The sequence below is a fragment of the Streptomyces sp. NBC_01384 genome, assembly GCF_045040035.1.
Lineage (GTDB): Bacteria > Actinomycetota > Actinomycetes > Streptomycetales > Streptomycetaceae > Streptomyces.
In genome coordinates this window covers 8,020,021-8,244,750 of record NZ_CP109559.1, presented here as the reverse complement: position 1 = coordinate 8,244,750, position 224,730 = coordinate 8,020,021, and the positions used below count along the sequence as shown (strand labels likewise).

At 69.3% G+C, this 224,730-nt stretch carries 229 protein-coding genes, 1 tRNA gene and 22 pseudogenes; 102 read left to right on the top strand and 150 right to left on the bottom strand.

Annotation, left to right across the window (positions count from 1 at the left end; translation table 11 throughout):
• Positions 1-189: 189 nt before the first annotated feature.
• Positions 190-450 carry a CsbD family protein gene (locus OG747_RS37905; RefSeq protein WP_405883869.1) on the top strand — a complete coding sequence of 87 codons (261 nt, stop codon included), beginning with the start codon at positions 190-192 and terminating at the stop codon, positions 448-450.
• A gap of 33 nt (positions 451-483) precedes the next feature.
• Here the strand turns inward: OG747_RS37905 and OG747_RS37900 are convergent, their stop codons facing one another.
• The 3 genes from OG747_RS37900 to OG747_RS37890 form a co-directional block, all read right to left on the bottom strand.
• On the bottom strand, positions 484-774 hold the full coding sequence (locus OG747_RS37900; protein WP_405883868.1) for a CinA family protein: 291 nt from the start codon (positions 772-774) through the stop codon (positions 484-486).
• A 172-nt stretch (positions 775-946) separates the two neighbouring features.
• Positions 947-1,624, bottom strand: a complete 678-nt coding sequence (locus OG747_RS37895; RefSeq protein WP_405883867.1) for a response regulator — start codon at positions 1,622-1,624, stop codon at positions 947-949.
• Complete coding sequence (locus tag OG747_RS37890) at positions 1,621-2,733, bottom strand: sensor histidine kinase (protein ID WP_405883866.1); 1,113 nt, start codon at positions 2,731-2,733, stop codon at positions 1,621-1,623. The genes OG747_RS37895 and OG747_RS37890 overlap by 4 nt, the downstream gene beginning before the upstream one ends.
• Before the next feature lie 215 nt (positions 2,734-2,948).
• Here OG747_RS37890 and OG747_RS37885 point away from each other — a divergent pair, with 215 nt between their 5' ends.
• The 3 genes from OG747_RS37885 to OG747_RS37875 all read left to right on the top strand — a co-directional run bounded on the left by OG747_RS37885 (position 2,949) and on the right by OG747_RS37875 (position 5,586).
• Positions 2,949-3,950 (top strand): carboxymuconolactone decarboxylase family protein, encoded by a 1,002-nt coding sequence (locus OG747_RS37885; RefSeq protein ID WP_405883865.1) that lies wholly within the window; start codon positions 2,949-2,951, stop codon positions 3,948-3,950.
• Positions 3,947-4,780, top strand: a complete 834-nt coding sequence (locus OG747_RS37880) for a class I SAM-dependent methyltransferase (protein ID WP_405883864.1) — start codon at positions 3,947-3,949, stop codon at positions 4,778-4,780. Before OG747_RS37885 ends, OG747_RS37880 begins: the two co-directional genes overlap by 4 nt.
• Positions 4,781-4,920: 140 nt before the next feature.
• Positions 4,921-5,586 carry a hypothetical protein gene (locus OG747_RS37875; RefSeq protein WP_405883863.1) on the top strand — a complete coding sequence of 222 codons (666 nt, stop codon included), beginning with the start codon at positions 4,921-4,923 and terminating at the stop codon, positions 5,584-5,586.
• 30 nt (positions 5,587-5,616) lie between these two features.
• Here the strand turns inward: OG747_RS37875 and OG747_RS37870 are convergent.
• A pseudogene (locus OG747_RS37870) lies at positions 5,617-6,135 on the bottom strand (cytosine permease); the annotation flags it as partial.
• A 746-nt stretch (positions 6,136-6,881) separates the two neighbouring features.
• Between OG747_RS37870 and OG747_RS37865 the strand changes: the two are divergent.
• From OG747_RS37865 to OG747_RS37850, 4 genes and pseudogenes are all read left to right on the top strand, one after another.
• Positions 6,882-10,859 carry an SGNH/GDSL hydrolase family protein gene (locus OG747_RS37865; protein ID WP_405883862.1) on the top strand — a complete coding sequence of 1,326 codons (3,978 nt, stop codon included), beginning with the start codon at positions 6,882-6,884 and terminating at the stop codon, positions 10,857-10,859.
• 134 nt (positions 10,860-10,993) lie between these two features.
• Positions 10,994-11,650, top strand: coding sequence for a hypothetical protein (locus OG747_RS37860; protein ID WP_405883860.1), 657 nt, complete (start codon positions 10,994-10,996; stop codon positions 11,648-11,650).
• Between the two features lie 483 nt (positions 11,651-12,133).
• Positions 12,134-12,463, top strand: a pseudogene (locus OG747_RS37855) (methyltransferase); the annotation flags it as partial.
• 47 nt (positions 12,464-12,510) lie between these two features.
• On the top strand, positions 12,511-12,807 hold the full coding sequence (locus OG747_RS37850) for a DUF6087 family protein (protein ID WP_399400449.1): 297 nt from the start codon (positions 12,511-12,513) through the stop codon (positions 12,805-12,807).
• 167 nt (positions 12,808-12,974) lie between these two features.
• On the opposite strand, the gene OG747_RS37845 is transcribed toward OG747_RS37850, so the two are convergent.
• The 10 genes from OG747_RS37845 to OG747_RS37800 all read right to left on the bottom strand — a co-directional run bounded on the left by OG747_RS37845 (position 12,975) and on the right by OG747_RS37800 (position 25,203).
• On the bottom strand, positions 12,975-14,522 hold the full coding sequence (locus OG747_RS37845; RefSeq protein WP_405883859.1) for an NCS1 family nucleobase:cation symporter-1: 1,548 nt from the start codon (positions 14,520-14,522) through the stop codon (positions 12,975-12,977).
• A 152-nt stretch (positions 14,523-14,674) separates the two neighbouring features.
• Complete coding sequence (locus OG747_RS37840; RefSeq protein ID WP_405883858.1) at positions 14,675-14,989, bottom strand: hypothetical protein; 315 nt, start codon at positions 14,987-14,989, stop codon at positions 14,675-14,677.
• A gap of 202 nt (positions 14,990-15,191) precedes the next feature.
• On the bottom strand, positions 15,192-16,214 hold the full coding sequence (locus OG747_RS37835) for a TIGR03842 family LLM class F420-dependent oxidoreductase (protein WP_405883856.1): 1,023 nt from the start codon (positions 16,212-16,214) through the stop codon (positions 15,192-15,194).
• Between the two features lie 29 nt (positions 16,215-16,243).
• Positions 16,244-17,647, bottom strand: a complete 1,404-nt coding sequence (gene hydA / locus OG747_RS37830) for a dihydropyrimidinase (protein ID WP_405883854.1) — start codon at positions 17,645-17,647, stop codon at positions 16,244-16,246.
• 194 nt (positions 17,648-17,841) lie between these two features.
• Positions 17,842-18,684, bottom strand: coding sequence for a nitrilase-related carbon-nitrogen hydrolase (locus OG747_RS37825; RefSeq protein WP_405883853.1), 843 nt, complete (start codon positions 18,682-18,684; stop codon positions 17,842-17,844).
• Between the two features lie 332 nt (positions 18,685-19,016).
• Positions 19,017-20,579, bottom strand: coding sequence for a PucR family transcriptional regulator (locus OG747_RS37820; RefSeq protein WP_405883852.1), 1,563 nt, complete (start codon positions 20,577-20,579; stop codon positions 19,017-19,019).
• Between the two features lie 25 nt (positions 20,580-20,604).
• On the bottom strand, positions 20,605-21,888 hold the full coding sequence (locus OG747_RS37815) for an aspartate aminotransferase family protein (protein ID WP_405883851.1): 1,284 nt from the start codon (positions 21,886-21,888) through the stop codon (positions 20,605-20,607).
• Entirely contained in the window at positions 21,885-22,727 is an 843-nt protein-coding gene (locus OG747_RS37810; RefSeq protein WP_405883850.1) for a nitrilase-related carbon-nitrogen hydrolase, read from the bottom strand. The genes OG747_RS37815 and OG747_RS37810 overlap by 4 nt, the downstream gene beginning before the upstream one ends.
• A gap of 203 nt (positions 22,728-22,930) precedes the next feature.
• On the bottom strand, positions 22,931-24,850 hold the full coding sequence (locus OG747_RS37805; RefSeq protein ID WP_405883849.1) for a hypothetical protein: 1,920 nt from the start codon (positions 24,848-24,850) through the stop codon (positions 22,931-22,933).
• A 56-nt stretch (positions 24,851-24,906) separates the two neighbouring features.
• Positions 24,907-25,203 carry a helix-turn-helix domain-containing protein gene (locus tag OG747_RS37800; protein WP_405883848.1) on the bottom strand — a complete coding sequence of 99 codons (297 nt, stop codon included), beginning with the start codon at positions 25,201-25,203 and terminating at the stop codon, positions 24,907-24,909.
• Positions 25,204-25,235: 32 nt separating this feature from the next.
• Between OG747_RS37800 and map the strand changes: the two genes are divergently transcribed.
• Complete coding sequence (gene map, locus OG747_RS37795; protein WP_405883847.1) at positions 25,236-26,003, top strand: type I methionyl aminopeptidase; 768 nt, start codon at positions 25,236-25,238, stop codon at positions 26,001-26,003.
• Between the two features lie 79 nt (positions 26,004-26,082).
• On the opposite strand, the gene ggt is transcribed toward map, so the two are convergent.
• Positions 26,083-27,894 (bottom strand): gamma-glutamyltransferase, encoded by a 1,812-nt coding sequence (gene ggt, locus OG747_RS37790; protein WP_405883846.1) that lies wholly within the window; start codon positions 27,892-27,894, stop codon positions 26,083-26,085.
• A gap of 104 nt (positions 27,895-27,998) precedes the next feature.
• Here ggt and OG747_RS37785 point away from each other — a divergent pair, with 104 nt between their 5' ends.
• Positions 27,999-28,757 carry a hypothetical protein gene (locus OG747_RS37785; RefSeq protein WP_405883845.1) on the top strand — a complete coding sequence of 253 codons (759 nt, stop codon included), beginning with the start codon at positions 27,999-28,001 and terminating at the stop codon, positions 28,755-28,757.
• A 295-nt stretch (positions 28,758-29,052) separates the two neighbouring features.
• Here OG747_RS37785 and OG747_RS37780 read toward each other — a convergent pair whose 3' ends face one another.
• From OG747_RS37780 to OG747_RS37720, 13 genes and pseudogenes are all read right to left on the bottom strand, one after another.
• Positions 29,053-29,949 (bottom strand): amino acid ABC transporter permease, encoded by an 897-nt coding sequence (locus OG747_RS37780; protein ID WP_405883843.1) that lies wholly within the window; start codon positions 29,947-29,949, stop codon positions 29,053-29,055.
• Positions 29,946-30,590 carry an amino acid ABC transporter permease gene (locus OG747_RS37775; RefSeq protein WP_405883842.1) on the bottom strand — a complete coding sequence of 215 codons (645 nt, stop codon included), beginning with the start codon at positions 30,588-30,590 and terminating at the stop codon, positions 29,946-29,948. Before OG747_RS37775 ends, OG747_RS37780 begins: the two co-directional genes overlap by 4 nt.
• A gap of 11 nt (positions 30,591-30,601) precedes the next feature.
• Entirely contained in the window at positions 30,602-31,519 is a 918-nt protein-coding gene (locus tag OG747_RS37770; protein ID WP_405883841.1) for a glutamate ABC transporter substrate-binding protein, read from the bottom strand.
• Between the two features lie 17 nt (positions 31,520-31,536).
• Positions 31,537-32,280, bottom strand: coding sequence for an amino acid ABC transporter ATP-binding protein (locus tag OG747_RS37765; RefSeq protein WP_405883840.1), 744 nt, complete (start codon positions 32,278-32,280; stop codon positions 31,537-31,539).
• 132 nt (positions 32,281-32,412) lie between these two features.
• A complete protein-coding gene (locus tag OG747_RS37760; RefSeq protein WP_405883839.1) occupies positions 32,413-32,853 on the bottom strand; it encodes a DUF6278 family protein in 441 nt (146 codons plus the stop codon).
• A gap of 101 nt (positions 32,854-32,954) precedes the next feature.
• A complete protein-coding gene (locus tag OG747_RS37755; RefSeq protein WP_405883838.1) occupies positions 32,955-33,734 on the bottom strand; it encodes an exodeoxyribonuclease III in 780 nt (259 codons plus the stop codon).
• A 93-nt stretch (positions 33,735-33,827) separates the two neighbouring features.
• On the bottom strand, positions 33,828-34,463 hold the full coding sequence (locus OG747_RS37750; protein WP_405883837.1) for an MBL fold metallo-hydrolase: 636 nt from the start codon (positions 34,461-34,463) through the stop codon (positions 33,828-33,830).
• Positions 34,464-34,533: 70 nt separating this feature from the next.
• Positions 34,534-35,829: a 4-carboxymuconolactone decarboxylase gene (pcaC, locus tag OG747_RS37745; protein WP_405883836.1), complete on the bottom strand. Its 1,296-nt coding sequence runs from the start codon at positions 35,827-35,829 to the stop codon at positions 34,534-34,536.
• A 32-nt stretch (positions 35,830-35,861) separates the two neighbouring features.
• Positions 35,862-36,173 carry a transposase gene (locus OG747_RS37740; protein WP_405883835.1) on the bottom strand — a complete coding sequence of 104 codons (312 nt, stop codon included), beginning with the start codon at positions 36,171-36,173 and terminating at the stop codon, positions 35,862-35,864.
• A 136-nt stretch (positions 36,174-36,309) separates the two neighbouring features.
• Entirely contained in the window at positions 36,310-36,552 is a 243-nt protein-coding gene (locus OG747_RS37735) for an integrase core domain-containing protein (RefSeq protein ID WP_405883834.1), read from the bottom strand.
• Positions 36,553-36,616: 64 nt separating this feature from the next.
• A pseudogene (locus OG747_RS37730) lies at positions 36,617-36,790 on the bottom strand (IS30 family transposase); the annotation flags it as partial.
• A gap of 186 nt (positions 36,791-36,976) precedes the next feature.
• Positions 36,977-37,021: pseudogene (locus OG747_RS37725) on the bottom strand (hypothetical protein); the annotation flags it as partial.
• Between the two features lie 181 nt (positions 37,022-37,202).
• Entirely contained in the window at positions 37,203-37,508 is a 306-nt protein-coding gene (locus tag OG747_RS37720; RefSeq protein ID WP_405883833.1) for a transposase, read from the bottom strand.
• Between the two features lie 77 nt (positions 37,509-37,585).
• Between OG747_RS37720 and OG747_RS37715 the strand changes: the two genes are divergently transcribed.
• The 3 genes from OG747_RS37715 (at position 37,586) to OG747_RS37705 (ending at position 40,869) form a co-directional block, all read left to right on the top strand.
• The gene (locus tag OG747_RS37715) at positions 37,586-38,023 is read left to right on the top strand and encodes a DUF317 domain-containing protein (protein WP_405885906.1); all 438 of its coding nucleotides are present in this window, start codon (positions 37,586-37,588) and stop codon (positions 38,021-38,023) included.
• Between the two features lie 621 nt (positions 38,024-38,644).
• On the top strand, positions 38,645-40,258 hold the full coding sequence (locus OG747_RS37710; RefSeq protein WP_405883832.1) for a hypothetical protein: 1,614 nt from the start codon (positions 38,645-38,647) through the stop codon (positions 40,256-40,258).
• A gap of 110 nt (positions 40,259-40,368) precedes the next feature.
• Positions 40,369-40,869 carry a hypothetical protein gene (locus OG747_RS37705; protein WP_405883831.1) on the top strand — a complete coding sequence of 167 codons (501 nt, stop codon included), beginning with the start codon at positions 40,369-40,371 and terminating at the stop codon, positions 40,867-40,869.
• 100 nt (positions 40,870-40,969) lie between these two features.
• Here the strand turns inward: OG747_RS37705 and OG747_RS37700 are convergent, their stop codons facing one another.
• Genes OG747_RS37700 through OG747_RS37680 form a run of 5 tightly spaced genes read right to left on the bottom strand, consistent with a single transcriptional unit; the run spans position 40,970 to position 43,601 of the window.
• Positions 40,970-41,389: a hypothetical protein gene (locus tag OG747_RS37700; protein WP_405883830.1), complete on the bottom strand. Its 420-nt coding sequence runs from the start codon at positions 41,387-41,389 to the stop codon at positions 40,970-40,972.
• Positions 41,390-41,404: 15 nt separating this feature from the next.
• On the bottom strand, positions 41,405-41,572 hold the full coding sequence (locus OG747_RS37695) for an alpha/beta fold hydrolase (protein ID WP_405883829.1): 168 nt from the start codon (positions 41,570-41,572) through the stop codon (positions 41,405-41,407).
• A complete protein-coding gene (locus tag OG747_RS37690) occupies positions 41,569-41,754 on the bottom strand; it encodes a hypothetical protein (RefSeq protein ID WP_405883828.1) in 186 nt (61 codons plus the stop codon). The genes OG747_RS37695 and OG747_RS37690 overlap by 4 nt, the downstream gene beginning before the upstream one ends.
• 22 nt (positions 41,755-41,776) lie before the next feature.
• Positions 41,777-42,781 carry an NADP-dependent oxidoreductase gene (locus tag OG747_RS37685; protein ID WP_405883827.1) on the bottom strand — a complete coding sequence of 335 codons (1,005 nt, stop codon included), beginning with the start codon at positions 42,779-42,781 and terminating at the stop codon, positions 41,777-41,779.
• A 1-nt stretch (position 42,782) separates the two neighbouring features.
• The gene (locus tag OG747_RS37680; protein ID WP_405883826.1) at positions 42,783-43,601 is read right to left on the bottom strand and encodes an oxidoreductase; all 819 of its coding nucleotides are present in this window, start codon (positions 43,599-43,601) and stop codon (positions 42,783-42,785) included.
• A gap of 136 nt (positions 43,602-43,737) precedes the next feature.
• Between OG747_RS37680 and OG747_RS37675 the strand changes: the two genes are divergently transcribed.
• Both OG747_RS37675 and OG747_RS37670 read left to right on the top strand, forming a co-directional pair.
• Positions 43,738-44,325, top strand: coding sequence for a TetR/AcrR family transcriptional regulator (locus tag OG747_RS37675; RefSeq protein ID WP_190167954.1), 588 nt, complete (start codon positions 43,738-43,740; stop codon positions 44,323-44,325).
• Between the two features lie 176 nt (positions 44,326-44,501).
• Positions 44,502-44,759 (top strand): hypothetical protein, encoded by a 258-nt coding sequence (locus OG747_RS37670; RefSeq protein WP_405883825.1) that lies wholly within the window; start codon positions 44,502-44,504, stop codon positions 44,757-44,759.
• Positions 44,760-45,124: 365 nt separating this feature from the next.
• Here OG747_RS37670 and OG747_RS37665 read toward each other — a convergent pair whose 3' ends face one another.
• Positions 45,125-45,844: a TetR/AcrR family transcriptional regulator gene (locus tag OG747_RS37665; RefSeq protein WP_405883824.1), complete on the bottom strand. Its 720-nt coding sequence runs from the start codon at positions 45,842-45,844 to the stop codon at positions 45,125-45,127.
• A 129-nt stretch (positions 45,845-45,973) separates the two neighbouring features.
• On the opposite strand from OG747_RS37665, the gene OG747_RS37660 reads away from it, so the two are divergent.
• Together OG747_RS37660 and OG747_RS37655 are read left to right on the top strand one after the other, a co-directional pair.
• Positions 45,974-46,651, top strand: a complete 678-nt coding sequence (locus OG747_RS37660; RefSeq protein WP_405883823.1) for an SDR family NAD(P)-dependent oxidoreductase — start codon at positions 45,974-45,976, stop codon at positions 46,649-46,651.
• A gap of 469 nt (positions 46,652-47,120) precedes the next feature.
• Positions 47,121-47,252 (top strand): hypothetical protein, encoded by a 132-nt coding sequence (locus tag OG747_RS37655; RefSeq protein WP_263986794.1) that lies wholly within the window; start codon positions 47,121-47,123, stop codon positions 47,250-47,252.
• Here the strand turns inward: OG747_RS37655 and OG747_RS37650 are convergent.
• Positions 47,247-47,657 (bottom strand): IS110 family transposase, encoded by a 411-nt coding sequence (locus OG747_RS37650; RefSeq protein WP_318658477.1) that lies wholly within the window; start codon positions 47,655-47,657, stop codon positions 47,247-47,249. The two genes, OG747_RS37655 and OG747_RS37650, sit on opposite strands and share 6 nt — an antisense overlap.
• A gap of 32 nt (positions 47,658-47,689) precedes the next feature.
• On the opposite strand from OG747_RS37650, the pseudogene OG747_RS37645 reads away from it, so the two are divergent.
• Together OG747_RS37645 and OG747_RS37640 are read left to right on the top strand one after the other, a co-directional pair.
• A pseudogene (locus OG747_RS37645) lies at positions 47,690-48,847 on the top strand (ISL3 family transposase); the annotation flags it as partial.
• 206 nt (positions 48,848-49,053) lie between these two features.
• Positions 49,054-49,332 (top strand): AAA family ATPase, encoded by a 279-nt coding sequence (locus OG747_RS37640; protein ID WP_225900530.1) that lies wholly within the window; start codon positions 49,054-49,056, stop codon positions 49,330-49,332.
• A 46-nt stretch (positions 49,333-49,378) separates the two neighbouring features.
• On the opposite strand, the pseudogene OG747_RS37635 reads toward OG747_RS37640, so the two are convergent.
• Both OG747_RS37635 and OG747_RS37630 read right to left on the bottom strand, forming a co-directional pair.
• Positions 49,379-49,513: pseudogene (locus OG747_RS37635) on the bottom strand (GrpB family protein); the annotation flags it as partial.
• 179 nt (positions 49,514-49,692) lie between these two features.
• Positions 49,693-50,676 carry a carbohydrate kinase gene (locus tag OG747_RS37630; protein ID WP_405883822.1) on the bottom strand — a complete coding sequence of 328 codons (984 nt, stop codon included), beginning with the start codon at positions 50,674-50,676 and terminating at the stop codon, positions 49,693-49,695.
• A 371-nt stretch (positions 50,677-51,047) separates the two neighbouring features.
• On the opposite strand from OG747_RS37630, the gene OG747_RS37625 reads away from it, so the two are divergent.
• The 9 genes from OG747_RS37625 (at position 51,048) to OG747_RS37585 (ending at position 64,237) form a co-directional block, all read left to right on the top strand.
• On the top strand, positions 51,048-52,046 hold the full coding sequence (locus OG747_RS37625; protein ID WP_405883821.1) for an aldo/keto reductase family protein: 999 nt from the start codon (positions 51,048-51,050) through the stop codon (positions 52,044-52,046).
• A 238-nt stretch (positions 52,047-52,284) separates the two neighbouring features.
• Positions 52,285-53,307: a LacI family DNA-binding transcriptional regulator gene (locus OG747_RS37620; protein ID WP_229889590.1), complete on the top strand. Its 1,023-nt coding sequence runs from the start codon at positions 52,285-52,287 to the stop codon at positions 53,305-53,307.
• A 74-nt stretch (positions 53,308-53,381) separates the two neighbouring features.
• Entirely contained in the window at positions 53,382-55,061 is a 1,680-nt protein-coding gene (locus OG747_RS37615; RefSeq protein WP_405883820.1) for an ABC transporter substrate-binding protein, read from the top strand.
• An 82-nt stretch (positions 55,062-55,143) separates the two neighbouring features.
• Positions 55,144-56,121, top strand: a complete 978-nt coding sequence (locus OG747_RS37610) for an ABC transporter permease (protein WP_405883819.1) — start codon at positions 55,144-55,146, stop codon at positions 56,119-56,121.
• A gap of 14 nt (positions 56,122-56,135) precedes the next feature.
• A complete protein-coding gene (locus tag OG747_RS37605) occupies positions 56,136-57,056 on the top strand; it encodes an ABC transporter permease (RefSeq protein ID WP_067385377.1) in 921 nt (306 codons plus the stop codon).
• Positions 57,057-57,059: 3 nt separating this feature from the next.
• Entirely contained in the window at positions 57,060-58,013 is a 954-nt protein-coding gene (locus OG747_RS37600) for an ABC transporter ATP-binding protein (RefSeq protein ID WP_405883818.1), read from the top strand.
• The gene (locus tag OG747_RS37595) at positions 58,010-59,053 is read left to right on the top strand and encodes an ATP-binding cassette domain-containing protein (protein ID WP_405883817.1); all 1,044 of its coding nucleotides are present in this window, start codon (positions 58,010-58,012) and stop codon (positions 59,051-59,053) included. The genes OG747_RS37600 and OG747_RS37595 overlap by 4 nt, the downstream gene beginning before the upstream one ends.
• A complete protein-coding gene (locus OG747_RS37590; RefSeq protein ID WP_405883816.1) occupies positions 59,050-60,582 on the top strand; it encodes a glycoside hydrolase family 32 protein in 1,533 nt (510 codons plus the stop codon). Before OG747_RS37595 ends, OG747_RS37590 begins: the two co-directional genes overlap by 4 nt.
• An 85-nt stretch (positions 60,583-60,667) precedes the next feature.
• Positions 60,668-64,237: a GH32 C-terminal domain-containing protein gene (locus OG747_RS37585; RefSeq protein ID WP_405883815.1), complete on the top strand. Its 3,570-nt coding sequence runs from the start codon at positions 60,668-60,670 to the stop codon at positions 64,235-64,237.
• 680 nt (positions 64,238-64,917) lie between these two features.
• Here the strand turns inward: OG747_RS37585 and OG747_RS37580 are convergent.
• Both OG747_RS37580 and OG747_RS37575 read right to left on the bottom strand, forming a co-directional pair.
• Positions 64,918-65,290: pseudogene (locus tag OG747_RS37580) on the bottom strand (transposase); the annotation flags it as partial.
• A gap of 84 nt (positions 65,291-65,374) precedes the next feature.
• Entirely contained in the window at positions 65,375-65,698 is a 324-nt protein-coding gene (locus OG747_RS37575; protein WP_405883814.1) for an HK97 gp10 family phage protein, read from the bottom strand.
• A 367-nt stretch (positions 65,699-66,065) separates the two neighbouring features.
• Between OG747_RS37575 and OG747_RS37570 the strand changes: the two genes are divergently transcribed.
• The 3 genes from OG747_RS37570 to OG747_RS37560 are packed head-to-tail and all read left to right on the top strand — an operon-like array spanning position 66,066 to position 68,398.
• A complete protein-coding gene (locus OG747_RS37570) occupies positions 66,066-66,437 on the top strand; it encodes a hypothetical protein (protein ID WP_405883813.1) in 372 nt (123 codons plus the stop codon).
• Positions 66,434-67,711, top strand: a complete 1,278-nt coding sequence (locus OG747_RS37565) for an RNase A-like domain-containing protein (RefSeq protein WP_405883812.1) — start codon at positions 66,434-66,436, stop codon at positions 67,709-67,711. The genes OG747_RS37570 and OG747_RS37565 overlap by 4 nt, the downstream gene beginning before the upstream one ends.
• 27 nt (positions 67,712-67,738) lie before the next feature.
• On the top strand, positions 67,739-68,398 hold the full coding sequence (locus OG747_RS37560; protein ID WP_067362492.1) for a contact-dependent growth inhibition system immunity protein: 660 nt from the start codon (positions 67,739-67,741) through the stop codon (positions 68,396-68,398).
• A 266-nt stretch (positions 68,399-68,664) separates the two neighbouring features.
• On the opposite strand, the gene OG747_RS37555 is transcribed toward OG747_RS37560, so the two are convergent.
• A complete protein-coding gene (locus OG747_RS37555) occupies positions 68,665-69,555 on the bottom strand; it encodes an IS110 family transposase (RefSeq protein ID WP_405883811.1) in 891 nt (296 codons plus the stop codon).
• Positions 69,556-69,576: 21 nt separating this feature from the next.
• Positions 69,577-69,984: an IS5 family transposase gene (locus tag OG747_RS37550; RefSeq protein WP_405883810.1), complete on the bottom strand. Its 408-nt coding sequence runs from the start codon at positions 69,982-69,984 to the stop codon at positions 69,577-69,579.
• 286 nt (positions 69,985-70,270) lie between these two features.
• Between OG747_RS37550 and OG747_RS37545 the strand changes: the two genes are divergently transcribed.
• Together OG747_RS37545 and OG747_RS37540 are read left to right on the top strand one after the other, a co-directional pair.
• The gene (locus tag OG747_RS37545) at positions 70,271-71,053 is read left to right on the top strand and encodes a TIGR03084 family metal-binding protein (protein ID WP_405883809.1); all 783 of its coding nucleotides are present in this window, start codon (positions 70,271-70,273) and stop codon (positions 71,051-71,053) included.
• A gap of 408 nt (positions 71,054-71,461) precedes the next feature.
• Positions 71,462-72,028: a hypothetical protein gene (locus OG747_RS37540; protein WP_405883808.1), complete on the top strand. Its 567-nt coding sequence runs from the start codon at positions 71,462-71,464 to the stop codon at positions 72,026-72,028.
• Here the strand turns inward: OG747_RS37540 and OG747_RS37535 are convergent.
• Positions 71,946-72,776, bottom strand: a complete 831-nt coding sequence (locus tag OG747_RS37535; RefSeq protein WP_405883807.1) for an IS5 family transposase — start codon at positions 72,774-72,776, stop codon at positions 71,946-71,948. The two genes, OG747_RS37540 and OG747_RS37535, sit on opposite strands and share 83 nt — an antisense overlap.
• A gap of 257 nt (positions 72,777-73,033) precedes the next feature.
• Between OG747_RS37535 and OG747_RS37530 the strand changes: the two genes are divergently transcribed.
• From OG747_RS37530 to OG747_RS37520, 3 genes and pseudogenes are all read left to right on the top strand, one after another.
• Positions 73,034-73,807 carry an SDR family NAD(P)-dependent oxidoreductase gene (locus tag OG747_RS37530; RefSeq protein ID WP_405883806.1) on the top strand — a complete coding sequence of 258 codons (774 nt, stop codon included), beginning with the start codon at positions 73,034-73,036 and terminating at the stop codon, positions 73,805-73,807.
• Positions 73,808-73,956: 149 nt separating this feature from the next.
• Positions 73,957-74,328, top strand: coding sequence for a DoxX family protein (locus OG747_RS37525; protein ID WP_405883805.1), 372 nt, complete (start codon positions 73,957-73,959; stop codon positions 74,326-74,328).
• Between the two features lie 93 nt (positions 74,329-74,421).
• Positions 74,422-74,610, top strand: a pseudogene (locus OG747_RS37520) (NAD(P)H-binding protein); the annotation flags it as partial.
• 193 nt (positions 74,611-74,803) lie between these two features.
• Here OG747_RS37520 and OG747_RS37515 read toward each other — a convergent pair.
• From OG747_RS37515 to OG747_RS37505, 3 genes and pseudogenes are all read right to left on the bottom strand, one after another.
• Positions 74,804-75,139, bottom strand: a pseudogene (locus tag OG747_RS37515) (transposase); the annotation flags it as partial.
• Between the two features lie 255 nt (positions 75,140-75,394).
• Positions 75,395-75,604, bottom strand: a complete 210-nt coding sequence (locus OG747_RS37510; protein ID WP_030839593.1) for a DUF6243 family protein — start codon at positions 75,602-75,604, stop codon at positions 75,395-75,397.
• A gap of 297 nt (positions 75,605-75,901) precedes the next feature.
• Positions 75,902-76,309 (bottom strand): contact-dependent growth inhibition system immunity protein, encoded by a 408-nt coding sequence (locus OG747_RS37505; protein WP_405883804.1) that lies wholly within the window; start codon positions 76,307-76,309, stop codon positions 75,902-75,904.
• 386 nt (positions 76,310-76,695) lie between these two features.
• Between OG747_RS37505 and OG747_RS37500 the strand changes: the two genes are divergently transcribed.
• From OG747_RS37500 to OG747_RS37490, 3 genes and pseudogenes are all read left to right on the top strand, one after another.
• The gene (locus tag OG747_RS37500) at positions 76,696-76,920 is read left to right on the top strand and encodes a hypothetical protein (protein WP_405883803.1); all 225 of its coding nucleotides are present in this window, start codon (positions 76,696-76,698) and stop codon (positions 76,918-76,920) included.
• Between the two features lie 32 nt (positions 76,921-76,952).
• Positions 76,953-77,999 (top strand): hypothetical protein, encoded by a 1,047-nt coding sequence (locus tag OG747_RS37495; RefSeq protein WP_405883801.1) that lies wholly within the window; start codon positions 76,953-76,955, stop codon positions 77,997-77,999.
• Between the two features lie 254 nt (positions 78,000-78,253).
• Positions 78,254-78,370, top strand: a pseudogene (locus OG747_RS37490) (IS5/IS1182 family transposase); the annotation flags it as partial.
• Here OG747_RS37490 and OG747_RS37485 read toward each other — a convergent pair.
• The 4 genes from OG747_RS37485 to OG747_RS37470 form a co-directional block, all read right to left on the bottom strand.
• Positions 78,359-78,958, bottom strand: coding sequence for a hypothetical protein (locus OG747_RS37485; RefSeq protein WP_405883800.1), 600 nt, complete (start codon positions 78,956-78,958; stop codon positions 78,359-78,361). The pseudogene OG747_RS37490 and the gene OG747_RS37485 sit on opposite strands and share 12 nt — an antisense overlap.
• A 520-nt stretch (positions 78,959-79,478) precedes the next feature.
• Positions 79,479-79,745, bottom strand: a complete 267-nt coding sequence (locus OG747_RS37480; RefSeq protein WP_405883799.1) for a hypothetical protein — start codon at positions 79,743-79,745, stop codon at positions 79,479-79,481.
• Between the two features lie 56 nt (positions 79,746-79,801).
• On the bottom strand, positions 79,802-80,554 hold the full coding sequence (locus tag OG747_RS37475) for a hypothetical protein (protein WP_405883798.1): 753 nt from the start codon (positions 80,552-80,554) through the stop codon (positions 79,802-79,804).
• 303 nt (positions 80,555-80,857) lie between these two features.
• Positions 80,858-81,202 carry a helix-turn-helix domain-containing protein gene (locus tag OG747_RS37470; RefSeq protein ID WP_405885904.1) on the bottom strand — a complete coding sequence of 115 codons (345 nt, stop codon included), beginning with the start codon at positions 81,200-81,202 and terminating at the stop codon, positions 80,858-80,860.
• 89 nt (positions 81,203-81,291) lie between these two features.
• On the opposite strand from OG747_RS37470, the gene OG747_RS37465 reads away from it, so the two are divergent.
• A complete protein-coding gene (locus OG747_RS37465; protein WP_405883797.1) occupies positions 81,292-81,762 on the top strand; it encodes a PH domain-containing protein in 471 nt (156 codons plus the stop codon).
• 318 nt (positions 81,763-82,080) lie between these two features.
• Here OG747_RS37465 and OG747_RS37460 read toward each other — a convergent pair whose 3' ends face one another.
• On the bottom strand, positions 82,081-82,251 hold the full coding sequence (locus OG747_RS37460) for a hypothetical protein (RefSeq protein ID WP_405883796.1): 171 nt from the start codon (positions 82,249-82,251) through the stop codon (positions 82,081-82,083).
• A gap of 406 nt (positions 82,252-82,657) precedes the next feature.
• The gene (locus tag OG747_RS37455; RefSeq protein WP_405883795.1) at positions 82,658-83,038 is read right to left on the bottom strand and encodes a hypothetical protein; all 381 of its coding nucleotides are present in this window, start codon (positions 83,036-83,038) and stop codon (positions 82,658-82,660) included.
• 177 nt (positions 83,039-83,215) lie between these two features.
• On the opposite strand from OG747_RS37455, the gene OG747_RS37450 reads away from it, so the two are divergent.
• Positions 83,216-83,497 (top strand): hypothetical protein, encoded by a 282-nt coding sequence (locus OG747_RS37450; RefSeq protein WP_405883794.1) that lies wholly within the window; start codon positions 83,216-83,218, stop codon positions 83,495-83,497.
• Positions 83,498-83,659: 162 nt separating this feature from the next.
• Here the strand turns inward: OG747_RS37450 and OG747_RS37445 are convergent, their stop codons facing one another.
• Positions 83,660-84,091, bottom strand: coding sequence for an SRPBCC family protein (locus OG747_RS37445; protein WP_405883793.1), 432 nt, complete (start codon positions 84,089-84,091; stop codon positions 83,660-83,662).
• A gap of 169 nt (positions 84,092-84,260) precedes the next feature.
• On the opposite strand from OG747_RS37445, the gene OG747_RS37440 reads away from it, so the two are divergent.
• On the top strand, positions 84,261-84,479 hold the full coding sequence (locus OG747_RS37440) for a hypothetical protein (RefSeq protein WP_405883792.1): 219 nt from the start codon (positions 84,261-84,263) through the stop codon (positions 84,477-84,479).
• Between the two features lie 102 nt (positions 84,480-84,581).
• Here the strand turns inward: OG747_RS37440 and OG747_RS37435 are convergent, their stop codons facing one another.
• Positions 84,582-85,328 (bottom strand): PP2C family protein-serine/threonine phosphatase, encoded by a 747-nt coding sequence (locus OG747_RS37435; protein ID WP_405883790.1) that lies wholly within the window; start codon positions 85,326-85,328, stop codon positions 84,582-84,584.
• A gap of 1,300 nt (positions 85,329-86,628) precedes the next feature.
• On the opposite strand from OG747_RS37435, the gene OG747_RS37430 reads away from it, so the two are divergent.
• A complete protein-coding gene (locus tag OG747_RS37430) occupies positions 86,629-87,471 on the top strand; it encodes a hypothetical protein (RefSeq protein ID WP_405883789.1) in 843 nt (280 codons plus the stop codon).
• A gap of 23 nt (positions 87,472-87,494) precedes the next feature.
• Here OG747_RS37430 and OG747_RS37425 read toward each other — a convergent pair whose 3' ends face one another.
• Positions 87,495-87,707, bottom strand: a complete 213-nt coding sequence (locus OG747_RS37425) for a hypothetical protein (RefSeq protein ID WP_405883788.1) — start codon at positions 87,705-87,707, stop codon at positions 87,495-87,497.
• Between the two features lie 181 nt (positions 87,708-87,888).
• Complete coding sequence (locus OG747_RS37420) at positions 87,889-88,134, bottom strand: DUF5133 domain-containing protein (protein WP_405883787.1); 246 nt, start codon at positions 88,132-88,134, stop codon at positions 87,889-87,891.
• A gap of 39 nt (positions 88,135-88,173) precedes the next feature.
• Here OG747_RS37420 and OG747_RS37415 point away from each other — a divergent pair.
• The 5 genes and pseudogenes from OG747_RS37415 to OG747_RS37395 all read left to right on the top strand — a co-directional run.
• Positions 88,174-88,491: pseudogene (locus OG747_RS37415) on the top strand (VOC family protein); the annotation flags it as partial.
• 735 nt (positions 88,492-89,226) lie between these two features.
• A complete protein-coding gene (locus tag OG747_RS37410) occupies positions 89,227-89,877 on the top strand; it encodes a hypothetical protein (protein WP_405883786.1) in 651 nt (216 codons plus the stop codon).
• Positions 89,878-90,430: 553 nt separating this feature from the next.
• Positions 90,431-90,787 (top strand): ClpX C4-type zinc finger protein, encoded by a 357-nt coding sequence (locus OG747_RS37405; protein ID WP_405883785.1) that lies wholly within the window; start codon positions 90,431-90,433, stop codon positions 90,785-90,787.
• A 70-nt stretch (positions 90,788-90,857) separates the two neighbouring features.
• Positions 90,858-91,238, top strand: a complete 381-nt coding sequence (locus OG747_RS37400; protein WP_405883784.1) for a hypothetical protein — start codon at positions 90,858-90,860, stop codon at positions 91,236-91,238.
• Entirely contained in the window at positions 91,220-91,342 is a 123-nt protein-coding gene (locus tag OG747_RS37395) for a hypothetical protein (protein ID WP_405883783.1), read from the top strand. The genes OG747_RS37400 and OG747_RS37395 overlap by 19 nt, the downstream gene beginning before the upstream one ends.
• 151 nt (positions 91,343-91,493) lie before the next feature.
• On the opposite strand, the gene OG747_RS37390 is transcribed toward OG747_RS37395, so the two are convergent.
• On the bottom strand, positions 91,494-91,838 hold the full coding sequence (locus OG747_RS37390) for a helix-turn-helix domain-containing protein (RefSeq protein WP_405883782.1): 345 nt from the start codon (positions 91,836-91,838) through the stop codon (positions 91,494-91,496).
• Between the two features lie 344 nt (positions 91,839-92,182).
• On the opposite strand from OG747_RS37390, the gene OG747_RS37385 reads away from it, so the two are divergent.
• The 5 genes and pseudogenes from OG747_RS37385 to OG747_RS37365 form a co-directional block, all read left to right on the top strand.
• A complete protein-coding gene (locus OG747_RS37385; RefSeq protein ID WP_405883781.1) occupies positions 92,183-93,427 on the top strand; it encodes a Dyp-type peroxidase in 1,245 nt (414 codons plus the stop codon).
• Between the two features lie 85 nt (positions 93,428-93,512).
• Positions 93,513-94,580, top strand: coding sequence for a cytochrome D1 domain-containing protein (locus OG747_RS37380; RefSeq protein ID WP_405885902.1), 1,068 nt, complete (start codon positions 93,513-93,515; stop codon positions 94,578-94,580).
• 211 nt (positions 94,581-94,791) lie between these two features.
• Positions 94,792-95,003: pseudogene (locus OG747_RS37375) on the top strand (IS1380 family transposase); the annotation flags it as partial.
• A gap of 564 nt (positions 95,004-95,567) precedes the next feature.
• Positions 95,568-96,788 (top strand): metallophosphoesterase, encoded by a 1,221-nt coding sequence (locus tag OG747_RS37370; RefSeq protein WP_405885900.1) that lies wholly within the window; start codon positions 95,568-95,570, stop codon positions 96,786-96,788.
• 30 nt (positions 96,789-96,818) lie between these two features.
• Positions 96,819-97,100: pseudogene (locus OG747_RS37365) on the top strand (peptidase S8); the annotation flags it as partial.
• Positions 97,101-97,469: 369 nt separating this feature from the next.
• Here OG747_RS37365 and OG747_RS37360 read toward each other — a convergent pair.
• From OG747_RS37360 to OG747_RS37335, 6 genes and pseudogenes are all read right to left on the bottom strand, one after another.
• Complete coding sequence (locus tag OG747_RS37360) at positions 97,470-97,958, bottom strand: GNAT family N-acetyltransferase (protein WP_405883780.1); 489 nt, start codon at positions 97,956-97,958, stop codon at positions 97,470-97,472.
• Positions 97,959-98,097: 139 nt separating this feature from the next.
• Positions 98,098-98,937: pseudogene (locus tag OG747_RS37355) on the bottom strand (MFS transporter); the annotation flags it as partial.
• A 39-nt stretch (positions 98,938-98,976) separates the two neighbouring features.
• Positions 98,977-100,182, bottom strand: a complete 1,206-nt coding sequence (locus tag OG747_RS37350) for an NAD(P)/FAD-dependent oxidoreductase (protein WP_405883779.1) — start codon at positions 100,180-100,182, stop codon at positions 98,977-98,979.
• The gene (locus OG747_RS37345; RefSeq protein ID WP_405883778.1) at positions 100,179-100,388 is read right to left on the bottom strand and encodes a ferredoxin; all 210 of its coding nucleotides are present in this window, start codon (positions 100,386-100,388) and stop codon (positions 100,179-100,181) included. The genes OG747_RS37350 and OG747_RS37345 overlap by 4 nt, the downstream gene beginning before the upstream one ends.
• A 35-nt stretch (positions 100,389-100,423) precedes the next feature.
• Positions 100,424-101,668 carry a cytochrome P450 gene (locus tag OG747_RS37340; RefSeq protein ID WP_405883777.1) on the bottom strand — a complete coding sequence of 415 codons (1,245 nt, stop codon included), beginning with the start codon at positions 101,666-101,668 and terminating at the stop codon, positions 100,424-100,426.
• 132 nt (positions 101,669-101,800) lie between these two features.
• On the bottom strand, positions 101,801-102,184 hold the full coding sequence (locus OG747_RS37335; protein WP_405883776.1) for a MarR family winged helix-turn-helix transcriptional regulator: 384 nt from the start codon (positions 102,182-102,184) through the stop codon (positions 101,801-101,803).
• On the opposite strand from OG747_RS37335, the gene OG747_RS37330 reads away from it, so the two are divergent.
• Positions 102,183-102,608, top strand: a complete 426-nt coding sequence (locus OG747_RS37330) for an ATP-binding protein (RefSeq protein ID WP_405883775.1) — start codon at positions 102,183-102,185, stop codon at positions 102,606-102,608. The genes OG747_RS37335 and OG747_RS37330 overlap by 2 nt on opposite strands.
• Before the next feature lie 329 nt (positions 102,609-102,937).
• Here OG747_RS37330 and OG747_RS37325 read toward each other — a convergent pair whose 3' ends face one another.
• The 3 genes and pseudogenes from OG747_RS37325 to OG747_RS37315 all read right to left on the bottom strand — a co-directional run.
• On the bottom strand, positions 102,938-103,384 hold the full coding sequence (locus OG747_RS37325) for a nitroreductase family deazaflavin-dependent oxidoreductase (protein WP_405883774.1): 447 nt from the start codon (positions 103,382-103,384) through the stop codon (positions 102,938-102,940).
• A gap of 270 nt (positions 103,385-103,654) precedes the next feature.
• Complete coding sequence (locus OG747_RS37320; RefSeq protein WP_405883773.1) at positions 103,655-104,809, bottom strand: Gfo/Idh/MocA family oxidoreductase; 1,155 nt, start codon at positions 104,807-104,809, stop codon at positions 103,655-103,657.
• Positions 104,810-105,006: 197 nt separating this feature from the next.
• A pseudogene (locus OG747_RS37315) lies at positions 105,007-105,150 on the bottom strand (IS481 family transposase); the annotation flags it as partial.
• Positions 105,151-105,191: 41 nt separating this feature from the next.
• Between OG747_RS37315 and OG747_RS37310 the strand changes: the two are divergent.
• The 5 genes and pseudogenes from OG747_RS37310 (at position 105,192) to OG747_RS37290 (ending at position 109,209) form a co-directional block, all read left to right on the top strand.
• Positions 105,192-105,689 (top strand): TetR/AcrR family transcriptional regulator, encoded by a 498-nt coding sequence (locus tag OG747_RS37310; RefSeq protein ID WP_405885898.1) that lies wholly within the window; start codon positions 105,192-105,194, stop codon positions 105,687-105,689.
• Between the two features lie 755 nt (positions 105,690-106,444).
• A complete protein-coding gene (locus tag OG747_RS37305; protein ID WP_405883772.1) occupies positions 106,445-107,167 on the top strand; it encodes a hypothetical protein in 723 nt (240 codons plus the stop codon).
• Positions 107,127-107,585: pseudogene (locus tag OG747_RS37300) on the top strand (transposase); the annotation flags it as partial. The gene OG747_RS37305 and the pseudogene OG747_RS37300, both read left to right, overlap by 41 nt.
• A 520-nt stretch (positions 107,586-108,105) precedes the next feature.
• On the top strand, positions 108,106-108,552 hold the full coding sequence (locus tag OG747_RS37295) for a hypothetical protein (RefSeq protein ID WP_405883771.1): 447 nt from the start codon (positions 108,106-108,108) through the stop codon (positions 108,550-108,552).
• Positions 108,553-108,561: 9 nt separating this feature from the next.
• Positions 108,562-109,209, top strand: a complete 648-nt coding sequence (locus tag OG747_RS37290; protein WP_405883770.1) for a glycosyltransferase family 2 protein — start codon at positions 108,562-108,564, stop codon at positions 109,207-109,209.
• A gap of 231 nt (positions 109,210-109,440) precedes the next feature.
• On the opposite strand, the gene OG747_RS37285 is transcribed toward OG747_RS37290, so the two are convergent.
• Positions 109,441-109,514 (bottom strand) — tRNA-Met (locus OG747_RS37285).
• Between the two features lie 221 nt (positions 109,515-109,735).
• Here OG747_RS37285 and OG747_RS37280 point away from each other — a divergent pair.
• From OG747_RS37280 to OG747_RS37255, 6 genes and pseudogenes are all read left to right on the top strand, one after another.
• Positions 109,736-110,314 carry a TetR/AcrR family transcriptional regulator gene (locus tag OG747_RS37280; RefSeq protein WP_405883769.1) on the top strand — a complete coding sequence of 193 codons (579 nt, stop codon included), beginning with the start codon at positions 109,736-109,738 and terminating at the stop codon, positions 110,312-110,314.
• A gap of 284 nt (positions 110,315-110,598) precedes the next feature.
• Positions 110,599-110,880 (top strand): hypothetical protein, encoded by a 282-nt coding sequence (locus OG747_RS37275; RefSeq protein ID WP_405883768.1) that lies wholly within the window; start codon positions 110,599-110,601, stop codon positions 110,878-110,880.
• Between the two features lie 88 nt (positions 110,881-110,968).
• Positions 110,969-111,610 (top strand): class I SAM-dependent methyltransferase, encoded by a 642-nt coding sequence (locus tag OG747_RS37270; protein WP_405883767.1) that lies wholly within the window; start codon positions 110,969-110,971, stop codon positions 111,608-111,610.
• Between the two features lie 377 nt (positions 111,611-111,987).
• Entirely contained in the window at positions 111,988-112,197 is a 210-nt protein-coding gene (locus OG747_RS37265) for a hypothetical protein (protein ID WP_405883766.1), read from the top strand.
• Positions 112,179-112,442: pseudogene (locus tag OG747_RS37260) on the top strand (hypothetical protein); the annotation flags it as partial. The gene OG747_RS37265 and the pseudogene OG747_RS37260, both read left to right, overlap by 19 nt.
• A 447-nt stretch (positions 112,443-112,889) precedes the next feature.
• Positions 112,890-115,091, top strand: coding sequence for a zinc ribbon domain-containing protein (locus OG747_RS37255; RefSeq protein WP_405883765.1), 2,202 nt, complete (start codon positions 112,890-112,892; stop codon positions 115,089-115,091).
• Between the two features lie 62 nt (positions 115,092-115,153).
• Here OG747_RS37255 and OG747_RS37250 read toward each other — a convergent pair whose 3' ends face one another.
• Together OG747_RS37250 and OG747_RS37245 are read right to left on the bottom strand one after the other, a co-directional pair.
• Positions 115,154-115,762: a TetR/AcrR family transcriptional regulator gene (locus tag OG747_RS37250; RefSeq protein ID WP_405883764.1), complete on the bottom strand. Its 609-nt coding sequence runs from the start codon at positions 115,760-115,762 to the stop codon at positions 115,154-115,156.
• A gap of 64 nt (positions 115,763-115,826) precedes the next feature.
• Positions 115,827-116,723 (bottom strand): SDR family oxidoreductase, encoded by an 897-nt coding sequence (locus OG747_RS37245; protein ID WP_405883763.1) that lies wholly within the window; start codon positions 116,721-116,723, stop codon positions 115,827-115,829.
• Between the two features lie 122 nt (positions 116,724-116,845).
• Here OG747_RS37245 and OG747_RS37240 point away from each other — a divergent pair, with 122 nt between their 5' ends.
• Together OG747_RS37240 and OG747_RS37235 are read left to right on the top strand one after the other, a co-directional pair.
• On the top strand, positions 116,846-117,418 hold the full coding sequence (locus tag OG747_RS37240) for a TetR/AcrR family transcriptional regulator (protein WP_405883762.1): 573 nt from the start codon (positions 116,846-116,848) through the stop codon (positions 117,416-117,418).
• 121 nt (positions 117,419-117,539) lie between these two features.
• Entirely contained in the window at positions 117,540-117,716 is a 177-nt protein-coding gene (locus OG747_RS37235; RefSeq protein ID WP_405883761.1) for a hypothetical protein, read from the top strand.
• Between the two features lie 35 nt (positions 117,717-117,751).
• Here OG747_RS37235 and OG747_RS37230 read toward each other — a convergent pair whose 3' ends face one another.
• The 3 genes from OG747_RS37230 to OG747_RS37220 form a co-directional block, all read right to left on the bottom strand.
• Complete coding sequence (locus tag OG747_RS37230; RefSeq protein WP_405883760.1) at positions 117,752-120,403, bottom strand: glycosyl hydrolase; 2,652 nt, start codon at positions 120,401-120,403, stop codon at positions 117,752-117,754.
• Positions 120,404-120,557: 154 nt separating this feature from the next.
• Positions 120,558-121,274, bottom strand: a complete 717-nt coding sequence (locus tag OG747_RS37225) for an MFS transporter (protein WP_405883759.1) — start codon at positions 121,272-121,274, stop codon at positions 120,558-120,560.
• Positions 121,271-121,495, bottom strand: a complete 225-nt coding sequence (locus OG747_RS37220) for a hypothetical protein (protein ID WP_405883758.1) — start codon at positions 121,493-121,495, stop codon at positions 121,271-121,273. The genes OG747_RS37225 and OG747_RS37220 overlap by 4 nt, the downstream gene beginning before the upstream one ends.
• 7 nt (positions 121,496-121,502) lie before the next feature.
• On the opposite strand from OG747_RS37220, the gene OG747_RS37215 reads away from it, so the two are divergent.
• Together OG747_RS37215 and OG747_RS37210 are read left to right on the top strand one after the other, a co-directional pair.
• Positions 121,503-121,928, top strand: a complete 426-nt coding sequence (locus OG747_RS37215; protein WP_405885896.1) for a fatty acid desaturase family protein — start codon at positions 121,503-121,505, stop codon at positions 121,926-121,928.
• Between the two features lie 28 nt (positions 121,929-121,956).
• A complete protein-coding gene (locus OG747_RS37210) occupies positions 121,957-123,042 on the top strand; it encodes an amidinotransferase (RefSeq protein ID WP_405883757.1) in 1,086 nt (361 codons plus the stop codon).
• 250 nt (positions 123,043-123,292) lie between these two features.
• Here OG747_RS37210 and OG747_RS37205 read toward each other — a convergent pair whose 3' ends face one another.
• Together OG747_RS37205 and OG747_RS37200 are read right to left on the bottom strand one after the other, a co-directional pair.
• A complete protein-coding gene (locus tag OG747_RS37205; protein WP_405883756.1) occupies positions 123,293-124,264 on the bottom strand; it encodes an NADP-dependent oxidoreductase in 972 nt (323 codons plus the stop codon).
• Complete coding sequence (locus OG747_RS37200) at positions 124,261-125,172, bottom strand: alpha/beta hydrolase fold domain-containing protein (RefSeq protein ID WP_405883755.1); 912 nt, start codon at positions 125,170-125,172, stop codon at positions 124,261-124,263. The genes OG747_RS37205 and OG747_RS37200 overlap by 4 nt, the downstream gene beginning before the upstream one ends.
• Before the next feature lie 61 nt (positions 125,173-125,233).
• Here OG747_RS37200 and OG747_RS37195 point away from each other — a divergent pair, with 61 nt between their 5' ends.
• The gene (locus OG747_RS37195; protein WP_405883754.1) at positions 125,234-126,136 is read left to right on the top strand and encodes a LysR family transcriptional regulator; all 903 of its coding nucleotides are present in this window, start codon (positions 125,234-125,236) and stop codon (positions 126,134-126,136) included.
• Positions 126,137-126,199: 63 nt separating this feature from the next.
• On the opposite strand, the gene OG747_RS37190 is transcribed toward OG747_RS37195, so the two are convergent.
• Positions 126,200-126,544 (bottom strand): hypothetical protein, encoded by a 345-nt coding sequence (locus OG747_RS37190; RefSeq protein WP_405883753.1) that lies wholly within the window; start codon positions 126,542-126,544, stop codon positions 126,200-126,202.
• Between OG747_RS37190 and OG747_RS37185 the strand changes: the two are divergent.
• Positions 126,506-126,927: pseudogene (locus tag OG747_RS37185) on the top strand (RHS domain-containing protein); the annotation flags it as partial. The gene OG747_RS37190 and the pseudogene OG747_RS37185 sit on opposite strands and share 39 nt — an antisense overlap.
• 7 nt (positions 126,928-126,934) lie before the next feature.
• The gene (locus OG747_RS37180) at positions 126,935-127,693 is read left to right on the top strand and encodes a hypothetical protein (RefSeq protein WP_405883752.1); all 759 of its coding nucleotides are present in this window, start codon (positions 126,935-126,937) and stop codon (positions 127,691-127,693) included.
• Positions 127,694-127,866: 173 nt separating this feature from the next.
• Here OG747_RS37180 and OG747_RS37175 read toward each other — a convergent pair whose 3' ends face one another.
• Positions 127,867-128,517 (bottom strand): helix-turn-helix domain-containing protein, encoded by a 651-nt coding sequence (locus tag OG747_RS37175; RefSeq protein ID WP_405883751.1) that lies wholly within the window; start codon positions 128,515-128,517, stop codon positions 127,867-127,869.
• A gap of 433 nt (positions 128,518-128,950) precedes the next feature.
• A complete protein-coding gene (locus tag OG747_RS37170) occupies positions 128,951-129,088 on the bottom strand; it encodes a hypothetical protein (protein WP_405883750.1) in 138 nt (45 codons plus the stop codon).
• Between the two features lie 708 nt (positions 129,089-129,796).
• On the opposite strand from OG747_RS37170, the gene OG747_RS37165 reads away from it, so the two are divergent.
• Positions 129,797-130,345, top strand: a complete 549-nt coding sequence (locus OG747_RS37165; protein ID WP_405883749.1) for a hypothetical protein — start codon at positions 129,797-129,799, stop codon at positions 130,343-130,345.
• 557 nt (positions 130,346-130,902) lie between these two features.
• Positions 130,903-131,394: a hypothetical protein gene (locus OG747_RS37160; RefSeq protein ID WP_405883748.1), complete on the top strand. Its 492-nt coding sequence runs from the start codon at positions 130,903-130,905 to the stop codon at positions 131,392-131,394.
• A 475-nt stretch (positions 131,395-131,869) separates the two neighbouring features.
• Here the strand turns inward: OG747_RS37160 and OG747_RS37155 are convergent, their stop codons facing one another.
• The 6 genes and pseudogenes from OG747_RS37155 to OG747_RS37130 all read right to left on the bottom strand — a co-directional run bounded on the left by OG747_RS37155 (position 131,870) and on the right by OG747_RS37130 (position 136,343).
• On the bottom strand, positions 131,870-132,451 hold the full coding sequence (locus OG747_RS37155; protein WP_405883747.1) for a hypothetical protein: 582 nt from the start codon (positions 132,449-132,451) through the stop codon (positions 131,870-131,872).
• A gap of 101 nt (positions 132,452-132,552) precedes the next feature.
• The gene (locus OG747_RS37150) at positions 132,553-133,131 is read right to left on the bottom strand and encodes a DNA/RNA non-specific endonuclease (RefSeq protein WP_405883746.1); all 579 of its coding nucleotides are present in this window, start codon (positions 133,129-133,131) and stop codon (positions 132,553-132,555) included.
• A gap of 582 nt (positions 133,132-133,713) precedes the next feature.
• Entirely contained in the window at positions 133,714-135,021 is a 1,308-nt protein-coding gene (locus OG747_RS37145) for an MFS transporter (RefSeq protein ID WP_405883745.1), read from the bottom strand.
• Positions 135,018-135,626 (bottom strand): ArsR/SmtB family transcription factor, encoded by a 609-nt coding sequence (locus OG747_RS37140; RefSeq protein ID WP_405883744.1) that lies wholly within the window; start codon positions 135,624-135,626, stop codon positions 135,018-135,020. The genes OG747_RS37145 and OG747_RS37140 overlap by 4 nt, the downstream gene beginning before the upstream one ends.
• A gap of 40 nt (positions 135,627-135,666) precedes the next feature.
• Positions 135,667-135,924, bottom strand: a pseudogene (locus tag OG747_RS37135) (ATP-binding protein); the annotation flags it as partial.
• A complete protein-coding gene (locus OG747_RS37130) occupies positions 135,915-136,343 on the bottom strand; it encodes a LamG-like jellyroll fold domain-containing protein (RefSeq protein ID WP_405885894.1) in 429 nt (142 codons plus the stop codon). The pseudogene OG747_RS37135 and the gene OG747_RS37130, both read right to left, overlap by 10 nt.
• 384 nt (positions 136,344-136,727) lie before the next feature.
• Here OG747_RS37130 and OG747_RS37125 point away from each other — a divergent pair, with 384 nt between their 5' ends.
• Positions 136,728-137,306 (top strand): hypothetical protein, encoded by a 579-nt coding sequence (locus tag OG747_RS37125; protein ID WP_405883743.1) that lies wholly within the window; start codon positions 136,728-136,730, stop codon positions 137,304-137,306.
• 857 nt (positions 137,307-138,163) lie between these two features.
• Here OG747_RS37125 and OG747_RS37120 read toward each other — a convergent pair.
• The 9 genes from OG747_RS37120 to OG747_RS37080 form a co-directional block, all read right to left on the bottom strand.
• Positions 138,164-140,275 carry an SWIM zinc finger family protein gene (locus OG747_RS37120; protein WP_405885892.1) on the bottom strand — a complete coding sequence of 704 codons (2,112 nt, stop codon included), beginning with the start codon at positions 140,273-140,275 and terminating at the stop codon, positions 138,164-138,166.
• Between the two features lie 44 nt (positions 140,276-140,319).
• Positions 140,320-143,178, bottom strand: a complete 2,859-nt coding sequence (locus OG747_RS37115) for a DEAD/DEAH box helicase (RefSeq protein ID WP_405885890.1) — start codon at positions 143,176-143,178, stop codon at positions 140,320-140,322.
• Between the two features lie 106 nt (positions 143,179-143,284).
• Complete coding sequence (locus tag OG747_RS37110) at positions 143,285-143,866, bottom strand: sugar kinase (RefSeq protein WP_405883742.1); 582 nt, start codon at positions 143,864-143,866, stop codon at positions 143,285-143,287.
• Positions 143,863-145,008, bottom strand: a complete 1,146-nt coding sequence (locus tag OG747_RS37105) for an ROK family glucokinase (RefSeq protein ID WP_405883741.1) — start codon at positions 145,006-145,008, stop codon at positions 143,863-143,865. Before OG747_RS37105 ends, OG747_RS37110 begins: the two co-directional genes overlap by 4 nt.
• A gap of 163 nt (positions 145,009-145,171) precedes the next feature.
• Positions 145,172-145,996, bottom strand: coding sequence for an ATP-binding cassette domain-containing protein (locus OG747_RS37100; protein WP_405883740.1), 825 nt, complete (start codon positions 145,994-145,996; stop codon positions 145,172-145,174).
• Complete coding sequence (locus tag OG747_RS37095; RefSeq protein WP_405883739.1) at positions 145,993-147,054, bottom strand: ABC transporter permease; 1,062 nt, start codon at positions 147,052-147,054, stop codon at positions 145,993-145,995. Before OG747_RS37095 ends, OG747_RS37100 begins: the two co-directional genes overlap by 4 nt.
• Positions 147,051-148,055: a sugar ABC transporter substrate-binding protein gene (locus OG747_RS37090; RefSeq protein WP_405883738.1), complete on the bottom strand. Its 1,005-nt coding sequence runs from the start codon at positions 148,053-148,055 to the stop codon at positions 147,051-147,053. The genes OG747_RS37095 and OG747_RS37090 overlap by 4 nt, the downstream gene beginning before the upstream one ends.
• Before the next feature lie 140 nt (positions 148,056-148,195).
• Positions 148,196-149,188 (bottom strand): sugar ABC transporter substrate-binding protein, encoded by a 993-nt coding sequence (locus OG747_RS37085; protein WP_405883737.1) that lies wholly within the window; start codon positions 149,186-149,188, stop codon positions 148,196-148,198.
• A gap of 182 nt (positions 149,189-149,370) precedes the next feature.
• Positions 149,371-150,108: a GntR family transcriptional regulator gene (locus tag OG747_RS37080; RefSeq protein WP_405885888.1), complete on the bottom strand. Its 738-nt coding sequence runs from the start codon at positions 150,106-150,108 to the stop codon at positions 149,371-149,373.
• Positions 150,109-150,236: 128 nt separating this feature from the next.
• Here OG747_RS37080 and OG747_RS37075 point away from each other — a divergent pair, with 128 nt between their 5' ends.
• The gene (locus OG747_RS37075) at positions 150,237-151,250 is read left to right on the top strand and encodes a Gfo/Idh/MocA family oxidoreductase (protein ID WP_405883736.1); all 1,014 of its coding nucleotides are present in this window, start codon (positions 150,237-150,239) and stop codon (positions 151,248-151,250) included.
• Between the two features lie 58 nt (positions 151,251-151,308).
• On the opposite strand, the gene OG747_RS37070 is transcribed toward OG747_RS37075, so the two are convergent.
• Both OG747_RS37070 and OG747_RS37065 read right to left on the bottom strand, forming a co-directional pair.
• Positions 151,309-152,481: a cytochrome P450 gene (locus OG747_RS37070; RefSeq protein ID WP_405883735.1), complete on the bottom strand. Its 1,173-nt coding sequence runs from the start codon at positions 152,479-152,481 to the stop codon at positions 151,309-151,311.
• 43 nt (positions 152,482-152,524) lie between these two features.
• Positions 152,525-153,196: a response regulator gene (locus OG747_RS37065; RefSeq protein ID WP_405883734.1), complete on the bottom strand. Its 672-nt coding sequence runs from the start codon at positions 153,194-153,196 to the stop codon at positions 152,525-152,527.
• Positions 153,197-153,295: 99 nt separating this feature from the next.
• Here OG747_RS37065 and OG747_RS37060 point away from each other — a divergent pair, with 99 nt between their 5' ends.
• Entirely contained in the window at positions 153,296-154,324 is a 1,029-nt protein-coding gene (locus OG747_RS37060) for an aldo/keto reductase (RefSeq protein ID WP_405883732.1), read from the top strand.
• Positions 154,325-154,431: 107 nt separating this feature from the next.
• On the opposite strand, the gene OG747_RS37055 is transcribed toward OG747_RS37060, so the two are convergent.
• From OG747_RS37055 to OG747_RS37045, 3 genes and pseudogenes are all read right to left on the bottom strand, one after another.
• Positions 154,432-155,694, bottom strand: a complete 1,263-nt coding sequence (locus OG747_RS37055) for a sensor histidine kinase (protein WP_405883731.1) — start codon at positions 155,692-155,694, stop codon at positions 154,432-154,434.
• A gap of 248 nt (positions 155,695-155,942) precedes the next feature.
• On the bottom strand, positions 155,943-156,335 hold the full coding sequence (locus OG747_RS37050) for a ribonuclease domain-containing protein (RefSeq protein WP_405883730.1): 393 nt from the start codon (positions 156,333-156,335) through the stop codon (positions 155,943-155,945).
• Positions 156,336-156,610: 275 nt separating this feature from the next.
• A pseudogene (locus tag OG747_RS37045) lies at positions 156,611-156,709 on the bottom strand (dihydrofolate reductase); the annotation flags it as partial.
• 184 nt (positions 156,710-156,893) lie between these two features.
• Between OG747_RS37045 and OG747_RS37040 the strand changes: the two are divergent.
• Positions 156,894-157,901, top strand: a complete 1,008-nt coding sequence (locus OG747_RS37040; RefSeq protein ID WP_405883729.1) for a CorA family divalent cation transporter — start codon at positions 156,894-156,896, stop codon at positions 157,899-157,901.
• Between the two features lie 35 nt (positions 157,902-157,936).
• Here the strand turns inward: OG747_RS37040 and alc are convergent, their stop codons facing one another.
• Both alc and allB read right to left on the bottom strand, forming a co-directional pair.
• Entirely contained in the window at positions 157,937-159,052 is a 1,116-nt protein-coding gene (gene alc / locus OG747_RS37035) for an allantoicase (RefSeq protein WP_405883728.1), read from the bottom strand.
• Between the two features lie 82 nt (positions 159,053-159,134).
• Positions 159,135-160,457 carry an allantoinase AllB gene (allB, locus tag OG747_RS37030; protein ID WP_405885886.1) on the bottom strand — a complete coding sequence of 441 codons (1,323 nt, stop codon included), beginning with the start codon at positions 160,455-160,457 and terminating at the stop codon, positions 159,135-159,137.
• Positions 160,458-160,752: 295 nt separating this feature from the next.
• Between allB and OG747_RS37025 the strand changes: the two genes are divergently transcribed.
• Positions 160,753-161,556, top strand: a complete 804-nt coding sequence (locus tag OG747_RS37025) for an IclR family transcriptional regulator (protein WP_405883727.1) — start codon at positions 160,753-160,755, stop codon at positions 161,554-161,556.
• 395 nt (positions 161,557-161,951) lie between these two features.
• Here the strand turns inward: OG747_RS37025 and OG747_RS37020 are convergent, their stop codons facing one another.
• Positions 161,952-162,275, bottom strand: coding sequence for a DUF5955 family protein (locus OG747_RS37020; protein ID WP_405883726.1), 324 nt, complete (start codon positions 162,273-162,275; stop codon positions 161,952-161,954).
• Between the two features lie 211 nt (positions 162,276-162,486).
• Here OG747_RS37020 and OG747_RS37015 point away from each other — a divergent pair, with 211 nt between their 5' ends.
• Positions 162,487-163,086, top strand: a complete 600-nt coding sequence (locus OG747_RS37015) for an NTP transferase domain-containing protein (RefSeq protein WP_405883725.1) — start codon at positions 162,487-162,489, stop codon at positions 163,084-163,086.
• 187 nt (positions 163,087-163,273) lie between these two features.
• Complete coding sequence (gene aceB, locus OG747_RS37010) at positions 163,274-164,899, top strand: malate synthase A (RefSeq protein WP_405883723.1); 1,626 nt, start codon at positions 163,274-163,276, stop codon at positions 164,897-164,899.
• A 46-nt stretch (positions 164,900-164,945) separates the two neighbouring features.
• Here the strand turns inward: aceB and OG747_RS37005 are convergent, their stop codons facing one another.
• The 3 genes from OG747_RS37005 to OG747_RS36995 are packed head-to-tail and all read right to left on the bottom strand — an operon-like array spanning position 164,946 to position 167,768.
• Positions 164,946-165,230: a SelT/SelW/SelH family protein gene (locus OG747_RS37005; RefSeq protein WP_405883722.1), complete on the bottom strand. Its 285-nt coding sequence runs from the start codon at positions 165,228-165,230 to the stop codon at positions 164,946-164,948.
• A 17-nt stretch (positions 165,231-165,247) separates the two neighbouring features.
• Positions 165,248-166,159: a HipA family kinase gene (locus OG747_RS37000; RefSeq protein WP_405883721.1), complete on the bottom strand. Its 912-nt coding sequence runs from the start codon at positions 166,157-166,159 to the stop codon at positions 165,248-165,250.
• Between the two features lie 43 nt (positions 166,160-166,202).
• Positions 166,203-167,768 carry an IucA/IucC family protein gene (locus OG747_RS36995; protein ID WP_405885884.1) on the bottom strand — a complete coding sequence of 522 codons (1,566 nt, stop codon included), beginning with the start codon at positions 167,766-167,768 and terminating at the stop codon, positions 166,203-166,205.
• 86 nt (positions 167,769-167,854) lie between these two features.
• Between OG747_RS36995 and OG747_RS36990 the strand changes: the two genes are divergently transcribed.
• The 3 genes from OG747_RS36990 to OG747_RS36980 are packed head-to-tail and all read left to right on the top strand — an operon-like array spanning position 167,855 to position 171,493.
• Positions 167,855-169,363 carry an IucA/IucC family protein gene (locus OG747_RS36990; RefSeq protein ID WP_405883720.1) on the top strand — a complete coding sequence of 503 codons (1,509 nt, stop codon included), beginning with the start codon at positions 167,855-167,857 and terminating at the stop codon, positions 169,361-169,363.
• Positions 169,364-169,412: 49 nt separating this feature from the next.
• Complete coding sequence (locus tag OG747_RS36985) at positions 169,413-170,678, top strand: VWA domain-containing protein (protein ID WP_405883719.1); 1,266 nt, start codon at positions 169,413-169,415, stop codon at positions 170,676-170,678.
• On the top strand, positions 170,678-171,493 hold the full coding sequence (locus OG747_RS36980) for a hypothetical protein (protein ID WP_405883718.1): 816 nt from the start codon (positions 170,678-170,680) through the stop codon (positions 171,491-171,493). The genes OG747_RS36985 and OG747_RS36980 overlap by 1 nt, the downstream gene beginning before the upstream one ends.
• Positions 171,494-171,867: 374 nt before the next feature.
• Here OG747_RS36980 and OG747_RS36975 read toward each other — a convergent pair whose 3' ends face one another.
• Entirely contained in the window at positions 171,868-172,503 is a 636-nt protein-coding gene (locus tag OG747_RS36975; protein ID WP_405883717.1) for a winged helix-turn-helix transcriptional regulator, read from the bottom strand.
• A gap of 85 nt (positions 172,504-172,588) precedes the next feature.
• On the opposite strand from OG747_RS36975, the gene OG747_RS36970 reads away from it, so the two are divergent.
• The 4 genes from OG747_RS36970 to OG747_RS36955 all read left to right on the top strand — a co-directional run bounded on the left by OG747_RS36970 (position 172,589) and on the right by OG747_RS36955 (position 175,831).
• Positions 172,589-173,797: a pyridoxal phosphate-dependent aminotransferase gene (locus OG747_RS36970; protein ID WP_405883716.1), complete on the top strand. Its 1,209-nt coding sequence runs from the start codon at positions 172,589-172,591 to the stop codon at positions 173,795-173,797.
• 123 nt (positions 173,798-173,920) lie between these two features.
• Positions 173,921-174,520, top strand: coding sequence for a histidine phosphatase family protein (locus tag OG747_RS36965; RefSeq protein ID WP_405883715.1), 600 nt, complete (start codon positions 173,921-173,923; stop codon positions 174,518-174,520).
• A 188-nt stretch (positions 174,521-174,708) separates the two neighbouring features.
• A complete protein-coding gene (locus OG747_RS36960; RefSeq protein WP_405883714.1) occupies positions 174,709-175,338 on the top strand; it encodes a hypothetical protein in 630 nt (209 codons plus the stop codon).
• A gap of 70 nt (positions 175,339-175,408) precedes the next feature.
• Positions 175,409-175,831 (top strand): acyl-CoA thioesterase, encoded by a 423-nt coding sequence (locus tag OG747_RS36955; RefSeq protein ID WP_405883713.1) that lies wholly within the window; start codon positions 175,409-175,411, stop codon positions 175,829-175,831.
• Positions 175,832-175,851: 20 nt separating this feature from the next.
• Here the strand turns inward: OG747_RS36955 and OG747_RS36950 are convergent, their stop codons facing one another.
• Positions 175,852-176,253: a winged helix-turn-helix transcriptional regulator gene (locus OG747_RS36950; RefSeq protein WP_405883712.1), complete on the bottom strand. Its 402-nt coding sequence runs from the start codon at positions 176,251-176,253 to the stop codon at positions 175,852-175,854.
• Positions 176,254-176,369: 116 nt separating this feature from the next.
• Between OG747_RS36950 and OG747_RS36945 the strand changes: the two genes are divergently transcribed.
• A complete protein-coding gene (locus tag OG747_RS36945) occupies positions 176,370-177,917 on the top strand; it encodes an MFS transporter (RefSeq protein ID WP_405883711.1) in 1,548 nt (515 codons plus the stop codon).
• Between the two features lie 66 nt (positions 177,918-177,983).
• Positions 177,984-178,118: pseudogene (locus OG747_RS36940) on the top strand (DUF4232 domain-containing protein); the annotation flags it as partial.
• Positions 178,119-178,128: 10 nt separating this feature from the next.
• Here OG747_RS36940 and OG747_RS36935 read toward each other — a convergent pair.
• Positions 178,129-178,737 carry a TMEM175 family protein gene (locus OG747_RS36935; RefSeq protein WP_405883710.1) on the bottom strand — a complete coding sequence of 203 codons (609 nt, stop codon included), beginning with the start codon at positions 178,735-178,737 and terminating at the stop codon, positions 178,129-178,131.
• Between the two features lie 209 nt (positions 178,738-178,946).
• Between OG747_RS36935 and OG747_RS36930 the strand changes: the two genes are divergently transcribed.
• Positions 178,947-179,762, top strand: a complete 816-nt coding sequence (locus OG747_RS36930; RefSeq protein ID WP_405883709.1) for a chitosanase — start codon at positions 178,947-178,949, stop codon at positions 179,760-179,762.
• A 123-nt stretch (positions 179,763-179,885) separates the two neighbouring features.
• Positions 179,886-179,978, top strand: a pseudogene (locus OG747_RS36925) (DUF1931 family protein); the annotation flags it as partial.
• Positions 179,979-180,182: 204 nt separating this feature from the next.
• Here OG747_RS36925 and OG747_RS36920 read toward each other — a convergent pair.
• The 4 genes from OG747_RS36920 to uraD all read right to left on the bottom strand — a co-directional run bounded on the left by OG747_RS36920 (position 180,183) and on the right by uraD (position 183,566).
• Positions 180,183-181,583, bottom strand: a complete 1,401-nt coding sequence (locus tag OG747_RS36920) for an 8-oxoguanine deaminase (protein WP_405883708.1) — start codon at positions 181,581-181,583, stop codon at positions 180,183-180,185.
• A 106-nt stretch (positions 181,584-181,689) separates the two neighbouring features.
• Positions 181,690-182,610 (bottom strand): factor-independent urate hydroxylase, encoded by a 921-nt coding sequence (pucL, locus tag OG747_RS36915; protein ID WP_405883707.1) that lies wholly within the window; start codon positions 182,608-182,610, stop codon positions 181,690-181,692.
• 6 nt (positions 182,611-182,616) lie between these two features.
• The gene (uraH, locus tag OG747_RS36910) at positions 182,617-183,024 is read right to left on the bottom strand and encodes a hydroxyisourate hydrolase (RefSeq protein ID WP_405883706.1); all 408 of its coding nucleotides are present in this window, start codon (positions 183,022-183,024) and stop codon (positions 182,617-182,619) included.
• Positions 183,021-183,566 carry a 2-oxo-4-hydroxy-4-carboxy-5-ureidoimidazoline decarboxylase gene (uraD, locus tag OG747_RS36905; protein WP_405883705.1) on the bottom strand — a complete coding sequence of 182 codons (546 nt, stop codon included), beginning with the start codon at positions 183,564-183,566 and terminating at the stop codon, positions 183,021-183,023. Before uraD ends, uraH begins: the two co-directional genes overlap by 4 nt.
• A gap of 962 nt (positions 183,567-184,528) precedes the next feature.
• On the opposite strand from uraD, the gene OG747_RS36900 reads away from it, so the two are divergent.
• From OG747_RS36900 to OG747_RS36885, 4 genes are all read left to right on the top strand, one after another.
• On the top strand, positions 184,529-184,759 hold the full coding sequence (locus OG747_RS36900) for a helix-turn-helix domain-containing protein (protein ID WP_405883704.1): 231 nt from the start codon (positions 184,529-184,531) through the stop codon (positions 184,757-184,759).
• Between the two features lie 596 nt (positions 184,760-185,355).
• Positions 185,356-185,619 (top strand): GntR family transcriptional regulator, encoded by a 264-nt coding sequence (locus OG747_RS36895; protein ID WP_405883703.1) that lies wholly within the window; start codon positions 185,356-185,358, stop codon positions 185,617-185,619.
• Positions 185,620-185,652: 33 nt separating this feature from the next.
• Positions 185,653-185,847 (top strand): hypothetical protein, encoded by a 195-nt coding sequence (locus OG747_RS36890; protein WP_405883702.1) that lies wholly within the window; start codon positions 185,653-185,655, stop codon positions 185,845-185,847.
• A 9-nt stretch (positions 185,848-185,856) separates the two neighbouring features.
• Positions 185,857-186,159, top strand: coding sequence for a hypothetical protein (locus tag OG747_RS36885; RefSeq protein WP_405883701.1), 303 nt, complete (start codon positions 185,857-185,859; stop codon positions 186,157-186,159).
• 154 nt (positions 186,160-186,313) lie between these two features.
• Here the strand turns inward: OG747_RS36885 and OG747_RS36880 are convergent, their stop codons facing one another.
• Positions 186,314-186,529: a hypothetical protein gene (locus OG747_RS36880; protein WP_405883700.1), complete on the bottom strand. Its 216-nt coding sequence runs from the start codon at positions 186,527-186,529 to the stop codon at positions 186,314-186,316.
• Positions 186,530-186,574: 45 nt separating this feature from the next.
• Between OG747_RS36880 and OG747_RS36875 the strand changes: the two genes are divergently transcribed.
• Positions 186,575-187,021 (top strand): DUF6233 domain-containing protein, encoded by a 447-nt coding sequence (locus OG747_RS36875; RefSeq protein ID WP_405883699.1) that lies wholly within the window; start codon positions 186,575-186,577, stop codon positions 187,019-187,021.
• Between the two features lie 10 nt (positions 187,022-187,031).
• On the opposite strand, the gene OG747_RS36870 is transcribed toward OG747_RS36875, so the two are convergent.
• Positions 187,032-187,895: a Ku protein gene (locus OG747_RS36870; protein ID WP_405883698.1), complete on the bottom strand. Its 864-nt coding sequence runs from the start codon at positions 187,893-187,895 to the stop codon at positions 187,032-187,034.
• A gap of 130 nt (positions 187,896-188,025) precedes the next feature.
• On the opposite strand from OG747_RS36870, the gene OG747_RS36865 reads away from it, so the two are divergent.
• Positions 188,026-188,250 (top strand): hypothetical protein, encoded by a 225-nt coding sequence (locus OG747_RS36865; protein ID WP_405883697.1) that lies wholly within the window; start codon positions 188,026-188,028, stop codon positions 188,248-188,250.
• Positions 188,251-188,510: 260 nt separating this feature from the next.
• Positions 188,511-188,696: a hypothetical protein gene (locus OG747_RS36860; RefSeq protein WP_405883695.1), complete on the top strand. Its 186-nt coding sequence runs from the start codon at positions 188,511-188,513 to the stop codon at positions 188,694-188,696.
• A gap of 127 nt (positions 188,697-188,823) precedes the next feature.
• Here the strand turns inward: OG747_RS36860 and OG747_RS36855 are convergent, their stop codons facing one another.
• From OG747_RS36855 to OG747_RS36845, 3 genes are read right to left on the bottom strand one after another with little or no spacing between them, the layout of a single operon-like run.
• Positions 188,824-189,300 carry an HNH endonuclease gene (locus OG747_RS36855; RefSeq protein WP_405883694.1) on the bottom strand — a complete coding sequence of 159 codons (477 nt, stop codon included), beginning with the start codon at positions 189,298-189,300 and terminating at the stop codon, positions 188,824-188,826.
• Positions 189,297-190,445, bottom strand: coding sequence for a tyrosine-type recombinase/integrase (locus tag OG747_RS36850; RefSeq protein WP_405883693.1), 1,149 nt, complete (start codon positions 190,443-190,445; stop codon positions 189,297-189,299). The genes OG747_RS36855 and OG747_RS36850 overlap by 4 nt, the downstream gene beginning before the upstream one ends.
• Complete coding sequence (locus OG747_RS36845) at positions 190,442-191,230, bottom strand: tRNA(His) guanylyltransferase Thg1 family protein (RefSeq protein WP_405883691.1); 789 nt, start codon at positions 191,228-191,230, stop codon at positions 190,442-190,444. Before OG747_RS36845 ends, OG747_RS36850 begins: the two co-directional genes overlap by 4 nt.
• Positions 191,231-191,418: 188 nt before the next feature.
• Between OG747_RS36845 and OG747_RS36840 the strand changes: the two genes are divergently transcribed.
• On the top strand, positions 191,419-191,808 hold the full coding sequence (locus OG747_RS36840) for a hypothetical protein (RefSeq protein ID WP_405883690.1): 390 nt from the start codon (positions 191,419-191,421) through the stop codon (positions 191,806-191,808).
• An 82-nt stretch (positions 191,809-191,890) separates the two neighbouring features.
• On the opposite strand, the gene OG747_RS36835 is transcribed toward OG747_RS36840, so the two are convergent.
• The 13 genes from OG747_RS36835 to OG747_RS36775 all read right to left on the bottom strand — a co-directional run bounded on the left by OG747_RS36835 (position 191,891) and on the right by OG747_RS36775 (position 205,704).
• Positions 191,891-192,715, bottom strand: coding sequence for a hypothetical protein (locus OG747_RS36835; protein WP_405883689.1), 825 nt, complete (start codon positions 192,713-192,715; stop codon positions 191,891-191,893).
• On the bottom strand, positions 192,712-193,020 hold the full coding sequence (locus OG747_RS36830) for a hypothetical protein (protein ID WP_405883688.1): 309 nt from the start codon (positions 193,018-193,020) through the stop codon (positions 192,712-192,714). The genes OG747_RS36835 and OG747_RS36830 overlap by 4 nt, the downstream gene beginning before the upstream one ends.
• 46 nt (positions 193,021-193,066) lie before the next feature.
• On the bottom strand, positions 193,067-193,321 hold the full coding sequence (locus OG747_RS36825) for a holin (protein WP_405883687.1): 255 nt from the start codon (positions 193,319-193,321) through the stop codon (positions 193,067-193,069).
• A complete protein-coding gene (locus OG747_RS36820; protein ID WP_405883686.1) occupies positions 193,321-194,766 on the bottom strand; it encodes a glycoside hydrolase family 25 protein in 1,446 nt (481 codons plus the stop codon). The genes OG747_RS36825 and OG747_RS36820 overlap by 1 nt, the downstream gene beginning before the upstream one ends.
• A 10-nt stretch (positions 194,767-194,776) precedes the next feature.
• The gene (locus OG747_RS36815) at positions 194,777-195,004 is read right to left on the bottom strand and encodes a hypothetical protein (RefSeq protein ID WP_405883685.1); all 228 of its coding nucleotides are present in this window, start codon (positions 195,002-195,004) and stop codon (positions 194,777-194,779) included.
• On the bottom strand, positions 195,001-195,546 hold the full coding sequence (locus tag OG747_RS36810) for a phospholipase D-like domain-containing protein (RefSeq protein WP_405883684.1): 546 nt from the start codon (positions 195,544-195,546) through the stop codon (positions 195,001-195,003). Before OG747_RS36810 ends, OG747_RS36815 begins: the two co-directional genes overlap by 4 nt.
• 2 nt (positions 195,547-195,548) lie before the next feature.
• Positions 195,549-196,379 carry a hypothetical protein gene (locus tag OG747_RS36805; protein WP_405883683.1) on the bottom strand — a complete coding sequence of 277 codons (831 nt, stop codon included), beginning with the start codon at positions 196,377-196,379 and terminating at the stop codon, positions 195,549-195,551.
• 81 nt (positions 196,380-196,460) lie between these two features.
• A complete protein-coding gene (locus tag OG747_RS36800) occupies positions 196,461-196,673 on the bottom strand; it encodes a hypothetical protein (protein WP_405883682.1) in 213 nt (70 codons plus the stop codon).
• Positions 196,670-197,410, bottom strand: coding sequence for a hypothetical protein (locus OG747_RS36795; protein WP_405883681.1), 741 nt, complete (start codon positions 197,408-197,410; stop codon positions 196,670-196,672). The genes OG747_RS36800 and OG747_RS36795 overlap by 4 nt, the downstream gene beginning before the upstream one ends.
• Positions 197,410-198,495: a hypothetical protein gene (locus OG747_RS36790; protein ID WP_405883680.1), complete on the bottom strand. Its 1,086-nt coding sequence runs from the start codon at positions 198,493-198,495 to the stop codon at positions 197,410-197,412. Before OG747_RS36790 ends, OG747_RS36795 begins: the two co-directional genes overlap by 1 nt.
• Positions 198,492-199,514 (bottom strand): hypothetical protein, encoded by a 1,023-nt coding sequence (locus OG747_RS36785; RefSeq protein WP_405883679.1) that lies wholly within the window; start codon positions 199,512-199,514, stop codon positions 198,492-198,494. Before OG747_RS36785 ends, OG747_RS36790 begins: the two co-directional genes overlap by 4 nt.
• 13 nt (positions 199,515-199,527) lie before the next feature.
• Positions 199,528-200,400 carry a phage distal tail protein gene (locus OG747_RS36780; RefSeq protein ID WP_405883678.1) on the bottom strand — a complete coding sequence of 291 codons (873 nt, stop codon included), beginning with the start codon at positions 200,398-200,400 and terminating at the stop codon, positions 199,528-199,530.
• Between the two features lie 15 nt (positions 200,401-200,415).
• Positions 200,416-205,704, bottom strand: coding sequence for a phage tail tape measure protein (locus OG747_RS36775; protein WP_405883677.1), 5,289 nt, complete (start codon positions 205,702-205,704; stop codon positions 200,416-200,418).
• Between the two features lie 29 nt (positions 205,705-205,733).
• On the opposite strand from OG747_RS36775, the gene OG747_RS36770 reads away from it, so the two are divergent.
• Positions 205,734-206,162 carry a DUF6221 family protein gene (locus OG747_RS36770; protein ID WP_405883676.1) on the top strand — a complete coding sequence of 143 codons (429 nt, stop codon included), beginning with the start codon at positions 205,734-205,736 and terminating at the stop codon, positions 206,160-206,162.
• Between the two features lie 11 nt (positions 206,163-206,173).
• Here OG747_RS36770 and OG747_RS36765 read toward each other — a convergent pair whose 3' ends face one another.
• The 20 genes from OG747_RS36765 to OG747_RS36670 all read right to left on the bottom strand — a co-directional run bounded on the left by OG747_RS36765 (position 206,174) and on the right by OG747_RS36670 (position 222,428).
• Positions 206,174-206,776, bottom strand: coding sequence for a hypothetical protein (locus OG747_RS36765; protein ID WP_405883674.1), 603 nt, complete (start codon positions 206,774-206,776; stop codon positions 206,174-206,176).
• Between the two features lie 25 nt (positions 206,777-206,801).
• The gene (locus OG747_RS36760) at positions 206,802-207,179 is read right to left on the bottom strand and encodes a hypothetical protein (protein ID WP_405883673.1); all 378 of its coding nucleotides are present in this window, start codon (positions 207,177-207,179) and stop codon (positions 206,802-206,804) included.
• On the bottom strand, positions 207,179-207,388 hold the full coding sequence (locus tag OG747_RS36755) for a hypothetical protein (RefSeq protein ID WP_405883672.1): 210 nt from the start codon (positions 207,386-207,388) through the stop codon (positions 207,179-207,181). The genes OG747_RS36760 and OG747_RS36755 overlap by 1 nt, the downstream gene beginning before the upstream one ends.
• A gap of 146 nt (positions 207,389-207,534) precedes the next feature.
• Positions 207,535-208,008, bottom strand: coding sequence for a hypothetical protein (locus tag OG747_RS36750; RefSeq protein ID WP_405883671.1), 474 nt, complete (start codon positions 208,006-208,008; stop codon positions 207,535-207,537).
• Positions 208,008-208,487: a hypothetical protein gene (locus OG747_RS36745; RefSeq protein ID WP_405883670.1), complete on the bottom strand. Its 480-nt coding sequence runs from the start codon at positions 208,485-208,487 to the stop codon at positions 208,008-208,010. The genes OG747_RS36750 and OG747_RS36745 overlap by 1 nt, the downstream gene beginning before the upstream one ends.
• 65 nt (positions 208,488-208,552) lie before the next feature.
• Positions 208,553-208,882, bottom strand: a complete 330-nt coding sequence (locus tag OG747_RS36740) for a hypothetical protein (RefSeq protein WP_405883669.1) — start codon at positions 208,880-208,882, stop codon at positions 208,553-208,555.
• Positions 208,883-208,895: 13 nt separating this feature from the next.
• On the bottom strand, positions 208,896-209,306 hold the full coding sequence (locus OG747_RS36735) for a hypothetical protein (protein WP_405883668.1): 411 nt from the start codon (positions 209,304-209,306) through the stop codon (positions 208,896-208,898).
• A gap of 13 nt (positions 209,307-209,319) precedes the next feature.
• Positions 209,320-209,727 carry a DUF6093 family protein gene (locus OG747_RS36730; protein WP_405883667.1) on the bottom strand — a complete coding sequence of 136 codons (408 nt, stop codon included), beginning with the start codon at positions 209,725-209,727 and terminating at the stop codon, positions 209,320-209,322.
• Positions 209,727-210,356, bottom strand: a complete 630-nt coding sequence (locus OG747_RS36725) for a hypothetical protein (RefSeq protein ID WP_405883666.1) — start codon at positions 210,354-210,356, stop codon at positions 209,727-209,729. Before OG747_RS36725 ends, OG747_RS36730 begins: the two co-directional genes overlap by 1 nt.
• A gap of 12 nt (positions 210,357-210,368) precedes the next feature.
• Entirely contained in the window at positions 210,369-210,740 is a 372-nt protein-coding gene (locus OG747_RS36720) for a hypothetical protein (RefSeq protein ID WP_405883665.1), read from the bottom strand.
• A 71-nt stretch (positions 210,741-210,811) separates the two neighbouring features.
• A complete protein-coding gene (locus OG747_RS36715) occupies positions 210,812-212,152 on the bottom strand; it encodes a hypothetical protein (protein ID WP_405883664.1) in 1,341 nt (446 codons plus the stop codon).
• Between the two features lies 1 nt (position 212,153).
• A complete protein-coding gene (locus OG747_RS36710; RefSeq protein ID WP_405883662.1) occupies positions 212,154-212,342 on the bottom strand; it encodes a ribosomal-processing cysteine protease Prp in 189 nt (62 codons plus the stop codon).
• Positions 212,342-213,091: a hypothetical protein gene (locus OG747_RS36705; RefSeq protein ID WP_405883661.1), complete on the bottom strand. Its 750-nt coding sequence runs from the start codon at positions 213,089-213,091 to the stop codon at positions 212,342-212,344. Before OG747_RS36705 ends, OG747_RS36710 begins: the two co-directional genes overlap by 1 nt.
• 60 nt (positions 213,092-213,151) lie before the next feature.
• Entirely contained in the window at positions 213,152-213,430 is a 279-nt protein-coding gene (locus OG747_RS36700; protein WP_405883660.1) for a hypothetical protein, read from the bottom strand.
• Positions 213,431-213,439: 9 nt separating this feature from the next.
• Positions 213,440-214,477, bottom strand: coding sequence for a hypothetical protein (locus tag OG747_RS36695; RefSeq protein ID WP_405883659.1), 1,038 nt, complete (start codon positions 214,475-214,477; stop codon positions 213,440-213,442).
• Position 214,478: 1 nt separating this feature from the next.
• Positions 214,479-215,864, bottom strand: a complete 1,386-nt coding sequence (locus tag OG747_RS36690; RefSeq protein WP_405883658.1) for a phage portal protein — start codon at positions 215,862-215,864, stop codon at positions 214,479-214,481.
• A 16-nt stretch (positions 215,865-215,880) separates the two neighbouring features.
• Entirely contained in the window at positions 215,881-217,500 is a 1,620-nt protein-coding gene (locus OG747_RS36685) for a terminase (protein ID WP_405883657.1), read from the bottom strand.
• A complete protein-coding gene (locus OG747_RS36680) occupies positions 217,481-217,936 on the bottom strand; it encodes a hypothetical protein (RefSeq protein ID WP_405883656.1) in 456 nt (151 codons plus the stop codon). Before OG747_RS36680 ends, OG747_RS36685 begins: the two co-directional genes overlap by 20 nt.
• A gap of 201 nt (positions 217,937-218,137) precedes the next feature.
• On the bottom strand, positions 218,138-218,443 hold the full coding sequence (locus OG747_RS36675) for an HNH endonuclease (RefSeq protein ID WP_405883655.1): 306 nt from the start codon (positions 218,441-218,443) through the stop codon (positions 218,138-218,140).
• Between the two features lie 766 nt (positions 218,444-219,209).
• On the bottom strand, positions 219,210-222,428 hold the full coding sequence (locus tag OG747_RS36670; RefSeq protein ID WP_405883654.1) for a right-handed parallel beta-helix repeat-containing protein: 3,219 nt from the start codon (positions 222,426-222,428) through the stop codon (positions 219,210-219,212).
• A gap of 73 nt (positions 222,429-222,501) precedes the next feature.
• Between OG747_RS36670 and OG747_RS36665 the strand changes: the two genes are divergently transcribed.
• Positions 222,502-223,005: a hypothetical protein gene (locus OG747_RS36665; protein WP_405883653.1), complete on the top strand. Its 504-nt coding sequence runs from the start codon at positions 222,502-222,504 to the stop codon at positions 223,003-223,005.
• 3 nt (positions 223,006-223,008) lie between these two features.
• On the opposite strand, the gene OG747_RS36660 is transcribed toward OG747_RS36665, so the two are convergent.
• The 3 genes from OG747_RS36660 to OG747_RS36650 all read right to left on the bottom strand — a co-directional run bounded on the left by OG747_RS36660 (position 223,009) and on the right by OG747_RS36650 (position 224,502).
• A complete protein-coding gene (locus tag OG747_RS36660; protein WP_405883652.1) occupies positions 223,009-223,818 on the bottom strand; it encodes a glycoside hydrolase family 16 protein in 810 nt (269 codons plus the stop codon).
• 13 nt (positions 223,819-223,831) lie between these two features.
• Complete coding sequence (locus OG747_RS36655) at positions 223,832-224,071, bottom strand: hypothetical protein (protein WP_405883651.1); 240 nt, start codon at positions 224,069-224,071, stop codon at positions 223,832-223,834.
• A gap of 194 nt (positions 224,072-224,265) precedes the next feature.
• The gene (locus OG747_RS36650) at positions 224,266-224,502 is read right to left on the bottom strand and encodes a DNA-binding protein (protein WP_405883650.1); all 237 of its coding nucleotides are present in this window, start codon (positions 224,500-224,502) and stop codon (positions 224,266-224,268) included.
• Positions 224,503-224,730: the final 228 nt, after the last annotated feature.

The window sequence follows — 224,730 nt, the reverse complement described above, 5'->3', positions numbered from 1 at the left end:
TTCCACTCTATGGCGGTTCTGGTCTCGAACGTTCATGAACCCTCGTCGGTTTCTTGATGAGGGCGTCCGCACAGATCCTCGGTTTCCGCTGCCTTCGGCCTACAGGGTCCCGTCGTGCCAGGTGTGCCGACCTCGCAACCGCACAAGACGGCCCACGCCGGTTTGCGGCACCCCCCTCATGGCCACACGGTGAAGAAGGTGCGTCGACGAAGAAAGGCACGCAGACACCGCCGCGCCGCACTCGACAGCGCCTTCGAAAGGAAAGCGATCGTGATGATCAAGGGAAATCCCAAGACGCAACAGTTCAGGGGCAAGATGAAGGAGACCCTGGGCAAAGCACTGGGTGACAAGTCCATGCAGCGGTCGGGCCGCAGCGAACAGCTGCGCGGGAAGGCCCATGAGATGACCGAAAAGGCCGCGGCCCAGATCCGTAAGCGGACCAAGCACTGACAGCGAGCGCCCGGACGCCTTCGGGCACCGTCGTCAGCTTTTCCCTTCCGGGGGACGTAGATGGTCGCGGAGAAGTTCGAGGGCCGCGACCACCGCCGTCCGGCGGATGGCTACGCGGCTGTCGCCGCCGTGGACAGGGGGCTCGCCGATGGCGGTGCCCCCGGTCCGCTCACCGCCACGAACAGCGTTCAGTCCGGGATCGACACCCAGCAGCGACGGCTTGATCTCGGTGGCGTAGGCGATCACGCCACCGAGGAAGGTGCGCGACGCGCCGGGCGCGTCCGCCAGGGTCAGGAACTCCGCCCTGCTCAGGCCCGGGCTCACGTCCTGAGAGCTCGGAGGGAAAGCATTCCTGTCCACGACCACACAGTGCGCACCTTCGGCCGTTCCTCACCCGTCGGACAGCGCACAGGCCCCAGCCCCAGGGGGCCCGAAACCCTTACGCCGGCAGCACCGACAGCGACGGGGGCGCGGAGCACTCCGACGCTTCGACATCTCACCCCAACCGGTGATCTCCGTTCCGGACGGCCACCAGCCCCGACTCGTACGCGAACACCACCAGCTGTGCCCGGTCGCGGGCGCCCAGTTTGGTCATCGCCCGGCTGATGTGGGTCTTGGCCGTGAAGGGGCTGATGACCATGTGCGCGGCGATCTCCTCGTTGGTCAGACCGCGCGCGGCGAGGGCGGTGACCTCGCGTTCGCGGCGTGTGAGGCACTCCAGGCCCGGCGCGGTGGCCCGGTCCGGGGGCCGGGCCACGAACTCGCCGATCAGGGTGCGGGTCACGGACGGGGACAGCAGCGCCTCTCCATGTGCGACGACCGCGATCGCCTGGAGCAGGTCGGCGGGCTCGGTGTCCTTGAGCAGGAAGCCGCTGGCCCCGGCCCGCAGCGCCTCGAAGACGTACTCGTCCAGGCCGTAGTTGGTGAGCATGACGACACGTACGGCCGCCAACTCCGGGTCGGCGGCGATACGCCGGGTCGCCTCGATGCCCGACATCACCGGCATCTGTACGTCGATCAGGGCGACGTCCGGTACTTGGGCGCGTACGAGCGCCAGGCCCCGCTCCCCGTCGGCGGCCTCCCCCACCACCTCGATGCCGTCCTCGGCGTCCAGCAGGGCGCGGAAACCGGCCCGCATCAGGGCCTGGTCGTCGACGAGCGCGACCCTGATCACAACACGTCCTCCGGTATGCCCAGCGGCAGTTCGGCGCGCACCGAGAAACCGCCCTCCGCGCGCGGGGCGGCCCGCAGGGTGCCGCCGAGGGCCGTGACGCGTTCGCGCATGCCGGTGAGGCCGATGCCGGGCGTGGGCGGGCAGGACGAGTCGGCGCCGCCGTCGTCGTCCACGGATATCTTCAGCTCATCCATGTCGTATGCGAGTTGGACGTTCACCTTGGCGGGGCCCGCGTGGCGCGCCGCGTTCGTCAGGGCCTCCTGGACGATGCGGTACGCGGCACGGTCCACGGTCGCCGTGAGCGGGCGTTCGTCGCCGGTCACCGTCAGTTCGACGGCGAGGCCGGCCGCGCGGGCCCGTTCCACGAGCAGCGCGGGCGTGCCGGTCGGCTCGTCGGTGCGCAACACCTCCAGCGTGGCCCGCAGTTCACGCATCGCCTCGCCGCCCGCCTCCTGGATGGCGAGCAGCGCGGGCGGCACCTCCTCGCCGCGCTTGCGGGCGAGGTGGACGGCGACGCCCGCCTGGAGCTTGACGATCGAGATGCTGTGCGTGAGCGAGTCGTGCAGGTCACGGGCGATCCGCAGCCGTTCCTCCCCCGCCCGGCGCAGGGCCGCTTCCTCGCGCGTGCGTTCCGCCTCCATCGCACGCTGTTCCGTCTGGCGCAGGTACGCCTGCCAGTTGCGGTCGGCGAGGCCCGTCACCAGGGCGCACAGGAACCAGCCCATGAGCAGGAGCGTCTGCTCGACGATCTCCCGCGTCGTGGGGCACGTCGCCACGAATCCCGCCAGGAACACGGCACTCGCGAGCGCCGCCACCCCTCGGTGGGCCGCTCGCGCGGCCGTGTGGACTGCGCCCAGGACGGGGAGAGCGGACAGGGGTCCGGGGTGGGCGTGGAGGACGTACGCCGTCGTGGTGGCCGTACTGACCGCCAGTACTCCGCGCGGGGCCCGGCGGTAGGCCGCGAGGGCCAGGGAACCCGCGGCGATCAGGGCGTAGTCGGCGGGGGTCGTGCCGTCGTCGAACGCGGCCGCGGCCATGACGAGGGCGCCGACCACGACCGCGAGCGTCGCGTCGGCCAGGCGCCTGCGGGTGGCCTGGTCCCACGTCATGTTCGGCACGATAGACGGCTGTTCGGGCAGCCGCGTCAGACCTGTGGAGGGGGCCCGACGTACTCCCGCTGGAGTAGTTCGCGCCGCGCGCGGGCCAGGTGGGGGTAGCTCACGGTGCATTCGGGCGTACGACGCCCGCGGGGGCTTGCCTGGACCACTGTTGCAACGGCGGCCGAGACAGTGGCCCCACGCACTGCCCTACCAGGAGGCGCCCCGTGCCCAGCCCCTTCCGTTACACCGCCCCACCCCCGCCCAAGTCCGCCGCCGGCCCCGCCGCGGCCGTCTACGCCCAACTCGCCGACGACTTCGGTACCGAGCGCGCGGTCACTTTCGTCGTGCTCTCCTCCGCTCCCGAAATCATGGCCCCCGCGTGGGCGTTGATGCGCGAGTCGCTGATCGCGGGCGAGGGAAGCCGCACCGGGAAGGAGCTCGCGGCGCTCGGAGTGTCCGTCGCCAATCGGTGTCCGTTCTGCGTGGGCGCGCACACGATGCTGCTGCACGCGACCGGGGACCACCGGCTCGCGGAGACGGTGGCGCGGGGTGAGTCCCCCGCCGACGAGGAGCACGCGCGCGTGCTGGCGTGGGGCGAGGCGACCCGGACCCCGGGGGCGCCGGAGTTGACGCCGTACCCCTTCCCCGTCTCGCACGCTCCCGCCTACCTCGGCACCGCCCTCTCCTTCCACTTCATCAACCGCGTGGTGTCGGCGCTGCTGACCGAGCGTCTGTTGCCGGGCAACGCCGAGCGGTTCAGGGCGGTGCGGAGTCTGGCCGGGCGATCCGTCGCCAGGACGGTGCGCCGTCGCCCCGCCCCGGGGGCGGGCCTGGCGCTCCTCGACCGGCCCGGCCCCGGCCCGGACTGGGCGCGAGGGACCACCGTCGGCCCGGCCTACGCCGCACTGCGGGCCGCCGCCACCGCGGGAGCGGGCCTTCTCGACGAGGCCGACCGGATCCTCGTACGGAAAACCCTCCGGGGCTGGAACGGCGCACACCCGCCGCTCGGGTGGGACGGGCTTCCCGACCGCTCGCGGCCCGGAGCGCGTCTCGCGCTGCTGGCCGCGCTCGCCCCGTATCGGATCACGGACGAGGACGTGACGGCCTGGCGCGAACCCCACCACACCGACGCCTGTCTGGTGCGTCTCGTCGCGTACGGCGCGTTCGCCGCCGTCGACCGGATCGAGAGCGCGCTGCCCACCCTCGCGACGCAGGAGACCTCGTGACACAGATCGCCAACCCCGCTCAGGCACACGTCTGGAACGGCCGTCTCGGCAACCACTGGGCCACCCACCACGAGCGCTACGACACGCTCGTATCCGGCCTGAACGGCGCACTCTTCGACGCGGCGGCCATCGCCGCCGGCGACCGCGTCCTGGACGTCGGTTGCGGGGCCGGCGCGACGACCCGGATCGCGGGCCGGCTGGCCGCGCACGGGCACGCCGTCGGTGTCGACATCTCGGCACCCCTGCTCGACCGGGCCCGGGCGACGACCGCCACGGAGGGAATCGGCAACGTCGCGTACGAGCTCGCCGACGCGCAGGTCCACCCCTTCCCGCCCGCCGGATACGACGTGGTCATCAGCCGGGGCGGAGTGATGTTCTTCGCGGACCACGCAGTCGCGTTCCGGAATCTGGCGCGGGCACTACGGCCGGGAGGGCGACTCGCGTTCGTCTGTCCGCAGCCCGCCGGTCCGGAGATCGAGGAGTCACGCGCCCTGAGCCTTTTCGGAAAGCTCCTGGACGAACCGGACGCCGATACGGTCGCGGCCCACGTCGCGATGGCCTCCCTGTCCGACCCGGCGCGCATCCGCGAGGTGCTGCGCGGATGGAACGACGTGACCGTGACCCCGGTCGGGGCGGAGACGGTGTGGGGGCGCGATGCCGCGGACGCCGTCGACTTCATCCTCTCCCGCACACCCGGCCGGACGGTCGACGCCGACACGCGCGCGACTCTGGAGGACACCTTGCGCCCCTATGAGACGAATCGCGGCGTAGCGCTGCGGGCGGCGGTGTGGCTGGTGACGGCGAAATGGCGCGCCGCCCGCCACCAGTGAGCCGGCTCGTCAACAGTGAGCCACTGTCACCACACAGGCACGGAGCGAGTTCACACTTCCGCCCCACAGGGAGTCATGTGAGACTGGCGTCCCGTCCGCAGTGCGGACTCGCTCCGCACCATCCCCCACGAGAAGTGGCCTTGCGTTCTCTTCCCCTGCCGCTCGCCCTCACCGCGCGCCTGCTGCCGGTCGCCGTGCTCGCCTGCACGGGCTGGGTCATGTCGTCCGATCCGTCGACCACGGCCCCGGCCACCACTGAGCACAAGTCGCCCCAGACCACGCAAACCCCCACGGGGCCCGCGGCGACGGCGGTCTCGAAGACGTACACCACGGCCCCCGCGCCGTGCACCGGCGTGGCGGAGGAGACGGTCAAGTCCCTGGTCCCGGGCGCCAAGACGGCCGGCCAGGAGATCCCGTCGACGGACAAGACCGTGCGTCGCACCTGCTCCTGGAACGCTCTCAAGGGGTTCGACTACCGCTGGCTCGACGTCTCGTACGAGATCAAGACGTCGGACGAAGCGGCACAGACGTCCTACAAGGAGCGCGTCGCGGACAAGAGCGGCGGAGGAGCGGTCCCCGGCCTCGGCGACGCGGGCTACTCCATCGTGAACCTCACCACCGAGAACAAGCAGCAGACCCGCGAGGGGGTGGTGATCGCCCGCGTGTCCAACGCCCTGGTGGTCGTCACCTACAACGGCAGCGACTTCGAGACGAAGAAGGCGCCCAGCACGGACGTGATCAACAAGGGCGCCATCAAGGCCGCCAAGGACGCGGTGGCGACGTTGGAGAACGGCCAGAAGGGCTGACAGCTCCGGCCGTTCTCCCACAGCCACGCGTCAGGCGGCGGCCTTCTCCTTGCCGCCCCGCAGCGTCAGCGTCATCAGCGCCAGGTACAGCACCATCGACGTGCCGAGCCCGACCGCCCATCCGTAGTCGGCCAGCGACTTCAGCGCCGGGATGGGCCGCCCGTCGATGAGCGGATGGAAGTCGGCGCCGCCGACGGCCAGGACGCCCCCGGTGAGGAAGGCGACGACGGCCCGCCAGTTCCAGCCGCCGTCGTACCAGTAGCGGCCGCCCGTGCGGTACAGGTCGGCGAGGTCGAGCTTGGTGCGGCGCAGGACCCAGTAGTCGGCGATGAGGATGCCCGCGACCGTGCCGAGCAGACCGCCGACGAGGCCGAGCCGGGTGAAGATGTAACCCTGCGGGTCGGAGTACAGCTTCCAGGGGAAGATCAGCACGCCGAGGACGCAGGTGGCGAGGGCGCCGGTACGGAAGTTGATCTTCCGGGGTGCGATGTCGGAGAAGTCGAAGGCCGGCGAGACCAGGTTGGCCGCGATGTTCAGGGACAGGGTGCTATGACCCAGCGCTGAATCGTGCGCGGCAGATACCGTTCTTTGTTCGACCCGCGTCACAGGTTTTGGTAATTATTATCAGAACTTGCCGATTCGATGACCCGTCAGCCCGAGGTGTACGAACAGCGAATTTCAGCCCAGTCAATAAGGCGGGAAGCGAACCCCCACCCACCTTTCTTCACAGCAACTCCTCAGCTGAAGGGCGTATTTCGTCTATCCGGGATCGAGCAGCCGCCAGGCGGGGCCGGGTCCCGTTTCCGGCCACCTCTTGATCCACTCCTTGTCTGATGTGTCCACGCCGCACCTATAGTGTGCTGGCCTCGGTGGTACGGACCAGTCCGTGACTCAATTCCGCCGTGGATGCCCGACCATCAGCAGGGGAAACATTGCGGACCGTATGTGCCGTGCTGCCCCCCTCTGCCGTGCATCGACAAATATGAGGGGGCTCATGCGTCAGGACAAAGCCGCTGCCGCCATCGGGTAGGGCGAAATCCGCCTCAACACCCTCAACCTGGCCTCCCTCACCGCCACGATCCGGAACGGCGCGTTCACACCGCAGACCGCCCGCGCCGTCGTCCGTGCAGTTCCCGGCGCCACCAGCAGACTCCCGCCCACCCTGCAAGGCCCTCCCGCCTGCGCTGGGCGGGCAGAGCCGTGCCCCGACCAGGCACGAGCATCCACTCAACGAGAAACGGGGAAGCACCCTCTTGAGACCCAGAAGACGAACGCCCCTGCCCTTAGCCGTCACGATGGCCTGTGCAGCACTGGCCGGCGGCCTGCTGCAAGCAGCGCCCGCCACCGCCGCGCCCAAGCCGTCCCCCGGCCGTAGTCACGCCACACCGCCGACGCCTCCCAGCCGCGTCACCAATCCGGACAGCAAGCTCGGCAAGGGCTGGAACACGTCCCAGGACCGGGCCGTCACCGCTGCCGCCGACACTGACGGCCTGCACGTCCTGGTCGCCGACAGCGCAAAGGCGTACGAGTGGAAGACCGCCACCGTCCTGAGTGAACCCGGTTTGCCGGCGGACTCCTGGATCGGCAACCAGTGCGTCATCGACCACCAGCACGCCGCCGTCGTCTACGCGCCGCGCTCGTTCACGAACAAGCCGGACCTGATGCAGGGCGGCGCGTTCGCCGCGATCGTCAACCTTGACACCGGGCACGTCACCAAGCTGCCCTTCACGGCGTCGCTGGCCTACTTCGACCCGTCCTGCAACCCGGACACTCATACCGCCGTGTTCACCGCTTACCGGGACATGAACGACCCCGAAAGCACCAAGACGCGCGTGGTGACCGTGAACACGGCGGGGAATACCACCGGCGCGACCGTGACGAGTGGCGAGGTCACCAGCGCTGTCCCGGTGCAGGACGGCACGGTCGCCGCACGCGGCCGCCGGCTGGTGCACATCGACCGGTCAGGCACGGTGAAGAACCTGACCACCGCAGACACCGTCCCGTTCGACATCCGCCCCGCCGCACACGGGCAGATCGCCTTCGTCGACCGCAGCGGCAACACCACCGCGCACGCCAAACTGTTCACCGGGCACGGCCGGCTGACCGTCATCGCCTCCGGCGAGCTCGGCGAACTCGACCTGTCCCAGGGCCCGGCGGGCCGGGTTTTCCTCACCGGCCACCCCATCGGCGCCCTCAACACGCAGGGCACCGGGGTCATTCGCATCAACGCCCCTGCGGCCACCGACATTTCCACGCTGGGGCGTCTGGCCGTCAACCCGGTCCTCACTCCCGGCGTCCATGCGGGCCTGGCACGGGTAAAGAACGCGGGCAAGGGCTTCGCCAAGGCCGAACCCTCCCCACAGGACCAGTCGGCGCAGGCTCCGGAAACCGTGACGTCCGACGCCGCGACGACGGTGACCTCCATCGCCACCACCACCGGCGAGGAGATCAGCCAGTCCGTCCAGGACGACACAGCGGACGCGAAGGGCACCCCGGCCTCCGCCGGGAAGAGCATCGTCTCGCCCGCCCTCACCGCCGGCGGGCAGGGCGGCAAGCGGAAGCGGCTGATGCGGACCGCGGCCGCCGTGTCGAACACCCCGGTCGACACCGACCGCTGGTGCGCCGTCTCCCGCAACGACGTGACCGCGCAGGCGCTCCAGCCGACCCCGAACCAGGTCGAGTGGGCCGTCGACATGGCCGTGCGTGGCAAGCTGCGCTCCGACGTGATCCGGCAGGGCGGCTACCGCAACCAGACCGGCCTGAGCACCATCGACCCTCAGGGGGCGTTCCCCCCGCCGACGCTGAACGGCGGCGACGGCAAGGGGCGCATCCCCGCGAATGTGCTCCTCGGGATCATGGCGCAGGAGTCGAACCTGTGGCAGGCCGAGGGTGGTTCGATCCCCGGCCAGATGGGCAACCCGCTGGCCGCCGTGGACGGCTACTACGGGCACAAGGCCGTGGACGGTGACCCGGACTCCATCTGGAGGATCCACTGGGACAAGTCGGACTGCGGCTACGGGGTCGGGCAGGTCACCGACGGCATGCGCCTGGCGGGGCTTGAGAAGCCGGGCGAGAAGAGCCTCTCCCCGGCCTTGCAGAAGGCCGTGGCGGTCGACTACGCGACGAACATCGCCGCCTCCATGAAGATCCTCGCCGACAAGTGGAACGAGGTCCACACCGCCGGGCAGGCGGTCGCCGTCAACAACGACGACCCGTCCATGGTGGAGAACTGGTTCACCGCAGTCTGGAACTACAACCTCGGCTTCAACCCGCCCTCGGACGCGTCGAAGCACGACGGACACTGGGGCCTGGGCTGGTTCAACAATCCGGCCAACCCGCTCTACAAGAAGAGCTGGAACCATCCGTTCATGGACACCTCCGTGGACGGTACCGAGGCCAACCATGACGCGGCGCATCCGCAGGACTGGCCGTACGAGGAGAAGGTGATGGGCTGGGCCGCCTGGTCCATCGACACCGGGTTCTCCTACGGCACCGACGGCCGCCAGGACTGGCCCGGCGAGTCCGGCTTCTCCTCAGCAGGCTTCCGGCCCGCCTGGTGGACCACCCCGGCCCAGCGCAGCCTCGTCTCGCCGCCTCTCAGCACCTTCTGCAACGGCAACAACAACTGCGACCCGAACACGCCGCCGGACTGCACGACCGAGGCCTGCTACGCGAAGTACTGGTGGAACCGGCCCAACGCGACATGGAAGAGTGACTGCGCCACCAGTTGCGGGCACGAGAACATCAAGTATCAGACGGTGATCCCGGAGCCGGGACGCGGCTACCGGCTCAAGAACGGTAGCCCCGTGTGCGTCGGTGCCCCCACCGGCGCCACTGTCGTCGCCTCCGTCCCCAACAAAACCGAATCGTGGGGCGACTGCGGTCAGGTGACCTCTTCGGGCGACTTCCAGTTCACGTTCTACCCGGACCCGAACGCGACCGGTCCCGGCCTCGGCCCGTACGAGGCGAAGGCCGATCTGCACCAGGTCGGCGGCGGCTACGGCGGCCACTTCTGGTACGCGCACACCCGCAACAAGGACCATCTCGGCGGCGACAACGGCTACATGACCATCAAGGGCACCTGGACACTCGGCCAGTCCGCCGACTGGGCACGGGTCTTCGTCCAGCTACCCGATACCGGAACCCAGACCCAGCAGGCACACTATGTGATCCACGGCGTTGCCGGGGGCGACCGGGACCGCTACCTCAACACCCACTACGGTAAGAGCACGTGGGCCGAACTCGGCGTCTACCACTTCACCGGCACGCCGAGTGTGGAACTGTCCAACTCCACCGATGACGGCACCGCCGACGACGACATCGCGTGGGGGGCCGTGGCCTTCCAGAAACTGGCGGACAAGCCGAAACACATGGTCGTCGCCATGGGCGACTCCTACTCCTCCGGTGAAGGCGCCGGCGACTACTCGCCCGAGTCCAACACCAGCCACGGCACCTCCCAGTGGAACGGGTGCCGTCGCAGCAACAACTCCTGGCCACGCAAGGTCATCCTGCCCTTCAACAGCTCCACCATCGGACAACTCGCCGACGCGAACGACAGCTCGATCGACTTCCAGAACGTCACCTGCTCGGGCGCGCACACGTGGCAGTTGACCTCAGGAAACCCCACGGCATGGGGAGTGATCGGCAACTACCACGAGAAGAGCCAGATCGACTCCGGAGTGCTCAGTGCCGACACCTCCCTGGTCATGCTGACCATTGGCGGAAACGACAGTAACAACTTCACAAACGCCGTCACCGACTGCTACATCATTGGGGTGTGCAACGCGTCCGACTACACAGGCAAGGTCGACCAAGCGGTGACGGACACCGGTACCGTCCTCAGCGAAATCGCGTCCGCCGCGCCCAACGCGCAGATCGTGCTCATGGACTACCCGCACATCGTCAACAACGCGCCCTGTCTGCCGGCCAACTTCGACGCCCTGAACTACCTGGCCGACTACGTACGCGACAAGCAGAAGGCGAAGGTGGACGAGCTGCAGAAGGCCGGGATCAAGGTGGCGTTCGCCGACGCGATCCCCGCATTCAAGGGACACGGCATCTGCGACACCGACGAGTGGATCAACAAGATCGTGGCAGGGCCGAACGGAGACGGCGACTTCCACCAGGGAGACCCGGCCAATCAGATCCCCTGCATACCGGTGACCGGCATCTGCGTCAGCTTGGAGTCGTTCCACCCCAAGAACGCGGGCACCACGGCCTACGCACAAGTGATGGACCAGAAACTCGCCGACATCGGCTACAAGGGCGGCTGATGAGGAACGCACTCCGCAGCACGCTGGTCACGCGGCGGGGCACCCGCCGCGTGACCAGCGGTTGCCTCATTCTGCTGATCATCCCGGCCTGCCTGCTGCTGTACTTCTGGTACTCCGTGTGGCACACCGGGCATGTGAACGAGCACCGGAGGCGGAAGGCGCTCTCGGATCTCGTCCAACAAGTCCACACCGAAGCCGACAGGACGCGCGCATCGCTCAACAGCTCTCACGCCAACGACGCCAAAGCCGTCGACGTCATCTGGCAGAACACGAGAGCACCCTTGATCACCCGTGCTGCTTCCCAGGACGGGTTCACCACCTTCATCCAACGGTCGGCCATCTACGACGAGGCCGGCATGGTTCTCGGTGGAGGGCCGGTCAAGATCGATCGATGCTTCGCTCTGACCTATCTCCACACAGCCACAGAATGGAGCGAGTCGACGCGCACCGTGGACGGCGCTCGGTGCGAGCCTGGCCGCACCCTCGCCCAAGCGGCCGCCAGTGCACGGACCAGGCTCGCGACGGCCGCCCGAACAGGTCTGACCGACACCGATGTTCAACGCGCCTTCGAAGTCCCAAGCCGGGCGTGGAGTACCGGCTTTGACGTTCGCGCCACACGAAGGCAAGGCAAGGCGGTGTCCATCGAGACAATCCTGCACCTCAAGAAGGCCGGTGCCGCGCAGCAGCAGTGCTACCAGTTCGATGTGACGTTGCCGGACGGTGACCAGACTCCACCTGATCGCCTCGCGACCGCTCGCCCGGTCGCGGACTCCGCGTGCGCGACCGGCTGAGAACGCTCTCAACGTGACGGCCTCACCGTCATGGAGAAGCCGGCGTCGTGTCCAGGGTCACGTCCACGGACGTGGTGTACCAGCCGAGGGTGTGACACATCCGGGAGATCTGTCACACCTTCGGACTCCTCTGCCGTGGCGAGCAGCCGTACACCACATCCAGGGACGTGGCCGCGTCCGGAAGCTCATCAGCGAACGCCGCGATGCCTCTGCCGAGGGCTCATCGGGTCGGAAACCTCGACAACTACCGCCGCCGTCGCCAGTGCCACGGCATGGGTATCTGGACTGGTTCAGAGGCGCCGATCCGCTCGCGCGGGCAATCCTCTTACTGGCCTTCCTGATGAACAAACGATGAGTCCGCGGGAGGAGTGAGGCAGCCGCCGGTGCCGGTGCTCACCGCCCTCACGAAGAGCACCTTCCTCACTCGCAACACCCGATGCCCGGAAAACGCCTGGGCAATGCGCGGGGTCCGCTCTGGGAGACCTGGAGGAGTGGATGCCCGCTTTCCTCGCGCAGCTCGCCGCACCCGGTGCGCAGTTCGTCCGCGCCGCCCGCAGCAACGGCTCGCCCCTGCGGTACCTGTTCGATCCGGAGCGGGAATCGTTCGTCGAGTTCATCTCTGGCGGCGAGAGCTGGACCGTCCGCCAGGGCGGCCCCGTGGCTCTGTGGGACGACATCGAACGCTCCCTTGTCGCCTGGCAGGACGCCGGGGCTCCGGATATCGATGCGGTGCGACTCCGCGTCACCGACCAGTCCCACGTGTACTGGATCGACGACTGCCCGTCGCTGCGCTTGGAACACCGGCTCGCCTGAACCGCTACCCTCCGAGGGAGCCGCCCCCCCAGCCCGTAGGAAGCACGATGGACGACGAACCGCTCTCCGAATGGGTCAAGCGCCGTGACATGAAGATGGGACAGCTCCGCGCGGCCCCTCTGGTCCCTGGCAAAGGCCTGCAGGGGGCGCATCTGAATCCTGACGCACCCCGCGTGATCGAGCGATGGAACGGGCACATCTGGGAGTTCTACGGCTTCGCGGTGAACCTCGCCGAGGCACAGCGCATCCTGTACCCCGATAACAAGGTCGCCCCAGCCTCGGGGTCGGCGCCGAAGCTCGGTCCCGGAACCGGCAGGCACCGGAAGCCTCAGGCCCCGCGATAGTCCCGGCAACGAGCTTCATCCGCAATCCAGAAAGATCCGGTGTCACTGCAGCAAGGCCGGCTCTCCCCTGCCGCAGGAGATCACCCTCGGGTCCTCGCCCTGCGGATGGCGTGCACGCCCCGGCCTCGCGGCAAGGCGCCGCGAGGCCGGGGCGGCTGCGGGGGCTGTCAGGGTCTGGTCCGCGACCCGAGGCTGAGGAGGGTGTAAATGAGGAGGGAGGAGGCGAGGCCGACGGCCCAGCCGTAGTCGGCGAGGGGCTTGAGGAAGGGGATGAGGCCGTCGGCGGGGAAGGGGCCCTGCGCGGTGCCGTTGGCGTCGACGGTGGAGTAGGAGCCGCCGATGGCGAGGACGCCACCGACGAGGAGGGCGAGGACTGCGCGAAGGTTCCAGCCGGCTGTGTACCAGTAGCGGCCGGCGGGGCGGTAGAGCTCGTCGAGGGCGAGGTGGGTGCGGCGGATGATCCAGTAGTCGGCGATGAGGATGCCCGCGACAGTGCCGAGCAGACCGCCGACGACGCCGAGCCAGGTGAAGATGTAGACATGCGGGTTGGCGATCAGCTTCCACGGCATGATGGCGATCCCCACCACGCCCGTGATCAGCGCGCCGGTACGGAAGTTGATGAACCGTGGCACCAGGTTGGCGAGGTCGTACGCCGGACTGACGACGTTCGCCGCGATGTTCACCGACAGGGTCGCGACCAGGACCACCAACAGCGCGAACAGCGTCCCCGCGACGCTGTCCATCTTCGCGGCGAGCGCGATCGGGTCCCAGATCGGCACGCCGTAGACAGCCTGTGAACCCGAGGTGACCAGCACCGACAGCAGCGCGAACAGCGTCATCGTCGTCGGCAACCCCAGCGCCTGGCCCCGGATCTGCGCGCGCTGGCTGCCGCCGAAGCGGGTGAAGTCCGGAATGTTGAGCGACAGCGTGGACCAGAAGCCGATCATGCCCATCAGGGACGGGAAGAACACCTTCCAGAAGCCGCTCCCCCACCCCAGCGCCGACGGCTGCGACAGCAGCGGACCGAATCCACCCGCCTTCACCGCGATCCACACCAGCAGCGCCAGCGCGCCCACGATCACGAACGGCGCCGCCCAGTTCTCGAACCGCCGCAGGGTCTCCATCCCTCGGGCGATCAAGGCGATCTCCAGCGCCCAGAACAGACCGAACGACAGCCACAGCGTCCACGGCTGTCCGGCGACATGACCGGCGGTCTGCCAACTTCCGCCGAAGAGTTTCCCGGCCAGCAGGAAGATCCCCTCGCCGCCGATCCAGGTCTGGATGCCGAACCAGGCACACGCCACCGCCGCCCGGATCAGCGCAGGCAGGTTCGCACCCCGCAGCCCGAACGACGCCCGCGCGAACACCGGGAACGGGATCCCGTACTTCGTCCCCGCATGCCCCGTCAGCAGCATGGGCACCAGCACGATGAGGTTGGCCAGCCCGATGGTGAAGACCGCCTGCTTCCAGTCCATGCCGAGCGCGACCAACCCGGAGGCCAGGGTCCAGGAGGGGATGTTATGAGCCATTCCCACCCAAAGACTCAAATAGTTGTAAACACCCCACGTACGTATCTCGACGGGCACCGGCGCCAGGTCGTCGTTGGTGAACCGGGCGTCGTCCAGGACGACCCCCTCGGCGAGGGCGACTCGGCCATCGGGATACGTCTGCTGGATCGTGAAGGCGTCGGGTCTTGACGGTGCATTGGAGGACATCGAAGCCACCTCGGTTCGCGGAGTCTCGTGCGGGGGAACGTGACCTTCCCGAGGGCTCGACACTGGGCCCTCTGGGTCATACGACGGAGCGGGACGGCAGTCAGCCCCTGGTGCTGTCTCGCGGAAAAGGGGCCGAGGCCGCAGGAACCGGCTCAACCGCACGCAGCAGCAGCCCACAGCGACAGGCTGAACCCGGACGAACCGCACCTTGCGCCTCTCCTCCGGCGCGCACTCCCACGAACCCGCAGGTCAGCACCCCGCGCCGATGTTCGTGTTTCCTCTTGCGCGACACAGAGGGCGGAGAAGTTGTACGTGGTCCAGGTGCGCTTCTCGACCGGGACCGGCAGCAGGTCCTCGTTGGCGTAGGGGCCACTGGGCGTGGGCGTGCCGGGGGCGATCTCCACCCGGCCGTCGGCGAGCGTGACTTGAGCGACGGGCGGGCCCTCGCTGGGGACAGTCTCGGTCATGGGCAGGCCAATCAAATGAGGAGTGACGGGAAAGGCCGTGCGGGGCTTCTTGGGGGGTGCGCGGGGAGCGCCCTGGCCCCCTTCCCGGGACGGCGGGAAGGGGAGAACGGGGAGAGGGCTTCAACAGCCCCTTTACCAGCGGTGGTTACTGATCGCCTTACTAGCGGTGGTTACCGGTCGTCACCGACCGAATGACTGGTCGTCACCGAGCGTTGACAGCCGGGATGACCTTCGTCCCGTACGCGTCGATGGTGGCCTCCTGCGCGTCGTGCATGTCGTACACCGCGAACTGGTCCACGCCCAGCTCGCGCAGCGCGTTCAGCTTCTCGATGTGCTGCTCGGCCGTGCCGACCAGGCAGAACCGGTCGACGATCTCGTCCGGCACGAACTTGGTGTCGGGGTTGTCGCTGCGCCCGTGGTGGGAGTAGTCGTACCCCTCGCGGGCCTTGATGTAGTCGGTGAGCTCGTCGGGTACGGCGGCGGAGTGCTCGCCGTACTTGGAGACCAGGTCGGCGACATGGTTGCCGACCATGCCGCCGAACCAGCGGCACTGCTCGCGCGCGTGGGCGAGCGCCTCCGGCGAGTCGTCCTCGGTGATGTACGCGGGCGCGGCCACGCAGATCTTCACCTCGGAGGGGTCGCGGCCCGCCTCGACGGCCGCGTCCTTCACGGCCTTGACCATGTACTCGGTGAGATAGAGGTCGGCGAGCTGGAGGATGAAGCCGTCGGCCTCCTCGCCGGTCATCTTCAGCGCCTTGGGACCGTACGCGGCCATCCAGACCGGCAGTTCGGCGCCGGGCTTGACCCACGGGAACTTGATGACGGTGCCGCCGAGGTCGGCCTCGTCGCCCCGGCCGAGGGCGCGGATGACCTTCATCGCGCCGCTGATCCGGGCGAGGGTGTTGGGCTTGCGTCCGGCGACACGCATCGCCGAGTCGCCGCGCCCGATGCCGCACACCGTGCGGTTGCCGTACATGTCGTTGAGCGTCGCGAAGGTGGAGGCGGTGACCTCCCAGGTGCGGGTGCCCGGGTTGGTGACCATCGGGCCGACCGTCAACCTCTCGGTGTTCGCGAGGATCTGACTGTAGATCACAAAGGGTTCCTGCCACAGCACGGCCGAGTCGAAGGTCCAGCCGTAGGTGAAGCCGTTGCCCTCGGCCCGCTTCATCAGGTCGATGACGCGGGAGGCAGGGGGGTCGGTCTGCAGGACGAGTCCGAAGTCCATGGCGCCACTCCTGGTCGCTCAGAGAAGGTTCAGAGAAGGTACTGACAGGTGGAGCGGGGGGTGTAGACGCCGTGACCCGCGCGTCCGGTGAACTCCCGCTCGGTGATGACCGGTTCGCCACGCGAGAGCACGGTCTCGACCTGCCCGGTGACGCGCTTGCCCTCGTACGCCGAGTAGTCGACGTTCATGTGGTGGGTCTCGACCGACATGACCTGTTCGGCATGCGGGTCGTAGATGACGATGTCGGCGTCGGCGCCCGGCGCGATGGTGCCCTTCTTCGGGTACAGGCCGAACATCCGGGCCGGGGTCGCGCAGGCGATCTCGATCCAGCGGCGGCGCGAGATGTGTCCGTCGACGACGGCCTGGTGGAGCAGGTCCATGCGGTTCTCGACGCCCGGAAGGCCATTGGGGATCTTCGAGAAGTCGCCCCGGCCGAGCTCCTTCTGGCCCACGAAGCAGAAGGGGCAGTGGTCCGTCGACACGACCTGGAGATCGTTGGTGCGCAGGCCCCGCCACAGGGCGGCCTGGTGCTCCTTGGGCCGAAGAGGCGTGCTGCACACGTACTTCGAGCCCTCGAAGTCCGGCTCCGCGAGGTTGTCGGTCGACAGGAACAGGTACTGCGGGCAGGTCTCGCCGAACACGTTCAGGCCCTCGTCGCGCGCCCGTGCCAGCTCGGCGACCGCCTCCTGTGCCGAGACGTGCACGACATACAGCGGGGCGCCCGCGACCTGGGCGAGCTTGATGGCGCGGTGGGTGGCCTCGGCCTCCAACAGCGCCTTGCGTACCTCGCCGTGGAAGCGCGGGTCGGTCTCGCCGCGTGCCAGCGCCTGCTCCACGAGGACGTCGATCGCGATGCCGTTCTCGGCGTGCATCATGATCAGGCCGCCGTTCTCGGCGGAGCGCTGCATGGCGCGCAGGATCTGGCCGTCGTCGCTGTAGAAGACGCCTGGGTAGGCCATGAACTGCTTGAAGGAGGTGACGCCCTCCTCGACCAGCAGGTCCATCTCCTTGAGCGTCTCCTGGTTGACGTCGGAGACGATCATGTGGAAGGCGTAGTCGATGGCGCACTTGCCGTCGGCCTTGGCGTTCCAGGTGTCGAGGCCCTCACGCAGCGAGTGGCCGACGCTCTGCACCGCGAAGTCGATGATGGTGGTGGTGCCGCCCCAGGCCGCGGCCCGGGTGCCCGTCTCGAAGGTGTCGGAGGCGAAGGTGCCGCCGAACGGCAGCTCCATGTGGGTGTGGGCGTCGACGCCGCCCGGGATGACGTACTTGCCGGTGGCGTCGATGGTCTTCTCGGCCGTCCACGACTCGGCCGCCGGGGTGCCGGTCGCGGCGAGGGCGACGACCCGGCCGTCCTCGATCAGGACGTCGGCATGGATCTCGTCGGACGCGGTGATGACGAGGCCATTACGGATGACAGTACGGCTGCTCATGCTCCCTCTCTCCTGCCGTGGGCTGAAAACTGCGGGTCAGCTGAAAACTGCGGGTCAGCTGAAAACTGCGGGTCAGCTGAAAACTGCGGGTCACTCGTGGCTGGTCGCGCCCACGCGGCGGAGCCGCACCATGCCACAGCCCCGCGCCCCTTCGGGGGCGCGGGAAGCCCGGCGGACTCCAGGGCGCCGCCGGGCTACGGCGCGGTCAGCGGCTCGTACGCGTCGGGACGGCGGTCCCGGTAGAACTGCCAGCGGTCGCGCACCTCGCGCAGCTTGGCCATGTCGAGGTCGCGGACGACGAGTTCGGTCTCCTTGTCGCTGGCCACCTCCCCGACGAACTGGGCCTCCGGGTCGACGAAGTACGACGTCCCGTAGAAGTCGTTGGAGCCCAGCTCCTCCACGCCCACGCGGTTGATCGCGCCCACGAAGTACTCGTTGGCGACGGCCGCCGCCGGCTGCTCCAGCTGCCAGATGTAGGAGGACAGACCGCGCGAGGTGGCCGACGGGTTGAACACGATCTCGGCGCCCGCGAGACCCAGCGCACGCCAGCCCTCCGGGAAGTGCCGGTCGTAGCAGATGTAGACGCCGATCTTGCCGGCGGCGGTGTCGAAGACCGGCCAGTCGGCGTTGCCGGGACGGAAGTAGAACTTCTCCCAGAAGCCCTCGACCTGCGGGATGTGGTGCTTGCGGTACTTGCCGAGGTACGAGCCGTCCGCGTCGATCACGGCGGCGGTGTTGTAGAGGACGCCGGGCTGCTCCTCCTCGTACATCGGCAGGACGAGGACGATGCCCAGTTCCTTGGCCAGCGCCTGGAAGCGCCGGACGATCGGGCCTTCGGGGATCTGCTCGGCGTACTCGTAGAACGCCTTGTCCTGGACCTGGCAGAAATAGGGCCCGTAGAAGAGCTCCTGGAAGCACAGCACCTGTGCGCCCTGTGCGGCCGCGTCGCGGGCCGCCTGCTCGTGGACCTGGATCATCGACTCCTTGTCGCCGGTCCAGGCAGTCTGGAAGACGGCGGCGCGGATCACTCTGCTCATCGGGACCTCCGGTCGCTCGGTGTGCTGGGGCGGGCGCCGGAAGTGCCGTCGTCCGCCCGGAGGGCGGGCCCTGCGGCGTCCGGTGCGTGCTCTCGGCGTGCCGGGCGCAAGTCCTCGTACTGGATGTACTTGGGCTTGTGCCCGGTGCGGCGAGAGTGCCTGCCGGGCGTCGTGGGGCAGACGGCACTTCCGGTGCCCGCCCCAGGAGCCTAGGAAGCCCTGACGGTGGGGTTGAGTTGCAGCGTGTCACGTCTGCGGACGTACGGCGTTCCACGGTGTCACTCCGACGTCGGCCCATGTTTCACCACCGTTTTCCCGTGCCCTCCCATGTTTCACCTCTGTTGCGCGTCGTGCGCGAGCAGTGCGATGTGTACGGACGCGGCCTGCTCGAAGTCGTCGAGGTCGACGCCGAGGCGGGCCTCTATGGCCTCCAGCCGGCGGTAGAGCGCGGGCCTGCTGACGTGATGGAGCTGAGCGGTGCGGGACTTGTTGCGGCCGGTGGCGAGGTACGTCCGCAGCACGGGCAGCAGCTCGGACTCGGCGTCGGCCCCGCACAGCAGCCCGTCCAGCTCCCGCTCGGCGAAGGACTGGACGTGCGGGTCGTCGCGCAACAGCCTCACCAGGCCGCGCAGATGGACGTCACGCAGCCGTACGAGTACCGGCTGGTCCTGGTCGGCGGGTGCGTCGGCGGCGGCCTCGGCGACGTGCAGGGCCTCGCGCAGGCCGCCGGGTACGTCGTCCCACGCGTCGCGCGCGGAGGCCGCCGCCACGGTCGCATGGACCCCGCTCTCGCTTCGCAGTCGTACGGCGAAGTGCGCGGCCAGCGCCTCCGCGTCCTGGTCCCGGGCGAGGCTGAGCAGCACGGCGGTGGCGCCGTCGGCCAACTCGGCGACCAGCCCCGGAAGCCCCAACAGGCGTAGCACGCGGTCGAGTTGGGACGGGTCGCCGTCCCGTACCACCAGCGGCACGAAGGCCCGCCGGTTGACGGGCAGCCCGGCCGCCCGCGCCCTCGGAAGCAGTTGCCGGGCCGGTACCACCCCGCTCACCAGGTCGGTGAGCAGGCTCTGGGCGGATTCCTCCTCCCAGGTGTGCACGGAGCCGCCGAGCATCCGGTGCAGGACCAGCGCCTCGGCGGCACGGTCGGCCAGCAGCCGCCCGGTCGCCGCGTCCCCCCGGTACCCGCACAGCACGATGCGGCCCCAGCGCTCGCCGCGCCCGCCCAGCTCGGCGCGGATCCAGCCGTCGCCCTCGCTGCCGCCCGCCTGCCGGGCGATGCGCTCCCAGTCGCGCAGCACGTCGTCGACCGCGGACCGCTCCCCCGCCGTGGCGAGGACGCGGTGGGCGAGGTTGGTGACGACGACCGGACAGGCGGCGTGCCCGGCGATCTCGTCGAGCATCCGTTGCAGGGGCGCGCCCGTGGTGATGAGCCCGGTGAGCGCGGTCCGTACGGCCTCGGAGAGGCTCACGGCCGCGAACTTGCTGCGGACGAGCCTGGATTGGACCTCCTCGGTCAACTCGGCGAAGGGGAAGGGCCGGTGGAGCACCACCATGGGCAGCCCGCAGCGCTCGGCGGCCCGGCGCATCACGTCCGGCGGCGCGGGGAAGGCACGGCCGAGTCCGAGAACGACCGCGGCGGCCTCCGCGCGGTGCAGCGAACGGATGTACTCGGCCTGCGCGTCCGGGTTCCCGGCCAGCAACACCCCGGTGGTGAGCACCATTTCGCCGCCGCTGAGCATCACGCCCACGTCGGCGGCCTCGGCGACGTGCACCCAGCGCACGGACCGGTCGAGATGGCCCGCGCCGGCCACCACCTCGGGCTCTCCGGCGAGCACCCGGTCCAGGGCGAGGACCTGGCGTACCGACAGGGCGGGTTCCAAGGCGGTGGCGGTGGTCATGGCGACGTTCCCTTGCTCAGACTTCCTACGGAGTACACCTCAGCGCGTGCTCGAGCATCGCCGCGCCCTCCTCCGCCTCCGCGACGGTGAGGGAGAGCGGCGGTGCGATGCGCAGCACGCTGGTGTTGTGACCGCCGCCCTTGCCGATCAGCAGGCCTTCTCGGCGGGCCTCTTCGAGCACGGCGGCGGCCCCGGCGGGGTCCGCCTCGTCCGTGCCTGGTTTGACCAGCTCCACGCCGATCATCAGCCCGCGCCCGCGGACCTCCCGTACGCCGTCGAGCGGCACGGAGATCGCCCGCAGCCGCTCGATGAGCAGGCCGCCGACGCGCCGGGCGTTGCCCTGGAGGTCGTGTTCGAGGAGGTACGAGAGGTTCGCCAGGCCCGCCGCCATCGTGACCGGCGAGCCGCCGAAGGTCGAGATGGAGTTGGAGTCCAGGCAGTTCATGATCTCGGCGCGGGCGACGACGCCGCCGATGGACATGCCGTTGCCGATGCCCTTGGCGAAGGTGAGCATGTCCGGCGGGCCGGAGGCGGCGTGCGCCTGCCAGCCCCAGAAGTGCTCGCCGGTGCGGCCCCAGCCGGTCTGCACCTCGTCGGCGATCCAGAGGATGCCATGCTCCTGCAGAACCTCGCGGAAGGCCGCGTACAGGCCGTCGGGCGGGGCCGTGAAGCCGCCGACGCCCTGGATGGGTTCGGCGATCAGGGCCGCGGGCGGGCGGATGTGGCCGAGGAGGTCCTTCAGGTCTTCGACGCAGGCCGCGATGAACTCGGCGTCGCCGAGATCGGCGTACGGGCCGCGGGTGCGGACGCCCCCGTGGACGTACAGCGTCTGGAGGGGGGACAGCGAGGTCGGTGACCAGCCCTTGTTGCCGGTGATGCCGACCGCGCTGAAGGAGCGGCCGTGGTAGCTGTTGCGCATCGCCAGGATCTGGTTGCTCTGCCGGTAGGCGGTGGCGAGCAGCAGGGCCGTGTCGTTGGCCTCGGTGCCGGAGGTGGTGAAGAAGACGCGGGCGTCCGGGATGCCGGACAGCTGGGCGATCCGTTCGGCGAGGTCGACCATCGGCCGGTTGAGGTAGAGCGTGGAGGAGTGGATGATCCGCCCGGCCTGCTCGCTGACGGCCTTCGTCACCTCGGGCAGGGCGTGCGCGGTCATCGTCGTGAGGATGCCGCCGAAGAAGTCGAGGTACTTGTTGCCCTCGGCGTCCCAGACGTGGCGGCCCTCGCCGTGGGTGATCTCGATCGGGTCGGCGTAGTAGAGGGCGAGCCAGTCGGGCAGCACCGCCTTGTGGCGCGCGTACAGGTCGGTCACGGCTGCACCAGCCCCTCGTACGCGTCGGGCCGCCGGTCGCGGTAGAACGCCCACTGTTGGCGGACCTCCTCGATCAGGTCGAAGTCGAGGTCGCGGACGACGAGCTCCTCGGTCTTGTCGCTCGCCCTCTCGCCCACGAACTGTCCGCGCGGGTCGACGAAGTACGAGGTCCCGTAGAAGTCGTTGTCGCCGTACTCCTCCTGCCCGACCCGGTTGATCGCGGCGATGAAGTACTCGTTGGCGACGGCCGCCGCGGGCTGCTCCAGCTGCCAGAGGTAGGCGGAGAGGCCGCGGGAGGTGGCGGAGGGGTTGTAGACGAGCTGGGCGCCGTTCAGGCCGAGCTGCCGCCAGCCCTCGGGGAAGTGGCGGTCGTAGCAGATGTATACGCCGATCTTCCCCACCGCCGTGTCGAAGACCGGCCACCCCAGGTTGCCCGGTTTGAAGTAGTACTTCTCCCAGAAGCCCTTCACCTGCGGGATGTGGTGCTTGCGGTACTTGCCGAGGTAGGTGCCGTCGGCGTCGATCACGGCCGCGGTGTTGAAGTAGAAGCCGGACTGCTCGACCTCGAACACGGGCACGACGATCACCATGCCGGTCTCGCGCGCGAGCTCGCGCATACGCGTGACGGTGGGCCCGTCGGGCACCGGCTCCGCCCAGCTGTAGTGCTCGGGCTCCTGGACCTGGCAGAAGTAGGGGGCGTTGAAGACTTCCTGGAATCCGATCACCTTGGCGCCCTGCCGGGCCGCCTCGCGGGCGTGCTCCTCGTGCTTGGCGACCATGGATGCGGTGTCGCCGGTCCAGGTGGCCTGGACCAGAGCGGCGCGTACGACGTTGGCCATGAGCTGCTCCTTCGACGGGACGTCAGAGAGCCTCTACGCCCGTAGACAAAGGCTGTAGAGGCTTGAAAGTAAGCCCCCTGGAGAGCCTTGCCAAGACCATCGGGGTTAACCCGCTGAGTCGATCACGTTTCGCACCCCTGTGGGTGAGCGGTTGATCCGGTGAACCGCGGCTCGCCTGGCTCAGGAATGCCTTCCCGGGGGGCTCAGGCGGTGAAACCGGCCACCCTGAGGGCGTGCACCAGGTCCCAGTGGCGCTCCTGCGAGACCCCCTTGGCGGCCTCCAGCAGCAGCGGCACGAGACGCCCCGGGTCGGCTTCCACACTGCGGGCTGCCTCTTCCGGCGTACGGACCCGTACGTACGCGTCGAGCAGCGCCTGGATCTCGCGCCGGCGCCCCTCGTCGGCGAGGCTCAGCACGGCGGTCCCGATCTCCGGCGCGGGGCGGGCGACACCCTGGCGCAGCATGTGCGCCCCGTCGGCCGTGCGACCGGCCGCGACGAGCGCGTCCGCGGCGCCGACCAGCCGGTCGGCGGGCAGCGAGGCCGCCTCCCACAGCAGGGTGGCCCAGTCCGCGTCGAGGCCCGCGCGGTGCAGTTCGGCGGCGAGCAGCGGGAAGCGGGTGGCGGGCCAGTACGCGGCCTCCACGAGGACGGCGTGCGCCTCGCCGCTGCGACCTTCGCGGCGCAGCCGGACCAGCGTCTGGACGGTCTCGGCGGTGGCCCGCCGCGCGTCCTCGTCCATCGGCTGCGCGCGCGGCTCCACCGGCTCCTGCGCGGCACCCGCGAAACGGGCGCCCCTGGGGGTGCGACCCCTCGGCGTGGCCGGTGATGCGGGCAGGGGCGCTTCCGCCGTCTCCGGTACGGCCACGGGGGCCGCCTCCGCCTCCATCATCCCGGCGAAACGGGCGCTGCCGCGGGGGCGACGCTTGGAGCGTTGCTTGGGGACAGGGGTGGGAGCTGTGATTGCGGGTGCGGGTGCGGGCGCGGAATGGGGGGGCTGGAGGCCGTCGAACCCCTCAGGGCCGGCGTCAGGGTCGCCGGGCCTCGCGGAGGGGTGGTACGCGTCGCGGCCGGAGCCGGGGCGGGTCGGCGTAAAGGCGTCGCCACCCGAGCCGGGGCGCCCGGGCACATACGCGGCGGCACCCGAACGCGGGCCGGAACCGCCGGCGGTCTGGTCGTACGGGCCGGGACGCGAGGCTGCCTGGTCGTACGAGCCGGGATGGCCGGGCGCCGATTCGCGACGAGGGGCGGGGGCCGTCGCTCGACCGTAGGCCCCGGGACGGGCAGTCGCCGGGTCGTGCGGAGCCTCGGGGGCCGTCGCCGGGGTATGCGGAGCCTCAGGGGCGGTCACGGAGTGGTTCGACGCCGCCGGTGCCGTTGGGTCCGCGAAGGGCGAGCGTGGGCCCGTCTGCTCCGGGATCGTCGGGCGGTGCCGAGTCCCCGCTCCCGGTGCTCCGGGTGCTTCCGACACGGCCGGCTCCCCCTCGAGCGCGCGGTGGTCTCCCGGCTCCCGCCCGGCGCCGCGCGCCCCGTCCCCCTCCCCGTCCTCCACCCGCAGGACGCCTCCGCCCGCACCCCCCGAAAAGTCGAGCGCGCCCGGTGCGTGGGTACGCAGGGCGCGGCGGTCCAGGTTCTCCATGCGCAGGCGGAGTTCGGTGCAGCGGGCCGTCGCCCGTTCGTGGTCGTCGTGGGCCCAGGCGAGGTCGAGCCGGACGGCGTCGGCCTCCTCCCGGGTGCCGGCCGCGTGGAGCTGCCGGTTCAACTCGGCCTGGCGCTCGGCGGTGTAGCGCTGTTCGCGGAGCATGACGTCGAGACGGTCGCCGAGGGTGTCCCGGCCGCCGGGCCGGGCGTCGTACGCGGCGAGCGAGGCGCCGTGCAGGGACCGGGCCCGCTGAGCCTCCTGGGCGGCGGCCCGGGCGCCGTACTCCGCGGCGAGGTCATGGAGGAGCGCCTCCACGACGTCCCACGGGGGCACTTCCCAGCCGTCCAGGCAGGCCCGCATGCCATCGGGGTCGCGCTGCCAGAACACTCCGCACCAGCCGCCGCCCTGATCGAGCCGTTTCATCAGCCCGCTCAGGTAACTCGCGAACTCCCGCACTTGATCCGGGAGTTGTTCCACAGCCATCACACAAATCCCCGCCCGACTGGAGTGCTCCGGTCCGGTAGAAAACACCCTCCGTGTTACAGGACGGCTACGGGGAGTTTTCCGACGGAACGCAGAGTCCTGTGACCGTGGTCTCCCATGACCCTGTGATCCAGTTCGTCCATGGACAGCCCGAGTGCTCTCGCCAGTGCCGCCACCGTGAAGAAGGCGGGGGTGGGCGCCCGCCCGGTCTCGATCTTGCGCAGGGTCTCGGCCGAGATCCCGGCGGTCGCCGCGACCTCCACCATGCTCCGGCCGCCGCGGGCCTCGCGCAGCAACTGCCCGAGGCGCTCGCCGCGTTCGCGCTCTTCGGGGGTCAGGGGGTTACGCACCATGACCTCATTCTAATACCGGTATAGTAATTGGCATGGTGGAACTCAAGACGGACACGTCGATCGACGCGATGTACGAGGCGGGGCAGGTGGTGGGCCGGGCGCTCACGGCGGTACGGGAGGCGGCCGACGTCGGCGTCTCGCTGCTGGAGCTGGACGAAGTCGCCCACCGGATCCTCCGCGAGGCGGGCGCCGGCTCCCCCTTCCTCGGCTACCGTCCCTCCTTCGCGCCCACCCCGTTCCCGGCGGTCATCTGCGCCTCGGTGAACGACGCGATCGTGCACGGCATCCCGACCGGCTACCGGCTGCGCGACGGCGACCTTGTCTCCATCGACTTCGGCGCCGAACTGGACGGCTGGGTCGGCGACTCGGCGATCAGCTTCATCGTGGGCGAGCCGCGCGTGGCCGACGTCCGCCTCGTCGAGACCGCCGAGCGGGCTCTCGCGGCGGGCATCGAGGCGGCCGTCGTCGGCAACCGCATCGGGGACATCGCACACGCCATCGGCACGGTGTGCCGCGCGGCGGGGTACGGCATTCCGGACGGCTTCGGCGGGCACGGGGTGGGCCGTCATATGCACGAGGACCCGCCCGTCCCGAACGAGGGCCGCCCCGGCCGGGGCCTTCCCCTGCGCCACGGCATGGTGCTGGCCATCGAACCCATGCTCATCGGCGGCGGCACCGACGGTTTCCACGCGGCCCCCGACGGCTGGACCCTGCGCACGAACGACGGCTCCCGCGCGGCCCACACGGAGCACACGGTGGCCATCACCGCCATGGGTCCCCGCATCCTGACGGCCCGCTGACCTGGTGTGCCGATCAGGGACTCCCGCTGCTCGCTGAGCCCCCTCAGACGGCGCGGAGGCATCTCTTCCTCCTACGACGTCACGACGCCGGTCGTACCACCATCGCCGATCCACCCCCGCGCCGTACCTTCTCCGCCGCCGCCAGCCACTGGCCGTTCGGCAGGCGCTGGACGCCCGTTGCCGCGCCGATCTCGGGGTTCAGTTTGAAGGAGTGGCCGATGGCTTCCAGCTGGGTCCGCAGCGCGCTGTCGTACAGGCCGGGTTCGAGCTCGGTCTGCGCCGCGTTGCGCTGGCTGGCGCGCGGGGCGGCGATGGCGTCGACCAGGGGCAGCCCGCGGTCCAGGAACTCCGTCAGGGTCTGCAGGACGGTCGTGATGATGGTCGCGCCGCCGGGCGAACCGAGGGCCACCACCGGCTCGTTGTGCTGGTCGAGCACGATCGTCGGGGAGATCGACGAGCGCGGGCGCTTGCCGGGGCCCGGCAGGTTCGGGTCGTGCACGGCCGGGTTGGCCGGGGTGAAGGAGAAGTCCGTCAGCTCGTTGTTGAGGAGGAAGCCACGGCCCGGGACGGTGATGCCGCTGCCGCCGGTCTGCTCGATGGTCAGCGTGTAGGAGACGACGTTGCCCCACTTGTCGGCAACCGTGAGGTGCGTGGTGTTCTCGCCCTCGTACGTCGTCGGGGCGGCCGCCTCGCCGGTGGAGCAGGCCGCCGGGTCGCGCGGGTCGCCCGGCGCGAGCGGGCTGGTCAGCACGGCGTCGTCCTTGATCAGGCAGGCGCGCGAGTCGGCGTACTTCTTCGACAGGAGTTCCTTCGTGGGTACGTCCTCGAAGGCGGGGTCGCCCAGCCAGCGGCCCCGGTCGGCGAACGCGATCCGGCTCGCCTCGATGTAGTGGTGCAGGTACTGAACCTCGCTCGCCTTCGAAAGGTTTGTCTTCTCAAGGATGTTGAGGGCCTCGCCGACCGTGGTGCCGCCGGAGGAGGAGGGGGCGATCGAGTAGACCTTCAGGCCGCGGTACGTCGTCTTCGTGGGCGTCTGCTTCTTCGCCTCGTACGCCGCCAAGTCCTTCGGCGACAGCTTGCCGGGTCTGGCGTTGTAGCCCGAACTCGGGTCCACCGGGGGCTTGTTCACGGTGGCGACGATGTCCTTGCCGAGGTCGCCGTGGTAGATCGCACCCACGCCCTTCTTGCCCAACTCCTCGTACGTACGGGCGAGATCGGGGTTGGTGAAGGTGGAGCCGACCACCGGGAGCGAGCCGCCGGGCAGGAACAACTTGGCGGTGTCGGGGAAGTTCTTGAAGCGGGCCTGGTTGGACTCGGTCTGCGTGCGGAAGGTCGCGTCGACCGTGAAGCCGTCGCGCGCGATCCGCTCGGCGGGCTTCAGTACGCTCCCGAGCCGCTTGCTGCCCCAGCTGTCCAGTGCCGTCTGCCAGGTGGCGGGCGTGCCCGGCGTGCCCACGCTCAGCCCGCTGGTGACGGCGTCCGCGAAGGCGAGCGGCCGGCCGTTCTCCAGGAAGAGCCCCGAGTCGGCGGTCAGCGGTGCCGTCTCGCGACCGTCGATCGTATGCACCGTACGGGACTTGGCGTCGTAGTAGACGAAGTAGCCGCCCCCGCCGATGCCGGAGGAGTAGGGCTCGGTGACTCCGAGGGCCGCCGCGGTGGCGACCGCCGCGTCCACCGCGTTGCCGCCCTTCTTCAGGACCTCGATCCCGGCGGCGGAGGCGTCCGCGTCGACGCTGGCCACGGCGCCGCCGTAGCCGACGGCGACCGGCACCTTCGCCGGGGTGGCACGGGAGGATGCCGTCCCGGCGGTGGGTGGCGCCGCCGCGCCGACCGACACCACCGCGGCCGAAACCGCCAAGACCGCCAGATTCCGCGCAACAGGACGACGCATCCGTACCTCCAGTCAACAGCCGTCCGCGCAGCGTAACTTCACCGCCGCCCTCCCGTCAGGACCCCCTCGAACACCGGTCCGCACTCCCGCTACCATGCGCGCCCATGAACGACGACGTGCGCAACATCGTCCTGGGCGTGATCGCGGCGGGCATCACTGCCTCGCTGGGCTGGATCGCCCGTACCTATCTGTGGAAGCGGAAGCTCCGCCGCAAGCAGGCATTCTTCGGGTTGCCCGACAACTCGGAGTCGTTGCTCGTGGTCAATCGCGACGCGGGGAGCGCCGATCTGACGGTGCACCGCTATGACGTGTTCGCACTTCTGGAACTCGCCGCGCTGATCAAGGACTGCCATGCGCACGCCGACATCGTCACCCAGGACGCGGCCCGGCAGGGCTTCGGGGAGCGCACGGAGTTCTGCGTCGGCGGTCCGGGGTCGAATCGCCGCATGGCCGCCCACATGCAGGCCATGCTGCCGGGCGTGCGGGTGAACATCGATCCGGAGCCGGGCCCGGACCGGCTCGCGTTCCAGATAGGCGCCGAGCGTTACCGCATGGAGGCCGGCCTGTCCGAGTACGTCCTGCTCGCCCGCCTCACCGTGGACCAGGGGCATGCCGCGAGGCCCGTCTTCCTCTTCTGCGGGCAGCGCGCGATCACCAACCAGGCGGCGACCCGCTATCTCGCCCGCAACCACGAGCGCCTGGCGCGCAAGCACGGCGCGGGCTCCTTCGTCCTGCTCCTGAAGGTGGTGAACTCACAGGCGTACGGCCCCGATGTCGTCGAACTCGTCGCGGACGTCACCCGGGCCGCCCAGACTCCGCTGCCGACGCCCGCGCCGGCCCGCGACTCCCCTCGCGCTTCCTAGGTTTCCTCACACCCGACCACCCAGGCGGCGACCAACGGCGCCCGCTTCGTCGACATCACCGGAGACGGCGGCGCGGCCCTCAAGGCCAACGCCGTCACCCCCGCGGACGCCGACGGCACCCTCGTCGCCCATCACGGTCGACCCGCTCTCCATCGAGCACAAGCCGTCCGGCGCGCAGCTGACCTTCTCCTCACCGGCGAACGACCCCCGTCCTACGGGTCCGTTCCCCTGCGCGAGCAGTGATCTCCGGCTGCTGCCGCCGGCCGGGCCTGGCCCTGTGGCTGCCGCTCTTCCCCTACAGTCGCGGGGCGGTGGGGGGAACCCCACCGGGCAGCAGTGTCCCTGGTTCGGCCGGTGCCACATCCACGGCCTCGGTCTTGGGACTGCGCCGCTCCCACCGGGACACCCACTGGGCGAACCAGGAGAGCAGCATGCACATCCCGATGTAGATCGGCGAGATCACCATCACCACGGGGATGAACGGCAAATCGTAGTCGAGGTTCGAGGCGATCAGTTTCCCGGCGTGGAGGAACTCCTCGTAGGTGATGAGATAGCCGAGCGAGGTGTCCTTCAGGGCCACCACGAGCTGGCTGATGATGGCGGGCAGCATGGCCCGCACGGCCTGCGGGACGAGGACGTACGACATGACCTGGGTCTTGCGCATGCCGAGCGCGAACGCGGCCTCACGCTGGCCGCGTTCGACGGAGTTGACGCCGGAGCGGAAGACCTCGGCGAGTACCGAGCCGTTGTAGAGCGTCAGCCCCGCGATCAGCGCGGGCAGCGGCTGTACCTTCAGCGCCACGAAGATGAAGAAGATCATCACCAGTACGGGCATGGCACGGAAGAACTCGACGACCAGCGTGGAGATCCAGCGCACCGGACGATGGTCGGAGAGGCGTCCCGTCGCGAGTGCGGCGCCCAGCGCCAGCGAGAGCACCGCGGCCGTCGCGAAAGCCTTGAGCGTGTTGCCCAGGCCCCGCAGCAGCAGTTCCTGGATACCCTTGTACTCGAAGGGCATCCACTTCGTGTACGTGAACTGGTCGGTGTCGAACAGGAGATAGAGGATCCAGCCGATCAGGGCGAGGATCAGGGCCGTGGACACGACCGCGTAAAGCCGGTGCCGTCGCCGGGCCCTGGGCCCGGGAACGTCGTACAGGGCGGTGGATTCGGGGGCGGTGGCGGTGGCGGTCATCGGGCGACTCCCCAGCGCTGTTCGAGGAAGTTGAAGATCGCGCTGATGGTGAGGGTGATGATCAGGTAGCCGACGGCGATCCAGAAAAAGGTCCAGACGATGTTGTAGCCGAGCTCGCTGAGCGTCTTGTAGGTGCCGAGCAGTTCGTTGACGCTGAACGCCCCGGCGATCGCCGAGTTCTTGGCGAGTGCGATGAGCGTGGAGCCGATCGGCGGGATCACGGAGCGGAAGGCCTGCGGCAGGACGACCAGCGACAGGGTCTGGCTGAAGGTCATGCCGAGGCTGCGGGCCGCCTCGCCCTGCCCCTTGGGCACGGTGTTGATGCCCGAGCGCAGCGCCTCGCAGATGAACGCCGAGGTGTAGCAGCCGAGCGCGAGGACCGCGAACACCTTGAAGGGCAGGACGAGTCCGAAGCGCGGCAGGCCGAGCAGCACCGCGAAGAACAGCAGGGTGAGCGGGGTGTTGCGCAGCACGGTCACCCACACCGTGCCGAAGGCCCGCAGGGAGCCGACCGGAGCGACCCGGAACGACGCCATCAGGAAGCCGAGCACGAGCGCCAACGCACTCGCGTAGACGGTGAGTTCGACCGTGCCGAGGAATCCTTCGGCGAAGGTGTGGAAGTTGTCGATCAGTACGTTCACGTCGGCCTCGCTCAGCTCGCCGGGTAGCGGTCGATGGCGGGCGGGGTGGGCGCCGGCACTCCGGAGAGCCCGAGTGTCGCCTCGTACGCCTTCTTCCAGTCCCCGTTCTTCTCGCGGGCCTCCAAGGCGTCGTCGAGCGCGAACCGCAGCGCGTTGTCGTCGTGCGGGACGCCGATGCCGTACGGCTCCTTCGAGAACGGCCTGCCGACGACCTTGAGTTCGTCGGGGACCTTCGCCGCGTAGCCGGTCAGGATCGCGTCATCGGTGGTGACGGCGTCGACCTGGTAGGTGAGCAGGTTGTCGACGCAGACCGAGTAGGTGTCGTACGCGACGAGCGTCGCCTTCGGGTAGTCGGTCCTGATGCGCTGGTACGGCGTCGAACCGGCCGCCGAGCAGACGCGTTTGCCGGCCAGGTCCTGGGGGCCGTGGATGTCGTTCTCGTTCTTGCGGACGAGCAGCGACTGACCGGCCATGTAGTAGGGGCCGGCGAAGCCGACGAGCTTCTTGCGCTTGTCGTTGATGGTGTAGGTGCCGACGTAGAAGTCGATCTGGCCGTTCTGCAGGGCGGTTTCGCGGTTGGCCGAGGCGATCGTCTTGAAGTGGATGGTGCTCGGGTCGAAGCCGAGGGAGGCCGACATCATCTTGGCGATCTCGATGTCGAAGCCGGAGTAGGTGCCGGTCGCCGGGTCCCTCTCGCCCAGGTAGGGCTGGTCCTCCTTGACGCCGACGTTGAAGTAGCCGCGCTTCTTCGCCCGCTCCCAGGTGGGTGAGGAGGGGAGCTGGAAGCCTTGTGCCACTTGGTAGTGGGGCAGTTTGTCGGTGGCCGGGCCCTTGGTGGGCGGGCTGCCCTCCTTGCCGCAGGCGGCCGTCAGCAGCGCGGTGCACATGAGGGCGGCCACGGCGAGGCGCGTACGTGTCGTGCGGATCATGGTCGTACTTCCCCCGCCTAGTGCTTGAGGATCTTGGAGAGGAAGTCCTTGGCGCGGTGGCTGCGCGGGGTGGTGAAGAACGCCTCGGGGCTGCGGTCCTCGACGATGCGGCCGTCGGCCATGAACACGACGCGGTTGGCGGCGGAGCGGGCGAAGCCCATCTCGTGGGTGACGACGACCATGGTCATGCCGTCGCTCGCGAGTTGCTGCATGACTTCGAGGACCTCGTTGATCATCTCCGGGTCGAGCGCCGAGGTCGGCTCGTCGAACAGCATCACCTTGGGGTCCATGGCGAGGGCGCGGGCGATGGCCACGCGCTGCTGCTGGCCGCCGGAGAGCTGCGCCGGGTACTTCGGTGCCTGGGAGGCGAGGCCCACCCGGTCCAGGAGTTCCTGGGAGCGCCGGTCGGCCTCCTCCTTCTTGTGGCCGCGGACCTTGATCGGAGCCAGCGAGACGTTCTGCAGGACCGTCTTGTGGGCGAAGAGGTTGAAGGACTGGAAGACCATCCCGACCTCGGCGCGGAGCTGGGCGAGTTCCCTGCCCTCGTCCGGGAGCGGCCGGCCGTCGAGCTTGATGGTGCCGGACTGAATGGTCTCCAGCCGGTTGATCGTCCTGCACAGGGTCGACTTGCCCGACCCCGAGGGGCCGATGACCACGACCACCTCCCCCTTGCCGACGGTGAGGTTGATGTCCTGGAGGACATGCAGTTGCCCGAAGTACTTGTTCACGTCCTGCAGTTCGATCAATGGATCGACAGCCATGCCCGGCCCTACCCACTCTCAGCTGTGTCGCAGAAGCCGCAAACTATCCAGGCATGAGTGCGCTCAGTACTCGACACGCACTTTTCGGGCATTAGCCGTATTTATTACGTTTTTGATTCAGATGTTTTCGATTTAGCCCTCGGACACCTCGGCGTACAACTGCGAGAGTTCGGGGGCGCCGCTGGACGCCCAGGTGTGACCGGAGGCGACGACATCGATCTCCCGGCCGGAGGGCAGCCGCACCACGGGGTGGCCGTTGGGCCAGAGCTCCCAGACGGCGCCGGGGACCGTGCGCACCATGACCGAGCCGAGGTAGAGACCGGCGTCGTTGCCGAGCCACGGCAGGCTCTCCTCGTCGTCCCGCCAGCGCGGAAGCAGCTGGTCCAGCGCCTCCAACGAGGCCGCGGAGTCGTCGAGTTCGACCCCCGCCTGGTGCGCCTGCGAGCGCAGCAGCTCGCACTCGGAGAGGAGTTCGGCGATCCCCTCGGGGTCGCGGTCGCCCTCGGAGAACACCGCGACGCCGAAGGCGGGACCGTGCTTCTTGCGCCAGCTGCCCAGGAAAGGGATGTTCATAGGCCCAGCGTGACATTCGCACTCCGGGTCGCACCACAGGCGCGCCCCCGGGGCGCTCCGGGGCGCTCCAGGGGCGCCCGCACATCGCGCCCGAGAAGCACTCACACGTCGAGGTCCACCACGACCGGCGCGTGGTCCGACGCCCCCTTGCCCTTGCGCTCCTCACGGTCCACGTACGCGTCGGTGACCGCCTTGGCGAACGGCTCGTTGCCGTAGACCAGGTCGATGCGCATGCCGCGGTTCTTGGGGAAGCCGAGCTGGCGGTAGTCCCAGTACGTGAACGGGTGGTCGTACTTGAGGGGGCGCGGGACCACGTCCGACAGGCCCGCCTCGCGCAGCGCGGCGAGGGCGGCGCGCTCGGCCGGGGTGACATGCGTGGCGCCGTCGAAGAGGGAGATGTCCCAGACATCGTCGTCCGTCGGCGCCACGTTGTAGTCACCCAGCACGGCGAACGGGCGGCTGCCCGCCGCGTCGCCCGCGACCGCGGCCTTGAGGGCCTCGAACCACTGGAGCTTGTACGCGTAGTGCGGGTGGTCCACCTCGCGCCCGTTCGGCACGTACACCGACCAGACGCGGGCCGGGCCGCAGGTCGCCGAGACGGCCCGGGGCTCCTCGACGCCCTCGTAGCCGGGGCCGCCGGGCAGCCCCTTGACCACGTCCTCGAGGCCGACGCGGGAGATCACCGCCACGCCGTTCCACCGCCCCGTCGCGTGCACCGCCGTCTCGTAGCCCAGCTCGCGCAGCTCGTCGACAGGGAACTGCTCGGCGGCGACCTTGGCCTCCTGGAGGCACAGCACGTCCGTGCCGCTGCTCTCCAGCCAGGCCAGCAGCCTCGGGAGGCGGGCGGTGATCGAGTTCACGTTCCAGGTCGCGATGCGCATGCCTCACAACCTACCGGGCGGGTACGACAACGGGCCGCCGTGGCCCGCGCCGGCACCCCGCACACCCGTGACCGGCCGCCTCCGTGTGGGCGCTCAGACCTCCGCCGACGCCCCCGGCGTGAGCCGCAGGTGCTCGGAGCCGCCCAGGGAGCCGATCTGGTGGTCGTAGATCGGGCGGGCGAGGTCCGTGAGGAGGGCGTCGTGGATGTCGTACGCGCGCTGGGGCTTGACCTCGCGGACGTAGTCGATGACCTCGGCGATCTTGTTCCACGGGGCCATGACCGGGAGCATCAGTGTCTCGACGGGCTGCTCGGGGACGGTGAGGGCGTCGCCCGGGTGGAAGACGCGGCCCCCGTCGATGAGGTAGCCGACGTTCGTGATCCGCGGGATGTCCGGGTGGATCACGGCGTGCAGTTCGCCGTGCACCTGGACGTCGAAGCCCGCGGCGGTGAACGTGTCGCCGTGACCGACGGTGTGCACCCGACCCGGGAAGGCGGCGGAGATCTTCTCCGCGACCGACTTCAGGGTCCAGATCTCGGCCGCCGGGTTGGACTCCAGGCCCGCCCGCAGCCGCTCCTCGTTGAAGTGGTCGAGGTGCTCGTGCGTCACCAGGATCACGTCCGCGCCGACGGCCGCGTCCTCCTCGCTGAAGGTCCCCGGGTCGATGACAAGCGTGCGCCCGTCCTTCTCGAGGCGGATGCAGGCGTGCGACTTCTTCGTGAGCTTCATGGGTCCATCCTGCCCTCGCCGGAGCCGCGGAGGGCCCCCGAGACTGGTGCTCCCACTACCAGGCTCAAGATCACTCCTGGGGCGTGGTCTCCTCGCGGATGACCTCCTGCGCCACCTTGAAGGCGCTGTTCGCGGCCGGTACACCGCAGTAGACGGCCGCTTGGAGGAGCACCTCCTTGATCTCGACCGGGGTGAGGCCGTTGCGGAGGGCGGCGCGGGTGTGGAAGGCCAGCTCGTCGAGGTGGCCACCCGCCACCAGCGCGGTGAGCGTGACGCAGCTGCGCGAGCGTCGGTCGAGACCGGGCCGGTCCCAGATCTCGCCCCACGCGTACCGCGTGATGAACTCCTGGAAGTCCCCGGAGAACTCGTCCGCCGAGGCCAGCGCCCGGTCCACGTGCGCGTCGCCGAGCACCTCCCGGCGGACCTTGATCCCGGCGTCGTACGGGTCGGGCCTGCCCAGCGTCTCGGGCCGCACGACGGCCGGGGCGATCTCGGCGACGGGGGCGACCGGCTGGGGCGCGGCGAGCACCGGCTTGACCGGGGCCGCCGGGATGGCCATCTGCCCGGTGGTCGAGTCGTAGGCGGGCTGCCAGGCGGTGGAGAAGTGCCGGACCAGCAGGTCGGTGACCGCGGCGGGCTGCTCCACGGGGACCAGGTGCGAGGCGCCGGGCACGACCGCGAGCCGCGCGTCGGGGATCCCGGCGACCAGGGTGCGCGCCTCGGCGGGCCCGGTGACCTGATCGTCGGAGCCGACGAGGACGAGGGTGGGGACGCCGATCCGGCTCAGTTCGGCGCGTACGTCGAACGCGGCGAGCGCCTCGCAGGCGGCGATGTAGCAGCCGGGGTCGGTGGTGCGCACCATCTGCACGGCCCACTCGGTGATCGCTGGTTGGGCGGCGGCGAACCCGCCCGTGAACCAGCGCTCCGGCGAGGTCCGCGCGATCGGGTCGAGCCCGTTGCTCCGCACGATCACCCCGCGCTGCCGGAATTCGTCGGCCGAGCCGAAGCGGGGCGAGGAGGCGATCACCGCGAGCGAGGCGATTCGCTCCGGGTGGCGCAGGGCCAGCTCGATCCCGATGGCCCCGCCGAACGCGCAGCCCGCGTAACCGAAGCGCTGCACCCCGAGTCCGTCGAGGGTGGCGAGCAGCCGCCCCGCGAGTTCGGCGACCGAACCCGCGGGGTAAGCGGGGGCTCCGCCATGACCCGGAAGGTCGAACCGGAAGATCCGCCAGCTCTTCGAGAGCTCCGGGACCTGCCGGTCCCACATGTGCCATGTGGTACCCAGTGAGGGACCGAGGATCAGGACAGGGGCGTCTTCTGGCCCGTCAAAGCGGTATTGCAGGGTGTTCATCGGTGTCTCACTCACCCGCCTGACCCTTTCATCTGTCACGGACGCCCCTATAACGGGGGGTCGGTAGAGACCGTCCTGACCAGGTTGAAGACCTCGCGGGCGGCATATCGCTTGAGGCATCGGATGATCTCACGACGGGTTTTGCCCTCCTGGGTGCGGCGTTCGTAGTACGCCTGGGTGCGCGGATCGCAGCGCAGCCGGGTGAACACGATCCGGTGCAGGGCGGCGTTGGCCTGCCGGTCGCCGCCACGGTTGAGCCGACGCGAGGTCCGACGGCCCGAGGAGTACTCGATGGGACTGACTCCGCACAAAGCGGCGAAGGACGCCTCGGTGTTCAGCCGCTCGGGGTTGTCTCCCATGGTGATCAGGAGAGTGACGGCGCTGTCCGGGCCGATGCCCACCGGTATGAGCAGCTGCGGGGCGTGGCGTTCGACGAGCCCGGTCAGGCGCCGGTTCAGCTCATCGATGGGCCTTGCCCCCGGATGTTGAACACGTCTATGCAGATTGAGCCAGGGTAGTTGCTGCTGGTTGCAAGTCGTTCTCGTAGGTGATCGGGGATCGCTGACCAAGGCGGGAGTGCCGGCGGCGGGTGTTGTATCGGGTCAGCCAGCGGAAGGCGTCGAGTCGCGCCTCGTGCTCGTTCGACCAGCCTTTGCGGCCCCTGAGTGTCTCTCTCTTGAAGGCGGCGTTGAAGCTTTCCGCGGCGGCGTTGTCCGCGCTGGACCCGATCGCGCCCATGCTCTGCCGGACTCCTGCTGACCTGCAGATTTCAGCGAAGGCCCTACTCGTATATTGGGCGAGTTCAACCGGTCGTTGCAACACCGGGCTGTTGTAGTGAGCGTAGTTGCTCCTCGAAGACCTCGGCTGGTGTCCGCCAACCGAGGGTCTTGCGGGGCCGGTTGTTGATCGCCAGGGCGACGGCTTCGAGGTCTGCGGACGACCACCGGGACAGATCGGTGCCCTTCGGGAAGTACTTCGCGCCGCTGACCGGCAGGTATGTGATGTCACCGACGTACTTCGTGTTCACTGTGGCCGCGGTGAAGTCACGACCGATCAGATCCGGCGCCTTCGGCGATGCTTGGTCTGCGACAGTGGTGCGGTGCCGCCGTCGCAGACGGACTCCCTCGAGCCCGATCGCTCGCATGATCCTCGCGACCCGCTTGTGGTTGACCACCGGGCCGCCCTCGTCACGGAGCTCGGCGGTGATCCTTGGGGCCCCGTAGGTGCCGTCGGAGTTCTGGTGAACCTTGCGTATCCGGGCTGTCTGGCCGCCCTCGCGGCCGCGGTGCGGCGCCAGTAGTAAAAGCTCGAGCGGGAGAGGCCGAGAATGTCGCAGAGCCGCTTCACGCCGAACCGGCGCTGATGGTCGTCAACGAACTGGCAGCGGTTCACCAGTGCGTCTCCGTCGCGAAATACCGGGCCGCCTTGCGGAGAATGTCGCGCTCTTCCTCCAGCTCACGGATCCTCTTCCGGGCTGCGACCAGCTCCGCCTGAACGCCGTCACCGTCGGCCTGGGCGACGGCCCGCGGCGCGGAGTGGGCGCCGGGACGACGCCCGTCGGCGGCCCGGATCCAGTTCCGCAGCGTCTCGGTGTTCACCCCGAGATCACCGGCGACCGACTTGATCGTCGCTCCCGGCCGCGACCGGTACAACGCGACCGCGTCCGCCTTGAACTCGGCGGGGTAATGCTTCATCCCCACAGGGACTCCGTTCTCCTGGACCATCAAGATCCAAGTCTCTCCGGTGTCCAAAATCCGGGGTCAGGGCCCCCATCCACGAGTTCCAGACCCTGCGCATCGAGCGCGTCCACGAGACGCCCGCTCACGAGACCGCCTGGACCGTGGCGGCCTACGAGACACCCGTCTCCGATCGCATGTGGGTCCTCACCGCGACCGGCGCCACCCCTGCCCCAGTGTTGGAGGGGTTGCTGGACCACCTCGCCGACGGCGACGGCTGGGACGCGGCCATCGGCGCCCCGTTGGACGAGAAGATGGTCACCGCGGCCACGCAGCCCCTCTCCGACGCCGGATGGAAGCACACCATGGACGGTCGCTGGATCCGCTGGCCGGGTGCCGCGAGTGAGGCGCGACGGGGGTCACCGTCGCCGGACCGGCACGCCTGTCGCATCCGCACCGAGGCCCGGCCCGCCCAACGGAAACCGTCACGATGCCGGGCACCGGTCCGGGATTCGCGGGAGAGGAAAACCTGAATAGCCGTCACGGCAATCAATTGACTGTCATTACTGCTTCTTGACCGAGCGTTTTCTCGAACTTTTTCGAATTCAGAGGTGCGTTGTGTAAAGCGACCTCACTTGCGGCGGGCACTCTGCCACGAGCCGCCGTCCACCTGCTCGTACAACTCTCCCGTACATGCGCGGACTTGACGCTCGACCAGCCGAAGCGGCAGATGCACGACGGCTGGGCGACCCGGCCCGGAAGGGCACCGAACAGCTTCCTGTGAGAAAGCTGTTCGTTTCCATTGACCTGAACCCGTCAACTCTGCTTTGCTTCTCCGCGTCTGACGAGGCATCACCATTTTGACGGCAAGAAGCCGTAGTGCGAACGCTTCTCGCTGCTTTTCCATCAGTCCGGTCCAGGACGAGAGTTCCCTGCGGATCGCAACGCCGTGCGTGAGTTCCCCAGCTGCCGAGCACATCGCCCGTGCAGTCACCCGGTGCCGCTCGGGCCTCTCCTCCTGCTCTGCGACGAAACGGGCGTCAACGTCGACGTCCGGAGTCGGCCGCCGGTGATGCGCCTCGTCGACATCCCGTGCAACTCATCTCCGCCGGACCGACGGCGGAGGTCCATGCGAAGAAAGGGCCCCATCACCCATGGGAACTCCCCACCTCCGCGGCGCAGCCCGAGCGACCCTCACCGGTCTCGCGTCGTTGTCCCTCGTCACCGCTGCGGCACTCGCCTCCGTACCCCAGGCGACAGCCGCCCCCCAGGCCGCGGGTCACACGGTGAGATCCAACCCCTACAGCCCGGCCTACCAGCACTCCTACCGGCACGGTGTCATACCGACCATCCAGCGGAACGCCAAGATGAAGTCGTGGGCTGCCAACCACCCGGCCGCCGCCGCGGCGACCGGACCGGAGACGCTTTCCTACGGCGGCGGCATCGACGGCATCGGTGTCCAGAGCGGCCACTCCAAGGTCTACCTGGTCTTCTACGGCTCGCAGTGGGGCACGCAGAGCACCAACAGCAGCGGCGACGCCACGTTCTCCGGCGACCCGGACGGCGCGGCCCCGGTCACCCAGGAGATGTTCAAGGGCATCGGCACCGGAAACGAGCGGTGGTCCGCGGACCTCACCCAGTGGTGTGACGGACCCAACGTGTCGTCGGGCGCCACCAGTTGCCCGTCCAACGCGAACTTCATCCCGTACCAGAGCGGCGGCGTGCTGTCCGGCGTGTGGTACGACAACTCGGCGGCCTCGCCGAGCGCCGCGACCGGGCACCAACTCGGCGCCGAAGCCGTCAAGGCGGCCGGACACTTCGGCAACACCACCGCCGCGTCCAACCGTGACGCCTACTACGTCGTCCTCTCACCGCACAACACCAACCCGGACAGCTACCAGGGCCAGTACTGCGCCTGGCACGACTACAACGGCGACAGCACGCTCACCGGCGGTCCGGTGTCCTCCTCCTACGGGGACATCGCGTTCAGCAACCAGCCGTACAACATGGACTCCGGCTCCGGGTGCGGCGTCGGATTCGTCAACTCGCCCGGCACGCTCGACGGCTGGACCATGACGCTCGGCCACGAATGGCACGAGATGATGTCCGACCAGAACCCGGCCGGCGGCTGGACCAACCACACCGGCAGCTCGTACGACGGCCAGGAGAACTCCGACGAATGCGCCTGGATCTCGCCCGGCAGCACGGGCGGGGCGGCCAACGTCACCATGGGCACCGGTACCTTCACCGAGCAGGCCAGCTGGTCCAACGACACCAACAACTGCGCCATCTCCCACGCGATCGTAGGCGGCGGCAGCGGCGGTGGCGGTGGCGGCACCCTCACCAACGGCACCTTCGAGACGGGCAGCCTGTCGAGCTGGACCACCAGTGGCAGCACCTCCGCCACCGCCTCGGCGGCGCACAGCGGCAGCTACGGCGCGGTGGTCGGCTCGACCAGCCCGACGAACACCTCCTCGGTCTCCCAGTCCTTCACCGCCCCGTCCGGCACCAGCAAGGTCTCCTTCTGGTACGACGTCACCTGCCCGGACACGGTGACCTACGACTGGGCGACGGCCACCCTCCAGGACACCACGGCCGGCACCACCACGACGCTGCTCGCCAAGACCTGCACCCAGGGTGCAGGCTGGAAGCAGGTCTCCGGCACCGTGACCGCGGGCCACACGTACACGCTCACCCTCACCAACAAAGACGACAACTACGCGGGTGACGCGACCTACACCTACTACGACGACGTGACCGTCTCCTGACCCCTCGACCCGTACGGTGGGGGCGAGCCGACGGCTCGCCCCCACCGCCGTCCAAGCGCCCACGCCGGGCGGCATCCACCGGAGGGCCCGTGTTTCGTTCGTCAGTCCGCATGTGCCCCGCCCTCCGCGCACTGCGCGCACTGCGCGCCGGACCCGCCGCCTTGGCCGCAGCAGCCGCGACGGTTGCCCTCGGCGGCTGTTCGTCCGGCCCCACCGGACCGGCGGTCTCCCCTCCGCCGTCGCGTACTCCCGCCTCCTCCGCGTCATCCGCCCCGTCCGAATCCGCCACCCGGTCGGTCGTCCTCGACGAACGGGCCCGCGGAACCACGGTCCGGGTGACCACCGGCACGCTCGTCGTGGTACGCCTGCACAGCGCCTACTGGTCAACCCCGGCCGGCTCGGACCCGCGGGTGCTCACCCCCGTCGGCGGCGGAACCACAGACACCGCGACCTGTCCGCCCGGCCGCGGCTGCGGCATCTCCTCCGCGCGGTTCACCGCCCTGCGGCCCGGCACGGCTCAGATCACCGCCGGACGCGACTCGTGCGGGGAGGCCATGCGCTGCCCGCCGGGCCAAGGACGCTACGACGTCACCGTGACGGTCACCCGATAACGCGGGCGACCGCCGGGCACCGCTCCCGGCGGCGGGCAGCGGCCCGTCCTCACAGGACGGCGTTCGCCGACAGGTCCACCGCAGAGTGCGCGCTCAGGCATCACCGTTGCCCGACAGCTCCGGTGACGAGCCGCAGGGCGTCGGCGAGCTGTCCGCGGTGCCGGCGCAGCGCTTCGGGGGTGATGCCGCCCTCGGCCACGGCCCGGGCCAGGTCGTCGGTCGCCACCTTGAGTACGGCGCTCATGGTGGCGGCCTGTACCCGGACGTCGAGCGTGTCGGCGGCCATGCCCTCGCGTTCGGCGAGCACTTCGGTGAACGTCGCCTCCGCGTGCTCCCGGAGCACCAGGTAGGCGGCTCGCAGCGCGGGTTCGTCGTGGGTCATCCGGATCACAGTGAGAACCGCCTCGGCGTCCCCGCCGGACGCGGAGTCGAGTGCGGGCTGATAGGCGGCTCGCAGGTGCTCCGTCAGGTCGCGTTCGCGCGGCCAGGCGTACAGGACCGCCTGGAAGGCGTCGGGCACGTCAGCGGACGACCTTCAGATCAAGATCAGGGCCGCGATGATCATCGCGGCCCTCCCGAGGAGGTCAACCTGGTGGTAGCCCAGTGCCCGGATGAAGGCGATGGCATCGCGCGCCATCGCGGTCACCGAGCCCGGTGTCTTGCCTTGTGGGGCGCCGACTCCCCGATTGTCGAAGGCGATCACATGGTGTCGTGCGGCGATGCCGTCGACGACCCGGGGTCCCACTTGTCCAGGACCGCGGACAGGTGGTTGAGGAAGATCACCGGGGTGCCGGTGTCCGGCCCCAGTTCCCGGTAGGCGAACTTCGCCCCGCCGATGTCGACGGTCTTGGTCGGCGCGTCCTGGTAAGTGGTGAGCACAGTCATGGTTCATTTCCTGCCTGATGGTCTATTTCACCTTGATGACGACTTTTCCTTTGGTGCGTCCCCTTTCGACGTACGCCATGGCCTCGTTGGTCGATTCGAACGGGAAGACGCGGTCCATGACCGGTCGGATGATCCCGGAGTCGATGAGCGAAGTGATCTCGCGGAGCTGGTCTCCGCTTGCCCGCATGAAGAGGAACGAATAGCTGATTCCGCGCCGCTTGGCGGCTTTCCTGATCCGATGGCTCAGGACACGCATCACCGGCCGCAGGATCCATGGCTTCCCGATCTCCCGGGCGAAGCCGGGATCCGGTGGGCCGGAGATCGAGATGAGCTTTCCGCCCGGTTTCAGCACTCGCAGGGATTTCATCAGCGTCGCATCATCGAGGCTGTTCACCACCACGTCGTAGTCGTGGAGGACCGTTTCGAAGTCGTCCTGCCGGTAGTCGATCACGACATCCGCGCCGAGGCTGGTGACCAGGTCGATGTTGCCCGCGCTGGTCGTCGTGGCCACGGTCGCGCCGAGATGCTTCGCCAGTTGGATCGCGAATGTTCCGACGCCGCCGGAGCCGGCGTGGATGAAGACCTTCTGCCCCTTCTTCAGGCCGGCGATTTCGATCAACGCCTGCCAGGCGGTCAAGCCGACCAGCGGGACGGAGGCCGCTTCCGTCATTGTGAGGTGCTTCGGCTTCGCGGCCAGGTCGTGTTCGTGGATGGCGATGAATTCCGCGAAGGTGCCGATGCGGCCCTTGTCCGGTCGCGCGTAGACCTCGTCGCCGGGCTTGAACTTCCGTACCCGGGCGCCGACCCGGACCACGACACCGGCCACGTCGTTGCCCAAGATCAACGGCAGGCGATAGGGCAAAATCAGCTTGAACTCTCCATCCCGGATCTTGGCATCCAGCACGTTGACGCCTGCGGCGTGAACCTCGACCAGCACGTCGTGCTCGCCCATCGCAGGCCGCGGCACGTCTGCGGCCTGCAGCTCGTTGCCGGTTTTTCCGTAGCGATTGACGGTGAACGCCCGCATGTCAGCCCACCATCCGGTTGAGTTTGCGAACGCTCTTGTCGAAGGCCCGTGCGGGGACGATGCGGCGCAGCACACTGAGGCGGCCGGCCGTCGAACCCGCGGTGTAGCGCAGTTTCGGTTTCGGGTCGGTGGCTGCCGCGGCGATCACCTCGGCGACGACGGCGGGATCGTCGCCGCCGCGCATTGTCTTCCTCATGACGTCTTCGAAGACGCTCCGTCGGCGCGCGTAGACCGCCAGCGGGGTGTCGGCCTGCACCTGGTTGGCGTCGAACGGGGTGTTGACCGGGCCGGGCTGGACTCGCAGGACCCGCACGCCGTGTTCCCGGACTTCGTGGTCCAGGGACTCGGAATACCCCTCGACCGCGTGCTTGGTCGCCACATAGTTGGCCATGAAGGGGTTGGGCACGAAGCCGGCGACGGACGAGACGTTGATGATGCGCCCGCTGCCGCGGGTGCGCATGTGCGGCAGGACGGCCTTCGTCATGCGGATGAGGCCGAAGACGTTGACGTCGAACAGGCTCTGTGTCTGGGCGACCGAGAACTCCTCGGCGGCACCGTTGGCACCGATCCCGGCGTTGTTGACCAGCACGTCGAGCCGCCCGAAGCGTTTGAGCACCTGCTCGACGACGCTCGCGACCGACTCGTCACTGGTCACGTCGAGGTCAAGGAATGTCACGCCGTTGCCGGGGGCGATGCGCGAGGTGTCGCGGCTCGTTCCGATCACAGTGAAACCGGCGTCCGCGAGGGTGAGCGTGGTGGCCTTACCGATGCCGGATGACGCGCCCGTCACCAGCGCCACCTGCGGAGATGTTGTCTTCATGGCTCTCATCCCTTTAGATTACGATCGTACTACCATAGGCACGGCCAGAGCTTGCGCACAAGCGTTCGGGCGGATTGGAATTACGACCGTACTAACATGAGTGACGGGCTGACGCGGCCCGCGAGCGGAGGAGCACGTGGTGCGGTACGGGAAAGAGCACAAGCTGGCAACGAGGCAACGGATCATCGAGACGGCCGGCCGCCGGTTCAAGCGCGACGGCATCGACGGCTCCGGTGTCGCCACGCTCATGAAGGACGCGGGCCTGACCAACGGCGCCTTCTACGCCCACTTCGAGTCCAAAGAGGACCTGGTCGCCACCGCGGTCTCCGAGCAACTGCGCGGCCAGCGAGAGTGGCTCACCTCTTTTGAACCCGGTCGCGCCGGGATCGAACCAATGGTGCGCACCTACCTCTCGCCCGAACACCGCGACAACCCCGAGGACGGCTGCCCGTCCGCCGCCCTTCTCGACGAGATATGCCGGTGCGCGGATCCGACCAAGCAGGCGTACACCAACAGCGTCCTCGCGATCATCGACGACATCGCCGCCCGCCTGGCACCGCACGATCCGCAGTCGGTACGCGCCAAGGTGCTCAGCGTCTACGCACTGATGATCGGGACCCTGCAACTTTCCCGCAGCCTCGCCGACCGACGGCTCGCCGACGAGGTGCTGGAGCAGGGCATCCGCAACGCCCTGACGGTGCTGGACGCCGCACCGGAGCGCTGAGCCGCCGCGTCACCCAGGGCGTTGCCTTCGTCCCGCCGTGATCCCGCTCGCCGCCGCACCTGGCTCGCCGGCGCGCCTGGTTCGCCGGCGCTCATGACCGCTCCGGACGCGCTGCCCGGATACCAGGCACTCGCGCCGGCGGGGACCACGTTCCGCAACGTGGTGGTGGCCCGGGCGTGCCGACCATCGCCACCTACCGGCCTGGGCGTGCCGCGGGCGCGAACAGCCTCAGCGGCTACAGGCGGCCGACTTCCCTGGTCGTGCTCGACGCCATCCCGAAGAACGTGGTCGGCAAGATTGATCGGCAGGCCAATTGGCTGGAGGGTCAATGGGGCTGGGATCTCCGGGCCGTGCCGACCGATGCGATCGGGATCGGCGGGCGGGCAGCGGGCACGACAGCGCCTATGAGCGGGGTCCTGACTGTAGCTGTTTGACCAGGTGGAAGACCGCCCGGGCCGCCTCACGGCTTCCCAGTTCCTGGCCCGATTGCGTATCTCCCAGCACCACCTCCCCCGCAGGGCGACGACGACGGGTCTGCGGAGCAGGCGGCGTACTGGACAGGGTCGAACTGGACATGCCTGTTCCCCTTTCCGGTCCGACGGCGTGTCGCGTTGCCGGCACCGGGCCGCGTCGGGCGGTCAGAATCGTGAGGACGCCACAACGAACTGCCCGCCGCACGCTCAATCAGCCTTAACACCGAGGAACATCCGTTCAATGTGACAGCCGGGCACAGCCAGCTCCGCGCCAGCTGGTACCCATCTGCCGGTGTGCCGTCACCGCCGCGCCACCGGCCGGTCGCTCAGCGCCGCTTCCCGGTCTCGGGGGAGCTAACGCCGTGGCTGGCGCGGCGCATGGCCTCGTACAGTGCGGCGTCCTCCGGCGGGTCCGGTAGCGGGCCGCGCGCAGGGGCCTGGAAGGACTGGATCATCCACGCCACGAGGCGACGCCAGGCGTCCGGGGCGGCGTCGCCGGTGGCGCTGAGGACGCCGGCGTTGGCCATCAGCAGCAGGACGAGGTCCTGGCTGGTGAAGTCCTTGCGCAGCTGCCCGCCGTCCTTGGCGCGGCCGATGAGTTCGAGGAAGCCCTGGTACGCCTGGGCGCGGAGTGCTTCCAGTGCCTGGGCGCCGGGGAAGCTCATGGTCAGGATGTCGGCGAAGCCACGGTCGGCGGCCTGCATCGCACAGACTTCCTCGATGTAGCCGGTGAAGCCGTTCCACGGGTCCGGGTCGGCCAGGGCCTCGGCGGTCGCCTGCGCGTATGCCTCCATGCGGTCCGCAAAGACCGCGACGACCAGCTCCTCCTTGTTGGGGAAGTGGCGGAAGAGGGTGGCGATCCCCACCCCCGTCTCCCGTGCGACCGAGGCCATCGACGCGTTCAGTCCGTCGCGACCGAACACTGTGCGCGCGGCGGCGATGATCCGCCCCCGGTTGCGCTCCGCGTCGCTGCGTTTTGACGGGGCTGCGGAGTCGGCCGTGTTGCCGGTGCCGGTGCCATTGGCGTGCTGGTCTCGGGGGTTCATGCCGATCAGGCTAGCAAACCGGAAAGCCCTATCCGATTCCCGTGTTACGCTCGATCGTGAACCAGATAGGGCTTTCCGGATTGAAAACGGATAGCCCTATCCATCTCTACCTCTGTGAAAGGCCCCCTCATGCCCACCATCGCCATCGTCGGCGCCGGCCCCCAGCTCGGTCTCGCCATTGCGCGCACGTTCGGCACCCACGGCTACGGCGTCGCGCTGATCGCCCGTAACCGCGCCAAGCTCGAGAACCTGGCCGGTGAACTGACCGCCGAAGGCATCACCGCCGCCGCTTTCCCCGCCGACGTCCTCGACCGCGACGCGCTCACCCAGGCCCTCAAGGACGCCGCCGCGCACTTCGGCGGCATCGACGTCCTCGAGTACTCCCCGGTCGGCGGCTTCGCCTCGACCGTCCTGACCGCCCCGAGCGCGACCGAACCCTCGCATGTGCAGCACGAGATGGAGTTCCAGCTCTACGGCGCGATCGCCGCCAGCCAGGCGGTACTGCCCGCCATGCGCGAGGCCGGCGCGGGCGCCCTGTTGTTCACCACCGGCGCAGGCTCCATCGACCCCGTGCCGCAGGTCGCCAACGTCAACGCCGCTGCCGCGGCCCTGCGCAACTGGGCGATCAACCTGCACAAGGAACTGGACGGCACCGGCGTCCAGGCCGCCCACGTCGGCATCGACGTGTCGATCGGCATGTCGGTCGTCCCTGGGTTCCCCACGGCCAAGCCCGAGGAGATCTCGCCCGTCTACTGGGAGCTGCACACCACCCGCCGCGACCAGGCCGAGCTCGTCTTCAGCCACTGACACCCCACCGCCACCCGGCCGCGTGCCTCTCGAACCCTGATCGTGCCGCGGCGTGCTCCGTCGCGGCACGATCGCTCGGGCGGGCGCCTGGTCTTCGGCGCGTTCGCAGCGCGTGCAGCCAGAGGTCAGGACATGCCGGGCCGGCTGCGGCGGACCATCGCGCGATACAGCGCGGTCGGCGGGGGTGCGTCGGGTAGCGGGGGGCGGGGCGCCGGGGGCGGCGTCGCCGGTGGCATTGACGACGCCGGCGTTGGCCATGAGCAGAACGACGAGGTCCTGACTGGTGAAGTCGTCGCGTAGGTGGCCGGTGCCCTTGGCCCGGTCGATGGGTTCGAGAAATCCGTTGTACGCCCCGGTGCGCCGGGTCTCCAGGGCTTTGGCGGCGGCCCCGCCCACGTCGCGACCGAACGCTCCGGGCGCCGCTCGTCGGAACCATCTGGAACGGGAGATCGCCTTGCAGGCCGCCGCGATGAGGGAGCAGATCGCGCAGCCGACCGCACGGCTGGACGAGCTCGGCCGGCCCGCCGAAGAGGTCCGGATCACCCGCAAGAGGCTGCTGCAGTTGCCCGGTCCGCAGCCGCCCGCGCCACAGCCCCTATGAGCGGGGTGCTGGCCGTAGCTGTTTGACCAGGTGGAAGACCTCGCGGGCCGCATAGCGTTTGAGGCAACGGACGATTTCGCGCCGGGTCTTGCCCTCCTTGATCCGGCGCTCGTAGTAGTCCTGAGTGCGCGGGTCGACCCGCAGGCGGGTGAACACGATGCGGTGGAGCGCGGCATTGGCCTGCCGGTCGCCGCCACGGTTGAGGCGACGGAACTGCCGGCGTCCCGAGGAACGCTCGACAGGGCTGACACCGCACAGCGCGGCGAACGACGCCTCACTGTCCAGCCGTTCCGGGTTGTCCCCCACCGTGATCAGCAACGTGACCGCCGTGTCCGGACCGATCCCCACCACCTCAAGCAGTTGCGGGGCATGACATTTCACGAGCCGGGCCAGACGAGCGTCCACGTCCCGGATCTGCTCGGAGAGCTGGCCGATCGGCCCGTGACCGCAACAGGTCCGGGATCTGCCGGCGCCCCGCCCGCGGCTACGACCAGGGGCGAGGGCGTCGGCGCTGGCGGTGCCTGGACGCGGGCACGATGAAAGTGTTCCTGGAAGCCGATGCTGTCCGGGTGCGCTGCCGCGAGCACGGGGTGGTGGCCGCCGCGGTGCCCTGGGCCAGACACGGCGCCGGGCACACGCTGGTCTTCGACCAGCAAGTGGCCTGGATGGCCGCCGAGTGCTCGAAGTCGGCGGTCGCGCAGCTGATGCGCACCTCGTGGCGGACGGTCGGGGCGATCGTGGAGCGGTTCGTGGCCGACCGGGACGCCGGGCTGGACCGGCTGGCGGGCCTGCGCCGGATCGGCATTGATGAGATCAGCTACCGCAGGGGGCAGCGGTACATGACGGTGGTGGTCGACCACGACACGCGGCGGGTGGTGTGGATGGCCGACGGTCACGGCAAGCAGGTGCTGCAAGGCTTCTTCGACGCCCTCGGGCCCGAGCGGGCCGCGAAGCTCACCCACATCTCGGCCGACGGGGCGGAGTGGATCGCCGAGACCGTCGCCGCCAGCGCCCCGCACGTGCTGCGGGCAATGGACCCGTTCCACGTGGTGGCCTGGGCCACCGAGGCGCTGGATGCCGAGCGGCGAGCGGCGTGGAACCGCGCCCGCCGCCAAGCCGCCGACCCCGAGCTGGCACGGAAGCTGAAGCACTCCCGGCACGCGCTGTGGAAGAACCCCGAGGACCTCACCGAACGCCAGCAGGCCAAACTTGCCTGGATCGCCTCCACCGATCCGCGCCTGCACCGCGCCTACCTGCTCAAGGAGGGCCTGCGCACGGTCTTCGCCATCGCCGCCGAGCAGGGCCCCAAAGTGGCGATAGAGGCCCTGGACCGCTGGCTGTCGTGGGCCAGCCGCTGCCGCGTCGAGTCCTTCACCGCCCTCGCCCGCCGCATACGCCGCCACCGCGACGCGATCGTCAACGCCATCATCGAGCGTCTGTCGAACGGACTGATCGAGTCCACCAACACCAAGACCCGCCTGATCATCCGCCGAGGCTTCGGCTTCCGCACCGCCGACACCATCATCGCCCTCGTCATGCTCGCCCTCGCAGGCGACCGCCCCACCCTTCCCGGACGCCAACTCGCCTCAGACTGACCCACACATCAAGCAGAAGAGCCTCAAAAGAGGACCCCGGCGGCGTCGAGGTCGACGGGCACACCGGGGTCACTCCTGATTGGCATCTGGAACCTACCTCGAACACAACACCGAAGGCACGCAGTGTCGCGCTGTTGTGATCATCACCTCTCGACACGGCACGCCGGACCTCCTCTCAAGAAACCGAGGAAGGACCCCCAGGCAAAGTGCAACTGGTCAGAGCACACATCACCAACTACCGGTCCGTCGAGGACTCCGACATATTCGACGTCGAGAGGGACGTCACCTGCCTCGTCGGCCAGAACGAGTCGGGCAAAACGACCCTTCTCCAGGCGCTCTTCCGGGTCAACCCCGTGGAGCCCACCACCTTCGACGAGGTGGTCGACTTCCCCGCCCGCAAGATCCGCGACCGCAAGCAGCTCCGGCCGGCAAGAAGATCCCCGTGGTCCAGGCGACCTTGCGCCAGGAAATCAACTCCGACATGACGGCCTCCTCGGACACCACAATGTCGAGGTCGATGATCGGTTTGGCGGCGCACCCGGGCGCGGCCGTACTGCCGACATGCTCGATGGACACAGCCAGATCCGCGACGTGAGGTGCCAATCGCTGCCGCAGTTCCTCGAACCGCTCGGACCATCGGGGGGCGTAGTCACTGACCACGATCATGCCAGTCATGTCGGCAGTCTCGCAGGATCGCCGGGACCCTCGCATCCGGCGGAGATCCCTGGCTATCGCGTACCGAGCCGTAACGTCTGGCAGGGCGACGGCCCGTCCGGTTGTTCCGAGCGACGGATGGAAGGACGCCCGTTCCCGCAGTCATCGCGGCGGGAACAGGTATGCCGCGTTCAGGCATGTGGCAGTAGCCGTTCGATGCCGGTCTTCAGTGACGGTTCGCCTGCCCGGGGCGGGTTCGCACCGGCGACGGAACAGGTCAGGGCTGCGACGCGGGCGGCGAAGGCGCAGGCTTCGGTGACGTCTTGGAGGCTCAGCCGGTCGAGCCGCCCGCCCAGGTGGCCAAGTGCGGCGAGTCGGTGCAGCAGGCCCGCGGTGAAGGAGTCGCCGGCGCCGACGGTGTCGACGACGTTGACGGCCGGAGCCGGGACGGTGACGCGAAGGCCGTCGAGGGAAGCGAGCGCGCCGCGTGAGCCGAGGGTGATGACGACGAGGCGTGCGCCGGCGGCGTGCCAGGTGTCGCAAGCCTCTTCAGGGCTGGCGCCAGGGAGGAGCAGGGCGAGGTCGTCCTCGCTGAGGCGGAGGATGTCGGCGAGGGCACACCAGCGTGGGAGCCGTTCGCGGTAGGCGGAGGGCGGTACGAGCAGGGGTCGGACGTTGGGGTCGATGGACACGGTGACGTGCTCGTGTGCCTTGGCGAGGTGGTCCTCGATGCGGCTGCCGCCGGGTTGGCGTATCAGTGCCAGGGAGCCGGTGTGCAGGCAGACGGTGCCGTCGTGTTGGGTGGCGGAGAGTTCGTCGGCGGTCCACTGCCAGTCGGCGGTGCTGTCGGCGTGGAAGGTGTAGGTGGCCTGGCCGGTCTCGTCGAGGGTGGCGAGGGTGCTGGGCTCGGGGGCGGTCACGCTGCCGCTCAGGTCGACGCCGGAGTCGCTGAGGCGGCTGCGGAAGAGCGTGCCGAAGACGTCATGGGAGAGCCGCCCGAGGAAGCGCGTGGGAGTACCGAGCCGGGCAAGGGCGACGGCGGTGTTGGCGGGGCCGCCACCGGGCAGGGCGCGCAGGGCGAGTTCGCTCGGGCCGGACAGGGCGGGGTCGGTGAAGGCGTCGGCGACGCACTCACCGAGGACGGTGACACCGCTGGAGGACTCGAGTCGAGCCATGGGACGGTCTGCCTCTCTGGGAAAGCGCGCGGGGCTGCCGCGGTCCGCGCATGGGCTTTGGTGGCCGGTGCCAGGCGGCCCGGGCGTACGTACGGGCGAAGGGACACCGCACGGTGGCCTAATGCAGCCCATGCCTAGGTATTGACATGCCGTGCGAAACGCCCGTAACTTCCTGGCAACCTACCGCTAACGCGCGTTATTAAAGCGCGAAACTAGAGGCCCTGTCGCGCCTCCTGTGGCTTACAGGACACGAGAAGTAGCCACGGGCGAGACACGCCGTGTGGTCACGAGACACGCCGTGTGGTCATGAGCGAGGGTGCGGGTGCCTCGCTGGCCACGGTCTCCTACGTCTCCAGAAAGGAACACCGAGCATGGAGCATCGCCATCTGGGCGGCAGCGGCATGCTGGTCAGCGCCATCGCCTACGGGAACTGGGTCACCCATGGCTCGCAGGTCGACCAGGACGCGGCCACGGCCTGTGTACGCGCCGCTCTCGACGCCGGCATCACCACCTTCGACACCGCCGACGTGTACGCGGAGACCCGGGCGGAGGAGGCACTGGGCGCCGCCCTCAAGGGCGTGCGCCGTGAGGGTGTCGAGATCTGCACCAAGGTCTACTTCCCGACCGGCCCGGGCAAGAACGACCGCGGCCTGTCCCGCAAGCACATCATGGAGTCGATCAACGGCTCGCTGCGCCGCCTGGGCACGGACTACGTGGACCTCTACCAGGCTCACCGCTACGACTACGCCACTCCACTCGAGGAGACGATGGAGGCCCTGGCCGATGTCGTCCACGCGGGCAAGGCGCACTACATCGGCGTCTCGGAGTGGAAGCCGCAAGAGATCAGGGCCGCGGCGCAGCTGGCCCGGGAGCTGAAGATCCGTCTGGTGTCCAACCAGCCGCAGTACTCCCTGCTGTGGCGTGTGATCGAGCCGGAGATCGTCCCCGTCCGCCAGGAGCTGGGCATCGGCCAGATCGTGTGGTCCCCGCTCGCCCAGGGCGTACTGACCGGCAAGTACAAGCCGGGAGCGCAACCGCCGTCCGGGTCCCGTGGCACCGACACGAACGGTGGCAGCGACGCGGTGGCCGGATGGCTGCGCGACGAGGTCCTCGCCCGGGTCCAGGAACTGGTTCCGCTCGCTGCCGAAGCAGGCATGTCGCTGGCGACCCTGAGCCTGGCGTGGGTGCTGCGCAACACGAATGTCTCCGCGGCCATCGTCGGAGCATCCCGCCCCGAGCAGATCGCTGAGAACGCCAAGGCGGCGGACGTCACGCTGGACGACGCGTTGGTCAAGCGCGTCGACGAGATCCTCGATCCCGTCATCGAGCGCGACCCCGAGCGCATCGACGTGTTCGCCAAGCGACCCTGAGCCGCATCCCTCGGCGCGCTCGCCGGTGAGTCACAGCCATGCCGTGACCTTGGCCGTCTCGCGCGATGTCGCTGGCACCGAGGAGGCGTCTGGTTCCATCCCTCTTCCTTACCGGCGATGTATTGACATGCCGCATAAGGCGGCCGTAACTTCCCAGCAACACTGAAGTAACGCGCGTTATTAAAGCGCGAAACCGGAGGGGCCACAGCGCACCTCCACCGACCGAAGGGGACTGAAAGTGGCCACCAACAAGACGCAGCGCGTGACCATGAGCGATGTGGCTCGCCGCGCGGGTGTCTCGCGGACCACGGTCTCCTTCGTCCTCAACGACAAGCCCGGCGCAACCATCCCTGACGAGACCCGTCGGCGGATCCTGAAGGCGATCGACGAGCTCGGCTACCGGCCCAACGCCGGGGCGCGCGCGCTGGCCGCCAACCGCAGCGGCTGGTTCGGTCTGATCACCGAGATCGTGACCGGCCCCTTCGCGGCGGAGGTGATCACGGGCGCGCAGAGCCGCGCCTGGGGTGACCGGAGGTTCCTGCTGATCGCCGCGAGCGAGGGCGATCCCGCTCAGGAGGCCGCCGCGCTCGACCAGATGCTGGAGCACCGGGTGGAAGGGCTGCTGTACGCCACGACCTGGCACCGGGCCGTCAGCCTGCCGAAGGCCGCCCGCGAGGTGCCGACGGTGCTCGTGAACTGCTACGACGCGGCAGGAGAGCTGCCGTGCATCCTGCCCGACGAGGTATCGGGCGGATACAAGGCGACCCGCCGGCTCCTGGACGCCGGTCACACCCGCATCGGGTTCATCAACCTCGACCCGGCGATCCCGGCCGCCATCGGCAGGCGCGACGGGTACGAACGTGCCCTGCGCGAGGCCGGGATCACCCCCGACCCCTCCCTCGTCATCCCCGGCTGGGCCACCGCCGACGGCGCCTACACCGCCGCCTGCGAACTGCTGGACCGTCCGGCCGCCGATCGGCCGACCGCCCTGTTCTGCGGCAACGACCGGATGGCGATGGGTGCGTACGACGCGATCAAGGAACGTGGACTGCGCATCCCGCACGACGTGGCCGTGGTGGGGTTCGACAACCAGGAACTCATCGCCGCCTATCTGCGGCCGAAGCTGACGACGCTCGCCCTGCCCTTCGAAGCCATGGGCACCAAGGGCGTCGACATGCTCGCCGCCCTCGCAGCGGGGCAGCCGCTCGACACCCACCGGGTGACGATCGACTGCCCGCTGCTCGAACGCTCGTCGGTCTGACTGCGAATCAGTCCGCCGAGTAATCCCATCCCGTCTTCGTCCTGTGTGTTGAAGAGAGGAAAAGAGTCTCCATTATGGCACCCTCCATCGCCCCGCGGCGGCTTCGGCCCGCCCTGAGAGCGGTCACCGCGACCGCCGCCGCAGCCCTGGTCCTGTCCGCCTGTACGGGTGGCTCGGGCGCCGCCGGCGCCGGTGACACGTCTGGCAACCAGCTGCTCACCATCCCGCGCGAGGATCTGGCGACGTTCACGCGCAACTTCAACCCGCTCTCCCCGCAGGCCGCCCCCATGACCCTCCAGGCGGTCTACGAGCCGTTGGCGGTACACAGCATGGCGGATGCCAAGGACACGCCGTGGCTGGCCACCAAGTGGGAGCAGGCCAAGGACGGCAAGTCCCTCACCTTCACGCTGCGCGACGGCGTCAAGTGGTCGGACGGCCAGGCGCTCACCGCCGACGACGTCGTCTACACCTTCGGGCTCCAGAAGAAGGTGCTCGGTGGCTTCGACTACCTCGACAAGGTCACCGCGGTCGACGCCCACACGGTGAAGTTCTCCTTCAACAAGGCGTTCTCGACCGCCTTCTACGAGATCAGCGGCCACTACATCCTGCCGAAGCACATCTGGTCCAAGGTGAAGGACCCGGCGAAGTTCACCAACCCGAACCCGGTCGGCACCGGCCCGTACACCAAGATCGAGAAGTTCCAGAGCCAGTCGTACGAGCTGCGCAAGAACCCCGACTACTGGCAGCCGGACAAGCAGCAGATCGCCGGCATCCAGATGCTCGCCTTCTCCGGCAACGACAGCGCCAACATCGCCTTCACCAACGGCGAGGTGGACTGGACGCAGTCGTTCATCCCGGACATCGGGAAGTCCTTCGTCGCCAAGGACAAGAAGCACAACCACTACTGGTTCCCGGCCACCGGCGCCATGATCAACTGGCAGCTGAACACCACCAAGGCGCCGTTCAACGACCCGGCCGCGCGCAAGGCACTCAGCATGGCCGTCGACCGCGACCAGATCACCAAGGTCGCGATGAACGGCTACGCCGAACCCGCCGACTGCACGGGCCTGGCCCACACCTACGACAAGTGGCGTGACACGTCGCTGGCCGCCTCCTGTACCTGGACGAAGTACGACACCGACGCGGCAGCCAAGGCCCTCGACGCGGCCGGCTACAAGGAGAGCGGCGGCAAGCGGAAGCTGAAGAACGGCAAGAACTTCACCCTCGACATCTCCGTCGGCTCCGCCTCCTCCGACTGGATCTCCGTCGCCAACATCATCAAGCAGGACCTGGCGAAGGTCGGCATCACCGCCACCGTGAAGACGCCCGACTGGTCGGCGGTCTCGTCCTCGTACAACACCGGCACCTTCGACACCGGCATCGTGTGGAGCAACAACGGCGCCACCCCGTACGAGTACTACCGCGGCGTGATGTCGACCAAGATGGTGCAGCCAGTCGGCAAGCAGGCCACGGAGAACTACCACCGCTTCGGCGACAAGAAGGCCGACAAGCTCATCGACGCCTTCGCCGCCGCCACGGACGAGAAGACGCAGCGCGAGCAGACGAACGGCCTGCAGGAGCTGTACAACAAGGACGCCCCCGTCGTCCCGCTGTTCACCGGCCCCGAGTGGGGCGCGTACACGGACGCCCGCTTCACCGGCTGGCCCACCGAAGAGAACCCGTACGCCACCCTCGGCAACCGCAACGGCAGCACGATCCTCGTGCTCACCTCGCTGAAGCCCGTCAAGAGCTGACGCACGGATCGGCGGCCGTCCTCCTCCCCGGACGGCCGCTCCCCACCGCACCCCCGCACCCCCTACGACAGGAGCACGACCCGTGCGTCTCATCCTGCGCAACCTGGGGTTCTATCTGCTCGCCTTCTGGGCCTCCCTCACCCTGAACTTCGTGCTCCCGCGCTTCATGCCGGGCGACCCGGTCTCCCGGATGTTCGCGCAGGCCCAGGGCACGATGCAGCCCGACCAGATAACCCAGTTGCGGAAACTCTTCGGCCTCGACCACCGCCCCCTGTGGGAGCAGTACCTCAGCTACATCAAGAGCGTCTTCACCGGCGACCTCGGCATCTCCATCACCCGCTTCCCCACCCCGGTCACCGACGTGATCGGCTCGCAGATCGGCTGGACCCTGCTCCTCGGTGGCGTCGCGCTCGTCATCGCGGCCGTGCTCGGCAACCTGCTCGGCATCGTCGCCGCCTGGCGGCGCGGCGGCGTCCTCGACTCCGCCTTCCCGCCCCTGCTGATCTTCGTCGGCTCGTTCCCCTACTTCTGGCTGGCCATGGGCGCGCTGTACCTGTTCGGGGTGAGCCTCGGCTGGTTCCCCATGCGGCACGCCTACGACGTCGGACTGACCCCCGGCTTCAACGGCGAATTCCTCTCCAACGTCGCCACCCACCTGGTGCTGCCCGCGCTGACCATCGTGCTGGTCTCCATCGGCGGCTGGATGCTTGGCATGCGCAACACCATGATCGCCACTGCGGCCGAGGACTACATCACCATGGCCGAGGCGAAGGGGCTCAGCCCCTCGCGGATCATGTTCCGCTACGCCGCCCGCAACGCGCTGCTCCCCTCCGTCACCAACTTCGGCATGGCGCTCGGCTTCGTCGTCGGCGGCGCGCTGCTCACCGAGGTCGTGTTCGCCTACCCCGGCATCGGCTACCAGCTGCTGATGGCCGTCCAGGGCCTGGACTACCCGCTGATGCAGGGCATCTTCCTGACGATCACGGCGGCGGTGCTGATCGCGAACTTCCTCGTCGACCTCGTCTACGTCCGCCTCGACCCGCGCGTCCGCGTCCGCTGAAGGGGGCTGCCGACATGACCGCCATCGAGATCGCGACGGCCACCACGCCGACCACCCCCGCACGCACCTCCCGCCGACGCGGACTGGTGCGCCAGCTCATCGACAGCAAGAAGGCGTTGACCGGTCTGATCCTGCTCGCCGTCTTCGCGCTGCTGGCCCTGCTCGCACCCGTCCTCGCACCGGGCGACCCGTCGCTCATCAACTCCACGGGCAGTCAGGCCCCCTCGGCCGCACACTGGCTCGGTACGACCGCCAAGGGTCAGGACGTGCTCGCCCTCACCCTGTGGGGTGCGCGCAGTTCGCTCTTCGTCGGGTTCACCGTGGGGCTCGTGGCGACGGGCGTCGCCATCGTCGTCGGCCTCGCCGCCGCGTACTTCGGCCGCATCGTGGACGACGCGCTGACCCTGGTCACCAACGTCTTCCTGCTGCTGCCTGGCCTGCCGCTGCTCATCATCCTGGCCGCGTTCCTGCCGCCCGGGACCTCCACCGTGATCCTGGTGCTCGTCGTCACCGGCTGGGCGGGCTCGGCCCGGGTCCTGCGGGCGCAGGCCAAGTCGATCCGGGGCAAGGACTTCGTGGCCGCGGCCGTCGTTACCGGGGAGCGCCCGCTGCGGATCATGTTCCTCGAGATCCTGCCCAACATGGCGTCCGTGGTGATGACCACGCTGCTCGGCTGCGTGATCTTCGGCATTGGCGCCCAGGCCGGCCTGGAGTTCCTCGGCCTCGGCGACAGCAGCGTCGTCAGCTGGGGCACCAACCTGTACTGGGCCAGCAACGACGGCGCGCTGATGACCGGCACGTGGTGGGCCTTCGTCCCCTCCGGACTGTGCATCGCGCTCGTCGCCTTCGCGCTCGCGCTGGTCAACTACGCGGTCGACGAGATCACCAACCCGAGGCTGCGCAACCGCCGTGCCCGACGTGAGAGGAGGGGCTGAGCCATGGAACCCGTACTTGAGGTGAGCGGCCTGCGCGTCGAATACCGCAGCGACGGACGCACCGTCGTGGGCGCCGACGACGTCTCCTTCTCCATCGGCGCCGGAGAGATCTTCGGCCTCGCCGGGGAGTCCGGCTGCGGCAAATCGACCATCGCCAACGCCGTGATGCGGCTGCTGAAGCCCCCGGCGGAGATCACCGCCGGCAGCATCCGCTTCCAGGGCAGGGACGTCCTCGCCCTGGACCCACGGGAGCTGCGCGCCTTCCGGTGGCAGGAGATCGCCATGGTCTTCCAGTCGGCGATGAACTCCCTCAACCCCGTCCTGACCATCGGCGAGCAGATCGTCGACATCTTCACCACCCACGAGAAGCTGAAGAAGCGGCTCGCGCGGGAGCGGGCCGGCGAGCTGCTTCAGCTGGTCGGCATCGAACCGGGAAGGCTGAAGGCGTACCCGCACCAGCTCTCCGGCGGCATGCGCCAGCGCGTGGTCATCGCCATGGCCGTCGCACTCCACCCCCGGCTGCTGATCATGGACGAGCCGACCACCGCGCTCGACGTGGTCGTGCAGCAGGAGATCATGGCGCAGATCCGCGACCTCCAGCGGGAGCTGGGCTTCTCCATCCTCTTCATCACCCACGACATGTCCCTGATGATCGAGCTGTCGGACCGCATGGGCGTGATGTACGGCGGACGGATCGTCGAACTCGCCGACGCCAAGGACCTGTTCGCGGGGCCGCTCCACCCCTACACCGAAGCGCTGATGAACGCCTTCCCGCCGCTGACCGGCCCGCGCCAAGAGCTCACCGGCCTCTTCGACGCCCCGCGCACCGCCGACAGCTGCGGCTTCCACGTCCGCTGTCCCGAGGACCGCTCGGACTGCTCCATGAACATCCCCGACCTGCGCGAGATCGCCCCCGGCCGGTGGGTGGCCCAGAGTGCCCAGGGAGCCCCCCGATGACCCAGCCCCTGCTGTCCGTACGCGGTCTGACCAAGGACTTCCAGGTCGGCACCGTCTTCTCCCGGCGCCGCGTCCGTGCCGTCAACGACGTGTCCTTCGACCTGCCGGCCGGCCGGATCACCGCCCTGGTCGGCGAGTCCGGCAGCGGCAAGTCCACCATCGCCCGCTGCCTCGCCCGCCTCGAACAGCCCTCCGCCGGACAGGTACTGCTCGACGGCCAGGACATCCTGCGCACCGAGCCGCGCCGGGCATCACGGGCGTACCGCCGCAAGGTCCAGATGGTCTTCCAGGACCCCTTCGGCTCACTCAACCCCGTCCACCGCATCGAGCACTTCCTCACCCGGGCCCTCGTCCTGCACGGCCACTCCGCCACACCAGAGGCGCTGCGCGAGCTGATAAAAACGGTCGGCCTGACCGAGGACATGCTCCAGTCCTACCCGCACGAACTCTCCGGCGGCCAGCGTCAGCGCGTCTCCATCGCTCGCGCGTTGGCGGTGGACCCGCGCCTCATCCTGGCCGACGAACCGACGTCGATGCTGGACGTCTCCGTGCGCGTCGGCGTGCTCAACCTGATGCGGCGCCTGCGCGACGAGCGGGACATCGCCATGCTCTACATCACGCACGACCTGGGCTCCGCCCGCTACCTCGCGGACACCACGATGGTCATGTTCGCCGGCGAACTCGTCGAGGGCGGAGACGCGTTGGCGGTCATGGACGCCCCCGCCCACCCCTACACCCGCCTACTGCTGTCCGCCGTACCCGACCCCGAACGGGCCGGCAGCTACGACCCCGTCGAGCGCGCGAGGCTCCGCGAGGCGATCCTCAACCCCACGTCCTGCCCCTACGGCGACGACGGCGCGTGCAGCCGCACCGAGCCCGTCCGCCACATCGTCGGTGAAGACGACGGACAGCCCCACTGGGTGCGCTGCCATCTGCGCGCACCCGCCTCCGACATCGCCCGCCGCGTCCTGAAGGCCACCGACCGGCCGGACGGCGAGGCCACCGACGACACCGAGAAAGCGGAGACCACCGCCGCATGACCCCCGACCTCACCCTCCCCTCCGGCAGCCACACCGCCGAGGGGCTGGCCGAACGCGCCCTGCGCGACCCCCACCGCCCCCGCTTCCACTTCACCTCGCCCGGCGGCTGGCTCAACGACCCCAACGGGCTGAGTCACTGGAACGGCGTCTACCACCTCTTCTACCAGTACAACCCGCTCGCCGCCGCCCACCACCGCATCCACTGGGGCCACGCCACCAGTACCGACCTCGTGCACTGGGCCGATGAGCCAGTCGCCCTGGTGCCAGGCTCGGACGGCCCGGACCGCGACGGCTGTTGGTCCGGTGTCCTGGTGAACGACGGGGGAGTGCCTACGCTCGTCTACTCGGGCAGGCACGGAGACCACGAACTCCCCTGCGTGGCCAGGGGATCGGCCGACCTGCGATACTGGACCAAAGACCAGGCCAACCCGGTCATCACCGCCCCGCCCGAGGGCGTCGACATCACGGCCTTCCGCGACCACTGCGTCTGGCGGGAGGGCCAGGTGTGGCGCCAGCTGGTGGGCTCGGGCATCCGGGGCGTCGGCGGAACGGCCTTCCTGTACGAATCCGACGACCTGCGCAGCTGGCGCTACGTCGGCCCCCTGCTGACCGGCGACGCCTCGCAGAACCAGGGCGAGCTCGACTGGACCGGCACGATGTGGGAGTGCGTCGACCTCTTCCGGCTCGGCGAGGACGAGGAGGCCGGCAGCACCGACGTGCTGGTCTTCTCCGCCTGGGACGAGGGCACCACCCACCACCCCCTGTACTGGACCGGCCGCTACCAGGGCGACACCTTCAACCCGACCGCCCTCCACCGCCTCGACTACGGCGGACGCTACTTCTACGCCCCCCAGTCCACCCGTGACGAGCACGGCCGCCGCATCATGTTCGGCTGGCTCCAGGAGGGACGGACGGACGAGGCGAACGCGCAGGCCGGCTGGTGCGGCGTGATGTCCCTGCCGAGGGTCGTCACGCTCGCCACGGACGGCGGCCTGCATCAGGCCCCGGCGCCGGAGCTGACCGAGCTGCGGCGGGAACGCGTGGAGGGGGCGCCGGGCCCGCTGACGGACGCGTACACCCCGCTGCACGCCGTGCGCGGAGACCAGGTGGACATCGAGACGACCCTGCGCCTCGCCCCCGGAGCCACCGCCCGGCTCGTGGTCCGCGAAACACCGGACGGCGCGGAACGCACGGTCGTGGAGGTGAGCAGGGCCCACGACGGAACAAACGGCACCCTCCGTCTGCACCGCGAGACCAGCAGCCTCGACCCGACCGTCGACACCGAACCCAGGTACGGCGAACTGCCGTTGGGCACCGACGGCCGGGTGGACCTGCGCGTCCTCGTCGACCACTCCGCACTGGAGATCTTCGCGAACGGGCGGCCCCTGACCGCCCGCGTCTACCCCACCCGCCCCGACGAAGCCGTCGGCGTCGGCATCGGTGCCGACGGCGACGTGACCCTGGAGCGGTTCGACGCCTGGCAGATGGCGTCGGCCTTCACCGACGGACCCCGGCCGCTCTGGCCGTGACGGTCTTACAGCCGGCTACGGCCCGGGGGGGTGGACGTCCCCCCGGGCCGTGGCCCACCCTCCCCTGCTCTCCTCAGGAGCTGCCATGAGCGTGTCCCGCCGTACCCTCCTGCTCGCCGGAGGAACCGCCGCCACCCTGCTGCCTCTCGGAGGCATCCTCCCCGCAGCACAGGCCGCCCCGAGCGCCGCCGGAGCGACGCCCGCCGCCACCCCGATTCCCGACCCCATCCCCGTCACCGGCACCTGGACCCGCACCTCCGACGGCGGCCAGAAGGCGACCGCCGGCCGTCGCGGGCCCGCCCTCGCCCTGTCCGAGCAGCAACTCGCGGCCAAGGGCACGTACGCGGCCCGCGTCACGGCCCAATCCTCCTCCGCCGTAGGCGCGTTGGTGTTCCGGGCAGCCCTGGACGGCTCGACCGGATACGCGGTCGCCCTCGACCCCGGCCGCGCCCGCATACGGCTCTACGACCTGGCCGGCGGCGACACACTCGCCACCGCGCCGCTGCCGGGCGCGCGGACCGCAAGACCCTATGACCTCGAAGTGGCAGTCGACGGATCCGAGCTGACGGTGCATGTCGACGGCAAGCGGCTCCTCCACACCGAGGACCACCGCCACGACACCGGCTCGGTGGGCCTGCTCGCCCAGGGCGGCACGGTCACCTTCGGCCCGCCCTCCCTCTCCTCAGTCACCACCAACCTCACCGGCTGGACCACGAGCGGCGGCACCTGGACGGCGAGTCCGCTGGGCTGGCGCGCGGCCCCAACCCAGAAAGCTACCGCCCGCGCCATCACCACGACCAAGACCTACGACACCGCGCTCCAGGCCGACCTGCTCCTGCACGACGCCTCCGCCATCGCCTCACTGCTGGTGCGCACCGACGCCACGGCCACGCACGGCTACGGCGTCCAAGTCGACGCGGACCAGGGCAGGCTGCGGCTCTACCGCATCGACGGCAACGTCACGCTCGGCACCTACGCGACCACCATCAAGGCCGACACGGTCTACCGCCTGCGCGTCGAAGCCGAACACGACGAACTGCGCGTGCACTGGCAGACCAACTTCCTCTCTCCCGACGGCTACAGCCCCGTCATCACCGCCCAGGACTCCACCCACACCAAAGGCCGACTCGCCGTCACGGCATCGGCCGGAGCGGTGTCCTTCGAGAACATCGCCGGGGCCGATCTCGCCACCGGCCTCCAGGGCTGGACGGCCCGCTCCGGCACCTGGACCCCCGACCTGCGCGGCATCCGCGGCGAGAACGGCCTGCGCACGGCCCCCTTCACCGACGGCGACCTGGTGGCGAGAGCCGACATCACACCCGGCGGCCCCTCCTCCTCGGCCGGCCTCGTCCTGCGCGCGTCCGCGAACGGCTCCGGCGGCTACGAAGCCCGCCTGGAAGCCGGCCGCAATGCCGTCGTCCTGCTGGACCGCTCCTCCGGCGCCCGCCTCGCCTCCGCCTCCGGCCCGGTCCGGCGCATCGCGTCTGGCGGCACCTATCGCGTCGAGGCCCGAGCGACGAGCAGGACGATCGAGGTGTACGTGGACGGCGTACGTGCGCTCAAGACCCGCGTGTCCCGAACCACGGGCGCCACCGTCGGCACCGCGGCCGCGCACGGGGCGTCGTACTTTCAGAATGTCGAGATCCGCAGCACCGCCGACTACTTCACCGAGCCGTACCGCCCCACGTACCACTACTCCCAGCTCACCGGCTCCACCAGCGACCCCAACGGCCTGGTCTACTACGACGGCGAATACCACCTCTTCCACCAGGACCAGGGCCGCTGGGCGCACGCGGTCAGCACCGACCTCGTCCACTGGCAGGCCCTGCCGATCGCCCTGCCCTGGAACGCCTACGGCAACTGCTGGTCGGGCTCGGCGATCGTCGACGCCGACGACACCTCCGGCCTCTTCGACGGCGGCTCGGGCCTGATCGCGTACTACACCAGCTACCACCCGGACAAGCCGGGCGGAAACGCCAGCGTGCGCATCGCCTACAGCAAGGACAAGGGCCGCTCGTGGCAGTGGCACGGCGGCTCGACCCCAGCCGTGCAGAACCCGGGAGGCCCCGACGCCGGCTGGACCTTCCGCGACCCGAAGGTCATCCGCGACGAGGCTCACGACCAGTGGCTGATGGTCGTCTCCGGCGGCGACCACATCCGCTTCTTCACCTCCGCCGACCTCCTCACCTGGACCCAGGTCAGCTCCTTCGGCTACGGCGACTGGGCCACGCCCGGCGTCTGGGAGTGCCCCGACTTCTTCCCGCTGCCGGTCGACGGCGACAAGGACAAGGTGAAGTGGGTCCTCACGCTGAGCACCGGTGCCGTACGCGCCACGAACGGCTCGGCCGCCCAGTACTTCACGGGTGAGTGGAACGGCACCGGTTTCACTCCCGACCAGAAGGCCGGCACGGTCCTGCGCGCCGACTCCGGCCGTGACTACTACGCCGCCATGTCCTTCTACGGTCTGCCCGACGACCGCCGCGTCTGGCTCGGCTGGATGAGCAACTGGGACTACCCGTTCAGCGCCCCGACCGGCGGCTGGAACGGCCGGCTGAGCACCCCCCGCGAACTGACCCTCACGGACACCGCCGACGGCGTACGCCTGGCGCAGCGCCCGGTCTCGGAGCTGGTCACGCTGCGCACGTCCACCACAACTCGCAAGGACCTCGCCGTCGGCCCCGACTCCGCGAACCCGCTCGCGGGCGTCACTGGCATCGCCTACGAGATCGAGGCTGAGATCACCCTCGGCACCGCCACGGAGATCGGCTTCCAGCTCCGGACCGACGACGACGAGCACACGACAGTCGGATTCGACGCCGAGGCGCAGGAACTGTTCGTGGACCGCTCGGCATCGGGTCTGAGCGACTTCACGCAGTACTTCGCGGGCCGCACGACCGCGCCGATGAAGACGACCGACGGCCGCGTGACGCTGCACGTGTACGTCGACTCGTCCTCGGTCGAGGCATTCGGCGCGGACGGCCGGGCCGCCGTGACCAGCCTGATCTTCCCCACGCCGGACGCCAGCGGCATGGCCTTCTACGCCAAGGGCGGCACCGCGCACATCGACTCGCTCAAGGTGCACAAGCTGGACAGCACCTTCCGCCTGGTCGATCGGGTGAAGCCGCTGGTGGCCGCCCCGACCGGCGGTGAATTCCGCTCGGACCTCGGCAAGTTGACGATCACCCCCGCCGGCCGCTGGTCGACGGACAGCGCGGGCCGCGCCGGAAGCTTCGACAAGGACTCCAACGCGATCTCGTCCCGCACGGCGGCGGACTTCGACCTCACCACCCTGGTCCGGCTCGGCGGCTCCGACCCGGACACAGGCGGCGCCCTCTCCCTCCTCTGGCGCGCCTCCTCCGACGGCACCGATGCCTACTGCCTCAACATCGACCCCGACCTACGCGTGATCCGCCTGGTCGCCAAGGCCAACGGCTTCTTCGACGACGGCGCCGCCCTCGCCCGCGTCCCGGCCCTGCTCCGCCGCGGCACGACCTACCCTGTCCGCATCCTCACCGAGGGCGACCGCATCCAGGTGTTCCTCAACGGTGAGCGGATCATCGACGTGACGGACACGACGTACACGAGCGGACACATCGGCCTCAACGTGTTCGGAGGGAGGGCGGCGTACCAGGACACCTACGCGAAGGAGCTGTGACCGCCGGAATACCTCGCCAGGAGAGTTACTCCTCGTCCGGTTCATCACGCTCGGGCGGCTGGTCGTAGGCGCTCAGGAGCCCTTCGCATCGTGCGCGCCAGCGCAGCCGATCTCACTGCGAGGCCGCGCCGGAGCGCTCCGGCGCGGCCTCGTGGTCTCACGGCTCCGCACAGAGGTCCCGTCAGGATGGTTCCCGGCGGGGCTTCGCCGTATCACAGCCCCTATGAGCGGGGTCCTGGCTGTAGCTGTTTGACCAGGTGGAAGACCGCCCGGGCCGCCTCACGGCTTCCCAGTTCCTGGCCCGATTGCGTATCTCCCAGTACCACCTCCCCCGCAGGGCGACGACGACGGGTCTGCGGAGCAGGCGGCGTACTGGACAGGGTCGAACTGGACATGCCCGTTCCCCTTTCCGGTCCGACGGCGCGTCGCGTTGCCGGTACCGGGCCGCGTCGGGCGGTCAGAATCGTGAGGACGCCACAACGAACGGCAGGCCCCTGACTTGTTGAATCGGGCCCAGACGCGCGGTCTGCAGCCGTAGCGTCCAGGGTGTCGGTCGGCACGGGCCCGCAGTGCCCCTTGCCGCCCATGGGCTGGCTCTCCGATAGCGTGCCGCCGCCGGCCGACACCCACGCGGTGTGGCTCGACAGAGGCATGAACGTGTGCGACCGCTACTTCAAGTCAGGGTGCCCACCGCATACTTCGCCGCTTCGAGTACAGACCGGGATGCGCGTGATCACCAGGGACGGGTCCTCTAATCGCCTGGACCGCTCCCGCACCTGGCAGCGCAGGATCTCCTGGATCCGCTTATCAAGGCCGTCCTGGCGCCACAGGTGAAGCAGTAGAACACCGCCGACCAGGCCGGGAGGTCTGTGGCAGGAGCCGCCACTGACAGCCCGTCCGGTTCTGGTAGAGCAGCGCGTTCACGACCTCGCGCAGGTCGCGGGAGCCCGGGTCCCCGGTCGCCGACCGCGCCACCCGCTCCTGCTTCCACGCGGTGACCAGCGGCTCGATCAACGCCCACTGCTCGTCGGACAAGTCGGTTGCGTACGGCATCCGTTCATGTCCGCGACTCCATCATGCACACGACATGACGCGAGCGTGGAACTGTCCCATAACCCACAAACAGGCGACACCACATCACCAGCAACAGGACTTAACGCCCTCTCGCAACCCGAGGATGACGACGTAGCCGTCGCCTTGTCCGGCATTTGCCCACATGGGGGACTCGAATGCCTTCTTGGGCGAGCCCAGAGGTTTTATCTCAAGCTCAGTCTCGCGGTACGCAGGCTCAATGTGCGGAAACGGCGGCTGCCGGTACTGCCGCCCGCTCCGGTCGACGCCGACGAACCCGTACTCCAGTCGGCGCGCCTGCGGCGCCTCCGTGAACACCACAGCGGTCACCCGCCCACCCGCGACCGTCATCTTCACGTCCCACGAGGCCCGGTAGGCACCGGTGATCACGTTCGGCCCGGGCCGCCCTGACGCGTGCCGCTGAATTCTCATCCGTAGCAGCATCGCGTGGTGCCGAGTGTTCGCCCGCGTACGCGCACGAACAGCGGTCCCCTGCCACGCCAACGACACGGCCACCGCCACCGCCACCGGATCACGGAAGGCTGAGGCATCCGGGTGGGCGCTCGGGTGCGGGTTCAGGGGAACGGGGCTCGTCACCGGCGGAGCCTATTTGCTCCCTCGGCCCCACCCTCCGCCCTGCCCTGCGGAATCTTGAACGGAACTTTACTGCCGCTTGACGCCGCTCTCAGCTGCGAAGCCTGCCCGCCACTTAGGGTCTTTGGGCTGGTGAGGCAACGGAGGGGACGGGCGCAACACCATGGGCGACAAGGGCAGTGGCGGCGACGGCGAGATACTCGACATCAAGATCGCCGATCTGAAGAAGACGGCTCCGCACTTCCACACGCACAGCACCGATCTCGCCAAGGCCCTGACCAAGCTCAAACTGGCACTGTCGGCGGCCGGTTCGCCGTGGGGCGACGACGATCAGGGCCACGCCTTCCACAAGGCGTACGGCCCGAACGTGAAGAAGATCGAGAACGCCTCCGACATCCTCGCCCAGGGCCTGGCCAGCATCCACGACGCGATGACGGACATGGCGGACGGCCACATCGACAACGAGGAACTCGTCCGCTCGATGTTCAGCAAGATCAAGGCCACCCCGCACGACGGAAACGGCACCCAGCAGTGAGCGGTGCCGCCGACAAGGCCAAGGAGATCATCCAGGACGTCACCGGTATGTGGTGGCCGGATGCCGACGAGGGTGGGCTGCGCGACGCGGCCAAGGCGTGGCGAGACTTCGCCGACGACATCGAAGAGGTGACGGCCGCGGCGAACAAGTCCGCCCGCGGCATCATCGAGCACAACAAGGGCGAGGCGATCTCCGCCTTCGACGACCCGTACTGGCGACGCTACTACTACGACGGCCACGGCTGGCTCCAGGACATGATCGACGGCGCCCGTGACATGGCCAAAGCGCTCGACAAGTACGCCGACGTCGTCCATGCCACCGTCAAGCGCCTGGAGCACGAGCTGGAGATCGTCGGCGCGACGATCATCGCCGGCACGGCACTGGCCGTCTTCACCTTCGGCATCTCCGAGGCCGCCGCGACGGCGGCCACGGCCACCATCGTGGAACTCGCCGCGACCCTCGGCGTCACCGTCTCCACCGAGATCGCCACCATCGCCGGTACGACCCTCGCCACCGCCGCCTTCGCGGGCATCGAGTCTGTCACCGTCGACCTGGCCCTCACCCAGCCGATGTCCATCGCCCTGGGCGAGAGCAAGGGCCTCAGCCTCGACGAGGTACGCCAGGCCGCGCTCTACGGAGCCCTCACCGGTGGCGCTTTCGGTGGCGGGGGCGCCACCGTGAGGGCCGTGCGGGGCGCCGGCGGATGGACAGAACTGCTGGGTGGCGTCCGCGTCGCCGGGCTCGAACCCCAGGTCGCGCTGCCCGGCGGACTGACGGCAAGTGCCGACGACCTCGGCCTGCTCATGAAGGGCGACGGCGAACCCAACGCCTGGCCACGCAACAAACGCAAGGGGACGCAGAAGCCGAAGTACACGACGGACCTCGCAGCGGACGAAGGCAAGAACGGCGCGCATACCGGCGCCCGTCACGTCGAGGTCACCACCCGGGACCTCCGGGCCCGCCTGCGCGGGGACCCTGAACTGGACGCCGCATCCCGGTACATCGACCACGCCTCGGCCCAGAAGCACACCCAGGCGGTAGTCCTCAAGCGGCAGAAGCAGATCGAGGACTGGTTGAACAACGGGAAGCCGGCGGGGAAGAAGGACTTTTCGGCCGAGCTGGGAGAGCCCACCGGAATGAGCTTGTCTCGCACCCACTTCAAGAACGGACTGCCCCCAGAATGGGTGACGGGGGCGAAAGTCGTCCTCAAGAAGGACCCGACCGTCCCTCTGGGCTACCGCGTCCTGACCTCCTACCCCGAAGCCACCTCGTAAGACCGCAACCAGACAGGTCCACAGCCCATGGCGCCCATCCACGACCGCTTCACGGAACTGCACGACCTCCTGCAGGCGTACGAATGGAGCGGCAACACATTCGACGACACGATGGAAGCACCCGGCGCAGCGCTCACCTCCTACCTGCGTGTCGTCGCGGCCAAACCCCAGCGTGCGGCAGCCGCAGTACGCGAGCTCGACGATCTGCTCGCCGTCGGCCTGTTCAGCGACGAGGTAGCCGACGACGTCGACCTCCTTCCGCACATCGAACCGCCGTCAGGCGTGAGCGTCGAGGACTGCCTGCGGGTCATCCGCCATCACCTCAGCCACTTCCTCGCGAAGCCGCCGGCCGACGGTTCCACCCACCGCCCGCAGACTGCCTGGGAGTGGCGTGAGCGGTTCCCCGCGCTCGCCCACCTTCTGGGGTCCTACTTTCACCAGGACTTCTCCGCCGAGTACCAGTCGCACGCTGAGGCCGTCGACGACTACCTGGCCTTGGAGTCCCCGGAGGACCACCGAGCCGCGGCCACGGACATCGACGCGTTCATCGCAGCCAACCCGAACGACGACGACCTGACGGAAGCCGCCCGTGTACTCGGTCTGCGCATCGCGCCTCCAAAGGGAGTTCCACTGCGCCAGTGGCTCATCGACATCAGGGACATCCTCACTCACCACACTGCCGCCTGATCCCGCCCGGCGCGGCCGTCAGAACCGTGGTGCCCCGGTACTCGCCCCCCAACGGATCAACACCCCCCATGATCCGCTCAAGTCACCGCTGACCAGGCGGGCCCGTCACCCGCCAGCGTCCGTCGCTCCCTGTTCCGCCCGCGCGAGGGCTTGCAGCCGAACGGAGCGCACCACCGCGAACGCGCCCACCGCCGCCTCCCCCAGAGACCCCCCGGCTGACGCGCGCCAGCCGGGGTTCTGCATCGCCTGTCCTGTCACAGACGCCCCTATAACGGGGGGTCGGTAGACACCGTCCTGACCAGGTTGAAGACCTCGCGGGCGGCATATCGCTTGAGGCATCGGATGATCTCACGACGGGTTTTGCCCTCCTGGGTGCGGCGTTCGTAGTACGCCTGGGTGCGCGGGTCGTGGCGCAGCCGGGTGAACACGATGCGGTGCAGAGCGGCATTCGCCTGCCGGTCGCCACCATGGTTGAGCCGGCGCGAGCTCCGACCGCCCGAGGAGTACTCGACGGGGCTGACTCCGCACAGAGCGGCGAAAGACGCCTCGCTGCCCAGCCGCTCGGGATTGTCGCCCATGGTGATCAGAAGCGTGACAGCGGAGTCCGGGCCGATACCCACCTGCGCGAGCAGCTGCGGGGCCTGGCGCTCAACGAGCCCAGTCAGTCGCTGATTCAGCTCAACGATCTGCCCGGTGAGCTGCTCGATGCGCTGAGCCAGCATGCTCAGCGTCATGAGAGTGGCCTCAGCTACAGGGTCCTCATCGCTCCCGCCGGCCTCGCCCTCGCGCGGACTGAGGCGTGCGCAGGTGCGGAACAGTTCGCGGTTGCCCAGGCCAGACAGCCGTTCCCGCAGGACCGGGTCGGCTACGACCAGAACGGCCTTGAGCTGGTTGATCGCCTGGGTGCGGGCCTTGACCGCGGAATCCTTGGCGAGCTTGAACATCCGAGCACTCTGCACCCGACCGTCGCCAGTCTTCGCCCGCGCCTGGGCGCGACCGCTGAGCACGGCCCGCGCGGCGGCCTGTGCGTCGAGCGGGTCTGACTTCCCAAGCAGCCGGCGGGCCGAGAGGTCGGGCCGGTTCACCTCGAACACCACGACATGCTGCGCCAGCAGGTACCGCGACAGACCCGCGCCGAAGGTACCGGTCCCCTCCACCCCCGGCCCGCCGCACCATGCCTAACTGACGACCAGCAGCAGGCCCATCGTGTCGACGATCACGTGTCTCTTCCGCCCTGTCGTTCGCTTCCCCGCATCGAATCCACGCGCCTCGCCGCCCTCGCTGGTCTTGATCGACTGGGCGTCGATCACGGCGGCCGACAGCTCAGGGTCGCGTCCGGCCCCGATCCGGAGCTGGCGGCGTAGTTCATCGTGGATGCGGTCCCAGCTGCCGTCCCGGCGCCACTTGGTGAACCAGCGGTGCGCCGCGTCCCAGGGCATCAGGTCGCGCGGGAGCATCCGCCACTGGCAGCCCGAGCGCAGTACGTAGAAGATCGAGTCGAGCACCAATCGGTCTCCGTACTTACGCACCCCGCCGCCTTTCCGCAGGTTACGCACGGGAAGGAGCGGCCGGATGACCTCCCACATCTCATCGGTCAGGTTGGACGGACAGCATGGGCCGCTAACGGCCTCGGACTTGTCGCACTGGCACACACCACGTGATCATTCCGGGGCCGTCGCCGTGCCTGGAGAGCAGATCGCAACCGTCACGCGTCTCGCATGACCAGCCAGCCCGACACGCTCTGCGCCGCCGTCGAGGAAGCACGGTGGTCCCGTAGTGCCACGAGCCCCACCACCGAGTGGGCAGACTCCGGCGACATCGGAGTCTGCCCGCACACTTCGTCTCCGCCGTTGGTCAGGAAGGAGTGGCACCATGGCGCACATGTTGAACTACAACCTCGCCGTCCCCGACTTAGATGACGCCGGTATCCTGTCCGCGCTGGTGGCTGAGGGTGACGAGCTCGACGTCCTGGTCAGGGCAGTGGACGACTGGTCCATACCGACACCGGCACCCGGCTGGACGGTCGCCCACCAGATAGCCCACCTCGCGTGGGCGGACGCGAACGCACTCAGCGCCTTACGCACTCCGGACGCGTTCGGCGCCGAGCTCGGGCGGGCGGAAGCCGAAGGCAGCGGGTATGCAGACAAGGCCGCCGCCGCGGGAGCGGCCAAACCACGGTCGGTACTTCTGGACGAGTGGCGGGCCGGTCGAGCGGAACTGGCGGCGGCACTACGCAGCACGCCATGGGACCACGCATTCCCCTGGTACATGTCGAAGGTGACCCCGGCCCTGATGGCGCCCCTTCGTCTGATGGAAACCTGGGCACACGGGCAGGACGTCTTCGATGCTGTGGGCGTGGCACACCGCCCGACGGATCGACTGCAGCACGTGGCGTCGCTGGGGGTGTTGGGACGGGCGCTGTCCTTCGCCGCTGTCGGACTGCCTGAGCCGGCGGACCCCTTCCGCGTCGAGCTGACAGCACCTGACGGACGGACCTGGGTGTGGGGCCCCGAGGCTGCCGTGCAACGGGTACAGGGCGGCGCTATCGACTTCTGCCTGTGTGTCACCCGGCGTCGCCCCTGGTCCGAGACCAACATGACGGCGACCGGCGAGGACGCCCAGAAGTGGCTGGAGGTGGCGCGCGTCTTCCTCTGAAAACGTGTCGGGGTGCCTGGGTCATACGAGACGCGTGACGGTTGCGATCTGCCCTCCAGACACGGCGACGGCCCCGGAATGATCACGTGGTGTGTGCCAGTGCGACAACTCCGAGGCCGTCAGCGGCCCATGCTCGGCGTAATCAGCTGGCCACCCGACAAGCTCTGAGACGAAGGATGCGCACAGGTCTCTCCAGCGGTCACGCAGCGTCGCAACTACATGTTCACCAGGGGCCTGTGCCCACCTTGATGCTGAGGCATTCCACGCCGCCTACCTGCGCGGGCTCTAAGTGCGTTGTGGCAAAGGGAGTCCCTGTTCGATGAGCAGGGGCTTCTTCGTGTGCGGGGCATGATCGCGACGGGGTAGGGGGAGGCAGCGGACGGCTTGTTGTTGATCGAGGAGGTTGCGATGCCGTCGGTGCTGGGGTTGATGGAACGGCGTGAGGCGCGGGCGAGGCAGGATCTGGAGTCCTGGACGGAGGTTCTGGAGCAGGCTCAGGCGGAGGTAAATGCCGCGCGGGAGCGAGTCGAGCGGGCCCGGGTGGGGCGTGAGGAGCTCGTGTTGGTGCTGGCCGAGGAGAGCACGGTTAATACGCCGGTTTCCGTGCCTTCTGGTGGTGAGGTGGCTACCGCTGTGGGATCCAGCGGCTTGGGCGCGGTGCATGGCGAGCGGCCGCCGGTGTGGCGGTCGGGCATGGGTAAGGAGGTGCTCAGCGGCCTGTACCGGGAGGTGTTCGCCGCTGCGGTGGCCGCTTCGGGGCCGGTGAACGGGGTGGAGCTGACGCGGGCGGTGGGCCGGGAAGCGCAGATCAAGAACGAGGTGGAGAAGATCCGTCACCGTGCCTACGCGCTGGAGAAGCGGGGCTGGCTGGTGCGGGCGAAGGACGGACGGTTCACGCCCGCGCCTGGAACAGTCGGCCGGGGCGCTTCTCCGGCCAGCGCGGAGCGTCTCCGGCCAGGCGCCGGGACAGCCTGATCACGGCGGCCCACCACACCATCTGGGCGTGGTGGTCGAGGCGGCGTTCGTGGTCGCGGTTGAGGCGGCGTGAGCGGGAGAGCCAGCTCAGCGTGCGCTCCACCACCCACCTGCGGGCCAGTACGACAAATCCGCGTTGTCCGTCGGAGCGGCGCACGACCTCGATCCTCACTCCGTGGCGGGCGAACGCCTTCGCCGGCGCCGGACCCTGGTAGGCACTGTCGACCCACACCAGCTTCAACAGCCGGCCCGGCTGGTCCATGAACGTCTCCAGCAGCGCAGGGGCGGCCTTGGAGTCGTGCACATCGGCCGTGGTCACGGTGACCTCCAGGAGCAGGCCCGCTGTATCGGTCAGGATATGACGCTTGCGCCCGTCACGTGACTTGCCGCCGTCGTATCCGCGACTGTCCTCGCCCACGGTCTCGGAGGCGTCCACCGACTGACTGTCGATGATTCCCGCGCTGGGCTCGGCGTTGCGGCCTGAGCGTTCCCTCGCCGTGTGGCGCAGGCGTTCGTACAGTTCACGCACGTAGTCGTAGGCCCGCCAGCGGCGGAAGAAGTCGTAGACCGCCCGCCAGTGCGGGAAGTCGACCGGCAGGGCCATCCACTTCACACCGTTGTCGACCAGGTAGCGCACCGCGTCGAGCATCTCGCGGTGGCAGTACATCTCCGGACGCCCGCCACGCGTGAGGAGCCAGGCCGGCACCGGCATCGCGGAGCGGACCTCGGCCCACTCCGCATCCGTCATGTCACTCGGATAGCAGCCTGCCCGCAGCCCCGGAGCGATCGAACCGAACCGGTGCACGTAGCAGTCACACCCAGGGGTGACCGTGGTGGACGCAGGCACAGTGGTACTGCTCAACTGATCAGGCAACGGGCTTCCTTGGTCGTGCTGGGTCTCGTAACCGCGTCACTACCAAGGGGCCCGTTCTTTCATGCCCGCGGCCGCACCCGTACCTCTGTCCAGATGATCACCCGCGCCGCACACCTCGAACGAAATCCGGTTTGCCACAACGCACTAAGCGGCAAGACCGCTCTCGTCACCGGTTCCAGCCGGGGCATCGGCCGGGCCACCGCACCGCCCTCGGCCTGGCCCGCGAGGGGGCCCTGGTCGCCGTGCACTACGGGCGCGACAAGCAGGCCGCCCAGGAGACCGTCGACCTGATCGAGAAGGACGGCGGGCGGGCCTTTACCGTCGGCGCGGAACTGGCTACGCCCGGCGCCATCGACCAGCTGCTCCACCATCTGGAGGCCGGCCTGCGCGAGCACAACGGGCGGAGCACCCTGGACATCCTGGTGAATAACGCCGCCGCGACGACGGCTGGGGACGCTCCGGAGGAGGTGTCCGCCGAGCAGCTCGACCAGATCTTCGCGGTCAACGCCAAGGCCCCCTTCCTCATCGTCCAGCGCGCCATCGGGCTGATCCCGGACGGCGGACGCATCGTCAACATCTCCTCCGCGGTCACCCGGATAGCCATGCCGCCGCAGGTGGTCTACGCGATGTCCAAGGGCGCGCTCGACCAGCTCACGCTGCACTTCGCACGGCACCTCGCCCCCCGGGGGATCACGGTCAACAGCGTTCTCCCCGGCGCCACGGACAACGGCAGCGCGGCCTTCCAGATGCCCGAGGTACGGGAGCCGATGTCCCAGCTGTCGGCATTCAAGCGCCTCGGCGAGCCGGAGGAGGTCGCCGACGTGGTGGTCTTCCTCGCCACCGACCAGGCGCGCTGGATCACCGGATCGTCCCTCGACGCCACCGGCGGCAGCCTCCTCGGCTAGAAGTCTGTGCGGCTCCGTCCTCTCAACACCGTGAGGACACCCACGACTTCAGCTTCACCGGCCGCGGATGTCGCCCCGCCTGCAGCTGCGAGTCCGCTCCGTCCCCTTGTCCCCCCGCTTCCCCTCTCACCGAAGGTCTCCAGTCCCTGATGAACATCGTCCTGTGGATCGTGCAGGCAGTACTGGCCGTCATGTTCGCCATGGCCGGCGTCATGAAATCCACCCAGCCCAAGGACAAGCTCGCCAAAAAGCTGCCCTGGGTGGCCGACTTCTCACCCGGCACCGTCCGCTTCATCGGCATCGTGGAGTTCGCCGGCGCCCTCGGGCTGATCCTGCCCGCGGCCACCGGCATCGCCCCCGTACTGACCCCGCTGGCAGCGACCGGCCTGGCCGTCACGATGCTGCTGGCCGCGCTCACCCACGCCCGCCGCAAGGAACCCTCCGCGATCGGCTTCAACGCCGTCCTGCTGATCCTCGCCGCGCTGGTCGCGTTGGGCCGCTTCGGCCCGTACAGCTTCTGAAGCCGCCACCCACCCCAACTCCTACAGCGTGGGTCCCGGTTCGTCACCGACCGCCGGGCCTCACCGTCCGCCCCGCCTCCTCCTTCCCCCGCCCTGACCGCCCCACCGGCAAGGAGCCACCCCCAGCGTGTCACCGTCTTTGGCGCCACCGGCGGCATCGGCCGCCACGTCGTCCGCCAGCTGCTGAACGAGGGCCACCGGGTCACCGCCATGGCCCGTACCCCGGCCAAGCTCGCGATCACCGACCCCGGCCTCACAGACACCCCTATAACAGGGGCGCTGGATACCGACCCGACCGGATGGACGACCTCTCGGGTGGCATGTACGCAGGCCGGCCCTATCCGGGCCACGGCCTCGATCGAATATGCCGAGCCCTTCCTTACTCACCAGCCCCACGTGCGCTGCGCAGATCCTCGATGATGGACTGATGACCGCACCTGCGCGCGAACCGCTCGACGCTGAGGCTCGCGCACGCCTACAGGCAGTCGTGTTCGACACCAACGCCTTCGGCCACGGCCTGCCTGACCTGGGGCAACTGCGCCTCGCAGCTGAGCAGATGGGAGAGGCGGTGGAAGACCACCCGGGCCGCATAGCGTTTGAGGCAACGGACGATTTCGCGCCGGGTCTTGCCCTCCTTGATGCGGCGCTCGTAGTAGTCCTGGGTGCGCGGGTCGACCCGCAGGCGGGTGAACACGATGCGGTGGAGCGCGGCATTGGCCTGCCGGTCGCCGCCGCGGTTGAGGCGACGGTACTGCCGGCGTCCCGAGGAACGCTCGACGGGGCTGACCCCGCACAGCGCGGCGAAGGACGCCCTGCACGCTCTTCCTGACAATGTCGCCCGGGCTGGGCACGGGGAACGCTCTGGTGGTGATGCTGCTGGTGCAGCTCGGGTGGTGGCGGTGACGCGGCTGCTGAATCTGCGGCCGCCCCGGGTGGTCGGCTGAGACGCGGGTGCTCGGCCGAGAGCTGAGCGGGACCGGCCGCGCCCGGTAGGGCAGCAGGGCCCGGACCGCGCGTCGCGGTCCGGGCCCTGCCCCAGGCGGTGCCGCCCTGCGGCGGCGGTGCGTCAGCTCTGTGCGGTGTCGTCGCTCGTCTGCCCGGCGCCCTCGGCTGCGCCTGCCTTCTCGCGCATCTTGCGCACCAGCTCCGCCTTCTGGTCGGCGGCACCCTGGCGGTCGAGGTTGCGGTGCGGACCGTTGTTCTGCCGTTCGGCGCGGGACAGCTTCTTGCGCTGGCCGCCGCCCATGCCCACTGGGTTGTTGATGTTCTTGCTCATGGGTTCTCCCGGAATGATGTGAAGTGATCTACGGATTCATCGGTGGGGGACGGGCGCGGCGATATCGAAGGACGTCAGCAGGGGCCCATCACGCTCTCACTCGTAAATCGGCGTCTGGAAGAACATGACCAAGACGTTACCCGGTTCCGTCGGACCCGCACACCAAGTTTTTCGCCGTCCCGGCGTCGGCCGGGCCTTCGGCAAGCACCCGGGGTCAGCCGTTTCCTTCCAGTCAGCTAACGGACCATGCGTCTTCGGCGGACAGCCCCGTAGAAGACGACAGGCACCTGTAACGCATCAGGAATTCTGGACGGCGCCTACGAACCGCTCGACCTCGCTTCGCAGGTCTGGCGAGAGGTCGGAGAGGCCGCCGACGATGAAGGTCAGTTGCCTTGCAAGCTCCGGATAAACACTCCAAACCGCGGAGGTCCTGGTCAGGACTGCACGCAGCAGGTCGCCCTCGCCCATGTGGCCTTCGGCCAGCGGGTTGTCACGAAGCACCTCCACCGCGAGCGGAAGAAGCACCGGCAGCCCAATGTCCTGCCTGATCAGCAGGCGCAGGTCCTCAACGGTCAGAGTCCCGACCGGCCGGCTCCGCAGGGCATGCGCCGTCGCAATGAGACGGGTGACGTCAGGTGAGGGTGCCTGCCAGCGATCACGTTCAAGCTCCTCGAGGGACCGACTACGGTCGATAGATACAGTCACCAGGCGATTCTCTCGTAGATGCGAGATCTCAAACGCGGTTTGATTCCAGGGTTGCTGTCCTGGCGAAGGGACCTCCCCACCGGCCCGCGCCGGCGGGTACGCAAGGCAGGGGACGTACCAGTCATACTCATTCACCTTCCGACCCGATGTCGCAGCGCGCAGCCGGCACCGGACCGCGCGGGCGGTCAGAACCGTGACGACGCCTGGTCGGCAAGCCCCTATCGAGACACACCCGCCCGGCGCGGTACCAGCAACGCACCATCCCCGGCCGGCGGTCGACACAGCGTGAGCAAGACACCCCGGTCAGAGATCTCAAGGTCAATCTCGTCCCGTGCTGGCAGTCAGGGATGAACACCGGCACGCCCAGCATGCGAACCTACGAGAGCATGGCGCAGAAGATGATCAAGGGCGATGTCTCCCTCTTCGGACCGGACGACGCGATCTTCTACCAGGTGACGCCCGTCTACAACGACGACACCAGCACGATCCCGGTGGGAGTCACCATGAACGCTAATATCGAACGGGCAGACGGGACGACCGAGGAGCTGTTCCCCAACGTTTATGTCACCAACACCCTGAAGAACACCGGGTTGTACAACCTCGGTAACTGATCACAGTTCAGTTCGCGCCATCGGGAGCCGGCATGAGTTTCACCACCCCGCCGCGGCCGTTCGACGTGACCGCGCTCTTCCCTCAACTGGCCCCGCTGGCACGCACGGCGACCCGGCTGCATCCCCGGCCCGGGTCTCCGTCCGTGCACGACAGCTCGGTCGGCGGGCCGCTCCTGTGGCCCGCCGACGAGCCGTGGCACCACTGCGAAGAGCCGCACGACAGTGAAGCAGCAGACGAGATGCACTCTCCGGACGACATCCGGCTCCTGCGTCGCATCCGTGCAGCAGCGGCCGAGCGACGGCTCCGCGACCCCCAGGCACCCGCGATCACGCCCGAGGAACGGGAGATCGAGCAGCGGCTCCGCGAGGGCCACCCGTGGTTCGACGGCCCGATTCCCATGATTCCCGTGGCCCAGCTCTACACCCGCGACGTCCCTCTCCCGGTCAGCCCTCCCGGAGCCGACCTTCTCCAGGTCCTGTGGTGCCCTTGCGACCACTCGGAGATTGCACACCCCCGAACCGCCCTCTTCTGGCGTTCCTCCGCCTCCGTCACCGACGTCGTCGATGCCCCGCCCGAGCCGCCCGTGATCCAGTTCGACTGGTACCTCCCGGAACCCTGCCTGCTCACACCGGAACAGGTCACCGACTACCCCAGCCCCATGGAGCTGAGCAAGGAACTGCAGCAGCAGTTGGGCGACGTGAACCGGTGGGAGACAGCCGGATTCGCGTGGGACGGCACCGGCGCGCTGGACCCGCAGGAGTTCTACTTCCGCAACCTGTGTCACGCCCCCGGGTGGAAGACCGGCGGCTGGACCCGCTGGGGCCTCACCGACCCCATGCCCCGCCCCTGCCCCGAATGCGGCACCGAGACGACCCCGCTCCTCACCATCGCGTCCTCGGAATGGAACTCCGGCAGCAAGAGCTGGATGCCCGACGAGGAACGGACGAACCCGACTCCGCTCCTCATCGGCACCCCACCCTCGAACTTCACTCTCATCGACATCGCCGGCGGCTACAGCCTTCAACTCCACGTGTGCCCGAAGTCCCCGGACCATCCTCACATCGAACTGGTCCAGTGACCGGTCGCGCAGGACCGGACCTGCCGATGCCGGTCGGTATCCGCGCCGCCTTGACCCACGGCAGCAGCAGACGCTTTCGCTCCTCGAACCGGCAGTACGGTCCACCCGGACCGTCGGTTCCTCACCGGCGAGCGTCCGCTCGGCGGTCTCGGCCTGACTGCCGAAGAGCACCAGGTTGCTCAGCCTCGGTAACTGATCACAGCCAGTTCGTGCCATCGGGAGCCGACATGAGTCCCACCACCCCGCCGCGGCCGCTCGAACGGACGATCAATGCGCTCAAGGGCTCCCGGGCCGTGGCGACCAGGTACGACAAGAGAGCGTATGTCTTCCACGGCACCGTCACCCTCGCCGCGATGCGGCTATGGCGCCGATGGGGACATGCCGGACAGCTCCCGGTTGTCCTGACGGCCGTAGCGCTCCCTATCCCGCGCCACCCCTTCGGCACTCACCGATGACTGGATGGTGCACACATCTCCGATACGGTCGCCGCCGCGCCGACGCTGTCGCCATTCTTCGTGAGCCCGGAACACCATGACGGACACCTGTGAAGCAGGCTGCCAGTGCCGTGTGAAGGTCGGAGCATTCACGTCCGGGGCGTCTTCCAGGGGTACACCGTGCTTCCCCAACAGCCGCTCCAGTTTGTCGAACCGGAGGTGGCGGTCGAAGCGCCCGTACCGGTCGCGAATTGCCCTGTTGACGATGCTGCCGCCCCAGTACGACAGCCGATGCACCTGCAAGGTGAAGTGGTGCCCCTCCCAAGGATGGTCCGGTGTTTCCCGAATCCAGAAGAACTCAGCCATTCCGTAGTCGCGCCACATGCTGTGGTCGTCAAGGGAGTTCTCGGCGAAATCGGAACCCAGCATCGCGGTCACCCGGTCGGGACTGTCCGTCGGATTGGCACCGAGCACCGTTCCGGAGGCGACCACGTCCATGTAGAACGCAAGGGAATGCGGAGTCAACTGGTCTTCCTTGACGGGGCGCCGGGTATCAGAAGCGACGGCCTCAGCATATGCGACCGGGGAAGCCACGAAGATCCGCCGGACAGGCCCTAAGCACAGTACGTGGCGAAACTCGCCAACTGAAGTGCGCCGGCGCTGTGCTCACGGTGAAGTCTTCCGGCTGTGCCGGGACACGCGCCGGGTGAGGTCAGCCGTATCGGAGTATGCCGCCCGACCGGACCAGCCAGAAACGGAGTTGCGGCTTCCGGGGAGCATGCGGTAGCGCCCGGACGGCTCGCGTGGGATTCGCGCATTGCAGAACGTGGGCCGATAGAGCCTGTCCTGCCAACAACCGCGACGGGCTGGAGAGGCGAGACCTCCGCAGGCCAGGGTGGGTAGCAGTCGCGGCGGACTGTCACCTACCTCGTGGCGGGAAGACCTCGTCCTCCCCGCCCGCTCTCCCCGGGGATGCGGCTTCCCGCACACCAGGAGCGGGCAGACGGGCAGGACGAGCTGCCCTTCCTTGCTCGCCACGCGGCAGTCACTGTCGCGACCGCGCTTTGCGACGGCGCTGAGCAGGCACCCGGTTGCGGGCTTGGCGCTCGCGATGACGCATCCACGCCAGCAGCACATCGCGCTTGTGCTCGGACTCCTCCGGTACGAGGGTCTGGGCGAGCGCGAGCAGGCCAGGTACCGCGATCCCGACGACGACCGCGATAGCCACGGCCCACCACGGGGCGCCCACCATCGTCAACGCGGTGACCGCCGCTCCCGCGCCGATCGCTCCTCCGGTGAAACGACGGGCCACGCCACTCCGGGCAGGAGGCTGGGACTGCGGGCCGGGACCTCCTTCGATTCCGTTGTTCACCGGTCACCCGCTTTCGCCGAAGCGATACGGGTATACAGGGCGTCGATCTCGCCGAGGGAGGTCAGCCGTGCCCCGTGGAGACGCAGCCGGCGCATGTGTCCCTCGACGGCCCGGGAGGTCATCCCCAGCGCGTCGCCGATCTCCTTCTGCGTCATTTTCTGCTGGTAGAGGAGACTGCAGATCGCTCGGGCCTCCCAGGTGGCGTCCCGCAGGATCCGCTGGACGGTCCACCGGTAGATCACGGCCTCATCCGGAGGAAGGTCCCGTCCGACCTGGTCGCTGTCGATGACGGCGTTGGCCGTCATCGCAAGGTGGCGCCGGTGACGGCTCGCCCACTTCTTGAAGGCGTCCCGGAACATGAGCATGCACGTCACCGTGAAGTAGGTGCGCATGGTGGCACCGCGGTCGGGGTCCCGCTGGCCGGCAGGGAGGAATTCCTCCGTGAAGAGCGCCACGGCGCTCTGGACGGCGTCGTGGGCGACCTCGTCACGGATGGCGCCGCGCCGCTTCAGGGTCTCGATCTCGTGCCAGCGTGCGGTGATCGAGATGTGCCGTTCGCCGCACTTCTGGACGAGCGTTCCGTCCCTCATCCACGCGCGCAGGACCTTCCAGCCGTAGACCCAGAGTTCCTGACGCAGCTGTTCCATCTCGCGGCCCACGAAGTCGTCCCGCTGCAGGCGCTCGTACAAAGCGCGGTCGGCGGCCAGCTTCGCGGCGTCGCCCTGCTTCGCAGGTTTGGTCGTAGTCACGCTGCCAGGTTCGGCGTCGGACTGCTGGTTCTGCTGAGTCTCCTCAAACAGCGCTATTTGATCTTGCATCAGAGCATGCACCAACCCTCGCATCAAGTGTTGTATTGCGCTGCTCTATGGAGAGTTCGGCGATTCATCCCACGCGCATGACGAGATTTTTTTGCGGCGATGCTGTTTCCGCAGCTCACGGCGATGCTGCCGACTCTTCGCAACGTGCCGTCTCGGAGGGCCCGAGTGCTGAGCTGAACCGGAAATGCGCGGGGCCCGGCCAACAGGCCGGGCCCCGCGCGGAGAATTTCGGTGTCAGGTGCGAGGAGCGGGAAGAGCCGGGGCCGAATCAGCGACGAGGGAATCCCGCCCCGCGGCCAGCTGCGGCACGTATTTGTACAGCGTCGTACGGGAGACGCCGAGGAGCTTCGCGATCGAGGTGACCGTATTCTCCGGCTGCACGAGCAGCGCGCGGGCGTGCCGGATCTGCTCCTCCGTCATGACAGGCGGCCGGCCGATCCGCTCGCCCCGGGCCCGCGCCGCCGCCAGGCCCTCATGGGTGCCTTGCACGATCAACTCTCGGATGAACTCCGCGAGCGCGGCGAACACATGAAAGACCAGGCGGCCGCCCGGGGTCGTAGTGTCCAGCGACTCGTGCAGGGACTCGCATGGCTTTGTTCACGAGAACCGACAGCTTGCGGTCTGACGGGATCTACGCACGGCGGCAGGCGGGTGCAAGGATCACGAGGATGACAAGCAATGCTGAGCTGTCCTTCCGCATCATGGGCGCGTCCGCACGCTGGGCGACCGCGCTGGCCGCGCTGGCGGCGATCGGGGCAGGGGTCGCGGCCGGTCTCGGTGTTCCGGGGCACGACCAGTGGGTGGGCTGCTCCTCTGTCCTCGCTGCGGGGACCCTGATAACGGCTTTCGGGTTCCTCGGGCGCCGCCTGGAGGCGGGCCAGGACGGGCTGCGGTACCGCACGGTGCTGCGGTGGCACCGACTGGAATGGGACGAGATCGACCGCTTCGAGGACGTGCGGGTGCAACCCGGCGACCGCCGCCTCAGCACCCACAACCTCCGCCTCGTGGCCAAGCTGCGCAGCGGCGAAGCCGTCTGGCTTCCGGTGCCGTACGCCGGCTCCGTGGACGCGTTCAGCTTCGAGGACCAGCTGCGCGCCCTGCGCGCAGCACACCATCACTACAGGCCCGGCACCCCATGACTCCCTGGATTCCGCGTGCAGTTCCAGCTCGACGACGAGACCCCGATGGTCCGAGCCCGGCAGCGAGACGAAGTGCGCCGAGTTCACCTGGAAGTCCCGGCTCACCAAGACGTGGTCGATCTGGGTGCGTAGCCGCCCGTTCTCCACGGGCCACGACCACGTTCGGGGCTTGCCCGCGAGCCTGGCACTGTCGTTCAGCTTTCCCGGCCCCGGGACTGGTGAGCTCGCATGTTCAGGTGTCGCCCATTCGCGGCTGAGTCCAAATGGGGCTCGCGCTGAGTGATCAGCGCGAGCTCGGCGGACGTCGATCGCCAAGGGCTATTGCATCACCACCGCGCCCTCCAGAGCCTGGGGCGCAAGGTCATCTTCCGACGCGACGACCTGATCGCACAGATGAACCGAAGCGAAGTCGGCGAACCCGGGCACCGCCAGGCCGGCCAGTTGGCCGGCCTGGCGCTTGAGATCCAGGGTTGTGCCGATACCGCGCACGGCGTCGCACAGGAAGGTCAGCCTGGCCGTGTCGGTGCTGGTGGCCGCACCGGGTGTCGCTCGGCGATCGGGGCCCGGGAGCGTCAGAGCGCATCGTTGTGTCTCTGGCGGCAAAGAGGCCCCCTGACGTGTGCCGGGCGCAGCCGCGCCCCTTGGATGACAAGGACAACTTGCGCCAGACCCGGCCCTCGAGACTGCCCAGACCTTCCGTTATGACCCTATCGCCCCAGCTCAGCAGAGGCGTTCACTCACAGGGGTGGTCCGCGCTGGTGGATCGGCGGTGTGGTGACGGGCCCGTGAGGTCTGTACCCGGCTCGGTGTGCTCGGGAAGCGGCGCAGGGTGGTGGCCTCACTCCGCAGGGTCAGGCCGTGCGCGAGCGGGTGCGTTTGCTCGCCGCCGATGGCTTTACGCGGGGTGAAGAAAACTCAGTGATAGCCAAACGGCTTCGGGGCAGTGTGCGGTCGGGGGAACGGTGACGCCGGTCCTGGTGTGAGGGAGAGCGAGAGGCACTGCGTACGTCGGGCCCTCGCGAAGCGGCCGAAGGTCGAGGAAACTGACTTCGCCGCGCTCGAGCCGCTCCTGCTGGAACACCTCAGTTTGCACGTACGGCAGGGCACTGCCGCCTTGGCGGAAGTTGTAGAGCAGCGGGCTCCATACGGCCGGATCCACGTGATGCGTACCGAGCACGACGACGCGCTCGTCGGCGTGTACACCGATCACCTCGGTCTCGACGCGGAAGAGCCGCCCCTCCCCGCCCGGTGTGAGCGCGATCGCCCTGGCCTCCATCAGGAGGGCGCATCGGCCACCCGAGGCGGCCGTACGGCGTCGGAGGCCGTCGGCGTGAGCCCGGCCGCGGCGAACTTGTCGCGCTCGAATCAGTACTCGAACCGGTGGATGGGACTGGACAGCCACCCGACTCGATGTTGCGGGCAGGTCGGCCGCCCGGCCGCCTACTGTGGAGGCATGGGCGAAATCGTCGTCGTGTATGAGCTCGACAAGCCAATGGCCAAGCACTCCTCCCTGGGGATACCGGCTGGTGAGAAACGGTCCGTCCGCAAGGTGCACGCCGCGCCCTCCGCCCCGGGGACGCCCTCGTCGACGGGACCGCGGACCCTCTGTGGCATGGACACCTTCGCCATGGAGACGGCCCGCTGGAAGCCCTCCGAGCACCCTGGGGCGCCCTGGCACCCCGCGGAGTATGCGTCCATGGTCTGTTCCGACTGCGATGCCGTGATCGAGACCTGACCGGCGTTCGGAGCATGCGACTCCAAACGGGGCCATTCCATATCCGTCAGATCCCGCGCCCCACCGCGGGCCCCGACGGAACGGCGCCCCCGGCCCGTCGGCGGCGGCTCCGAGCGGAGGCCGCCGTCCTCGACAGCCCCCAGCGCCCGCCTTCTCTACCGCTCAACCCCCTTGTTCCACGCACTCCTTGAAATGCTCCAGATCGCTGCGGACGAGCCGTTCGATCGCGTTCGTCTGGGCGAATCCCCTCAGCCCGCCGAAGGTCTCCCTGATCGCGTCGGGGTCGTACTCGAGCCGTGCCTGGACCCGGGTGCGGTTCTGGTTGATCGGCTGCAGTGAGAAGGACCCCGCCAGTTCGGGGGCGCTGGTGGTGTGCCACTCCATCACGCGTTCCCCCTTGCGATCGGAGATCTCGGCCTCGAACACCCGGGCCTGGCCGCCGGCTTCGACGTCCAGACGCGCTCGACCACCCGTCTCCGTACGGACCTCGCGCACTCCTTTCACGAACCGCGGATAGTTCTCCACGCGGTGGAGGTCGTCCCAAGCCTTGTCGATCGGCACTCCAACGTCGACGTGTTCTTCGAGGGTGCTCATGGCCCACCTCCATGTTCGGCTCATGACGCATGGGCTTTCTGTGTCCAGTGTGCGCCCGGTGGGGGTGGCCAGGCGGTGGCGCCGAGTGTTCCGGTGAACGCGATCCGCAACACGCATCGCTACGACCACGCTGTCCGTCACCACCGGCAGGTACCCGCATGCTGGTGACATGGACGTACGCCCCCCAGTGGTCGTGCTTTCGTCGGAGTCGGACGGGGGTCGGCGCGTGATGATCCGCGGCAAGTGCACGGGCGCCGCGTACAGCCTGTTCGACGTGCTGGACTTCCTGCACCGTGCCGGCCTGCCCGCAGAGGACCGGGTCATCGACGACCCGGAGCTGATCGAGTGGCGTGGTGGCGGACCGTACGACTGGGACAACACGGCGTAGCCACCGTAATCCCGGATTTCCGCCCCACCGCGTATCGCCGTCCTGGCGCGTTAGGGGTCTTCCCTGTCTGACCGCTTACAGAAAGGGCGACGGGGGCCTCCTCTACTCGTCTCCGATGCGTACGACCGCCAGCGTGATGTTGTCGGGTCCGCCCGCCGCGATGGCGGCTTTCCACAGTTCGAAGGCCGCCCGGCCGTCGTCGTGCTCCCGCGTCACCGCGTCGATCTCGTCCGGCGTCACCAGGTCGGTCAGGCCGTCCGTGCAGATGAGGTAGCGGTCGCCGGGCGACAGCGACGCGGCCGTCACGTGAGGACTGATGGGGCGGTAGCCGGGCGTACCGCCCAGGCACTGGGTGACGATGGACGTAGTGCGCTGCCCGGGTTCGAGCGGCGGGCTGTCGTCGACGCTCACCTGGCGCAGCCCGTCGCGGGAGGCCGCGAACACCCGGCTGTCACCCACGTTGAACGTCAGCAGCAAGCCGGGCTGTACGACGACGCCGGCGACGGTCGTCCCCATGGTGGCCAGCTCACTTCCGGTGCCGCCGGCGGCCCGGTACAGGGCGCGGTTGCAAGCGTTCAAGGCGTCGCGGACGGCGTCCTCGCTGCTCAGGGCGGGACCGATCGACGCGAGCCGGCGGGCGGCCAGGGCGCTGGCCACGTCGCCGCCGGGATGTCCGCCGAGCCCGTCGGCGACGGCGACCACGAGGGGCGTCCCCAGCGGGAAGACCAGGGTCTGCGGACTCTCGGTCACAGTGGCGCACAGTGTCCACGGTCCGACGACGAGGCTGTCCTCGTTCCGCTCGCGGAGCAGCCCGGGGTGGCTCAGCGCACTCACTGCGACGTACGGCATGGAGCGCCACCGCCTTCCCGCACCGGCACACCGCTGGTGGCCGGGCCCCGGACCCGCACACGAGTCCTCACGGCCGAAAGCCTGAGCCGAGAGATGGACCCTCACGAGACGTCCTGTCCGGGGCACTCCGAGAGTTGATGCCCGTCTCTCAGACGTCGGCCAGCCGCGCACACACGCAGAACTCGCGCGGTTCGGCCCAGCGGGCGCACTGGCGGGCGAAAGGTACGATGTCGCCCCGCCGCAGCGAATCCAGGCACACTGCGTCGGTCGGTTCCAACGCGCGCAGAGCCACCCGGCCGAGCCTGTCGATCCGACCACCCGCCAACCGATGAGCCGGGCAACAGCACCATTCTCCGCTGCGGCGCGCCCTCCGGCCACCGTCCACGGACGGTCACAGTGGCCCGCCGTACGCCAGGGAGCACACTGAAGTGGGTGGTGCCGGGGCTGGCAAGGGGGTGTCGACGGTGGCAAAGACGCAGCGCTCGAAGATGGCGACGTAACTCGCCCAGGCGGCGCAGCGACGTGCTCGAAGCCTGGCTCCTACTTTGGTGCTCTTCGGTTCCGCGGAGCGCAGGCGTGGCAGAACCTTCGCGCCGCGGTGAGGCCCGCGCGAAGGCTCCGAGGGTAAAACAGTCCCCGGTAGTGCTGCGCGTGTCCTGAAGCTTCAGTCGTCACTGTTGCCTCGGTATCGCGCCGGCTTGCCGGGGGCCTAAACCACATCCTGTCCAAGTCACTCCGCCGACTAGACGTCCTCACCGACTTTGTGGCTCTTTCGGTGTTGTGGCCTAGTAATCACTTTGCATGAAATATGCCACGAGTCAATAGGCTTTGGGAGTATTTTTCGGCATCCCACTCATGCCAGCAGCGGCAGACGCGCATCGAACTCCGTCGGCGACAGTGCATGAGAGGCGTGGGCGTCGTCCCGCCGACCTGACCGGGGCGGCTTGCCAGAGCCCCGCTCGCCCGGGGCCGGCGCTGGGGATGGCGAGTTCACGGCCAACGGTAAAAGCCTTCCCGCTCCTCCACGACGTACGGGGCCATGGCGGCACGCCGCTGCGTCTCCGGCTCAGAGGCCCGCCAGGGGTGTCCGGCCGAATGCGGCGCGTCGTCGCCCAGACGAAGTATTCCTCCATCCCAGCCTCCTCCGCTACGTCGGTCCGGCTTGTCGGCGCCCGTGCGACCACCGTAGGTCCGCAGCACCGATGGCGCCTGCGCGGCGATCTCACCTCCCACCGAGAATCCGACATGGAAGGAAGAACATGATGGACGCACATCCGCGTTCCAGGAGGAGAAGTACGAAATGACTAAATCCGGCCCTGGTGGTTCCGAGGGTGTGGCGGGCGGCAAATCGCGGTTCGATGACATCTACGACCGTCCGGACCCCCGCGCGTACTTCCAGCGGCTGGCCCCGCTTGAGTACGAGATCCCGCATCATGCCCAGCCGGTCTTCCGGCAGGCGGCAACCGACCGGGCTGCGTTCGACGACGGCCACCCCGGCAGGCTGGCGATGCTGGACGTGTGCTGCTCGTACGGGATCAATGCCGCGCTGCTCAACCACGACGTCACGCTGGCGGAGATGTACGAGCGGTACACCTCCTCTGCTTGCCAGACAATGTCGACGGCAGAGCTCGCCGCACGGGACAAGGAGTTCTATGCCGAGCGACGCCGACCGGACGCAGTGCCTGCCTTCGGCCTGGACGTCGCGGCACCCGCCGTGCAGTACGCGCTCGGGGTGGGACTGCTGGACGCCGCCTTCACCGATGACCTGGAACAGAACCCACTCAGCCCCGGTCTGAGGCGCGCGCTCGCCGAGGTCGGCCTCATCACGCTGACAGGCGGCGGCAGCTATATCACCGCCCGGACATTCACGGCACTGCTGGACAGTGCCAGAAGGCCGGTGTGGGTCAGCGCGTTCGTTCTGCGGACCGTGTCGTACCACCCGATCGTCCGGGCACTGGCCGCGCACGGTCTGAGCACCACCGTCGATGCCTCCCACACCTATCCGCAGCGTCTCTTCACCGACGAGCGGGAACAGCGGTATGCGATCAAGGCGGTACGGGCGCTGGGAGGTGATCCGGCAGGGCGCGAGAAGGACGGTCGTTTCCACAGCCTGCACTACGAGTCCCGGCCCGACACGCGGTGACAGTCAGGCGACCGAGCAGGGGCTCACCGTGCGCAGCCGACGTCCAGTACTTCGATCACGTCTCCGTGGACCGTGTAGACGAGCCAGCACCACTCGCCGAACGCTGCCGCCAGGTCCGGGGCCCGCATCTCCGCGTCCGCGGTGACCGCGACGATGAGCGCCATGATCTCCTCGTGCATCTCGTCCGGCACGTCGAAGAGCACGCTGACGGCGGGTTGAATCAGTTCGACTCGCATGACGCCCCCGCAGACGGGCAAGCAGGGCACCAGGTGAAGCGGCCTACACCGCTCGGCTCGATGACCGAAGAAAATCCCTCACGACCACCATAAATCCACTGTTTGCCGCGCGAGGCGGTACCCGCGGGCACGGCCTGGGTGCCGAAGGACCGAGCACGTCGGCCGCGGCACGGCATCGGCGTCAGCGGACAGCGGTGCGCGCTTGCCCGCCTCGGCGCCTGCCGTGCTCGGCCGAGGCCCGGGCGAGAAGGCTCTCTGCCTGTGCCACGGCGTCGGCGGCGTTGCGTTGTCCCATGAGGACGCAGAGTGTGTAGGCGGCGTCGTCGAGCCGGCAGTAACTGAGCGAGCTCAGCGGATCCCGCAGCAGAGCGGCCCATGCGGACCGGTAGGCGCGAAGCGCAGCGGCAGCGGTCCTGGCGTGGGGCATCAGCGTGTGGTCGCACTTCCCTGTGCCGGCAGGTCGGCCGTCGCAGGAGACCAGGCGGTCGCGGAGATGGCCACCCCGTGGCAGATGGCCGTGGCCTGGACGCCGTACTTCGCCGTGGCGAACGCGGACGAGACGGCCGCCCGCATCCGGGAGCGCGGCGGGACCGTGGCAGTGGGGCCGATCTCGTTCCCTCCCGGAAGGGCGGCGCTGCTCGCGGACCGCGACGGGGCCCGCTTCGGGGTGTGGCAGGGGAAACTCGTCACCGAGTGGGAGGCGTGGCGGCAGGCAGCGCCGACGTTCATCACCCTGCACACCCGTGACGCCTTCGACGCGGCCATCTTCTACGGCGGGGTCCTGCTCGACGTGGCCCTGGACCTCACCGACGGCATCGTCGGGGAACTGTCCCGCGTGACCGGCTACCGCCGCTGCACCTACGCCGGGTCGCTGCACCGCGTCCGGGAGACGATCGGCGACATCGACGTCCTCGTTGCGTCCGAGAAATCGGCGCCGCTGATGAAAGCGTTTCACCCAGCTGCCGTACGTCACGACTGCCCCTATGAGCGGGGTCCTGACTGTAACTGTCTGACCAGGTGGAAGACCTCCCGGGCCGCATAGCGCTTGAGGCAACGGACGATTTCGCCCGCGCGTGGGCGGCGTTGTTGGCGTCCAACTCGGCTTCCCTGACGTGTGATTGCCTCGCTCACCGGTTCGGGAACGCCGGTGATCGGCCGTACAGGCGGCCGAGATATCCGTCGCACCTGAGCGATGCGGAGTGGGCGGTCGTGCGCGACGCGATGCCGGTCCCCGGCTGGTTGGAGGGCCGCGGCGGGTAACCGGAGGGCTACTGCCACCGGCAGCTGGTCGACGCGGTGCGCTACCTGGTGGGCGGGGGGTATCACCTGGCGGGCGATGCCCGCGGACTTCCCCGCGTGGGACCGTGTCTACGCCTTCTTCCGGCGTTGGCGGGACAAGGGCCTGACCGCCGAGTTCCACGACCGGCTGCGCGACCGGGTCCGCGAGGCTGCGGTGAGGGCCCCACTGCGTAGCGGTGGGGAGGCGGGGCTGTCAGTCCCCTGTGCCATTGTTCGTGTCATGACCTCAGTCAAGGATCCAGAAGATTTTGTGGGCGTCACGGACACCATTGACGCCTTGTTACGGCAATGCGTGGATCACATCAACCGCAATCGCGACATGTGCACGCTCAAAGCAGAATGGTTCGCCTACATAGGGGAGTTGACGCTAGAGGGGGAGGTTACCTGGTTCGGGATGGGTCGCGGCGGCTGGTATCACGATGGACTGCCCACAGGACTGAGCAAGGCTCCGGTATATGCGGGCTTCTACTGGTGCCGGGAGGACGACAAGCCTCCGGTTGCCCGGGCCAACATCGTCGTCGTGCCGCTGGCGGACGCCGCCCGTATCGCGGCGGCCGACTGGGGCGACGGATATAACGGCTACGAACCGGCCCCGCTAGACGGATACGCCGTCTTGTGCAGCTCCCCGTTCGACCCGAAGCAGGCCGGAGTGGAAGGCGCCGAGGCCCATCTCCGCAATGCCAAGTGCATCATCGCGGCCGGAGACGCTGAGGGTCGCCAAGCCAACTATGCCGAGATCATCACCGATCCGGATCGCGGAGGCAACGCCCTGTTCTTTCCTGTCGAAGGGGAGGAGAGGGACGGCTACTCAGCAGTGGAGCCGGACGGAACCGTTGTCTGCCTCGCCTTCATCGACTACGACTTCGACTAGCGAGTGGCCTGACATGCGCACCGCCGTCTCAAGAACCGATTGCTTCCTCAGACCCGCAGGACGAGACCACGGGGAGGCTGACGTGGCGCTCGTCGCCGCCATGTTGCGGGTCGAGTCCTCCACCTACGGTGCGGACGGGTTCTCAGATCAGCAGGAGGCTACCGCCGGAGGCAAGCGCTGCCGACCATCCATTCCCCGCGCCATCCCGTGCCCTCGAACCGGGGGGCGTACATGCGGCCGGGCCCGACTCAGTACGCGACAGAGCCTTCGGCTGGGGCGAGCCAGCGGGGGGTCTGCATCGCCTGTTCTGTCACAGACGCCCCTATAACGGGGGCTATGGCTGTGTGGGCCTGACCAGCTGAAAGACCTCCCGAGCAGCGTAAACGGCGAGCTGACCAGGCGGCCGAGCAGCTGCGCAGAATCCTCTTGACCAGGAGTTCAGACAGCACTTCATCGTGCAGCGGGGACTCCGTCCTGGACGACGGACTTGTTGGGCCGGGCGTCGTGCCGGCGCACACTCCGGGCTGCGGCATCCCGACGGAACGACCCGCTCGTGCTGCGCATTCGCATCTCCTTCAACGACTCCCGGACGAAAGCCTTTGCGCCGGCGCGCGTGTCGTCGTGGGCTGTCGCCCCGGCATGGTCGCCAGATCCACCATCGCACCACGACAGACCGCTGCACGGCCATCCCCGCAGCGAGGAGCGCCGCCTGATTGCCGGGCCCGGGGTGTGGATCTGCTCCGACTGCGTCGCCCTGTGCGGCGAGAGTCGTCTTCCCCTGAACACCACGCATGGCCGACAACGATGGGCCAGTTCAGAGAAGTCACCAAGCCAAAGGAATTGGCGCCGTTCCACAGCGGTCGGGGCATCACAGACCTCCACGACAACCCCGAGCCCCACCAACCTATGAGCCCCCAATGCGGTTTGCTTCCCGACGACGCCGACGGGCGTCGCGGCCACGGCCGCCGCAGGCTGGACAGGTGGACTGGCCCGTCTCCGTCGCCCTCGCCCAGTCCGTACCGGCACTCCCCACCGGAACGGACTGGAGCTACGAGGTGAAACTGGACGGCCACAGAATGATCATGTGGCGGACCGGCGACGGGGTCCGGCTGCAGGCCCGCTCCGGACGCGATGTCACCGCCGTACGGGGAGACCTTGCCCTCGCCGGCGACCACCTCCCTGCCGGAGCCGTTCTCGACGGCGAGGCCGTCATCACCGCCGAGGACGGACGGATCAGCTTCGAGGCCGCACAAGCCCGAGTCGTCGTCGAGCAACTGCGCGATGAGGGCGTGCAGCGCCTCAAGGGCAGCGGAGAGATCGGCCCTGGTGCGACGCCGATCGGGTGGCAACGGGGATCCTGAGCGCGGTCTCCGGAGACGCGGCCATGCTGATCGCCACGGACCGCCTGGGCTATCTCGAAGTGGCGCTGACCGGAGCACTGGAGGGCCTGCGCCGCTCCGTGTAACGCGCTCACCTCTGCAGCGGCGCCGCGCTCGGCGACCCCCTCCTGGCGTGTCCGCCTCATTCCCGGGGCATGCCTCCGCGCGGAGCGACTCCCGTTGCCGCCGGGTCCCGGGCGGCTCGCCGTGGTGGCGCCGGAAGCCGGCCGCGAACGCCTAGGGCGAGCTGTAGCCGACGGTGCGGGCGATATTTGTCAGCCCGAGCTCGCCAGTACGCAGGTGGTCGCGGGCGAGAGCCATCCGCCAGTCGGTCAGGTACTGCATGGGAGTCTGGCCGAGGGCGTCGCGGAAGGTCCGTGCGAAGGCCGCCCGGGACAGGCCGCTGATCGCGGCGAGTTCGGGGACCGACCAGGGATGGCCGGCGTTCTCGTCCATGGCCTGCAGCGCGGTGTTCAGCCGGGGATCCGCGGATGCCTGGTACCAACGGGGCGCGGTCGAGCTGCGGCGGAAGTCGTTGCGGATGGCGAACACCAGGAGAACGCCGAGGAGCCGGTCCAGCACGGTGGGCCGGCCAGGCTCGGGGTGAGCAATTCGGCCCCCAGTACTCAAAGGGTCGCCAGCCGACGCACGACGTCGGCGGTGCAGGCTCGGCCGCGCGACGCCCACCCGAGTTGCACCACCACCCGTGTCCGATAAGTTCACTTTTGCGGACAGTCACGCAGCTGTCGGCGTTCCAGGCGCCGGTGCGGCTGCCGTATGCGGTCATGCGCCTTTCGGCGCCGAGCCGGCTCAGGGAAACCGCTCATGCCAGCGCCGTACGCCACCACCTGGTTCCTTACCTGAGGAGAACCATGACTGGGGAAGCAACTCCGAGATCAAACGTGGGGATCGGCGGCGGATGCCCTATGGGCGCCTTCGCTCGGCGGGCGCTCCTTCAGGGTGCGGCTGCGGGCCTGGCCGGAGCGACGGGCGGGACCGTCTTGGGCGACGGTGTGGCGCTCGCCGCCCCGGTGCGCAGCGGTCAGCGGCGCGTGATGTCGCGTGTGATTCCCCTGTACGGCCCTCACCAGGCCGGCATCCTCACTCCGCCCCAACAGGACGCGATCTTCCTCTCGTGCGACGTGACCGCCTCCGACCGTGCAGAACTCACGGAGTTGTTCCGCACGCTGACTTCGCGGGCCCGCTTCCTCACGGCGGGCGGCAGGCCCCCGAAGGAGCCCCCGCCCTCAACGCCATCGGACAGCGGCATCCTGGGACCCACGGTCGTCCCGGACGGTCTCACCCTGACCGTCGGAGTGGGCGCATCCCTGTTCGACGACCGCTACGGACTGAGCGGGCGCAAGCCGGTCCAGCTCGTGCCAATGAAGCCCTTCCTCCACGATGACCTGGATCCCGCCCTGAGTCAGGGGGACCTGCTCATCCAGATCTGTGCCGATCACCGCGACACGACGGTGCACGCACTGATCGACATCCTGACCCACACCAAGTCCGCGATGAAGCTGCGCTGGCGCATCGACGGTCAGCGCAACCCGGAACGCCCCGTGGGTGTCCGGCGCGACTGGTTCGGCTTCAAGGACGGCATCGCCAATCCGGACACCACCGACTCCGCGCAGATGAACCAGTGGGTCTGGGCCCAGCCGAAGTCCAGCGAACCGGACTGGGCCGCGGGCGGCACGTACCACGCGGTGCGTATCGTGCACTTCCACATCGAGGCGTGGCAGAAGGTGCCCGTCGCCGAGCAGGAGCGGATCTTCGGCCGCCGCAAGGCGAGCGGTGCTCCCATGTACGCCGTGGGCGAGAACGCCTCGGACCTCCTCGACCCCATCTACACCAATGACCCGCAGGGCCTGATCACCCCGCTGAACTGTCACATCCGCCGCGCCAATCCCCAGACCCCCGACACCGCGGCAACCAGCACCATCCTGCGCCGCAGTTACGACTACGACCGAAGCCCCAATGAGCCGGAACTCGACATGGGCCATGCGTTCGTCTGCTTCCAGCGAGAACTCAAGACCTACATCGCCATGCAGACCCGGCTGGAAGACGAGGCGCTGGTGCCCTACATCACGCCGAAGGGCGGGGGCTACTTCTTCGCACTTCCTGGAGTCCGGGACGAGAAGGACTACTACGCCCGCGGGCTGTTGACCTGAACTCGACCCCGACCCTTGTCACCCGGCGGCCGTCGGCCGTCGGCCGTCGGCACGATGCCGGCCGGTCCCGGACCAATCCCTTGTGATGCGCACAGGAGGCGAGATGTTCTCTGCCCTGCGGACCCGAGCCGGCAGCGGCCGCCGACACCCCAGGACACTCCGACCCGCCCTAGCCGCGACCATCGGCATCCTGTTGACCTCCTGCACCTCCGCCGGGTCGGCCGAAACGCATGCCGCAGCCAGGATGCCTGCGCCCTCCGACGGCCCCGGCTCCAGCGGCCGCGTGTATGTCACCAACCAGCAGGACAACACGCTCTCGGTCATCGACGCCCACACCTACAAGGTCCTCGCCACCGTAAAGACCGGTACAGCACCCGAAGGTGTCGCGGTCACCCCGGACGGCAGAAACGTCTACATCGCCGACAACGGTTCGGCCCAGGTAGCGGTGCTCGACACCCGCAACAACAAAATCACCACGACCGTGTCGGTGGAGAAGAGCCCCACGGGTGTCAGCATCACGCCCGACGGCAGATCGCTCTACGTCGCCAACGGCGGCTCGAACACCGTCTCGGTGATCGACACCGGAACCAACCGGATCACCGCGCGCATCCCGGTCGGCAAATCCCCGGTGAACGTGGCCTTCAGCCGTGACGGTAGTACCGCCTACGTCGCGAATTCCGGGTCGGGCACGCTGTCGGTCATCGACACCCGTACACGCCTGGTCACCGGGAACCTCCCCGCGGGGCGTTCCCCTGTGGGCGTCGTCGTCACCCCCGACGGCAAGTCCGCCTACGTCGCCGACGAGGTCGCAGCACGCGTCCTGGCCGTTGATACCCGCACCCGCAAGACCACTGAGGTGCCCGTCGGCGAAGGCCCCTTCGACGTGGCCATCGGGCCGGACGACAAATCGGTCTACGCCGCCGTACTCGGCCCGGGCAAGGTGTCTGTGATCGACACTGGCAGCAACCGCGTCTCGTCGGCCATCTCCGTGGGCCCTCCCGGCACCGACCCGTTCAACCTTGAGGTCACCAGCCACGGCATCTACGTCACGGAGCAGGCCGCGGGCACCCTCACGGTCATCGACCCCAAGTCCCGCAAGGTCCTCGCAACGGTCACCGTCGGCAACAGCCCCTACGGCGTGGCAGTGAGTTGAGCTCGTCCTGCCTTCCAAGCGCGGGTCGTGCGGTCCGGAGGCTATGGGCGGTGCCGGTTTCCTCGCGTGGTGCGAGGCGGGCGGCCTGGCCTCGAGCTTTCACGTGGGCCAGCGTCCGAGGTGTAATCGAAAACGAGAGAAGCACTCCTGACCTGCAACGATAGAGCTTGTCGAAGGTCCTGTCGGTTGCCAGGAAAGAAGCGCTTCCCAGGTGAAGAAACGTATCGGGTCCTATCCGCGTGTCCGCGTCGAGGGCGGTGGCCCCTTGGGGTCGTCAGCCAGGCGGGCGGCGTGCTTCTGGTGGAGACCGTCCGCAAGACCGGGCTGGATCAGGCCACATCGGCCGCTCCGGCGTCCTGGCGCAGGCCGCGGGGAGTGCACGAGCCGAGCAGGATCCTGCTGAATGTCGCGCTCGCGGTCGCACGGTGCCCGCGCCGGAGTCTGCACGCCCTCATAACGCGCGTGTTCGAAGCCCCACGGGGGCGTTCCCGCAGGGCTTCGTCGTCTCACACAGCCCCTATGAGCGGGGTCCTGGCTGTAGCCGTCCGACCAGGTGGAAGACCTCGCGGGCAGCCTCTCGGCTCCCCACTTCCTGGCCTACTTCAGCAGATCGCGGTATCCCGCAGAGCGTCGACGACAAGTCTGCGGGGCAGGCGGCGTACTGGACATGGTCGAACTGGACATGCCCGTCCCCCTTCCGGTCCGATGGCGCGTCACGTTGCCGGTACCGGGCCGCATCGGGCGGTCAGAATCGTGGGGACGATGGGCTGTACTCTCCACTGCTTCCGGAGCTTCTACGCCTCACCGTTCGAAGCCGCCGCGGCCCCGGTCAGGAGCAGAGTCACCAACCGCGTGAGCCGGGGGCGAACTCGGAGGCCACCTCGCCACATGGGGCTGCCCACCATGAGCACCCCGTCCGTCCGACCGGCCCGGGACGGCCGGATACAGTGCGCGCGACGGCAGCTTGGTTGCTCAAGGAGGGGAAGCGTGACCGACACCAGCGAAACCCGATCCGCCGACAGTGCAGCGCACGCGACTCAGCAGAGCCGACTGCACCGCCTGATGCGCTACCTCCCCCTGATCGCCCCTGTCCTGCTGTGGACCGTGCCCGGCTGGCTGCTGCTGCACACCGGCCAGCACTGGCCGCTCCCTGTCACGCTCGCCGGCACCACCCTGTTCGCCCTCGGCCTGATCGGTATGCCGCTCGCGATGGTGCGCGGCCACGGCCGACGCCAGCAGGACTGGGCGGCGATCGTCGGAGACACCCTGCTGGGCACCATCTGGACCCTGTTCACCTGGTCCGTCGTGCTCGGCGTCCCGCTGCGGCTCGTCCTGACCGTGACCGGCGTCGGCGACGGCCAGGACCGGGCCCGGATCGTCACCTGGGCGGTCCTCGGCGCAGCCACCGTGCTGCTCACCTGGGGGTACGCCGAGGCCCGCCGGGTACCACGGGTACGCCGCCTGGACGTCCAACTTCCGCGCCTGGGGGCCGGGTTGGACGGCACGCGCGTCGTCCTCATCACCGACACCCACTACGGCCCGCTCGACCGCGCCCGCTGGTCGGCGCGGGTCTGCGAGACGGTCAACACGCTGAAGGCCGACCTGGTCTGCCACACCGGCGACATCGCGGACGGCACGGCCGAACGCCGCCGCGCCCAGGCCGCCCCACTCGGCACCGTGCGAGCCACCCGGGCCCGGGTCTACGTCACCGGCAACCACGAGTACTACAGCGAGGCCCAGGGCTGGGTCGACCTGATGGACGAGCTGGGCTGGGAGCCGCTGCGCAACCGTCATCTGCTGCTCGAACGCGGCGGCGACACCCTTGTGGTCGCCGGCGTGGATGACGTCACCGCCGAATCCTCCGGCCTCGCCGGCCACGGCGCCCACCTCGCCGGAGCCCTGCACGGCGCCGACCCCGACCACCCCGTCCTGCTCCTGGCCCACCAGCCCAAGTTCGTCGACCGGGCGGCAGCCGGCGGCGTCGACCTCCAGCTCTCCGGCCACACCCACGGCGGCCAGATCTGGCCCTTCCACCACCTGGTCCGCATCGACCAGCCCGCCCTCGCCGGCCTCAGCCGCCACGGCACCCGCACCCTCCTCTACACCAGCCGCGGCACCGGCTTCTGGGGCCCGCCCTTCCGCGTCTTCGCCCCCAGCGAGATCACCCTGCTCATACTCCGCTCCCCGCAGCGGCCCCCCACGCCGTAGCGCTGGGCGGGCCGGCGGTTCCGCCTGGAGATGCTGCAGTGCGCCGGCACCCCGAAGAAGGGCTCCGCATCCTGCAACGCCCCGCGCGTCACCAGCGGCACCACCGCCTTCCAGGAAGAGCAGGCGGCGAAGAAGGGCATCGCACCCCAGACCGTCCGGCCGAACGCCGCCGCGGACTCCCCCACCGGCTACGGCCCCAGCGACCTGCAGTCGGCCTACGGCCTGGCCTCCGCCGCCTCCGCCAGCGGCTCCGGCAGGACCATCGCCATCGTCGACGCCTACGACGACCCGAACGCCGAGTCGGACCTGGCCAACACCCACGACCGTCAGGCTCTGATGCCCCTGTCCGGAGCCTCCCGCCGATCCGCTCCACCGCGGGCCGCACCGACGCCGGCCGGCCAAGCTCCACGGGGCAAGGGCTGTGACTACTTCCACTGGTTGTGTGAACTGCGTATTTACGCGGCCGACCTCGATCGTGTGTGGAGCGAGCCGAGGTGTACGCGATTTCGATGGCCCTGGGAGTGCCGGAGGCGAGGGCGTCACCGGGAGAGGCCGCCGGCGCAGTCGATTCCCCCGCCAGGGCAGAGACGACGGCACACACGGAGCGCGCGGCGTCCAGCGGCTCCTGCATGCCGGCCACCATGCAGGCGAAGCCGGTGTCCTGCGAACCGGCACACCGCGTCATTCCGAAGGAATGCGAAACTCGAATTCGGGACGGTCCCACGGCACGGCGGGCGGGTTCGCGAGCGCGGTCCCGGTCCGCACTGCACCAACGCGGTGGTAGAAGTCCTCGGCGGGAATATGCGACACGACCTTGACACGGTCGAGCCCGGCGGCACGGGCCTCGGACTGCATGTGCGCGACGAGCAGCCGTCCAATACCCCGTCCTTGCGCTTCGTCGGCGACGAACAGCAGGTCGAGCTCCGGTGGAGCGAGGACGAGCGAGTAGAACCCGAGGACCCGGCCTCCATGTTCGTCGGCGCCGACGGCTACGAAGGCGCGGTGGGCTTCGATGTAATCAGGACCGACCCGGTAGCCCGCGACTGCGGCTGCGTACTTACCCTCGTAGGCGCCTGAGCCACGCACGAGCCGCGTGAGCCGTTTGGCATCCCGCGCGACGGCCCTCCGTATCGTGATCGGCTGGCTGATCGGGGAAGTGCGTGAACTCATCGGGAGAGTATTTCGCACCGGGGAATGCCGTCCTGCGGCGGGTCGGCTGCTCGGGCAGGCGTTCCTGCACCGCTCCCGGGAACCACTCGTGCGAGCGCAACCGATCTCACGCCGAAGCCGCGCCGGAGCGCTTCGGTGCCAGGGTGAGCGTGCCGCCGATGAGGCCGGCGAGCACCCAGGGGTCGGTCCAGCCCATGGTGTGTCCGCCGTAGGGCTGGATGCCGTAGGTGATGGCGGCCAGCAGTGCCGTCAGCCCGGCGGCAAAGGTGAGGTTTCCCCACCAGTCGATCCGCCCGGGATTGCGGATGCCCGTCTCGTGCAGCGACTTGTACGCCCACACGGTGCCGATCAGTCCGATCGGCACGTTGACCCAGAAGATGGAGCGCCAGTTCCACTCCACGAGCGCGCCGCCGAGGACCAGGCCGATGAACGTGCCGGCGATGCCGGCGACCATGTTCACGCCGAGGGCCATGCCGCGCTGCCGGGCGGGGAAGGCGTCGGTGAGGATGGCGGTCGAGTTGGCCATCAGCATCGCGCCGCCGACGGCTTGCACGATGCGCCATCCGATCAGCCACAGCGCACCGGCCGAGCCGTGCAGCGGGTCGGCGGAGAGGATCACCGAGGTGACGGTGAAGACGACGAATCCCGCGTTGTAGATGCATACCCGGCCCCGCATGTCGCCGAGTCGGCCGAGGGTGACGACCAGCACGGCGGTGACCAGCAGGTAGCCCATCAGCATCCACAGCAGGTAGCTGACGTTGCCGGGCTGGAGCGGGTCGAGACGGAGGCCGGTGAAGATGCCGGGCAGCGAGATCAGCACGATCGAGCCGTTGACGGTCGCGATCAGCACGCCGAGCGTGGTGTTGGTCAGCGCCACCCATTTGTAGCGGGGGTGGTCGGCGCTGATCCAGGCACGGCGACCGCGGGGCCGAACGCCGGGGGCACTGCCTGCCGGGCTGGGGGTTTGGTCGGTGGTCACCGGCAGTCCTCCCTCCTTGCTTCCTGTCGGAAGAGCGGGTCAGTTCACGGCTGCCGGGCTGAGCGCGGGTGTGGCCGCGAAAGTCGTCCACGGAGCGCGGTCGACGACCAGGTGGCGCAGCGTGCGTACCTGGCGTGGTGCGTTCCAGCCGAGTACGCCGACCACCCTCCCGTGGTGCCCGTAGGCGGCGGCGAAGTGGCCGTCCGACGGGTCGCCGTAGACGATCCGCATCTCCGCGTCCGGCGGGAAGATCCCGTACGCCTGGATCCTGGTGTCGTACTGGTCGGTCCAGAAGTAGGGCACGGGAGCGAACGGGGTGACGTCGCCGAGCAGGTTGCCGGCCGCGGCCATGGCCTGTTCGGTGGCGTTCATCCGGTGCTCCAGCCGCATGCGGGTGCCGAAGTGGGCATTGGGCCAGGAGGCGACGTCGCCGGCGGCGTAGATCCCGGGTGCCGCCTGGCAATATGCATCGCACTCCACCCCGTCTCCCAGCGGCAGGCCCGAACCTTCCAGCCAGCCGGTCGCGGGCCTGGCGCCGAGGGCCAGGACGACGGTGTCGGCCGGGAGCGTGGTGCCGTCGCCGAGTTCCACTCCGGTCACCCGGCCGCCTGCGCCGCGCAGCCGACGTACCGGCACTCCGCAGCGCAGGCGTGTTCCGTGGTCCCTGTGCAACGCGGCGACGAGCGCACCGATCCGGTCCCCGAACGGGCGCCGCACCGGGACCGGCTCCGGCTCGGCCACGGTCACGTCCAGGCCCATGGCCCGTGCGGCCGCGGCCACCTCGGTGCCGAGAAATCCGGCGCCGACCACGACGACCTGGGGCCCGGCTCGCAGCGCGGCTCGCAGGGCGATCGCGTCGTCGAGCGAGCGCAGGACATGGACTCCGGCCAGATCGCTGTCGGGCAGGCGCCGGGGAGCCACACCGGTGGCGATGACCAGCGCGTCGAAGCCCATGCTCTCGCCGCCTCCCAGGCGCACCCGGCGGCCCGGGACGTCCAGGGCGACCGCGCGCTGTCCCAGCAGCAGGTCGGCCCGCAGCCGCGCGAGATCCGGCAGGGAGCGCAGGGTGGCGCGTTCGGGCTCCCAGGCGCCGGTCAGGATCTGCTTGGACAGCGGCGGCCGGTCGTACGGCGGACGGGACTCCTCACCGATCAGCGTGAGGGTGCCGCCCCAGCCTCGGCGGCGGAGGGTCTCGGCCGCGGTCAGGCCGGCGGCCGAGGCTCCCACGATGACGATCCGGTTCACTCCTTCGTCTCCTGTTCTTCCAGCCAGATGGCCTGGGCCGGGCAGAGGGCGACGGCCTGCCGGACGTCGTCCGCGAGGCCCTCAGGCGGGGTCTCGACGCGCAGGACGACGATGCCGTCCTCCTCGCGCTGGTCGAACACCTCCGGTGCGCTCAGCACGCACTGGCCGGAGGCCACACACTTGTTCTGGTCGACGATCACCTTCATCGGATCCTCCTTTCCTGCGCGGCACTTGGCCGCGCTCACCAGGTGACGGGCAGTTCGTAGACGCCGTAGACGTTCCCGTCGTGCTTGAACGGGATCTCGTCGAGATCCACGGCGAGCTTCAACGTGGGGATGCGGCGGTAGAGAGTGCTGTAGACGACCTGCAGCTCCACCCGGGCCAGCGGCTGGCCCAGGCACTGGTGGACGCCGAAGCCGAAGGCCACGTGGTGGCGGGGGTTGCGGTCGATGTCCAGTTGGTCGGGGTCGGGGTCGGGGAAGGCGTCGGGATCGCGGTTGGCGACGTCGTTGGCGAGGACGACGCCCTCACCGGTGCGGATGGTCACGCCGCCGACCTCGATGTCCTCCAGGGCCACCCGGCGCCGTCCGCTGTGCACGATGGTGAGGTAGCGCAGGAGTTCCTCGACCGCCGAAGCGACCAGCTTCGGATCATCGCTCTCGCGCAGCCGGGCCAGCTGGTCCGGGTTCTGCAGCAGGGCCAGGGTGCCCAGCGCGATCATGTTCGCGGTGGTCTCGTGCCCGGCGGTCAGCAGCAGCATCCCCATGCCGGCCGCTTCGTGCCGGGAGAGCTCGTCGGCCCTGACCCGCTCGGCCAGCGTGGAGAGCACGTCGTCGGCCGGGTGGGCGAGTTTGACGCCGATCTGCCGGTCCAGGTAGTCGAGCAGTTGCTGTGTGGCCACCCGCGCCTGCTCCACGGTGCTGTCCCTCTTGACCAGGATCTTGCTGTTGGCCTGGAAGAAGTCGTGGTCGGCATACGGGACGCCGAGCAGCTCGCAGATCACCAGCGACGGCACCGGCAACGCGAACGCCTCGACCAGGTCCGCCGGCCTGGGCCCGGCGAGCATGGTGTCGATCAGGCCGTCGACGATCTTCTCAATGGCAGGCCGCAGCGCCTCCACCTGCCTGATGGAGAAGGTTGCGGTCACCATCCGGCGAAGCCGGGCGTGCTCCGGATCATCCATGTTGATGAAGGTCCGCGACTGCCTCCGGCGCTCCTTTTGGGCCGGGCTCAGATGGGGGTAGTGCGGGCGGTCGCTCTCCGAGCTGATCCGTGGATCGGCAAGCAGTGCCCGTACGTCGTCGTAGCGGGTGACCAGCCACGGGGTTCTGCCGTCCCACAGCCGCACCCGGCTGATCGGAGCCTGGTCCTGCAGAGTGTGCAGAGCCGGCGGCGGATCGAAGGGGCAGCGGGCAGCCCGGGCCATGGGGTAGTCCGGTACCTGCGCCGACGGCACATCGGTGCCGGGTGCCGAGAAGGTGTTCATGGTTCTCCGCCCTTTCCGGAAGTCGGATATGGGGGCAGTGCCGGGACCGGGCCCGGCGCGCGTGGGGCGCGACGGGGCAGCGGAGCAGGTCCCGCCTGCTGGAGGAGACACCGAAGAGCGCAGCCAGGAGGCTCAGGAGGGTGATTCGCCGCCGGAAACGCGGGGTTGTGGGGCGGCTTGGATCATCCGCCGCACGATGGGCAGGGCCGTGCGCATGGCCTCGCCCAGCGCCCGCACGTCCTGCTCGGGCAACGCGGCCAGCATGTCGGCCACCCGGGCACCCTGCGCGCGCCGGCGCTCGGCCATCAGCTCTCGCCCGGCTCCCGTGATGGCAACGAGGCGGACCCGCCCGTCCTCGGGATGGCCCACTCGAGTGGCCAGGCCCTGGTCTTCCAGCCGATGCACCAGGGCTGTCATCGACGGTTGGGCGATTCCCTCCGCCGCTGCCAGCGCGGTCAGCCGGATCGGACCTTCCTGCTCCAGCCGGCTGAGCGCCGCGGCGGTGGTCAGACTCATGCTCTGCCGGCAGGGCCCTGCTCGCAGTCCGTCGGCATCCGTCGGCACATGGACCCTGGCGCACCGCCCGGAAGCCGCCGGAGAAGCTCGCAAGATCACCAAAGAACTCCTGGCTCGGTGGAGTGTCGCCGAGGACGCGGCCGACTCGGTCCTTCTGACCGTCTCCGAACTCGTCACCAACGCCGTGGAGCATGCCCGGCCCCCACTGAACTTCGGACTGAGCCGCGACCCGGGCACTCAGCGAGTGCACATCGAGGTGTCCGACGGAGGCCCTGCCGCCATGGACGGCGACTGGGCAGGCAGCTGCACCCCCCACGAGCACGGCCGCGGACTGGAGATCGTCGATCAGCTCACCGCCGCGCACGGCGACCGTGCGGAACCCGGACGCGCCGTCCACTGGGCCGACGTCACCAGCGTGCCCTGACTCGACCGTGCGACAGAGCCCGGCGCGCGCGATCGTCCCCGCGTCCCGTGCCGCGCGGCGAGTGAGCATCGGGTACGCCCGCGCCTCAACCACCCGGCAGGCGTCGGCGAGGCGGCTCAAAGCTCTCCTGCTCACGCGGTCGGCAGCATCTCCATGAACGGCGCCAAGCCGCCTTGAGGGGCGCTCAGTAGCCGAAGAAGCGAGGGGACCGCCTTCCGACCTGCAGCCCCCGCTGAGATGTAACGCCCTGAACTGCCGTCGAGGTGTCGACGCTATCCACGTTGGTCATCGCCGGATGCCCGCCACGGCCCCGAGACACCCTGAGCTCACTACCCGACGACAGGTTCCAGGACGAACACCGGGAACTGCCGCGAGGTCTTCTTCTGCATCTCGGCGTATCTCGGAAAGACAGCGACCGCGCGCCGCCACCACTCGGCCCTTTCCTCGCCGGTGGCCTCATGGGCCGTCATGTCCTGCTGTACGGGGCCGTCCTGGAGTTCGACATGCGGATCGGCCTTGACGTTGAAGTACCACAGCGGATGCCTGGGGGATCCGCCCAGCGAGCCGACCACCGCATAACGCCCCTCGTGCTCGACGCGCATCACCGGCACCTTGCGGATCTTGCCGGTCTTGGCGCCCCGGGTGCTCATCACCACCACGGGCCACCCCGTGTCCCACAGTGTCGTCCCCCTTGCGCCGCCGGAGCTCTCGTACACCTCCACTTGCTCGCGCACCCACTGCGTCGTGCTGGGTCCATACTCGCCCTCAAGAGGCATGGCATCCGTCCCTTCGTCGCAGGAAGGTCCTCGCACCGGCTCCAACGCCGGTGCAGGCATCAGACATTCCGGACATTGGATGGCCTCACAGGTGGACGTCCCGCCCTCGGTCGGGCCCGGCCTGTCGCCTGAGGCCATCGCCCCGAGAACCCACTGGAGCTCGTCGTCACCTCGGGCAAGAACCAGGGCAAGCGCCCCTCGGTCGCCGCGGCCTACCGCATCCTGGCCGAGGGCGAAACCGTCGAGCTCATTACCGGATTCTCTTCGGGGCTACGCGCCTTGCTCTGTGAGTGTGACCTTCCGTCCGGTGCGTGCCGCTTCCCGGATCCGCTCCAGCATGCGGTGTCGCCGGACGGCGTGCCGGAAGTCGGGAACGCCGTCCTCGTCCGGCGCAAGGCTCCCGGTGATCTGGTCGCGCAGAAGCGCGTACTGGTGGGCGACGTTGCAGGCGGGTTCGGCGGATCGCTCGGTCCATTGCGTCAGCGAGCGCTGATAGCGGGCGGGAACCGGAAGTTCGGTCAACGCGCCCTCTTCTCCTCGGGCGCCGTACAGCCGCAGCCGCCCCTGGAACCACAGAGCCTGGTCGGCCTTGACGACGAGATCGCCCTCCGTGCCGTTGATCTCCCAATGAAACGCGGTGGCGCGGGAGGTCCCACCGCGGAAGTGCATCGCGGCCACGGCCCCCGACTCCAGCACCCCCGTGACGGCGATCTGATCCTCTGCGCTCTTGGCCGCGACCGCCCCGCTCGTGACGTGGACGACCTCCGGGCGCAGGTTCTCGATGAGAGCCGACACCTCGCGGAACTCCCCGAGCACCATGGTCAGCGCGTCGACCGAGTGCCCGAAGGGGATCGACAGCAGCGTGGCGCCGCTCGTTACGTCCAGAATGTACGCATAGTTGTCGTCGTACGTGGCGCCCCCGATCCAGCCCGACCCGAGCATGCTGGTCGACAGCACCCGCCCCACGTAGCCGTCGGCGACCAGGTCCCGCAGATACCGAAGCGGCGGCGCCGACCGGGCCTGCAGACCGACAGCCGTGAGCACACCCTTGCGCTGCGCGAGGTCGGCCAGTTCTTCGGCCTGCGCGAGGTCGGCACCGAGCGGCCACTCGCTGAACACCGTCTTCCCCGCTTCCAGCGCGGGCCGGATGAGCTCCAGGTGGTGCGGAACCTTCACCGTCACCACCACGAGATCGACTTCCGCACTGCGGGCCAGCCCCTCTGCACTGTCGAAGGCCAGCGGCACCGCGTACTTCTCGCCGGCCGCACGCGCCGACTCGGCGCTGCCGGCGCTCAGCGCCCGCACCTCGTATCCGTCGAGCCCGGCCAGCGCCGGCACATGGGCGGTGGCCGCCCACCCGCCGCTCGCGCTCAGCCCGACGACACCGACACGAATCGGCTCCCGATGAGGGGAAGTGGACGTCATGTGCACCCCAGCGTTCGCGACCGCCTGCTCTCTCACCTCAAAACGGCCCATAGCCATGGAGGACACGGTCCAGGCATCACGTTCAGCGACATGTCGATCGGTTCGCCGCTCGTCAACGGCACCTCAACTCGGCGAGTTCGCCTCCCCGCACCCTGCCCTGCGGCTCGTCGTCGCCGCCGAACCGGCTGAGGACGCCCGAACGCGGCGGCGGTCTCTTGTTTTTCGTCGGCCAGGATCTCGCTGTAGGCCAGTCTGGAGTGGTCGTCCACGGCGTTGTGGAGGTAGCTGTAGCCGCCACCAACGCGGTTCTTGCGGCCGGCCTGACGGCCCAGGGCCTGATGGGCGTGCACCGCGCAAAGATCAAGTTCGCAACCGGCGGCGGCTGCTCGATGCGGCCCGCCTGGCCTTCGCCGAGCAGGGACCCGACCTGAGCATCGAGGCCATCGCCCGGACCGCGGGAGTGGGAGCGACCACCTTCTACCGGCACTTCGCGACCAAGGACGACCTTGTCCTCCAACTGCTGGAGGACTTGGCGCGCGGCGCAGGCCAGGTCGCGGATGAGGCCGCCGCCATCGCCGACGACTGGGAGGCCTTCTGCGCGGTGTTCACCCGCGGGTGCGTGCTCGATGACGCGGGGCTGCGGTTGTTCGACGCTCTGTGCAAGACGAGCCCGCAAGCGGCCGAGCGGGGGACGACTCTCACCGCCTCCTTGATCACCCCGGTCGCCGACCGGGCCTGGCAAAGCGGCCAACTGCGCGGGGACGTCACCGCCGAAGACGTGGCGGCGTTCATGCGCATGGCCGACTCGGCCTCAACCCCCCGGCAGCGTGAGAGCGCGCACGAGGTGATGCTGGCCGGCCTGCGCACCCCGGCCGAGTAGCGGCATCCTGTTCCCGGCCTACGGCGGAGGCCGCCTGCCAAGCCGGGCTGGTTGCCGCCCAGCTCCTCGCCGGTGGTCGACCCCGGCCGGCATCTGGGCGGCATTGACTGCGGCCGGGAAGTGCACGCGTGGGGTGCACCGCCCATGCCGCCCAACGGCCTGTGGGCACCTCAGCCGCGAGAACACCTTGCCCCGGCAGCCGAAGGATCAGCGGCAGTGGCGCCCTGACCACGACTTTGCGGTGGGGTCAGAGGCAGGGAGCGGCCCCCGCCGCTTCAAGATCATCCCGCGGCGACCCCGTGACTCACCTGAGCCGACCCTCCTGACGGACAGCCCAGGCAATCACTAACTTCCGTTCCGAGGCCCAGAGGCCTGCCTGGGGTGCACCTCCATCGCCCCCGGCCGCGTCGCGCGTGTCGCCTCGGCGTCAGCAGCTCGGTCATGCCAGGGACATCATCATCTCCTGCAGCTCCGTGCCGACATGCTGCCCAGCAGCACAGCGGCACGATCCTTCGTCGCGAACAAACGACATCTGGCCCGGTTCGCACGCACGACCAGCAGTAACGAACAAGCCTCAGCCGCATGGCCGTTCCTAACCTGCGTGGGCAGAACACCTAGCCATCAACGCCGCACTCAAGGCAAGTCTCTGCTCCTGACGAGCGAAGATGTCCCGACCGGGGCTGCCGCTCTCCCGCCCTCCAGCAACAACAGCCATATCGGCCCACAGGCATTCCGCGGCTGTCACCATGGCGTCCATGGAAAGCGAACTGCCACCGGGCCAGCCTCCGCGAGTCCTCAACCCTCTCTGGATCATCGCGCTCTTCCTGGGGCTCTCAGAGACCACCGTAGGAATTGCCGCTGCTCTATCGAGCGGCTGGGTCCAAGGGCTGCTCGCAGTGTTCGCAGTCGCGTTTCCCGTCCTGGTCTCTGCCGTGTTCTTCTTCATATTGTGGCAGCGGCCGGAGGTGCTCTACGCACCCGGGGATTTCCCCGAGCACGTATCGATCAACACCTATGTGGACGGCATGCGCCGACGGGCAGCAGCAGGTCCCGATGCCATCCAAGCGGTCGTCAACGACATGCTGCGGACCGTTCTGCCCGATGCTTTGAGCAGTGCCTCGGACGCCTCGGACGTGGTGGAGGAGACGTTGGCCAATGCCAACCAGGTCCTCGTGGAGCGTACTCTGAGCGTCGATATCAGCCCCATAACGGGAGTTCCCGGAGACCTGTTCCGTTCCACGGTCTACAGCACGCAGACGGTGAGCGATTTTCTCGACGCCCTCTGGGAGCACCTCAGGGACTTCGTCGCGCCGTTCAGATATGGCCGTGACTGGATTCTGGTCGATCAGCAGAACAACAAGCCGCTCAGGAACCTGGGGTCCTACTGGTCCGAGAGGAATGATACGGAGGCCGACTACAGGCTCCTCAGCGGCGTGGGCATTACCCCTGCGTCCCACCTCGTCGCGAGGCGCCGCTGAGCACCATCTGCGGGGACACGGCGAGGCCAAGACCGACGCCCGTGACGCCTTCGTCATCGCGGACGCGGCCCGCGTTGTGCCTCACACGCTCCGCTCGGTCGACCTCGAAGACGAGACCATCGCCGAGCTGGAGATGGTCGTCGGGTTCGACGACGACCTGGCCGGCGAAGCAACTCGCATCTCCAACCGGCTGCGGGGGCTGCTGACGCAGATCCATCCGCACCTGGAGCGAGTTCTCGGTCCGCGCATCCAGCACCCGGCCGTGCTCATGCTGCTGGAACGGCTCGGATCCCCAGCGCAGATCCGCAAGGCCGGACGACGACGGCTGATCAGCTTGATCCGGCCGAAGGCCCCGAGGATGGCCGAGCGCCTGGTCGAGGACATCTTCACCGCCCTGGACGAGCAGACCGTAATCGTTCGCTCTTCCTTGCGTGCCCTACGCGGAATGGTCACGTGCTGGGCCACGTTCATGGACACCAGCCGACGTGTCACGGCTCGATTCAGAGCGTCAGCCAGTACGTCCTGGGCCACTCCGCCGTACTGCACGGCCCCGACGACCAGGCCCTGTACGTCGCCGACCGCCCGCTGCGCCCCCACCAGTTCGTCGGCATCCGGGAACCGGACGGCATCGCCGTGCCCAACGATCCCGCACGTGCAGCAGCACAGATCGCCCGCCGGCTGCTGCCCCGCTACGCGACCGCCCGAAACGCGGTCCGTCACAACGCCCGGCGGGAGCCCGAGCCCCCGCACTGCAAGGGGCCGCCGCAGGTCGCGCAGGTCCTCACCCTGACCTGGTACGAAGACGTTCCTTCATCGCCCGCCCCACCGTCGGCCCGGGGTTCAGCGGCATCCACGTCCAGCTCGACGGCGCACCCAGCCACCACCTGCCTCTCCTCCTGGCCGCCTACCAGCACAAGTTCGGACGCGACGTGGAGGCCATGTCCCGTCACCTCATCGACGATGTCGCCGTCGGCTGGGACGAGCTGGGCACCGATCTCCTCGACGATGCCCCACCCACGCTCGTGGCCGCGCTGACCGGCGGCGAGCACTGGCCCAGCCGTACGCTCGACCACCTGATCACCCCGGACGGCTCCCCGCCTGTGCGCATGACGGTCACCGACGAGACCGCCGAGGCGCAGGACATCCAGTGGGGCTACGTCCTTCGCGAAGAGGGAATCGAGGTGATCAGCTTGCTCCACGAGGACATCGGCCCGGTCGTGGGCTGGGCCACCGACCCGCGCACCGCCTTCAGCGACCACCCTGCGGCCTGGTCCTCCCTCGCCCCCGCGCCAGCCATCCGGGCATCGCGCAATACGCCGCCCCAGAGTGCTCCCGCCGCATCCCCGGCGAGGGCCGGCACCCCACGCCCCGCCACGCGCCGCTAGTGGGAGGCCGTGATCGCGCTCGACGGTGCCTCGCCCGACCGCCTGCCGCCCCCGCTCGCGCAGGACCCCCGCGTCCGCACCCTTGCTCTGCCCCGGCCGGTCGGCGCCGCATGCGCCCGGAATCTGGCCCTCGCCCACGTCCGCACCCGGTACACGAACTGGGCGGACGACGATGACGAGTTCCCCGACGACGCCATGTCCGTACGGCTGGACGCCCTGGAGTCGACCGGGGTCGGCTGGTGTGCGGGATGGAGCGAGGACCAGCACCCCGACGGCTCGACCACCCTGTGGCGATGCCCCACTCCGCCCGGCCGGCACGAGGCCGGCGACGTGTGGACGTACTGGAAGTCGCCGGCGGACACCATCCCCATCGGGCCGACCACGATCCTCGCCCGCACCGACCTCGTGCGCGCCGCTCCGACGGGCGGTCTCGTTCAGGGCGAGGACTACTGCGCGGCCATCGGCGTCTCCGCTCTCGCGCCCGGAATCCTGCTGCCGGTCCCTGTGTACAGATACCGAAAATGGAATGGGCAGATGACGGCCCAGGTGGGATACGACCAGCTGGAGGCGGCGGCCCGAAAGCATGCCTGGCAGTACGGCCGCAGTCTGCGCTCCGTCCTGCGCCGCGGCGAGGATGTAGGATCCGCGATTCCGTGAGCACTGTCGGCTGATCATGAGCACTGTCCGAGCAAATCCGGGTGATCATGAGCACTGGCTCAACGACCTGCCCCGGGGCCCGGGGCAGATTACCGAGGCGGCGTACGGCTTCGGTGCAGCCCAGTACGTTGACGCCTTCTGCGACCTCGGTGCCCTGTTCGCCAAGAACCAGGTCCGAACCGGCCCACACGCAGTGAAGGCCCGGTGGATACCAGGGCCTTCACGTCTGAGTAGCGGGGACAGGATTTGAACCTGCGACCTCTGGGTTATGAGCCCAGCGAGCTACCGAGCTGCTCCACCCCGCGTCGGTACGGTGAACTGTACGGCACCGACCCGGGTCGGCCCAATCGACTTTCGCCTGCGCTCCGACTGAGCCCGATTGCTCATGATCGACCGACATGGCCACTGCTCACCCAGTCCGGATTCTGACGTTCCCGCAGGAACGAGTGCTCACGGAACTGCGGACCCTACAGCAATGTAGGACCCACGACTTCACTGACAATGAAGGCGCTTCGTTGACAGCAGATTGGCAAATCCACGATCCCGCATCGGGCGCGCGACGCTGTACAAGTACTTCCCGGACGTCGAATCAATCCTGGTCACCTGGCACCAACGCCGGGTCAACGCCCATCTGCAGCAGCTCACAGAAGCCCGTGATCAAGCAGGCACCCCCGACGAGCGGCTCGAAGCCGTACTCCATGCCTGCGCACTCATCACCTTCGAGCGAGCCGCGCACGAGCGGCCCGCCGAGTTCGCGGCCCTCGTGCACCGGGACGAGCACCTCGCCCACGCGCAGCAGCACCTCCACGGCCTCGTCCGCGACCTGATCGCCGACGCCGCCAAGGCCGGCGGCATCCGGGACGACATCGACCCCGACGAACTCGCGAGCTACTGCCTCTACGCCCTCACCGCAGCGGGCGACCTGCCCTCCAAGGATGCCGTCCACCGACTTGTCACGGTCACCCTGACCGGACTGCGCCCCACGTCGACTCGGCCTGATCCCACGGGAGACGTGCAAGCCCACCACACCAGCAGGGTCACAGGCTCGCCTTCCGCAGAACGGCGTCACGGCCCCCGTCACGGTCATCAACCGACGGATTCCTGAGCAGGATCGACTCGTGCGGGTTCCCCGTCGGATGGGCCGTGCCGGCCCGCAGCGGGCGCCCCACCTGGCGAGTCATTCAGCCTGGACTCGGTGATCGAGCGCCACGCTTCGGTGATCATCATGTGGCGGTTCAGCGGCTCCCGCACTTTGTCGGAGACCGCCGAGCCCCGGGCGCTGACCGCGCCGCGGTAAGCCGCCCAGTCCTGGCATTCGGGGCCCCGGCCTCCGGGTCGTTGCGAACCGGCGGCCGGGGCCGAGCCGCGTCCGGGCAACAAGCCCTGCTCGTGGAGTTCGCCTTCGGCGGCCTCGGACTCATCCCCAACCAGAACGATGCCAAGATCGCCATGGAAGGCGTCAGCTGGAACTACACCACCTGGCTCAACACCGCCTTCCTCATCCTGGCCACCGCCCTCCTGGTGCGCTTCTTCCACACCGGCGGGCGGGACATGCTCCGCATGATGGGCGGCGCCCCCCACGCCGACCACGACCACCACCACGCAGGTCACCACGAAGGCCATGGCCGGGACACCGCAGCAGGAGAACGATACGAGGGACACCACCACTGAGCACTGCTGCCTCTCCACCCGGGGGCGTAGCCGACGCTCCGCCCCCGGGCCGATCCGCGCACACCCCCGACGTGCTCAACTGGCGCTCATGATTGCCACGTTGCCGCGCGTCCTGCCCAGCCCGGACGGCAAACCGGTCCCACCCAAAGCCACGGCAGACGCCTTCAGGGCCTTCGCCCGCGACCTGGCCGCAGGGCGGCGCCCGTGGACAGCCGAGACAGCCCGCTTCCTCACCGAGCAGTTCGACCAGATGGCCGCCGACTGGGACACCACCCGTGCCACCGGACGCGACGACCCGCTGCACGACGCCCTCACCCGAGGCGGCCCCCTTCCCCACGGACTGTGCCTGGAACTCGGCTCCGGCACCGGCCTGTTCACCCCGAAGCTCGCCTCCGCCTTCCCCACGGTGATCAGCCTGGACCTGTCCGCACGGATGCTCCGCCAGGCCGCCGGACGCTCCCCCCACCGCGTACGCGCCGACGCCAGCGCCCTGCCCGTCGCCGACAGCACCGCAGTGGCCCTCGCCGCCATCGACATGCTCCTGTTCCCCGCCGAAATCGCCCGCGTTCTCGCCCCGGACGGCGTGCTGCTGTGGATCAACCAGCTCGGCCAGGACGGACCGCTGTACCTGCCCGCCGATGACGTCGCCGCAGCCCTGCCCGGACGCTGGACAGCAATAGAGGCAGAAGCCGGCTGGGGAAGCTGGGCCGCCCTGCGGCACGCCCACTGACTACGCCGTGCCCCCGCAGTCAAAGATTCGAGAACCCCGCCAGTCGAGGCAGGGACTGCCACCGAACACAGGCCGAGAGGGTATACGGCGGTAGCCCGCTCAACCGCCGGTCCCAGATGCCTGCCGCGCTCCGCCCCCTGAGCAGATGCCGCCCTCACCAAGCACCCAGAACACGTCCATATGTAGCCGAGGAACGCCGGTCAGCGAAACCGGCGTTCCTCAAGACCATTGAATACACAACGTCACCGACCAGATCGCGGAAAAGCGCCGATTGCTCAACATCCACCGACACCACCCCTGCTCGCTGAGCCCGGATTCCGGCGTTCAGGCAGGACCCAGTGCTCACCAAGTCGCGGACCCTACAGAGAACCTGGTCCATGGCTGAGGCGCAGATCATCCTGTCGCACAGCCGGGAGTCGGGCATCGTCGCCATCGCCTCGGGCGAGCAGTACCCGTGGGCGCACACCGCCCTCGCGGAGAGCGGCTTCCGGCGGGACGACGACGGCGTCTACCACCTGCCGGCGGACGTGAACGAGGCCACCCGCTGGCGCTCCGCGCCAGAGCGAGGATGCAACAGCCCCGAATAGGTGACAGAGGCGCGGGAGTTCAATCCAGCACCCTCCTCGCCCTGTCAGCCGAGGGCATCCTCCCGAAGGTCGACTACGCGATTTTCGCCGACACCGGCTGGGAACCCGAAGCCGTTTACGCCCATCTGAACCGCCTGGAAAAGGAGATAGCCAAGCCCGCCGGCATTCCAGTTCTTCGCGTATCGTCGAGGAACATTCGCAGTGACGCCCTGAACCCCGATCACCGATTCGCCTCCATGCCCCTGCGGGGACCACGAGTTCAGCATTTCCGAAGGGCTGTTGAGGGCGAACCTGAGGGCAGGATCGGATCGTTGGACTGCAGTACTTCCTCATGTTCCCTAGGGGGAGGCGATCAAGCACCCGGTCGCCGGAGTCCACTACCCTCGTGATCTCGCCGATCAACTTCCGTGCGCGTGGAGCAGGGTCTTCAACTGTTGGGTGTTTGGCTTGAGCAGGCTGGTTGATGCTACTTCGTGTCATCGGTGCGGATCCTCAGGATCTGCCACTGCTTTCATCCTGGTTGGTTAGGGTTTCCGTCGGCTTTGAGAGATGCGGGTGTTCCCCGTCTCGTCCTCGTCGGATGCCGACGATCGTGGTCTTCCCGCACTTTCCCGGCCTTCCCGCACCCTGAGGGTGCGGGAAGGCCGTGTCTTTGTGTGATGGTCGGTCGTTAGGCCGATCGGAGTGTCGGGATGCGGCCGCTGCTGAAGATGGCCGGACACGTGCGGGAAAGCGGGGTGGCGGGCATGGCCAGGCTGATGGCGACGGCCACGTGCACCGCCTTCTCCGGCGTACTGGAGGGCAATGGTGAGCGGGTCGGGCAGCGTGTCTTGCTGGAACGGGTAGGTTTTCTGGCCCAGTTGAGCCGGGAGCTGGCCGGTGCTCTGGTGGCTTCCCGGTGGGATGAGGATTCCCTGGATGTGCTGGCCGCCGGGGTGGATGAGCGGGGTGAGGCGCTGCCGTCCAAGGGGTGGATGGCGCTGCGCCGCTTGACCTGGCCCCAGGATGTGCCGTCCCCGGCGGGGGTGTATGTCTCGGACCGGGTGCGCCGGGGCGTGGAGGAGTACGCGGCCCGCACGCTGCGGCTGGCCCTGCACCGGCGCGGCATCGTGGCCGCGGTTCTGGCCACCTGGCCGGATGATCCGCGGCGGCGCACCGATGGGGAATGGGCGGCGTTGCGGGCGGTGTTGCCTGCTGGGGTGAGTGGTGCGGAGATCCGCAACCGCACCCGGCAGGTCCGCCAGTTCGTGGCCGAGTACGGGCTGTTGCCCGCCGGGTTGTGCGTCCTGGAGGGCCCGCCGCGGGTGGCCGGGCAGGTGTTGCTGGCGGCGATGGACCGCCAGCAGGTCACCCTGGCCCGGGTGGACGAGGCGAGTGCCCGGTTGCGGGTCAAGCTCCCCCTGCGGGCGGCGCCCGCCACGGGGCGGGACTGGGTCTGGCACGTGATCGACATCCGGCTGCCCGGCACCATCACACCCGACGCGGTGCTGCACACCCCGACCCTGCGCCCCACCCCGGCCGGGAGGATCGCCGTCGACCTGCCGCACTCCCGGCCCGCCCCGGCCACCAAGACGAGTGGGCATACCGTGGCACTCGGTTTCGACTGGGGTGTCAACACCCTGCTCACCGGTGTCCTGGGCCGCCTGACCGGAAGAGGGCAGACCCGCCGGGTGGTCACCGACGGGCGGCCCCTGGTCTTCGACGCCACCACGGTCAGTGCCGCCCTGCACCGGCTGCGCGGCGTGCGCGAGCACCTCGCCGCCAAGCGCGATCACTACCGGGCCCTCGCGGACGGGCTCGGCTCCCCGCACCCGGCCTGGGGCGAACACCTCGACCGGGCCCGGGTACTGGAGGTCGAGCACGGGCGGGTGTGTGCCCGCATCCGGCAGCTGAACGACGCGCTGGCCTGGGCGGCGGCCCGCTGGGCCGTCGACCAGGCAACCGCGCTCGGCGCGAGCGTCATCTACCTCGAAGACCTCACCACCCTGGAAGCCCGTGGCCACCGCAAGGGCAACGCCCGCCTGTCCGGGCAGGTGCGCGGCACGGTGGCCGAGGCGATCCGGCACCTGGGAGCGAGGGCGGGGATCGCGGTGGTCACCGTCCCGGCCCGGGGCACCTCCACACTGTGCCCCGGCTGCCTCGGCACGCTCACCCACCATCCGGCCCCCGACCGGCTGTCCGAGCGCGGCTGGAAGTGGGCGCACTGCACCGGGTGTGGACTGTCGATGGACCGGGACCACGCCGCCGCCCGCCGGATCGTCTCCCGCGGCCTGCTCGCCCAGACCCACACCGTCACCGACCGCGCCACCGGCGCCCGGACCATCCGCACCACCGTGGACGGCACCGTGCGCCTGGTCCGCCGCCCGAAGAAGACCACCCGCCGCCTGCGCCGCCAACGCCAAGCTGAGACGGCCCCACCCCGCCCGGCCGGGCCGAAGACCACCCCGGGCAAGAGGCACCCCACGCCCAGCAGGCCCACCGGCCCCCAATACCAGCCCGCCCGGCGTGCTGCCCCGGCACACGCCCCGGGCCCCACGACTTCCCGCCGTGCGCCCGATGTGCGTACGGTCCCCGCCACCACCCCCACCTCGGGGGCAGTCCAGCGTCCGGCGGGGCATGACACCCAGACACCAGCCGCCGTATCCGGGCCGGTGCCAGGTCATGGAGTACCCGCACCCCACCGGCCGGACAATCTTCTTCCAGCCGGCCGGATGCGGCTCTCACGCAGAACCTGTCGACGGCGCACCCGCGCCGCCGAGCGGACCGGCTTCCACCACCTGCACGCCACCGAGGTCCACCCCCTCACCCCGAGGTTCGGACCCCACAACGGCGACCGCACACGGCCACGCCGCGCCCGAAAAGCCTGGAAACCACAGGCACACACAGAGTTCTAGAGACGCTTGAAAGACGACGCCTTGGTGCGCCCGGAGGTGTGCCTGCCCTTCGTGCTCGACCGTCAGCGTGGCCGCCGTTGCACAACGTCGGCAAGCACCGTTATCACGAGCTTGTTGACGGTTGCCGTGGTCGGTGGGCCGGAGTCGCGGTCTGCGAACAGGAGATGCCCGCCACCGACCAGGGAGAGAGTGAGTGAGTCGATGTCGGCGTCGGCCGCGATGCGGCCCAGTTCACGCTCGTCGGCTAGGTAGGCGGAGATCGCGGTCGTGGCCTGGGCGAGGATCGCGATGCCGCCTCCGGGCCTGGCTTGTCGCAACCGTGCGCGCAGCTCGTCCCGAAAGGTGATGAGCGGGATGATCGCCACCGGAACCGGTCCGAACAGGGTGGTCAGCGCGGTGGTGAGGTTGTCGGCCACCGTGCCGGTGCCGGCGGACTCGCGCAGCGCACTCGCCTGCGTCTCAAGCTGCGCGGCCCGGTCGAGCACGAGGTCGGTGAGGAAGGCGTCGAAGTCGCTGAAGTGCCGGTGCAGGACGCCTTTGGCGCAGCCCGCCTCGTCGGTGACGGCCCGGCTGGTCAGCGCGTCTGGCCCGTCCCGCAGCAGCACGCGTTCGGCGGCGTCGAACAACTGCTGCCGCGCGTCGCGACCCTGTCGATTCCGTGTCCTCGCCATCACATGTCGTCCTTGTCGAGACCGACACCCCTTGGCGCGTCGACCCTCAGGTGCGTCAGGTGCGTCAGGTGCGGAAGTAGGACCCGGCGTCCAGGTCCTGGATGAGGCTGGGCCCGCTTGGTGCCCAGCCGAGGAGTTCCCGTGTGCGAGTGCTGGAGGCGGGGATGTCCATGGCGAAGAAGCGGCCGATCCAGCCGAAGTGCCTCTGTGCGTCCTGCGGTGCGATCGAGGTCACGGGAACGTCGAGTCCTCGTCCGATGGCCTCTGCGATCTCCCGTGTGGGGACTCCCTCCTCGCTCACCGCGTGCAGGAGCGTTCCCGCCGGGGCCTTCTCCAGTCCCAGGCGGGTGATCTGCGCGGCATCCGACCGGTGGACCGCCGGCCAGCGGTTCGTGCCGTCGCCGACGTACCCCGCGACCCCTTTCTCACGGGCGATCGCGACCAGGGTCGCGATGAACCCGTGGTCGCCGTCGCCGTGCACGGTCGGGGCGAACCGCACGCTGACCGTGTTCACGCGGCGATCGACGTACTCCAGCGCGAGGTTCTCGCTGCCGCCTCGGGGGGACTCCAGGCCGTGGAACGGTGACCTGTCGTCCTCGGTCGCCAGCCGGCCCTGCGCCGGGCCGGCGACGCCGGACGCCAGTAGGAACGGACGGCCTGATCCGGTCAGGACGTCGCCGATCGCCTGCACGGCGGCCCGTTCGGCCTGATTGGAGACGGCGGGGTTGTTGAAGTCGTGCTTGTTAGCGAGGTGGAGGACGGCGTCAGCGGTCGCGGCGCCCTCCCGGATGCTGTCGAGGTCGTCGAGGTCGCCGCGGCGGACCTGGGCACCCTTCGCGTCGAGGGATGCGGCCGAGGTATCGGAGCGGGCGAGCCCGACCACCTCGTGGCCGGCGGCGAGCAGCTCGTCGACCGTGGCCGAACCGATCCACCCGGATGCTCCGGTGACGAAGACGCGCATGTGAATGATCTCCTTCGATGCTCAAGCCTGGTGAACGAGGCAAGCGATGTCAGTTACTGACGTCAGTGACTGCCGTCACTGTAGCCGCCATGTCAGCTGCTGTCATCACTAGAGTGGTGGGCATGGTGCGATGGGAGCCCGGGGCGCGGGAACGACTACAGGCAGCGGCGATGGACCTCTACATCAGTCGCGGCTACGACAGGACGACCGCGGCCGACATCGCCCAGGCCGTCGGTCTCACGGAGCGGACGTTCTTCCGCCACTTCGCCGACAAGCGTGAGGTGCTTTTCAGCGGCCAGGAGCTGCTGGAGCAGGCGTTCCTGGACGGCGTGGCTGCGGCTGCGCCGGACGCGTCACCGCTCGAGATGGTCGAGTCCGCCCTGTCGGCCGCGGCGCCGTTCTTCTCGACCGAGCGCCGCGACCACTCCAGGCGGCGGCAGAGGATCATCTCCGAGAATCCCGCGCTGCAGGAACGGGAGTTGTTGAAGTTGGCTGGGCTGGCCACGGCGGTCGCTGCCGCCCTCCGATCGCGGGGGGTTCCCGAGGCGATGGCCACGCTCGCCGCGGAATCCGGGGTGACCGTGTTCGGCGTGGCCTTCGGGAAGTGGATCGCCGAGGGTGAGGAGCGGTCGTTCCTCGACATCGAGCGCGAGGTGTTGGGCGAGCTCGTGGCGATGGCCGCCGGCGCGACGTGATCAGCGTAGCGATGGATCAACCGGGTGAACCGCCCGACGACGTCCTGGCCTCGCGGTAGTGATCACTACCGCGTTCGGGCCTCGGCGCCGACCCGGCATGTCGTGCGCGCTCTGGGCGAGAGTGTCCGGATGGCAGCTGGACGCGGACGGTACGGCCCACGCCTCGCTGCGGTGCGCGGGCACCCGGGGCGGTACCGCCAGGATCACGGCCACGGCGAAGGCGCCGGACGTGGCGGGCGCGGCGCGCGGCGCCTTCACGCTGCACATGGACGTGGTGCCGTACACGACACAGGGGTGACCCCGGAAGCCGGAGCCACCCCTGTCGCGCCGTTGTCAGCTGCAGTCGCGCACCTTGATCGTGTAGATGCCGCGGCCGTGCGTGGCCGCGTACAGGGTGCTGCCGTCCGGGCTCAGCTTCAGCTGGAGCACGCCGACGGCCGGGAGGTTCCCGACGCGCTGCCATGTCGTACGGCCCGGCGCGCGGTAGACGACGCCGAGGTCGGTGGCCACGGCGAGGCCGCCGTTCGGCGTGACGACCGCGGAGTTGGTCGGCACGTCGGGGAGGTTCTTCGAGATGTCCTTCCAGGTGGTGCCGCTGTCCGTGGACTCGAAGACGTGGCCGACGCCGGCGCCGGGGCCCTCGGTCCAGTGCCGGGAGAAGCCGTTGACGGCGAGGTAGACGTGGTCGGCGTTCTTCGGGTCGACGGCGAAGCCGCTGAGGTAGCGGTTGGGCACCGCACCGGCCGCGCCGGTGGCGGGGAGGGTGATGTCGTGCCAGCCGGTGCCGTCCGCGTTGCCGACGGAGATGCCGCGGGCGAAGCCCTGGTTGTTACAGGGGCCGCACCAGGCCGCGTAGACCTTGCCGCCCGAGGCCGCGACGGCGGTCGCGGTGCGGCCGGCGCCCAGGTCGTAGACGCTCTTCCACTCCGAACCGCTGCGGATGGCGTAGCCGTTGGTCTGCACCCAGATGTGGCGGCCGCCCGCGATCCAGGTCGAACTGTTCTTCATGTCGGCCGCGAGCGGGGCGATGAAGCGGGCCTCACTGGTGGCGTTGTCGGCCGGGGCGACGTTGTACGACGTGACCTTGGTGGAGTCGGTGGCCCAACTGCCGCCGTTGACAGCGCAGTTCTGGGTGATCTGGACGGCGAGGTAGACGTACTCCTCGGCCATGTTGCAGCCGTTGGCCGGGTCGGTGAGGGTGTCGCCGCCGTCACCGCCGAAGTTGGAGCCCATCACCTTGTCGTTGCTGCGCAGGACGGACTGCCCGTTGTCCTGCAGGCCGCCGGTGACGGAGACGCCGCCGTAGGTCAGGTCCTTGCCGACGCCCACCGAGTAGTACTGGAGGGTGTCGATGGTGCCGTCGTTGAGGGAGGTCCAGTCGGTGGCGTGGCCGGAGGAGTCCTGGGAGCCGCCCACCGGGCGCTTGTAGACACCGCCGTCGTTGCCGACGTAGACGAAGCTCTTGCCGTGGTAGGTGCCGATCGCGACGCCGTGCTGGTCGGAGTGGGTGGTCTGGTTGCAGTCGCCCGTCTGCTTGGCGGGGTCGATGCTCCAGCAGGAGAAGCCGAAGTTCCAGTACGGACCGACGGTCGACCAGGTGCTGCCGCCGTCCTTGGACTCGTAGACCTCTTCAAGGCCCGCGTACACGTGCTTCGGGTCGGACGGGTCGACGGTCAGGAACTGGTTGTACCAGGACTGGACGCCTGGCATGTAGCCGCTGGAGGTCAGCGCCGAGCCGTCGGCGGCCAGCTGCTTGTAGTCGGCGATCTTCGTCCAGGGGCCGAACGGCGAGCCGGCGCTGTAGATGCCCTCCAGGCCGCTGTCGGGGTTGGCGGCCATCTGCGCGGGCGACTCGTCGATGGCGTAGTAACGCGAGCCGTCGGCGGAGTGAGCGAAGGTGACCGTGCCGACGTTGTCGGCGTCGGTCGGCAGGTCGCCGAAGCCGCTGGTGATCCGCGTCCAGGTGCCGTCGGAGCCCTTGGTGTAGAAGCCGTTGTAGTCGTCGCCGCTGCGCCAGCCGACCGCCAGGACCACCTTCGAGGGGTCCTTGGGGTCGATGGCGATGTCGTTGGTGATGTTCTTGTACGCGGCGCTGGCGTCGCTCGCCTTGGAACCCCCGGGCAGGTAGTCGGGGTTGGGGGCGAACTCCAGCTTCCAGGCACCGCCGAGCTTCTTGGTGGAGTGGCTCCACACGCCCTCGCTGGTCGCCGCCCACACCTTTCCGCCGCCGAAGCGCAGCTGGCGGATGGTGGTGGACTCCAGCTCGTCGCCGCCGACCCGGCTGCGCGTGGAGAACGTGCCGTGGTGCGGGTGGGACAGGACGTAGACGCCGCTGCCGAGGTAGGCGTCCGCGTTGGTGTTCGCCTCGCCGGTGCCCAGCCACAGCCGCCCGGCCCCGTCCAGCGCGAGCGCGCCGGTGGACTGCGAGGACAGCCGGTCGCTGATGGGCTGCCAGTGGCCGCCTCCGGTGCGCGAGCGCCACACGCCGCCGCCCGCGCTGCCCGCGTACACATACCCGTCGTCGTCGGCGGCCATGGCGGCCATCCGGCCGGTGACGTTGCCCGAACCGCCGCTGGAGTTGGAGTCGTAGTCGCGGTAGCGCGGGTCGTCGGAGTTGTACGGCAGATCGGTGACGTTCCGCCAGCTGCCGCCGGTGCTGCGCAGGTTGGTCAGACTCTGCCAGGCGGCGCCGTACGCGCCCGGCGCGACGATGCCGGGTGAGGTGCGGGCCTCGGCGTACTGGTCCGCCCCCTCGGCTATCTCGTCGGCCTCGTTGCCGTCGTCACCGCCGTCGTCCGCCTTCACCTTGGGGGTGATGGCACCTGTCGACTGCTCGCGTTCGGCGCCGAGTTGGGCGAGCGCCCGGGCCCCGAAGGGGCTGGTGCCCCCGCCGGACGCGGCGCCTGCGGGTATCGCGACGAGTGCGGCGGATGCGGTGATGGCACAGATCGTGAACCATCGTCTCTTACGGGTTGGTGCTGACACCAGGTCCTCCCAAACGGGCACAGATACAGCCGACGCAGCAGACCCGATCATGGGTGGGCGGAGGTGTCCGGCATTTGGACAAGTCTTTGACCAGAACCCGTCACTGCCGGGCAAAGTGAGGCCGCCGCCCAGGAGTTCGTCAGGGATTCCGGGGTCAGCGGGCCTCGGTCCGCCACCGGGCGATGGCCGGAAAGGCACCGGCGAGGGCGAACGCGACGCTGCCGGAGATCAGCAGCGGGAGGTGGCCGTCGGTGCCCCAGAGGAGTCCGGCCCACAGGCCCGCGAGGAGGACGGCGGCGCCGGTGGCACCCTGGTAGAGGCTCTGCGCGGTGCCTTGCAGCGGGCGCAGCCGGTGGTCGAACGCCTCGTACAGGACCAGCCCCACCAGCGGGCCGACGACCGCGCCGGCGGTGTCGGCGGCCCGGTGCAGTCCGAACACCCTGCCGCGCTGCCCGCTCGGAATGCCCTCGACCAGCAGGGCGTCGCGGGGTGCGCCGCGCAGGCCCTTGCCGAGTCGGTCGGTGACCCGTGCGACGAGAACCAGCGGCCAGGCCGTCGCGAGCGCGATGAGCAGCTTGCCGACCGCGGCCAGCCCGTATCCGGCACCGATCAGCGGGCGGCGGGCGAACCGGTCGGCCAGGCGCCCGGCGGCCACCTTGGTGATCGAAGCGGCACCCTCGGCCGCTCCCTCGATCGCGCCGACGGCGACGGGCGGTGCGCCGAGCACCACGGTCAGGAAGATCGGCAGGATCGGGTAGAGGAGTTCGCTGGCCGCGTCCTGGAGGAAGGACACCCCGCACAGGACCCTGACGTTGCGGGTCAGCCACGCGGGGCGCCGTTCGACCGGCGGGGCGGTGTCGGGTTCGGTCACAGGTGCAGGATCTCCAGGAAGCGTCCGAGCGCCGAGGTGACATCCGCCAACGCGAGGGCCGTCACACCCATCAGGGACGCGGCGAGCGCGGCGGCACGCCGGCTGCTGTCCGGCCGGGTGCTCTGGAGGGCGCGGACGCGGGCGGTGACCTGGTGGCGCAGGTAGGCCAGCGCACCAGCAGGACCGGCACCCGGACCGGCACCCGGACCGGCAAGGGCCACGCGGGCCATCCAGAACGAGTACCGGGTACTGCTGGCCCTGGTCGTGGGCGCGGTCGCGGTGAGCGGGCTGACCGGGAGCTGGTTCTTCGTGTGGGCCTGGCTGGTGCCGGCTCTGCTGGTGAGCGAGGCCGTCCACTTCCTGATCGAACTGCCGGAGCACTTCGGGCTGAACACCCAGACCGAGCCCAACGTCCTGTCCAACACACGGACCGTGCGGGCCTCCCGGCTCGTCCAGTGGATGACCAACTACAACAACCTGCACACCGCGCACCACTACCACCAGGGCGTTCCCATGGTGAACGTGCCAAAGTTGCACGACTCCATCGAGGAGAAGATCGAGGTCGTCGAGCCGTCGTACTGGACCTTCTACCGCAAGGTGCTGCGCGGGGAGATCGTCTGCCAGGGCGACGACCAGACCTGCATGACGCGTTGACGCCGGAACCGACGATCGGAAGGAAGCGATGCTTGTGAACGGCGTGGTTTCGACGTTCAACGAATGGGATCCCCTGGAGGAGGTCGTCGTCGGCCGGGTCGACGGGGCCATGACCTCGGCGTGGGACGAGCTCGACCGGATCACCGTGCCACCCGCCTCGTGGGAGCGGATCGCCGGCTCACCCGGCACCCGGGGCGTGCCGGTGCCGCCGGACGTGGTGGAGGAGGCGCAGAAGGGCCTGGAGGAGTTCATCGGCATCCTGGAGGCGGCGCACGTCACCGTGCGCCGCCCCGACCCGCCGGACTTCTCCCGGCCGTTCGCCACCCCGGGCTGGTCGGTGCCGAACGGCATGTCGGTGGCCAACCCGCGCGACCTGCTGCTCGTCGTCGGGGACGAGATGATCGAGGTGCCGATGGCCGACCGCAACCGGTACTTCGAGGTATGGCCCTGTCGGAACCTGCTCACCGAGTACTTCCGGGGCGGCGCCCGCTGGACGGCGGCTCCGAAACCCCGGCTGACGGACGACCAGTACCGCCCGGGGTACGAAGTGCCTCCCTGGTCCGAGGATATGAAGTTCTTCGTCACGGAGGCGGAGCCGGTCTTCGACGCGGCGGACATCATGCGCTGCGGCCGGGACCTGTTCATGGAGCGCAGCCATGTCACCAACCGTCTGGACGTCGAGTGGCTCAGACGGCATCTCGGCCCGGAGTACCGCGTGCACGAGATCGTCTCCCGCTATCCCAGGGCGATGCACATCGACACCTCCCTGCTGCCGCTCGCACCGGGCAAGGTCCTGGTCAACCCGGAGTTCCTGGACCCGGGCTCCCTCCCGGAGGCGCTGCGGTCCTGGGACGTGCTCATTCCGCCGGACCCGGTGATCACGCCGGTCATGGAGCGTGGCCTGATGAGCCGGTGGAGCAGCGTGAACGTACTGATGCTCGACCCGGAGCACGTGGTGGTGGAACGGTCCCAGACGCCGCTGATGAAGGCATTCGAGAACTGGGGCTTCGAGCCCGTGCCGTGCTCCTTCGAGCACTACACGGTCTTCGGCGGTTCGTTCCACTGCGCCACCCTGGACATCCGGCGCAGGGGAACTTTGGAGTCGTACGTCTGATGACCGGTCAGGTGGAGGAGGACCGGGCCGCAGGACTGCCGGTGCCGTGGCCGGCCCAGCAGTGGTCGGCCGGTGTGCCGCGTCCGGCGCTGCTCGCGGCGGCGGTGCCGGACGCGGTGGCCGGGCGGGTGCGCGAGCTGCTCGCGGCCGGGGCCGACGAGCCGGTGTGCGCGTACGTCTACCAGCCGGGCGTGGCACGCCGTCAGGCCGCGGCGCTGCGCGACCGGCTGCCCGGCTGGGCGGAGGTCTACTACGCGGTGAAGGCGAACTCCTTCCCGCCGGTGCTCGCGGCCCTCGCCCCGGCCGTGGACGGAATGGATGTCGCCTCGGCGCAGGAGGCGGAGACCTTTCCATGGGTATGGCGAGCTTCGACGAGCTCGAAGGCGCGCCGGACGTCGGCGAGCGGGAACGTGGCGGCGATCGGGAGCTCAAGTCGGCCGCTCGCGGCGAGATCGGCCAGATGGGCGAGGACTTCTCGGCTGGTGCCGGCCACGCTGCCGTCGGTGCGGGCGCCGATCTCGGCGGCCTCGTCGAAGGAGATGATCGTGTTGATGCGCGACGGCGGGATGCCGAGCTGCACCGCCAGGTCGAGGTATGCCGGTCCGCGCAGGTCGATGAACGCGTCGATGCGGAACGCCTCCAACTCCCGGCGCAGGCCGGAGCCGTAGGCGATGGGGATCGCGCCCTTGCCCGCCAACCAGGCGTGGTTGGTCTTGGACGCGATGGCCAGCACCGTGACGCCGGAGCGGCGCAGCAGCTGCACGGCGATACTGCCCACACCGCCGGCCGCGGCCGAGACGGCCACCACCTCGCCCCCGCTCACACCGACCGCTTTCGTGGCGGCCAACGCGGTGGCGCCCGCGACGTACAGCGAGCCGGCCGCCTCCCAGCCGAGCGCGGCCGGCTTGGGCACCACCTGGGTCTCGGGCACGAGAACGTACTCGGCGTGGCTCGCCCGGTCCCACGTCCAGCCGAGCACCTCGGCGCCTGTGTCGGCCACCACGCCCGCGAAGTCGCTGCCTTGGCCGGAGGGGAACGTCGCGGGGAAGCGTTCGGCCAGCGCGCCCGAGCGGATCGCGGCCTCACCGGGGTTGATCCCTGCCGCTTTGACCTTGACCAGCACCTGGCCCGGGCCCGCGCAGGGCACGGCGACGTCGGCGAGGTAGAGGACCTCCCGCCCCCCGTAACGGTCGAACCGCACCGCACGCATCGTCGCAGTCATTCGGAAGACCCGGAAGTGAACGCCGCAGCCAGGAAGTCGCCCACCCGCCGCAGCGCGGCCTCGCCTTCCTCCAGCATCGCGGCGAAAGCCTGGAACAGGTGCGGGACACCGGGAGTGACCTCAAGGGTGACCGGGACGTCATCGGCGGCGGCGCGCGCTGCGAGCCTGACCGCGTCGTCGAGCAGCAGCTCGTTGGACCCGGCCTGGATCAGCAGCGGCGGCAGGCCGTGCAAGTCGGCGAACACCGGGCTGATCAGCGGATCCGAAGCGTCGGCGGCGCCCACGTAGTCCTTGGCTCGCACTGCGATGGCTTCCGGGCTGAACGACGGGTCGACCGCGGTCTTGGCCGACATGCTCGCCCCGGTCAGCGTCAGGTCCGCGTACGGCGAGAACAGGATGCCCGCGGCAGGCATCGGGAGCTTGTGCTCGCGGGCGGAGACCAGCAGTGCCGCGGCCAGGCCCGCACCGGCAGACTCACCGACCACGGCGACCCCGGCCTGGCCGGGGTTCCCGGTCTCGTCGAGTACGGCGCGGTAGGCGGCCAGGGCGTCGTCCAGCGCGGCCGGGTAGCGGTGCTCGGGTGCGAGCCGGTAGTCGACCGAGATGACCTTCATGCCGGTCCGTCGGGCGACGTTCGAGGCGAGAGCGGCCGATGTGCGGGCCGAGCCAAAGACGTAGAAGCCGCCGTGAAACCACAGCAGCGTGCCTTTCGGTGCGCCGCCGTCGATGGCGATCTCCAGTACCGGGACGCCGCCGAGGCTGCCGGGGGTGAGGATCACGTCGTCGGGCAACGGGCGGGAGGCGAGCATGCCGGTGAAGACCTCGCGCTGCTGCAGGTGGTCGCCGCCGATCTCCAGCGGGCCGGTGCGGAACAGGGTGTCGAGCGCCTCGCGCTGTTCTCTACTCATGCACCCAGCGTCCTTCACCAGTGAGTATGTGGCAATGCCATATCCTGCATACTCTGTATGCGTGCCACGTATAGAATCGGTCGACCTGAACCTCCTGGCCCCGCTGCACGCGCTGCTCGAAGAACGGCATGTCTCCCGTGCGGCGGCCCGGCTGCACACGACCCAGCCGTCGATGAGCCGGGCACTGCAACGCCTGCGCGCGACCCTTGGCGACGAGTTGCTCGTGCGCGGTCCCGGCGGGTATCAGCTCACCCCGCGGGCCGAGCGCATCCAGGCCGAGCTGCTGCACGCACTCCCGCGCCTGGAGCACGTCTTTTCCGGAGAGACGTTCGACCCGGCCACAGCAGCACGTACGTTCCGGCTGGCCGGAACCGACTACACCGTCTCGGTGCTCAGCGGGGCGCTGCTCGGGCGGGTATTCGAGCAATCACCCGGCTCGACGGTGCTCTTCTCCCGCTGGCACCATGCCGTGTTCGCCGACGCCGAACACGGCATGGTGGACCTGCTTATCCACGGCGGCACGCCGCCACCGCCACTGCGCTCGCACGTGCTGTTCGAGGAGGGATACTCCTGCCTGATCTCCAGCCACCACCCGCTGGCACAGTGTTCCGCCATGTCGCTGGAGGACTACCTGGACTGCGCCCACATCGTCATCGACGTCATGGACGGACGGCAAGGACACGTCGACCGGCGCCTCGAATCACTGGGCAGACCGAGGCGAGCGAGCGTGACCCTGCCCTACCACGCAGCGGCCGCCAGCGCGGTCCCGGGAACCTCGCTGGTGGCGACCCTGCCAACGAAGTTCGCTATCCAGCACGCGGCCCCGGGCATCACCACCGTCATCCCGGCACCGGAAGAAATCGGCCCGATGAGCTACGCAATGTCCTGGCACCCCCGCCTGGACGACGACGTCGCACATCGCTGGCTCCGCGACACGATCATCTCGACGCTGAACACCAGCTGATACAGGCACTTCTGGAGCGCGCCGGGCCTTCTCGTTCGTTCTGTTCCTCTTCCGGACGGGTGGTCAGGCTGAAGAGCGCAGGTGGGTGCGCTGTCCGTCGCGGTCGAGAATGATCAGAATCTCCGCCGGTCCGCCGTGGGCTTTGACGGCGTGGGGAATCAGGGTGGAGAACTGTGCCGCCTGGCCGGTCTCGACGTGGATGGTGCGCTCGCCCAGCGGCACCTTCCCCCGCTCCCTGCCGGACGACGCCAGTCCGGGCGGCGTTGAAGCCCGCCTGCACGCCGCCCTGAACGGCGGCCCCACCAGCGACTGGACGGACGACCACACCCGCGTCGGCTCCATCCCGGAAGCGACGCGGCGCTTCTTCGGCCGGACGTCCCCGGCGCGGTCGCCCTCACCTGGGACCACCGTGACGTCGTCCCCCTCGCCCAGACCGAGCGCATCCTCACGGCCGACGACCGCCAGGAAGAGATCGACCGGCGGTTCTTCGCCATCGCCACCGACCTCGTCGGAACCCCCACCGAACTGATCGACGCGTCGGGCGACATCGCGTGGCGCAGCCGCAGCACGCTCTGGGGCACCACGGCCTGGGCCCGTGACAGCAGTGCCTACACCCCCCCCGGTTCCCCGGCCAGTACTACGACCCCGAGACCGGCAAGGGCGATTCCGGGGTGGGGGCGCTCGGCCGCAAACCCACGGACCCCGGTGCACCAGTGACCCACGAGGACATCGTGGAGGGCAGAATTCCTGCCAAGGGTGGCTATTTGGCTCCGGCAGTGCGGATCAGATGAGGCAGGAATGACCATGAAACTGTCGCTCGACGGCGACTGGCGCGCAACGGTGACGGACGATCCGCTGCACATCACCCCCCGCTTCGACGGCGGCTCCGTGCGCGTCATGCGCTACGCGGACGTGCAGGAACGTGAGGGGTTCTTCGTGGACACCTTCGGCAGCCGGCAGTGGCTGTGGGACGCGCCCGACGTCCTCCGGTTCGACCCGGCCGGCCGGCAACTGGTCGGGGCCGAGTTCCAGTTGCCGGAGGAGTCCGCCTCCGCCGAGGACGCCGCCCGCCTTTCCCTCACGCCCACGGTGCGCCCGGGCGGGCTGCGCGCGGACGAGGTCCGGGACTTCCGGCATGAGAGGTGCACGATGCTGTGTCGCGCTCCCGGGGACGCCGTGCTGACCGGTCTGCGCGATCTCGAAGTCCTCGACGAGCCGCTGGAGGCCCGCATCGGCATCGCCCCCGACGTGGCGCTCCTCGTGCAGCACGGCAGCGCCGTCGGCTGGAGCCTCACCGACCCCGCGCGGTACCTGACCACCGCGTACGCCGACCCCGACCCCAACCCGCCGTCCCCGGCCAGCGTTCGGCTGCTCAGCGAATGCCTGGACCTCGTCACCCAACCGGTGATTCTCGACATGGACGACGGCGAACCGACCGCCCTGGCCCGCCTCCGCGCGGCCGACGAGGCCCTGCGCAACCAGCCCGAGGACCGCCACCGGGCCGACGCCCTGCTCTCACTCATCGCGAACCTGGTCGAGGACTACGGGAACTGGTGACGGTCAGCCGACGAAGCCGAGGCACACATGTCGCTCGGGGGCGTCCTCGTTGGTGTCGACGACGCTGCCGTGACTGCCCTCAGGCGATCGACCGACCCGAAGCCGGCATCCCCTTGCGCGTCCACGCCCTGATCTGCGCATTCACGGCGATCCTCCATGCCTTGAGGCGGCCGTCAGGGCGTTTGCGCCGGCCCCCCGATCGGTCTGCCGTCGATGAGTCCGGCCCGGGCCGCAACGGCCCCCGCCTGGAACCGGCTGGAGCGCTTGTCCATGATGTTGGAGATATGGCGGCGAAAAGTCCTCGAGCCCACGCCGATGCGGCGGGCGACGACCTCGTCCTTCAGCCCCTGCGCCATCAGATTGATGATCCCGGCATTGAGATCGGTCAGCGTCTCCCCGTAAGAAACGACATCGGCATCGAAGTCCATGCCGGCCTGCCAGGCGAAATCGTACAGACGGTGCAGCAGGAGTATGGTCATCGGCTCGTAGACGGCGATGATGCTGGGGATATCCTCATCCGATGCCTGGTGGGCTACGAACGCCACTTCGTTGCCGACGAGGACCCCGCGGCCCGGCGACCACGCGCAGTCGCCCACCGAGGGCCTCGGCGCAGGAGCGAGAGTGGCGACCTCGGTGCGGCCGGTCTCGCCGTGCTCGATCACCGAGACCCGCGGGGCCGAGATCCCCATGGTGGCAGCTACGTCCCGCTGGGTCAGCGCCTGCTCGCGCCGGATCTCGGCGAGCTTGTACGCGCGGACCCCGGTCGACAACCGGTCCATCGGATAGTGCTTCTCGGCGAGCGGGCTGGGTACGGCGCTGGGCATCGAGCTCGACCGGGAACTCGACGGGGAGGGACGCACAGTTGCCGACCGTCTCCGCCCGGGCCCGGAGCACGACCACCGCACCGACACGCCTCACCGTCTCCGGCGCGGCAAGCCGCCATGTTCCTCATCCGCAAGGAACTTGAACAGAGAGCGGGGATACCCATCTGCCGCGCCCCGGCGAGGGGGGGCCGCTGCACACGCTCTGCATTCGCCGTACATCCCACCCTCCCCCCGACACACGGCATTCCGCTCTGCCGGCCGAACTCGTGGATGCCGCAGCCATCGTGTCCGACGCAGACGGGAGCGGAATCAGCCGGGTCGTAGCCCGCCACGTGCAGAAGCCCCGCCGGTGCATTCCGGCGGGGCTTCGTCGTCTCACGCGGTCTCACACGGGTCTCACACGGGTCTCACCGACTGTGCGGACTGCCCCGGACTATGAGGCCCTGTTCGCGGCCATGGCCTTGTACGCCCACTCGCGCAGCTGCCGCCCGTTGAGCGCCCTCCCGAGTTCGTCCACGAGCACGTACCCGCTCTCCTCGAACGCCTTACCCGCCGCCACCTTCTCGTCCACCTGTTGTCCCACAACCACACTCAGCGACTTCGCCAACGGAATCAGGGCTTGGTGTGGTGGTAGATCTCAGGCAGCGGTTGCTGGAGGGGAAGTCCGAGCTCCCGCGGGTGGCTCGGGCGGGCGGGCTGTTTCCGCCCCACGCCCGCTGCGGCCTCCCGGGATGGCGTCTGCTCTCGTGGAGATCGAGAGGCGGACCGACGTCGTGCAGGTCGTCCCCGACCCCGACGCACTGCTGCGGCTGACGACCGCCCTGCTCGGCGAGACACAGATGAATGGATCGCCTTCGCCCGCCGCTACCTCTCCGAAGGCAGCATGGACTCCGTCCACACCGGCCACGACGCCGCCGAACTCCTCACGGCTGCACCACCACAAGGGACATGACCCTGCCGCCACAACCCTTGGGGTGTCTCATGCCCTGAAGGGGCTCACCTCGTCGCGTCGGCGGTGTCAGGCGCTGTGCTGCCGAAGGGGTGAGCAGGCGTCAGATGATCACCCGAAAGGGCCAACGCGCCGTCAACTTGGCCATTTCCAGAACGATTTGATGTCTCATCAATCGCCCCGGAAGTGGCGCACGGGCGCTGTGGATACCCCGTTTGGCCCCCTAATGCCGGTCATACGATATGACCGATATGACAGCCATGGTGGCGGTAAGTACGTTCAATCACATGCCGGCTGCCCAGCCGGCCTCTCTGAGACAGGAGAAGTTGCATGATGATGACCCGCTCCACCGCTGTCACCGCGGCCGTCGCGGCCGCCGCGGCCCTCGCCGCGACCGGCATCACCTACGCCTCGGCCGCCTCCGAGCCGCTCCAGGCGGCCCCGGCCGTCCGCCAGGAGGCTCCCGCCCAGGTGCCCTTCGGTGGCAGCGACACCGGAAGGGGCAACCAGAGCAAGGGCAACGAGAGCAAGGGCAACGAAGGACGCGAAGGCAACGAAGGAAACGAAGGCAACGAAGGCAACGAGAGGAAGGGTCACGAGGGCCGGATCCACATCAACGAGCGGTCGTACTCCTCCCGCCCGGGCGACTGCATCACCGTGGTCAGCGGCCTGGGCGCCAAGAGCCTGAACATCCACAACGAGACCCGCAAGACCGTCGAGGTCTTCCGCGGGGCGGTCTGCGACAACGGCGCTCCCATCGCCCTGGTCGGGCCCCACAGCTCCAGCGACGGCGTGCGCCCGGAGCGCACCGAGGGCATCAAAGTCAAGGACGGAGTGGTGGGCAGCTTCCGGGTCGTCGACCGCCACGAGGGCGACTGAGCCGAGAGCATGACGTGGAGCCCCCGGCCCGCTGGAATCGGGCCGGGGCTCCAGTCCGGGCCCCCGCCAGGGGCACCCCGCTCCGAGCGGGGGGCCCGGAGATGACCATTGTCTGACAAGCCACGCCCCGAGCGCGCCCTGCCGGGGCCGGAACGCAGGCGCCACGCGCCCGCCCGGACAGCCCACCCACCGGGTGATTCCCGCAAGAACACCGCGCGTTGACACCCGCCCCCGCACAACAGCCACCAGCCTCCCTCCCAGCACGCGGACACACCCGAACGGGTGACAAAGGCAGGACCGGGAAGTGTTCACGACGGAGTCGCCCCACGCGTTCTCCCCCGCTGATCAACGGCGACGGGAGCAACGCACAGACACGCGCCGCTCCCGCGCCCCGGCACCCAGGCCACCGACGATCGCTCCGCCGGGCAAAGACCTCACCGGCCGCCGAACCCGGGCGCCCACGCCGACCAAGACCCGGCGGGACACCTGACCGCCGGGTAAGGCACACACGGCAACACGGACACGCTCCCTACCCATGACACCGCGGAGTGAATAATATGAGTATTCACCTGGTGGAGGACGCGAGCGACGACAACTACGTCCTGGACATCCTCGACATCACATTGATCCCCGCACTGCCACGACTTGGGAACCAGGTCCGCTGCGAGATGGACAGCCACCTCAAAGAGACCGTCGACCTCACCCGGGTCACCTGCAACGTGACCATGAAAATCGGTCCCGTGAAAATGCTGGAAAGAAGCTACAGACTGCCCGATCTCCTGGCCGACATGGGCGCCGTGCTCTCGGGCAACCCCAAGCCGCCCGCCGGACCATGGAAGCAGACATGGGACCTTCGGATCCCCGAAACAGTGCCGGTGGCAGAGCACCGGATCCGCCTGCACGCACGAACAGGAGACGGAAAGAACTTCTTCGCCCTGGACATCCCCGTCGACTTCAGCCGCAGACTCCATCCAGCCACGACAAACGACAACGTCGGCTCACACGTGTTTCACAACACACGCCGCCGCCGACTACGAGAAGACTCATAACCACGATGGCCACCTCCAACCACGGCGCCCAACCGAGGCCGTACTACTGGTCAACGATCGGTGACGGCATGACGGCGCTACGGACGGGGGCGGCTTCGCTTCGAGCGGATAACCCCGACGCTGCGGCGGGCGCCGGCTCGCGACGAATCCGGCTGCCGTTGCCACGCCCCGACCGTGTGAGCACTCTCGACCTGTGCGTTCCGAAGGTTCGAACCCGGGCCGGTCGGTCTGCTCATTCCTCGCTCTCATAGGTTCCTGATGTCGCGCCAAGTGAGGAAGTGGTGCGGTCCCCCTCGAGGACCCTGGAACTGAACGATTCCCTGCTCCCGTCGAAGACGGGAGCAGGGATTCCGCTATCCCGCCCTCGAATACCGTCCACGCGTTCTCTCCATGGAGCGCCTGCCGTTTCCCCGATCCCGGCTACTCCACCGACTCCAATTCGTACGACGGCACCGGCCACCACGATCGACCAGAACTACCCCTCATCCAACCAGGGATCCAGACCCAGCGCCCGCAGTCGTGCCTGTTCCCGTCGATGAAGGAAGCGCGGCCGGGTAATATCGGCTATGAAGCCCTCATCAAAAGGACGTGGCTTGTCTTCACCGAAGGCTTTAAGTAGCACACCAGCCATTCCGTAGTCGAACTCGATGAAACCATCCGGATCTTCTGAGTTGAATTCCCACAGCACGACAGGCCACCGATCCGGGCGATCCCCGCGGGTAGACCAGTAATAACCGTTCTGATTCTCATCCAATCCCCAGGAGATTAGACTCCCGGGGTTAGGCCACTCAGGGTAGGGGGCAGACACCTCTCCCAGCCAGTCCTCCATAGGCGTGAACCAGGCATCGAAAGGACCATCGCCAGGCGCACCCTCATTCTGGCGTGAGATCTCCAGGACGTCACTGATCGCACCGGTCCCATAGATGGACATGAAATCCATGAAGTCGGAGGGGAAACCCGTGCCCCACACTTGTCGCACCTGGTCCCAGTCGATCCGGTCCCCCGCACCCTCGTGTGGCGGCATCCGACTCATCAACAAACGCACGTTCTCGTGCATACATACCTCCGCGTTTCACTCTGCACCCCGCCAATCGCGTGCAGCAGGAGAACCACATTAACGACGCCGAGCCCTACTGGATCTCCTCTCACAAGCGAATGTTACGGCGTGGAACCCAGCGGCACCGGCTTCCCGTTCACCGATACCTTCCCGATATTGGCAGCTTGCCCTGGAACGGGACTGAATGCGACGTTGGGAACAAGATCGCTCTGATCGAGGCCGATCTCCCCATCAGCTGTCACTCCCTGAGACTCCATCAGGTAATAGGCCGGAACCGTCCTGTCTCCGTCGTAGATCGGGGTCACCCGGTAATGCACAGTCTCACCTTCCCTGACTGCATATAGAGCGCCAATCTCAAAGGCTCTCATATTGTCTGGCATTCCAGGATCGGAAGGAAGCTGCCTATTGGCGTTCACGGAACGACCGCACGTCGACAGGTTTCGAAGATCCTTGCCAGACCCGCCCATTCCCTTGTCGGGTATGAGGTGACATGCATTGATCGCGAACCGTGAAGGCGATGCGCCGAAGCTGCTGCCTTCGACGTACTTCTTGGCCCACTGGTACCCAGGCGGTTGCTTACTGGCACTACTTCCATTGGTCAGCGACGTCAGGCAGACTTCCGCACCGGTGGCACGGTTACCGTGAGCCGGGTCGGTCGCAGAGTAGATCGGGGTGTTCACTGGCATTTGATCCGCACACGAAGCGTTGTCGTCGTATCGTGCGGCGAGCAGCCGCCGGTGGTCACGCAGACGGCGGCCGTGGTCAGACCAGCAGCCACGGCCGAGGCGACGTTGCGGACCGAGTTGCCGATGTTGATCCCGATGGTCGGGGCTCAGCGGCCGCCGAGATCGAGTGGACGGCGAGGGTGCCCTTGCCGATCGATGCGGTGATCTTGATGGCGTGGGCGCGGATCGCGGCGCGGCGGGCTGCCGCCGGAGCCGCCTCCGCGTCCTGAGGAGGTCCGGCCGCTGCTGGACGTGGTCCTCCCGTAGCTGCTGGTCGCCGCGAGGGAGTGGGTGGCTTCGAACGAGTCTGTTGGCCCCACGGGAACGAGTTCCCTGGCCCCATACAGCGATCTTCGGGCCATGATCTGAACCAGAATTTTGGCCCCACCCTCGCAGCGGATCATGGATCCGATCCACAAGGGCGATGCCACGGGGCGCTCGAACACTATCCGCACTGAGTGACCGCGGCCTGGCATGCATGTGCCGGGCCGTCGGGTCTGGGAAGTCTTCGCTTGGACCCGGGTGGTTCCCCGGCGATCAGCAAGGCAATGCTCGCGCGTCTGTGTCGCTGTCCGGAGCTACCGGATGGTCCGGAGTCAGGGAGTGGATGCGTGGTATCGGCGAGGGCAGCAACCAGAGCAGCGACAGCGCTCCGCCGACGGCCCCGATGAGGAGGGTCGCCCTGAGGCCGATGAGGGTAGCGAGGAGGCCGCCGAAGACGGCGCCCACAGGGCGTAAGCCGTAATTGATCGTGCTGTACGCACCGGCGACTCGACTGCGCATGCCATCGGGGATCACGTCCGCCTGAAGGGAGTTGAGGTTGACGTCGAACAGCATGACGCCGACGCCGGAGAGGAACTCGGCCAGGGCCAAGGCTCCGGCGCGAGCCCAGAGGGGGCCGCCCGCAGCAGCGGCGATGGCGATCGGTGCCGGGAACAGCACGGCGCCCACGACGATGCTGCGGCCCACGCCGAGTCTTCGCGAGATCTTCGGGGCGAGCACCGCGCCAAGGAGAGAGCCGGTGGCGCCGATCCCGAACGCCAGGCCGATGACTCCCGCGGTCAGTCCGAGGTTCCTGCTGGCAAACAGCACGATCAGCCCACTGCCCGCGACAAAGGTGAAGAAGTTGACGGTCGCCGCGCACCCGAGGCTCGCCCGCAGCACCGGGTGACGGACGACGAACAACAGTCCCTCCCTGGCACGCCGCAGCAGCGAGGATTCCGCTTGGTCATGGGCGGCTGACGGTTCGTCGATCGAAACCCGACCGACCAGAACCGCAGACGCCAGGAACGTCAGGGCGTCGACGACTACGGCGACGGGAGCGGTCAACGCCTGAACCAGAGCACCACCGATCGCCGGGCCGGCGACGTACGACGCGGAACGGCTGGCACTGAGCTTGCTGTTCGCATCGACGTAGGACGAGCGAGGCACCAGGTGGGCGAAGAACGGCGGATAGGCGGTGTTGAACAGCACCCCGGCCGCGCCCGTCAGCAAGGCCACGACATACAACTGGCCGAGCGTCACTGCCCCCAAGAGATAGGCAGCCGGGAGAGAGAGCAGCACTGCCGCCCGCACCAGGTCGGCGAGAACCATCAGGCGCCGCTTGCGGACGCGGTGGTCGACCCAGGCGCCGAGGACGATCGCGAGCAGGTTCGGGGTCCAGATGAGCGCGGTCAGCAACGCCACCTGATTGGCCGAAGCGTGCAGCGCCCCCACCGCGATCAGTGGCAGGGCCAGTTCGGTGATCCGGTCGCCGAACTGCGAGATCGACTGGCCGGCCCAGAAACGACGGAACCGCTGATCACGCCACAGCGATATGGGTATGGACTGCTCTGCAGCGCTCATGGCGTCCCGCCGGTCTGATCCTCGGCGCCCTCCGGCAGGGCGTAACGCAGCAGCCTGACGCCACGGCCGTCGGCCGGACGCGCGGCCTCGTCGCGCATCACGTAGGGGGCGAGGATGCGTTCGATCGCGTCCTCGATGGCGGCGAGTTCGTCGGCGGAGACGACGACGCGGGTGTTGGCCAGACCTGCAAGCCGTCGCCACACCGGTTCGAGCTTGGGTTCGACCTCGGCAGCCCACCGGTTCGGCAGGTCTCCCGAGCGCAGGAACATCTCCCGGGACAGGACCCGCGCAGCCGACCTGCCCTCCTCATCGTCCGGATCCTCCGGCGCCTCGAACCGGAAGCCCCGCGCCACCGCCTCCCACCGCCTCTGGCGACGGTCCGGGCCGGGCTCGGCATCGCGGACCAGCCCGAAGCTCGCCAGATGCCGCAGATGCCAGCTGGTCACTGACGGGGTTGCTCCCACATCGGGCGCGAGTTGCGTCGCCGTCGCCGCCCCGTGCCGCTGCAGGCGTTCGAGGATCGCCAGCCGCACCGGGTGCGCCAGCGCCCGCATCGCCTGCGGATCAGTGATCTCGATATCGCCCAGACGATTACCAGAATCCATAACGTGAGAGTTTCCTCTCACATATTGTGAGAGTCAAGTCTCACATCTCCGGTGCCGACAGCCACCTGATGCGCGTCCCAGCGGAGCAGGTGCAATCAAGTGCCGGCGGCGGCCTGTTGGCGGGCTTTGGTGTGGGCGAGGAGTCGCTGCCGGTCTCGATGATGTTGCCGCCGAAGGTGAGGCGGTCCACGATGGCCGCGCAGAGCCGAGGATCGGTGAACGTCTTCGTCCACGAGGAGAAGGACTCGTTGGAAGCGATCGCCACACTGTTCTTTTCCTCGCGTTCGGTCAGAACCTGTAGGCGTTCCACTGGGTGGCGACCTGGGCGGACGTCAGATTGTGGTCGTAGAAGGCGACATCGGCGAGCGAGCCCTTGAAGTGACTGACGCTACCGGGCGAGTCGATCCAGCTCTTGGCGAAGCCCGCGCCGACGTAGGTCAGTGTGTTGGACTGGTCGGCCGGTGTGCCGGAGAAGGTGTCCTGCTTGGTGGCGTCCAGGAACAGCGCCTGGCTGTCGACGTCGCAGCTGAGCACCGCGTAGTGCCACGCGTTGTCCGTGACCGTGCCAGTGGAGCCGAAGTCGGCGCCGCCCGAACCGCTCACACTCCACCAGTGACCGTGCAGCTTGCCGTCCGAACCCACATACAGCACGGGCGTCCAGGAGCCGGAGGCATCCGCGGCCCCGTCGATCGCCACGGACTGGTCGCCGATCAGCACGCCGGAGGTGGACGTCTTGAACCAGATCCCCACAGAACGCTTGGTGCCGGTGTGCAGCAGGTCGGGACCGAGACGTACGAGCTCGTCCCGTCGAAGGAGGCTCACCTCGTCGCGTCGGCGGTGTCAGGCGCTGTGCTGCCGAAGGGGTGAGCAGGCGTCAGATGATCACCCGAAAGGGCCAACGCGCCGTCAACTTGGCTATTTTCAGAACGATTTGATGTCTCATCAATCGCCCCGGAAGTAGCGCGCGGGTGCTGTGGATACCCCGTTTGGCCCCCTAATGCCGGTCATACGATATGACCGATATGACAGCCATGGTGGCGGTAAGTACGTTCAATCACATGCCGGCTGCCCAGCCGGCCTCTCTGAGACAGGAGAAGTTGCATGATGATGACCCGCTCCACCGCTGTCACCGCGGCCGTCGCGGCCGCCGCGGCCCTCGCCGCGACCGGCATCACCTACGCCTCGGCCGCCTCCGAGCCGCTCCAGGCGGCCCCGGCCGTCCGCCAGGCGGCCCCGGCCGTCGGCCAGGAGGCTCCCGCCCAGGCGCCCTTCGGTGGCAGCGACACCGGAAGGGGCAACCAGAGCAAGGGCAACGAGAGCAAGGGCAACGAAGGACGCGAAGGCAACGAAGGCAACGAAGAAAACGAAGGCAACGAGGGCAACGAGAGGAAGGGTCACGAGGGCCGGATCCACATCAACGAGCGGTCGTACTCCTCCCGCCCGGGCGACTGCATCACCGTGGTCAGCGGCCTGGGCGCCAAAAGCCTGAACATCCACAACGACACCCGCAAGACCGTCGAGGTCTTCCGCGGGGCGGTCTGCGACAACGGCGCTCCCATCGCCCTGGTCGGGCCCCACAGCTCCAGCGACGGCGTGCGCCCGGAGCACACCGAGGGCATCCACGTCGAGGACGGAGTGGTGGGCAGCTTCCGGGTCATCGACCGCCACGAGGGCGACTGAGCCGAGAGCATGACGTGGAGCCCCCGGCCCGCTGGAATCGGGCCGGGGCTCCAGTCCGGGCCCCCGCCAGGGGCACCCCGCTCCGAGCGGGGGGCCCGGAGATGACCATTGTCTGACAAGCCACGCCCCGAGCGCGCCCTGCCGGGGCCGGAACGCAGGCGCCACGCGCCCGCCCGGACAGCCCACCCTCCCGCTTCACCGGCCCACCCGCCAGGTGATTCCCGCAAGAACGCCGCCCGTTGACACCCGCCCCCGCGCAACAGCCACCAGCCTCCCTCCCAGCACGCGGACACACCCGAACGGGTGACAAAGGCAGGACCGGGAAGTGTTCACGACAAAGTCGCCCCAGACGTTCTCCCCCGCTGATCAACGGCGACGGGAGCAACGCACAGACACGCGCCGCTCCCGCGCCCCGGCACCCAGGCCCGCACTGCCACGACTTGGGAACCGCCGTCGAACTGCGCAACCGGCTCGGCTCCCTCACCGGCGTCCGGCTCCCGGCCACCCAGTCACCGATGCCGAGGATCGCTTCCGCGTCGGTGCACGCGATCAGGTCCACGTCCTCGGGTCCGAGTTCGAGCGTGGCGAAGGCCTTTTCGATGTCGTCTGGTTGGCCAGTGCGCGTCCGTGAGCGGTAGCCTCCAGAGCCTGGGTGATCAGCCGGCCCGCAGAGTCAGCCCCCGAATCGGTGATGTTCTCGCTGGAGAACCACCGACCGCCGCCCGCTCTGCGTTTCTCGACCTGAACCTCATAGGTCACCGAAGCCGTCTCGCCAACAGATGGTGCCGTGGTCGGCACCGGCATGCGGTCGTAAAGCGCCCGGGCGGCGGGCGACTCCGTCGGCGTTGGCAGGCGGGTCAGAGGTCGCCCGGTGCGCCGAGGCCGGTCAGGGCGCCGACCGGGTCCAGGTCGGGGGTGCCTCGGGGCCACCAGTCGTCCTGGCCCGGCTCCGATTCGTAGGCGTACCAGAGGCCGTCGTGCCCCAGGCGGAGCTGGGCGTGGCCCCGGGGGTGGGTGAGGTGGTTGCGCCAGGGGCGGAAGGCGGGGAGGTCGGCGGCGAGGAGGGTGGGGCGGGCGCGGTCGAAACGGCCCGCGGGCGGGTCCCAGGGGTCTTCGAGGACGGTGAGCCCCTCAAGTCCGCCCTGCCGCCAGGCGGCGACCGCGCGCGCCAGGTCGGCCGGGGTACGGTCGGCGGCGGAGGCGAGCGAGGAGTAGAGGGCGCGGGTCGCGGCGGTGAGGCCGGAACCGGGGCGGGCGGCGGCGAGCCGCACCGCGTCCTGCCAGAGCGTCAGCTCCGCCACCGGGTCGCGGCCCGTGGTCAGCAGCGCGTGCGCGCGGGCGGCGGCGTCCGTGGCGAGCTGGTCCAGCGCGAACGGGTCCGGGCCGCCCGGCGCGCCCGGGTAGGTCGGCGGCTGCTCGGGGTGCGCGGGGGTGGGCAGGGGTGCCGGGAGGGGCGGCAGCGCCCGGCGCGCGAGGGCATCACGGGCCCGTACGCCGGGCAGCGGCGCCGACGGCTGTTCCTGGGCGGCGCGGGCGGCGCGGGTGGCGTTGCGGCGGGACAGCGCGTCGAGCAGCTCTCGCTCACCCCGGCCGCGCAGCAGAAGCAGCACGAAGGGGTCCTCGTCCAGCAGACGTGCCGTCTGGTAGCAGAGGGCGGCCGCGTGTTTGCAAGGGTGGCCGTAGTCGGGGCAGCTGCACTGCGGTGCGAGGTCGCCGGGGCCGGGGAGCAGGTCCACTCCGCAGTCCGCGAGTGACTTGGGCATCTCCTTGTCGAGCAGCGCCGCGATGTGCCCGGGGCGCTCGGCGGCCGCGTCGAGAAAACGGTCCCAGTCGCCGTCGTCCAGCGTGCGCAGTCTGACCTGTACGCGATACGGCCGTGGACGGCTCCCGTGGACATAGGCCAGCACCAGCCCGGGGGTGACCGTGATGGCGTCCACATGCCCCTGGTCGGCGTACGCCCGTCCGCGCGCCAGCCGCGCCGCGTCCAGGGCCCCCTCTTCGAGGGCGCTCACCCAGGCGTTGCCCCACCACGTCTCCGCGAAGGTGTCCGGATGCGCGTGCGAGGTACGGGCGGGGAGCGCTTCGAATGTGCGGCGCAGCTCGCCGTCGCGTCGCGGGGATGCCATGGACCGCGGCACGTCGGCGGGCGACGGGAGCGTGCTCGGCTCCCCGAGCCGGCGCCGCGTCGGACCGGGGCCAGGGGCCGTCTCGGGGGTAGGCCGGGTGTGGGCGGGTGGCGGGTCCGAGGGGGTCGTGGGTGGCTCGGGTGACTCGTCCGGCTGTGCTGACCTGTGGCTTTCCCTCTCAATGTCGGTCTCGGTGTCGGTCTCGGCGTACGCCGGACGTCCGGCGGCGGTTGCCTCGCGCGGCGCCTTGGAGCCGGGCAGCTCGAAAGCCTCCGCGAGCACCTCGCGTACGTCCCGGACCCGGCCTCCCCGGTCGGGGTCCGGTCGGCCGCGCCGGGCCCGCGAACCGGCCGACGCACGGTCGGCGGACCGGTGCGTGGTCTCGACGCCCTTGGATTCCGCCGCGGTCCGCGCCTGTCTGGCCTCCGTGCGCGCCGCGCGCAGTGCCTCACGGGCGATGTCCCCCGGGCGCACGCCGGTTGCGGGCGCGCCGGTTGCGGGCGCGCCGGTGGACGGGGTGTCCGCCGTCTCCGCTTGGGCGGGAGGCCGTACCGCATCGGGTTCGGCATCTCCGTCGGTGTCCGGATCCGGCACTGCGTCCGTACCCGCCGCACTCGGGTCCGGGTGCGTGTCACTCCCCCTCCTTGCAGCGCGGCGCAAGGCCTGCCTGGCCGCGTCACCCGGCCGGGCCGCCGAAGAGGCCGTCCTGTCGGACCGCGAACCCGGCTCGTCCCCGGCCGCCGCAACCCGCGCGTCGCGCTCCCGCGCGGCTCGCAGTGCGCGACGCGCCTCGTCGGCGGGGCCCGGCCCGGCCACGGGACGTGACGGCTCGGCGTCCGGCACGTCCACGCCCCCGGTCACCGGCCGCGTCTCCTCCTCGGAACCGCTCACGACGACCTCCGCAGTGACACCAGGTCCGACAGCTCACGGTCGGTCAGTTCCGTCAGGGACGCCTCTCCGGAGCCCAGGATGGCGTCGGCGAGCGCCCGCTTCGCCTCGAGCATCTCGGCGATGCGGTCCTCGACCGTGCCCTCGGTGATGAGGCGGTGGACCTGGACGGGCTGGGTCTGGCCGATGCGGTAGGCGCGGTCGGTGGCCTGTTCCTCGACGGCCGGGTTCCACCAGCGGTCGAAGTGGACGACGTGGCCCGCCCGGGTGAGGTTCAGGCCGGTGCCCGCAGCCTTGAGCGACAGCACCAGGATCGGGGTCGCCCCGCTCTGGAAGCGGTCCACCATGTGTTCGCGGTCGGTGACCGGGGTGCCGCCGTGCAGGAGCTCCACCGGGACGGCGCGCGCGGCGAGGTGCGCGGTGATCAGGCGGGCCATCCCCACGTACTGGGTGAAGACCAGCGCCGAGCCGTCCTCGGCGAGCAGTGTGTCCAGCAGCTCGTCGAGCAGGGCGAGTTTGCCGGAGCGGGCGGAGGGTCCGTGGGCGGCCGCACGGGCGTCCTCCTTAAGGAACAGTGCCGGGTGGTTGCAGATCTGTTTGAGGGAGGTGAGCAGCTTCAGGACCAGTCCGCGGCGCGCGATACCTTCGGTGGTCTCGATCGCGAGCATCGACTCGCGGACCACCGCCTCGTAGAGGGAGGCCTGCTCGCGGGTCAGGGGGACCGGGTGGTCGGTCTCCGTCTTGGGCGGGAGCTCGGGGACGATCCCGGGGTCGGACTTCTTGCGGCGGAGCAGGAAGGGGCGGATAAGCCGGGCCAGGCGGGCGACGGCCTCCTCGTCCTCGCCATTCTCCACCGCGCGTGCGTGCCGGGCGCGGAAGGACTTGAGAGGGCCGAGCAGGCCGGGGGTCGTCCAGTCCAGCAGGGCCCACAGTTCCGAGAGGTTGTTCTCCACGGGGGTGCCGGTGAGGGCCACGCGCGCGGGGGACGAGATCGTCCGCAGGGCCTTCGCGGTCGCCGAGTAGGGGTTCTTGACGTGCTGGGCCTCGTCCGCGACGACCATGCCCCAGGTCTGCTGGGCGAGTCGTGGCGCGGCCGAGCGCATCGTGCCGTAGGTGGTGAGGACGAAGCCGCCGTCGAGGCCTTCCAGGGTGCGGTCGGGTCCGTGGAAGCGGCGGACGGGGACGCCGGGGGCGAACCGGGTGATCTCCCGCTGCCAGTTGCCCAGCAGCGATGCCGGGCAGACGACGAGGGTGGGTTCGCTGTGGGCCCGGCGCAGGTGCAGGGCGATGACGGTGATGGTCTTGCCGAGGCCCATGTCGTCGGCGAGGCAGCCGCCGAGGCCGAGGGAGGTCATGAGGTCCAGCCAGGCGAGTCCCCGGAGCTGGTAGTCCCGCAGGCGGGCCTGGAGGCCCGGTGGCGGCTCCACGGGGGTGATGCCGGCCGTCAGGCGGTCGCGCAGCGCGGCGAGGGCGCCGACCGGCACCGCGTCGACCGTCTCGCCGTCGACCTCCGCGGTGCCGGTGAGCGCCACGGACAGCGCGTCGACCGGGTCGAGCAGGCCCAGCTCCCGTTTACGGGCCTTGCGGACGAGGGCGGGGTCGACGAGCACCCACTGGTCGCGCAGCCGGACGACCGGGCGGTGGGCCTCGGCGAGGGTGTCCATCTCGGCCTCGGTGAGCGGATCGCCGCCGAGGGCCAACTGCCAGCGGAACTGGAGCAGCTCCTCGCTCTCGAAGAATCCGGTGCCGTCCGTGGCCGACCCGGGCGCGGGGCGCACGATCGCGGCGGCGCTCAGGTCGTGGGCGAGGTCTCGGGGCCAGTGCACGGCGACTCCGGCCGCGCCGAGGCGGCTCGCGGCGATGCCGAGCAGGTCGGACAGCTCCTCTTCGGAGAGCGCGAGGACGTCGGGCACGTCCTGTTCGGACAGGCGGTCCAGGGGCGGCCAGACCCGGGCCGCGCGGCGCACGGCGAGCGCCGCGTCCACGCGCGCGCGGGGGCCGAAGGTGGCGTCGGCGGCGCCCGCCCACAGGGCCGCGGCGTCCACGACGAGGGTGGGGTCGGCGAGGCTGTGCACCTGGACGACGGCGGCGCCCGCGCGGTGTGCTCCCTCGCCGTCGTCGAAGAGCTGGTACGCCGACAGGTCCAGGCGGAGCGAGATCCGTACGCCCGCGTCCATGCCCGCGGCGACCTCGGCGGCCCAGTCGTGGGCTCCGGGCAGCCGCTGCGGCTCCCTGGCCGCGAAGGGTTTCCCGCAGGTGTGGGGAGCGGCGGGGGTGCGCGGCAGGGTGTCGGCGACCGCGTCCAGGAAGGAGCGCATCAGCGCTTCCGGGTCGGGCAGCCGGAGGGGGCCCTTGCCGGGGAGCGGGACGGCATGCCCTTCGTACGGGAGGGCGGCGGCCACGGCTCGGAGGTGGGCGATGTCGTCCGGGTCGAGCGGGCCCGCGCGCCAGGCGTCGTGGCCCTCGGGGGTGAGTCCGGGCAGCAGCCGGCCCCGCGCGACGAGCCGCAGCGCGTGCAGCGCGGCCGCGCCCCAGCAGGTCGTGGCCGGATGCGCGGCACGGTCGTGGCGGGCCCCGGCGAGCAGCGGCAGGGCCTCGGAGATCGGCAGGGTCAGCGCGGGGACGGTGCCGCGGCGGGCTCCGGAGCCTTGCGGTCGTACCACCGTCAGCTCGGTCGGCTCGGCGGACGACGCGCTCTCAGCGGGCGACGCGCTCCCGGCGCCGTCGCCGGACGGCAGCGGCCCGCCGTCCGGGTCCCAGAAGGCGACGCGCCCCTCGCGCGGCAGGGGTGCGGGCAGGAAGACGGCGGCAAGCCGCACCGGAACGGTCGTCTCGGTCCTCACGGCCTCGCCGCCCATACGTCCGGTCACCTCCCGCCCCTCGGCCGAATCAGTTGTCTTCGACTCTACGGGCGGGCTCTGACAATCGGTCCCGGCGGTGGCGCCGGTGCGGGGCCGGGGCGCCTCAGGGGATCGTGCGGGAGACGACATAGACCATGGCGCGTCCGGGCCGGGGCCAGTTCACGACGATGTCCTGGGTGGGTGTCGGGTCCTTCTGTTCGTGGACGAGTCCCCACCACGAGCCGGGGCCCGTGAACTTCCAGCCGACGACCTTCTGGTCGCGGGTACCAATGGCGATGTCATTCTTGCGCAGTTTGCCCCTGCTGGTGCCGGTCTCCGCGAGGAACTGCTCCAGGCCCGGGCCGTTGGTGGCGAACTGCACGTAAAAGCGGCTGGTCTTCCAGTTGTTCGTCTCGTAGGAGGCGACGGAGACGCCGTTCAGCGGGATCGGCACCTGGTAGAGGCGGCGCTGGACGCGCGAGGGCCAGCCCACCGTGAGGCCGGTCGCCGAGTACTTCTCCTCCTTCTGCTTGCCGCTGTCGCGGCTCTGGTTGGCGGAGATCACCAGATAGCCGGCCGGGACGCCGATGAGCAGCACGATGATCAGCAGTGTCAGGGCACGGCGGCGGAACTTGTGGCGCGGGTCCTCCGGCGGGCGCTGGGGCTCCTCGGGCGGTGAGGCCTGGCGCGGCAGCGAGGTCGTCACGGCGTCCCCTGGGTCGTACGACGGGAGTCCGTGTAGCGCTCGTACCGCTCGTAGCGCTCCACACGGCGGCGCTTGGCGCGGCGGAAGCGGCGGGCGACGAGGCGGGCGAGGTCGGCTGCACCGACCATGCCGGCCTCGGGGCCGAGCTGGGCGCGGGCGATGCGGGCCTCGGGGCGGTAGCCGCGGCCGGTGAGGTGACGGCGGAAGGCGTCCCGCGCGGGGCCGATCAGGAGGTCGTCGGCCGCGCTGACGCCGCCGCCGATCACGAAGCAGGAGGGGTCCAGGGCGGCGGCCAGGTTGGCGATGCCGACGCCGAGCCACTGGCCGATGTCCTGGAGCAGCTCGATGCACATGGCGTCGCCCTCGCGGGCCAGCTCGGTGATCATCGGGCCGGTGATGTCGCCGATGTTCCCCTTGACGTGCTCGATGAGCCCGTAGGCGACCGGGGAGTCCGCGGCGGCGAGTTCGCGGGCCTCGCGGACCAGCGCGTTGCCGGAGCTGTACTGCTCCCAGCAGCCGCGGTTGCCGCACGGGCAGCGGTGACCGCCGGGGACCACCTGCATGTGACCGAACTCGCCCGCGACGCCGAACTTGCCGCGCTTGACCTGGCCGTCCTCGAGGAGCGCGCCGCCGATGCCGGTGCCGAGCGTGATCATGACGAGGTTGTCCTCGCCGCGGCCCGCGCCGAACCGCCACTCCGCCCAGGCGGCGGCGTTGGCGTCGTTGTCGACCAGGACCGGGACGGCGAGCCGTCCGGCGAGGCGGTCGCGCAGGGGCTCGTTGCGCCAGGACAGGTGGGGGGCGAAGAGGACGCGGTTGCGCTCGGCGTCGACCCAGCCGGCCGCACCGATGCCGACGGCGTGCACGTCGTGCCGGTCGGAGAGGTCCAGGACCAGCTCCACGATGGTGTCCTCGACGGCCTTGGGGCTCTTGGACTTGTCCGGTGTCTCGGCGCGGAGCTTCTCCAGGATGTTGCCGTCGGCGTCGACGACGCCCGCCATCACCTTCGTGCCGCCGATGTCGATGCCGACGGTGGGAACGCGGGGTGCCGTCAGGTGGGAACGGCGTTCACGCGTCCCTACGGTCCGCAGGACGGTGGCCCGCGCGGAGCCGCGGTGTGCGAGGTCGCGGTAGGTGCTCATCGGGCCGATTCTGCCTCACCGTGCCACGGGGGCGCATGGCGGAGTCCCCCCGAGCTCCCCGGGACGCCCCGCTGGAGTCCCCGGAGGGCCGGCCGTCTGTGGGCTGCGGGCCTATGTGGCTGTCGCGCGGTTCCCCAAGCCCCTCAGCAGTTCCCCAAGCCCCTCAAGGGGCGCTCCGCTCCAGCTCGTGGCGGAGGTCGTCCAGTTCGCTGCCGCCCGCCATCTGGCGGGTCAGCTCGTCGAGGGTGATCTCGTCGCGGGTGTGGCTGCCGAACATGGCACCGCGCTTCAGGAGGACGAAACGGTCGCCGACCAGGTACGCGTGGTGCGGGTTGTGGGTGATGAGGACCACACCTAGGCCGGCGTCCCGCGCGGCGGCCACGTACTTGAGGACCACGCCGGACTGCTTCACGCCGAGCGCGGCGGTGGGCTCGTCGAGGACGAGGACCTTGGCACCGAAGTAGACGGCGCGGGCGATCGCCACGCACTGGCGCTCACCGCCGGAGAGGGTGCCGATGGGCTGGTCGACGTCACGCAGGTCGATGCCCATGCGCAGCAGCTCCGCATGGGTGGTCCTGCGCATGAGGTCGACGTCCATGCGCTTGAAGGGGCCCGTGCCCTTCGACAACTCGGAGCCGAGGAAGAAGTTCCGCCACACCGGCATCAGCGGGACCACGGCGAGGTCCTGGTAGACGGTGGCGATGCCCCGGTCCAGGGCCTCGCGCGGGGAGGAGAGCCGGGCCTCCTCGCCCTCGATGCGCAGGGTGCCCGCGTCATGCTGGTGCAGGCCCGCGATGATCTTGATCAGTGTGGACTTGCCCGCGCCGTTGTCGCCGAGCACGCAGGAGATCTCCCCCGCGTGCACCACCAGCGAGACGCCTTCGAGGGCCCGGATGTTGCCGTAGTACTTGCTGACGTCGTCGAGCTCGACGAGCGCCGTGCGTTCCGTGGCGGCCGCGCCGGTCGTCTTGTCCGCGTCCGTCGTCATGCCGTCGCCTCCGCGCGCTTGCGGACCCAGTGGTTGAGCAGGGTCGCCAGGAGCAGCATCACTCCCAGGAAGAACTTGAACCAGTCCGGGTTCCACTCGGCGAACACGATGCCCTTGCTCACCATGCCGAAGATCAGCGCACCGACCGCCGCGCCGACCGCGGAACCGTAGCCGCCGGTGATCAGACAGCCGCCGATGACGGCCGCGATGATGTAGATCAGCTCGTTGCCGACGCCCTCGCCGGACTGCACGACGTCGAACGAGAACAGCAGGTGCTGCCCGGAGATCCAGGCGCCGAAGGCGACGCCCATGTAAAGGCCGATCTTCGTCTTGCTGACCGGGACACCGACCGCGCGGGCCGCTTCCTCTCCTCCGCCGACGGCGTAGATCCAGTTGCCGAAGCGGGTGCGCAGCAGGATCCAGGTGGCGACGACGACCAGGACCAGCCACCACAGGATGGTGATCTTGAAGTCGACGCCGCCGATGGTGATCGTCGAGGCGAAGACGTCCTCGGCGGAGGAGAAGCCCTGCATGTCGGAGATCGACTTCGTGGACACCGTGCCGCTGATCAGCTTGGTGAAGCCGAGGTTCATACCGGTCAGCATCAGGAAGGTGCCGAGCGTGATGATGAAGCTCGGCGGGTCCGTGCGGGTCAGCATGACGCCGTTGAAGACGCCGATCGCCAGCGTGACGACCAGCGAGACGAATACGCCGACCCAGACGTTCGCGGTCATCTGGTAGCTGAACATCGAGGAGATCAGCGCGGAGCTGGTCACCATGACGCCCGCGGAGAGGTCGAACTCGCCGCCGATCATCAGCAGCGCGACCGGTACGGCCATGATGCCGATCGTCGACGAGGCGTACAGGACCGTGCTGAGGCTCGCGGCCCGTACGAAACTGTCCGCGAAGATCGCGAAGAAGAGGAAGACCGCGATCGCGCCGACCACGGAGCCGAGCTCGGGGCGGCCCATGAGTCTGCGCAGTGGCGAGGTCTTCAGGAGGCGCTCGTCGACCTTGGTGTCGGGCGACGGCGCGGGTGCAGGCGCAGTGGCGCTCATCGGGTCCCCCGCTTGGTGTACTCCTCGAGCGCGGCGGCCTGATCCTTGGTGATGATCTGCGGGCCGGTGAGCACCGGCTGGCCGCCGCCGAGGACATCGGCGTTGTACTTGTAGAGCCAGAGCAGGTCCACGGCCTCGTACCCCTGGAGGTAGGGCTGCTGGTCGACGGCGAAGCCGAGCGTGCCGTCCTTGAGTTCCGCGGCCACCTTCGCGTTCAGGTCGAAGGTGTCGATCTCGGCCTTGCTGCCCGCGTCGGTCTTCGCCTTCACGGCGGTGTCCGCGTACGGGGCGCCGAGCGTGACGACCGTGTCGATGGACTTGTCCGCCTGCAGCTTGGCTCCGATGGAGGACTGCACGTCGGGCATGCTGGTGCCCTGGACGTAGAGGTTCTGCACGGTGCCGTGGAAGGTCTTCTTGACGCCCGCGCAGCGCTGCTCGTGACCGACGTTGCCCTGCTCGTGCAGGATGCACAGGGCCTTCTTGCGGCCCCGCTTGTTCAGCTCGTCGCCGACCGCCTCACCGGCGATCGTCTCGTCCTGCCCGATGTGGGCGAGCGCGCCGAACGCCTTGGACTGCTCGGAGCCCGAGTTCACCGTGATCACGGGGATGCCGGCCTTCTCGGCGCGCGCGACGGCGGCCTTCATCGCGTCCGGCTTGGCCAGCGTGACGATGATGCCGTCGACCTGCTTGTCCACGGCGGCGTCGACGAGCTGCGCCTGCTGCTGCGCCTCGGCGTTGTGCGAGTACAGGAAGTTGATGTTGTCCTTGACCGCGGCCTGCTTGGCGCCGTTCTGCACGATGTCCCAGAACGTGTCGCCATCGCCCGAATGGGTGATCATCGCGAAGGTCCACTTGGGCGTGTTCACCGCGGCCCTGCCCTGGGCCGACGCCGCCTTACGGGCATCCTCGGCCCGCTTCCCGCCGGTGCTGCTGCATCCCGCCAGGGACACCCCCAGCGCCCCTGCGAGCGCGATGCTTACCCAGGTCCGAGTCCGTGCCACGAGGCCGTGCCCTTCTTGCTGTGCTCCTTGGTGCGCCGGGGCCCGCGGAACGGCCCGGCGGGCCGTTCCGTAGGCCCCGGGGGCCGACATTTCGCCGGCCCCAAACGCCCAAGTATCGAACACGGGGATCGTGCACCCCATCAGCGGGTCCCGCGCGCGGTGTACTTCTCGAGGGTCGAGGCGTCCTTCTCGGTGACGATGGCCGGGCCGGTCAGGACCGTCTTGCCGCCGCCGAGGATGTCGCCGTTGGTCTTGTAGAGCCACAGCATGTCGATGGCCTCGTACCCCTGGAGGTAGGGCTGCTGGTCGACCGCGAAGCCGACCTCCTTGGCCTGGAGGCGCTTGACCACCTCGGCGTTCAGGTCGAAGGTGTCGATCTCCGCCTTGCTGCCCGCGTCGGTCTTGGCCTTCACCGCGACGGCGGCGATCGGGGCGCCCAGGGTGACGACGGCGTCGATGCCCTTGGTCGCCTGGAGCTTCGCCTCGATGGAGGACTGGGTGGCGGGGGCGTTGGTACCGTCGACGTTGAGGTTCTCGACCGTGCCCTTGAAGGTCTTCTTCACGCCCGCGCAGCGCTGCTCCAGCGAGACGTTGCCCTGCTCGTGGATGACACAGACGGCCTTCTTCAGACCTCGGTTGTTGAGCTCCTCGCCCACCGCCTCACCGGCGACCGACTCGTCCTGGCCGAAGTGCGCGAGCGCCCCGAACTGCTTGGAGAACTCGGCGCCGGAGTTGATCGTGACGACCGGGATGCCGGCCTGCTCGGCCTTGGCGAGGACGTCCTTCATGGCCTCGGGCTTGGCCAGGGTGACGACGATCCCGTCGACCTTCTTGTCGATCGCGGCCTGGACGAGCTGGGCCTGCCCGTTGGCCTCCTTGTCGTTCGAATACAGGAAGTCGACGTTGTCCTTGCTCGCCGCCTGCTTGGCACCGCTCTGCACGATGTCCCAGAAGGTGTCACCCTCGCCGGAGTGCGTCACCATCGCGATCTTCAGGCGGGGTGTACTGACGGCCTTGCCGCCGCTCCCACTGCCGCTCGCCTTGTTCTCGGAGTCCTTGCCGCCGGAGCTGCTGCAGCCGGCCGCGAGCGCGATCACAGCGATCACCGCTGCTGCCGTTCGGGCTGTACGCATGGTCGGAACACCCTCTTCTCCGCCGCTCCTTTGCGGCTGAGGGGAGTTCTAGCTTCGCGCCCGCACACCAGTCAATGGACTTTTTAGAACATTCTTACGATTGAGATTCGGCCTTGCCCACGCCGATCCCCCACTGATCCCCCACCGATTCCCAGCGGACTCACGACCGCTTCACCACCACATCACGGCCGTACGAGGAGCTGGAACTCGAAGGAGTACCGCGAGGCACGGTACATGTGGGTGCCGAACTCCACGGCGCGTCCGGTGTCGTCGAAGGTGGTGCGCTGCATGGTGAGCAGCGGTGCCCCCTCGGGCTCACCGAGCCGCTCGCCCTCCTCCGCGGTGGCCGCGCGGGCGCCGACGGACTGGCGGGCGCTGTGCAGCGTGATGCCCGCGGCCCGCATCAGCCGGTACAGGCCGGTGGCCTCCATCTGGTCGCTGTCCAGCTCCAGCAGTTCCGGGGGCAGGTAGTTGCAGAGGTACGCCATCGGCTCCCCGTGGGCGAGCCGCAGCCGCTCCACCCGGTGCACGTCGCTGCCCTCGGCCACGCCCAGAGCGGCCGCGACCTCGGCGGAGGCCGGCACGACGGCGTTGACGAGCACCCGGGTCGCGGGGCGCTGCCCGGCCGCCTCCAGGTCGTCGTACAGGCTGCTCAGCTCCAGCGGCCGCTTGACCTGGCTGTGCACGACCTGGGTGCCGACACCGCGGCGCCGCACCAGCAGACCCTTGTCGACGAGGGACTGGATGGCCTGGCGGACCGTGGGCCGGGACAGACCGAGCCGCCCCGCGAGCTCGATCTCGTTGCCGAGAAGACTGCCCGGAGTCAGGGTCCCGTGCTCGATCGCGGCCTCCAGCTGCTGGGACAGCTGGAAGTACAGCGGGACCGGACTGCTGCGGTCGACGCTGAGCTGGAGCGACACGGTCGGATCCACATCTGGTTTCGGCACGGCCCGAGCGTAGCTCCGGGAGATGTTGACGGGAAGTTGTGAGGTTTGGTTGTCCGGACAAACCATTGACAGCGTGCCTGGTGGGCCCCCAGTTTGTTCCCATGCGCATCGGACTTATCGGAACAGGTCGTATCGGTACATTTCACGCGACCGTTCTCCACCGCCACCGCGAGGTCGGCTCCTCCCTCATCGTCACGGACGCGGACTCAGTAAGGGCTCATGCGCTCGCGGACCGTCTGGGCGCGACGGCTGCGCCCAGCGTGGACGAGATCTTCACCTGGGGCGTGGACGCCGTGGTCATCACGGCGGCCACCTCGGCGCACGGCGAACTGATCGGTCGGGCAGCGCGCCTGGGGCTCCCGGTGTTCTGCGAGAAGCCCATCGCCCTCGACCTGCCGGGCACGCTGTCCGCGCTCGCCGAGGTGGACGCCGCCGGCACGATCCTGCAGCTGGGCTTCCAGCGCCGCTTCGACGTGGGCTACACGAACGCGCGCAAGGCGGTGCGCTCCGGGCGGCTCGGACGGCTGCACACCATCCGCGCGATGACCTCCGACCAGTCGCCGCCCCCGGCCGCCTACCTCCCGCTCTCCGGCGGCCTCTACCGCGACTGCCTCGTCCACGACTTCGACATGCTGCGCTGGATCACGGGCCACGAGGTCGTCGAGGTGTACGCGATGGGCTCGGACGCCGGACCGTCGATGTTCCGCGAGGCGCACGACATCGACACCGCCGCCGCCGTCCTCACCCTGGACGACGGCACGCTCGCCACGGCGACCGCGACCCGGATGAACGGCGCGGGCTACGACGTCCGTATGGAGCTGGCCGGCGAGCTGGACCAGATCGGCGTCGGCCTGGACGACCGTACGCCGATCACCTCCACCGAACCGGCCGGGCCGCCGGCCGCCGACAAGCCGTGGACCGGCTTCCTGGAGCGCTTCGGACCCGCCTACGAGGCCGAGCTCGCCGCCTTCGTCGATGTCGTCCGCGGCGAACGCGCCAACCCCTGTGACGGGCAGGAGGCCCTGCACGCCCTGCGCATCGCGGAGGCCTGTGAGCTGTCGCGGCTGGAGCGGCGCCCGGTGCACCTGGCGGAGATCCCCGGCGGACGGGACTGATCCCGAGGCCCTGCGGTGCGGCCCCTCGCTCAAGGAGCCGCACCGCCGGACCGACCGTTCACCAGCGCAACGGCAGACTGCGCAGACCGCGCATCAGCATGCCGCGCAGCCACTCGCCAGGAGGCCCGTCGAGAGCGAGATCCGGACAGCTCTCCAGCAGCGAACGCAGCGCCACACGGGCTTCGAGACGGGCCAGGGGCGCACCCAGGCAGTAGTGAACGCCGTGCCCGAACGCGAGATGGCTCTGCGCATCGCGGCGGATGTCGAAGCGGTCCGGGTGCGGGCAGTGCGCCGCGTCCCGGTTGGCGGCGTCGAGTCCGATGATCACCGCGTCGCCCACCCCAATGGCGCTGCCACCGATCTCCATCGGCTCCGCCGCATAGCGGTACGTCGCCGTCTCGACCGGTCCCTCGAAGCGCAGCAGCTCCTCCACCGCGCCGTCCAGGAGGGTCATGTCGGCCCGCAGCGCGGCGAGTTGGTCGGGATGGGTGAGCAGAGTGTGCACACCGGTCGTGATCAGATTGACCGTCGTCTCGTGCCCCGCGACCAGCAGGATGAACGCCATCCCGCGCAACTCGTCGCGGGAGAGCCGGTCGCCGTCCTCGGCCCGGGTGCGGATGAGGTCGCCGAGCAGATCGTCGGCGGGTGCCGTGCACCGCTTGTCCTCGATCAACTCATCGAGATAGGCGGCCAGCTGCTGGACGGCGACAAGCTCGGAATCTCCACCCGTCGGCGCCACGATCTCGTTCGACATCGCGCGGAACGCCGCCCGGTCGATGTCCGGGACGCCCAGCAGCTCGCAGATGACCGTGATGGGCAGCGGATAGGCGAAGGAGTCCACCAGGTCGGCGCGCCCCTTCGGCAGCATCTCCTCCAACAACTCGTCGGTGATCTGCTGGACACGCGGACGCAGCGCCTCCACCCGCCGCATGGTGAACGCGCCCGCGACGAGCGAACGCAGCCGGGTGTGCTCCGGCGGATCGGAGATCAACAGATAGCGGCCCATCAGCTCCGCTTCGAGCAGGCTGAGTCCTCTCTTGCTGTTGTCCTTGGAGAGCCGCGGGTCGGCGAGCGCGGCCCGCGCCTCCTCGTACCCCACAACGAGCCAGCAATCGTACGAGTCGGGCGGTGGCATCCGCACCCAGTGGACGGGACCGCGCTCGCGCAGCTCCGCGTACACCGGAAACGGGTCTCTCGTGAAGCCCGGTCCGTACTCCCCCAGGTCGATCATGCTTCCCCTTCCCGTCACCCCCTCCAACGCACGGGCGCCGCACTCAGTGCCCGTCCCCTTCCAGAAATCCCGCGTCGTAGGTCAACAGGGCGATCTGCACACGGTTGTTGAGGTCGAGCTTGGCGAGGATGCGGGAGACATGGGTCTTGACGGTGGCGACGCTCATGTACAGCTCGGCGGCGATCTCGGCGTTGGAGGCACCACTCCCGACGGCCACGGCGACCTCGCGTTCACGGTCGTTGAGCACGCCGATCCGGGAACGCGCGGTCGTACGTCGGGTACCCGACGGGCCACCGGCCGCGTGCTCCATCAACTGACGGGTGACAGCGGGCGAGAGCACGGGATCACCGGCCGCGACCCGCCGCACCGCGGCAAGGATCTCCACCGGCGGAGTGTCCTTGAGAACGAACCCGGCGGCCCCCGCGCGCAGGGCCCGCAACACCTGGTCGTCGGCGTGAAACGTGGTCAGGACCACGACCTGCGGAGCGTCCTTGCGCCCCCGTAACCGCTCGGTGGCCGTGAGCCCGTCGACCACGGCCATCCGGATGTCCATCAGAACGACATCCGGGCGGGTGCGCTCGACGAGCGCCTCGACCTCACCGCCGTCGGCGGCCTCACCGACGATCTCGATGTCGTCGGCCCCGCCCATCATGAAGGAGAGGCCGGCCCTCACCAGCGGATCGTCGTCGACGAGGAGCAGTCGGATCGCGTTCATGGTGCCTACCGTAGGTGCGCGCCGACGTATTTCCGTCCCCCGGACCGCGACCGACGACTACCGTCGGTCGCCACGGCAGTCGGCTCTCGGAGGACTTCAGTGCGCTATCGGCTCTTGGGCAGGACCGGCCTTCGCGTCTCGGAGCTGTTCCTGGGTGCCATGACGTTCGGGGAACAGGGAGGCGTGGGAGCGCCCAGGGAGGAGTGCGCGCGGATCCTCGACGCGTACGCGGAGGCAGGCGGCAACGTGGTGGACACCGCCGTCAACTACCGCGGCGGAGCCAGCGAGGAGATAGTGGGGGACTTACTCAAGGGCCGACGCGACCGTTTCGTCCTCTCCACCAAGTACACGGTCTCGCGCGACGGCACCGACCCGAACGCCGCCGGAAACCACCGCAAGAACCTCACCCTCTCCCTGGAGACGAGCCTGCGGCGCCTCGGAACCGACTACATCGACGTCTACTGGGTGCACATCTGGGACCGGAACACACCGGTCGAGGAAACCATGCGCGCCCTGGACGACGCCGTGCGTTCCGGAAAGGTCCTGTACGTGGGCATCTCGGACGCTCCCGCCTGGATCGTGTCACGCGCCAACACCCTCGCCGAGTGGCGGGGTTGGTCCCCGTTCGCCGCGCTCCAGGTGCCCTACAGCCTGCTCAGCCGCGACGCCGAGCGCGAACTCCTCCCCATGGCCGAGACATTCGGCATGTCGGTAGCCGCCTGGAGCCCCCTCCAGAACGGCGTCCTGTCCGGCAAGTACACCCGCCCGGGCGGCGTGGTCCCGGGCACGGCGACCCGCCTCTCCCCCGAGGCCATCGGCGAACTCGAACGAACCGTGGCCGAGACGGTCCGGTCAACGGCCGACGAACTGGGCGCGACCCCCGCCCAGGTGGCCATCGCCTGGACCATGGCCCACTCCCCCACCGTCCACCCCATCGTGGGCGCCCGCCATGTCACCCAGCTCACCGAGAACCTCGGCGCGACCCGGCTCACCATCCCCGACGACCTGCTGACCAAGCTGGAGGAGGCCACGGGCTTCCGCACCGGCTTCCCCACGGACTTCATCGAGGAGACATCAAGCTGGGTGTACGGGACAGCGGGCCACCGCGTGGTCCCCCGCAGGCCCTGACACACCAGCAGCCGCCCGTCGGCGCGGAGACCCCTGCCCCACGCACCCGCAGCCGCCGTGCCACAGAAGGGGTCGTACCGGCACGGCCCCGCCCCACCCGCCCGGCGTCAAGCGCCCCACGCCAGCCAGGCCCGTACCGCGAAGCCCCCGCCCTCGTCGGGCCCGTGCTCCAGCCGCCCGCCGGCCAGGGTGGCCCGCTCGGTCAAACCGATCAGCCCCTGCCCGGAACCGGGCACATGCGGCACGTCCCCCGGCGGTGCCGGGTTGCGTACGGACACGCTGAGGCCGTCACCCGGGGCGCCCGAGACACAGACCGTGACCTCGGCACCCGGGGCGTGCTTACGGGCGTTCGTCAGCCCCTCCTGGGCAATGCGGTACGCCGTCCGACCGACGGAGGCGGGCACGGCGGCGGAGCCGGTGACACGGCGATCAAGGACGACCTTCATGCCCGCCGCACGCGACTCGGACACCAACGCGTCCAGCCCGGCGAGCGTAGGCTGCGGCCGCCCCGCGTCATCGGAGTCACCCGCCCTCAGCACCCCTATGATCTCCCGCAGATCCTGCAGCGCCTCGTGCGCGCTCTCCCGGATCACCCCGGCAGCCCGCGCCACCTCCTCGCGGGGCGCGTCCGGCCGGAACTCCAGCGCCCCCGCGTGCACGCTCAGCAGCGTCAGCCGGTGCGCGAGCACATCGTGCATCTCGCGCGCGATGGCCTCGCGTGCCAGCCGCTGCGCCTGCTCGGCCCGCAGCGCGGCCTCCGTCTCGGCCCGCCGTGCCCGGTCCCGCAGACTCAGCATGAGCTGTCGCTTGGACCGTACGAACATGCCCCAGCCGACGACCGCCGCGGTCACCAGCGCGGTGACGAAGACGGCGGCGACGTACGGCAGATCGGGATCGGGACGCAGCCAGAGGTAGACCGGAAGCAGCGCGAGTTGCAGCCCGGCGATCCAGCCCACGTACTTGAAGGGCCGGTGCACGGCCAGTGTGAAGAGGGCGACCATACCGGCGCCGCCCGCGGTGTTCGAGAGCAGTCCGACAGGCACCATCGCCACAGCGAGCCCCAGCGGCCGGCGGCGCCGGAACCACACCGCTCCGCAGGCGAGCACACCGAGCAACTGGTCGACGACGGCGAGGCCGTGCGGGATGTCCGGTTCACGGCTCACCGAGTGCGCGGCCATCGCCCCGATGACGACGGCCAGCAGGAAACACCCGAAGTCGACCACCCAGTCCCGCACGGTACGCCGCGCCCGTCCGCCCCGCCCCGCCCGCTCGGAGTCGAGCTCCGCGACCACGGCCGACGGCAGCAGCCAGCGCCGCCCGGGCAGAACGGGTGTCACAGGCACCGGATTGTCACCACTCACGGTCGACAAATCTATGAGGAGATGGCCGCCGCCACCTCCCCCGCGCCCGGAATCACCGACGAAAGTAGCGGCGCTTCAGACTTTCGTCCTTCCGCTCCTTCGACGCCTTCGACATGCCTCGCTCTTTCGACATGCCTCGCCCCGCGGCCGACGAACGTGGGGGGAGCCGCGGGGCGAGGGTCTTGCTGCGGAGCGGTCGAACTGTCGAGCGGTCAAACTACCGAGCAGTCAAAGCAGTCGTACGGTTCACCCTCGGATCAGCAGCTGAAGTTGATCAGGTTGAACGTGACGTAGTGGTCCGAGGTGTAGTAGTCCTCCTGCGTCTTCTTGCCGGTCACGATGCGCTTGGCGCCACGCGTCGAGGAGCCCGGCGTGATGACGGTGTACTCGTGGTAGTACCCGGTGGACTGGGAGGGGAGGACACCCTCCCGGTTCTGGAACACGACCCCGTCCTGGGAGTACGGGAAGGGACCGCCGGACGCGATCAGGTCCAGCGTGTCGTACGCCTGCGACGGCAGGCTGCCGTAGCAGATGCTGCCCACGGCGGTGGCCGCCGCGTCGGCGGGGACCACGGCGGTGCCGCCGATGAGCAGCGCGGACATGAGGGCGACCAGGGCGCCGATACGAGTGGTTCGTGGGGGGAATCTCATGGCTATAGAATGACGCGCGTAGACCGTGGCATGTCAATGTCAAGGCAGATGATTTCTCCCGCCAAGTCCGATGAATTTTCCGGGAGTTAACCTGCCGCCGACTGCCCCGGGACGGCGAAGTCCGCGGCCGACGCCCTACCGGCGGGGATGCGTGCAGGGGCTGCACGGTTTCAGGAGCCGCTTCAGCGGCTGCTCTCGTGGCTTCAGTAGCTGCCGTAGATCGGGCGGCCTTCCGGCTGGTACGCAGGATCGCCACGCCTGTGCCGGTGGTACTGGTAGGTGCGCCTGCCGAGCAGGAAGGCGTCCGCGGGGGAGAAGACGTCGGTGATGAACCGTCCGAAGCCCTCGTCCCCGTAAGGAACGCTCCAGCCGCCACGAAGCCGGTGCGGGTGAGCTCGCCCATGGCGGTGCCCGCTTCCTTCGCGTGCCTCGAGAACAGCCCTCCAGCCGCTGGGGGGGACACGGCGCATCCTTCGGTCAGCTGCTCGCGGGGCCTTCAGCGGTAGTGTGCCGATGGACGTTGCAGTGTGCACACGACGCCATCCACGGTGAGGGGCGATGATCGTTTCGGTGGTGTCGATGCCGGAGGGCGTCGTCGCTCGCACGGGGTTGGCACAGGCGAGGGAGCGTCTGGCGACCTCCGGTTTCGTGATCGTGGACATCGACCAGGGAGACGAACCCCCGCTCGACGTCGAGCCGCTCTCCCGTCGGCTCGGACTGGATGACCCCGCCTGGGAGTGGCTCGGCCGACCGGACGAACACGTCCGGGCCGAGTACCACGCGGGCACCGCCGTCGGCGTCGTACCGGTGGTCCGCGGCAACCAGGTCACCCATATCCATGTTCTTTCCGACGACCGGCACTTCATCACGGTGCATCATGGGCCGGTCGAACTGATCGAGACCTTCTTCGACCGTTTGCCGCAGGATCTGCCCCCCGACTCGGTGACGACGCTGTTCCTGTTTCTGCAAGGGGTCCTGGAGACCTTTCGCCGGGCCGTCACGCAGGCACATCTGGAGGTCGAGGACCTGGAGGAAGCGATGTTCGAGCAGCGGCAGCCGGAGCAGGTCCACCGTCTGGCCCGGCTGCGGCAGCACGCGGCCCATCTGCATCGCGCGTTCCTGCCCTACTCCGCGGTCGCGCAGGAGATCCTCGTACGTCGCCGGATGGCGAATCACGACCTCCCGGAGAGGCGACAGGCGATGAACCGCCTGCACGAGCACACCGTGCAGCTGGTACTCGTGGAGATCGAGGCGCTGCGGGACGCGGCCCTGCGAGCCGCGAACAACTACTCGTCTCTCGTCGCCGATCAGCAGAACGTCGTGATCAACAGACTCACCATCGTCTCGATGATCTTCCTGCCGCTGTCGTTCCTGACCGGCTTCTTCGGCATGAACTTCGCCTACCTGACCAACGGCCTCACGAGCGAGGACTCCTTCTTGGAGTTCGGCTTGGGCCTGCAGGCGGGTGCCGTGGCCGTCGCCCTGTACTACGTGCTGTACCGCACGCACTGGCGGCAGCTGCGCGACAGCCGTCCCCGCGACGCCGCCGCCGACGACGAGCCCTGATCGCACCCCGCCGGGGCCCGCTCGGCGGCGCGGCCTCAGCCGCCGAGCTCCTGGTACCTGGCCGTCAGGGCCGTCGTGCCCTCCTCCGTCAGGGAGCCGAACAGGCGCAGGCGCGAGATACCGCCGTCCGGGAAGATGTCCACGCGCGCGTGGGTCCCGACCACCGGCGCGGCGAGGGTGAAGCGGTGGTTGGTGTCGGGCTGGAGGCGGGTGCGGGGGACGATCTCCGTCCAGTCGCCGGCGTCGCCGTTCTTCACCGACACCGACGCCCAACCGGCGCTGTTGCCCTTCAGGTACGCCGTGTCGATCTCGAGCGCGCGGACCTCGGACTGGGCGACCAGCTGGTAGCCGATCCAGTCGTTGCCCTGGTCGCGTCGGCGGCGCGTCTCCCAGCCGTCGTCCATCTTGCGGGAGCGGCCCGGCTGGATGGTGTTCGTGGCGGGCGAGTAGAAGAGGTTGGACGCGTCCTCGACCTGGCCGCCGTTCTCCAGGGCGACGACGTCGAAGGTGCCGAGTGTGGAGAGCCACGTCGGGTCGGCCACGACCTCGCCGTACACGCGCAGCCGGGCGATGCCGCCGTCGGGGTACTGGTTGACGCGTAGGTGGGTGAAGCGCTGTTCGACGGAGACGGCGAAGCCGTTGGCCGCGTGGCCGCCGACGGGCGTGCGCGGTACGAGCGTGGTCCACTTCACGCCGTCCGCCAGCAGTTCCTCCGGCGACGGGGAGCCGGGGAGCGAGGCCCCCTCGACCGACACCGCCTGGGGGTAGTTGCCGCGGAAGTGAGCCGTGTCGACGACCACGCCGCGTACGACACCGGGCGCGCCCAGCCGCACCAGCGCCCAGTCGTGGTCCTCGGCGGTCGGCCACGGGTGCTCGGCCGAGGCGCCACGGCGCCGCCGTGTCTCCCAGCCGTCCATGATCTTGCCCTTGTGCCCGAAGTGCTCGGGGTCGAACTCGGCCCGCCCGGGCACGAGGAGGTTCTCCCGCTGGGCGAAGAACTCGTCGTTGGCGGCGATGACTCCGGCGCCGAGCTGCCGGTCGGCGAGGTTGGCGTACTGGGTGAAGGGGAAGTCGGCGGTGCGGTAGTCCGCGTACGGGTCGCCGCCTCCGTAGGGGTTCGCGTCGCCGGTGAAGGTGGAAATCGCCGTCACGATGATCGATCTGCCTTTCGAGGGTCGGCCGTTGCGGATGCGGATGCGAGTACGGGTACGGGGGTGGGCGCAGGCGCGCGGATCACGGTTGGCGGGAGAGGAGGTGTCCCGTCGGCTCGGTGAACTCGCCGTCGGCCACGATGCGCTCGCCGCGCAGCCAGGTGGACTTCACGACCCCGCTGAGTGTTTTGCCCGCGTACGCCGTGACCCGGTTGCGGTGCTGCAGCGCGGCGGGGTCCACGGTGAAGGTCTCGTCGGGCGCGAGGACGGCGAAGTCGGCGTCGCGGCCCACCGCGATGGCGCCCTTGCGGTGGTCGAGGCCGACGAGTCGCGCCGTGCGCGAGGACATCCAGCGGACCACGTCCTCCAGGCCGTGGCCGCGCTTGCGGGCCTCCGTCCAGACCGCGGACAGGCTGAGCTGGAGCCCGGAGATGCCGCCCCAGGCGGTCGCGAAGTCGTCCGTCTTCAGGTCGGCCGTGGACGGTGAGTGGTCGGTGACGACGCAGTCGATCGTGCCGTCGGCCAGCGCCTGCCACAGCAGATCCTGGTTGGCGGCCTCACGGATGGGCGGGCAGCACTTGAACTCGCTCGCCCCGTCCGGGACTTCCTCGGCCGTCAGGGTCAGGTAGTGGGGGCAGGTCTCCACGGTGATCCGTACGCCCTCGCGCTTGGCCGCGGCGATCAGGGGCAGCGCGTCGGAGGACGACAGGTGCAGCACGTGCACGCGCGCGTGGAGGCGTTCGGCCTGGGCGATGAGGTTCGTGATGGCCGTGTCCTCGGCGTGGCGCGGGCGCGAGGCGAGGAAGTCGGCGTACTTCTGGCCCCCCTTCTGGGGGGCGGCGGCGAGGTGGTGCGGGTCCTCGGCGTGCACGATGAGCAGGCCGTCGAATCCGGCGATCTCGGCGAGGGACCGGGCGAGCCGGTCCTGATCCAGCTCGGGGAACTCGTCGACCCCGGACGGCGACAGGAAGGCCTTGAAGCCGAAGACTCCGGCGTCGTGCAGCGGGCGCAGGTCCTTGACGTTGTCGGGCAGGGCGCCGCCCCAGAAGCCGACGTCGATATGGGCCTTGGAGCGGGCGGCTTCCCGCTTCGTACGGAGGTGGTCGACCGTGGTCGTCGGCGGGAGGGAGTTGAGCGGCATGTCGACCAGGGTCGTGATGCCGCCGGCCGCGGCGGCGCGGGTCGCCGTCCAGAAACCCTCCCACTCCGTGCGGCCGGGGTCGTTGACGTGCACGTGGGTGTCGACGAGACCGGGCAGGAGGACGTCGTCGCCGAAGTCCTCCAGGCGGGCACCGGGCGGCACCTCGGCGTCGTGCGCGAGCACAGCAGTGATCTTCCCCGCGGCGACCGCGACCGAAGCGGCGCGCGTCCCTTCGGGAGTGATGACGCGCGTCGAGCGCAGCATCAGTTCGACCCATCCGACTTCGGACACCCGGACCCCTCTCCGCCGCTGCTGACTCCCGCTACCGCTGTTAACTTCCACGTAACGGAATTCAACGTTCTGTTGAAGGAGTCTTCACTCCAGCCCTCGCGCCGTCAAGGGCCCGCCTTCCCATCCTGCTCCCTGATCCATCCCTCTGGATATTTCCACGAAATGGAACAAGAATTCCACGAAGCAGAAACGTAACTACGTACCACCAAGGAGTCAACCAAGTCCCGGGTAGGCTGCATCTGCCTGTCAGCCGTGAAAGGACCGCGCCGTGCCTGCGTCCAGCGCCAGCACCACCGACGCCGCCAAGTCATCCGCCCCGAGCGGTGGTGTCCAGTCCCTCGAGCGTGCCTTCGATCTGCTCGAGCGCATGGCCGACGCCGGCGGCGAGGTGGGCCTGAGCGAGCTCTCCGCCAGCAGCGGGCTGCCGCTGCCCACCATCCACCGGCTGATGCGCACGCTGGTGGCCTGCGGTTACGTACGTCAGCAGCCGAACCGCCGGTATGCGCTCGGCCCCCGGCTGATCCGCCTCGGCGAGTCCGCCTCCCGGCTGCTCGGCACCTGGGCCCGCCCCTACCTCGCGCGCCTGGTCGAGGAGACCGGCGAGACCGCGAACATGGCGCTGCTCGACGGGGACGAGATCGTGTACGTGGCCCAGGTGCCCTCCAAGCACTCGATGCGGATGTTCACCGAGGTGGGCCGCCGGGTGCTGCCGCACTCCACGGGCGTCGGCAAGGCCCTGCTGGCGAACACCCCGGCGGACGAGGTGCGCGCGCTGCTCGCCCGTACCGGCATGCCCGCCGCGACGGAGAAGACGATCACCACGCCGGACGGCTTCCTCACCGCGCTGGAGGAGGTGCGCCGACTCGGCTACGCGGTCGACGACAACGAGCAGGAGATCGGCGTCCGCTGCCTCGCCGTCTCCGTCCCCGACTCCCCCACCGCCGCCGCCATTTCGATCTCCGGCCCGGCCGGCCGCGTCACCGACGCGGCCATGGAGAAGATCGTGCCCGTACTGCAGCAGGTCGCGGTGGAGCTGTCGGAGGCGCTGGCGAGCTCGGTCCCGGGCGCCTGACCGGACCGCCCGCGGGCCTCGCCTTCGCAGCGCGCGGCGCGTGCGGCGGTCCGCGCCGCGGCGAGACCGGCGAGCGAGCCGCCGACGCCGACGACGACCCGCCCTGCGGTGGCCATCACGACTCACCTCGGCGAAGCCGTGGCAGCGCGAACCGCACTCCGCCACGGGCGGCCGTGCACCCGGCAACCAGCCTCCCCACCCACTCCCGCACCGGCACCCCCGGCATCCGCTCTTCCTGACGCCGCTGCATCTCCCGCCCTGCCGTCCGAGGTGCTCGACGAGGCCGTACGCCGCCTCGCGACCGCTTTGGACAGCGGGCTCAACACGGCCGGTACGGACTCGGGGCGTCCGCACTGGGTGGCGTGAGCACCGCTGCCACCGCCGACCACCGCCGACTACCGCTGACCCCGCCGTGGCGGTTCTCCGAACAGCTCCACTGCGCTGCGCACATCCGCGAGGCCGGTCGCCAGCGCGCTGACCGAGCCGATCGCGCCCGCGATCAGCAGCAGGGAGCGACGCAGCCGCGGTATCTCGGGGATGCCGCTGACGGCCATCGCGGCGAGGGCCGCGAGCTCGTCCTCGGCGATGCCCCGGTCGGGGAACTCGGCGGGGTGCGTGGCGAGTTCACGGCGCAGCCGGGAGACGGCGGTCCGCAGTTCGGCCACTCTCGGGTCCTCGTCGCTGCCGGTCACTGGCCTCTGCCCCAAGCTCCGCAACACAGCTCTCCCCCCTCGCACGCCGTTGTGCGCACGACCTCGCGCGCCGTTGTGCGCACGTCCTTCGCCTGCCGACCCCCCGCCCCGTGGCGATGGTCAGGCGCCGGGGGACGCGGGCAAGTAAACGCCACCCGTGCGGTGGGCGCCACAGCGTGGACCGAAATTCAGCCCCACAAAACCGTGCGGTCGCCGCCGGGTCAGGTATGCAGGACGTATGACGCAAAAGGAAGACCAGGTCGCCGGGCTGCTCCTCGCGGCGGGCGGGGGGCGACGGCTCGGCGGGCGGCCCAAGGCGCTGCTCGAACACCGGGGGCGGCCGCTCGTGGAGTACGCCGTCGGGGTGCTGCGCGCGGCCGGGTGCACGCGCGTCCATGTGGTGCTGGGGGCGCGGGCCGACGCCGTACGGGAGCGGGCGCGGCTCGACGGGTGCGTGCTCGTGGAGAACCCCGAGTGGGAGCACGGCATGGGCTCGTCGCTGCGGGCCGGGCTCGGCTCGCTCGCGGACACGGGTACGCGGGCGGCGCTGGTCTCGCTGGTCGACCAGCCCGGCATCGGGCCGGAGGCGGTCGCCCGGGTTCTCGCCGCCTACAAGGACGACACCTCGCTGGTCTCGGCCGCGTACGAAGGTGTGCGCGGCCACCCCGTCCTCTTCGGCGCCGCCCACTGGGCCGGCATCGCGGCGACCGCGACCGGCGACCGTGGGGCACGCGCCTATCTGAAGGAGCACCAGGACGCGATCACGCTCGTCGAGTGCGGAGATGTGGCACAGGCGTACGACATCGACACGGAGGACGACCTGGTCCACCTTGAGTGAGCGGCGTGGCACTGAGCGCCACCTTCTCTCGACCCGGACAATCTCGACATCAACAAAACATTGAACTTCCACTATGAGGAAACTAGTATCCACTGCTCAGAAGCGCCGAGCTGCTCCGCAGGCGCTGATCGCCCTACCCGGGTCGACTGGCACCCGGTGCCACGCTCGCTGAAGGAAGTGACAGCTCATGTCCGCACCAGCGCCGTCCCCGCTGGCCATCGTCGACGCCGAGCCCCTGCCCCGGCAGGAAGAGGTCCTCACCGACGCGGCCCTCGCCTTCGTGGCCGAGCTGCACCGGCTGTTCACGCCCCGGCGTGACGAGCTCCTCGCCCGCCGTGCGGAGCGCCGCGCCGACATCGCCCGCACCTCCACGCTCGACTTCCTCCCGGAGACCGCCGCGATCCGCGCGGACGACTCCTGGAAGGTGGCCCCCGCTCCGGCCGCCCTGAACGACCGCCGCGTCGAGATCACCGGCCCCACCGACCGCAAGATGACCATCAACGCTCTCAACTCGGGTGCCAAGGTCTGGCTCGCGGACTTCGAGGACGCCTCGGCGCCCACCTGGGAGAACGTGGTCCTCGGCCAGCTCAACCTGATCGACGCCTACACCCGCAGCATCGACTTCACCGACCCGGGGTCCGGCAAGTCGTACGCGCTGAAGGCCGATGACGAGCTCGCGACCGTCGTCATGCGCCCGCGCGGCTGGCACCTCGCCGAGCGTCACCTCGTCGACGCGGACGGCACGCCCGTCCCCGGCGCACTCGTCGACTTCGGCCTGTACTTCTTCCACAACGCGCGGCGTCTGCTCGACCTCGGCAAGGGACCGTACTTCTACCTCCCGAAGACGGAGTCGCACCTGGAAGCCCGTCTCTGGAACGACGTCTTCGTCTTCGCACAGGACTACGTCGGTATCCCGCAGGGCACCGTCCGCGCGACCGTCCTGATCGAGACGATCACGGCGGCGTACGAGATGGAGGAGATCCTCTACGAACTCCGCGACCACGCCTCCGGGCTGAACGCGGGCCGCTGGGACTACCTCTTCTCCATCGTCAAGAACTTCCGTGACGGCGGCCAGAAGTTCGTGCTCCCGGACCGCAACGCGGTGACGATGACGGCCCCGTTCATGCGCGCGTACACCGAACTCCTCGTCCGCACCTGCCACAAGCGCGGTGCGCACGCGATCGGCGGCATGGCGGCGTTCATCCCGTCGCGGCGCGACGAAGAGGTCAACAAGGTCGCCTTCGAGAAGGTCAAGGCCGACAAGGACCGCGAGGCGGGCGACGGTTTCGACGGGTCGTGGGTGGCTCACCCGGACCTCGTCCCGATCGCGATGGCCTCCTTCGACGCCGTCCTCGGTGAGAAGCCGAACCAGAAGGACCGGCTGCGCGAGGACGTGTCGGTCGCGGCCGGTGACCTGATCGCCGTCGACTCCCTCGACGCCAAGCCGACGTACGCCGGTCTGGTCAACGCCGTGCAGGTCGGCATCCGTTACATCGAGGCCTGGCTGCGCGGCCTCGGCGCGGTCGCCATCTTCAACCTCATGGAGGACGCGGCCACGGCGGAGATCTCGCGCTCGCAGATCTGGCAGTGGATCAACGCGGGTGTCGTGTTCGAGAACGGCGAGAGCGCGACTCCCGAGCTGACCCGCAAGGTCGCCGCCGAGGAGCTGGCGAGCATCCGCGCCGAGATCGGCGAGGAGGCCTTCGCGGCGGGCAACTGGCAGCAGGCGCACGACCTGCTCCTGAAGGTCGCGCTGGACGAGGACTACGCGGACTTCCTCACGCTGCCCGCGTACGAGCAGTTGGCCGGCTGAGCCGACCCCGTCTCACTTCTCCGACGGCCTCACTTCTCCGACCGTCTCACTTCTCCGAGTGGCCCAGGGATTTCTCCGGGGCCACTCGGTCGCGTACGAGGCGCTTGACCGCCGTGGGCTCGGGAAAGCCCTGCTCGCGGCGGTCCCAGACGACCTCGTCGTTCACCCGGACGACGAAGACGCCGCCGGTTCCGGGCTTGAGCGCCAGCTCCGTCAGCTCGGTCTCGAACGTGGTGAGCAGTTCCTGGGCGAGCCAGGCCGCGCGGGGCAGCCAGCGGCACTGGGTGCAGTACTCGATCTGGACGCGGTGAGTGGTGTCCTGCGTGGTCATCCGAGTCTCTCGCGTGGTCATCCGAGGTGCACCGACCAATCCTGTTCCGCCGCCGGTTTGCCGTGCAGGTCCGGGACCCGCTTGAGCCAGTTCGGGCGGCCCTGCTGGGTCTTCGCCGCGCGGTCCGCGTCCTCGGCGGCGAGCTGTTCGCGGCTCGGGAAGTCCGTGGGCAGCCAGGCCTCGGAGGCCCGCACGCGGGCGAGGAGGTAGCGGACGTACGCCTCACGCGCCTCGTCGGGCGTCGCGAAGCCGGGCTCCTCCGCGAGCCAGGCGTCCGGCACCTCGCCGGTGACCTCGCGCAGCAGCTCCTCCGTCACCCGGGGCGCGAGCTCGGCGTCGGCGGCGCGGGTGTCCGGGGCGTAGCCGCCGAGGGCGTGGCTGCGGAAGTCGTACGCCTTCTCCGGCGCCGACGCGTCCCAGCGGTGGTGGAAGACGAGGGCGGCGCCGTGGTCGATCAGCCACAGGCGCGGGGGCGCGATGCCGAAGGTCGGCCAGACCATCAGGTTCGAGCTGTGCACCGTGCGGTCCACGTTGACCGTGAGGGCGTCCAGCCAGATGACCTTGCCCGCCTCCAGCGGGTCGACGGGGAAGGTCTCGGCGATCTTCGGGGTGAAGTCCTTCGCGCCCGGCAGATAGTCCATGCCGAGGTTGAGCCCCGCGCTGGAGCGCAGCAGGTCCTGGACCTCCTGGTGGGGCTCGTGCTCGGCGACCGCCGGGTCGAAGTGCACGAGGACCAGCTCGGGGAACCGCAGCCCGAGGGCGCGCGCCAGCTCGCCGACGATCACCTCGGCGACCAGCGCCTTGCGGCCCTGCGCGGAGCCCGTGAACTTCACGACGTAGGTGCCGAGGTCGTCGGCCTCGACGACTCCGGGCACGGAGCCGCCCGCCGTCAGCGGGGTCACGTATCGAACAGCTGTCACGTCGCGCACACCCGCCAGCGTAAAGCAGCGGGTCGCACGACCGGTCCCGCGTTCACGCGCGGGCCAGTGGGTTCGGCAGTGGCAGGTAGCGGGCGTCCGCGCCGTCCGCGCCCGTCCAGCGGAGCAGGAGGTTCGTCTTGCCGGGGAGGGTGGGGGCGGTGAGCAGGTCCGCGATACCGTCCGCGATCCCCGGAAGGCCGTGGCGGGCCAGCTCGGTCCGTACGGCGGGCCAGGGATCCCAGCCCGGGTGGTCTTCGGCCAGCAGCGCGGCGAGTTCCGTCACGTTGTTGACGATCAGGCAGTAGACCAGCCGTTCCCACCCGGTGGCCGGGTCCACGTCCGCGAGCAGCTTCACGCCTTCCGCGTCCCGGAACAGCGCCTGGACCGGTGTGCCCTCGGCGTCCACCGCGACCAGGGTGTTCTGCAGATGCGCCTCCAGGACGACACCGCGCCGCGCGAACGCCTCCAGGACCGGCGGTACGACCTGGCGCAGATACGCCGCCCACCAGGCGGACGGGTCGGTGAGACCGTCGAGGGGACTGCCCTCGAAGCCCTCCACCAGGGCGGCCGCGAGGAGCGGGGTCGCGCCGGGGACGACGTGCTCGCGCAGCCCGTCGCGGACGAGGACCGCGAGTTCCTCGAAGGCGAAGTCGGCGGTGCGGTAGCCGCGGTCGCTCAGCCAGGCGGCGCCCGCGCTCATGTCCGTGAAGGCCGAGGCCGTCGCCGCATCCGTCCGGCGCAGTTTCAGCAGGTCGTGGCGCCACAGCCGACGGATGTCGTTGGTGATGCGCACATCGAGGCTGAACTTGACGAAGACGTCGTCCTCGGGGGCGTACAGCGTGCGGACGGCGGCCGTCGGCCAGAGCGGGCGCGCGGTGCGGCCCAGGCGGATCAGCCGGCCGTCCGCGAAGGCGTCCCGGATCTCCGGGCGGGCGCCGACCAGGTCCAGCTGCCAGGGGTGGGCCGGGAGCAGCCGGTAGCCGGGCGGGACCTCCCCGAGGGCTCCCCCGGTGCCCAGGGCGTCGAGCGCCGTCGTGTCGCCCTCCTCGACGACCGCGTCCTCGCGCACGCCGAGCAGCTCCAGCGGGAAGCGGGCGTACGCCTCGGGCGCGTACGGCAGCCAGCCGGCGACGGGGCCGCCGCCGCGGGCCTTGGGCGCGGGATGGTACGGGTGCCCGGTGATCAGGGACTGCTCGGAGCGGATGTACGGGTCCGCCGGCGGCGGCGCGGTGCGGCGGGCGGTGAGCAGCGCGGCCACCGCGTCCCGGCTGTCGATCATCTCGGCGGGCAGCTCGGAGTTGGACAGGCCGGTGAAGCCGCGCAGCTCCTCGGCCGTGAACTTGACCAACTCGGCGTGGCTGAGCCGGTGCCAGGCGCCGTCGGCGTACACCTCGGCCTCGCCGGGCCGCCGCTCACCGCGTACGCGCAGCAGCTGTCCGTCGGCCAGGAACCGGTACACACCCGGGCCCCGCGCGGGCTCTGCCACCTCCCGCAGCAGACAATTGAGCAGCGGCGCGGCCGCGTACGCGTCGGCGGCCTCCGCTACGTCGTCCATGAGGTTCATGAGGTTCATGGGGGGCATGGGGGGCATGGGGGGCATGGAGTCCACGCGATCCATTCGTTCCATACGGTGCACTGGCGATCAGTATGTCTGTCGGCGCGGGCAACCGCGACGCACAGTCCCCGTACCCAAGGAGCCCGACCGTGCACCGTCCCCCCATGCCCGATGCCGAGGCCGCGCTCGCCGACGAGCTGAGCGCCGTACGCCCCGACCTCTCGGCGGCGTACGCGGCCGGGCTCCCCGGTGCCCGGGCGGCCGTGCTGACCCGCCTGTGGCGGGCGCTGGCCCATGAGCCGATGCCGTGGATCGCGCGCCGCGAGACGGGGGCCGACGGTCTCACGCTTCACCTCACCGACGGGCGGCGGCTGCACGGCCCGCGCGCGGACCCGTACGCCACCGCCGCGTACGTCACGGACGTAACGGTCGACGACGGGTCGTACGAGCGGTCCTACGACCGTCCGGCCCTGCTCATGACGGCCCTCGCCGTCCCCCACGCGCCCGCCTTCGCCGCCGAACTCGACGACAGTGTCGCCTCGCTGGCCCTCTCGCGTGCGAACCAGCCCGCTGCCGACCGCGAGCCCGTGGCCGACTGGGAGTGGGAGCAGCGGGTGGTCGACGGGCATCCGTACCACCCCAACTGCCGTTCCCGGCCCGGGTTCTCGGTGGCCGAGCAGCTCGCGTACGGGCCGGAGCACCGGCCGGTGGTGGAACTCGCCCTCGCGAGCGTGGACGACTGTCTGGTCCGGGGCGAGTGGCCGAAGTGGCTGCGGGACGAGGACCGTTTCCTGATCCCGGTCCACCCCTGGCAGGCGGCCCATGTGCTCCGCCTGCCGCCCCAAGAGGTCGTTCCCGCACACCCGTTGATGTCGTTGCGCACGCTCGCCCTCCCCGACGGTCCGCATGTGAAGACCGCCCTGAGCACCCGGCTGACCTCCTCCGTGCGGGACATCTCGGTCTACTCGATCGAGACGTCGGCGACGGTCTCGGCGTTCGCGGAGGACATGGCGGCCCGCACGGACGGTCTGCTGCACGTCACGCGCACCCTGGGTGCCGTGACGGCCCACTCCCCCGACCTGGCGGCGGTGCTGCGCGAGTCCCCGGAGGTGTACGCGCGCCCGGGCGAGCGGGTCCTGCCGGTGGCCGCCCTCGCGAGCACCGAACTGCCCCGATCGCCGTCCTGGCTGGCGGACTTCACCCGGCTCGCGCTCGGCGTCTGTCTGCGGCTGCTCGACCTGGGCGTGGCCCTGGAGGCGCACGGCCAGAACCTGCTGGTCGTGCTGTCCGCCACGGGCGCCCCGGTCCGGCTCGTCTACCGCGACCTGGCCGACATCCGCGTCAGCCCGGCCCGGCTGGGCCGGCACGGCATCCCGGCCCCGGCGCTGTCCGGGCGGATCGTCACGGATGACGAGACCACCCTGCGCCGCAAGATGTTCGGCTCGCTGATCGGCGGCACGCTGGGGGCGACGGCGGGCTCCTCGGCCGTACTGCGCGAAGCCCTGGAAACCGTCGTACGGGATCTGCCGCGCACCCCGGACCTGGCGGCCCTGCTCGACGAGCCGCTGCCGACCAAGGCGTTGACCCTGATGCGGCTGTCTCCGGAAACCCCCGGGGACATCTGGGCGTGGCTTCCCAATCCTCTCGTCTCCCCATAGTTCGAAGATCGTTTTGAAGCCCGGCACCTTTGATCAATAGGATCCGGCGATGATCACAAGACAACGGCTGGCGGCAGGAGTCTGCGCCCTGCTCGCCGCCCTGACGGCCGGGATCGCCTTCCCGACCGGAGCGGTCGCCGACGAAACGGCGGAGCAGGCCGCTCCCAAGGTCGAACTCGTGCTGGACGTCAGCGGTTCGATGCGGGCGCGCGACATCGACGGCGGGTCGCGCATGGCCGCGGCGAAGCAGGCGTTCAACGAGGTGCTCGACGCGACACCCGAGGAGGTCCAGCTCGGCATACGGACCCTCGGCGCCAACTACCGCGGCAACGACCGCAAGACGGGCTGCAAGGACACCGCACAGCTGTACCCGGTGGGAACGCTGGACCGCACCGAGGCGAAGACCGCGGTCGCGACCCTCACGCCCACCGGCTGGACGCCGATCGGTCCCGCGCTGCTCAAGGCGGCCGACGACGTCAGCGGCGGCAACGGCACCCGGCGCATCGTGCTCATCAGCGACGGCGAGGACACCTGCCAGCCGCTCGACCCGTGCGAGGTGGCCCGCGAGATCGCCGCCAAGGGCATCGGGCTCACCATCGACACCCTCGGGCTCGTGCCCGACGCCAAGACCCGCGACCAGCTCAGCTGCATCGCGGACGCGACCGGGGGCACGTACACCTCGGTCCAGCACAAGGAAGAGCTCACCGACCGTGTCGGTCAGTTGGTGAAGCGGGCCGCCGATCCGGTGGTGACGCCGGTCGCCGTGGAGGGCGCCGGCGCCTGCACGAGTGCCCCGACGCTGAAGTCCGGGCTGTACACGGACCGCGAGGAGTTCGGGCAGCACCGCTACTACCGCGTGGACGTCAAGCCGGGCAAGGAACTGCGCGCCTCGGTGAGCGTCGCGGCCGACCGCGAGGTCAACCCGGACTACGGGGTGTTGCTGCAGGCGGTCACCGTGCACGGACGCGAGATCGTGCGCGGCGAGGCGGCGGGCAACGGCCGCACCGACGTCATCTCGACCGGTCTGCGCTATCCGAAGGCCGAGAGCGACGACGAGAACGCCGCCGCGGAGACCGTGTGTCTGCAGGTGTCCAACTCCTTCTCGGCGGCGAGCGGCGTGAAGACCACGCCCGGCATGCCGGTGGAGCTCACGGTCGACGTCGTGAACGGGCCGGACCAGGCGAGCGACGTGGCCTCCTTCGGCCTCGGACGTGGCTGGTGGCTGCTCGGCGCCCTCGTGCTCACCGGTTTCCTGGCGGGTGTGCTGTGGGGCTGGATCTCGCGCCTGCGGATCGCGGTCTGGAGGACCAACTGATGCGTGTCAGAAGAGTGCTGAGCACCGCCCTGCTGCTGCTCGGTATCGCCGCGGCGCCCGCCGCGGCCGATGCCTCGCCCTCCGCCAGTCCCTCGGGCGACAGCGCCGCGCCGACCCAGGCCGGCACGTCGTTCCGTACGGCGACCGAGATCAAGCAGGGCCAGCAGGCCACCGCCAGCGGGTCCACGGGCGACTACCTGTACTGGTCGTTCCCCGCGGACGCCGGGCAGCGGCCCACCGTGAAGGCGACGGTGAAGCTGCCGGAGGCCTCGACGCGGCACGCCGCCCAGACCTGGCAGCTCGATGTGTACGACGGGCTGCGGCGCCGCCAGGCGTGCCAGTACGGGGCGCAGACGCGGACGGCGGCGCAGGACGCGGCCACCGTGGAGCTGTCCTGCACCCTGCGCACGGTCCGTGGCTGGTCCGAGACGTGGGCCAACGACCCGCTGCCGGGCACGTACTACGTCCGGCTGACGGTCACCGGCCTGCAGGCGTCCGACCTGGGTCTGCCGGTCGGCACCGAGGTCAAGGTCGACTCCAAGGACATCGGCGGCTCGGCGGCGGTGGACGGTTCGCTGGCGAAGCCGCTGGTGCCGGGGATCGCGACGAGCGCCGAGAAGTCCGACTCCGGCTCCGGTTCGTCGACGGCCACGCTGTCGTCCATCGAGCCCGACGACGGCTGGGCCTCCGGCTGGTGGTCCGACCGCTGGGTGTGGACCGCGATCGGCGGCATCCTCGCGGCGCTCGCCGGCATCGGCGGGTACGCGCTGACCCGGGGATCGGGACGGCCGTCGCGTGTGCCGCCGGGTGCCTAGACACTCGTAGGCGTCCATGACGGCGACGGCCCGCCGTGCCCCCTCGGCACGGCGGGCCTCGTTCCCCGTCCGGGTTCCGGTCCGGTGAGGTGCGGGGGTGTCAGAAGCGCGCTGGCTGCCGGCGGGCCGGAACCGCGGCAGGCACGGCGGGCGCGGCGGTGGTCCCTGGGCCGACGGCGAGCGCCGCGGCGCCGAACAGCACGGCCGGGGACTTCTTGAAGGGCCAGGGACTTCAACGGCCAGGGACCGCTTGATACGCATGCGAGCCACCCTGGGGTCGGCGGCCCGCCGCCCGCGATGTTTTCGAACGCGCCGGAAGCGTCTTGCGCGAGCGGCGCGCGAAGGCCGGAAAATCCACGGGCCGCGCGCCGGCGTCACTCCCCGCGCAGCATCTTGGCGAGGGTGCCCTCCCCCGTGACCTCGATACGTCCGTCACGCACCGCGTCCAGAACGGTCGAGGTCCCGCGGCTCACGGCCGTGGACGTCTCGGTGTCGAGGCGCAGCCGGACGTCCGGCTCCTGCGGGGCGGGCCCGTCCCCGTAGACCGGACCGTCCAGCGCACCCAGCCACACATGGAACTCCCCTTCGTCCAGCCGGACTTCGACCAGCCCTTCACCCTCCTGTCCCGCCAGTCCCCGCAGCAGCGGCAGCGCGAACCAGTGCGCCCGTACGGCGTCCGTGGCCCCGCGCTCGCCGAGCGCGGGCGCGCCCCACTCGCCGAGCGCCTGCAGCACGGGGAGCAACTCGCGCCCCCGGCCGGTGAGTTCGTAGACGTACGCGGCACCCGGCGGCGGCAGCCGACGCCGGGTCGTCAGTCCGTCGCGCTCCATGTCCTTGAGCCGCGAGGCGAGGACGTCCGTGCTCACGCCCGGCAGATCCGCGTGCAGATCGGTGTAGCGGCGCGGGCCGCCGAGCAGCTCGCGGACGATCAGGAGGGTCCAGCGGTCACCGACGGCATCGAGCGCGCGGGCCGCGGAACAGTACTGGTCGTAGCTTCGGCGAGGTGACATGCGACGCAGTCTAGACATGTTGTTGGACTTTCCAAGCACTCACTTGGTAAAACCAAGCAACACCACGAACCGGAGGGCACAGCGCATGGAGTTCCGGCAGTCGAGCAAGCTCAGCGAGGTCTGTTACGAGATCCGCGGCCCGGTGATCGAGCACGCCGACGCACTGGAGGCGGCCGGCCACAGCGTGCTGCGCCTCAACACCGGCAACCCCGCGGTCTTCGGCTTCGAGGCGCCGGAGGAGATCCTCCAGGACATGATCCGGATGCTGCCCCAGGCGCACGGCTACACCGACTCGCGCGGCATCCTCTCCGCCCGCCGCGCGGTCGCCCAGCGCTACCAGGAGCGCGGCCTGGAGGTCGACGTGGACGACGTCTTCCTGGGCAACGGTGTGTCGGAACTGGTCTCGATGGCGGTCCAGGCGCTGGTGGAGGACGGCGACGAAGTCCTCATCCCCGCGCCGGACTTCCCGCTCTGGACGGCCGTGACCACGCTGGCCGGAGGCAAGGCGGTGCACTACCTCTGCGACGAACAGTCGGACTGGTACCCGGACCTGGCCGACATGGAGTCGAAGATCACCGACCGGACCCGCGCGGTCGTCATCATCAACCCCAACAACCCGACGGGCGCGGTCTACCCCAAGGAGATCATCGAGGGCATCCTCGGCCTCGCCCGACGGCACGGACTGATGGTCTTCGCGGACGAGATCTACGACCAGATCCTGTACGACGACGCGGTCCACCACTCGGCCGCCGCGCTCGCCCCCGACCTGGTGGTCCTCACCTTCTGCGGCCTGTCCAAGACCTACCGCGTGGCGGGCTTCCGCTCGGGCTGGCTGGTGGTGACGGGCCCGAAGCAGCACGCCCGCAACTATCTGGAGGGCCTGACCATGCTGGCCTCCATGCGGCTGTGCGCCAACGCGCCCGCCCAGTACGCCATTCAGGCCGCGCTCGGGGGCCGCCAGTCCATCCACGAGCTGACCGCACCCGGCGGCCGCCTGTACGAACAGCGCAACCGCGCCTGGGAGAAGCTCAACGAGATCCCGGGCGTCTCCTGCGTCAAACCGAAGGGCGCGCTCTACGCCTTCCCGCGCATCGACCCGAAGGTGCACAAGATCCACGACGACGAGAAGTTCGTCCTGGACCTCCTCCTCCGCGAAAAGATCCAGGTCGTCCAGGGCACCGGTTTCAACTGGCCTCGCACCGACCACTTCCGCATCCTCACCCTCCCGTACGCGGACGACCTGGACGCGGCGATCAGCCGGATCGGGCGGTTCCTCAGCGGGTACCGGCAGTAGCACAGATACGGGTGGTGGAGCGGCCGTCTGGCGGAGCCCGCCCTGCGGACGGCCGGGGCCGGTGACAGCGTACGGAGGGAACGGCAGAACAGGCGGGACAGGCGGGACGGGAAAGGTGCGGCCATGGGTGACCTGCTCCTCGTGCGGCACGGCGAGACCGAGTGGTCCATGTCCGGGCGGCACACCGGATCGACCGACGTCCCGCTGACCGACAACGGCCGCGAACAGGCGCGACGGCTGGCCCCGCTGATCTCCTCGCACCACATCGCGGCGGCGTTCGTGAGCCCCATGCAGCGGGCGCGGGAGACGGCGCGGCTGGCCGGGTTCGACAGGGCACGGGTCGACGCGGACCTGTGCGAGTGGGACTACGGCGGGTACGAAGGGGTCACGACCGTCGAGATCCACCGGACCCGGCCCGGCTGGTTCCTGTTCGACGACGGCGTCGCGCCGGGGCCGCCGGAGCATCCCGGAGAGAGCCCCGCGGAGGTCGGGCAACGGGCCGAACGGATGCTGTCCAAGATCGACGCGGCCCTCGGTGAGTCGGAGGGCAGTGTCGTCGTCTTCTCCCACGGGCACTTCCTGCGGGTGCTGACCGCCCGGCGGCTGGGGCTGCGCGCGGCGGACGGCGCGCTGTTCCAGCTCGGCACCGGGACGGTGAGCCGGCTGAGCACCGAGCATCGCCGCCATGTCGTGGCCGGCTGGAATGTCAGACCCCCGTCGTAGTCTTCGAGTGGGCCGGTGATGGGCTCGGCCCATGAGGGTGGTCCTTCGGCTGCCGGGCCGGTGGGGGCTGGTCGCGCAGTTCCCCGCGCCCCTGACGGGGCGCTCTGGTCGCCGCATCCCATAGGGGCGCGGGGAACTGCGCGACCAGCAACGGACAACCCGCAGCCGAACGACGGAAAGGGGGCGCCATGACCCGACCGCCGACCGTCGCACAGCGGCGTGTCATCGACGCGGCCGACCCTGTTACCGGACGGTTGAAGGGGACGGGCGCGCAGCTCGCCGCGCTGGTGAAGCGAGGGCTCGCCTTTCGGCATCCGCGGCCGCCGCACGACCACTTTCTGACACCGGCCGGGCATCGCATACGGGAAGCGCCCGAGCCGCCGACGGCCCCTGAGCCTCCCGCCGTCACCTCCGACTCGGGGGTGTTCGCCGCGCGGATCGGCGGCGAGGAGAACGCCGTCAGCGAGGCTTCCCGCACGCGTGAGGTGCACAGCGCCTGGCAGGGGCTCCTGGAGCTGCGCCGGATGACCAATCCGGACGGGGCCGTGGACCGTCCGTGCGGGTGGGAGCGTACGCATCTGGTGCAGGCCGCCGCGCTGGCCCTGGAGGCCGCGGGCCACCCCCCGGCGGGGGTGACCGGGGGCGGCTATCGGGTGCGGGCGACCCCGCAGCCGGAGGCCGTCGCCGTGCGGGAGCCGGACGCCGAAGCGCTGCGAGCCTGCGCGGCCACGCTGGAGAAGGCGGGCTGGCAGGTCGGCGAGCACACGGAGCCGCGCACGGGGGCGCGGTATGTGCTGGCTTCGCCCCGGCGCGTGTGAGAGCCCGCTACCACTCAGTAGTCTGACGTCCGTTCCGACCGTCGTACGTACGGTCGGAGAAGGGAAAGTCGTGGCTGAACCGTTTTCCGTCCCGGTGACCGTCCGCGGATACGAGACCGACATCCTGGGACATCTGAATCAGAGCGTGTATCTGCAGTACGCCGAGCATGCCCGCTGGTGCTTAATCGAGGCAGCCGGGATAAGCCAGGCCGATCTGATCTCCAAGGGCGTGGGACCGGTGGTCCTGGAGACGACCATCCGGTATCTGCGGGAGTTGCGCGCGGGCGACGAGACCGAGGTGACGTGCGCCTTCGCCTTCGGCGAGGGCAAGACCTACCGGATGCAGCAGACGATACGGAAGCCGGACGGCACGGTGGCCGCCGAATTCACCGCGGTGGGTGGGCTGTTGGACCTCAAGGAGCGCAGGCTGGTCGCGGACCCGCGCGAGTACTTCCGCGCGCTGGCCTCCGATCCGGGCTTCTTCGGCCTCTGAGCACCGCCTCGGAGTGAGGTTTACGCGTCCAGCAGCTCCGGCCGGTGCTGGGCGTCGTAGGCCGCGCGGGACTCGGCGATCGTGACGCGGTGCCGCTCGGCCCAGTCCGTCAGGGACAGCAGGGTCGTGTGCAACTCGCGTGCCACCGCGGTGAGTTCGTACTCGACCTTGGGCGGGACCGTCGGGTGGACGGTGCGGGTGAGGAGTCCGTCGCGCTCCAGATTGCGCAGGGTGAGGGTCAGCATGCGGCGGCTGATGCCGTCGATGCTGCGCTCCAACTCGGTGAAGCGGATCGGGCCGTGCGCGGCGGCCACGATGATCTGCACGCTCCATTTCCCGGCGACCCTGTCAAGAACTTCGCGGACCGGGCACGCCTGCGCGTGCACGACCTGCGGGGTAACACCGGTGTTCCCTTGGGACATTGAGGTGCCTCCTTATACCGATCCCCATGGTCACCCACGATGTACCCCGTTACAAGTCGTGCACCTATGGAAGTCACGGAATACGCGAATACGCGTAATACGCGGAGGTCATCGCCATGCCGTCCCGGAGCCAGTCCCCGACACCCCACACATACTCCCGCTGGGCGTCCCTGGTCGTCCTGTGCGCGGGCGCCCTGATGACGATCCTGGACGGGAACATCGTCACCGTCGCGATGCCCGCGATCCAGAACGATCTGGGGTTCTCGGGCCCGGGGCTCGCCTGGGTGGTGAACGCGTATCTGATCCCGTTCGGCGGGCTGTTGCTGCTCGTGGGGCGGCTCGGGGACCTGGTGGGCCGCAGGCGGATGTTCGCCGCCGGGCTCGCGGTGTTCACGGCGGCATCCGTGCTGTGCGGGGTCGCCACCAACCAGGGCATGCTGATCGCGGCCCGCGCCCTGCAGGGCGTCGGCGGGGCGATGACCTCGGCGGTCGTCCTCGGGATGCTGGTCGCGCTCTTCCCCGAGCCGCGTGAACAGGCGCGCGCCATCGCGGTGTTCAGCGCGGTCGGCGCGGCGGGCGGGGCGCTCGGCACCTTCCTCGGCGGGGCGCTGACACAGGCGGTCGGCTGGCACTGGATCTTCCTGATCAACCTGCCGATCGGGGTGGCGGCGTGGCTCGCCGCGCTGCGCGTCCTCGCTCCGGACAAGGGGGTCGGGCTCGGCAGCGGCGCCGACTATCCCGGGGCGGCGCTGGTCACGGGCGCGCTGATGCTGACCGTGTACGCGATCGTCGGCGCCGGTGACCGCGGCCTGGGCACCACCCTCACCCTGGCCGCCGTCGCACTCGCCCTCTACGTCGGCTTCACCGCGCGCCAGGCGCGGGCCGCGCGCCCGCTGCTGCGGCTGCGCCTCTTCCGCTCCCGTGCGCTGACCGGCGCGAACGGGGTCCAGATCCTGATGATCGCGGGGATGTACGGCTTCCAGTACATCGGCGCGCTCTACCTCCAACGCGTGCTCGGCTACGGCGAGTTGCTCACCGGCATGGCGTTCCTTCCGGCGCCGATCGCGATCGGGGTGCTGATGCTGAGTCTGTCCGCGCGGACGATCGCCCGCTTCGGCCCGTATCGCGTCCTGCTCGCCGGGCTGGTCCTCATCACCGTCGGCCTGGCCCTGTTGAGCCGGGCCCCGGCCGATGGCTCGTACGCCGCCGACATACTGCCTCCGATGCTGCTGCTCGCCGCCGGTTTCGCGGCCGCGATGCCCGCGGTGACGGGGCTCGCCATGGCGGGCGCCCGCGAGGAGGACGCCGGACTGGCCTCCGGGCTCTTCAACGCCACGCAGGTGGTGGGTGGTTCGCTGGGGCTCGCGGTCCTCACGACGCTGGCGGCGAGCCGTACGGAGCGCCTGATCGGCGGGGGTGAGCGGGTCGTGGCGGCGACGGCGGACGGCTACCGGCTGGCATTCACCGTGGCGACGGGCATCGCGGCGGCGGGGCTGCTCCTGGCGGCGGCGATCCTGCGGCCCGGACGGGCCGGACGGGCCGGACGGGCCGGACGGACCGGGCGGACCGGGCGGACCGGGCAGGCGGGGCGCCTTTCCGGCGCCGCTGCCGGGGAGGAGCCGCGCGACGCCGGCCGACCGGCCGACGCGAAGGTCTCGACGTGATCGCGTGCCCCTCGCCACCGCCACACCGCTCGCGTACCTGTGACAGGCCTGTTACCGCAGGCGTGACGGGTGTGGGCGAAGCCCGGCGCCGCCCCGGTGACGGTGATCCCGGAGCTCGACCTGGGCACGACGGGCAAGCTCGGCGTCGGCCCCTGGAAGAAGGACGAGACGAACGGGCCGGCGGTCAGGCCGACGCCGTGAAGGAGCCGTGTCAGGCGTTCCGGGTCGGCACCGGGACCTGGTTGAAGCCGTAGTAGACCGCGATCAGGCCGTGGGCGGCCAGGGTCAACGGGGCCGAGGCATAGGCCAGGCCCACTGTGGCGGGGTAGGCGAGGGAGCCGAGGGCGAACCGGGCGCGGGTGCGGCGGGCGCCGTCGATGTCGACGCGGGCGTCGAAGAGGTGGCCGGTGCGGGTGAGGTGCCACCACAGGGCCTGGAAGGCCAGCGCCATCGCGACCATGACCAGGCTGTAGACGGCCGCGGCGACGTGCGACGCCCTGTCCTCGCGCAGATACTCCGCGAGCATCGCCGTCGGCCAGGGCACGGCGGCCACCACCATCAGCACCAGCAGGTTGAGGAACATCAGCGTGCGGTCGACCCGGGCGACGTAGCTGAAGACCTGGTGGTGGTTGATCCACATGATGCCGATGACCAGGAAGCTCACGACATAGGCGGCGTACGAGGGCCACTGGGCTCCGAGCGCGTGCCACAGGCCGCCGTGCTCGCCGACCTCGGGGACCTTGATCTCCAGGATCAGCAGTGTGATCGCGATGGCGAAGACACCGTCGCTGAAGGCCTCCACGCGGCCCGACTCGTTCATGACGTGCGTTCCCCCGCTCCCGTCCGTGACCTTGGTCGTGCGCTCAGACCGTAGCCCAAGGGCACCCGGTAGCCGTGGAAGAAGCGCCAACTCACCGCGCCCGGACGGGTATACGCCATCCTCAATCTCTGGTAGGAAACTTTCCTAACAATACGCGACGCGCCTGACACAGGCGCACCGCACTCCCCTCGGAGGCACTCGGAGGTACCGTGCACACCCCCCACATACACACCTCACGTCGCACACTGCTCACCCTGATCGGAGCCTCGCTGGTGGCGGGCCCCCTCCTCGCGACCCAGTCCCAGGCCGCCGCGCCCAGCGGTCTGGACGACCCGGCGAAGAAGGAGATCGCCATGAAACTGGTCTCCAGCGCGGAGAACTCCTCGCTGGACTGGAAGGCGCAGTACAAGTACATCGAGGACATCGGCGACGGGCGCGGCTACACCGCCGGAATCATCGGCTTCTGCTCGGGCACCGGGGACATGCTCGACCTGGTCGAGCTGTACACCCAGCGCAAGCCCGGCAACGTCCTCGCCAAGTACCTGCCCGCCCTGCGCGAGGTCAACGGCAGCGACTCGCACCAGGGCCTGGACCCCGGCTTCCCCGCCGACTGGCGCAAGGCCGCCCAGGACGCGGCGTTCCAGCAGGCCCAGAACGACGAGCGCGACCGGGTCTACTTCAACCCGGCCGTCAAGCAGGGCAAGGCCGACGGCATCGGCGTCCTCGGCCAGTTCACGTACTACGACGCCATCGTGATGCACGGCGACGGCACCGACAGCACCAGCTTCAGCAACATCCGCAAGCGCGCCCTGGCCAAGGCCAAGCCCCCTGCCCAGGGCGGCGACGAGGTGACGTATCTGAACGCCTTCCTCGACGCGCGTGTGTGGGCGATGAAGCAGGAGGAGGCGCACTCCGACACCACTCGGGTCGACACCGAGCAGCGGGTGTTCCTGCAGAAGCGGAACCTGAATCTCGATCCGCCGCTGGACTGGAAGGTGTACGGGGACAGTTACCACATCGGCTGACGCCCGGGCGGACGACGACACGCGCCTGACCTGTCGGGTGAAACGCGTGCCGCCGTCCTGCGCCCGGCATGTGCAGGCATACCCGGGGCCGTCCGCACCGCTGGATCGAGTAATCGTCCAGCGGTGAACGGCCGGGACACCGTCGAACCCTGGGATCTGCCGATCAGCAAGGGGCTCCAGGAGAGCGTCCACCGGTTCCGGCAGTTGGACCATGCGTCCGCAATTCGAAGCCGGACAGATGGATGCCGGGCGCAGGAGACCGGGACGGAGACCGTTCCGGGGCGCGCACCTCCGCACGCGCCCCGGAGACGGCCGCCGTGGACCCCGCTCGGGTCCACGGCTACCGGCCGAGGGCCGTCCCCTTCGGCCGGAGTTCTTCTGCCGGAGTTCTTCTGCCGGAGTTGTCCAGTGGGTCAGGCGTCAGGCCCCCGTGGCGATCCGCGCGAGGCGCTGTGCCTCCTCCCGGGTGGCGCGGGCGATGGCGTCCTCGTCGACGTGCAGCAGGCGGCTGTTCTCCACCACCGGCTCACCGTTCACGAGCGAGAGCGTGACCGGGGCCGCGGCGCCGAAGACCAGGGCGGTCACCGGGTCGGCGATCGAGGCGTGCGCGAGGGTGTCCAGCTTCCACAGCACGAGGTCGGCGAGCTTGCCCGGCTCCAGGGAGCCGATCTCGCTTGCGCGGCCCAGGACTTGGGCGCCGCCGTACGTGCCCAGGCGCAGCGCCTGACGGGCGTTCAGAGCGGCTTCCCGGTGGGCGCCGAGGCGGTTGATGAGGAGGGCGTTGCGCAGTTCGGTGTGGAGTTCGCCGGACTCGTTGGAGGCGGTGCCGTCGACACCGAGGCCGACCGGGACGCCGGCCGCGAGCATGTCGGGGACGCGTGCGATGCCGGCCGCGAGCCGGGCGTTGGAGGACGGGCAGTGGGCGACACCCGTCTTCGTACGGGCGAAGGCGGCGATGTCGGAGTCGTTCATGTGGACGCAGTGGGCCATCCACACGTCCTCGCCGAGCCAGCCCGTCGACTCGAAGTAGTCCGTCGGGCCCATGCCGAACAGTTCCTTGCAGAACTGTTCCTCCTCCACCGTCTCGGAACCGTGCGTGTGCAGCCGTACGCCCTTGCGGCGGGCCAACTCTGCGCCTTGCTTGAGGAGTTCGGTGGAGACGGAGAACGGGGAGCAGGGGGCGACGGCCACCTGGGTCATGGCGCCGAAAGAGGCGTCGTGGTGCTCGTCGACCGTCGCCTCGGTGGCGGCGAGGGCGCCTGCGAGGGTCTCGACGGCGAAGTCCGGCGGCAGCCCGCCGTCCTTCTCGCTGCGGTCCATGGAGCCGCGGGCGAGGGTGAAGCGGACGCCCATCTCGCGGGCGGCCCGGACGATGGCGCCGGACAGGTCGCCGGAGCCCTTCGGGAAGACGTAGTGGTGGTCCATGGCGGTGGTGACACCGCCGCGGGCCATCATGGCCAGCGAGCCCTGCGCGGCGGCGGACACCATCGGCTCGTCGATGCGCGCCCAGGTCGGGTAGAGCGCGACGAGCCAGTTGAACAGGTTGTGGTCGGTGGCCAGGCCCCGGGTGATCCACTGGTAGAAGTGGTGGTGGGTGTTGACCAGGCCGGGGGTGACGAGATGGCCCGTGGCGTCGATGCGGCGTACGACGTTCTCCAGGCCCTCCGGAGCCTTGCCCGCGCCGAGGGACTCGATGCGGTTGCCCGCGACGACGACATGGCCGGATGCGTACTGGGTGTCGTCCGCATCCACCGTCGCGATCGCACAGTTCTCGATGACGATGCGCCGGGGCCGGGACGGGGCTTCTGCCGATGCTGCCATGGTGCGTCCTTCTTCGTTTCGAGGGGTGGGCACGGCAAAACCCTGGAAAGTTTGAGTGCCGCGGCTGTCGACGCCACGGGTGCCGAAGGAGGAGGTTTCAGAAGTTTCAGAGGTTGGTGAGGTCCACCGGGATGTGCGGCTCGCAGCCGTCGCGCAGGATGGTGGCCTCGATCAGACCGTAGGGACGGTCGGCGGCGAAATACACCTCGTTGTCGTTCTCGAGCCCGAACGGCTTGAGGTCGACCAGGAAGTGGTGCTTGTTCGGGAGGGAGAAGCGGACCTCGTCGATCTCGCTGCGGTTGTCGATGATCCGCGAACCCATTTGGTACAGGGTCTGCTGCAGCGACAGGGAGTACGTCTCCGCGAAGGCCTGGAGCATGTGCTTCCTGACCTGGTCGTAGGACTTCTCCCAGTTGGGCATCTTCTGCTCGTCGCCGCTCCAGCCGAAGCGCCAGCGGCCGGAGACCTGGGTGGCCAGGATGCGGTCGTACGCCTCGGGAAGCGTCGTGTACTTGTCCTTGACGTACCCCCAGAACTCGGAGTTCGTCGAGTTCATCACGACGAGGTCCTTCAGCCCGGAGATGACCTCCCACTTCTCACCGTCGAAGGTGATCTGGGCGACCCGGGTCTCCTGACCCTTGCGGACGAAGGAGTGCTTGACGTCGCCGGAGGTCTCGATGCGCTCCCAGGCGTACTCCTCGATACGGATGCGCGCCGTCCTGATCGGCTCCTGCGAGGTCACGAAGTGCCGGGCGAGGTGGATGCCGAACTGCTCGGCGGACTCGATGCCGTACTCCTTGGCGAAGGCGTACACCGTGTTCTTGGTGGTGTCCGTCGGCAGCACGTTCGCGTTCGAGCCGGAGTAGTGAACCTCGTCCATGTCGCCGGAGAGCGACACCGAGACGTTCAGGTCCTTGATGTGGTGCGTGTCGCCGTCCCGGGTGATCTTGACGACTCGGTTCTCGGCCTTGCCGTACTGGTTCTGTCCCAGGATCACAGGGCGGGCCGGGCCGGAATTGTCTGCCATCTTCTGCTAGCTCCCTCGGTAAACGGAGTAGCCGAACGGGTTGAGCAGCAGCGGTACGTGGTAGTGCTCGCCCGGTACGACGGCGAAGGTGATCGCCACTTCCGGGAAGAACGTGCCGCTGTCCCGATTCGCGGGGGCGTCCTGCTGCGCATCGGCTTGCTTCTTCTCGAAGTACGCCTCGACCTCGAAGTCGAGCCGTACGTGGGTCGTGCCCTCCGGCAGCGCCGGGAGGTCCTTGCACCGCCCGTCCGCGTCGGTCGCGGAGCCGCCGAGGGCCTGCCACTTCGCGCCGCGACCACTGCGGGCCGCGAGCCGGACGGCGACGCCCTCGGCGGGGCGTCCGACGCTGGTGTCCAGGATGTGCGTGGACACGGAGGCCACGGGGGCTACGGAGGCCGTGATGTCGGTGCTCATGCCTCATCTTCCGCTGCGCGCTCGTCTCGCACGGGATCTTCCTGTACGAGGTTGCCGAGACGGATGCGGTTGATCTTGCCCAGCTCGACGCGGACGATCTCGCGCTCCTGCTCGGGCGAGTTACCGATCCTTTCCTTGACGGCGTCGCGCATCTGCTCGCCGGTCCGGCCGGTCGCACAGATCAGGAAGACGTGGCCGAACTTCTCCTGGTACGCCAGGTTCAGTTCGAGCATCTCCGCCTTGAGCTCGGCGGAGGCGCCGGCCATGCCGCGCTGCTCCCGGGAGGAGGTCGGGTCCCCGGGCTTCGGCCGCCCGATCGGCGGGTGCCCGGCCATCGCCTCGGCCAGGTCCGCGGTGGTCAGCTCGGCCATGGCGGCGTCGCTCGCGGCGAAGAGGTCACCCGGGGTGGCGTACGGGCGCCGGGCGAGCAGGCTGCGCACCCAGGCCGACGAGACGCACGCCTCGTGGAGGGCGGTGTGGGCCGCACGCTCCTCCAGGGCGTTGAACCGGGCGAGGCCGCCGGGTGTCGTACTCGAAGTCACGGGAAGCCTCCGTGGCCTTGTGCTGGACGGGCTGTGGCTAGCTAACGCCTTCGAAAACACCACGTCAACACTTTGTTGAAAAATCGAGGTAACAACCACCCCGGCGCTTCCCCGGCTCAGTCGCTCAGGCTTCCTCGCGCGGTTCAGGTAGGCCGAGCAGCCGGCCAAACGCCGTCGTGGTCACCCGCACGCGCTCAGGATGTCGGCGCCCCCCAGGGTTCCGACCGTCCACCTACTTGCCTTCTACCTGCGGCTTTGTCTCCCTGGCCGCCGTTTCCCGGTTCAGGTAGTTGCGTAGCTCGGTGCGGGCAGTCTGATTGGATCATTTCCTGTGCAGGTCAGCGTCTACACGGAGACGGATCAGGGGTCCGGTGTCAGTCTTGTGGATTGCTCAAAGTCCACATCCCGTCCACAACGCCGCTTCGGCGGGGGTATCCGATCGGGTGAGGTTCCCTGCGGGCCATTCCCATGCCGGATGCACTCAACTAATCTGTGGATCACCTGGGGAGGTGCTCCGCTTCGGCGAGCCCTCAGATGCACCCCCACGCCTAGACCGGTGGGGAACAGGTCAGCAGGGCTTCGGCCCTGCCGGTGGAGCCTCGACTTCATCGGAGACGGCCCCCACCGGGATTCTCGGTGGGGGCCGCTCTAACGCAGAGACTAGACCGCCCCGGCTGCTCAGGCAGCCGGGGCGATTGCATTCTTAGGGTGCTCTCAAGAGTGAGCGGCGGCCGGCGGATGCACCTACGCACGGCCGCCGCTCACGCCGTTCCACCCGAGGGTGGCGTGGGGGGTGGCGGACTTTCGACCGGCGCACACAGACAGCCGGCCGGTTCTTGGGTTGGGCCCCGCCCGTTCTACGGGGAGGCGAGTCCTGTTGTCCGTCGCGAGACGCAGCAAGATCTTTTAATGCCTCAAATCTGCTGCTGACATATGATCATGGTCGCTAAAGCGTTGACCCCGTGCCAGCCGACCAGCCCCAGTGGGTCCTCGACGCCCGCCGGGCCACCGGTGACCGCATCCGCGTGCGCCGGCTGCACCTCAACATGACGCAGGAATCCCTCGCCTACACCAGCGGCGTCGACCGGTCGACGATCCAGCGCATGGAAGGCGGGAGCGAGATGAAACTCAGCCACTTGCTGCTCGTCGCGCACGCGCTGCGGATTCATGTCACCGACCTCCTTCACGGCTAAATCGTTCACACGGGGCAATGGTTGACCGCGCCACTGAGTGGGAGTCAACAGCACTGTGGACCGTAAAGGAAGCGTGAACGCTGCATATTTGTGAGCGACCTGTGTGCACCCCGCACGTTTCCGTAACCGCAGGTCAGGCAATGGCCAGCGCTTTCCTCGCAGGCGACGCCGGCCCGCCGTTCAGTGCCCGTCCGGCAACGTCTCTCCAGACAGTCGCCGGTACGCCTCATCCCCCTGCGCTCGGTACGCGTTCCACAGCCGCGCTGAGTCCTTGCACCGTCCGCGGTCGATGTCCCGGCAGTGGGCGCACGTCGTGGTGTGGTCGACGTAGCGGCTCCACGCCTGCTGCAGCGGGGAGAGTTTCCCGGCCCCGGAGACTATGACTGGCGGGCGGGTTACGGGCTCGGGTGGTGGGTCTCTACGCTCGTCCACGTCGACGGCTCCTTCGTCGGCCACGCCCCCGGGCCGTTGCTGGCGGTCGCGGGGGTCTTCGCTGCTCAGAGGCTACCGCTCCATGCCGCTCTATACCGCTACATGGAGCCCTATGGGGCTCTCTGGCCGCGCATGGGGGATCATGCCGCCTCACGATTGACCACATGGGTGATCAAAAGCCTGTAGTGGATCCGAGCCTGCCGGTGTACGTGTACGTGCAGGTCGCCGACGCGATCGAGCGGGACATTCGGTCCGGAAAGCTGCCCGTCGGGGCGCGGCTGGCGGGCGAGCAGGAGCTTGCGGAGCTGTACGGGATCGCCCGGGGGACGGCGCGGCGGGTTGTACAGGAACTGCGGGACCGGGGTCTGGCCGTGACGCTGCCCTCGAAGGGCACCTACGTCAGCAAGCCGCCCGCAGCAGAAGGCTGACCGCTGTCAGACCCCCGCCCTAGACTGATCGTCATGCCCCCCACTTCCCCGCCCCGCAGCCAAGCACGCCCGGCTGCCGTGGTGAACGAGGAGATCCGCGCCCTCGTCCGGCGGGCAGGCGGCTGGCTGTACGGGGAGACGCGGCAGCGGTACGAGGTGCTCGTGGCCGAGTGGACGGTGGCGGTTGCGGCGGAGCGGCTGCGCGGGGACGTCGTGAAGGCGGCTTAGGATCTCCCGGTGGCAAACGAACTACCCGAAGACCTGATCAACGCCCAGCGTGCGGCGAACGCGGAACACGCGCGGCTCCTCGAACTGCAGGATCGATTCGCGCGGCAGGAAGGCGACGACGCCCGGGTCTCTCCCGGGGCGTGGACGGACGAGCAGCGCGCCGAATGGGACGAGCAGCAGCAGAGGTGGGCTGCGCTCCTGCCCGGCCTGCACGTTGCCGTTATCGCGGCGGCGCAGACGCTCGGCGCGTCGCGGTACGAGGTGGAGATGGCAGTCAAGCAGGCCGCAAAGACGGAGGCCGCGGCGGCCTAGACAGCGCAGCGCCCCGCGCCCGGTGCATCACGCCGGGGCGGGGCTTAGCCAGCTACACCCCCGCGCTTGGCTTGTTGGTGTAGTGCGATCAGCGTAACTACGGCCACTGACAACGAGGTGCCCCTCACTCACAGGGGGCAGCGAGAGGCCGCGGTCATTCTGGCAGGCGGTCTGCCTCGTCCGGCCATACGGCGAGCGCCTCCCCCTCTTCCCGGTCGACGAGGACGATGTGCGCGCCGGGCAGGCTGCCGTACTCGCCGACCCAGGACCTGAACCGGCGGTCGGCCACGTGGCGGTCGTCCCACCAGCCGTGCATCAACGGCCGGCCGTGGCGAGTCAGGATCAGGTGGTAGCGGCCAGGGTCGGGCATACCTCCAGGATTGCAGGCGGCTCGGATCCGCATAGACTCGAACACATGTCCGAGCTACCGCCCGATCCTCTCCGCCTCCGTGCGATCCTCGCGCACCTCGACAGGCAGCTCGCCGACACCGAAACCATCGCGACGTACCTCCGCCTCCAACGCGACACCGTCCGCCAGGCACTCACCGCCGTCGAAAGACAGGAACGCGGCAGGCAGCAACTGCCCCGACCCCAGCCGCCAGCACTTGAGGCGCCCGCGCAACCATCCAGACGGCCCCCCAACGCTCCCACCGGGGTCGGGCGCGGCTTCATGCTGGAGATGAAACGCCACCCCAAAGACCCGCGACCCGGCTACCTGCACGTCGACGACTGCACCATGGCCAACCAGAAGACGTCTCCGATCTCCCTAGAGCAGTTCCGGGTCGGCCTCAAGGATTCGGAGAACCTGGAGCCGTGTGCGTTCTGCCGGCCAGAGGACAAGCTCAGCGACGCCCCGAGCTGAGACGGGCTGGTCAGGCGCTGTGCGGCTTCCGGGCCGCCGCCTTCTTCGCGGTCTTCTTCTTCGGCATCTCGTGGACGGCCGCTTCCTCGCCCCGGGAGATGCGCGCTTTGGCGACGGACTCCTCGAGAGCGGCCATGAGGTCAACCACCTGCTCGGTCAGGGCCTGCTCCTCGCCAACCGCCGGCGGCTCGCGTCCCTCCCGCTTCGCCTCGATGAGCTCGGCGACCGCCTCGGTGTACCGGTCGGTGAACTCGGGACCTTCGAGGTCGTCGCGGGTCAGGCTGTCGATCAGGAGCTCCGCCTCGTCGATCTCCTCGTTCGTGAGCTCCACCTGCTCGGGGGTGAGCTCGGACCGGTCGCGGATTTCGTCGTCCCAGCGGAGCGCGTGCAACACGATCGCCTCATCGCGGACCCGGAGCAGGCCCAGCCTTTCCCTGCCGCTCCACGCATACTTCGCGATGGCCACCTTCGACGACCGCTCCAAGGCCTGCCGCAGCAAGGTGTAGGGCTTCGCTGCGACCTGGCCGTCCGCCTGCAGGTAGTAGCCCTCGCCGATCCGGATCGGGTCGATGCGCTCGGCGGGAACGAACGCGACGAGCTCGATCGCCTTCGCCGTCGGTAGCGGAAGCTCCCGTAGTTCCTCGTCCGTCACCGGGATGACCGCGTCCTTGGTGAGCGGATACCCCTTCCCGATCTCCCCCGCCGTGACCTCGCGGTCCTCAAGCTCGCAGTACTTCCGGAGGCGCACCCGGGACATGTCGTCGAGGTGGACGAGGTGGAAGCGGATGCTGTGGTCCTCGGTGGCGCTGACGACGAGAATCGGGACGCTGACCAGGCCAAAGCTGATGGCACCGGCCCAGATGGTTCGGGGCATAGCAGGCCTCCGCGACATGCCCCGAGGAGGCCAGCCTACGAGCGTCTGCGCCGTCCGGCACACGCTGCGCAGGACGCTCTGAGCCCTCAGTCCGGATGCGTATCCGGACGGTCCGAGCGAGCCTGAAGCCATGCCCGGAGAGCTGCACGTGATCGTGTACCCGCCATCCCCGACCGACGACAGCCGGCGCGTGCGCGTCAACGGGGAACTCCTCGGCACCGCACACTCGCTTGGCGAGCTGACTGTCTTCCTTCGGTACGCCGGGCTAGAAGGATGCGACGAGATCGATGTAGCCGACTCGCACCTGATCGAGTGGCACGGCGGCGGGCCCGAAGCGTGGTCGCCACCGACGTGACGGACCCCGCGAACCTCAGGCTAAGGAGTCGCGGCGGCCCGGCGCAGCCGCGTGGCCTCCCGTGGGGAGCCGGGAGGAGCGGCGGGCCCCACCGTTCGCAGCGAACGGCAGGGCCTGAAAGGGGAACCCACCCGGGGAGATGGGGAACCCGTGCGCACCACGATGCACCACAAACCAGCCAGCGGCATAGATCGCGGCCGGAAGTATCCGCCGGAACCCCGAACCGGCCCTCTGTCAGTGGCGGCAGCGATGATGCAGGCATGACGACCACGATGCAGAACTACGGCCTCACCTGGACCGACCTCGACGGCACGCCTCGCGCCTCCGTCGTCAGCTACGACCAGGCCAGCGCCGAGCAGCGGAAGGCGCGACTAGAGGCCGCCGGCTGCACTGCGGTGGAGGTCGTCGAGACCAAGCCCGGGGAACGGCCGCAGCCGAAGGCCTGACGCACGAGCGCCCCGTCCTCAACCATGGAGGACGGGGCGCAAGGCTGGACGCTGGTTCATGAGGCCAGCAGCGGCAGCCGATCGGACAGCCCCAGGAGGCCGCATTGCGGGCAAGTTGTTGGGGAGGTTAGGCGCCGTCCGGCTGGATCGCCCCGTGGTCCTTCGCGCCGGGGATCCGCTCGCTAGGCCAGGTGTTGCACCAGTGGCAGGACCAGCGCAGGTTGTCGATGGTATTCGGACCGCCGTCGATGCGGGCCACGAAGTGGTCGAGGCTGCCGATCCTGCGTCCGATGTGCGCCCACGCCAGCGGCTTACGGGTCTCCTGGTGCATAGGGGCGCCTGCAACCGCGAGGGATCCGCAGTGCGAGGAGCGCCCCCGAGCATCGGTCAGCACCGACACGACGTCGTCGGTCGTGATCCGTTCCTTGGGCCGTCCGCTCATCAGCCGGTCGCGGTTGGCGCGTACCGCCTTCCTGCCGCACCAGTAGCGGATATCCCGCATCGGGACGCCGTCCAGGAAGTCTTCGAACGTCCGCCACAGGGGCGGCGGCGGCACCTCGAACGGGACGACAGCCGTCTCGGCGGCATCCTCGTGAACGGTCACTTCTCCTCCAGGCGGAATCGGTCGGTGATCCCAGCGAAGAGCGCTTCGGCAGCGTCGACGTGGGCGGCGTTCCGCTCCCCCTTCTTGCGCCGGTTCCAGTAGCCGACGGTGGTGGCGGGGTTGTCGTGGTCGGCGAACGCCTGTACTTCGGCGAGGGGTTCGCCGACGTCGAGCATGTGGGTGATGCGACTGGCCCGAAGTACGTGCGGGGTGAGCTTCCGGCAGATCTTGCACTTGGTGAAGGTGTGCTTCTCGGGACCGTCGACTTTGCCGCAGGTGAGGACGCGGGCCTTGCGGCCGAGCCGGGTGAGGAGCCGCGCGACGTCGTGCCTGTCGAGCCGCCGACCGTCGGCGTCGAGGAGCAGGGGCCCTTCGGTCCGCCCTGCGGTGTGGGCGTCCAACAACTCGGCGACGGTGACGGGCAACGGGAGGATGCGCTCCTTGCTTTCCTTGCGGGTGACGTCGAGGAAGCTGCGGCGCCCGCGTTCGATGCGCTTGGTGACGTCGGCGGCGCACATTTCGGTGACGCGCCCAGCGAGGGTGTAGAGGAGCAGGACGACGAGGACGTCGAACTCGTTCTCCGCTGCCGCCGCGACGGCTTGGATCTCCTCGACCTCCAGCACGGGGGTGCTTCGGGAGGTGTTGCCCTTGTCGACCTTGGGCCGGTCGTCTTGGGTGACGGGGTTCTTGGGGAGTTCGATCTTCTCGGCGGCGTAGGTGTGGAGCGAGGAGAGCGCGTTGAGGTAGCGAGAGATCGTCGTCGGCGGGTAGCCCCTGCCCTCCATACGCAACCGCCAGGCGCGGATGTGGTCGGCGGTGAAGCAGCCGAGGGCGAAGCGGTCGTGGCCGAGCTCCTGCGCGTAGCTGCCCCAGACGCGGCGGATGTCGTCGACGTAGTTGCGTTTGGTCTGGAGGCTGCCGCGTCGGGTGGAGGACAGCCAGTCCATGACCATGACGAAGGTCTCGGGGGTGACGGCTTCGGCGAGGAGTTCGGCGCGCGGCCGGTAGATGCGTTCCTGGCCGCGTCGGTCGACCTGCACCATGCCGAGGTCGTCGATGAGCTTGCGGCGGACTTCCTCGAACAGGTCCGAGCCGGGCAGCGCGATCGACTGCCCGGCGGTCTGCTGGGGAAGGTTGGGGGTCACGCGGCCGACACTCCCCGCAGCGACGGAAGGTGGGGAATGGCCCCAGCCAGCCAGCCGCCTGGCTCAGTGTTGAAGTGCGGCGCAGCGGCGGTCTCCCACCAGGACCGGACGGCAGTGGTTCGCACAGTCTCCTGGGTGCGCTTGTCTACGTACTCGACCAGGCGCTCGCCAACCTGTCGAACCGTGGTGCGCCCGCGCTTGCAGGCATCCGGGTAGTTGCTCCAGTTGATCCCTGCCTCCGACCATAGGAGTTCTTGCATGCCGCCGGACGACACCCCATGTAGGCGCTTATGGGAGAAGCGTGACTGCGCGGCCATGGAGATCGAATTGCGGACGGCGTCCCTCTGCCGCCACAGGAAGTAGTTCGCTACCTCCACCGGATCGGCAAGCGTGAAGACGCGGGCGTCGAACAGCGCCCGTTTGCCAGGGCGCCGCTCGTTCAGGACGGCCGTGGCCAGAGACGCCGAGACGGACAGCACCTTGGCAACAACCCCTCCGAACCATGGCTGGGTGCCGAGCGCAGCGAAGTCGGTGACGAGGATGCTGATCTCGTCGGACTGCGTGTAAGCGAACGCAGCCCCGGAGATCTCCGTGCACAAGGCCTCGGCGACTGCATCCATGTCGGCCATGAACGTGTCGTCGAACGGCCGCTCGCAGCCGCGTAGGTAGTTGTGGAAGGCCCGTCCGTCGAGCCGCAGAAGCGTGTACGTGCGGCGCGGGAGCACCGTCCGATGAGCTGCCTCGTATGCCTTCATCCTGTCGCCGAGTGCGGTGCTGTCGCTCACGCCCCCAAGCCTCCTTTGAGTCTCTGATGAGGCCTCAAATTCTAGCGCATAAGGGAACGTTATGCGCTAGCGCGGCCCATTCCCCCTCATGCGGGCCAGTGTCGACACCCCCCGGGACTAGACGTCGGGATGGGCCTCAAATTAACCTTAGATCGGCATTTTTCCTTGATCTTAAAAATGGGGGGCACGTGAGCATTGTGGTTGTACCGGACCCGAGCGACTTCCACGCGGGGTCGTGGGACGAGCTTCGCAAGGCCGTTGAGAACTGCGGCGATGTACTCCGCATTCACATGGGGCAGCTCAAGGGGCTCATCGACGCTGGCCGCCTCGGCATCAACGTCCGCAACGACATCAGCCGACGCCTTGCGGGCGCCGGCCTCGGACACCTCCCCGTCGAGCTCCCGCCGTACCAGGAGAACGAGGTCGTCCTCTACAAGCTCGGTACTCCAGCCGCCGACGTAGTCGAGGCCGTTCGAGGCGACAACTTCGCGCGAGCCGAGAACGCCCTCCGGCGGCTCAACACCAAGGGTGACGCCGAGAAGCTCGCCGCCATCGCCGCCATCGTCAACGACCAGTAGGGCCGTCGCCGCCCGGGACACGACGAAGCGCCCCCACTCCCCCGCCGGTTGGCGGAAGGAGCGGGGGCGTCGCCGTGTGGTCTCAGTCGGCGCGGCGTCCGGTGGGGTCGAGGCGCCGGTATGCGGCCATGGCGAGCAGCCCGCCTACGGAGAGCGCGCCCTTGGCGGGGCTGTTGGATGTCAGTGGCGCCGAGCCGGACGCGGGCGTGCACGTGTAGTGCGTCGAACCGTCGCCGTCCGGCGCGCAGTTGTAGGTGACGCCGAGGGCGCCAGGCGGGTAGGTGAAGGACCAGCCCGACGGCGCCGGCCCGGTCGGGCCGGTGTCACCGGTGTCGCCCTTCGGCCCCTGCGCGCCCGTGTCGCCCTTTGGTCCCTGCGCGCCGGTGTCGCCCTTTGGTCCCTGGGGTCCGGCTGGTCCGGGTGGGCCCGCCGCGCCTGCCGCGCCTGTAGCGCTGGCGCCTGGTGCGCCGGAGGGTCCGGCGGGGCCCGGTGAACCCGCGGTGCCGGGCGAACCGTTTCTGCCGCTCTGGCCGGGTGCGCCTGACGGTCCGGGACTGCCAGCCGTACCCGCTGCGCCCGTCGCTCCAGCCGGCCCCGGAGCGCCGGGTACGCCTTGAACGCCCTTCACGATGCTGCTCGCCGCGGGCGCTTCTGGCGTCACGTGATGCTGCTTGAGCTGCTTGCGGGTGGTGTCGAGGCCGCTAGCCAGCTTCGCTATGACCGTGGCCTGGGCCTGCTGCCCCTGCGCCAGCTGGCGGTTCGAATCGTTCAGATGCCGGTTCGACGACTCCATCGAGTTCAGGGTGAACGCCACGAACCCGGCGGTCAGCAGGAGTACGGCCAGCACGACCCACAGGGCCGCGTTGGCGAGTGTCGATGTGCGCGGCAGCCGTCTGGGCTCCGTCATTTCGCTCCCTTGAGCGTGCCGTATGCCTGGACTGCCAGCGCCAGGAACGCTGCGGCCACGGTGAGGATCCCCAGCCAGCGGCCGAGCGTCATGCCGGGGCGCTCCTCGAGTTTGTCCAGCCGCTCCGACAGGCCCTGTACTTCGCGGTCGCGGTCCCGCTCGCCCTGGTTGTACAGCGCGAGGGGGACCATGTCCTTGGCGACGTCGGTGATGCGGCTGTCTAGGGACGCGTGGACCCGATCGGTTCGCGCCTCATGGTCGACGAGCCGTCTGTAGACCTCGCCCGGCAATACGTCATCGGCCACCGCGCCGTCCTCTATCTCGTGCTTTTCAGCGACCGATACGTCCCGCCTACGCCGCGGGGGCAACACCCGGGCCCGATGGCGGTTCCGGCGCCGCCGTCACCCGCGGCGTGTGCGGGGCGAACCAGCCGGCGAGGAACGTCGCGAGCGGCGGCCCGACGAGGGTGATAAGCGACTGCAGCCAGGCGGGCAGTGAGCCCATGAGCTGGCTGTTGCCGACGATGGCGTTGAGAACCGTCACCAGGACGCCGATGGCGAGGCCCGCGGCGGTGGACGCCTGAACCTTCTTCTCGATGGTGGCCATCACGCGCCTGCCTTTCCGAGGGCTGCCGCCAGCTCGTCGAGTGCTGCTTTCGCCCCGGCCGCGGCGGCGGCCTGGACCTGCTCGGCGGTGATGCCGCCCGCCTTCGTCAGCGCGGTGATGGCGCCGGAGAGGGCGCCGACCTGCGCGGTCAGCTTCTGCGCGGCGTCGTTGCCGTGGGCGGCGGCCAGCGTGGCGTCCCACAGTTGAGTTTTGACGGGGATCGGGTTGTTCCCCGACTGGGTGGCGTCGTCGACGACGTACTCCCAGACGGCCTGCGCGATCTCCTGTGCAGTGGGCATTGGGTCCTCCGGGATGTATGAGGCTTGGGCGGCTCCGCCGCGCGGGTCGTGGGGGTCAGCGGTCGGCGGGCAGTGGCCGTCCGGGAACTTCGGGGCGAAGTAGCCGGTGACGCGGGTAGCCCGGCGCAGCTCTTCATGCGACCAGACGCCGTTGCCCTGACCGCCGTCCTGGGCGCCGGCCTGGATGCTGTTGCCGCCCTTGGTGAACACGCGGGTTGCGTCGAATCCGGTGACGATCTCCGTGTGGCCGCCGTTGTCGAAGTTGATCCACGCGCCGACGGACGGGTACAGCGACCACTGGCCGCGGGTCTGGGCCCACTGTGTGAACGCGGTGACGTTGTCGGTCTTCGGCACGATCCCGTCGAGGCCGACGTCGTGGTACATGTCCCAGTCCCAGATGACGCACCAGGGCACGCCCTGCTCGCCGTACTCCGCGCCGAACGTCGTGACGTTGTTCCAGCCTGCCGGACTGGTCCACGTCTCGTAGACCTGCTCGGGGATCGACATGACGTGGTCGAGGAGCTTCTGCCACTGCGGCACTGCGGGCGGCACCGGTGTGGGAGTCGGCTTAGGCGCGGGAGTTGAGGACCCGGCCCACGTCTTCAGGTCGGCCACCGTGGCGAAGTTGGCGACGTCCAGGTCCGTCGGCTGATCGCTGTACTGGTGGAACGTCCACGCGTGTTGGATGCGGGGCTGGCCGGCGGTGGTGTAGTCGGCGATCCAGAGGAAGTCGCCGGCGTTGGAGTTGGTGTCGACGTTCTTCCAGCTGCTGGTGTCCGAGTAGATGCCGACCTTGTGGCCGGGGGCCTTCGCCTTGACGCGGGCGAGCCACGCGTCCTTGTAGTCGCGGGCCTGCTGGCTGGTGACGGTCTGCCCGTACCACTCCCAGTCGAGGCAGAGCACGTCGCCTGCGGTGAGGTTGATCTGGGAGAGGAAGTGGTCGGCTTCCGCGGTCGCCGAGTTCGCTGGGTGCGGGTAGTGGTAGAAGATCGTCACCAGCCCGGCGGCGCGCGCGGTAGCCCGCTGCCCCGTCCACTTCGGGTTCACGTAGGACAAGCCTTCGGTGATCTTGATGCCGACGAACGACAGGCCCGTGGTCGAGTACGAAGTCGACTGGTACGACGAGACGTCGATTCCCTTGAGCATCACGCCCTCCTCAGCGCCAGATTCCGAAGGCGAAGTGACCGAACAGCCAGATCATGAACAGCAGCAGAAGCACGTGGAGGAACGTCCAGTGCGAGAGCGGAACACCCTCCTTCACGCCGAACCAGCTCCACACGGCGTAGGACAGCGTGTTCTTCGGGTTCTGGATGAGGGCGATCGTCTCCGGTACGACGAAGCCGACCATCAGCCACAACAGCCAGTACCACCGCCATGCGGTCATGCCGCAGCCGCCTTCCTGGCCGCGGCCTGCAGCATGTGGTGGTGGACCGCGTCGACCCGGGCGCGCGCCTCTGCGGCGACCAGCGGGTCCCTGACGACGGTGGTCTGGTTGTCCTGAAGCGTCTCGCCGCTGGTGGACCAGTTCGTCGAGCCGGTTACCACGTCGATGCCGTCGACGATCAGCAGCTTCATGTGCATGATCGCGTTGTGTTCCGAGCGGCCCACGGCGATCGACGCCGCCGGATACTGCTCGCGCGCCAGGATCTTCCGCTCATGGACCCCGGCCGCCTGCGATGAGTCGAGGGTGAGCTGCACGAACACCCGCTCGTCGGCGAGCTTTTCGTGCAGGGCGTCCGCGAACTCCTCGTCGTCGAAACCGTAGAGCGCAACCACCAGGGACGACGTGGCAGACCGGATGAGGCCGAGGAGCGCCCCGTGGACGTCGTCCACCGGGGAGTACAGGGTGCGGAGGATCGCCGGGTAACCAGGCGCGTACCCGCCGGTCTTGTGCCGATCGAGAGCCGACAGGTCGGTGAGGGCCATGGTCACAGGCCCTTCGCGGTGAGCCACGCGTGGGCGGCCTTGGCCATGGCGGCGTCGACCGAGGCAGGCGTCGGAGTGGGCGTCGGGGTCGGGGCCGGCGAGCTCAGGGGGACGAACACGGTCACGTCGCCCTGCTCGGAGAGGAGGCGGCCCCAGTCGTCGAAGGAGAAGCAGAAGGTGCCGTTCAGGCCCCAGTTGGTGCCCCACGAGTTGCGGGCCCAGACGAGCTTGTTGACGGCGTCGATGCCGTAGACGCAGAACTCGTGGCCGCCGCGGACGCTGCCGGAGATGGTGACCTTGCCTTTGGCGTCGGGGTTGTCGAAACCTTCGTACCAGTTGACGCCGGTGATGACGGGCACGAGGCCGAGCGCCTTGAGTGCGGCGTCCAGTGACAGGGCGTGCTGGCAGCCGGAGATCAGCCCGGCCTTCTGTGCGGCCTTCGCCGCCGCGAGCCCGGTCGAACCGGTGTCGTCGGGCGGGTAGGTGCCCCGGAAGTTGTCCAGGCTCGTCGCGGTCGAGTAGAGGGCGAGGGCCTGCTGGTTGTCGGTGTCGACGTCGCCGGTCGGCCGGGCCTTCACCGTGGTGGGGATGGCCGCGTAGAACGGGTCACCGGAGACGCACGCTTCGGTTCCGAAGCCCGTGCAGGCGCTGACGTCGCCCTGGTTCAGCACGGGTGCGTTGATGGTGTGGGTGACGGTCTGGTATGTGCCAGGCAGCAGGTCCGCGGACAGGGCGTAGGCGCGGGAACGCTCGTCGTGCTCGACGTGCCGGCCGAGCCTGCCGCCGGTATCACTGGGGTGTTCTTCGATGTGACGGGTGACGATCGCGGTCAACGGGGGCTCCGGGAGGACGCGGTGGGGCATATGAAAGCCCCCGGGCCGGCGGCCAAGGGGCGAGAGGTAGAACGCGGTCGGTCAGGAAACTTCGGGCTGCGGGTCGAGGAGGGCCGCGGTGAGGATCTCCATGTTCTGGCGGCAGATGCCGCACTGGACGTAGCAGTGCACGCCGTCGTTGGAGTAGAACTCCGGGATGTCGAAGGTCTGCTCGTAGTTGCGGCAGGCCTCGTTGTTGTCTCGCGCGGTGACGGCGTAGTACAGGGCGGGTGCGAAAACGGGGGGCGTGCTCATACGGCGACCACCATCCAGCTGATTCCGGTGCTTGTCGTGTTGGCGCGGGTCAGCCACACCGTCAGGCCTGTTGCGGAGACGTTGTTGACGCCGATGCCGGTGACCTGGGTTCCGGGCGCGGACGTCTGCGCTGTCACGAAAGCGGTGAAGGTGCTGCCCTTCAGGTTCAGGCCGCTGATCCCCAGGGAGGTCGGCGTGTTCGCGACCGGGGTGATGTTGACCGTGCCGTAGGCAATGTTGCTGGCGGTGAAGACCCCGAGCACGTCGAGGTTGCACTGATTGCCGTTCTCGGCCTGGACGTACACGTAGGGGCTGCCGCCCTCGAACGTGGACTCCAGCGTGACCACGGCCCGGTGAGCGGTCGGGGCGACGTTCCCCGAGGTCAGGATGAGGTCGGTGTACTGAAAGGCATCGCTGTCATAGGTGATGGCTGCCGGGACGGCGACCTGTCCGTCTTCGACGGGCCGGAACTGTAGCTGCCCGCTACTCAGGTACCCGCTCATGTTGATCGGGTCTTGCAAGCCGCGCGTCCACAGGCCGCCTCCGCCGTTGCCGGCGTCCGGGCCCAGCTCTGCCAGCAGGGTCGTGCCGTCGTCTGCGTACACACGGAGAGTGCCAACAGAGGCGGCCGTCATGCGGCGTGCGGCCCGCATCTCCTTCACGTCGCGTTCGAGAGTGGCGAGGCGGCGGGCCATGCTGGTGGTGTCGGCGGGGAGTTGGTCGAGTTGGCGGGGCATCAGCCCTCCTGGACGAGGATGGGGCGGACGCGGTCGGCGCCCGGGTCGAGCTCCCACGACCAGCAGCGGGCCACCACGTTGGCGCCTTGCGGGTGACGTGGTGAGCGTTCGACGGCCATGCGGACGGTGTCGCCGAGCGCCCAGTCGCGTGCCAGGCGCGGGGCACGGGAGGCGACGGCTTCGATGGACCACACTTGGGCGCCCTGCTGCATGAGGGCCAAAGACTGGGTGGCGTGTGCGTTGAGCTGGTCCGGGTCCGTCACGCCCGTTGCCGGGGTGTAGCGGTATTCCCAGCGTGGCCAGCCCGCGGTGATGAGTGCGGTCGCCTCGTGGGGGCTGGAGGTGAGCCGGGAAGATCCTTCGCCCTCGCCGCGGGCGAGGACGACTGTGGCACCTTTACCCTGCTCGTAGGACTCGACGAGCTTGTACGAGGAGACGCAGCCGGGAAAATCGAAGGTGGCTTCCGGCGTTGCGCTTTGGGTGCCGACAGCCGGGCGGACGCGCAGAGGAAATTGGAAGCCGCTGTGGGTGGCGTTCCAGGCGACGTCGATCGTCCATTCGGGACCGCCGTCCAGGCTCATGATCTCTTTGAGGCAGGACAGGATGCTTTTGTCGTCGCCGTCCTCCGTCAGGTAGGTCATGGTGACGCCCGTGTTCGGCGCGTCGATGACGATCGGCGGCCCGTTCGTGAGGGCGGGGGTGACGAGCGCGGAGATGACGGCAGCCTGGTCGGTGCCGATGAGAGTCTGGGTGCCGGGGAAGCGGCCGTCCAGGTAGGCCTCGAGGGTGATGGCCCCCAGGGATAGGGTCTGCGGGCTGCCGCCGTCGCGGGTCAGTATTGCGCCCGCCCAGAGTGGCGTGTCGGTGGCCGTGTCGACGGCCACGAGCACGGACTGGCCCGGTGTGGTCGCTTCGGTCCAGCCGCTCGGGGCGCCGGGCAGGTTGAGCTCGAACTGCAGCGTGGTCGAGTCGCCCAACTTCCGCGTAAGCGCCCCGGTCGGTTTGAGGGATCGCAGGTCTTCGACGATGCCGCCGGAGACCAGGTCGCAGCCATACCAGGCGAGTTGGTAGGCGATCTCCGTCATGAGACCGACTCGTAGGAGCCGGTGATGCGGACCTGGGCGCCGCTCGCCATGGTCTCCGGCACGGTCGCGGAGTGGAAGGCCAGCCGACAGTCGGTCTGTGAGGCGGGGAAAAAGGTCGACGTCCCGGTAGCGGATGGCGAGATCACGATCTGGCCGGCCCAACGGTTCGTGCCGAGCAGTTGGGCGACTCCGATCATGCTGGCGCCGAGGTTGGCGGCTGTGAAGGGGGGCAGCGTGAAGCCGTAGCCGCCGCTGCCGTAGGTCGTCGTGCTGCCGCAGGTGAGGTTGATGTGGAAGTGCACGTCCCGGCCGACCTTCTGGTAGCGGCCGATCAGCGTGCCGTTGCCGAGGCTGGGGTTCGTGGTCGGCGCGGTCCAGACCGGCGTGTACGGGATCCAGGCGCCCGGGATTTTGAAGTAGGTGTCCCAGGCGGAGCCGTTCCAGCGGAGCAGGTCGCTGCCGTTGTCGTAATACTGGCCGGTGTAGGGGGTCGATGGGGCCGTGGACGCGGGCAGGATGCCGCCCGGAGCCACCGTGTACGGGAGTACCGCGGTCGACACCGACGGCGATCCGCCTCCCGTCGGCGGCACGGTGATCGTGGCCAGCGGCAGATAGATCTCCGTGCCGCCCGGCGTCGGCGCAACCGGCGTGGACGAGGGAGTGCCTGCCAAGTAGACGACATCCGTCTTGCGCAGACCCGTACTGTCGAAGTCGGTGTCCCAGATCCGCAGGTACACCAGGTCGATGCGCGTGAGGGTGGCGTGCGCCGCGGTCAGTGTCCCAGACCAGGCGGACGTGAGGACGCCGACGTACACGCCGTGGGAGGCGATCACCGCCGTGCCGGCCGAGACGCTGATCGTCGAGCCAGCCAGTGTGGTGTTCAGTCCCGGATCGCCCGGCCGGATGCCGGAGCGCGAACCGAAAACGGTGCCGCTGGCCATGACGATCGACCTGAGGGCGTCGCGGAAGTTCTGCCCGGTGTAGCTGATGGTGTCTTGGAACATCGGGGTGTCGGCCACGGGGCCCCCTCTCTCATATCCAGGCCGAGCGCCATGTGGCGGTCAGCCTCGCGGTCGCGTTATTGGCGGAACTCTTGAACTGGTAGATGACGCTGCCGCCGGCTGGAATGGTGGGCCAACCGGACAGCACGGTCATGAAACGGCGGCGGCTGACGCTGCCGTTGAGCATCACGGTGTGCGCGTCGGTGTCGATGGTCAGCACGTCCCCGGTCTGGAGATTCTGGGAGTACAGGAGCTGGCGGACCGTTCCGTCCGGGTAGAGGGTGGAGACGGTTGGTGTCGCGACAGGTCCGGAGATCGTGAGGACCGGTCTGGTCTCGAACGTGCCGGTGTTCACCGCGTTGAGGACGCCGGAGACGGTCGTCGCCGAAAGCGTCATCGGCATCGTGGCAGGTAGTGTCAGACCCCCGGTGACGGACGGCAGGCCCGTCGTCCCGGACTGCAGGGTGGTGCTGTAGCGGCGCGGATCTGCGGCGGTCATCAGCACGCTGTAGGTGGCGATCCGGTCCGTGACATAGGCGAACAAGCACTTCCCGGATCGGCGCACCGTCGCCTGCTTCGGCGACGTCAGCTCGTACACCACCAGCGTGGTGTCGCTCAGGGACGCCGCAGTCCGCAGCCGTTCCAGGGCGTCCTCAAGGGATGGCCGGTCCGGTGCCGTGACCGTGCCGGCCAGAGTGATGGGTCTCGAGCCGAGATAGACCGGGCTGGCCCATGCCCCATGATCTGCTTCCCGTTCGGTGTATTCGGATCGGACCTCGGCGCTGTCCCAGCCGTCAAAGGATTGCAGGGCCCAGGCGACCCCGACGCTGTCCACCCCGCCTAGCGGGATGGCGCCGAGGTCGGCCCGGAGTCCGCCGAGATCTGCACCTGCAGTGAACGGCACCGCGCCCCCTCCCTGTCAGCCGACGAAATTCATGTGGCGTGCGATGTCGGCGGCCTGCTCGGCCGAGGTCTGCTTGGCGCCATTGAGGGTGATGTACGTGTTGCGGTCGCCGTGCTGTCCGCCCCACTGGCCGCCGTAGCCGCTACTGGCGTACCTGCTGGCCGGGACCAAGTGGTAGCCGAGGGCTGCAGCGCTGGCAGCCAGAAGGGCCCGGCTGCGGGCGGTTTGGGTGAGCGGGATGAACGCCTCGGGTACGCCCGCCTCCCCGGCGAGTACCGCGGTCGGGCGGTTGAGGATGTCGCCGAGCGCCATCGGCTTGCCGCCCTGCGCAACCCACTGCCGAACGAAGACATCCTTGTTCGCCGCGGGCAGCGCCCCGATCTGGGCGGTCATCTGCGGCACGATGGCCTTGATGACGTCGGGGGTCAGGCCCGCGGCAATCAGGTCTGCGTATCCGCGGCCTGTGCCGCCGCGCAGCGTTGTCAGCAGGGTCAGGCTGTTGGCGAGGTCAGTTCCGGTGAGGGTGCCCTGCGCCTTGCCCACCGCCTGATTCGCCTTTGCTGCCTGCGTCTTGCTGCCGACGGCCTGATGGGCAACCGCCTGGGCGTTGGCGTCGCCCTGCGCGGCGAGCGCCTGCGCCAGGTCGCCGAAGCCCTGCGCGGCGAGGGTCTGGAGATCGTCGGCGAACTGCTGGTTCTCCTTGGTTGCCGAGCCGAGCTGCTTGGTGAAGTCCGCCAGCGTGGCCTTGGCAACGTCGCCCGTCTTCTGGAGCTTGGCAACGATCGACTTGAACTGCTTGTCCGAGGCGCCCGCCAGCGAGTTGACGAGGGCGTAGCCGTCCTGACCCATCCCCTCGAGGAGCGCTTCGACTTCGGCACCGCCCCGCTTGCTGATCTTTGCGAGGCTGCCGCGCCACTTGTCGGTCGCCGCCACTGACTTGTTGAGCTGGGTCTCGTAGGCCTTGAGGTCGAATCCGGTCGGGACTTTGGCGCCCCTCTTCACCCCGAGGGCCGCATCGGCGCTGTAAACGGCCTTGCGGTCCGTGCCGACGGTCGCATCCGCGGACTTCTTCGCCGACTTCGCCTTGTTGACCCGGTCCTCCGCGGCCCGCAACTGGGCTGCCGTGTGGTGCTCGTGCCGGACCTTGGACAGGTTCTGCTCAGCAGACCGAAGGCTGTCGGCAGCCTTCTTCTGGTCCTTCAGCGCGGTGTTGAGCTTGTCCCACGCGTCCTTCAGGTTTTGTACCGCCGTGTCGTAGCGGCTCTTCGGGTCGGACGGCCCGCCGAGGACTGCTTGGCCAGTCGGCGTATACGTCCAGCCGGCCAGGCCGCCGCCCGCGTACCGCATGGCGTTGAGCCGGTCGAACATGGCCACGCCGTACTTTCGGACCGCGGCTTCCTTAATGACGTACTCGCCGTTGGAGATCAGCGCCGGGATGCTGTCGGAGGTCCCCGTGCCGGGACCGGCGACCGGGCCCCCGAAGGGGATGTACTGCACCGCTGCCCCGCCGTCCGCGTAGCGGCGGATGAGACCGCCGGTCGCGCGGCCGTGCGCCGCCGCCAGCTCGGAGGGCGACTTCGCGGTGAAGTAGTCCGTCATGACGGTGACGTGGACGGTCTTACCCTGGACCGAGTTGATGTAGCCCTGGATGGCCTGCGCGGCCGAGATCGGGCCACCTGTCGGCAGGGTGATCGTGACCTGCTTGCCGTGCGTGCGGGAGATGTGAAACCCGAGCGAAGTGAGCGCACCCTCGGCGTCCTTCGTCAGGGCGCTTACGGTGACGCTCTTGCCGTGGGTCGCGGCCACCTTCCGCTGCACGTTCTCCAGGTCCGACAGCGCCTTCCCGGTCAGTGCGGTGACTGCGACGCTCTTGCCTGGCAGCTTCATCGCGATCAGCGCATTCAGCGCAGCCGCAGCCTTGTCCGTGGGAGCGGTGATCTCCATCTGCCGCCCGCCCGGCAGCGTCTTCACCTTGAAGCCGACGGATTCGATGTCCTTGGCCGCCTCAGCGGTCAGCGCGGACACCTTGATCGTGGAGCCCTTCGGCATGTGCCCCGCCAGGCCCTGCACGTACAACAATTGCTTCTCGGTGTCGCTGAGCCCAGGCGTGGACATGGTGATGGCCAGACTGCTCGGGATGAAACCCATCTGGTTGGCGAGCACCTTGGCCTGGTCCGCGGTGAGCCCGAAGGACTGCCCGGCCTTGACCGCGGCCGCCCATGCCGTCTGCATGCGCGCCTCGGACTGCTGCAGCGCCGGCACCACAGCAGTCCCGTTGGCGCGCGCGAAGTCATACGTGGCCTGCGCGGCGCTCGCGGTCTGCTCGTTGAGTGCCTGCAGCTTGGTCCACAGGCTCTGACCGTTCTCCGAGGTGGTGTTCAGCGACCCGTCGACCTGCAGGAGCGCCTTGCCGTAGCCCTTGGTGTGGTCGACGCCGTCCTTCCATGAGGAGGTGAGGTCGAGGACCGCCTGGTTCATTTGCGCCATGGCCGCCTGCACGTCCAGCTCGCCGCCCGACAGCAGATCGAGGGCAGTGTGCAGGGCGCGGGCCTTCGTGTCCGCATCCGATGCGGAGTCCCCGAGCGTCTTGATGGCGTCCTGCAGGCGGCCCGTCGGATTTGTCGCATCCAGCGCGGCAGCACCGGAGCCCTTGACGGCGTCGGCCAGATCCTTCTGCCGCTTCCTCGCCGTGTCGAACTCGCCAGAGAGCGACCCGAGCGCGTTCGCGGCCTTCTTGTAGGCAAGCCCCTGCGGCGTGTAGACCTTCTCCGCAGACCGCCCGGCAAGCACCATTTTCGAGTTTTCCTCGGCTGCGGCGGAGAGCCGCTTGCGCAGGGCGTCGAGGCTCGTGCCCTGTCCGAGGTAGGCGTCCGTGAGCTGAGTGGTTCCGATGTGGGCGGCCTGCATGACGTCCAGCAGTTGCGTCTTTCCGTCCTTCAGCTTCGCGTCGGCCAGGGTCTGCACGGCGGCAGCACGAACACTGCCGTCCGCCACGCCGGCGGACTGCTGTAGCGCCTGGGTGAGACTGGAAATCCGCTGCTGATGCGCCGCAGCCGCTGCGGCGGCTTCCTGCTGCTTCCTTGCGAGCAGGTCGAGGCCGATCATGGCGGCGCCGATCGCGATACCCCACGGTCCACCGAGGAACCCGTACAAGCCGCGGGCCGCCCCCATGAGGCCGCGCCCGGCTCCCGTGCCGATCGCGGCCATCGCTCCGCCAGCCGCCGATCGGAAGCCGACCAGCCGTCCCCCCGCCTCTTGGATGCCGGTGGAGGCGGTGCGGAAAGAGTTGCCCATCGCGGCGATCGTCGGGGAGCGGGCTTCCAGGGCTGCGAGCCCCGCGCCCCAGCGTCCCAGCGATACCCCGGCCTGCCGGCCGAGGATCGTCTGGGTCTGCATGGCACCGCGCACGCCGTTGAAGGAGGCGACCGCCGACCGGCCGTAGCCTGCGACGGCGCTCTGCATGCCCTGGATCTGACCCCGGAACGGGCGCATCGCCAGCATGGCGAGCACCGACAGCTGGATCGGCCCGGGGAGTCCGGCGAACGCGTGGGCGACGCCGCCGACGAGCTCGCCGAGGGGCCGCAGGACACCGGTCATGCTGCCGATGAGCCCCACGCCGACCTGCAGGCGGCCCGTGAGCACGCCGAGGGCGCCCGCCCCCGAAGAGACGGACGAGAACATGTCGTGCAAGCCGCCCAGTAGGGGCTGGGCTGCGGCCCCGGCGTTGCCGAATGCCTGGCCGAGGGAGTGCACGGACGTGATGGCCAGCGGAACAGAGGCGACGGCCGCCGACGTGATTGCTGCCTTCAGCGGAGCGGCGAGACTCGACGCGGCACGGCCGATACCGCCCGCCGCGGCGTGCAACTTCGCTTCGACAGAGGGCCCGTAAATGTCCCACAGGTCTCCGGCGATGCGGATGCCGGACTTGATGTATGGGATGGCCGAGCTGACCGTGCTGGTCATCGACCGTGTGATCTTCTCCAGGCCGGGAGCGATGCCCAGGTAGATCTGCAGGAACGCGGACTGGATCTGCTTGCCGAGGCCGCGCATGGCGCCGCCCAGGCCCTTCGACTCCGCGGCCGCCAGAGCAGCCGCGCCGCCTACACGGCCCACCTGGGTGCTGAACTGGTTGAAGGCGTCGCCGCCCTGGTGGGCAAGAGCGATCATCCCGGCCATGGCGGGCTTGCCGAACGCCATCGCGGTGGCAGCCATGAAACTTTGCGTCGACATGTGCTCGCTGGCGAGGCCTAGCTGGGTGATGACGTACTGCAGGCCCTTGAACTTGCCGTTGCTGTCGTAGGCCTGGATGCCGAGCTGGGCCAGGCCTTCCTTGGCCTGCTTCGTCGGCTTCGACATGTTGACCAGTGCGGAGCGCAGGGCGGTACCCGCGGTCTCGCCGATGATTCCGGACTTGCCGAGCAGGCCCACCGCGGTCGCGGTGTCCTGCAGGGACACGCCAGCGCTGTGGGCAATCGGGCCCACGTATTTCATGGCGTAGTAGATGTCCATGAGCTCGCCGGACGCGCTGTTGGCGGTGTTGGCGAGCGTGTCCGCCACCCTGGCGGCTTCGGAGGACTTGAGGGCGAACTGGTCCATGATGTCGCCCTCGATGCGGGCGGCAGTGGACACGTCCGTGCGGGCGGCAGCAGACAGCTGGATCGTGCCCCTCGCCGCCTTGATGGCGTCCTGCGCCGACAGGCCGGCCTTGGCCAGCTCCACCATCGCGTCCGCGGCCTCGGCGGCGTTCGCGGACGGCAGCTTCATGTCCGCGCCGAGGGCCTGCGCTTCACGGCCGGCCGCCGACATCTGCGCCCCCGAGGCCCTGGTGACCTCGAGGAACTTGTTCATCGAGTCGGTGTACTCGTTGCCCATGTGCACGATGTCGTGCAGACCAACCAGAATCGCGCCCCCGGCAAGGAGCGTCCCGAGGTGCGACACCGGGCCGAGGACCGACTCGATACCCGACCGCACCGAGCCCATCCCGGCGCGGGCCGCCGAACCGAGCCGGCCGAATGCGGGTGTGGTCAGGGCCGTCTCGTCCCGGATGGCCCGCGCGCCACGGCTTGCGGCCAGCGCTGCGGCCTCGCCTTCCCGGACACCTGCCGCACCGCCACGCGCCCCGGCGCCCATCGCCGTAAGGCCGGCGCGGGCTGCCGCCCCGTCCGCACCAAGGGCGCGAATACCACGACCAGCAACGAGGGAGGCCTCCCCTAGGGCAATCAGTTCGCCGGTGCCGGTTCGGACGACGGTCCCGAAGCCGGGCATCTCGGCGATGACGCGAACCCGCACAGTACGGTCGGCCACGGCAGCCCCCGATCTTCAGTTGTGGAGGCGTGCACGCGCTGAGCGCCGTGCGGGAGAATGTCGGCATGGACGAATTGGCGCAGTGGCTCGGCGAGCAGCTCGACGAGGACGAGCGGACCACGCGGGCGACGGACCAAACGCTGGGTCAGCGGAACCTCCGCTGGTCCGCTAAGCCAGTGGATGAGGCGTTCTTCCGGGTAGTTGCTGCCAAGCACTACGTGGTGGGGACTGGCGAGTTCAGCCCCGAAGATGCACACCACATCGCGGAGTGGGATCCGGCTCGGGTACTGCGCGAGATCGACGGCAAGCGCTGGTTCGTCGAGATGCTGGCCAACAGCTTGAAGCCGAACCCCACGACGGGCATCCCGCGCGGCGTGGCCTGGTCCATGCTCACACGGATGGCCGAGGTCTACCGGGACCGTCCGGGCTGGAAGGCGTATTGGCCGGGGTCCGGCTGAACAGCAACCGGTCAGCCGGTGGCCATTCCGAACGAGCGGAGGATGTCGGCGGCAGCCTGTGAGGGCGGCCCTAGCTCCCCGGTCTGAAACTGGATGCTGATCGCGGCCTGCCACAACTGGCCGAGCTGCCCGTCAGAGAGGTCGTCCCAGAACGCCGTGAACTCCTCCGGCGTCTCCGGCTTCGGCTCAACCAGCTGAGCCTCGACGAGAGCCGGGGCGAACGCGTCCGGATCGAAGGCCGGTTCCTCGCTTCCGCCACGGCCTGCCGCCGCCTCGATCTGCTCCTTCGTCGGCGGATGCTCCTTGCGGAGCTGCTGGTAGGCCCGGTGCGTGATGGCTTCCAGCGTGAACCGCACCCGCGACGCTTCGGCCTGCGCCTCGACCTCCTGGAGGTGCTTGGCGACGTCCCGGGCGGTCTCTGTGCCGTTGGCGTCGTCGTGGCGCTGTGCGCGCTCGAGTAGCCGTTCGAGGTTGTCGATCTCGGCGGACGCTTCGGCGTCCAGCACCATGTCGACGATGTGCCGGGGGCGTTGGATCTTCGCGCGGATGTCAGCGAACGTCGTTGGGGGCTTCGCGGCCCGGCGTGCGGGCGGCTTCCTGCTCGTAGTGGTCATGGGATTCCCTGTCCTTGACGTGCTGTTACATGGCCTGCCCGACGGCGATCTCGATGCCGGTGACCAGGTCTTCGGCGTTCGCGTCGAGCGCGGGGCCGAGGTGTGGGAGGGGGGCGTTCTTGCTGGTGCCGTACTCGATGATGTTGCCCAGCGGGCCCTGCGCCCGGCCCTTGTCCGGCCCGATCTCACCTTCGACGCCTTCGGCGGTGACCTTCACGTCGTAGGTGATCGAATACGGGTAGGCGGGCAGGTACTTGTGGCCCTTGATCCGGTTGCGGGCGTCGTCCCGGACCTTTTGGCTGGTGACCTTCACGGCCTTCGCCGCGTTGACCCGCACCCGCTCAGCGAAGGTTCCCAGGTCGTCCACCACCACGGTGAGGCCGATTACGTCGACACCCGCCATTACGACTCCCTCCTGAACACGCTGATCTTCAGGCCGTCGGTTTTGCCGCCGTCCTCCTGGAAGGCGGCCACGCGCTGGGCCCCGGCCAGGCAGGCGTGGCATTTGGTGATCGACGCGTCATAGGCGCCCTCGTTGCCCGCGTGTGTGGTCTCCGCGAGCGGATGCCCGCAGTCCCCGCACAGCCCGGACTCGGCCTCCATCAACGCCATCGCCCACCAGCGGTCCTCCGGCAGCCACAACGGCTCGCCAGGGCCCGGCTGGGGACGGCCGAGAAGGATGCTGCGCGGGATACCCCAGGACCGTGCCGCCTCAATTTCCCGCCGGTACGGGAGCCGGGGGTCCCGAAGGCGGGCGACTAGAAAGGGATGGGGCTGGGCTCCTCGTTCACGGACAGCGCGGTCGCGAACAGCATCCGCGCGGTGCCGTCGTTGACGCGGTCCAACAGCTGGTACACCTGCGCAGGCGTCAGTGACGGTTCGACACAGCAGGCAACCAAGACCGCCGGGAGGAACGTCCCCGCGTCGTAGGGCTCCTTGGAGTCCTGCGGGGCAGGGTGCGCGGCCAGCAGGTTGCTGTAGGCGCGGTGCCCGAGCGCCCGGAACTTGAACTCGACCACCGCCTCCCGCACCCGCTGGCGGGCTGCCTGGATGCGCTCCTGGAGTTCGAACGCCGGATTTCTCTCGGCGAGCGACGTCGGCTGCCACTCCCCCAGCTCGCCCAGTTCCGCCTCCAGCGACTCCAGTTCGCCGCCCGCGTCGCCCGCGAGACACACCTGCACGGTGACCTCGCGAGGCGACGCCTGCTCCAGCAGCTCGGAGATATCCGGCATCAGGCGACAGTCGCCCGCGTCGCCGGGTCGGAGGTCACCTTCAGCGGCGACATGGCCTTGCTGACCTCGTTCGCCGCGGGCGCGATGTTCTGGACCTCGCCCGCCGTCACCGGGTACACCTCGACCTTGTCGCCCGTCGTGAACCCGGTGGAGAACAGCTGACCGCGGCGCACCACCAGGTAGCCGGAGGCGTTGTACACCAGCGTCGTGTACGGGGAATCCTCCGTGGTCGTGCTGCCGCGCTTGTAGGTGATCTCGCAGACGTAGGAACGGCGGCCAGGCTGGTTGGTGTCGAACGTGCTGGCCAGCGAACTCGTGTTGACGTCAGCGGTCGTCGGGTCGGTCTTCAGGCCGTCCGGCGTGAGCCGAGTCGTCCAGTCCAGGCCCGCGTTCAGCTCGGCAGCAGTCGGCGCGGCGATACTGGCGATGGACGACACCCACGCGACCTTTGTGTTGCCGTCGGAGATCAGGTCACTCATTGCACCCTCCTTGGGGCATGAAAAAAGCCCCGTCAGCGGGGCGGTTGTGGCTGGAGGCGGGGGGGTCAGATACGGAAGGCGCCGACGGTCACGCTGGTGACGCCGGAGTAGCCAATGCTGGCCTGGTTGTTATTGTCGCCGTGGAGACTGGCGTCCAGCGGGATCTTCGCCGAGGCGGACGCCGCGACGGTCACGGTGCGGTTCGGCAGCGTCAGACCCTTGTACGTGTTGTTCTGCACGGTGACGGTGACGGTGACGGAGGATCCGCCGCCGTTGGCGACCTCGATCCACGTGTTCGCGGACCCCAGCGGAACCTTGTCGCCGCCGGCCGCCGCCGAAGCCATCGTCGGGGTCAGGCCGGCCGCAACGACCGCCTGAACGGGGAGAAGTGCCATGAGAGTGAGCTCCTCACTGAGGGATGGAACGTAGCCGGTAGCGGCTGGGGGCGTAGAAACAGGGCGGGACGACGTCGTCGTCCCTCTGCACCGGCTGCCCGTCGAGGGATTCCGGTTTCCAGGACGCGCGGCCGGTGACCGCCAGGGCCACAGACAGGGCAGCAGCGGCCCGGTCGGATACCGACATGGCCTGCTCCGCTGTCAGTCCCACACACGTGAGCTGCACGACGGCGGAGAAGTCGACCCGGTTGTCGGCGAGCGATGCGGTCTCTGCCCGTCCCGGCTCGGGATAGAGCACCACGTAGGGGGTGCTGTCGGTTGGTGAGACGCCTTGCGGGGCTCCACCGAGGTGCACGGTCAGCCCCGCCCCCGTCAGGGCGGTCACAACGGCATCGACATGCGGCAGAACCGCGGGAGTCGTCATCGGCGGCCTCCCGTCACGTCACGCCCTCGACGGTGATCCGCCATGCGGTGGCGGTGCTGCCGAAATCCACCGCGAGGACCGAGAACGGCTGATTGACCAGCCGCGTGTCCCCGGACGCGGTGATCGTCACTGTGTCGCCGACCTGCAGGTCATCCGAGGCCAGCGAGGCGAACGGAAGCGCCAGCTCGTAGCGGGCCACCACCGTCAGCCGCTCCCCCGCCTCCTCATTGCGAGGAACCCGCTGCGGCTTGAGACGGCACGCGCCCGAATACAGGACCGTCGGCGCACCAGGCGTGAGAACGCTCGTCGAGCGGTCCAGGGTCGGCGCCCCGGGCCGGCTGATCGTGCAGGTGTCCACCAGTAGTTGATCGTGGGCGAGACGGCCCGCCGCCAGCAGCGGCTGAATGTCAATCGCGGTCATCACGTCACCGGCGCCACGGAGAACGACCGTCCGCGGTACTCGCGAAGCGCCTCTTTGTGCTCCGCGGTCAGCAGGGCGCCCCCGATGGTCTCGGAGGCGAACGTGCGGGAGTAGTCGTCGATCGACTCCGACCGCAGGCCCTGCGGGTTGGTCATGTTCATCTGTGCCAGATCCAGCACCACGTCGACGACGTCGTCCGGGACTTCGGAGTAGCCGTGGCTGTAGGTGACCCGGACGCGCTGAGCCCAGATGCCCTGAGGTCGCAGCCACGGCCAGCCCATCAGCCGGGTCGGTGCCCACCACTGCTCGCCGCGGGTCAGCTCGGTGCCGATCCGCGTGAAGTCGCGGCCCTCCAGGGCCGTGTACTCCTGATTGCTGATCCCGAACAGCTCGACCACGGTCAGCGGGTGCGCGTCGTCGACGACGATGGGCCGCTGCGGAAGCCGCAGCACCCGCCCGCCGCCAGGCAGCGTCATCGTCTCGTTCTCCACCAGGGTGAACTGCTGGCGGCAGTACTTACGGACCTGCGCCGAGGACCGACGCAGCGCCATCGCCGCCTGCGCCGGATCCAACGAACGCTGCAGCGCTGCCTCGAGGTCCGCCTGAGTGGCGAGAGGAGTCGGGGACATTGCGGGCCCCCTCTACTCCTCGATGTCAGCCATCGCCGACAGACGCTTCACGACCGTCGACCGCGGCTTGTCCTTCGCCTGCTCCGCCACCAGCGCCTGCGCGGCGCGCACCGGGTCGTCGTTCACCCACGCCATGAGGGCGTCGATGGTGCCGTCCACCGGAGGCCCGTCACCCACATCCGCGCTCTCCGGGTCAGGCGAGGCGGCCGGCGCCTCGGGCTCAGGTTCGGGCTCGGGGTCGGCCTCCATCACCTTCACCGAACCCACCGGGGCGTTGTCGGCCAGATGCCGGGCAAGGTCACCGAAGTACTCCTCGCCCTCCTTGAACTCCTGCACGGCGTAGTTCCAGTAGGCCCTCGCCGCCTTCAGCATGCGCACGCGCATGTGATTCCTCCTTCGTGAAGGCCCGCCGGCGCGGACGGACAGGGTTGCATCCGCGCCGACGGGAGACGGGGTCAGGCGTGCTCGATGACGACGCCGCGCTTGAACAGCGCCGCATCGCCAGAGCCCGCATCGGACGGAACACCGAAGTCGCCAACCCACGACCATGTCGTGGAGATGACCTGCTGCAGGCGGTCCTGCGGCGGACGAATCAGCAGGGTGACGTCCACGCCGGGGGCGGCGTTGATCGTGCGGATCTCCGGCACGTCCTCCACACCGGTCCCCGCGATGAGGTTGCCCGTACCCTCCAGCGGGGAGTTCATCAGCGCGTTCGCGCCCAGCACGATCGGCCGGTGCACGGGCAGCGTGCCCGCCGAGCCGCCGAGGATCGTCGGGGCCTCGATGTTGCGTACCCAGTCGATGCCGCCGAACCGGCCGATCGACAGATCGCGGAAGATCGGACTGTCCACGCGGCCCTGCAGGGCCTGCTTGAAGTCCGAGTCCGAGAAGAGCTCCGCCTCGGTGTCCGCGTCGATGTGTGCTGCGTAGTAGCCGCCCGGCAGCATCGGCACGTTCATCTTCCGCAGACGCGCCACCGCAGACCGGAAGTTGGCGAACGTGACCACGTTCGACGACGACAGGTCATAAGCCGAGTTGCCGGTCGCCCGGATCGACACCGGGGCGTTCGCCGCCACCACGTAGTCGCCTGCGACGTCGACGCGGGCCGTGCCCAGGGTCAGCGTGCCGGGAGTACCCGGGGTGACGCCGACGACAGTGTTCGCGCCGCCAGCGATCGTGACGTTGAGTGGGTTCGCACCCGAGACGGGCGTCGGCACACCGTTGACCAGGACGTTCTCGAAACCGTTGGTGGACTGGACAATGATGCTCGTGTCCGAAGAGCCCGCCGTGGTGCACCAGGTCCGACCGCCCGCGTAGGCGGTGTACAGCTTGTTCCTCGCGACCTGGTTCACCGTCTGGCCCGCATTGATGCCCAGCGTCGCCGAGTCGGACAGGAACTTGTTCGCCAGCGCCAGCGCACTGCCCAGCATGTTCGTGTCCATCGAGTTGCTGTACTGGTCCATCACGACGGACCACTGCTCGAGGCTATAGGTCGCAGCGGACGGGTCCGAGCCGGTCACCGGCGTGGTCACCGGCGCCAGGAGGCCCTTCCGGGTGAAGGTCTTCTTGTCGCCGAGGCCGCCCATCCAGGGCTCACTGTCGGCGATCTGCGGGAACAGGAACTGCGGCACGAGCGCGTCCCGGAACACCCGGTCGAGCATGCCGTTCTGCAGCATCGCCTGGATGCCCGCAGGCAGGGACGACCGGACACCGGCGTGCCGGTTGAGCCGGAACCACGGCCGGTCCGGGCCCTTGGCGAAACGCCGCGGACGGGCCGCGGTCAGGCTGGGGGTCATGTCACTCCTCAGTGATCTCTACGGACACGTGGTCCGGGTATTGCTGCGCGACCTGCTCCAGGCCCAGCAGCGCGGTTTGGGTGATGGCCGACACGGCGGCGCAGACGCGACCCCCTGCGGCAGGCTCGTCGTGACCAGTCACCTCGATCGAGGTGCGCCCGTCGCCCAACCGGGCGCGAATCCTGATCACTAGAAGCGCTTCCGAAAGCCGATCTTCGCGAGTTCCGCCTGCACGTCTTCCTCCGAGGCAGTACGGAAGTCGATCTTGGCGCTCCCGCCGCGACTGCCCTGGCCCGGATCGGGCTTCGGCTTCGCCTTCTTCGCCTCAGGCTCGACCGCAGCGGCCGGCTCAGGCTTGGCCCAGTGCGGCTTCCGCTCCAGTAGGTCCGTGAGGTCTGCTTCGATCGCGTCCGTGTCGATGTCGCCCGAGTCGTCGACGTACTTGGAGGGGTCGCGCATGAGGACATCCACGGCGTCGCCTACGTCGGCGAACTGCTCTCGCGCCGCCGACTTGACCTCGGCCTGCACCGCGCGTGCGACCGCCTTTGCGGCCTGTTCCTGTGCGCGCTGCGCCTGAGCGGCGGCCTTGTCCAGGTCGGATTTGTCGCGGTCCTCGAACTCCTGGACCTTCTTCGCGAGAGCTGCAGCCTTGCGCCGCTCCTCGGCCGCTTCCCTCTTCGCTGCGGCCTTCTCCGCCTTCATGCGGTCGAGGGCCTTCTTACCCGCGTCGCCCAGGGCCTTCGAGTCGTCCGGCTCAGGCTCCGGGTCCTCCGGATCGCCTTCCGGCTCGACCTCAGGGTCGGGCTCGGGATCTGCCGGATCGTCGGCCGGGTCCGGAGCGGGCTCCGGGTCTGCCGGCTCGGGGTCGTCGTGTCGGTTCAGCTGGAACCAGCCCACGCTCTGGGCGGCGGGCAGCCAGCGGGTTCGCGTCGTACTCATGGTGATGGATCTCCCGTTGCGGGATTGGTCTCGCGCCGTTGCAGCACGAGAGGCTTCAAATCAGCGGGCCCTTGGCGGTTCGCCGGTCCCGGGGTACACATCGCCGCCTAGAACTGCCGCTCGTCGAGCCGCCGCGTGGCTTGGCTCGGCCTTCCGGACGTCCCGAAGTTTCAGCAGCTCAGCAATGAGTTCCGTCTTCTCGCGCTCGGCTTGGCGGCATCGCTTCTCCCACTGCCGGGCGCGGGCTTTCCAGTACGCAGTCGTCCCTGCCTCGATGCCTGGATCGATCCCGTCGTACTGATCGTCAGGGGACGTTGCATCCCCATCGGCGGGCGCCATTGCGACTCCTCAGCCGAGATACCCGAAGCGCTTGAGCATCCTGATCAGCTCGTCGCGATCCTCAGACAGCTGGAGGATCTCGCCGGGAGCGAGCCGCGGCGTCTTCAGTTGGAATCGGGGCAGGCCCTGCTCGACGTCAGCGCCGGTACGGGCGAACCGCTGCCCGGTCTTCTGCTCCGCCTCGCGACGCATCTGCTGGTAGAACTCACCACGGCGCGTCGTGCCCTCGAGCGTCGCCACGACCTTCCGGCCGTAGGCGTCCAGCGTGACCGTGGAACGGCCAGCGTTGACGACCTTGTAGATGTCGGCGCCGTTCCGGATCGCCTCCGCGCCGCCAAGCCCAAACCGGCGATCCTGCTCGCCACGGGATAGGCCGTTGAAGAAGCCCATCGGGTTCATATGGCGGCCGGGCCGGGCGTCTGTCGCGGGGACCCCATAACAGGCGCAACGGCGGTGCCTTTGAAAGTCGGCGTTCCACCGGTACCAGCGGCCCGCCAGGATCGCGCATCGTGCGCAGGCTCCCGCCCGGACCTGCCGAACGTAGCCCGTCACCGAACGGTTCGCGACCATCGCCACACCGGCAGCACCGCGGCCCGCGTCCGCGACCTCCGAGGCCGCGATCCGCAGCAACTGAGCCTGCCCGGACAGCATCGCCTCCTGCAGCGTCAGGCCGCCGCCGATCAGCGTCTTCGTGCGGATCACCGGCAGATACAGCAGGCTGTCCAACGTCCGGCCGTCCGCGGCGACACCCGAAAACGAGCGGGCGTCCACACGCGCCGCCTGCTCCAGGTAGTCGCTGCTCAAGCCGTCCATCCGCACCATCGCCTCGATGTACGGCTGGCCCGTGGACGCCGCCACCAACTGGCCGGCGGACACAGCCCGCACCATTGCCGCACCCAGACCCTGCAGCCACGACGCGGACAGGTCTGCCGCGGCAAGGCGCTTCCACAGCCTCTCCATCGTGACCGTCGTCTGGATGACGGCCCGCTGCTGAGACCGGCCGTAGGCGTCGACGATGGCCGCGTGAGCCTGCGTCTCGACCGCCACGTCAGCCTCCCGCAGGGGCCTCGGCGGGCTGCGGCTCCGGCTGGGCCGTGGACAGCTGGTGCAGATCCATGGCCGTCATGCGGGTCAGGGCCTCGTCCTGCATGCCACGCATCCGATCCCGCTGCACCGCGGAGTACCCGAGGTCTTCCCACGCCTGCTCCGTCGGCAGAATGCCGCTGGCATGCAGCTTGACGACCGCGTCAGCCTTCTGCGCGTAGGTCGGGGTCGCCGGATCCCGCCACACCGTCTCCAACTTGCGGGTCCGCGGGTCCAGGTCACCGTCCCGCACCAGCAGGACGAGCCGCATCACGCGCTCCCACGCCTCACCGAACGCCCGCTGCCTGCGCTCCGCACGCTTCACCAGCCGGGCCTCAGAAGCGCGGATCGCGTCCGCCGACGGCGGCTGGTCCGTCGCCAAACCGAGGAACGCAGGCGGCAGACCAGTCAGGGCGGCCACCAGGCGCGCCAGGACGTTGATCGTCTCGTGGAAGTTCGACAGCTGCGCCTCGGGGAACTGACCGAACTGCACATCCTTGCTCTCGTTCGCCCACAAGCGGCCCGCCAGCGACGACATCGCACCCAACGGCTGCCCGTTCTCATCCTGGAAGTCGTCCCGGGACATGCCCGTCGCCCAACGGCGCGGCATCGCATGGAACTCGGCGGACACCATCATGTCCGAGGCGATCTTGCAGGCCGCATCCGAGATCGGAATCACCGAACGCAGCTCAGACGTGCCATCCAGATGCCGAAGCCGCGGCCGGTTCGCCAGCGGTACGACCAAGACCTGACCCAGGTTGTGCTCGTCCCGGTCAACCTCGACCCAGGAACCCTTCTGCTGCTCGAACGTCATCCGCGCATTCGGCAGATACAGCGTCGCCCACTTCGCCGGGGCAGACCCGGCTGGCGACGGCTCATCCCACCGCTTGATCGCCGCCATCACCTGACGCGTCCGCGGATCCCGCTCGGCGAACACCTCCAAAGCGCTCTCGGCGGTGACGATCGGCGTGGACTCGTCGTCCTCGTTCGCGCCGACGATCGCGTAAGACCGCTTCAGCGCCAGCGCATCGACGTGGGCCTGTTGGCTACCCTCGTCCATATCGGACGCCTGCCATACCGACCACAGATCCTCCGCAGTCGTCTCACTGTCCGCGTACCGGAAGCCCTCGACGTCCAGCCGCTCGTCCAGCGCATCCACGACGAGCTGCGGCCAGTTGATGACCAGCTGCCGCATCCGGTCCGACAGCTCCGACTGGATCTCAGGCGCCAGATACGACAGAGGCTGCGTGCCCTCGTAGTAGCTGTCCATCAACCGCAACTGCGGCAGATCATTGTCGTGCGCCGCAATCAGCCGCTTCAGCCACGCATCCGGTTCGAGGTCGAGGGCCACAAGCCACCCCCGTCCCTCATCGCATTACGGTCGTTTTCCGGGAGCGCGGCGGCTCGTTGCCGCCCGCCTTGATCGCGTCCCGCCGGGCTTCCCAGGACAGGCAGCCCGCCATGGAAAGGTCGATCTTTCGGGGCGAGTCGTGGCGGTCCTTCTGGATCACCCACATCGGTTTTCCCTCGTCGTCCTTCACTCCGGCGTTGCGCTTCACCGCGTTCGCGATGTGCCGGGCAAAGGCATCGCTGCCGTCGTGCGACAGCTCGCCGCCCGTCATGGCCGTCTTGTAGGCGCGCAGGGCGAACGCCATCTGGCGGCGCCGGTGCGTCCACCACTCGGTGACCACCTTGGGGCCGTACTTGCCGGCCCAGGCCGCGATGGTCTCCTCCCAGTAGGCCGGGTCCGCGTAGAGGCGTACTACCCGCCACGTCCGCATCGCCTCGTCCAGGACGGCGTTCACCTCGGCCTCGGGGACTTCCCAGGCCTCGGCTTCCTGCTTGTTCGCTGGCGACTCCCACACGCCGAGCACCCATTGGTGGCCCGTGTCGAGATGGGTCGCTACGAAGCCTGTTGAGTCGCTCCACTTCGAACCGTCGAAGCCGATCGCGATCGCTTCCTTGTCCGGAACGACGAAGCGCGAGTCCGCCAGCTCCCGCCAGCGATCCGGGTCGAACGCCTTCGCTGAGGCGGTCCCGGGCTGGTTCAGGAAGTACCTGCGGGCGTCCGCCGGATCGGTGTCCGGCTCCCGCATGTCGCTGGCGATCCGCTCGAGATCCATCCACTTCGCGGCGTCGCCGTACACGAACTCCAGTGCGGGCAGCAGCTGATCGTCATCGTGCAAGTCCTCGACGTGCGGGGCCTCACGGTGATCGAAGAGCAGACCGCCGTCGCGCACGCGCTCCGAGACGACCGCCTTGTGGTACTCGTGCGTCGCCTCAGCCACCGAGCTCTCGCCGACCGCGTACATCGTCGACGTCTCCAGCGACCATGGCTCCGCCGCCCGGCGCTTCACCAGGTTGCGGCGCACCGTCTTGTGCATGCTCTTCAGTTCAGGCAGCACGTACAGGTGCGTCTCGTCGAAGACCGCGAACGTCTCCTTACCGCCGTCCTTGGCCGCGCCCGACGACGTTGACGGGACGATTTCCCCGCCGCCCTCAAGGAAGATCCGAGACGAGGTCTGTGCGTTCCGGCCCAGGTCAATTCCGGGGAACTCGTCGCCGAAGTTCTCCACCAGGTGCTCGAGCATCGCCGTGACGTTGTCGTAGGTGTTCCCGGACTGATTCTCCTCCGTCGCCAGACAGCGAATGAACGGGTATACCTGCGACCGGCCCACCGGCTCACCGTTGGCGTCCCAGCCGTCGAAGCGGCACGGACCCAGTGCCTCGAAGCAGACCAGTGCCCCGGCCAGCTCGCTCTTGGCCCGGCCCTTCGGCCGCGACAGGAACGCGCGGTTCACACTGCGGCGACCGGTCAGGGGGTCCAGCCGGTACGCCTTCGCGATGAACTCGCCCATCTCGTCGTCGATGACCAACGGCTGGCCCTGCACGTCACCCGGTCCGTGGCACAGGTAGTGCTCGATCCACTCGATCGCGTCGAAGCCAAGGGAGACGAAGCGGTCCGGGTCAGTCCTCCGTCGAGCCATCGACGGCTCTCAGGATGCGGTCACGACGCGATGCCGAGCTGCGCGGCCGCGACACGCGGGAACCGCCACGCTGTTCCTCCTCGGCCTGGGCGACCGTCCAGCGCAGACGGATACGGTCCGCGGCTGTCGCACCGAGCGCGGCCTCGTTCAGGCGGATCTCGGAGAGAAGCTCCTTGCGAGGCTCCTCCCAGTACTGCTGCACCAACTCGGCCAGCATGTGCAGGCGCTGCCAGTCGGTGGCCACGAAGACCGTCGCCTGCGGGCTGGTGCGCCACGTCTCGTACCAGGCCATGGTGCGTGCGTCATAGGCGTTGCCCGGCAGCTCCGGCGTGGAGCCTTGCGGGCCTTCTGCGGGAAGGACCGTGGTCGCTGCGATGTCGGCGTTGCGCCGGCGCCGCTGGCTGGGGTCCTTGGGGGCGGGGCCGATACCGGCCATGGTTGATCACCTCTGGATGTGCCGTTGCGGCATCGTCCGCCAGCCATTGCGGCACGGCGGGGGGCTACAGAGTGTTAGCGAGCAGGTCTACCTTGAAGATCGTTTGCTTCCCCAGACCCGTACAGAATGCGATGTCCCTCCCCGTAGGTCCGAATCTCGTGATCCTTTGACCCTTCGCCCCCTGGGTTGGGACGCGCGAAGTCACGCAGCGTGATCCTGCTTGGAGCTGTTGCAGCCCAGGCAGCAGCAGCGGACGTTGGCCAGGGTGTGCTCGCCGTCCTTCGACAGCGGCACGACGTGGTCGACGGTCGGGCTGGTCGGATCGAACGGTGAGACGTCCGGATCCGTCGGCTGCTCGCACCGGTAGCAGACCCAGCCGTCACGCTCGAAGACCTGGAGTCGGTCGAACCGGTCGATGACTGACGCGCCGGCAAGCTCTGCTCGCTTCACCGCGTCGGTGCTCCAGTCGTAGCTGCCCGTGTGTGCGGCTGCTGGTCCGAACTGCACGAGGCGACGGCACGCTATGGAGCAGGTGGGCCTGCGGTCAGCCTTGTGCGGGCGCCGGATTGGGAGGCCGCATGCAGTGCACCAGGTGGGGACAGCAGCGTGCTGGTTGGGCTGGTACTGCTGGTTGTAGTGGGTGGAACACAGGCCCCGGGCTCGATGGGGATTGCTGCATCCGGGCAGCCTGCATGTACGTTGGACCATGTCGACCTGCTCTCATCAGGTTCGGCCACGCCCCGGGAGTGTTGGTAGCACTCGCCGGGGTCCTTGCTTCCATTGTCCCAGTTCAGGCGGTATTCGTCCTTGAACTCCCGTGCCAGGTTGGGGTGTTGTCAGTCACCCCGATGCGAGCTGGCGGGTTGGTCAGTGCAGGCCGAAGGTGCCGGGCTGCTCTCGCGCCGTGCTGCTGGCGTGGCAGAGGCCGCAGAGTCCGCGCCCGCGCTTGGGGTCGTTGTGGTCGAGCCCTCGTTCGATGAGGTCGCGCTTACTCAGCGGCCAGTGGTCTGCGTGCTCGCTGGGTCGGGCGCATGCGGAGTCTGGGTCGCTGCACTTGGGGCAGCCGGGGCAGACGCAGATGGGATCGCGGGCCAGGACTGCCGGCCGGAAGCGGGTCTCGTGTTCTCGTCCGTACCCGCGCTGTCTCGCTGTGCCGCGTCGTTGTTCCGCTTCGCGTCGATGGTCGTCGCACTTGCTGCCGCGATCGCTGAACTCTGGGCAGCCAGGTGTCGAGCAAACCCGCCAGCCTGTCCGTCTGGGCATGGCCGCCTCCTCACGCCGTGGTGCTGTCCGTGATGAGGCCGAGGTTGGCGAGCGCGGTGGCCATGGATGCGAGTGCGGCGTTGCCACCCTTGGCGCCGGCCACGGGCTGGCGGCCGACTGCTGCTGCTCCGAAGAATCCGACGGTCCCGAACATCCGCCACGCCCCGTTGACCTGGCCATCTTGCAGGGTGGTGTAGTAGCTGAACGTTTTGTTTCCCTGGATGGTCTGGTCGGTGGTGAGGTCGACGGCGTTGACGCTGTTGCCTGTAGACGTCAGGTTGAAGTTGGTGCCGGTGCCGAACAGCGTGTTGTTCAGGTAGGTGTTCGGGCCTTGCCCGGCGGCGAGTTCCTTGATCCCGTAGCCCTGTTGGGTGTGGGCGCCGTTGTACGGGTCGTAGTTCAGGCCGTCGTCGCCGCTGATGTTTCCGGCGAGGACGTTGCCCGCGCAGTTGACGGTGGCCCCGTTGATGGTGGCGCTGTCGAGGCCGATGCCGCCGTGCCCGTTGTTGATCACGACGTTGTCGGAGATCTGGCTGTAGGTGACGCCGCGGATGTCCAATGCGCCACCGAAACCACCCGGGCCGTTGTTGGCCGCGCACCCGGTGATGATGTTGTTTTTGACGTTGAGGTTGGTGCCGCCGTACAGCAGCAGGCCCTCGCCGAAGCACCTCAAGATCTCGTTGCCAGCCACCTGGACCCGCTTGCACACCCACTCGTTGACCACATTGAGCTGCAAGCCGATGGCGTAGGCGTCAGCGATGACGTTGCCTGCGACCACCGAGTCGGTGACTGCGGCCAGGAACAGGGCGGTGTAGTAGCCCTGCGTCGAAGGCGCGCCTGCGCACCGGTTGTTGAGGATCTGCAGGTCGCTGCACTGGCTGGCCGCGATGGCCTGGTAGCTGGAGCCGTCGCCGATAGCGTCAGGGGCGGTGATCATGTTGCCGGAGACGATGGTCCCGAAGGGCGGCTGTAGTCCGCCGAACGTCCACGCCACGAGGTCGATGCCGCGCAGGCCTGCCCGGTTCACCACGTTGTTGCTGATCGTGGTGCGGACGGCGGAGGGCAGGCGGATGGCGATGTCGTGGCCGCCGGAGCAGGCGTTGCCGATGATCTCGTTGTCCTCGGCGATGGCCTGCGAGAACTGCACCTTGTCCGCATGCCGGTAGGCGGTCGCCTTGGCGAAGGTGATCACGTTCCCGGCGATGGCTGTGACGTCGACGCGCTCGGTCCGCGGACCGTCCACGATCGAGTACCGGCCGCCGACCTGGAACTTCGTCCCGTCCGAGACGGTCGTCGTCAACGACGCGACCTCCAGCGCCGCACCGTTGGCCGTGAACACGGGGTACTGAGTCAGCTTCTGCCCCGTGTAGAGGGTGCCGATGCCGCCCGTGCAGCCCGTGAAGCTCGTGCCCGTCTTCCCCGTGTACGTCATCTGCTGGGCGCCCGCGCTGGACAGCACCGTGAACTGGCCGGCCGACGCGAACCCGGCCGTCGACGCGACGTTCACGGTGCCCGCGGGCAGCGCGACGGCATTGGACCCGGCGGCGACCTGCGTGGCCTGCTGCACCGGACCGCCGAACGGCAGCGTCCCGCCCGCGGTGAGGAACACCGCCGAGCCGTAGTTGTTCGAGCAGAGGTTCCCAGAGACCGTGTTGCGGGCGCCGCCCTCGATGGCGATCCCGTATCCGGCCTGCACGTCGTTCGGGATGCGCTGCACGTTGTCCGAGGAGGTGTTCCCGCTGATCGTGCAGTCGTCGCTGACGGTCATACAGATCCCGGCCCAGCCCGCCGAGGTGATCGTGTTCCCGGTGACCGCCATGTTCGATGAGCACCACAAGCCGACGCCCTGGTCGTAGGCGTGCCACAGCGCGTTCCCGGTGATCGTGCCGTAGGAGCAGCCGTCGGCCTGTGCGCCGCCTGCGAGGTTGTGGGTGCCGCAGCGGATGGGCGACTCCCACACGTTGTGGATGTTGCATCCCGCGATGCGGAAGCGGCGGCAGTTGAGGAGGTGGATGCCGTTTTGCTGGTCTTCCTCCGCCAGCGCCCGGCCGGCGACGGTGGCGTTGCCGGTCTGCCACGGGGTGATGTAGGCGCCGTTCGCGGCGTAGGGGCCGTATCCGTCGGAGAGCGTCCCGGCGGCGAAGCTGTAGGCGTTGGCGAGGTTCGTCGTGAAGGTGATCACGTCGTTCGCGGCACCGGCACCAGGCGTGATGCTCTGGATCGCAAGTTGCTGGTCCTGCCGGTTCGCCTCGCTACCACTGGAGACGGTGAGACCTCCGTTGAGGTTCAGCCGCTGGCCGACCACGTAGGCCGCGGCCGCTCCGTGGGCGATCTGGACGGACGGCTGGCCGGCTGTGGCGTTCGCGGCGAGCGGCGCGAGGGGGAAGAGCGTGTCGCGGCGGCCGTCGATGGACAGGCCTTCGATGGCGAAGTCCGTGCAGTCCGCCACGGTCAGGACGTTCGCCGCGCCGCGGTTCGGCGCCCCGATCATGTTCGCCGCGAGGGTGAGGACCGCGCCGCGCTCACCTCGCACGGTGAAGTTGGACAGGCCCTGGATGAGGATGCCCGTGGTGACGTATGTGCCTTGCGGCAGGTAGAGGGTGCCGCCCGCTGGCAGTGCGGCGATCGCGGAGGCAATGGCCGCTGTGTCGTTGACGGATCCGTCACCGATGGCGCCGTAGTCGCGGACGTTCGCGATCGGGTTCGCGGCCTTGGAGAGCTTGCCGTCGGCGTAGGTCTGCGCAGAGGTGAGGGCTGCGCTCGCGGCGCCTGCCTGGTCGAACGAGGCGATGGTCACAGATGAGAGCTGCGGGTTCGGGTAAGACCCGGTGAGCGCTCCGCCTGCTGGGCCGGACGGGGGGTGGCTCTGGCCGCTGCCGTCGGGTGCGCTGGTGGGCACGAGGGTCGACAGGTCGACGGTGGGTCCGGCTGCGGTGGGGATGTCGGTCCAGAAGGTGACGCGCTGCCCGCCTGCGGGCTGCAGGTCGACGTGCCACTTCCATCCGACGGGCAGGATTCCGGCGGCGTCGTTGGGGATGACCTGGACGGTGAACACGCCGTTGGTGTCGAAGGTGACGGGTCCGCCGCCGGGGTAGACGGCCTTGTGCGTGCTGTCGGTGAGGACTGCGGACGGGGTGAGGATGATGCGGCCGGTGAAGCCGCTGCCGCCGACTGCGCTGGGGATGTTGCCGGTGAGTGTGACCACAGGGGTGCCGGACGGGAAGGGCATTGCGTCCTCCCGTCTCATCACGATGTGGTCGTTGGCGTGTACGCCGTGTGTGTGGCCTGTCATCATGCGTCGCATGTCTGACGCGACCGATATGCCCGCTGCCCCGCCGATGCCCGAGAATCCGCCCGCTACGGGGAGGCGTTGGCCTCATCCGCTGGTGACCGGGCTTGTCGGCCTCGCGGTTGGTGCGGGCGTCGTTGGCTTGGTGTGGGGTTTGTCCGGCGGCGGGTCGAGCACACCGAAGACGTTCACGCTGCGCGGGGCGATGACGCTGACCAGTCCGACGCCGCTGGACTACGACCACAAGGCGTGCACCGGGTCGGGCGGTTACGACGACATCCGGCAGGGCTCCGCGGTAACGGTGTACGACGCTGCGGGGAAGGTCGTCTCGACGGGGGCGTTGGGTGCTGGCCGTTACGCCAGCGAGGATTCCACAGCCCCGTGCACCTTCTCTGTTGCAGTCCCCGGCGTGCCGGAGGGCTCGAAGTTCTACCAGGTCGAGGTCTCCCACCGGGGGAAGATCACCGTGTCGTCGGCGGAAGCGAAGGCGGGCGGGTTCGCCGCGTCGCTGGGCTGAGGCTCAGCTCCAGGACCAGCCCTTGACGTACTCAATGTCCATCTGGGCCGAGCTGTTGAGGGCGGCGCGGTCGCCGTTGAGAGCGGACTCGTTCTGGATGTCCCAGCTAGCCGCGGTGTTCGGCACGTGGTCAGTGCTGGTGCCCACGGTGCGGCCGTCGAGGATGAAAGAGACCCGGCCGCGCGTCCACTCGATCACCGAGGTGTGCCAGTCCGTCCAGCGTTTCCCGGTGTCGACGCCCATCTGCTGGCCGCAGTTGGAGGGGTGCGCGAACGCGGCGATCGTCTTGGTCCACTCAAGCTCGGGGAAGTCAATTTCGCTGCAGCCACCGTTCGTCACAGGCCACAGCAGGTGCGCCGACTTGTAGCCGACCTCGGCCTTCGAGACGCGCCACCGTTCCTCGTACCGCCCGTACCGCTGCCCCATCATCGCCTTGGGTACGACGGTCGCGGAGTGGACGCTGCCGCTGGCGCCGCGCCACAGGCGGATGTGGAGCTGCCCGCCGGAGATCCACAGGGTGGTCGCCGGGTCGTAGTAGCCGCCGACCGGGTAGTGGCGCTGCGTGGCCGTGTCTGGCCAGCCTGCCGGGTACGCCCACCAGTCCGCCCGCACGCTGCCGGTGAGGCCGCCACAGTACGCCTTCGGCGTGTCGTGGCTGTGATCGCAGTCCGTGAACCGGCCCTTCGCGACGGGGATGTTGAAGTAGTCCTCGAAGCGCAGGTTCCAGGTCGGGGCGGCTTCCGCGGTGGGCGCGGTGAGGCCGGCGAGCAGGAGCCCGGCGAGGAGTCCGGCGGTGGCGAGGATGCGGCGCATGACACCCCCAGGTCTACGACGTGGCGGCGCTGGGCGTGGGGTTCGGCGCGCTGGTCGAGACGATCGGTGTGGGTGTGTTGCTCACGGGCGCGCTGGACGGCGTGACGCTGGTGGACGGCGTCGGGGAGGTGGGCGGTTTGCTGGGGGTCGGCGTCGTGCTGCTGGGTGACGGGCTGGGGTTGTCGTGGGTGCAGGCGACGGGCCCGACGAGGAAGGCAGCGACGAATAGGGCGGTGACGATGGGGCGGCGCACGGGTCTCCTTGGCTGGTTGGCTGTCCCGCCGCCCGGCAGGGGCGCCAGGCGGCGGGACTTCGGGGCGCTGAGCAGACGCACCGGACTGGGGGTTGTTCGTCCGCCCCAGCCCCCCACTAGGACTGGGGCGGACGGTGGGGCCGAGCGCTGAGCGCTGCGAGGCCCGTCCTGCGCGACCACCGCGCGCAGGGGTCTCAGGCGGCGTGAGCGTGCCGCCGATATTTGATGGGTGGGGCCGGGGTTGGGGTGATGACCTCTCGGGTTTCCCTGTCGCGTTCGGCGGGGTCGATCTCCATGAGGTCGTATCGGGCGTTCTTTCCGTGGCCGTGGACGGTGATGCGTCCTTCGGATGCCCAGCGCCAGATGGTGCCGATCGGGCGTCCGGTCCAGTAGGCGACGTCGGCGGCGGTGGCGAGCGCAATGGAGGGCATGGTCACCTCCGGATACGACGAAGGCCACCCGGGCGGGGTGGCCTTAGCGCGAAAGTCGTGCGATCTAAGCAGATGATCGCTTCGCTCCTGGGTGCATGTCAAGTTCTTCGTGTGGCGCATGTCAAGAGGGGTGAAGGGCCTGCTCGCTCACGCTGCTGCTCCTGTCAGCCAAGCCCATGCGGCGGGTTCGAGGTCGGGGTCGTCGTCGGCGTTGTCGAACCATCCGTC

Coding starts and splice junctions, on each gene's coding strand:
- OG747_RS37890 (WP_405883866.1), bottom strand. CDS start 2,733: ATGACGTGGGACCAGGCCACCCGCAGGCGCCTGGCCGACGCGACGCTC.
- OG747_RS37865 (WP_405883862.1), top strand. CDS start 6,882: ATGGCCTGTGCAGCACTGGCCGGCGGCCTGCTGCAAGCAGCGCCCGCC.
- OG747_RS37850 (WP_399400449.1), top strand. CDS start 12,511: ATGGACGACGAACCGCTCTCCGAATGGGTCAAGCGCCGTGACATGAAG.
- OG747_RS37845 (WP_405883859.1), bottom strand. CDS start 14,522: ATGTCCTCCAATGCACCGTCAAGACCCGACGCCTTCACGATCCAGCAG.
- OG747_RS37840 (WP_405883858.1), bottom strand. CDS start 14,989: ATGACCGAGACTGTCCCCAGCGAGGGCCCGCCCGTCGCTCAAGTCACG.
- OG747_RS37835 (WP_405883856.1), bottom strand. CDS start 16,214: ATGGACTTCGGACTCGTCCTGCAGACCGACCCCCCTGCCTCCCGCGTC.
- hydA (WP_405883854.1), bottom strand. CDS start 17,647: ATGAGCAGCCGTACTGTCATCCGTAATGGCCTCGTCATCACCGCGTCC.
- OG747_RS37825 (WP_405883853.1), bottom strand. CDS start 18,684: ATGAGCAGAGTGATCCGCGCCGCCGTCTTCCAGACTGCCTGGACCGGC.
- OG747_RS37820 (WP_405883852.1), bottom strand. CDS start 20,579: ATGACCACCGCCACCGCCTTGGAACCCGCCCTGTCGGTACGCCAGGTC.
- OG747_RS37810 (WP_405883850.1), bottom strand. CDS start 22,727: ATGGCCAACGTCGTACGCGCCGCTCTGGTCCAGGCCACCTGGACCGGC.
- OG747_RS37805 (WP_405883849.1), bottom strand. CDS start 24,850: ATGGCTGTGGAACAACTCCCGGATCAAGTGCGGGAGTTCGCGAGTTAC.
- OG747_RS37800 (WP_405883848.1), bottom strand. CDS start 25,203: ATGGTGCGTAACCCCCTGACCCCCGAAGAGCGCGAACGCGGCGAGCGC.
- map (WP_405883847.1), top strand. CDS start 25,236: ATGGTGGAACTCAAGACGGACACGTCGATCGACGCGATGTACGAGGCG.
- ggt (WP_405883846.1), bottom strand. CDS start 27,894: ATGCGTCGTCCTGTTGCGCGGAATCTGGCGGTCTTGGCGGTTTCGGCC.
- OG747_RS37785 (WP_405883845.1), top strand. CDS start 27,999: ATGAACGACGACGTGCGCAACATCGTCCTGGGCGTGATCGCGGCGGGC.
- OG747_RS37780 (WP_405883843.1), bottom strand. CDS start 29,949: ATGACCGCCACCGCCACCGCCCCCGAATCCACCGCCCTGTACGACGTT.
- OG747_RS37770 (WP_405883841.1), bottom strand. CDS start 31,519: ATGATCCGCACGACACGTACGCGCCTCGCCGTGGCCGCCCTCATGTGC.
- OG747_RS37765 (WP_405883840.1), bottom strand. CDS start 32,280: ATGGCTGTCGATCCATTGATCGAACTGCAGGACGTGAACAAGTACTTC.
- OG747_RS37760 (WP_405883839.1), bottom strand. CDS start 32,853: ATGAACATCCCTTTCCTGGGCAGCTGGCGCAAGAAGCACGGTCCCGCC.
- OG747_RS37755 (WP_405883838.1), bottom strand. CDS start 33,734: ATGCGCATCGCGACCTGGAACGTGAACTCGATCACCGCCCGCCTCCCG.
- OG747_RS37750 (WP_405883837.1), bottom strand. CDS start 34,463: ATGAAGCTCACGAAGAAGTCGCACGCCTGCATCCGCCTCGAGAAGGAC.
- OG747_RS37740 (WP_405883835.1), bottom strand. CDS start 36,173: ATGGGAGACAACCCCGAGCGGCTGAACACCGAGGCGTCCTTCGCCGCT.
- OG747_RS37735 (WP_405883834.1), bottom strand. CDS start 36,552: ATGGGCGCGATCGGGTCCAGCGCGGACAACGCCGCCGCGGAAAGCTTC.
- OG747_RS37720 (WP_405883833.1), bottom strand. CDS start 37,508: ATGAAGCATTACCCCGCCGAGTTCAAGGCGGACGCGGTCGCGTTGTAC.
- OG747_RS37710 (WP_405883832.1), top strand. CDS start 38,645: ATGGGAACTCCCCACCTCCGCGGCGCAGCCCGAGCGACCCTCACCGGT.
- OG747_RS37705 (WP_405883831.1), top strand. CDS start 40,369: ATGTGCCCCGCCCTCCGCGCACTGCGCGCACTGCGCGCCGGACCCGCC.
- OG747_RS37690 (WP_405883828.1), bottom strand. CDS start 41,754: ATGACTGTGCTCACCACTTACCAGGACGCGCCGACCAAGACCGTCGAC.
- OG747_RS37685 (WP_405883827.1), bottom strand. CDS start 42,781: ATGCGGGCGTTCACCGTCAATCGCTACGGAAAAACCGGCAACGAGCTG.
- OG747_RS37680 (WP_405883826.1), bottom strand. CDS start 43,601: ATGAAGACAACATCTCCGCAGGTGGCGCTGGTGACGGGCGCGTCATCC.
- OG747_RS37665 (WP_405883824.1), bottom strand. CDS start 45,844: ATGAACCCCCGAGACCAGCACGCCAATGGCACCGGCACCGGCAACACG.
- OG747_RS37660 (WP_405883823.1), top strand. CDS start 45,974: ATGCCCACCATCGCCATCGTCGGCGCCGGCCCCCAGCTCGGTCTCGCC.
- OG747_RS37655 (WP_263986794.1), top strand. CDS start 47,121: ATGAGGGAGCAGATCGCGCAGCCGACCGCACGGCTGGACGAGCTCGGC.
- OG747_RS37630 (WP_405883822.1), bottom strand. CDS start 50,676: ATGGCTCGACTCGAGTCCTCCAGCGGTGTCACCGTCCTCGGTGAGTGC.
- OG747_RS37625 (WP_405883821.1), top strand. CDS start 51,048: ATGGAGCATCGCCATCTGGGCGGCAGCGGCATGCTGGTCAGCGCCATC.
- OG747_RS37615 (WP_405883820.1), top strand. CDS start 53,382: ATGGCACCCTCCATCGCCCCGCGGCGGCTTCGGCCCGCCCTGAGAGCG.
- OG747_RS37605 (WP_067385377.1), top strand. CDS start 56,136: ATGACCGCCATCGAGATCGCGACGGCCACCACGCCGACCACCCCCGCA.
- OG747_RS37600 (WP_405883818.1), top strand. CDS start 57,060: ATGGAACCCGTACTTGAGGTGAGCGGCCTGCGCGTCGAATACCGCAGC.
- OG747_RS37595 (WP_405883817.1), top strand. CDS start 58,010: ATGACCCAGCCCCTGCTGTCCGTACGCGGTCTGACCAAGGACTTCCAG.
- OG747_RS37590 (WP_405883816.1), top strand. CDS start 59,050: ATGACCCCCGACCTCACCCTCCCCTCCGGCAGCCACACCGCCGAGGGG.
- OG747_RS37585 (WP_405883815.1), top strand. CDS start 60,668: ATGAGCGTGTCCCGCCGTACCCTCCTGCTCGCCGGAGGAACCGCCGCC.
- OG747_RS37570 (WP_405883813.1), top strand. CDS start 66,066: ATGGGCGACAAGGGCAGTGGCGGCGACGGCGAGATACTCGACATCAAG.
- OG747_RS37560 (WP_067362492.1), top strand. CDS start 67,739: ATGGCGCCCATCCACGACCGCTTCACGGAACTGCACGACCTCCTGCAG.
- OG747_RS37550 (WP_405883810.1), bottom strand. CDS start 69,984: ATGTGGGAGGTCATCCGGCCGCTCCTTCCCGTGCGTAACCTGCGGAAA.
- OG747_RS37545 (WP_405883809.1), top strand. CDS start 70,271: ATGGCGCACATGTTGAACTACAACCTCGCCGTCCCCGACTTAGATGAC.
- OG747_RS37540 (WP_405883808.1), top strand. CDS start 71,462: ATGCCGTCGGTGCTGGGGTTGATGGAACGGCGTGAGGCGCGGGCGAGG.
- OG747_RS37535 (WP_405883807.1), bottom strand. CDS start 72,776: ATGACGGATGCGGAGTGGGCCGAGGTCCGCTCCGCGATGCCGGTGCCG.
- OG747_RS37525 (WP_405883805.1), top strand. CDS start 73,957: ATGAACATCGTCCTGTGGATCGTGCAGGCAGTACTGGCCGTCATGTTC.
- OG747_RS37510 (WP_030839593.1), bottom strand. CDS start 75,604: ATGAGCAAGAACATCAACAACCCAGTGGGCATGGGCGGCGGCCAGCGC.
- OG747_RS37500 (WP_405883803.1), top strand. CDS start 76,696: ATGGCGCAGAAGATGATCAAGGGCGATGTCTCCCTCTTCGGACCGGAC.
- OG747_RS37495 (WP_405883801.1), top strand. CDS start 76,953: ATGAGTTTCACCACCCCGCCGCGGCCGTTCGACGTGACCGCGCTCTTC.
- OG747_RS37465 (WP_405883797.1), top strand. CDS start 81,292: ATGACAAGCAATGCTGAGCTGTCCTTCCGCATCATGGGCGCGTCCGCA.
- OG747_RS37455 (WP_405883795.1), bottom strand. CDS start 83,038: ATGGAGGCCAGGGCGATCGCGCTCACACCGGGCGGGGAGGGGCGGCTC.
- OG747_RS37450 (WP_405883794.1), top strand. CDS start 83,216: ATGGGCGAAATCGTCGTCGTGTATGAGCTCGACAAGCCAATGGCCAAG.
- OG747_RS37445 (WP_405883793.1), bottom strand. CDS start 84,091: ATGAGCACCCTCGAAGAACACGTCGACGTTGGAGTGCCGATCGACAAG.
- OG747_RS37440 (WP_405883792.1), top strand. CDS start 84,261: ATGGACGTACGCCCCCCAGTGGTCGTGCTTTCGTCGGAGTCGGACGGG.
- OG747_RS37435 (WP_405883790.1), bottom strand. CDS start 85,328: ATGCCGTACGTCGCAGTGAGTGCGCTGAGCCACCCCGGGCTGCTCCGC.
- OG747_RS37430 (WP_405883789.1), top strand. CDS start 86,629: ATGACTAAATCCGGCCCTGGTGGTTCCGAGGGTGTGGCGGGCGGCAAA.
- OG747_RS37425 (WP_405883788.1), bottom strand. CDS start 87,707: ATGCGAGTCGAACTGATTCAACCCGCCGTCAGCGTGCTCTTCGACGTG.
- OG747_RS37420 (WP_405883787.1), bottom strand. CDS start 88,134: ATGCCCCACGCCAGGACCGCTGCCGCTGCGCTTCGCGCCTACCGGTCC.
- OG747_RS37410 (WP_405883786.1), top strand. CDS start 89,227: ATGACCTCAGTCAAGGATCCAGAAGATTTTGTGGGCGTCACGGACACC.
- OG747_RS37385 (WP_405883781.1), top strand. CDS start 92,183: ATGGGCGCCTTCGCTCGGCGGGCGCTCCTTCAGGGTGCGGCTGCGGGC.
- OG747_RS37380 (WP_405885902.1), top strand. CDS start 93,513: ATGCGCACAGGAGGCGAGATGTTCTCTGCCCTGCGGACCCGAGCCGGC.
- OG747_RS37360 (WP_405883780.1), bottom strand. CDS start 97,958: ATGAGTTCACGCACTTCCCCGATCAGCCAGCCGATCACGATACGGAGG.
- OG747_RS37345 (WP_405883778.1), bottom strand. CDS start 100,388: ATGAAGGTGATCGTCGACCAGAACAAGTGTGTGGCCTCCGGCCAGTGC.
- OG747_RS37340 (WP_405883777.1), bottom strand. CDS start 101,668: ATGAACACCTTCTCGGCACCCGGCACCGATGTGCCGTCGGCGCAGGTA.
- OG747_RS37330 (WP_405883775.1), top strand. CDS start 102,183: ATGCTCTGCCGGCAGGGCCCTGCTCGCAGTCCGTCGGCATCCGTCGGC.
- OG747_RS37335 (WP_405883776.1), bottom strand. CDS start 102,184: ATGAGTCTGACCACCGCCGCGGCGCTCAGCCGGCTGGAGCAGGAAGGT.
- OG747_RS37325 (WP_405883774.1), bottom strand. CDS start 103,384: ATGCCTCTTGAGGGCGAGTATGGACCCAGCACGACGCAGTGGGTGCGC.
- OG747_RS37320 (WP_405883773.1), bottom strand. CDS start 104,809: ATGACGTCCACTTCCCCTCATCGGGAGCCGATTCGTGTCGGTGTCGTC.
- OG747_RS37305 (WP_405883772.1), top strand. CDS start 106,445: ATGGAAAGCGAACTGCCACCGGGCCAGCCTCCGCGAGTCCTCAACCCT.
- OG747_RS37295 (WP_405883771.1), top strand. CDS start 108,106: ATGTCCCGTCACCTCATCGACGATGTCGCCGTCGGCTGGGACGAGCTG.
- OG747_RS37270 (WP_405883767.1), top strand. CDS start 110,969: ATGATTGCCACGTTGCCGCGCGTCCTGCCCAGCCCGGACGGCAAACCG.
- OG747_RS37265 (WP_405883766.1), top strand. CDS start 111,988: ATGGCTGAGGCGCAGATCATCCTGTCGCACAGCCGGGAGTCGGGCATC.
- OG747_RS37255 (WP_405883765.1), top strand. CDS start 112,890: ATGCGGCCGCTGCTGAAGATGGCCGGACACGTGCGGGAAAGCGGGGTG.
- OG747_RS37250 (WP_405883764.1), bottom strand. CDS start 115,762: ATGGCGAGGACACGGAATCGACAGGGTCGCGACGCGCGGCAGCAGTTG.
- OG747_RS37245 (WP_405883763.1), bottom strand. CDS start 116,723: ATGCGCGTCTTCGTCACCGGAGCATCCGGGTGGATCGGTTCGGCCACG.
- OG747_RS37240 (WP_405883762.1), top strand. CDS start 116,846: ATGGTGCGATGGGAGCCCGGGGCGCGGGAACGACTACAGGCAGCGGCG.
- OG747_RS37210 (WP_405883757.1), top strand. CDS start 121,957: ATGCTTGTGAACGGCGTGGTTTCGACGTTCAACGAATGGGATCCCCTG.
- OG747_RS37205 (WP_405883756.1), bottom strand. CDS start 124,264: ATGACTGCGACGATGCGTGCGGTGCGGTTCGACCGTTACGGGGGGCGG.
- OG747_RS37200 (WP_405883755.1), bottom strand. CDS start 125,172: ATGAGTAGAGAACAGCGCGAGGCGCTCGACACCCTGTTCCGCACCGGC.
- OG747_RS37180 (WP_405883752.1), top strand. CDS start 126,935: ATGACCATGAAACTGTCGCTCGACGGCGACTGGCGCGCAACGGTGACG.
- OG747_RS37175 (WP_405883751.1), bottom strand. CDS start 128,517: ATGCCCAGCGCCGTACCCAGCCCGCTCGCCGAGAAGCACTATCCGATG.
- OG747_RS37165 (WP_405883749.1), top strand. CDS start 129,797: ATGATGATGACCCGCTCCACCGCTGTCACCGCGGCCGTCGCGGCCGCC.
- OG747_RS37160 (WP_405883748.1), top strand. CDS start 130,903: ATGAGTATTCACCTGGTGGAGGACGCGAGCGACGACAACTACGTCCTG.
- OG747_RS37155 (WP_405883747.1), bottom strand. CDS start 132,451: ATGCACGAGAACGTGCGTTTGTTGATGAGTCGGATGCCGCCACACGAG.
- OG747_RS37145 (WP_405883745.1), bottom strand. CDS start 135,021: ATGAGCGCTGCAGAGCAGTCCATACCCATATCGCTGTGGCGTGATCAG.
- OG747_RS37140 (WP_405883744.1), bottom strand. CDS start 135,626: ATGGATTCTGGTAATCGTCTGGGCGATATCGAGATCACTGATCCGCAG.
- OG747_RS37125 (WP_405883743.1), top strand. CDS start 136,728: ATGATGATGACCCGCTCCACCGCTGTCACCGCGGCCGTCGCGGCCGCC.
- OG747_RS37115 (WP_405885890.1), bottom strand. CDS start 143,178: ATGGGCGGCGAGGCCGTGAGGACCGAGACGACCGTTCCGGTGCGGCTT.
- OG747_RS37105 (WP_405883741.1), bottom strand. CDS start 145,008: ATGAGCACCTACCGCGACCTCGCACACCGCGGCTCCGCGCGGGCCACC.
- OG747_RS37100 (WP_405883740.1), bottom strand. CDS start 145,996: ATGACGACGGACGCGGACAAGACGACCGGCGCGGCCGCCACGGAACGC.
- OG747_RS37095 (WP_405883739.1), bottom strand. CDS start 147,054: ATGAGCGCCACTGCGCCTGCACCCGCGCCGTCGCCCGACACCAAGGTC.
- OG747_RS37085 (WP_405883737.1), bottom strand. CDS start 149,188: ATGCGTACAGCCCGAACGGCAGCAGCGGTGATCGCTGTGATCGCGCTC.
- OG747_RS37075 (WP_405883736.1), top strand. CDS start 150,237: ATGCGCATCGGACTTATCGGAACAGGTCGTATCGGTACATTTCACGCG.
- OG747_RS37070 (WP_405883735.1), bottom strand. CDS start 152,481: ATGATCGACCTGGGGGAGTACGGACCGGGCTTCACGAGAGACCCGTTT.
- OG747_RS37065 (WP_405883734.1), bottom strand. CDS start 153,196: ATGAACGCGATCCGACTGCTCCTCGTCGACGACGATCCGCTGGTGAGG.
- OG747_RS37050 (WP_405883730.1), bottom strand. CDS start 156,335: ATGAGATTCCCCCCACGAACCACTCGTATCGGCGCCCTGGTCGCCCTC.
- OG747_RS37040 (WP_405883729.1), top strand. CDS start 156,894: ATGATCGTTTCGGTGGTGTCGATGCCGGAGGGCGTCGTCGCTCGCACG.
- allB (WP_405885886.1), bottom strand. CDS start 160,457: ATGCTGCGCTCGACGCGCGTCATCACTCCCGAAGGGACGCGCGCCGCT.
- OG747_RS37015 (WP_405883725.1), top strand. CDS start 162,487: ATGACGCAAAAGGAAGACCAGGTCGCCGGGCTGCTCCTCGCGGCGGGC.
- aceB (WP_405883723.1), top strand. CDS start 163,274: ATGTCCGCACCAGCGCCGTCCCCGCTGGCCATCGTCGACGCCGAGCCC.
- OG747_RS37005 (WP_405883722.1), bottom strand. CDS start 165,230: ATGACCACGCAGGACACCACTCACCGCGTCCAGATCGAGTACTGCACC.
- OG747_RS36995 (WP_405885884.1), bottom strand. CDS start 167,768: ATGGATCGCGTGGACTCCATGCCCCCCATGCCCCCCATGCCCCCCATG.
- OG747_RS36985 (WP_405883719.1), top strand. CDS start 169,413: ATGATCACAAGACAACGGCTGGCGGCAGGAGTCTGCGCCCTGCTCGCC.
- OG747_RS36980 (WP_405883718.1), top strand. CDS start 170,678: ATGCGTGTCAGAAGAGTGCTGAGCACCGCCCTGCTGCTGCTCGGTATC.
- OG747_RS36975 (WP_405883717.1), bottom strand. CDS start 172,503: ATGTCACCTCGCCGAAGCTACGACCAGTACTGTTCCGCGGCCCGCGCG.
- OG747_RS36970 (WP_405883716.1), top strand. CDS start 172,589: ATGGAGTTCCGGCAGTCGAGCAAGCTCAGCGAGGTCTGTTACGAGATC.
- OG747_RS36965 (WP_405883715.1), top strand. CDS start 173,921: ATGGGTGACCTGCTCCTCGTGCGGCACGGCGAGACCGAGTGGTCCATG.
- OG747_RS36960 (WP_405883714.1), top strand. CDS start 174,709: ATGACCCGACCGCCGACCGTCGCACAGCGGCGTGTCATCGACGCGGCC.
- OG747_RS36950 (WP_405883712.1), bottom strand. CDS start 176,253: ATGTCCCAAGGGAACACCGGTGTTACCCCGCAGGTCGTGCACGCGCAG.
- OG747_RS36945 (WP_405883711.1), top strand. CDS start 176,370: ATGCCGTCCCGGAGCCAGTCCCCGACACCCCACACATACTCCCGCTGG.
- OG747_RS36935 (WP_405883710.1), bottom strand. CDS start 178,737: ATGAACGAGTCGGGCCGCGTGGAGGCCTTCAGCGACGGTGTCTTCGCC.
- OG747_RS36920 (WP_405883708.1), bottom strand. CDS start 181,583: ATGGCAGCATCGGCAGAAGCCCCGTCCCGGCCCCGGCGCATCGTCATC.
- pucL (WP_405883707.1), bottom strand. CDS start 182,610: ATGGCAGACAATTCCGGCCCGGCCCGCCCTGTGATCCTGGGACAGAAC.
- uraH (WP_405883706.1), bottom strand. CDS start 183,024: ATGAGCACCGACATCACGGCCTCCGTAGCCCCCGTGGCCTCCGTGTCC.
- OG747_RS36895 (WP_405883703.1), top strand. CDS start 185,356: ATGGGTGATCAAAAGCCTGTAGTGGATCCGAGCCTGCCGGTGTACGTG.
- OG747_RS36890 (WP_405883702.1), top strand. CDS start 185,653: ATGCCCCCCACTTCCCCGCCCCGCAGCCAAGCACGCCCGGCTGCCGTG.
- OG747_RS36880 (WP_405883700.1), bottom strand. CDS start 186,529: ATGCCCGACCCTGGCCGCTACCACCTGATCCTGACTCGCCACGGCCGG.
- OG747_RS36875 (WP_405883699.1), top strand. CDS start 186,575: ATGTCCGAGCTACCGCCCGATCCTCTCCGCCTCCGTGCGATCCTCGCG.
- OG747_RS36870 (WP_405883698.1), bottom strand. CDS start 187,895: ATGCCCCGAACCATCTGGGCCGGTGCCATCAGCTTTGGCCTGGTCAGC.
- OG747_RS36865 (WP_405883697.1), top strand. CDS start 188,026: ATGCCCGGAGAGCTGCACGTGATCGTGTACCCGCCATCCCCGACCGAC.
- OG747_RS36860 (WP_405883695.1), top strand. CDS start 188,511: ATGACGACCACGATGCAGAACTACGGCCTCACCTGGACCGACCTCGAC.
- OG747_RS36835 (WP_405883689.1), bottom strand. CDS start 192,715: ATGACGGAGCCCAGACGGCTGCCGCGCACATCGACACTCGCCAACGCG.
- OG747_RS36825 (WP_405883687.1), bottom strand. CDS start 193,321: ATGGCCACCATCGAGAAGAAGGTTCAGGCGTCCACCGCCGCGGGCCTC.
- OG747_RS36820 (WP_405883686.1), bottom strand. CDS start 194,766: ATGCTCAAGGGAATCGACGTCTCGTCGTACCAGTCGACTTCGTACTCG.
- OG747_RS36815 (WP_405883685.1), bottom strand. CDS start 195,004: ATGACCGCATGGCGGTGGTACTGGCTGTTGTGGCTGATGGTCGGCTTC.
- OG747_RS36810 (WP_405883684.1), bottom strand. CDS start 195,546: ATGGCCCTCACCGACCTGTCGGCTCTCGATCGGCACAAGACCGGCGGG.
- OG747_RS36800 (WP_405883682.1), bottom strand. CDS start 196,673: ATGAGCACGCCCCCCGTTTTCGCACCCGCCCTGTACTACGCCGTCACC.
- OG747_RS36795 (WP_405883681.1), bottom strand. CDS start 197,410: ATGCCCCGCCAACTCGACCAACTCCCCGCCGACACCACCAGCATGGCC.
- OG747_RS36790 (WP_405883680.1), bottom strand. CDS start 198,495: ATGACGGAGATCGCCTACCAACTCGCCTGGTATGGCTGCGACCTGGTC.
- OG747_RS36765 (WP_405883674.1), bottom strand. CDS start 206,776: ATGACCACTACGAGCAGGAAGCCGCCCGCACGCCGGGCCGCGAAGCCC.
- OG747_RS36760 (WP_405883673.1), bottom strand. CDS start 207,179: ATGGCGGGTGTCGACGTAATCGGCCTCACCGTGGTGGTGGACGACCTG.
- OG747_RS36755 (WP_405883672.1), bottom strand. CDS start 207,388: ATGGCGTTGATGGAGGCCGAGTCCGGGCTGTGCGGGGACTGCGGGCAT.
- OG747_RS36750 (WP_405883671.1), bottom strand. CDS start 208,008: ATGCCGGATATCTCCGAGCTGCTGGAGCAGGCGTCGCCTCGCGAGGTC.
- OG747_RS36745 (WP_405883670.1), bottom strand. CDS start 208,487: ATGAGTGACCTGATCTCCGACGGCAACACAAAGGTCGCGTGGGTGTCG.
- OG747_RS36740 (WP_405883669.1), bottom strand. CDS start 208,882: ATGGCACTTCTCCCCGTTCAGGCGGTCGTTGCGGCCGGCCTGACCCCG.
- OG747_RS36735 (WP_405883668.1), bottom strand. CDS start 209,306: ATGACGACTCCCGCGGTTCTGCCGCATGTCGATGCCGTTGTGACCGCC.
- OG747_RS36730 (WP_405883667.1), bottom strand. CDS start 209,727: ATGACCGCGATTGACATTCAGCCGCTGCTGGCGGCGGGCCGTCTCGCC.
- OG747_RS36725 (WP_405883666.1), bottom strand. CDS start 210,356: ATGTCCCCGACTCCTCTCGCCACTCAGGCGGACCTCGAGGCAGCGCTG.
- OG747_RS36720 (WP_405883665.1), bottom strand. CDS start 210,740: ATGCGCGTGCGCATGCTGAAGGCGGCGAGGGCCTACTGGAACTACGCC.
- OG747_RS36715 (WP_405883664.1), bottom strand. CDS start 212,152: ATGACCCCCAGCCTGACCGCGGCCCGTCCGCGGCGTTTCGCCAAGGGC.
- OG747_RS36705 (WP_405883661.1), bottom strand. CDS start 213,091: ATGAGTACGACGCGAACCCGCTGGCTGCCCGCCGCCCAGAGCGTGGGC.
- OG747_RS36700 (WP_405883660.1), bottom strand. CDS start 213,430: ATGGCGCCCGCCGATGGGGATGCAACGTCCCCTGACGATCAGTACGAC.
- OG747_RS36685 (WP_405883657.1), bottom strand. CDS start 217,500: ATGGCTCGACGGAGGACTGACCCGGACCGCTTCGTCTCCCTTGGCTTC.
- OG747_RS36680 (WP_405883656.1), bottom strand. CDS start 217,936: ATGGCCGGTATCGGCCCCGCCCCCAAGGACCCCAGCCAGCGGCGCCGG.
- OG747_RS36670 (WP_405883654.1), bottom strand. CDS start 222,428: ATGCCCTTCCCGTCCGGCACCCCTGTGGTCACACTCACCGGCAACATC.
- OG747_RS36665 (WP_405883653.1), top strand. CDS start 222,502: ATGTCTGACGCGACCGATATGCCCGCTGCCCCGCCGATGCCCGAGAAT.
- OG747_RS36660 (WP_405883652.1), bottom strand. CDS start 223,818: ATGCGCCGCATCCTCGCCACCGCCGGACTCCTCGCCGGGCTCCTGCTC.
- OG747_RS36650 (WP_405883650.1), bottom strand. CDS start 224,502: ATGCCCTCCATTGCGCTCGCCACCGCCGCCGACGTCGCCTACTGGACC.